This window comes from Micromonospora sp. NPDC048868, assembly GCF_043198195.1.
GTDB lineage: Bacteria > Actinomycetota > Actinomycetes > Mycobacteriales > Micromonosporaceae > Micromonospora > Micromonospora reichwaldensis.
The window spans coordinates 116,771-327,852 of the sequence record NZ_JBICUN010000008.1 but is presented as its reverse complement, the minus strand read 5'-3'; the positions used below and the strand labels follow the sequence as shown (position 1 = coordinate 327,852).

The window sequence follows — 211,082 nt, the reverse complement described above, 5'->3', positions numbered from 1 at the left end:
CTCGTCAACATGAACGACTTCGGCGGCTACAACCAGGTCTGGGCCGAGTACTTCGACGCCACCGGCCCCACCCGCACCACCGTCGCCGTGCACCAACTACCCCACCCACACCTGCTCATCGAGATCCAGGCCGTGGCCGTACCACCCCTGACCTGACGCCGTTCGACGTCAGTTTCGAGGGTTGACGCGTAGGCGCGCCTGCCGGACCCAGTTCGACGGCGGCGCACCGCCTTTCGGGTCAGCGGGCGACCAGGAGCAGCAGGCTGCGACCGCGCAGCAGGTAGGTGGTGCCCTGGCCGCCGATCAGCGTCTCCGACCCCGGTACGGCGACCTGGTTGGCGCCCTCCGCCCAGGTGGCGGTGTCGGTGACCCGGTGCCAGCTCTTCCCGGCTCCCGGTGACGGGAGAGTGAAGTTCACGTCCCCGGACCAGCCGTTGTAGCCGACGTAGATCGCCGGGGCCGGGTCGCCGAACTCGGTGCCGTCGATCCGCCAGCCCAGCGCGTGGTTACCCGCGTTGCCCCAGTACGCAGCGTCCGGGCTGGTGCCGGCCGGGGTGAACCAGGCCAGCTGGGCAAGCCCGTTGCCGTTGGTGTCGGCGGCGGAGTAGAAGGTCGCCGGCCGTAGCGCCGGGTGTGCGTGGCGGAAGGCGGCCAGCCGGGAGGCGAAGGTGCGGAAGGTGCTCTGCTCGGCGGTCGGACTCCAGCCCAGCCAGTTCGCCGACGAGTCCAGGTTGTACGGGTTGTTGTTGCAGCGGATGCCGCGCAGCACCTCGTCGCCGCCGGTGACCATCGGGGTGCCGGCCGACAGCATCAGGAAGGCGTGCCCGTTGCGGGCGGCCCGGCGCTGGTCGGCGGCGATCCCGCCGTGGTCCCAGGAGATGTTGTCGTCGCTGCCGCCGTCCGACGGCCCGTACGGCCACGCCTGGTTGTTGTTCTTGCTGTTGCAGGCGTACAGGTCGGCCAGGGTGAACCCGTCGTGGGCGACCATGAAGTTGACCGAGTTCCACGGCCGCCGGCCGTCGTCGCCGTAGAGGTCGGAGGAGCCGGCGAACCGGTCGGCGAGTTGGCCCGGGGTGACCGGGCTGACGCCGAGCTTGTTCTGGTCGCGGCGCAGCGTGTCCCGGTACTGCCCGTTCCACTCCGACCAGCCGGTGGGGAAGTTGCCCACCTGGTAGGTCCCGGCGCCGAGGGCCCACGGCTCGGCGATCCAGTCGACGCCGGTGCCCCCGCCGCCCGGTCGGGGCGGCATCTCCCGGGTGATCCGGTTGAGTGCGGTGTTCGGGTCGGTGCGGCTGTAGGAGAAGCAGCCGTGCTGGCAGGTGTTGCCGAGCACCGAGGCGAGGTCGTGCCGGAAGCCGTCGACCCCGAGCGTGTCCTTCCAGTACGCCAGCGAGTCGACGATCAGGTCCTGTGCGACCGGGTTGTAGGTGTTGTAGTTGCCGCCGACGCCGGTGTTGTCCCAGGAGGCCTGCCGGTCGGCGGTGAGCGAGTAGTAGGTGGGGTTGTCCAGCCCACGCCAGGAGACGATGTCGTAGACGTTCGACTGGCCGGAGCTGTAGACGCCGCCCTCGCCGGTGTGGTTGTAGACCACGTCGAGGAGCACCTTGATCCCGGCGTCGTGGAACGCCTTCACCATCTGCTGGAACTCCCGGGTCGGCCCGCCCGGCGAGCGGTCGTAGGCGTACCGGCGGTCCGGAGCGAAGTAGTTCAGGGTCATGTAGCCCCAGTAGTTGTCGCCCGCGGTGCCGGTCGGGTCGACGTCGTTGGTGTCATTCTGGGTCTCCTGCAACGGCAGGAACTCCACCGCGGTCACCCCGAGCGAGGCCAGGTACGCGGCCTTCATCCCCGCGCCCCGGTAGGTGCCCCGGTAGGCGGCCGGCACCGACGGGTCGTTGCGGGTCAACCCGCGCAGGTGCACCTCGTAGATGAGGTCGTCCTTCAGGGCCCGGGCCGGCTTGGTGCCGAAGGCGGGCGTGGTCGTGGGCAGGACGACCCCCTTCGCCGCGTGCGGGCCGCTGTCGACGTTGCGGTGCGACGGGCCGGAGGCGTACACCGTCGAGGTGGTCATGCCGGGTCGCAGCGGGTCGTGGCTGATCTCCCGGGCGTACGGGTCGAGCAGGAGCTTGTTGGGGTTGAACCGGTTACCGGCGGCGTCCACGTCGGCGATGAACCCGGCCGAGGAACCCTTCGTCCAGGCGGTGCTGTACGGCCAGTTCGGTCCCCAGGCCCGGTAGCCGTAGTAGACGGTGCCGGTGATGCCCGCGCTGCGCAGCGCGGCGACGTCGACGGTGACGCTGAACGTGCCGGCGGTGTCCCTGGTGAGCAGATAGCTGGCGTTCTCCTGGGTGCCGGTGGGTGCGGCGTAGAGACTGACCGTCATCCGGGTGGCCGCGGACGAGTGGACCCGGAACGTGATCCGCGATGCGGCGCTGTCGTAGCGGGCGCCGAGCGTGCGGGAGTCGATCCCGGCGACGGCCGGTGCGGGCGCGGTGACCAGGGGCGCGGCGACGCTGGCCAGCGCGGCGCAGAGCAGGGCGGCGAGGGTGGCTCGGGCACGCGAGGCTTGCGGTACGGGCATGGTCATCTCCGGACGGGACGCGAAACCGGGTGCTTGCAAGTTCCTGCAAGACTTACGAAAAAGTAACAGCCGATTTCACGCTCGTAAAGAGTGCCATCGATGAGTGGGGCATCGCTCGGGAGGCGGCCCTCGCGTCTGGCTGCACGATGTATCTCAAAGCGGCACAATTGGGACGTGGGTTTCACGATCTCCGACCGTCCCGCCGGTCGTTGGCCGAACCGCCGAGTGCCGTTCGAGGTCGACAACGAGGTGTTCCCGGCCGGCAGCGCGGCCAGCGCCGCCATCGCCAGCGCGATCGGCGCGTGGAACGCGACAGGCGTGGTCAACCTCGTGGCCAGGCGGCCGGGCGACGAGGCGTACATCCTCTTTGGCCCCAAGGCGGGCGCCTGCAACTCGGGCGTCGGCTTCGGCGGCGGGGTCCGGACCATCTCGTGCGCCCTCGTGACCGACCCGATCGGTACGCCCGGGACTCCCGTCGAGGTCGCCCTGATCCCGCAGACGGACGACGTGCTCACCGCGTGCCTCATCGGCGAGACCGGATTCCTCCACGTCGCCTGGATGGACAACGAGGGCTTCTGGCGGATCCCCATCGACATCGGCGGCGCCGCCGGAATCCCGCACGGCCGGGTCACCATGGCCAAGCAGACCGACGATATCCTGGTCGCCGCCTTCCTCAGTGGCGACGGCGTCTTCACCGCCGCCCGCGTGGTCGAGACCGGACGCTGGGAACCCCCGCACAGGTTCGGCCCCCGGGTCGACCCGCCAGGCGGATTCGTCACCTTGGCCAAGCAGACCGACGATGTCCTCGTCGCGGCCTTCATCGACGGCAGCGGCTTCCTGTCCATCGCGTTCACCGCGGGAGATGGCCTCTTCAGCGCCCCGTTCCGCGTCGGTGCCTCGATCGGGGTACCAGGCAGTCCGGTCGCGCTGGCCAAGCAGACCGACGACATCCTCGTCGCGCTCTTCGTGAACACCGACGGCATCCTGTCGGTCGCGCACGTGGTGGGGACCGGCCCGTGGCAGCCCCCGGTCCCTATGGGCGGTACGCGGGGCCCGGCCGGTGCGCCGGTCAGCCTGGCGAAGCAGACCGACGACATCCTCGTCGCGCTCTTCGTCGACACCGAGGGGCGGTTGTCCGTGGCCCACGTCGTCGGGACCGAACCGTGGCACCCGCCCGTCCCGATGGGCGGCGCCCGGGGGCCGGCGAACACCGTGGTCACCGTCGCCAAGCAGACCGACGATGTCCTGACCGCGGCCTTTCTCAGCACGGCCGGCACCATGGCGGTGGCGCACGTGGTGGGCACCGAACCGTGGAAGCCCTCGGTGCAGATCGGCGGTGCGCCGGGCACACCCGGAGCGCCGATATCCTTCGTCAAGCAGACCGACGACATCCTCACGGCCGCCTTCGTCGACGACACCGGAATCCTCGCGGTCGCTCACGTCTCCGGCACGGCCGCGTGGAACCCGCCGGTGCGGCTGGGTGGCGTCCCGTTCCCGCCCGGCGCGCGGGTGCACCTGGTCAGGCACCACGACGTCGTGGTGGCCGCCGGAGTGGACGCCAGTGGACGGTTCGTGGTCGCGTCAGTGGTGGGCACCAGGGCGTGGGTGCCGCCCGGTCCGGTGCGATCGGGCATGTTCAACGCCCGGTCCATCGTGCACGAGATCGGCCACGCGCTCGGGCTACGGCACGAGCACCAACGCCCCGACCGCGAGACGTTCGTGAGGTTCAACCGGGCGAACGTGGCGTTCAACGCCAAGGACTTCGACATCCTTCAGGACGGCATCATGGTCGGCCCGTACGACTGCGGGTCGATCATGCACTACAGCGCCCGTGCCTTCGCGCGACCCGGCGCCGGCAACACGCTGACCCCTGTGCCGGGTGCCGGCTGCGCGGGCATCGGCATGGCGGTGGCTCCCAGCCCTGGCGACATCGCCGCAGTCGACTCCCTCTACCGGGGCCAGGTCGCGGCAGCGGGCACGCCCGTGGCCCTCGCACGCCAGGGCACGGAGAACACCGACTGCCTCTACGTCGACCGGGCCGGCTTCCTCAGCGTCGCCTGGGTGGAGGGCACCCGGGCGTGGAATCCGGGCGTGACCATCGGCGGGTCGCACGCACCGGCCGGAGCGCACGTCTCCCTCGCCCGCCAGGCCCCACATATCGTGACCGGCGCCTACACCGACGACAACGGCGTCCTGCAGATCGCCCACGTGGTCAACAACAACCCGTGGGTGCCGCCCTTCCCGGTCGGCGGCGGCGGTGGCGTCCCCGGCGGGGGCGTCTGTCTCGCGAAGCAGAACGACGACGTCCTCACGGCGACCTTCGTCGACGCCGAGGGCTTCTTCTGCGTGGCGCACGTGGTGGGGACCGGGCAGTGGATTCCTCCGTTCCGGGTCGGCGGACCCGGCGGGCAGCCGGGCGCCGTGGTGGCGGCCTGCCGGCAGACCGACGAGGTGTTCACCGCCGTATTCGCCGACCGCGAGGGGTTCCTCTCCGTCGCCCACGTGGTCGGCAACGAGCACTGGAAGCCGCCGTTCCGTCTCGGCGGTCCGGGCTGCCGGCCCGGCGGGGGCGTGGCGATGGCCAAGCAGAACGACATCACCATGACCGCGGTGTTCGTCGATCGCGACGGCTTCTTCTGCGTCGCGCACGTCGACGGGACCGGCCTGTGGCACCCACCCGTCCGGGTCGGCGGGCACGTGGGGGCACCCGGCGCGTCGGTCGCGCTGGCCAAACAGACCGACAACGTCCTCACCGCCGTCTTCGTCGACGGGGACGGCTTCCTCAGGGTCGCGCACGTCGTGGACAACCAACCGTGGAACCTGCCGGTGCGCATCGGGGGCGAGCCGGCGACCCCTGGTGCCGGAGTGTCCCTCACGAAACAGACGGACAACCTGCTCACCGCCGCCTTCTTCGACCCGCAGGGCATGCTGTTCGTCGCGCATGTCACCGACACCGATGCCTGGGTGGCGCCGCACCCGATCTGAGTCAGCAGCGTCTTACAGGTCGCTGGCGGGCCGCAGCGTCACCACTGACCGCTGCGCACGGGTCACCTCCACGATCCGGACCCTGCCTGGCCCGAGCCGGTGGACCGCCTCCGGCAGACGGACGTCGTGGGTGAAGACCACTACCTGCCGCCGCACGGCCAACGCGGCGAGCACCCGGGCCAGGCCGTCCACCGTGGCCGAGCCGATGCTCCGTTCCGGTTCGTCGGCGACGATGAACCGGAACGGGCTCTCCGGCGCGCACCCGCGCGGCAGGACCCGCTGGCTGGCGTCGGTGAGTCGACTCAGCTCGGCGGCGGTGAGGAACGGCCGATACCGCTCCAGCGGGCGGGCCAGCCCCAGCTGCGCCAGGCTCCAGTGCCGTCCCCGCTCGCTGGTGACGGTGACCTCCGCGTCGGCCAGCGCCGCGCCGAGCGGCCACGACCGGGTCGCCGTGACCGGCTTCGCCTCCCCGTCGACGTGCAGCTGCGCCACGATCCAGCACGGGTCGGGGGAGTGCAGGTTGCGCCAGCCCGTACGCCAGACGCTGTTGCGCTCCGCCCAGCGGGCGCTGTCGCCGGTCAACGCCAGCTCGACGGCCTCGGCGAAGCTCGACTTGCCGGAGCCGTTGCGCCCGACCACCAGGGTGAGGCCCGGGCCGGGGGCGATCTGGAGGGTGCGTTCCGGGCCGACGCCGCGGAACCCGGCGACGGTGACCGAGGAGAGCCAGATCCGTCCCGTATGCGCCTCGTCGCTCGGGACGGCCAGGTCCAGGCTGGTCTTTCCGCCGTCGAGCACGGCGGCCAGGTCGTCCTGGCCGCTCAGCGCGGCGAGCACCAGCTCGGCGGTGTGGTCGGGCACGTCGTCGATCGGCATGGTCGTCTCCAGGCGCGTGCTCCCCACGGGCCGGCGGCCCGCTGCGGGTGAGCGGGGAAAGGTGGTTCCGAAGTGTGGAGCGGATCCGGTGGGCGGATCGGAGCGCTGCGTGTTGCTGTCGAGCTGCCTGGCGTGAATGCGTCAGCAGGCAGGATGGGGCTGCTCGGCGGACGTTAGGTCGCCGGCGTGCTGGTCTGCCGGAGGATCAGGCCGGGGCCGACCCAGGCTGGGGTCGACGGGCCCGTGGACGGTACGGCGAGGTGCTGGGCAGCGAGAACCACGATCATCTCCCGGGGTGAAGAGTCAGCCGGTGTGGTCAGCTGGCGACGGTGGTGTGCCAGTCGCGCAGGAACGCGTCGACCAGCGCGTGCGCCCGAGGGCGTACGTCGAAGGACTCGCCGAGCCGGCGGCGGGCCATGTGGGACAGGCCGTCGGCGGCCTCGTTGAGCGCGTGGCCGCTGTGCCCCTTCACGTGCGCGAAGGACAGATCCGGCCGCCGGCCCACCAGCTCGGCGAGCCGGACCAGGGTCGGCTGAGCCGACGACCTGCGCGGGCGCAGGCTGTAGCCGGCCGGCATGGCGTCGGCCTCGCCGGCCTGCCAACGGTGCAGGTACCGCAGGGCGGCCAGGCTGTCCAGCAACACGGTCATGCCGGCCGGCGCCCCGTCGTACGCGGACAACAGGAAGTCGACCGCCCGCAGCTCGTTGATCAGTACGCGCGACGGACCCGTCGGGTCGAGCCGGCCGGTGCCCCGGCTGAGCAGGCCGTAGTGGCCGTCGCTGACGACGTACCCGATGCCGCCGGCGCGACCCTTCCAGCTGGCGTCGGTCGCGGCGACGAGCGGCGCGGACGTCCCCGCCCAGCGACCGACCCGGCCGCGACCGCGTTCGGGGTTCGGCTGCGGGCGGTGGACCTCGTGCCGGGCGGCCCGCTGTTCTGCCGTGTCGAGCAGCTGCCGGGTCGAGGCGATCTCGTCGTAGTGCGCGGCGGTGAGGGCCAGCCGCACGGCGTCGCCGATGCGCTGGCAGTCCTCGCAGCGGGTGACGCGGGCGTAGGCGCGCAGCGCCACGGCGCGCTCGTGCAGGGGAGTGGGGAGCAGGTCCAGGGCGCGCAGGAACTCATCGGGACGCACGGACGCCTCCTGACGTCTGAGGAAGGGCGGGGGAGATGTCGTGACCCGAGGTCGTGATCGACGGCCTCGGCGAACAGTGCGGTCGTCGCGAGCGCGTCAGGCGGGCGGGATGCCGACGACCTCGACCTCGACACCCTCGCCGCGCAGCGTCTTCATCGCCCGGTAGAGCGAGACCTGGGCGAAGGTGAAGAGCGAGTCGACGGTGACGGCCCGGCCGGCGCCGAGCGCGATGGCGTAGACGACCTTCCGGGGCCGGAATTCCATGCCGAGGTCCCGCCCGTTCGGCTGCTGCCGCACCACCTCGACGAGCCTGGTGCGCGCGTCCTCCTCGTAGCGCAGCGCGTCGACGGAGGTGATGCCCTGGGCGAAGAGATGACTCAGCGGCGCACTGCTCGACCCCCGCTTGACGTGGATCAGCTCGCCACCCGGCCCGAGCAGGTCGCAGGCCTCGATGCCGCGCCGGTGCTGCGCCGTCCGCAGCAGCTTCTTGTCGAGCAGCACGAGCCGAGGATCACGGCGGGCGGCCGCACGGTTGTAAGCGTCCTCGTCGACGAGGTCGGGCGTCCACGGCGGCAGCACGATGTCGGACGAGCGAGCCAGGATCTCGGCGATCTCCTGCCGCAGGAACTCGCGATGCCGGTCGCCGATCTCGTACCAGGCGTCTTCCTGTAGCAGCAGGTGGCTGGCACCGACGGCTACCTCTGCGGTGATCCAGCGCGAGGCCCGCGTCGACACCATCTCCTCGGTGCCACTCGCGTCGGCGAAGAGCGTGACCTTCCCGTTGCGCAGACCGGTCCACCTGTCGCCGTCCAACGCCCGGCCGGTGTGGTCGAGGATGGCCGCCAGGTCGAGCTCGGCCGCCAGCGTCGGGCGCTGGCCGGACTTCGGGACCTGGATCCGGTACGACCCGACGTGTTCGATGTCCGCGACCAGGTCGCCCGGCACCGCCACGCCGAGGGCCGGCGGATCGGCCAGGCCCAGCCGCTGATCGAGGGTGGCGACCAGCCCGGACACCCGGGGATCGGACAGCGCCACCGGGCGGATCTGCGTGATGAACTCCAGGTCGGCCAGGGGTGACTCCTGCTGGCAGACGCGTTCGATCTCCCGCAGGTCGGCGAGGAGCCCTTCGGGCTCGACGCAGAGGTGGACGCGCAGGGCGTCACCGCCCTCGACCCTGGTCGGCTTGCCGGTACGTCGGCAGACCGTCAGGCGTGGATTGTCCGTGCGGCCGCACACCTGGCCGACGATCTCGCCCCACTTGTCGATGCCGTACATCCGGATGGGCTGACCGGCGGGGACCAGGCTGCGGTCCACCCGGCCGCTGGTGCCGACGACGCGGCGGCGGACCTGCCGGATCTCGCTCGGCAGGAGCGCCCGGACGGCGAAGGAGACTCCGAAGGTCGGATCGATCACCTTGTGCTCGACCATGAATCGGCCCAGGGTGCCGTAGGCCAGGACGTAGGCGCGTTCGTCGACTGCCAGGAACAGCGCGCCCCCGCCGCTGCTGTATCCCAGGTCGACCTCCTCGCCGGTGAGCCCTGCGAGCACGTCGCACCACTCCGCGCGCAGGCGCGGCACGGTGCCGTGCACCAGCAGCGCCGGCGCACCGGCGACCTCCCGGGCAACGGCCTCGAAGCCGCTTGCTCTCAGATAGTCGACGTTGAGCGCTTCTCGCAGACCGTCGGGGGTCGGCGGGACCCGCAGGCGGTAGACATTGGTCAGGTAGACGCCGGGAGGCGCGGGCGGCAGCGGGCTGTCGAAGAGGGTGGGCTGCTGCGGGTTGGGTCGGCGGCGGTCCTTGCGGCCGCTCGGGCGGGTGGTGCGGCCGGGAACGGTCCGGTTCGTCGCGCTGCGCATATCGATCTCCTCGCGTAGAGACTCGTGCTGGCAGTTGGCGGGATGGGGTGCGCCGAGGGCGGGCTTCGCGGGGCCGCCCTCGGCGCGGCGGGTCAGCTCAGGGCGACGGTGACGCCGCCGGAGAACATCGAGTCGTGCAGCTCGAGCTTGGTGAGCTTGACGCTCTTCGGGATGTCGAAGACGAACACGCCGGTCACCTGGTTGCCGGGGTTGATCTCCTCGAAGAAGGTGGTCTGGTCCTCGTTGGCGTAGAGGCCGGCCTCGGTGTCGGACGAGTACTCGGTGCCGTCCGCGGCGTAGGCCTTCTGGCTGCTGCCGTCGAGCAGCTGCGCCTCCTTGCCGATGTTCTTGACGTTGACCGTGATCAGGCAGAACTGGCCCTGGGCCCTGTCGCCGAGCATCGAGGTGCCGACCTTGGCGACGCCGCACTTCGACGACTTCACCGTGAACTCGAACTTCCCGTCGCGGGCCGGCTGGCCGATCTTCGCGGTCTTTGCCGCCTTCTCCTCGCCCTTGGCGGCGCTGTCGCCACCCGAGCTGCTGGTCTCGTCGGTGGAGCCGGCGCCGCAGCCCAGCGCGATGAGAGCGGTGGCGGCCAGGGCGAGGGTCGTCGTCTTACGCATGAAGAGCTCCGATTCCAAAAGGGATGCTGCGGCTCCGTAATCGGCCGCTTGCTGATGCCGATGAATCACAGCAGTCCGTTACAGGCGAAAGCCAGCTCGAAACGATCCCGACACTGATAACCCGGGTTACCACGGCGTTGTTGGACCAGCGAATCCCCACCATCTACTGTCGACCCGTCCGCCCATGGTGTTCGTCGAGTGGAAGGAGGTGACCAATGGCCGGCACCACAGACCTCATCTCCCTGCCCGAAATCGCCGAGCTGGCCGCGGTGCAACGCCCCGTGGTCACCACCTGGCGCCGCCGCTACCCGGGATTCCCCGCACCAGCGCAGACGGATCGTGGGCGGCCACTGTTCAAGGCGCGCGAAGTCGTCGACTGGCTGGTCGACACCGGTCGCGCCGAACGCCAGTCCATAGAGCCGGACCTCCGCCTTCACGTGCTCTCGTGTCTGGCACTCCAGGCGGGAGCGTCGTCAGGCGCCGGCCGGCGTCGGGCCCTCAACCCGAAGGAACTGATCAGCGCCACGACGGCGCTGATCTGCCTGCATTACCTCGACGACGAGCCGCTACGCCCCGAGGGCTACACCGACCGGCACGTCATCGAGGCACTTCGTGAACGTGCCACCGAGGTCGACTGGGACGACGAGTTGCTCCGGTCGGAGATCGAGGCAATGCCGTTCGAAGCGGCCTGGCTGGCCGAGGTGGTGGACGAGCTGATCGAGGCAGCGTGGGGGGCCGCCCAGGCGTACGAGCGGGTGCTCGCCGCCCGGCACCGGTTCGGCGTGCCGCAGCTCTACGAGGAAGCGGTCGTCCCGCAGCTGGGGCGTCTGATGGTCGAGCTCTCCGGCATCCGGGAGCACGCTGACCTGCACGGCCTCGTCCAGGTCGCCGATCCGCACGCCGGCGTGGGCGACCTGCTGATGGCAGCCCGACAGGCGCTCGGGGAGCACGAGCCGGTCATGTTCGCCGCCGAGGCCAACCGGCTCCTGGCCCGCCTCGCTCGCCGCCGGCTGGTGGTGCACGGCGTCTCACGAGGCAGTTGGCAGCTCGACATCGCTGCCGGCCGACCGCCGGGCACGCCCGCCGCCGACGTGGTGCTCATGCGGCTGCCCTACCGGCCGGCCGAGGCGCGCACCGATCTCGACCCATTCGCCGAGCTCGTCGAGCTGACCAGGGCGCTTACGCCGGGGCAGACCGCCGTGGTGTGCGGCCCTGCCGAGCTGCTCGTCGGCTCACTGCCGCCCTACAAGCCAGCCGCCCGCTCCCGCAACGACCTGCTGGCCACCGGCAGGGTCGAGGCCGTCGTCCAGCTCCCCGGCGGGATCATGCCCTTCCGCCCCGGCTACCAGAGCGCGCTGTGGGTGCTGAGGCACGAGGAGGCCCCCGAGTGGCAGGGGCGGGTCCTGCTGGCGGACGTCTCCGACCGGCCGCTCACCGATAACGTGGTCGAGGACCTGGTCTTCGACGTCACCACCTGGCGGCGCGAGGGCCACCAGCCCGACCAGCACCTCCGGGCGTACGCCAGTCAGGTGCGGATCGCGGACCTGACGGCGCCCCGGCGCCCGCTGACCGCGCGCCGGCCCGCCACCCTGCGTGACCTGACACGGGACAGACGGGTGACGGTCGCGGAGCTGGCCGACGCGGAGGTCGAACTCAACCGGCTGGCCGAACCGCGCCCCCAGCTGCGCACGCATGTGGCCGCGCGGGACGAGATCCAGCGGGCGCCGACGAAGTCCATCGCCGCGCTCGTCCGGGACGGCCACCTCGCCTTACTCAAAGGCAGCCGGATCGCCGCTGACCATGTCAGCGCCGACGGCCACAATCCCGTGATCGGGCCGGCGGAGATGACCGGCGGCGCCCAGATCGGCGCCCGCCGGATCGACCGGGCCGTCTTCGCGCAGCGGTACCCCCGCGCTCGGCTGACCGAACCCGGCGACGTCCTGGTGACGGTGACGCCCCGACTTCGGGCATACCACGACGAGCCGGGCTTCTCGGTTGTCGACTATCCGACGCGAGTCCTTCGCATCCTGCCGGACGGGCGTGATCGGTTCACTCCCCGGGTGCTGGAGGCACTGGTCAACGCCGTGCAGAAGCAGCGGCCGAGCGGTGCGGTGCGTGCCGCAGCCCGGCTGGCTGACCTGCAACTTCCGCTGCTGTCTCCCGCTGACGTGGCGCGTCTCGACGCGCTGCTCGCGGCGATGGAGGCGCGCCGTAACCTTGCCCGCCGTGAACTCGCTCTGCTCGACGACCTCGGCCGTCGCGCTGTGGCCGGGCTCACCGACGGCACCTTGACCATCACGGAGGGCCCGCCGCTGGCTGGACCGCCCCATCGTGACCAGCAAGACTGACCGCACCGCAGGAACGGATACGAGGAGCACCATGCCCCCCAGGAAAAAGGCGGCCGAGCAGAGCGCACTGCCCGGCATGCCGACCATGGCCGACCTTCGCGACACCCTCTGGAAGGCCGCCGACAAGCTCCGCGGCTCGATGGACGCCGCGCAGTACAAGGACTTCGTCCTGGGCCTGGTCTTTCTCAAGTACGTCTCCGATTCGTTCGAGGAACGGCGCGAGCAGATCAAGCAGGAGGTGCTCGAGCAGGGCATCCCCGAGAACCGGGTGGACGCGTTCCTCGACGACGTCGACGAGTACACCGGTCACGGCGTCTTCTGGGTGCCGGCGGAGGGCCGCTGGACGTACCTGGCGGAGCGGGCCAAGGGCGGCGAGATCGGGCTGCTGCTCGACAACGCGATGGACGCCATCATGAGGTCCAACCCGGCGCTGCTCGGTGTGTTGCCGAAGATCTTCAACCGGGACAACGTCGACCAGCGGCGGCTGAGCGAGCTGGTCGACCTGATCAGCGACGCCAGGTTCACCGGCCACGGCGACCGGCCCGCCCGCGACGTGCTCGGTGAGGTCTACGAGTACTTCCTGGAGAAGTTCGCCCGCGCCGAAGGCAAGCGCGGTGGCGAGTTCTACACCCCGCGCAGCGTGGTCAAGCTGCTGGTCGACATGCTGGAGCCCTACTCGGGCCGGGTCTACGACCCGTGCTGTGGGTCGGGCGGCATGTTCGTTCAGGCCGAGAAGTTCGTGCTCAACCACACCGGTCGGCGCGAAGACATCGCCGTCTACGGCCAGGAGTCGAATGAGCGCACCTGGCGGTTGGCGAAGATGAACCTCGCCATCCACGGCATCACCGGCAACCTCGGGCCGCGCTGGGAAGACACCCTCCACGTCGACAAGCACCCCGACCTGCGCGCCGACTTCGTGTTGGCCAACCCGCCGTTCAACATGTCGGACTGGGCGCGAAGCGTCGAGGACCCGCGCTGGCGTTACGGCGTGCCGCCGGCCGGCAACGCCAACTTCGCGTGGTTGCAGCACATCGTCGCGAAGCTCGGGGAGCGGGGCACGGCGGGCGTCGTGCTCGCCAACGGCTCGATGTCGTCGAAGCAGTCCGGCGAGGGCGAGATCCGGGCGGCCATGGTCGAGGCGGATCTCGTCTCCTGCATGGTGGCGCTGCCGCCGCAGCTCTTCCGCACCACTCAGATCCCGGCCTGCCTGTGGTTCTTCGCCAAGGACAAGGGCCCGCAGGGAGGCAAGAGGCTCGCGGACCGGCGCGGCGAGGTGCTCTTCATCGACGCCCGCAACATGGGCACGATGGTCGACCGCACCGAGCGCATCCTGACTGACGAGGACCTGGCGAAGATCGCCGACGCTTACCACGCATGGCGTGGTACCGCGTCAGCCCGCGTCGATGGCAAGAAGTACGAGGACCTACTCGGCTTTTGTTACACAGCCACCATTGATGAGATCCGTAAACAAGATCACGTCCTCACTCCGGGCCGTTACGTCGGAGCTGCCGAGGTCGATACCTCGGGCGACGAGCCGATCGCGGACAAGATTGAACGGCTTAGGAAGGATTTGTACGCCCATTTCGAGGAGTCGGCCCGGTTGGAGCAGCTTGTCCGTGCCCAGTTGGAGCGCACCCATGTCTGAATGGACCCGGACAACTATCGGGGAAGTGCTGACCCTGCAGCGAGGGTTCGACATTACTCGAGCTGAGCAGAGGGCCGGGTCAATACCTGTCGTGTCCTCCGGTGGAATTGGCAGCTACCACGATACGGCGGCGGCGCGGGGGCCGGGGGTGGTGATTGGCAGGAAGGGAACGCTGGGCAAAACTTTCTATCTGCCTGGAGACTATTGGCCGCATGACACCACTCTCTGGGTGAAGGACTTCAAGGGTAGCCTTCCCAGATTTACGTATTACTTCTTCAAGCAATTGAACGTCATGGGGTTGGATGTGGGTTCCGCGAATCCTACGCTCAACCGCAACCATGTCCATCCCCTCCCCGTGGTGTGGCCTTCGCGACGTCTCCAAGAGGCAATTGCTGCTGTTCTTGGCGCATTGGACGACAAGATTGCGGTGAATGAGCAGATTGTGGAATCTGTCCATGAACTCTGTAGTGCTCAATTCTGCTCCTCGTTCCGAGAGGCGCTGGCACACGTACTGAACGAGAGGCCGCTGCCAGAGGGTTGGAGGCAGGCGAAGTTTGGTCAGCAGGTTTCGGTGCTGGAGACGGGTGGGCGACCGCGTGGGGGAGTCGCTGGTTATGCCTCTGGGGTCCCGAGTATCGGAGCTGAAAGCATCTCCCAGCTAGCGAAATTTGACTTTGGAAAGGTCAAGTTTGTTCCGGAAGAGTTCTTTGCGGGCCTCAAGCGCGGAGTCGTCCAGAGCCACGACATATTGCTCTATAAGGATGGTGGGCGGCCAGGGAATTTTCAGCCTCACGTGTCGATGTTTGGGAACGGATTCCCATTTTCGAGATCTGCCATCAACGAGCATGTGTATCGGATTCGGATGATGTCCCCCCTCAGTCAGCACTTTGGCTACTTTTGGCTGAACTCTGCTCCACTAAGGGAAGAGATGAGGTCGCGTGGAACTGGTGTGGCTATTCCCGGACTGAATTCCTCTTCCGTCAAGGACCTGCCAATCGTGATACCTCCCGCAGGTCGTTTACGGGAGTTTGATCGCCTGGCTTCGCCGCTCGTAGACAGGGCTCTCGCGGCAGCTTCTGAAAGCCATCTAATGGCGCAACTGCGGGATTTGTTGCTGCCGGAACTAGTGTCCGGGAAAGTTCAAGTGCGGGACGCTGAAAGGGTCGTGGAGGACGCGACATGAGCGCTGTGATACCCACTCACTCGCGAGACATGAGCGAGGCGCAGTGGGAGGCGCTAGCGCTGGAAGCCTTGGCTGAGGTGGGCTGGGAACCTGTACCCGGATCGTCGATCGCGCCGGGCACCGGGGAGCGCGAGTCGTGGGCGGAGCTGATCCTGCCCGACCGGCTGCGCGACGCTGTCGCGCGGCTCAACTCGCAGCTTCCGTCCGCGCAGGTCGACGAGGCGGTCGCCCGGGTGCTCAGCGCCCGGTCGCGCGATGCCGTCACCGAGAACCGGCGGCTGCACGAGCTGATGGTGAAGGGCATCCGGTCGATCGTCTACATCGACCAGCACGGTGCCGAGCACAACCCAATCATCCGGCTGATCGACTTCCGGGACGAGGCGGCCAACGACTACCTGGCCGCCAACCAGGTGACAGTCACCGAGGGCGACCACAAGCGACGCTTCGACATCGTCTGCTACCTGAACGGCCTGCCGGTCGGGCTGGTCGAGCTGAAGAAGGCCGGTGACGCGTACGCCGATCTGCGGGGTGCCCACCGGCAGGTCGGCACCTATGTCGAGGAGCTGCCGCTGGCCTTCCGGGCCAACGTCGTCTGCGTCGTGTCGGACGGGATCACCGCTCGCTACGGCACTGCCTTCACGCCGTTGGAGCACTACGCGCCGTGGAACGTCGACGACAATGGCGAACCGGTGCCGCAGCCGCCGAAGAGTGACGACGACCTGGCGCTGAACCTGGCCCTCTTCGGGCTGTTCACGCCGCGCCGGTTCCTGGAGTTGCTGCACGGCTACGTCGCCTTCGCCGAAGCGAGGGGCGGGGCGATCAAGCGCATCGCCAAGCCGCACCAGTATTTCGCAGTGGAGAAGGCGGTCCGCAAGACCGTCGAGGCGACCCGCAGCGACGGCAAGGCCGGCGTCGTGTGGCACACGCAGGGCTCCGGCAAGTCGATGGAGATGGAGTTCTACGCCTACCAGATCGCCACCCATCCCAGCATGGGCAACCCGACGATCGTGGTCATCACCGACCGCACCGATCTGGACGAGCAGCTCTTGGAGGCGTTTGCCGCGAGCGAGTTGCTGCCGGAGCGGCCGGTGCAGGCGGTCACCCGGGAGAGCCTGCGCAACGAGCTGACCAACCGGCGCACCGGCGGGATCATCTTCACGACGCTGCAGAAGTTCGGGCGTACCCGGGATGAGCGCGACGCGGGCCGCAAGCATCCGCTGCTGGCGGACCGGCGCAACATCATCGTGATCGTCGACGAGGCGCACCGCAGCCACTACGACAGCCTTGACGGCTACGCCCGGCACCTGCGCGACGCGCTGCCGCACGCGACGTTGATCGCGTTCACCGGCACGCCGATCTCCGAGGCGGATCGTGACACTCGGGCCGTATTTGGCGACTACATCGACATCTACGACCTGACTCGGGCCGTCGACGACGGAGCGACGGTCCGCGTCTACCACGAGAGCCGGCTCATCCCGGTGGACCTGCCGGCCGACATCGACCCGGAGACGATCGACGAGCGGGCCGACACGCTGACCGCAGGGCTGGACGACGCCGAGAAGGCCCGCGTCCAGCGCACGGTCGCGGTGATGAACGCGATCTACGGCGCCCCCGACCGCGTTGAGGCGCTTGCCGCCGACCTGGTCGAGCACTGGCAGGCGCGATCCGAGCAGATGCGCAAGTACATCGGCGGGCCCGGCAAGGCCATGATCGTGTGCGCGACCCGGGACATCTGCGCGAGGCTCTACGACGAGATGATCGCGCGGCTGCCCGAGGGCTGGCACTCCGACGCCGACGACCTCGGCAAGATCAAGGTCGTCTACACCGGCGGCCCGGACGACGAGCCGCACATCCGCAAGCACGTCCGGCGGCCCTCGCAGACCAAGGTCATCCGCAACCGGGCGAAGAACCCCGATGACGAGCTGGAACTCATCATCGTCCAGTCCATGCTTCTCACCGGGTTCGATTCCCCGCCGCTGCACACGCTCTACCTCGACAAGCCGATGCGCGGCGCGGCGCTGATGCAGGCGCTCGCCCGGGTCAACCGGACCTTCCGCGGCAAGCAGGACGGCCTGCTGGTCGGCTACGCGCCGATCACGCAGAGCCTGCACGAGGCGCTCGCCGAATACACCAAGAGCGACCAGGACACCAAGCCGGTCGGTCGGGACACCGGCGAGGCGGTCGCCAGCGTCCGGGACCTGCACGACGTCCTGTGCGGCACGATCCTGGCCGGGTACGACTGGCGTGGCGTGCTGAACTCCGGCGCCAAGAACGCCTTCACCGCCGCCGTCCTCGGCACCATCGACTATCTGCGCGACCCGAGCCTGCCGGAGAACCAGCCTGAGCCGGGCGAGCCGACCCTAGCCGAACGCTTCCGGCAGGCCGCCGCCAAGCTCGACCGGCTCTACGCGCTCTGCGCCAGCAGCGGCGACATCAACGACCTCCGCGACGACATCGCCTTCTTCCAGGCCGTACGCGTCTGGATGGCCAAGTACGACGTGGAGAACCGCCGCTCCCGGGGCCTGCCGATTCCCGCCGAGGTGGCGCTCTACCTGCGGGAACTCACTGCCGGCGTCATCGAGGCAGGTGGAGTCACCGACATCTACGCCGCCGCCGGCATCGACCGGCCCGACCTGTCCCACCTGGACGAGGCATACCTGGAGAAGCTGCGCGCCTCCAAGACACCGAACCTGGCCATCGAGGCGTTGCGACGGGCCATCGAGCAGACCATGCGCAAGGTCACCCGGCACAACATCGTGCGCCAGGAGGCCTTCTCCGCGCGTCTGGTCGAGCTGATGCGCCGCTACACCAACCAGAACCTGACCTCCGCCGAGATCATCGCCGAGCTGGTGGCCATGGCGAAGGAGGTGAGCGCGGAAGCAAACCGCGGGCAGCAGTTCAGCCCGGCGCTCACCGACGACGAACTGGCTTTCTACGACGCGGTCGCGGACAACGCATCGGCCGTGGCCGAGATGGGGGAGGGGCAGCTCGCCGGCATCGCCCGCGACCTGGTGGCGTCCGTCCGCCGGTCCATCACCGTCGACTGGACCTCCCGCGAAGACGTACGCGCCAAGCTGCGCTCCACCATCAAGCGCCTGCTCGCCGTACACGGCTACCCGCCGGACGCCGCCGAGGAAGCCATCCGACGGGTGCTGCAGCAGACCGAAACCTTCGCCGAGGAGTGGTCACCCGAGGCGCTAGGCTGACCACTCTCCACCACCGTTCGGGAGGCACCCCTCATGCCCCATCGCGCATTCGATGCGTACCCACGAAAGGCGATGTCTCCGTTCCGTACTGCTTTGCGGGGGTCCTCGGGTGGTCGCCGATGAGTAATCTGCGTGCCGTCGTTGAACAGTGTGTGGAGCGGCAGCGGCGTTTTAGTCAGCGCGGCCAGCGGATCAACGAGCAGAACACCAAGGCCGGACTCATCGCCCCGGTCATCGGAGCACTCGGCTGGGACCTCTACGACCCCGACGAGGTGCACCACGAGTACAAGCGGAGCACGCACGACAATCCGGTCGACTACGCCTTGCTGCTGCTGCGCACCCCACGACTGTTCATCGAGGCGAAGGCACTCGGGGAGAACCTCGACGATCCGCGATGGGCAAGACAGACAATCGGCTACGCGATGATGGCCGGTGTGGAGTGGGTTGCCCTCACCAACGGCGCGGAGTGGCGGGTCTACAACGCCCACGCTCCGGTGCCGATCGAGGACAAGCTCTTCCGCGCCGTCCGGTTGGAGGATGACGTCGCCTCCGCAGTGGAGCTGTTACGCCTGCTCAGCAAGGAAAACATGGGGGACAACCGGATCGAGGAGCTGTGGAAGAGCTTCTTCGTCGACCGGCAGGTTCATGCCAAGCTGACGGACCTGTTCGCCGGCTCGGAGCCCGCGCCCGAACTGGTCGACCTGCTCGACCGCCGCATGCCGAAGCTGAGCCGGGAGGAGATCCGCCAAAGCCTCGTCCGGGCGCGGGCGACCTTCGACTTTCCGACGTCAGTGGCAGTCGCCGCGCCGGCCCAGGGGCAGCCCCCTCCACCGCAGGCGTACGAGTCTCCCCCGCAGTGGATGCCAGCCGAGCCAGGCCCGCCGATGCCGGCGCATCAGGCACCCGCGACCAATAGCTCGAAACGGGGAACACGCGTGACTCCGGGCGAGCGGAGGCTGAAGCTTGTGGATCTCCTCGCCGCCGGGCGGCTGCGGGTGGGGACCACGCTCGTTGGCCGCTATCTCGGTGAGCAACACACTGCGGAGCTGTTGGCGGATGGTCGGGTTCGGTACCGGGGAGAGGTGTGCAACTCGCCCTCCCGCGCGGGCGAGGCGGTGAAGATCGCGGTTTATGGCCAGGACATCACCGACGCCCGAAAGGCCACCGACGGATTCGACTTCTGGCAGGCGCAGGATGCGTTGGTGGGTGACGTGGTCAAGCTCAAGGAGATCCGCCGTCGCGTCGCCTCGGGTAGGTAGCGATGCCATCGGATTGGCTTGGGCTGCCCGACATCATTGCTGTGCTTGACGACCAGCGTTCAGTCTCCGACCTGCGTCGCTATCTTACGCCTGGTGCTTTCACCGGCAGCCACTTTGAGGCGTTAGGCGCTGCCTCCAACGCCCTGCATCGGGACGTTGTGGCGGCGGAGGATCTGATTGCCGTCCAGTTGCTGGAGGCGCGAGCACCCGCTGCGGTCGCCCTCGACCTCATTCAGGGAGACCTGGGCCAACGGATAAGCGACGAGCTTCGCAAGATCCCACTAGCGGTGAGTCTGAGCGACGACACGGCGAGGCTCTACATCGAGGACGACGGGCCAGCAGATCGCGCGTGGCACTTGCTGACAGAGCAACGCGGCGTGAAGAAGGCGGTTGCCGGGAAGCTGCTGGCTCGCAAACGCCCAAAGCTCATCCCGGTCTACGACAACGTCGTGGCTTGCGCGCTTCGTGGCCGCCCCGGGTTCTGGCTCTGGTTGCACGAGCTGCTGCGGACCGACGATCTCTGCTTGACGCACAGACTGCGGAATCTCCGCGATCAAGCCGATGTCCCAGCCCAGGTGTCCGACATCCGGATCTTTGACATCGTCTTCTGGATGCGGCACAGACGCAATCACCTGCGGAGACGCTGTCCCGGCCTATGACTTTGCCAGCGGGCGACGCTCGCCCTGCAAGCGTCGGACCGACCTGACGCTGTTGAGCCGCACCCTTGGTAGTCGGCGGGAGCGCGCCCTCGGCAACCGAGGGCGCGCTCCCGCGAGGGGCGCAGGGGTCGGGCTTTCAGCGCTTGGTTTCCTCAACGAAGACTGCCCAGGCAGCAGGGGAGAAGGTGAGGGCAGGCCCGGACGGATCCTTCGAGTCACGGACGGCGACGATGCCCGGGACATTTGTGGCGGCCTCGACGCAGGCGCCGCCGTTATCGCCGCTACGGGTGCTCTTGCGCCAGACGGCGCCGCTCAGGTCAGTCATGCCGTATCTCCCCGGTGAGCCTCTTGATCATGTCCTTCGATTCTGCCTCGTTTAGGGTCAGCCCATCCAGCCCTCTCCAGACCTTCTCGTAGGCGGCCAGCTCGTCAGGCTTGTCGAGATAGAGCGCTCCGGTTAAGGATTCGCTGTACACGATCGACGGTTCTGGTGCGGCTCGCCCGCCCTTGGCGAGCGGGAAGTCGAGGATCATGAACGTGCCGGCGACCGCTCCTGGCTGCGGCCCCGCGGCGAGCGGAAGCACGCGGACGGACACGTTCGGCAGTTCGGAAAGCTTAAGTAGATGGTCGAGCTGGGCAGCCATCACGGCCCTGCCGCCGACGGCGCGTCGGAGGACCGCCTCGGACAGCACCGACTCCAGTCGCGGAGCTGCGGGGAGCCGCCGCATGAGGAGTGCCTGTCGCTGTAGCCGCACCTGAACAGCGCGTTCACGATCTTCATCGCTCATCGTCCGCCCGAGTCGGTAGAGCGCGTCGGCGTAGGCTCGCGTCTGCAGGATCCCAGGAATCAGCGACTCGTCATAACCCCTGAGCCGGGAGGCGGCGGATTCCAGGCCGACGTACAGCTCGAACCAGCTCGGGACCGCGTCGCCGTACGCGTGCCACCAGCCCTTGGACTTCGTCTCCGTGGCGAGCCCGCGCATCGCCTCGGTCATCTCGGCGGACACCCCGTACAGCTCGCACATCGCCTTGACGTCGAGCACCCTGACCGGGCCCATGCCGCACTCGATCCGCCAGATCTTCTGCCGGCTGTATTCGAGGGCCTCGGCGGCGGCGTCGAGGGTCACACCCGCCTCGGTGCGGTACTGGCGTAGCAGCCGGCCGAGTTGCCGGCGCGGCACGGTCGATCCGACATCCTCGGTCACCCGGACACTCCCTGATTCCATTGCGCAACGCTGCGTCACCTTGCCATGTAACAGCTATCGGTGACAGCAAAGAAAGTCAATACTTCTGGGAAGAATTCTGGTGTGGAACGTTGCTTCGATGCTGCGCACCGTCACAGGATGACCACAGGCCCTGGTGTCGTACCGCTGACCGAAGCTGCGGCGGCAGGGCGGGGTGGCCCGTGCGTGCGGGGAGGACGGAAGGGCCACCCCTTCCAGTCCACACGAGGGAGAGGCAGGCAGCAGATGAGCGTCCGCAACCAGCGACCGGGAGCGACCTACCGCTCCTCGGCGTACACCAGTCTGCTGCCGTGGCAGGTGCGCGAGCGCCGCTTCAAGCCGGTCGGGCTCGGACGCCGCGGCCTGGAACCGGCCGACGTCTACGACTTCCTCGATCGCGTCGCCGGCGACATGGCCAACGTCCACGCCGCCTTGGCCGCCAGCCGCCGGGAGACCGCCGTCATCAAGGACGCACTGCGCCGCTGGCAGTCCGAGCAGGCCCGCGCCCGCGCCCGCACCGACCGGGGACACGAGGCATGACCCAGCGGTACGTCATCCACCTGCCCGTCGCCGCCGCCGACCTGCCGGCCGCTCAGCGGCTGGCCCGGGTGATCAGCCGTTGGCTGCTGGTGCTGCCGCAGACCGACCCGGGGGAGAGCACCGTTTCGGAAGAGGACAACCAGCACGTACGCCACCGGGTCTTCTGTGACCTGCGGATGCCCGGCGGCCGGCGCTGCCTGCTCCGTGCCGATCACGACGGCGCCTGCTCCCGACGCCTTCCTAGGTGAGCCTCCGACCGGGGCACCTGGTGATCTGAGGGCGAACTGGTCCCTACTCCGGATAGCCAGCGGAGTAGGTCGCATCCACGAGTTCTTGGAGGTGTCGGATGACCGAGGCCTTGTGGTCCGTCTCCGGAAGTTGTTGCTCGCCAGCCTTGATGAGCCCGCCCCGCCAGTGGCGGATGATCTCGTGCTGGGCCCCTGTGGACAACTGGTCGATCCAGAGAGACCCGAGGTTGTTGTCGATGATTTCTTGTAGATGGTTGGCAGCTTCCCGGTCGGTGAGCCGTTCGACCAGGAACTCCAGAGTCCAGTCGAAGAGACCACCGGTAGCGGTCCAGTCGACCCCGGGCTTCAGCACGATCAGGCCGGCCATCACTTCCCCACGATGAATACCCGTGGACCGAAATCACGGTCCGCTATGAACTGCTCGATCCTGGCTGTCTGCTCGACCGAGAACTTCGAGACGTCAACGGGCACGAGCTCGGCCTTGTCCAGGTGTCGTTCGATCTGATATTGAAGCTGCGGCCACTGCCGGTCGAAGAACTGGCCGGGGAAGTTACCGACGGCATCATATGTGCGCCCTGCGTCGTCGACCCAGTCGGCCGAGGAATCCGCAGGGGCGCGACTGAGTTGAACGCCGAGGAGTTGTTCCAGCCGTACCGCGGTTTCGGCCTCGCCTGGCCTGAACTTCCCGGTCGCCGGATCCATGCCGAGAGCATGGACGCGTGCTTCCTCGCTGGCGTGTCGAGCGGGGGGCTCATGGGGCGTCCCGGGAGTCGAGGCGCCGTCACCGGATCTGCCTGGTCGACTGCTGGCAAGCCGCCCCAGCGCCTGCTTCAGCTTTTCGATCAGGTCACCGAGCCGCCGGATCTCCGGCATCAGCCGCCGCAGACTCGCCAGCAGCCCCCGCAGCAGCCGCGCGATCCGCGCCGCCCAGGACGCCACCAACGTCGTCACCTGCTCCACCACCAGCGGCGCGGCGAGCCCGCCGGTGACGACCAGTTCGCCCGCGTACACGATGAGCCGGGAGACGCAGGTGGCGATGGCGTCGCGGACCAGCAGCCGGACGGCGGCGACCAGGCCGGCGGCTCCCTCGGTGATGGCGGCGAGGGTGTCGGCGCCCTGGGCCAGCCCGCCGATGGCCTGCTGCTGCTCGGCGGCCCAGGCCCGGTAGGCGGGGCCGGCGCCGCCACCCCAGCTCGCGACGTCGGTGCGGACGGCGGCGGCCAGGCCAGCGGCTTCCTTGCGCAGCGATGCGGCGACGTTGCGCCAGGTCTGGGCGTGGGCAGTGATCTTCGCCGGGTCGCCCGCGAGCCAGTCCAGCGCCTCGCTGAGCGGCTTGACGTGCTCGATCAGCCAGGCGATGCCGTACTGGAGCAGCGCGCCGACCGGGTCGGAGACGAAGGCGAGGGCGTCCAGGCCGGCGCTCACGACGCCGAGGGTGCCGTCGATCCAGCTGCCGTTGCGGACGCCCTGGGCGATCAGCTCGATGTCCTCGCAGATCCAGATGCCGGCCCAGGCGCTGGGCGGGGTGTCGGCTGCGGTGGCGACGAGCGGGTTGGTGGTCACTCCTTGTGCCGTGTCCGCTGTAGCGACCGCTCGGCCCGAGCGTCGGCGGCCCGGTAGCGGTCGGCGCCGGTCCGCAGCCTGTCGGCCGTGTCGCGCACCGAGCCGGCCGCGGTGCCGATGCCCTGGACCAGGGTCTGCTGGAGGCCGTCGAGCAGCGCCGGCATGATCGCGCAGAGCTGCCCGTACGCCTCGGCGCCCAACCGGACGTGCTGGCCGGCCTGGCGGGCGGTGTCGAGACTGTCGGCGCGGCGGTCGAGGTGCGCGGCGTGGCGGGTCAGGCCGTCGGGGTCGACCTGGATGCCGTCACCGCCGGGCATCCGGTGTGTCCCGGTCGGGATCCAGCCGGCGGCGGTACGACTCGACAAGCGCCACCGCCGTCGGATCCTCGGCGCCGAGGACGCCCGTGGTCGCCTCGGTGATCCTGGACAGGAGGTCGGTGCGGGCGGCTCGGGTGGTGTCCAGGATCTGCCGGGCGGTGTGTGCCGCGGAGTGTTGTCGGGTGCGTTCGTCCAGCCGCAGGTCGACCAGCAGGCCCGACGAGTCGACGGCGACCTCGACCGTCCGATCGGGGCTGGTCGCCGTGCCCCGCATCGCCTGCACCTGCGAGGCCAGTTCCTTGGCGCGGGCCGCCCGGTCCGCGATGGACGCTTCCCAGTCGTCGAGCCGGCGCGTTGCCGCGTCCAGCGCGGCTTCGTCCGCCCACATGCCTGACCCTCCCCAGGGCATCGACGCCGACCGGTACGCGTCGCCGACACGTTACCAACCGGTGGCGTTGCGTGGTGTGCCCTGGTTTCCCTGCTCCTCCGTGGGCGACAGTGCGGTTCAGGTCTGTGGTGCGGCGGCGCACCACGGCTGCGAGCGGGGTGCCGAAGTGATCAGCGCATGTACGCTCGACGATATGACGAGCGACATGCGCGAGAACGCGCTTCCGAAGGACATGCAGGAGGACTTGGCGGAGCTCGACTTCGCCCCCATCACCAACGAGGAGGCCTTCAAGGTGGAGGACCGGACCTATCTGTTCGGCGTCCACGTGGACAACGTTCGCGGCTGACGGCACAGCACCAGATCACCAAGGCTCCGGCGAGTTTCCGCTCGCCGGAGTTGCCACGTCTACGACGGGAGACGCAGGCTGAGCACCGATTCCGGCGCTGGTCTCGCCTATTCATGCGATCCGACCACCGGCCAGCCCGGACTCTCGGGCCAGTTCCAGTTCGGCGTCACCGGCGCGCAGCTTCTCCTCCACGGCGGCAGGGATCTCGTCGAGGTCGCAGCTGACCAGCCGTGGGGCACGGAACTCGCCGTGCTGGCGGAATCCGCCCAACGCGAGGCCGGGCAGCCGGTACGTGTCGAGTTCACCGTGCAGGCGAACCGACTCCGGGTCATCGCCGTAGCACCGGCCGCACTCCACGGCGCCGCGCTGCTCACCCACGTCGCACGTCTGGTAGATGACGGTGCGCTCACCGAGCGGGACGCCCTCGGCCTGATCCACACGGAGGACCTGACGCGGGCTTTGACCCCGGCCGGCGGAGCGACGAATCTTCCCGTGCTCTGCCGCGGCCAGGGCGTGGCGCCCGGTGTGGTCGACGGCGTCGCCGTCTTCGACGCGGACGCCGCGGTGGCCGCCCGGCAGAGCGGGGCCGACCCCGTGTTGATCCTTCCGTTGACCATGCCGCAGGACCTTCCCGGCCTGCTCGCCGCCGTGGCCGTGGTCACGGAGCAGGGCGGCAGCACCTCACACGCGGCCGTGGTCACCCGTGGGCTCGGCCGGGTCTGCGTGACCGCGTTGCGCGACGCCCGGGTCGACACGGACGAGTACTGTCTGCGTCCGGACCACGGGGAGCCGCTCCGGCCGGGTGACCGGGTGACGGTGGACGGCTCCTCCGGCACCGTCCACCGGGGCGGCCTGCCGACCGCGCGGACCACCCGGACCGGCGGCGCCGAAACCGAATCGGTGGCAACTGCGGTACGCAGGATCCTGGCCGCCGCGGACCGGCACGCCGGCCTCGCTGTACGGGTCAACGCCGACTCGCCTACCGACGCCGAGGCCGGCCGACGCGCGGGCGCCACCGGCATCGGGCTCTGCCGCATCGAGCACATGCTGCTCGGCGAACGACAGTCGCTGCTGGCGAAGGTGCTGACCGGCGCCGGCAGCGCCGAGACGTCCGAGGCGCTCGACCACCTACGAAACGTCCTGCGAGACGACTTCGTCGCCATGTTGCGGGCCATGGACGGGTTGCCGGTGACGATTCGGCTGCTCGACCCGCCCCGGCACGAGTTCCTTCCCGACCTGACCCGACTTGAGATCGCCGCCGCCGAGGCGCGGGTCGGCGGCGGGGTCGGGCCCGACCCGGTTGCGCTCGCCGCCGCCCGGCGACTGCACGAGATCAACCCGATGCTCGGTGTCCGGGGGATCCGGTTGGGTGCGCTCGATCCGCGGTTGCTGGAGGTACAACTGACCGCGCTGGTCGAGGCGACCGGGCTGGTCCGCCGGGACGGCGGCGATCCGCACCCCGAACTGTTGGTGCCGATGGTCACCGTGCCGGCCGAGCTGGACCTGGTGCGCGACCGGCTGGCCGAGGCGTACGAGCAGCTCGGCTGGATCGGGGCGGAGACGATGCCGGTCGGTACGATGATCGAGACACCACGCGCCGCGCTCGTCGCCGGTGATCTGGCCCGCCGGGCGGACTTTCTCTCCATCGGCAGCAACGACCTGACCGCCCTCGGCTGGGGGCTGTCCCGCGACGACGCCGAACGAGAGCTGGTGCCCCGCTACCGGGATCTCGGGCTTATCGAAGAGTCGCCGGCAGCCCTCTGGGACGACCAGGGGGTCGGCGAGCTCGTCCGGTACGCGGTCACCGCCGCATGTAAGGTGAGGCCGGACATCGGCGTCGGTATCTGCGGGGAACACGCGCTCGATCCGGCGGCCGTCCGGCTGCTGGTCGGGCTCGGGGCGGACTACGTCTCGTGCTCCCTCGCCCGCCTGCCCGTGGCCCGGCTGACCGTCGGGCGGGTGACGGTCGCAATGGAGCGAGAGACGGAGGCGCGATGAGCGCACCAGCGGTCGAGGTGACCGGAGTGGGACGTTCGTTCGGCCGCGGGCGGGACCAGGTGATCGCGTTGCGCGACGTCACATTCCAGGTCGCCGAGGGGCAGATTCTGGGGATCCTGGGCAGCAACGGCGCCGGGAAGACGACCCTGACCAAGATCCTGGCCACCCTGTTGGAGCCCAGCAGTGGCAGCGCCCGGGTCTTCGGCTACGACGTCCGGCGGGACCTGCGCGCGGTCCGGCGGCTGACCGGCGTGGTGTTCGGCGGCGACCGAGGCTTCTACGGCGCCCTGTCCGGACGGGAGAACCTGCGCTACTTCGCGATGCTCGCCGGCGTCGGACGGCGGGCCATCCGCGCCAAGGTGGACGACGCGCTGACCGATGTCGGGCTCGCCGAGGCCGCCCACCGCCCGGTCGAGACCTACTCGAAGGGCATGCGCCAGCGACTGCACATCGCGCTGGGCCTGGTCGCGGAGCCGCGCCTGCTGCTGCTGGACGAACCGACCGTCGGCCTCGACCCGGTCGAAGCCGAACGGCTGCGCACCACCATCGCGCGGCTGCGCAGCACCGGGGTGTCGATCCTGCTGACCAGCCACTACCTGCTGGACATCGAGCGACTGTCGGACCGGGTGCTGATCCTGTCCCGGGGGACGGTGACGATGGACACCACGGCGGACGAGTTCGCCCGCTCGGCGGGGTTCGCCGCCACGGTCACGGTGCGGGGTCGCGGTCCGGTGCCGCGGCACCTCGACGCGTTGGGGACGGTGCCGGACGACGTCGAGGAACAGGACGGGGTCTGGACCCTACGGCTGCGCGTGCCGGAATGGGGCGGCGGGACCTTCGACCGGCTCGGTGCCGCGCTCGCCGGCCTCGACGTGCTCGCGGTGGACGTCGCGCCGGTACGCCTCGAGGACGTCTACGCCACCGTCATGGACCGCCTGTCGGCGGACGAGCCCGAGCCAACGAGGGCGCGGTGAACGAGCGCCTGCTCACCGCCGCCTGGGTGGTCTGGACGGCCCTGCGTGCCGAACAACGTGGCATGCGCACCCGGCCCATGGTGGTCGTCGTCTCCGTGGTACAGCCGGTCGCGTTGCTGGCCATCGTGGCCGGCACCCGGCGTCTCATGTCCGATCAGGCGAGTGTCGTCGTCTCCGCCGTGGTGCTGACCGCGATGTGGAGCGCCACCGTGTGGACCGCCGGCGGCGTGCTACGGCGCGAACGCACGTACGGCACCCTGGCCCGTAGCGTCACCAGCCAGTTCTCGCCCAGCCTGGTGCTCTTCGGCCGGAGCCTCGGCGCGACGCTCTACAGCGCTGGCGGGATCCTCGCCAGTTCGGCCGCCGTGATCGTGCTGCTGCGGCTGCGAGTCGGCGTGCCGCATCCGCTGTGGCTGCTCGTCGCGCTGCTCGTCGTCGTCGCGTCCGGCACCGCGCTGGGCATGCTGCTCGCCTGCCTGTTCCTGGTCACGCGGCACGGACTGGCCTGGTCCGGCGCGCTGATCTATCCGGTCTTCATCCTGGGCGGGCTGCTGATCCCACCGGACGCGCTACCGGAGTGGCTGCGCTGGGTGCCGACGCTGCTCAGCCTGCACTGGATCCACGAGTTCGTGGTGGGCATCAGCGCCGGTGCGGTGCGCGCGACACCGCTGGCGGTCGCGGTGGGGCTGACCATGGCCTACCTGATAGCGGCGGTCGCCTGCCTGCGTGCCGCCGTGGACGCCGGTCGCCGGAGGGGGACCCTTGAGCTCGTCTAGCCTCCTCGACACCCCGCTGCCGTGGCGGCTGGGCGAAGCCGTCCGCTTCGGGTGGCGGGAGTTCCTCGCCGTGAACCCGCCGAGCGTGCTGGGTGGCAGCGTCCTGCCCCGCATGGTGCTGCAGACGCTGTTCTTCACTCTGCTCGGCGGTGTCGTCGCGGGCGCCCGGCACCAGGAGTACGCGTACGTCGGCGGGCTGGTGCTCGCGCTCGCGATGACCAATATTCTCTATGTCTCGCAGGTCCCGGTGGCCGACAAGGAATCTGCCACGTTCTGGCGGCTACGCACCGGGCGGCTGCACCCGACGGTGCTCTTCGTCGCCCGTTCGTTGCCGTACCCACTCGCCGGCTTCGGCGTGGTCCTCGTCGCGGCCGTCGTGGTGGCTCCCGTCGCCGGGCTGGGTGACCTCGCGCTACGCCTGGCCCCGATGGCGTTCGTCTACCTGCTGATTTCCTTCACCGCGACTGCGGCGGGCCTGGCCGCCGCCGCCTTTGCCGTGGGCCGTCGAGCGGAGACGCTGGCCAGCAACCTGATGGGCTACGTGGTGATGCTGTGCAGCGGTGCGTTCCTGCCACCAGGGCGGGTGCCGGTGCTGGATGTCGTCGGGGCGTTCCTGCCGGGCCGGCACGGTCTCGCCGCGGTGCACTCCTGGCTGCGCGGCGACCCCTGGCTGTCGCAGGTGGCGATGGAGGCCGTGGTGGGGGTCGCCTGGCTGGGCGTGGCCGCCGTCGTCGTTGCCGTGCAGATCCGCCGGGCGCACCGGCACGGGCACGACGACTTCGCCTGAGCAGGTGGCCAGGCGTGGCAGGCCTGCCGGCTCGCACGGCGTCGGCGAGGGGCGACCTCTCTCAGGCGGGCGTGGCGTCGATCGTCACCCGGAGCAGTCGGACCGGCCCGGGTGCCTCGGCGATCGCCGCCACCAGGGCCTGGGAGTCCGGGTCGAGCACCTCACCGAACTGCACGAACCCGCCGTCCAGGTGACGGGCGGCGGCCAGGGTGACGAAGAAGCGGGACCCGGCGCTGTCCCGCCCGTTGTTCGCCATCGCCACCAGGAAAGGCCGGTCGAAGACCCCACCGGCCTGGAACTCGTCGGGGATCCGGTATCCCGGGCCGCCCTTGCCGGTGCCGGAGTGGTCGCCGGCCTCGATCATGAATCCCGGCACCCGGCGGTGGAACTCGACGCCGTCGTAGAACGGGTCGTCGCGTCGCACTCCGGTGACCGGGTCCTGCCACGTCCGCGACCCGCTGGCCAGGGCGACGAAGTTGTCCACGGTGTGCGGCACCACCGTCGGCCACAGGTGGAGCGTCACGTTGCCCAGGTCGGTGTTCAGCAGGGCGGTCACGGCGGCGTACCGGCGCGGCACCGCCGGCCACGGCCGGCGAAACTGCCAGGTACGGGTGCGGATCGCAGCGGTGGCGTCCGCGGGGGACGCGGCGAGCTGCTCGGCCTCTGCGGCGGAGCCGCAGCCGAGGCTGCCGGGCGGCGGGGCGCCGAGGGCGAGCCGGGTGGTACGCGGCCGGTCCGGCGGTGGCGCGTCGGCGGCCCGGCCGTCGCCCAGCCACTCCGGAGAGTAGCCGCGTTCCAGGTGGTACCGGTGGCGCTGCCAGCGGCGACGTACCTCGGCGGACGAGTGCCGGGCGAGCGTTGCCAGATCCCCGGCGGCCTGTGCCTCGAGTACCGGCATCAGGTACTCGGCCTCGAAGTATTTGTCGAAGAGGCAGCCGTTGTTGTGTTGCAGGGTGAAGCACTGGTCGATGAAGACGCGGGCGGGCAGCTCGCCGGCGGCGTACCGTCGGAGCATCGCCGCGATCGGGGCCCACGCCTCACCGCCGTACTCGACGCCGGGCCCTGCGAACGCGTCCACCGCGAGGTCCAGCGCGTGGATCTCGCCGAGTTCGCGGCGGCTCCGCCACCAGCCCACCCGGCTGTCACCGAGGTTGACGCGTTGCAGAAACGCGGCGAGTTCCGGCGGGAACGTGTCGAGGCGGGCGCACTCGTAGTGACCGAGCTCGGTGCCGATGATGAGGTCGAGCTGGCCGGCGAAGTCGGCGCTGAGTTGCGGTGCCCACCGGGCCAGCCGCTCTGCGGCCTCCGCGTCGCCCTGCGCCGCCAACCACTCCAGCAGGTAGAAATCGGCCGCCAGGGCCGCGCCGTCGATGTTTTCCGTGTACCACCGGGGGGAGTAGGCGGTGGCCTCATCGGCGATCGCGGCCAGTGCCCGCTCCCGGTCCAGGTGTCCGTCGAGGTAGGGCGTCCAGTGGCGGCGGGCCAGGTCGTACAGGCGGGGGAAACGCCACGCCGTACCGAGCACGTCCACGCACGGACGGTGCGTCGGGTCCGTCGTCCGGACGAGGTGCCCGGCGGTCAGCTCCACCAGCGTCTTGGTCAGCAGCAGCCGCATCTGTCGCTGGTACGGCCCGGCGCCGGGCAGTAGCGCTCGCAACCGACCCAGCAGGTGGCCTGGGCCATGCTCGGTGCGCAGCAACGCCCAGCCCAGCTGGGTCAGCACCGCGTCCGCCAGGGTGGCACCGACGTACCGCCGGAAGTCCAGGTAGGTGCCGGCCACCCGGGAACCGTCGAGGAGTAACCCCACCGAGGGCGGGTACGGCGCGAATGGCACCAGATGGACCGGTAGTTCCAGCGAGGTGCCTGGGACTCCCATGGCCGCCGCCAGCGGGTCGGCCACCTGGGGGAGGCACAGGCGCTGGTCGAGGTCAGCCTCCGCGAGGGTGCGGCGTTCGTCGAAGGCGGCGATCGCCGGCGCGAGACGAGGCCGGGCGGCCTCCATCGCGGCCAGCACCGTCCGGGTCGCCTCGTCGGTAGCCTCCGGGCCGTCGGGTGCGGCGAAGGCGGCCGGCGGGATCGTCACCCCGTTCTCCCGCCAGCCGCGCAGCCCTTGCAGGAACGCCGCGATCGCCGGCTCGACCGGTCTGGGCAGCAGGGACACCTCCCACGAGCAACGACCGACCAGTTCCCGGTGCAGGGCCAGGCAGAGGTCGAGTGTGTCGCTGCGGGCATAGGTCACCTTCATGCCGGCCCCCCGTCGATCAGTCGCGCTGCGAGCAGTTTGTCGGTGAGAACGGCCACCCGTTCGGCCTCCAACCGGCGGGCGACGGTGTGTACCGGTCGTAACCGCTCGATGTCACGCTGCATTGTTGCCTCATCGATCCCGTCGCACAGCGCCCAGACCAGTGCCGCTTCGTGGCTCAACCGGATCCGGCGGCTCTCCGGCGACGTGAGCACCACCCCGTCCTGGTAGGCGCGGATGGACAGCTCCGGCACTCGCCGTAACGGTCCGTCGCCGCCGTGCCAGCGGGGCTGATGTGCCATCGGCACTCCGTGCCAGCCGAGGACCCCCGTGGCGGCGAGGCAAGTCTGAGCGAATCGGTGCAGATCGGTCAGGCGTATCCCGTCGTGCCCGGTGGCCAGCGGATCGGCGCGCAGCAGGTGACGATAGTGGGCGTGCGGGAAGGTGGCCGGTGCGGATCGGTCGAGCTGACGCCAGACCCACTTTTCTCCGGGGAAAAGGTCGCCGCAGGCCGCAGCGAGGGCCTTGCCGGCGGTACGAAGCAGCAGCCGGGCGACCATGACGGCGGCGTCGCCGTCCTGCGGATCGTCGACCAGCCCGCCCAGGTCCTCCTGGCCGTAGTGGGCGAGGTTGAGCCATCGGGTGATCAGCAGTTGACGTAGCGTGAGTTCGTGTTCCTGCAAGGTCTTCCGCAAGGCGACCGCTCCGCCGTCGACCACGATCTCCCCGAGGTGCAGCCGCAGCGCGGTGGTGACGTCCCGCTCGGGAATCACGTCCGCGCCGTCGTCGCTGCGCAGGGTCGCACCCACCACCCGCCGAACCGATTCCGCGAGCGCCTGCGTGGACAAGCGGTGCACGTCGATCCGAACCGGGCCGGCGAAGACCTGCTCCCGACTTGCCCCGATGTCCGGCCCGGCGAGGTAGACGTCCACGTCGGAGGTGTGGTTGCCCAGCCCCACAGCCAGGCTGCCGGTGATGAAGACGCTGGTCACCCCCGGCCGGGCCGCCAACCGCGCGGCCACCTCGCGGGCCAGCGCGAGCCGTTCGGGCGCCGTTACCACCATCCGGGGTTCTCCGGGATCGCCAGCGACAGGTAGTGCCCGTCCTCGGACACCATCACCCCGGAGCGGCAGCACTGGTTCAGCAGGGCGCTGACCTCGGCGGTGGTGACCCGGTGCCCGGCGGACTCGAGCCCGGCCCGGATCCGGTCGGCCGAGTGCGGGCGGTCCCCGCACAGCTCGTACGCCTCGGCCTGCCAGCCGGTGAGAACGGCCCGGCGAGGCTGCTCGGCACGGGTGTCGACCAGTACCAGCCGCCCCGGCACCCGTTGGTAGATGAGGAACGGCCGGTGCTCCGCCCAGCGCTGCCGCCACCGCCGGGCGGCGTTGGACAGGGCGGCGAACGCCTCATCGCTGCCGATTCCCTTCGCCGTGTAGTCGAAGAAGTAGGCGATCTGGGAGTGGTCGAGGGAGTCCGGGTAGATGTGTCGGTAGCTCGACCGTGGCCGGACGTCTGAGATCGGGAACGAGGGGTCGGTGAAGTACGGACTGAAGCGTTCCAGCCACAAACGGCTGCACCCGTCCGGTGGATGCAGGTGGTGTAGCAGCGGGATCAGTTCGACCTGCTCGCGGTAGTCCTCGTCGGTCTCGCCCGGGAAACCGGTCAGCAGGTTCCACGCCACCCGGATCCCGTGGTAGCGGGCCCACTTCAACAACCGGATGTTCAGCAGCTTGGTGGAGCCCTTGCGCATCAGCTTCAGCACGTGGGTGCTCAGGCTCTCGATGCCGGGCTGGATGGTCAGGATTCCCGCCCGGCGCAGCACGGCCAGTTGCTCCCGGGTGAGATTCGCCTTGACCTCGAAGAAAACGTGGATGTCCCAGCGCCGATCGGCGAGTTCGGTGCAGAACGACGAGAGGTAGGACATGTCGAGGATGTTGTCGACCGCCTCGACGTGCACGGTGGGGTAGGCGCTGAGCAGCGTGGACAGCTCCGACACGGCGCGGTCGGGACTCTTGGACCGATATCCCATGCCGAGCGCGTTCAGCCCGCAGAACGTGCAGTGGTGCTTCTGGCCCCACCAGCAGCCGCGAGCGAACTCGACGGGGAGTTTGACCGGTTCGTCACCGAGGATCGTCGCTTGGCCGTGGCGTTCCAGCGCCGCGAAGTAGTCCCCGTAGTCGGGGATCGGTAGCCGGTCCAGGTCCTGGGTGCGGGGCGCGTCGCGGGTCTGTGCGGCGGCGTCGCGGGCGCTGAGCACGCCGGGCACCCGGCAATGTGCCACCGCGGGGTGTTCTGCGGCGGCCAGTTGCGCCAGCAGGCGGGGAAAGGCCACGTCGCCCTCGCCGGTCACCACGTAATCGAGCCAGGGCAGGGTGCCGGCGTACTCGGCACCCATGGCCCCGTCGAAGTTTGCACCTCCGTACACCTGGACCAGGTCCGGATGCTCCGCGCGGAGCATCCGGCCCAGCGCCAATGACGCCGTGTTCTGCAGGAAGGTCGAGGTGAACCCGACGACGTCGTAGTCGGCCCAGTCGACACGCCGCACGCACCCGCGCAGCCAGCCGGGAATGATGTCCCGGCGCAGCCGGGTCAGCTCGTCGAGGCTCCCGCCGGTCAGCTTCGCCCACTGCTTCTCGACCTCGGGGAAGTCCTGGTAGTAGGCCGACTCGGTCAGCACCTCGCCGAAGGCGGCGTATGAGAAGAGCCACTCGCCGATCAGGTGCAGGCGCTCACTGGGAATCCTCGCCAGCCCGTCGTACGTCTGGGCCCCGATCTCGGCGGCGAAGTCGAGGTTCAGGTAGTGCACGTCGCATCGGTGGCCCGCCGCGCGGACGACGGACTGGAGCAGCCCACACTGGATGGACGGTGCGTCGACGCGCGCCCACGGCATGTTGACCAGAGCGACCCGAAGTGACCGGGTCGGTGGTGGCTCGGGCTCCGGCTGGTCCGTCGCCCTCGGCGCCGTCGCTATCAACGGCAGCAGTTCCATCGCCATGCACACCAGTCCCGCCGTCGCCCTGAACGCGAGAGCCGATCCTATCGATGGACCGCTCCGACATCACCCCGTCATAGCGCATGAGGAAGGCGCCGTCGACGATCAGCGCGGTGTCGGCGGAGGCAGTCGCAGCCGCAGCCGGGACCCAGCGCACTGATGCAGGGCGACCAGCGCCCCCATCAGGGCCTTGGTCCTTGTCGACCATCGCTGCTCTCAGCGCCAGACCAGCGGCCCCTGACGCGATCATCGACTGTGGATGACGGAGGTGACCAGAACCCACTCACCTTGCATCGGGCAGATCGGCCTCACAGCGATGATCGCCGATGCGTGAGGAGCGAGGAGGGAGGAGGTGCGATCGTTCACTCGGTCGTCTCGTCGTTCCCGCGCTGGCGGAGCGTGCGCTCGGCGATCCCGCTGGAGAGCTTGCCCACCACCGACCTGGTCCTGCCAAAGGTCTCCTTGCCGAGGTGTCGGGCGGCGTCAACGCCCTCCGTGCCTGTCACGAGCACCTTGTCCCGCACCTCCACGGCCGCGTCCAACCATCGTCTCGCGTTCAACGACTGTCGATCGCGCGCGATGCCGAGCCGTCCGTGGAAGTCGACGACGACGGTGGCGACATGGTTCCTCGACTGCACCGTCGCCCGGGACGAGGTGGGGTTCAGCAGCACCTTCGTGTTGGCCGTGCCGGCAGCCGCGTCCATCCGGACCATCAGCCGCTCGGTGCTGCGTGAGATGAGTTCCAGCCGGTTCTGCCGTGCCGCCCGGAGCGCGAGCAGATGCTCGTCCATCTCCTCCGGAGACGCGTCCAGCACCCGGTCGAGTTCGAGCACGGCGATCGCGTCCTGAAGCTGGAAGCAGCGAGCCAGCACGGAGAGCCACTCCTGCACCCTCAACTCGGCTTCCCTGGTGATCTTGGCGAGATCGGCGACCTTGGTCTTCCGCTCCATCTTCTCCGCGAGCGCGTCGAGCTGACGCAGCGCGTACGCCTGGGTGCGGGCGATAGTCACCGGCGTGGCCTGGACCTTCGACCAGGTGACCTCGGAGACCCGGCCCACCCGGTCCCGGATCGTCATGGCCTCCCCGATCACGAGGTCCACCCCGATCATGTCCGCCAGCACGGCGTCCTTCTGGGCGCGGAGCACGTCGTCGACCTTCTCGTCGATCAAGGCGAGATACTCGGTGATCTCCTCCATGCTCTGCTTCATCGCGAGCTGCGCCATGAGTCCTGCCGCACCGGTCAGCAGCGCCGGGTTGCTCAGCAGCGCCCCCGGAGTCGTGACTATCTCGAGAAGCCCCTTGATCTTGCCGTTCTCGGTCAGCACGGCCCGGCTGAAATCCGACTCCGAACCCTTCATGAGGGGGAACTGCTTCATCGCCCGCGCGGACTCTTCGGTGAGCTTCACCCAGCGGCCCGAGTTGGCGGAGATCTCGGCACCCGCCTTCGCGATGCTGGACCCGGCGCCGAGGGCAGACCGGAGCCGCTTCAGTCCGAGATCTTTCGACGGCAGCCGCTCAGAGGTGAGGAACCGCTCGACGGCCGCCGGATTCCCGATGACCGCGAAACCATCGCCGTCACTGATCAGCTGGATCTCGTCGTCCATCGTCGGCTCCTGAGGTGTGGGCGGGGAAGGTGGTCCAGGACGCCCTCGTGAAGTAATCCGCAGCGAACCGTTCATCGGGCGGCGGCGGTCAGCGTAGTGGGCAGGGGGGAGCCTGTGCGCCGATCATCGCGGCTTCGTCCTGTCGTGAATGCGACTCACAACCCGTCCACGACGGGGCTCGGCCCGCCACGTGGACGCGGACGGGCAGGGTGACTGGCGGGCGGGCCCGAACTGGCCGTCGCCGTCGCCGATGTGGCCGCGCTGAACGACGCCCACGGCTGGCAGGGAGACCGCGGCGGTCGACGGGCGTACGGACGGGGGCTTCTCAGCGAGTCCGCCGACCAGCCAGGAGGCGGCCTACCGGGACGGCAGGGGTGCGGTCGGGCGGACCGCGGTGAACTGGGAGTGCTCGTACCGGGTGGCGGAGAGCAGCAGTAGCCACTCGTCGCAGCCCTGCCACGGGTAGAGATCGGCGGCGCCGCCGCGTACGACGCGGGGTCCGTCGCCGGTGCGTGGCCGGGCGTCCGCCGGCGCGTCCGCGAAACCGGGGATCCACACGTCGGCGCAGATCTCGCCGGCCGAGCCCATCGCCGCCAGGCCGAAGGCGTTCTCCCCGGCGGCCGTGCGCTCCTCGTCGCCGAAGTCGTCGAGGAGCTGATCCTCGTCGGGTTTGCCGTCGCCGCGGAACGTCAGCGTGGTGGTGCCGGCGCGGGCCGCGTACTCCCACTCGGCCTCGCTGGGCAGCCGGAACGGCAGGGCGTCGAGCAGGTCGTCCAGGTCGCCCTCAATGCGGGCGGTGGTGGTGTCCTCATCGGCATAGTCGTCCTCGTAGTCGGGCAGCCAGTGCCGGACCTGCGCGACCGTCAGCGGGTGCCGGGCGATCAGGAACGGTGCGACCCGCACCTCGCGCACCGGCTGGGCGTCCTTGGCGGCGGCGAAGAAGGGCTCGATGGTGTCCTCGACGCCTCCGTCGCGCTCGATGGCGCGTACGGCCTCCAGTTCCGCGTCGGACAGACCCATGCGGAACGTGCCGCCCGGCACCTCCCGGAACACCACACCCGACGCGGTGTGCCGCCAGGCGGGGCACCCGGCCACGATCTCCTCGGTCCACACGGCACCGAACGTTAGCAGCCGAGCATTGGGCGGTTGAGCCGTCCGATTCGATTGCGGTCGCCGCGCACCGGACGTTCATCGTGTGCCATCGGTGGGGGCGAGTCGGGTTGGACGCGTGGCGTCGTGATGGTCGTGGCGAGCATGGCGTAGTGCCCGACCGGCATGCTGAGCGCGATGCACTCGCGCTCGCCCAGTTAGGCGCGCAGCGCTGCCCCAGGCGGTGGTCGTAAGGGGCTCCTGGCCAGGATTGGGAGAGCGACCCGCTGCCTCTCCGCACCGAGCACGACGGCCTGCTCCCGCCGATTCCCGATATCGGATTTCTGCCAACCGGCTCGGACCCACGCATCGGCGGGGGTGAACCTGGGCAGGGCGGAGCGAAGGCCGTCAGGTCGTCACTTCCTGAAGGTGGGTAAGTGCGGCTGCTTGCGCGTCAACACCACCTCCGATGCACAATGGGCAGCGAGTAGGAGCGCGCCGGCACGACCAATGTGATTCGCCGACATCGATGGAGGCATGTCCATGGCGTTGACCCCGGCGGCTGGCGGCGGTTGCGGCGAGCCGTCGATGCCACCCCCGCCGATCCGGTCTCTACGGCCGGTGAATTCCGACGTCGAGTGGGACAACTTCGACCCCCAGGCGTACGTTCGGCACAACTACGCGGTGCTGCGTGCCGACGATCGGGAGATCCTCTGCCGTACCAGGGACTTTCTCGCCGGGGCGAGGCTCTCCGGCGCGGACTGTGTCGACGTGGGGTCGGGGGCGAACCTCTATCCGGCGCTGTCGCTTCTGCCGTTTGCACGCAGGGTCGACCTGTGTGACTGGTCGGCAGCCAACGTCAACTGGCTGCGTACGCAGGTCCACAGCTACGACGAACTCTGGGACCCGTACTGGCAGGTGTGCGCGGAGCACCCGGCGTACTCGGCGCTGACCGATCCGCGCGGCCGCCTGGCGCGGGTGGGACGGGTGCTGCGGACCAGTGTCTTCGACGTGCCGAGGCACGCCTGGGACGCCCGCACGATGTTCTTCGTGGCCTGCTCCATATCGGCCGACCGCGCGGAGGCCGAACACGCGATCGGTCGGTTCCTCGACGCGCTGCGGCCCCGCTCGCCCTTCGCCGTGGCGGTCATGCTCGGCTCCCGGGGCTACCGGGTGGGCCAGCGCCTGTTCCCGGCCGTGGCGCTGCAACGCGCCGAGGTGATGGCCAGCATCGCGGCCGGCGCCTACGACCTGGACGTCCACGAGGTGCGGCTCACGCCGCCGCTGCGTGACGGGTACCGCAGCATGCTGCTGGTCACCGGCCGTACCCGCGATTGACGCCGGTGTCTGGCGACGGGAGGCTCCGGCAGCGTGATAGGCCCCGTCCGCCGGTACGACAATCACCTCGTGCCCGAAGGGTCGGCATGGCGACACGCGGCCGTCGAAGCCGTTCGAGTGGGACTCGACTGGACCGCTACGATGTTGTTGCACGTCATTGTGGAGCACCGTGGATCATCGCGTGAGCGGCAATACCAGCGGTTTCGGGTCGACGACTACAGCAGATGGCGGTGGATCGTGCGGATACAGCCACGCCAGGAAATTCTCGACATCTGGCGGGCCACGGTACGTAGTTGCTGGCAGAACGGCGAATGGCGCTGGGGCGGCCGGAGTGGCAGCAACTCGATCAGCGATGCCGAGCAACTGCTGACCATCCTGCTTCCGGCAGCGAAGGTCCCCGTGCTGTCGCTCGACGACCCGGATCGCGCAGACGAAGAGGTGATCGAGGCGCTCAGCCCGCTCGGCGGCGCGATCGAAATTCCTCGCCGGTTGATCAGCGTGATCACCGAATACTTCACGCGGTACACCGACGAGGCCGGCACCCCGATCTTCAGCGGCGGAAGCTACCTCACCCCGCTGGAGGGCGGCGCGGAGCTCACCGACGAGCAACGCTCACTGGACATCGTCGACTCGTTCGCGGTGTCGGTCACGCTGACCCTGGCGACGATCGGTTTCGTCAAGGTCTACCGTGGCACCACCAGGCGACGCGACCTGCTGGCGCAGTTGGACGCCCTGGACGCGATGGCCAGCGCGCGACTCACCGCCGCCATGGTCGGCCTGCTCCGCAGCTTCAGCACCTTCGTCTTCACCGCCACCGACGAGTACGGCCTCCGGCTGTGCGACATGATCAACCAGGACGAGCTGCCGCGCCGCGAACTCGTGGCCGCGCTGCGCGAGCAGCTGCGGGAGACCATGGCGAGCCTGCGCAGCGTCGTCATCGGGTCGGGCCGGGTGACCGAGGACCTGGACAACAGCGAGATGCTGTTCGAATGCGGCTGGTCGTGGGGGATCATCGCCGGGGCCGAGGACGTCCCGACCACCGAGCCCATCGGCCTGCAACGCGACGGCTCGGCGGAGAACGCTCCCTACCTCTACTTCACGGTCATCGCGATGGACGCCATCGAGGACCTGAACTCCGAACGCACCCGGCTGCTCGGGTTGCTCAACGAGGAGCAGCAGCGGCTGTCCCGGGCACTGCAGCTGCGCTGGGAGTTGACCCGGACCTACTGGGCGACGGTGGCGACCTTCGGCAACCGGCGGCGGTGGCCCATCGAGGACATTCCCTGGCGGACGACCGACGGCGACCGGACCGACTACTACACCCTCCAGGCCACGTCGCTGGCGGTGAAGGGCCTGGTCGCCGGCGGGCGGGGCGCAGACGAGGAGTTCGGCCGGATCGCCGCGGTGCTGGTGGAACTGGCGCAGCGGGCGCGGATCACCCGGCGTGCCTCGCCCGACGAGCCGGCGCTGCTCGTGCACGCGCCCGGCAAGCGGGTGACCCTGAACGACGACACGTCGAAACCGATCATGACGTGGAACGTGAACGAATACTCCACGGTGCTGCTCCAGCGGGCGGCCACCGTCGCCGGTCTGCTGAGCAATGCCCGGCGGCGCAGCGAGCTGCTCGAACTGGCGGACGAGGTGTGGGACCACCTGCTGCTGCGGCGCATCCCCGACGGCCAGCACCGGGGCCTGTGGGACCACGCCGGGGGCGCCTTCCCCGGGCTGGCGCCGAAGCCGGACGCGCCCTCCTGGTACCTGACCGAGCGGGTCGTGGGAGCGCTGGTCAGCGCCGGCCAGCTGCTCTGGGAGCGACCGTTCCCGCGGGCCGGCCGGCTTGCCTCGTACGCGCAGGACCTCATCGACGAGGCGGAATATCTTTTCGACCGGGAGCTGATGCGCGGCACGTTCGCCGGTGAGGCTATGCAGCGCAGCATGCGCAGCATCCGGGCCAGTTTGCGCCGGGCGCAGTCGCTGGTGGACGAGCGCCCCGGCACGGCGGCCGCCCTGGCGAACTCCCTGCTGCTGCTGCTCAACGACATCGCCACCGGGCAGCAGAAAGCCAGCGAGGGGATCTGAATGCTGGTCTTCGTCACGTCGCACAAGGGCGGCACCGGGCGCTCGGTCACCGCGGCGAACATCGCCTACCGCAGCGCGCTGTCCGGCCGCCCCACCTGCTACCTGGACTACGACTTCGGCTCGCCGACGGCCGGCATCACGTTCCAGATCCCGCAGGCCGTCAACGGGGTGGAGGGCGCCGGACCCAACGGCGGCGGCCTGCACCGGTATCTGCGCGGCGAGATCCCGTCGCCGGAGCAACTGGACGTGTGGGGCACCTCGGAGCGGGCCAGCCTGCGTCAGCGGCCCATCGGCTCCGGGCCGCTGGTGCTCCTGCCCGGGCAGCGCAACGGCAGCGAGTTCGGGTTCACCAACGACATCGCCAAGCGCTGCGCCGAGCTCTTCCTGCGGCTGGAGGAGGAGTTCGACCTGACCCTGGTGGACCTCAGTGCCGGCCGGTCGTACGCCAGCCAGATCGCGCTGGCGGCCACCGCCATCGCGACCCTGCGCAAGGTCACCGTGCGCTGGCTGGTCTTCCACCGGTGGACTCCCCAGCACGTCACGGCGGCCGCGGACCTGGCCTTCGAGGCAGGCGGGATCGTCGCCATGGGCAAGGAGTACGGCCACGAGCCGGACCGGCTGCGAGAGTCGCTGCGCTTCGTCCGTACGGCCGTGATCGACTCGCGCGGCCCCGAGGTCGGCCATCTCGACCTCGCGCAGCAGGCGTTCCTGCGCAAGTGCGACGCCGAGTTGTCGGAGCTGGCCCGGCGGCGGGGCGTCGGGCGTACCACGCTGTTCGGCGCGGTGCCGCTGGATCCCCTGCTGCAGTGGCGGGAGCAGCTCATCTCGGACCACGACGTGCAGAGCAAGATCGCGAATGTCAGGACCGTGGACGCCTTCGTGGATCTGACCGAGAAGCTCTTCGACGAGACGGCATGGGAGACCGTGTGATTGGCGTGGATGTCAGGTTCCAGGAGGCCGCTGCGGTGCGACGTACGGAGAGCGTGGGGTACTCGCATCTGTCGGTGGAGTTGGGGCACTTCTACGCCAGGGACTTCGGCGACCGGTGTGAGGAGCTGCGACGCAAATTCGAGCGGATCGCGGACTTCTCGGCCGCGATCCCGACCCTGGCCCGGCGAGGACTGCCGCCACACCGGCAACCGCGGATCAGCACCTGCTTCATGGTCGACGACTACTTCAACCGCTTCGGCACCCCGCGTGAGGTGATCCCGCAGGTGCAGAGCGCGGCGGCGGAGCACGGCCTGACGCTGGACTACGTGGCCCGGGAGTCGAGCTTCGCGCGGCACGACGGCGTCGAGCTCGCCCAGCTGGTGGTCGATACGCTGGTGGTGGAGCCGCCCCGGAACACCACCGGGAGCCGTCCACCGCTGAGCGAGTCGGGTTGGCTGTCCAACGGCAAACGCTCGCCGGGGCACGCCGACGCCCCCGCGATGACCCTGCCCCGGCCGTGGTCCCCGCCGGTGCAGTCCGGAGACCCCCAGCACTCCATCTTCGTCGACATCGAGCTGTGGTCCGACGAGCCGAAGACCCGGGTGTGGGCCTGCGCGCTGCTCGCCTCGGTCTGGCAGCTGACCCGGCTGGGCGTGCTGCGGCACCGTGGCGAGACGGTCAGGCAGCCGTGCCAGCTCGTCGGGGAGCTGCCGACCGACTGGGACGAGCTGCCGGCGATCGTCCAGCTCAATCCGGCCGCCGCGCCGTTCTGCGCGTACCGCACGCTGACCCTCATGAACACCCACTACCTGCCGGTGGAGCTGGCCGTACGCACCATCCTCGGCCAGGTGGCGGTGCCGTCCGCGGTCGCGCAGCAGGTCGCGAAGCGGGCCGCCGGCGAGGGCCTGCGGCTGCCCAGCGAGCTGGTCGACCGGTTGAGCTACGTGTTCATCGGCGAGTGAGCGTGGTCAGCGCCCGCACGGCTGCTGGGCCGTCACCCGGTGGGCCAGGTCCCGCAGCAGGGCCATGTTGTTCACGCTGATCTGATCCCGGATCCAGTTGACCGACGACTTCCACTGCCGGCTGAATCCGGGCACCTGCTCCAGGCGGTCCCAGATCGGCCGCAGCCGCGGGTGGACCCGGGCACCGGGTAGCCACAGGTGCAGCAGGTGCTCCAGCACCGGCCGCAGCCGCTCGATGTGCTCGTGCCCCCCGGAGGCCGGTCGGGTGACCGCAGCCTCCACCAGAGAGGAGAGCATGGTCAGCAGCCAGTCGTGCAGCGCGAGATCCTCGCAGAGGCCGGCCACCGCGGCCGGCACGTCCTGCGGGCCGACCACGAGCTCGACCGTGCGCAGCGTGGGGGAGTCCACGGTCACCACCGCCGAGACGTCCGGTCCCGGCTGCGGGTCGACCTGCGCGGTCCAGCGCAGCCGGGTGCGCGCCGCGCGCAGCGGCGGGTGCCGGTCCAGCAGGCCGGACATCTGCACGCCGTCGAGCACCCGGCCGGTGATCGCCTCCAGGTTCAGCACGTCCGCGTCGTTGCCGTGCAGGAAGCCCGCGGTCAGGTCCGCGGCGTCCAGCTTGCCGACCGTTTCGAGGACGCCGGGGTTGGCCAGGTAGTGCGACCACGGCTGGCGGCGCTCGCCGGCGACGACCTGGATGACCGAGGAAGCCTGCACGATCCGGCCACCGGTGATGATGGCCCGGGTGACCACCGCACCCACCCCGCGCAGCTGGCGGTTCCTGGCGCTGGGCAGCCAGCAGTCCACACCGGTGCGGACGTCGGGCGACACCGCGTAGAGCGAGGGGCGTCGGGAGGTCAGCACGACTTCGCCCTCGACCAGGCTGAGCACCTCCGAGCTCTGCTCCTGGGCCAGCGCCGTGCTGTGCTGCAGCAGGCTGGTATGCACCTCACCCACCGTGAGCATCGCTTCCTCCGCATCGCAGGCACCGGTCCGCGGTCGCCCCGCGGGACGCGGTCCCATGGTGATTGACGTACGCCGCCGTGACCTGCACCGACACGGGATCCGTGGGGGGATTGCCGAAACTTCTCGTGAGAGCCGGAATGCACCTTGCCGGATCCGTCTCCGTCCTGCGGTCATCATAGGCCGACCGTTGACGGGATTCCCACGCGTGGACAGTGTTCGCGGGGCATAGGGGTGTGAAGGCAACTGATATTTTCATTGGTGCGGTCGCCAGCCACCCCCTGGAGTTTGCCGTTGATGAAGGTCTACATTTCGGCCACCCAAAAAGACCTGCTGGAATATCGTGCTGCCGTGCACGTCGTGGCACGTCGTCTGGAGATCGAGGACGTGGCCATGGAGGCGTACGGGGCCGACGTGCGGCCGCCGTTGGAACGCTGCCTGACCGACGTGCGCCGGTGCGACCTCTACGTGGGCCTGTTCGCCTGGCGCTACGGGTTCCGCCCGCCCGGCCAGGAGTCCTCCATCACCGAACTGGAGTACCGGGAGGCGCTCACCGCTGGGAAGCCCTGCCTGATCTTCCTGCTCGACGAGGAGACACCCTGGCCGGTCGACATGATCGACCGGGACGCCGACTGGCAGCAGATCGTCGCGTTGCGCCGGGAGCTCAAGGAGCGCCACCTCTGTGCCTTCTTCTCCGGGGTGGACGACCTCTCCGCCAAGGTGACCATGGCGCTGGCCGAGGTGCGCAGCGGCCGGTCGCCGGCGCGCGAGCTCGCCGACCCGGACACCCCTCTGCCGGAATCCGTGCGCAGCCAATACCACAAACAGTTGGCCCTGAGGTACCAGGCCGTCCCGCTGGACGCGGTCTCCCCGCAACCCACCATCGGATATCTGACGCTCGGCCTACCGAAGATGTTCGTCGAGCCCCGCGTGCACGAGGACACCCGGCCCGAGATGCCGCTGGCCTGGTGGCGCTGGGCCAGCTCCACGGCCGACGACGATGGCGGGCTGCCCGGGGTGGTCGACCCGGAGGAGGTGGAGCGGCTCTGGGAGGAGTACGCGGCCAAGGACGCGCTGGCCCTGTTCGACGTGGTGAGCGACCCGGGCCGGCGAGCGATCGTGCTGCTCGGCGACCCCGGCTCCGGCAAGTCGGCGGCCGCGCGGTACCTGGCGCTGGCGCTGGCCGGGGTGTGCACCGAGCCCCGGCTGGCGGCGCTGGACCGCCACCTCCCCGTCCTGATCGAGCTGCGCTCCTACGCCGCGCACTGCGGCGACGGGCGGTGCGACGGCCTGCTGGACTACATGGGCCACCGCCACCAGCAGGGCCTGGCCGGGATCGAACAGAGCGTGCTGGAGGCGTACCTGCGTCAGGGCGGCCAGGCGCTCTTCCTGTTCGACGGCCTGGACGAGGTGTTCGACCCCACGCAGCGCGAGGAGGTGGCCGCACAGATCGCCACCTTCGCCAGCGAGTACCCGGGGGTGCGCACGATGGTCACCTCGCGGGCGGCCGGATACCTGCGGCACACCTTCGCCAACGCCGGCTTCGACCACTTCACCCTGGAGGATCTCGACGACGAGCGGATCGCCCGCTTCCTCGGCAACTGGTACCGCTACGTGATGCCCACACCGGCGGCGGAGGCGGACCGGCAGCGTCGACAGATCCTCGACGTCGTGCGCAGGTCCCGGGCCATGCACGAGATCGCCGGCAACCCGCTGCTGCTGATGCTCATGGCGATCGTCGGCCGGGGCCACCCGCTGCCCCGCAACCGGCACCGGCTCTACGCGCACGTCACCGACGTCCTGATCTCCGAATGGGACGTCACCAAACAGCTGAGCGAGAGCCACGGCGACGTGCCGTTGCTGGACCTGCAGGCGAAACGCCGGTTGGTGCGCCACCTGGCGTATTGGATGCAGTTCCGGGAGTCCGGCCCGGCCGGAAACTACATTGAACCCGACGAAATGGCGCGCATCTTCCGGGACGACCTCGTCGCGTTCTACGGTTTCGAGAACGAGCGGGCACTCGCCATGGCCTACTCGATGATCGACAAATTGCGCCAGCGAAGCTTCATCCTGGAACGGTACGGACTGCGGCTGTTCGGGTTCGTGCACCGCACGTTCCTGGAGTTCTTCTGCGCCGAGGAGATCGTGGACAGGTTCAAGCGCGATCGGGACGCCTGGGGTATCGACCGGCTGCGCGCGCTGTTCCGCGAGCACTGGGCCGACCCGTCCTGGCGTGAGGTGCTCCGGCTCGTCGCCAGCGCCCTACCCGCCCCGACCGCCAACGACCTGGTCGTCCTGCTCGCCACCGGGGTCAACCAGCCCTGGCCGCCGCTGAACCTGACGGGCCCGCCGTGGAACCTGGTGCTGGCCGCGCAGTGCGTGGCGGAGGCGCCGCAGCCCGCCGAGCTGGCCGGCGCGGGCGACGCGGTGCTGTGCCAGGTCGTGCGGCTGGTCGAACACGGCATCTCCGCCGACGACCCCAACCTCGTGGAGCTCACCGAGCAGGAGCTGCTGTCCTCGATCCGGGCGCTCGGGTCGCGCTGGCCCGGCCGGCAGGCCTTCCTGAACTGGTATCGCCGCCGCGGGGTGCGCACCAGTTGGCGCTCCGGCTCCGCGTTCGCCACCCGCATCGCCGCGGTGCTCTCCACCGACGAGGAACGGCTGGAGGAACTGCTGGTCCAGGAACTCGGGCAGGGCCGTGAGCGGCAGGCCCACCTCACCCTGGTGGCGGGGCTGGCCGAGACCGCCGGCCGCCTGGGCACCACCAGCCCCAGCCGCCGCCGGTGCCGGGACCTCCTGCTCGCCCAGGCGCGGGCCGAAGTCTCCACCACGGTCCGGCAGGCGGCCGTACGGGCTCTGGTCGCGCACTTCGGCACCGATCACGACCACGTCGACGTGCTGCGCGACCTGGCTCGCTCACCCGACCTCGCAGTGCGGGCGCTGGCCGTGCAGTCCCTCGGCGGCCGCGGCGAGCTGTCCGAGAAGGTCAGCCAGGTGCTGGTCAGAGCCGCCGAGGACCCCGCCACCGCGGTGCGGCGGGCCGCCACCGCCGTGCTCAGCACGCGCTGCGCCGACCTGCCGGACGCCCCCGGGACACTGCAGCGGCTGCTGGCCAACGACACCGACCCCGGCGTGGTGCAGCGCGCGCTGCAGGGACTGCTGGTCCTGCCGCAGCACGCCGAGACCGCCCGCACCCGGGCGCTGCAGCGGGTGACCGGCGACTCCCCGGACGAGGTGCGGCGCTGCGTGGTGACCGAGCTGCTGCCGGCGTGGCCGAGTCCGGACAACACCGAACTGCTGCTGAAGCTGGCCGGCTCGGACCCGTCCGCCCGGCTCCGCGCGGTCGCCGTGCAGCGGCTGGCGCTCGTGCCCGACCCGGAGGGGCGCTGCCGGGCCCGGCTGGTCGATCAGATCGAGCAGGACGAGGAAGCCTCCGTGCGCGCCGCCGCGGTGACCGCGCTTATCGACCGGGACCGCGCCGACGACACCGGGTGGGCCGTGGTGGCCAACGCGGCTCGCGTCGACGAGGACGCGACGGTGCGCCTCGCCGCGGTACGCGCGCTGGCCGAGGCGTACCCGGACCACCGCACCGGGGAACTGCTGCTGGAGAAGGCGCACGGCGACCCCACCGCGAGCGTCCGGCTCGCCGCGGTCGACCTGCTCACCGGCCGGCCGCTACTCGACCGGGCCACCCGCGACCTGCTGATCAGCCGCGCGTCCCAGGAACGGGACGCGATCGTCCGGTTGCGGGTCACCCTCCGCCTGACCCGCCTCGCCGAACAGGCCGACCCCGAGGTGCTCAAGTGCCTGGCCGACCAGGTCAGCCGGGATCCCGACCCGAACGTGGTGCGCGCGGCCGCCCAGGCGCTCGCCCGTCACGGCGAGGCCGACGCCCTGATGGAGACGCTGTGCCGGCGGGCCCGCCGGGACAGCTACGTCGGCATCCGGCTGGCCGCCGTGCAGGCCCTCTGCGCGTACGGGAGCCCGGACGCGGTGACCGACGTGCTGCTGGAGTGCGTCGAGTCGGACACCGACCCCACCGTGTTCGACGCGGCGGTGTGCTGCCTGGCCGAGCAGGGCTCGGCATCCATGGCGGTGACCCTGCGGCTCCTCCGCCGCCTGGCGGACCAGGACCCGGCGATCCGCGCCCGTATCGCCGCCGCGCTCGGCGCCCACTTCGGGGCCGACCCGGAGGTCCGGGTACTGCTCGTGGGGCTGGTCCGCGACGACCCTGACCTCGAGGTCCGGCGCCGGGCCGTGGAACAGTTGGGAGCCACGCTGGCCGACCGGGTGGGGGTGCGGGAGCTGCTGCTGCGGCTGGCCGACGACGAAGACTGGGAGATTCGCCGCACCGCGCTGCTCGGCTTGACCCGGCACTACTCCGGAGACGCCCACACCCGGGCCGTGCTCGTGCGGCTCGCCCGCCAGGAGGACGACGGCAGCGTACGGCGGCTGGCCGGGCAACTGCTGGCGGCCCTGCCCGACACCAGGCCCGACGACTTCCCGTGACCGGACCCGGCGGGCGCGCGCCGAGCCCGGTTCCGATCGACCTGGTCAAATACCATGACCGTCATGACAGACCCGGTCGCCACCTCGCGCCACCTGGTCGAATGGTGGCTCCGAGCCGTGTTCGGAGTCATCGGGCTGGCCGCCTTCATCCTCGGCTACATCGGGTTCGACCGCCTGCTGAAGGCCCGGCCGGACACCGCACACGACCCGTACGACGTGCTCTACTACGACCTGCAACTCTTCGTCTTCGGCGCCGAACCCTTCCAGAACGCCGGACCGTACCCGTGGCAGCTGCAAATCGCCCGGTTCGCCGCCCCGCTGTTCACCCTCCTGGCCGTGGCCGAGGCCAGCCGGCTGCTGCTGGCCGCCGAGAGCCGCCGCCTGCGGGCCCGGCGAGCCCGCGGCCACGTCCTGGTCTGCGGCGACTCCCCGTTCGCGCACATGCTCGCCGACCGGCTCTTCGCCGACGGTGAACGCGTGGTCGTGGTGCGCTCCGAACCGTTCGGACCGCTGGAATACCGGCTACGCCGGTACCTCGGCGTCATGGGTGACCCGGCCAGCCCTCAGGTGCTGCGCGGCGCCGGCCTGCCCCGCGCCCACACCATCTACGCCTGCAGCGAGGACGACGACCGCAACCACGCGATCGCCAACACCGCGAGCCGGCTCGTGAAGGACAAGCGGGAGCCACCCCGGGTCTACGTGCTGGTCCACGACTTCGAGATGTGCCTGTCGTTGCAGGCCCGACGACTCGGCGCCGCCGGATCCAGCCGGCTGCGGCTGGACTACTTCCACGTCGACGACATCGCCGCCCGCGCGCTGCACCGGCATCACCCGTTGCCGCCCGCCACCGGCCGCCCCACCAAGGTCCTCATCGCCGGCACCGGCACCTTCCGCCGGGCCCTGCTGGTGGAGACCGCTCGGCACTGGCGGGCCCAGCAGGCCAACTGTCCACCCGGGCACGTCGCGCCGCCCCTGCGGGTGGACCTCGTGGCCCCGGACGCCGGCGCCGAGCTGGCCGTCGCGGCGTCGCGTTACCCGTTCCTGACCACGGCCTGCCGGCTCACCGCGTACGACCTGGACCTCGACGGCCTCGTCGGGCTCGACCAGCTCGACGGCGACCGCTACGACCGCATCTACGTCTGCGCGCCGGACGAGACCAGCGGCCTGCAGTACGTGCTGGACACGCCCGCCCTCTGGCAGCGCGCCGAGAGTTCCGTCTTCGTACCCGTCTACCAGCAGGCGGCGCTCGCCGCCGCCTTTCACGGCGACTCCCGTCACGACCTGCTCGACGAGGTGCACGGCAAGCTGCGCCTCTACCCGGTGCTGACCCGCGCCTGCGATGCCCGGCTGATCGCCGAGGACCTCACCGAGCGGCTCGCCCGGTTGATCCACGAGCGGTACCTGCTGGCTCAGCAGCGCGCCGGGGTACGCCCCGGCGACGCGCCGGCCATGGTGGACTGGTCGCGACTGCCCGAGTCGCTGCGGCGGGCCAACCGGGCCCACGTCCAGGACATCGCCGCGAAGCTGTTGAATCTCGGCTGCGTCGTGGCGCCTCGGCGCGGCGGCACCAGCGACGCCGCCGCCGGGCAGGTCATCGACGACCGGATCGAGGAGTTGGCCCGCCTCGAGCACGAACGGTGGTGCCGGGAACGGCGAGGGGAGGGCTGGACGCACGGCGAGCCCCGCGACGACGTCCGGCGGCGGCATCCCGCCCTGCGGCCCTGGGACGAACTGCCCCTTGACGTCCAGGAGCAGAACCGCGCGGAGATCCGGGCGCTGCCGGACGTGCTGTCCGACAGCGGGTTCGAACTGATCCGGCTGGCACCTGCGGTGCCCGTGCAGCGGAGAGGACCGGGGGATGCCGGCTGATCCCGCACCGCTGCGCGTCGGCGTGACCGGGCACATCAACCTGACCCGCGACACCGAGTTGCTCGTCGCCGACGCGCTGCGCGTCGAGTTGCGCCGGATCAGCGACCGGCCGGTGCACGGCGTCACCTGCCTGGCGGCCGGTGCGGATCAGCTCTTCGTGCGCGCGATTCTGGAGCTGGGCGGCACGTACGAGGTGATCCTCCCGGCCCTCGACTACCGGACCGCCGTGATCGGCCCGGACAACCGGGCGACCTTCGACGAGTTGCTTGCCGGGGCGGCGGCGATCGTCCACACCGGCTACGAGCGTTCGAACACCGCCGCCTACGTGGCCGCCAACCGGGCACTGCTGCGACGGGTGCAGCGACTGGTGGCGGTGTGGGACGGGGAACCTGGTTGCCACGCGGCGTCGACGGACCGGACCGTCGACCGGGCGCGGCTCCTCGGCATCCCGACCACGATCCTCTGGCCCGCCGGCGCCCGTCGGATGTTCCCCGGGAACTGACTCCCGAATGATGTGCATTTTTCAATGTCGTTGGTAGGGTGCTGCGGTGCCTCCCCCTGCCACCGTCGGCGCGCCACCGGGCGACCGCTCCCTGACCTCCGAATCCACGCCCTCCACCGCCCGACAGGTGCGGCGCGCACGCTTCAGCGAGTCCGGTCTCGCGTGGCTGATGCTGCTGCCCTCGGTGGGGGTCTTCGCACTGTTCGTGTTCTGGCCGCTCGGGCGGACCCTGTACCTGTCGGTGCACGGCAACGACATCTTCGGCGCCGCGTCGGAGTACGTCGGCGCGGCGCACTACCGGGACATGCTGTCCGGTGAGTTCGGCAAGGTGCTGGCCACGACGGCGCTGTTCACGCTCTTCTCGGTGGTGCCGGCCGTGCTGGGCGCGCTGTTCGTGGTGCTGCTGCTGGAGGCGCGCATCCGGGGCGTACGGGCGCTGCGTACCGCGTTCGCGCTGCCGTTCGCGTTCTCGGTGGCGACCGCGTCGGTCATCTTCGCCGTCATCTACAACCCGGCGATCGGGGTGGCGAACGGCCTGCTCGGCTCCCTGGGCTTCGACCGGGTCAACTGGCTCACCGACCCGTCGATCGCGTTGCCCGCTGTCTGCGCCGCGACGGTGTGGATGAACTTCGGCTACAACATCCTCGTGCTCTCCGCCGGGGTCTCGGCGATCTCGCCGGAGGTGGTGGAGGCGGCGCGCCTGGACGGCGCGACGGGCTGGCGGCTGGCGACGCGGATCACCGTGCCGCTGCTCTCTCCGCAGCTGTTCTTCCTCGTCGTGGTGTCCACGATCCACGCCCTGCAGAGCTTCGGGCAGATCCACATCCTGACCAAGGGCGGGCCGGACCAGGCCACGACGACGCTTGTCTACTCGATCTACGAGAAGGCGTTCGCCTTCGGCTCCTCCGACTTCGGCGCGGCCAGCGCGCAGGCCGTCGTGCTGCTGGTCATCATGCTCGGCTGCACGGCCGTCCAATTCGGCGTCCTCGAACGGCGGGTCCACTACCGATGAAAAAGCTCAACCTCGGCCGGGTCGCCGTCTACGTCGTGCTCGGCCTGGCCGCGATCCCCGTGCTGTTCCCGGTCTACTACGGGTTCGTCGGCGCCGTGATGGGCCCCGGCGACCTGGCGACCTATCCGCCCGCGCTGGTGCCGAGCGCGCTGCACTGGCAGAACATCACCGACGTGTTCCGCTCGGTGCCGCTCGGCCGCTTCTACGCGAACTCCGCCGTGCAGGCCGGGATCATCACCGTGGCGCAGGTCGTCACCAGCATCTTCGCCGCGTACGCCTTCGCGTTCCTGCGCCTGCCGGCGAAGGCGGCGACGTTCAGCCTCTTCCTCGCCACCCTCATGGTGCCGTGGGAAGCGATCATCATCCCCAACTACCTGGCCATCTCCGACTGGGGCCTGACGCGCGGCGGGCTGACGTACCTCGGTCTGGTGCTGCCCTTCCTCGCCTCGGCGTTCGGCACGTTCCTGCTGCGGCAGGCGTTCCTGCAGTTCCCGACCGAGCTGCGCGACGCCGCGGTGATCGACGGGTGCGGCCACTGGCGGCTGCTGTGGCGGGTCATCGTGCCGCTGTCCAAGCCCTCCATCGCGGCGGTCGGGGTCTACGTCTTCCTCTCGGCGTGGAACCAGTACTTCTGGCCGCTGATCCTGATCCGCGACACCGAGTTCCAGACGCTGCAGATCGGCATCTCCCAGCTCAACGACGCCGAGGCGGCGCAGCCGGGCCTCGTCCTCGCCGGCGTCGCGTTGTCCCTGATCCCCACGCTGGCCGTCGTGATCTTCGGCCAGCGCTACATCGTCCGCGGGCTGACCGCCGGGGCGCTGCGTTGATCCATCGAGAAGGAGAACCAATGAGAAGACCTCGGCTCCGCCGGACCGCGGCGGCGTTCGTCGCCGTCGTGGCCGCCGCCGCGCTCACGGCCTGCGGCGACTCCGGGTCCGGCACCGACGGCGGCAGCGGCGCGCTCGACGCGCCCGGCGCCGAGGTGCTGGAGAAGGCGACGGACAAGACCACCATCGAGTTCTGGCACGCGATGAAGGGGGCCAACGCCACCGCCGTCGACCAGCTCGTGGCCGACTTCAACGCCCAGAGCGGCGGCAAGGTCGAGGTCAAGGCGGTCTTCCAGGGAAGCTACGACGAGACGATCGCGAAGTACAAGGCGTCGGTGCAGCAGAAGAGCACGCCGGCCCTGGTGCAGATCTACGACATCGGCAGCCGCTTCATGGTCGACTCGAAGCAGGTCGTGCCGATGCACAAGTTCATCGAGAAGGACGGCTTCAACGCCGGCGACATCGAGCCGAACATCGCCAGCTACTACTCGGTCGACGGCAAGCTCTGGTCGATGCCGTTCAACTCGTCGACGCCCCTGCTGTACCTGAACAAGGAGGCGTTCGAGCGGGCCAAGCTCGACCCGACGAAGCCGCCGAAGAACCTCGACGAGATCGGCGAGCTGGCGAAGAAGCTCACGATCAAGGACGCCAGCGGCAAGACCGTCCAGTACGGCTTCAACGCCGCCATCTACGGCTGGCTGGTGGAGCAGCTGCTCGCCACCGACGGCAAGGAGTACTGCGACAAGGGCAACGGGCGCAGCGGCCTGGCCACGAAGGTGCAGTTCGACCAGGAGACGGCCGTACGCGTCGCGCAGTGGTGGACGGACCTGGTGAAGGGCGGCTACGCGACGAACACCGGCCGCAAGACCGACGACGCCCAGGCCGCCTTCAAGTCGGGCACGGTCGCCATGCACCTGGAGTCCACAAGCGTGCTGCGCGGCTACGTCGACGCCGCCAAGGGCAAGTTCACCGTGCTCACCGCCCCGTACCCGAAGGTGAGCGCCTCCTCCACGGGCGGACCGATCATCGGTGGCGCGTCGCTGTGGATCAACGGCGTCGGCCACGACGACAAGGAGAAGCGGGCCGCCTGGGAGTTCGTGAAGTTCGCCTCCGGCCCGGTCGAGCAGGCCAAGTGGCACACCAGCACCGGGTACGTGCCGATCAACGCCAAGGCGCTCGACGAGCAGATCGACAAGGACTGGATGGCGAAGTTCCCCCAGTTCCGCACCGCCGTCGACCAGCTGCACGCGCTGCCGCCGTCGGTCGCCTCGGCCGGCTGCCTGCTCGGCGTGATGCCGCAGGCCCGCAAGGCGTCCGAGGACGGCCTTGAGGCGGCCATCGTCGGCAGCAAGCCGGCCGAGCAGGCCATGAAGGACGCCGCGGCGAGCGTGCAGGGCGCCATCGACAGCTACAACAAGTCGGTCAGCTGACCACCGCACCGCGCTGATCGTCGAGAAGGGCCAGTTCCGCCGGGACTGGCCCTTCTCCGTTGCCGCCCCCACGTCGGGGGTGCGGGCGGATCCTATGGTGGGCTCTGCCACCGATCGAGGGAGAGAACGTTGTCACCGTCGCACCGCCCGCCCCGCTCGTACGTCGCAGGGGCGGCGCTGGGCCTGCTCGTCGGGCTCGCCGCCTGCACCGCGCCACGGGCGGAGCCGCCCGAGCAGCCGGCGCCGGGGATCGCGGTGACCCAGGAGAGCCTGCGCGGCGGCGGAGCGGAGGGGGAGGGCCCGGAGTCCACCTGGTCGGTGACGGCCAGGCGGCTCGACCAGCCGTTGACGCAGCTCGGCCAGGTCGTCGTCGTGCCGGACGGGCGGGAACTGCGGGCGGTGGACCGCTCCACGGGGCAGGACCGCTGGCGTCACCCGTTCCCGCTGGCCTACCAGTACGCGGTCGCCGGCGACCTGATCGTGGTCAGCGCCAGCAACGGAGGGTTGCTGGAGGTGCTCGACGCGGCCACCGGCGCCACCCGCTGGCGGGCCGAGGACACCCAGGACGTCGTCGTCCAGCAGCAGGTCGTGTACGACCGCGAGTGCGTCGGCACCGGACAGTCCGCGAAGTGTGTCGTCATCGCCCGGGACGTCCGCGACGGTCGCCAACTGTGGAAACTGCCCGCCGACCGGTTCGCCCGGGTCAGCGACGAGGCGCTCGGCGTCCGCGCGCCGCACGCCGCGCCCACCCAGCGGTACGTGTCGGTGCGGCTGAACGGGCGTACCTACACGAGCGTCGCGCCCACCACCGGCAAGACCGGCGCCGGACGCCTGCCGAGCCGGGCCTGGCACGGCTTCGTGGCCGGCAACCTGCTGGTGACCACCGACCACGATCCGCCCCGGGACGACCGGCGGTGCACCGTCAGCATCGCCACCGTCGACGCGGCCACCGGCGCCGGAGGCTGGTCCGGCGAGGTCTTCAGCGGGCGTCGCGAGGACGGCGAGTGTGCCAAGCGGCTGGCGCACGACCGCAGCGGGCTGACCCTGATCGGGGCCGGCACCCGGCTCGTCGCGGTCACGGACGCCGGCCGGCCGCAGGTGATCGACCTGCGGACCGGTAGAACGCAGTGGGAGGGCGTCGCCCCCGGCGTGCCGATCGACGGGGACGACCGGTCCGTGCTGGTGCGGCGCACCGCCGACGAGGGCGAGCTGGCCCTGCTCGACATGGCCACCGGCGCGACGCGGTGGAGCGCGCCGGACCCGGGACTGTCCGGCACCTCGGCGAGTTGGCGGTCGAGCGTGACCGGACGACTCGTGGCGGTCAGCGGCGCGGTGGAACAACGACCGGTCGTACTCATCTACGACGTGTCGACCGGTCGCCAGCTCGGCCGGTATCCCGGTTGGCTCGCCGGCGCCGGGGACGACTGGGTCGCGGTGAGCCACTCCGGAGGCTCGGACGGGATCTCACTGGACCTGTACGCCTTCTGAACCGGCGCGGCGGGCCGGTCCCGGGCCGGCCGCCGCGTCCACCGCCGCCGCGCCCTAGTTCCAGCGGAACAGGAGCGCGGCGACGGTCGCACCGACGACTGCGGTGATCGCCAGACCCGCCAGGTTCGACGCGTCGACCGGGGCCCCCGCCCAGGCGCTGGAGAGCGCCTCGACGGTGGCGCCGAACGGCAGCCACGAGGCGGCCCGGGCCACCGGTTCCGGCAGGGAGGCGGTGCCGCCGAACAACCCGCCGACGGCCCCGAGGGCGAAGAAGGCGATCAGGCCGATGGCGACCGCCGAGTTCGGGGTGGGCGCCACCGAGGCGACGATCAGGCCCAGCCCGTACATCGCGGCCACCGATAGCCCGACCACGGCGAGCGCCATGCCGACGTGGGCCGGCGGACGTGCGCCGAAGCCGACGACGGCGACGGCGTACGCCAGCCCGATCCCCAGCACCGCCTGCGCCAGGCTCACCACCAGCTGGGCGACGAGCACCATCGCCGGCGACGCCGGGGTGACCGCGAGGCGGCGCAGCACCCCGCTGCGGCGGTAGTAGGCCAGGAAGCTCGGCATGTTCACGATGCCGATCGTGGCGAGGACGATGGTGAAGACCAGCGGCAGGACGAACAGGTCGAGCGCCGAGCGCCCGCCGGCGACCTCCTGGTCACCGGCGGCAGCGGCGTTCATGACCAGGATCAACAGCGGTAGCCCTATGGGTACGACCAGCCCGGCCGTGTCCCGGACGACCATCTTCGCCTCGCACCCGATCAGGGTCAGCCACGAGCCCGGCCCGGGTCGTCGTACGGTCACCTCGGTCATGCGTCCTCCTCCGTGACGAGTTCCTTGCCGGTGAGGCGGACGAACGCCTCCTCCAGGTTCGCGGCGCCGGCCCTGGCGGCCAGCCCGGCCGGGGTGTCCAGGGCGACGATCCGGCCGGCGTCGAGCAGCACGACCCGGTCGCAGAGCCGTTGGACCTCGTCCATCGCGTGGCTGACCAGCAGCACGGTCTCGTCGCGCAGCCCCTCCACGCCCACCCAGATGTGCCGGCGGGCACGGGGATCCAGTCCGGTGGTGAGTTCGTCGAGGATCACCACCCGCGGTCGGCCGACCAGGGCGAGGGCGATGGAGAGGCGCTGCTGCTGGCCGCCGGAGAGCTTCTCGAACCGCGTTCCGGCCTGCCCCCGCAGCTCGACCAGGTCGAGCAGTTCGTCGGCGGGGCGCGGATCGGGGTAGAAGCTGCGGTAGAGGCCGAGCAGCTCACCGACGGTCAGGGCCGCGTGCAGCTCGGCCTGCTGCAACTGCACGCCGAGCAGCTGGCGGACGGCGGCGCGGTCCCGGCGCGGGTCCCGCCCGAGCACCCGGACGCGTCCCCGGTCGGGGACCCGCAGGCCGGCGATCAGCTCGATCATCGTGGTCTTGCCGGCCCCGTTGACGCCCAGGACGCCCAGCACCTCACCGGGGGCCACCGTCAGGCTGACGTCGTCGACGGCGACGACGTCGCCGTACCGCTTGTGCAGGTTCTCGACCTCGATGGCGGGTTGGCTCATGCTCGCCATGCTGGTCGGCGGCACCCGCCCGCCGCCTGTGCCGGAGGTCAGCCCCGCCGCCAATGACTTTCGGCACCCGTGGCTCGCCGGCCGCGGCGGCTAGGGTTGCCGCATGCGGCGGCTCGGGCTCGATGAGTGGTCCGGCCTGGTGATGCTCGTCGTGTGCGTGGGCGTCGGGTCGCCGGTGATGCTCGGCCTGGTCGAGCCGGACATCCCGGCGCCGGTGTGGGTGGGGCTCTTCGTCGTCACCCTGGGCGCGGCGCTGGGCGCCGTCACCGAGCGGGGCCGACCGCCCCAGAGGTGGGCCGCCTACGGCACGGCGGTGGTCGTCGGCTGGGGCGTGGTCGCGACGGCCCCCCGCGCCGGCATGCTGCCGATCCTGCTGGTGGTGATCGCCGCGCTCGGGCCGGAGACCGTCCGGCTGCCGGTCAACCTGCTGGTGGTGGCGCTGAACACGGCCGTGATCGCGCTGACCGTGGGCCGGGTCCACGACGGCCTGGTCGCGCCGCTCGTGTCCGGGGTGTTCTACGGGCTGATCCAGATCGCGACGACGTTCAGCGTCACGGCGGTCCGGCGGGAGCAGCAGCACCGTCAGGAGCTCACCCGGGCGCACGTCGAGCTGCGCGCGGCCAGCCTGCTGCTGGCCGGGTCGGCCCGCACGGCGGAACGGCTGCGCATCTCCCGCGAGCTGCACGATCTGCTCGGCCACCAGCTCACCGTCCTCACCCTGGAGCTGGAGGCCGCCCGGCACCGTGCCGGCGACCCGGCACGGGAGCATGTCGAACGGGCCGGGAGGGTGGCCCGGGAGGTGCTCGCCGACGTCCGCGACACCGTCAGCGCGCTGCGCGCCGGACCCGCCGCCGACCTCGCGGCGGCGTTGCGCGACGTAGGCCGCGACATCCCCGGGCTCGACGTGACGGTCGAGGTGGGGGAGGACGTCGAGGTGAACGAGGACCAGATCGCGGCCCTCGTCCGGGCCGTACAGGAGATCATCACCAACACCCTCCGGCACGCCAGCGCGCGCGAGCTGGGAGTCACGATCGTGCGCGACGGTGACGCGATCCGACTGACCGCGTCCGACGACGGGCAGGGCGCGCGGGACGTGGTCCCCGGCAACGGGCTGCGGGGGCTGGCGGAGCGGTTCGCGGCACTCGGCGGGGAGATCGCGTACGACGGCAGCGCGGGCTTCCGGGTCACCGCCCGGATGCCGGCCCGGTGACCGGCATGGCCCAGCCGGACGACCCGGGCGGCCGGAACGACCGGAGTGCCGGCGTGACCAGGGTGGTCGTGGTCGACGACCAGACGCTGGTCCGGCAGGGCATCCGCACCCTGCTCGACATGGCCGGCATCGAGGTGGTCGGCGAGGCCGACGACGGCGAGGCGGCCCTGGCCGCGATCGACGCGACCCGGCCCGACGTCGTCCTGCTCGACCTGCGCATGCCGCGCCGGGACGGCATCTGGGTCCTCCACCAGTTGCGCGAACGCGGGGCGGACGTGCCGGTGCTGGTGCTCACCACCTTCGACGACGACACCCTCGTCCTCGACGCCCTGCGCGCCGGTGCGCGGGGCTACCTGCTCAAGGACGTCACGCTGGAGCAGCTGACCCGGGCGGTCGAGACCCTCGCCGCAGGCGGAACGCTCATCGCCGTGTCGATCACCGATCGGCTGTTGCGCGCCATCCGCTCGGCGCCGTCCCCGGTCGGGGTGAGCGCCCCGCCGGCGCAGGACCTCACCGAGCGGGAGCTGGACGTGCTCCGGCTGGTCGCCGAGGGCTACACCAACCGGGAGATCGCCGGGCTGCTCTTCCTCGCGGAGGGCACGGTCAAGAACCACGTGTCGGCGGTCCTGCTGAAGCTCGGCGCCCGGGACCGCACCAACGCGGTGCTGCGGGCGCTGCACGAGGGCGTCCTGCGGTAGAGCCGGTGCGTCCGGTCGTCACGCGGTGGGGGATCCGGCGCTGCGGTCCCCGACCTGCACCGGCCGGGGACCACACCGCAGGCGCCTGTGACGCGCCACGGCGAGCATCTCGCCGTGGCGCGTCGCCGCGTCAGCGCAGGCGGCCCTCGATGGCGTCGATGATGCGCGGGCGCAGCTCCGCCGCGCGGATGACGGCGTCGACGGAACCGACCTCGACCGCGCGCTGGATGTTGTGCACCCGGTCGAACTCGGCGGCCACCTCGCCCAGCTTCTCCACGCGCACCGACGAGCGCAGCTCGTCGAGCTCCGCGGTCAACGCCGCGCGGTCGGTGCCGGAGGCCGCCGCGACGCGGGCCTCCAACTCCCGCACGCGCGGGTCGGCCGCGGTGCGGGCGTTGACGTCGCCGGAGAACACCACCGCGGCGGCGGGGGCGCCGCCGAGGACCGAGGCGAACGAGCCTTCCAGCGCGAGCACGGTCATGTTCGGGTTCAGCGCCTTCGAGAACACCACGAACGCGCCACCGTGGTACCGCGAGATCACGCAGAACACGATGGGCCCGCGGAAGTTCACGATCGCGCGGCCGATCTCGGCGCCGTACTCCAGCTGGAGATTGCGCATCGACTCCGGCGAGCCGTCGAAGCCCGACAGGTTCGCCAGCACCACCAGCGGCCGGTTGCCGCTGGCCGCGTTGATCGCCCGCGCGGCCTTCTTCGACGACCGCGGGAACAACGTGCCCGCGGTGTAGGTGTCCGGGCCGTCGGTGGGCGGGAAGCCGCGCCGCGGCACCGACCGTGACTCGATGCCGATCAGGCACACCGGCATGCCACCGAGGTGTACGTCCTGCACCGCCACGGTCTCCGCGTCGGCCATGCCCGCCCACCGTTCCAGCACCGGGTGGTCCTGGTCGGAGAGCGCCCGCATCACCGTCCGGATGTCGAACGGCTTCTTGCGGTCCGGGTTGGCCCCGGCGGAGAAGATCTCGCCGACGGTGGTGAAGTCGCTGCCCGCCACGACGTGCGGGAAGGCGGAGACGTCGCGGTCGACCGGGTCGGTCGTCCGCGTCCGCCGCGGCCCCTGCTCGCCGGGCGCGACGTACGTGTGCTCGTAGTGCGCCATCAGCACGTCCCGCGCCGCGGCCAGGTTCGGCGCCCAGTACTGCGCCTGCCCGTTCGGGCCCATCACCCGGTCGTAGCCGCCGATGCCGAAGTTGTCCTCGGCCGACACGCCACCGGAGAAGTCGAGCGACTGCTTGCCGGTGAGCACCATCGCCGAGTCGGGCGTCATCACCAGCACGCCCTTGGTGTGCATGAGCATCGTCGCCTCGGCGTTCCAGTACGGCTGCGCGCCGACGGTGATGCCCGCGACCACGATGTTGATCTCGCCGCCGTCCTGGGTGAACTCGACGATCCGCTTGAGCGCCGCGGCCACCCAGTCCATGTTCTCCGTGCCCGACTCCATGGAGATCCGGGCGCCGGCGGACAGCGCGTACCACTCCAACGGCACCTGCATCCGCTCGGCCAGGTCCAGCGCGGCGATCACGCGGCGGCACTCCGGCTCCGACAGCGCGCCGAGCGCCTTCGTCGGGTCGCCGAGCAGCACCACCCGGGTGACGCCCTGCGGGTGCCGCCGGGTCGGCGTGGTCACCACGCCCGCCACGATCGCCGCGCTGTTGCGCCCCTTCGGCCGCGCGACCGGGACCAGCGCGTGCTCGTCGTCGAGGTCGTGCTCGACGAAGGTGCCGAGCAGGCCGGTCAGCTCGTACGGGTAGACCGCGTTGCGGCTGCTCGCGCGCAGCACCTTCTGCCGGTAGTCGTCGAGCGGCTCGACCGGCTCGTCCGACGGCTCGCCGACGGTCAGCGCGGTGCCGCCCGCGGCGTCGAACGAGACGCGTACGGCGATCTTGGTCAGCTCGCCGGTCCGGCGGTCGCGCTGCCGCGCGATGAACAGGATCTCCTCCAGCCCGGCGCCCGCGGTCGTGGGCAGCACCCGCCGGGCGATCATCTCCAGCTCCGCGCGGGTGAGGTCGCTCGGCGGCCAGACGTAGACCACGATCCGGTTGGTGCTGAAGCGCTTCCTCGACGGCCGCCGCGACTGCGCGCGACGGATCGAGTCGAGACAGGTGGCGAGGACGTCCTCGGCGGTGGGCAGCGCCACCAGCCGCCCGTCGTGCTCGCGCAGCTCGGCCAGGTCACGCACCTGCGCGAACGCGACGAGGCGGTCGTCCGACGGGTTCTCCCGCGCCACGCACTGGAAGAGGTAGACCTCCTCGTCCGACGACGGCAGCCGGGTGAGGTCGAACTTGCTCAGCCGCTCCATCTGCATCCGCTGCGCGATGTACGGGTGCAGGCCGCGGATCAGCCGCTCCTCCATCATCCCGATGGTCGACGGGCGGAACGTGAAGTGGTGGTGCATCACCGCGCCGCTGCGACCCGCGACGGTGGTGGTGAGCCTGCGGACCTGGTGCGGCAGCGGGTGCGCGCTGACGACCTCGTGCAGCGCCGCCGCCATCGCGTCGAAGTCCGCCGGCTGGTTCTCCCACGCCAGATAGATGTCGACGTCGATGGCGTCGTGGCCGCTCGCCAGCTCCGCGAGGCCGCGCAGCGCGCTGCCCAGCGCGTCGAAGCCCACGGCGGCGGAGACCACGCACGAGCCCGTCCGCTCGGCGACCACGAACGTGCAGCCCTCGACCTCGCTGGTGCGTACGCCGGTGAGGTCCTTGTTGCCGTAGTAGCGCCGGGTCAGCACCTCCAGCATGACGGCGTTGTCCAGGTCGTCGCGGACGAGCCGCTGGCCGAGCAGCCGCACCAGCGGCTCGGTGGAGCGCACCATCTCGGCGACGCGCTCGGCGCGGTCCGGCGCGTCCGGGTGCGCGTCGAGGTGGCGCAGGTGCCGGCGCACGTCCGCGTAGACGCGGGCCCGGTTGCGGCGCAGCAGCGGCTGGGCGAACCAGGCGAACACCACGCCGCGCGCGAGGTCGCAGACCACCGGGAAACGGACCTGCGTCGCGGCCACCAGCCGCTCCAGCGCGAGACCGGCGGGCTCGCGCAGCGACTCGTCCGGCGGAGGCTCCCGCAGCCAGGCGCGCAGCAGCGTCGCGACGACCGTGGCGTCGGCGGACGCGCGTTGCAGGGCGAGGAAGATCCGGAACACGGCGGCTTCGAGCTCGGGGCAGCGCTCCAGCTCGGTGACGCCGTAGTGCCCGAGCGCCTTGGCGAGCTTGGCCTGGAATGCCTCCGGCAGCCCGGCCCGGTCCACGTCGAGGTACTGCAGGTAGGTGTGGAAGTACTCGCGGGCGCTCGGCACGTGGCCGGCGCCGCCGCCGTCCTCGCCCGTCGGCCGGTTGCGGCTGAGCTCGGTGAGGTCGGCGAACACGTCGATGAGGCCGAGTTCCTCGGCCAGCGGCCGGTGACCGTCCTCGGTGGCCGCCCGGCGCGCGGCGAGGTAGTCGTCGAGCAGCCGGCGCTCGTCGTGTGGGTCGACGTCGAAGCCGAGCAGCAGGCTGCGCAGGTCCTCCTGGCCGCGCGTGGCGCGCTCCCGCGCCGGGATCCTGGCGGGCGCTTCGGGCAGGTCCAGCTCGACGGACTCGGTCGCCGCGGTCTCCCCGGCCTCGGCGTCGTCGGCGAGCGGCTCCAGCCGCAGCAGCGGCGCGCCTGTCTCCACCTGGGTGCCCACGGAGACGACGCATTCCTTCAGCCGTGCCTTGAACGGCGCCCGCAGCACCGTCTCCATCTTCATGCTCTCCAGCACCAGCACCGGCGCGCCCGCCTCGACCTCGGCGCCGACCTTCAACGGCGTGGCGACGACCAGCGCGGGGCTGGGCGAACGCAGGACACCGCCCTCGTCGCGGGTGACCCGGTGCGCCACGCCGTCCACCTCGACCAGGTGGATCGGCCCGTGCGTGCCGATGAGCAGGCGGTAGCGGGTGCCGTTGACGACGACCTGCCCGGTGTGCCGGTCGAAGCGGTCCAGCTCGACGTCGGCGGTGCGCACGGCGCCACCCGCTTCGACGCCGACGCGGAACCGGTGTGCGCCGACCCGCGCGACGCGCACGCGGTAGTCGACGCCGCGCAGCTTGAGATCCAGCGGCCGGCCGCTCTCGTGCTGCACCTGCGGGCGTCCGCCGAACGCCGTCGACAGCAGCCGCTGCCGCTCGACGCGCTCCTCCTCCTCGTACGCCTCGATGGCGGCGGCCGCCAGCGCGACGGCGGAGTGCCGGTGCGTGACCAGCCTGCCCTCGCCCCGGACGCGGTCGATCCAGCCGGTGTCCGCGCTGGCGTCGATCACCTCGGGCTGGTCGAGCAGGTCGAGCACGAAGCTCTTGTTCGTCGCGCCGCCCTCGATGATCACCGTGGTCTGCGCCATCGCCCGGCGCAGCCTGCCGAGCGCCTCGTCGCGGTCGCGGCCGTACGCGATGATCTTCGCGATCATCGAGTCGAAGTCGGCGGGGATGGTGTCGCCCTCGCTGACGCCGGTGTCCACGCGGATGCCCGGCCCGGCGGGCAGGTCCAGCCGCGCGATGCGGCCGGGGGAGGGCGCGAAGTCGCGGTCGGGGTCCTCGGCGTTCAGCCGGGCCTCGATGGCGTGCCCGCGCTCCGCCGGCGGCTCGCCCTCGAGCCGCCCGCCCGACGCCACGTGCAGCTGCGCCCTGACCAGGTCGAAGCCGGTGGTGGACTCGGTGATCGGGTGCTCGACCTGGAGTCGGGTGTTGACCTCCAGGAACGCGAACAGCCGGTCGCCGGGGTGGTAGAGGAACTCGACGGTCGCCGCGCCGCGGTAGCCGACCGCGACGGCGAGCCGTTCGGCCGACGCCTTGAGCTCGGCCGTCTGCTCAGGGCCGAGCACCGGCGACGCCGACTCCTCGATGACCTTCTGGTTGCGCCGCTGCACCGAGCAGTCGCGGACACCGAGCGCCCACGCGGTGCCCTGGCCGTCAGCGATCACCTGGACCTCGACGTGCCGGGCGCCGGTGACCAGGCGTTCCAGGAACACGACGCCGCTGCCGAACGCCCGCGCGGCTTCCTGGCTGGTGCGCTCGTAGGCGTCGGCGAGCTCGGCCTCGTTGGTGATCACGCGGATGCCGCGCCCGCCGCCGCCCGCGGTCGCCTTGAGCATCAGCGGGTAGCCGATCTCGGCCGCCGCCGCCAGGGCGGCGTCCAGGGTCTCGACCGCGCCGCGGCTCCACGGCGCGACAGGCACGCCGACCTCCTCGGCGATCAGCTTCGCGCCGATCTTGTCGCCCAGCTTGCGCATGGCGTCCGGGCTCGGTCCGACGAAGGTGACGCCGATCCGCTCGCACAGCTCCGCGAACGCCGGGTCCTCGGCGACGAAGCCCCAGCCGACCCACGCGGCGTCGGCCCCGCTCTCCACCAGCGCGCGCTCCAGCACCTTCAGGTCGAGGTACGGGCGCGCGGACGCGGGACCGAGGTCGTAGGACAGGTCCGCCTCGCGGACGAAGGTGGCCGTACGGTCGACGTCGGTGTGCAGGGCGACGGTCTCGATCCGTGTCCCGGTCTCCGCGGCGATGTCCCGTACGGCGTGGATGAGCCGCATGGCGGCCTCACCACGGTTGACGATGGCGACACGACTGAACACCGATCGAGCCCTCCTTTTAGACCAATGATGCGCGGGCCGCGACGCGGCGGCACCTTCGGCAGTGTCCACCCTCGTGCCTGTGGATCAAAAGGTCAGGGGTCCGAATCCGTTCGGCGAACGGACGATGTTGCGGCGTTGAACAGCCAAAACGCCGGACACAACCGTGATCGTTTCCCGGCATGTGTTGCGTCCGTCCACTTCGTGGGAGGGTGGTGCGCCCGGGGTGGACATATGTTACCGGCGGGTTCGTGTCGACCGGTGTCGCGACAGGGCCTCAGCGGGGACCGGTGCCGCCGTCGAGGTCGCCGAGGAGCGGGCCCGGAACACGCATCCGCCACGCGTCGGTGACGAGCTCCGTCAGGCGGTCGACGTCCACCCGCGCCAGCCGCAGCATGACCAGGGGCAGCCCCTCGTACGCGGGCGTGGTGAAGAAGACCTCGGGCTCGCCGAGGAGCAACGCCTGCTTCTCCGCCTCGTCGCCGACGTAGAGCACCGCGACGTCCGTCCGGATCAGGCGCGACGTGCCGGGTCTGCGCTCGGGGTAGGACCAGACGAACCCCTTGTCGGCGACCCGGAAGTCGAAGCCCTCGCTGTCGATCTCGACCACGTGCGGCAGCGCCAGCGCCAGGTGCCGGACGTCGTCGGCGTCAGCCATCGGGGTCGCTCCGCACCATCGTCTCCCACACCCGCGCAGACTAGCTGCCACGGGTGACGACATGGTGCTGGCGCGAGGGCCTGACCGACGGGACCCGGGCCGTGCGCAGCGGCTCCGGTCGCCGTTCGGCCGACTGTGAACTCCGTTACCTCGCCGCCGGGCGGGAATGAGATCACCGGATCCGGATTTGGAGCCAGATGTGACTCCTGCACTCTTCCCAGCCCGGCTGCCCACCGACCGGCCGGCGGCGAGCCGATGACGGCCGCCGTCGACGCCCCCAAGAGGCCGGCAGCCCCGCTGACGCCCGGTGACCTGATGAGCCCCCGGCAACGCCTGCGGCTCGTCCTCGTCCTCGGGTCGCTGATCGCGGTGGGTCCGCTGACCATCGACATGTACCTGCCCGCGCTTCCCACGATCGTCGACGACTTCCGGACCACGTCGGCGGCGGTCCAGTTGACCCTCACCGGCACGCTGGCGGGCCTCGCCCTCGGCCAGTTGCTGATCGGCCCGCTGTCCGACGCCGTCGGCCGGCGCGCGCCGCTGATCGCCGGCATCGCGCTGCACGTCGTGGCGTCGCTGCTCTGCGTCGTCGCGCCGAGCATCACGGTTCTCGGCGCGTTGCGGGTGGTGCAGGGCCTCGGCGTCGCCGCGGCCTCGGTGGTCGCGATGGCCGTCGTCCGCGACCTGTTCGACGGTGCGGCCTTCGCGAAGCTGCTCTCCCGGCTGCTGCTGGTCATGGGGGCGGCGCCGATCCTCGCGCCGACCCTCGGCGGCGGGCTGCTGCGCTGGACGGACTGGCGTGGCGTGTTCGTGGCGCTGGCCGCCTTCGGCGTGCTGCTCGTGGTGGTCGCCGCGTTCGGCCTGCGCGAGACGCTGCCCGCCGAGCGGCGCCGGCGCGGCGGCGTGGTCGCGACGGTCGGCGTGTACGGCTCGCTGCTGCGCGACCGTACGTTCGTGGGCCTGGTCCTGGTCGCCGGGCTTGCCATGGCCGCCCTGTTCGCGTACGTCGCCGGGTCGTCGTTCGTCTTCCAGGACCAGTACGGCCTGGACGAGCAGCAGTTCGGGCTGGCCTTCGGGGCGGGCGCGGTCGGGCTGATCGCGGCGACCCAGTTCAACGTACGGCTGCTGCGCCGTCACCCGCCGCAGCGGATCCTCGTCGTCGCCCTGGCCGCGGGGAGCGTGGCCGGACTGGCACTGCTCGCCTTCGCCGTGACCAATTTCGGCGGGCTGCCGGCCCTGCTGGTGTCGTTGTGGGTGGTGCTCGCGGCGGCGGGCCTCGCGATGCCGAACGCGCCCGCCCTGGCCCTGTCCCGCCACGGCGAGGCGGCCGGCACGGCCTCCGCCCTGCTCGGCGCCGTGCAGTTCGGCGTCGGTGCGCTGGCCGCGCCCCTGGTGGGCGTCCTGGGCACCGGCGCGGTCGCCATGTCCGTCGTCGTCGCGGGGGGCATGCTGGCGGCGACGGCGGTCCTGTTCGTCGTCGTGCGACCGTCCCGGCTCGCCGGCCTGGAGCCGGACGGGGTGGTCCTGGCCGCGCACTGAGCGGGCCCACCGCGCGCTGCGCGGAAAGCAGTTGTCGGCGGAACGGGTGGCGGCCTAGCCTGCTGGCTGTGCACGCCACCTGCCGGCGGATGCGCCGGGTGCGCCGGTGAGCAGCCGCCTTCGTGAGATCGCCCGACAGACGGTGGCGATCGCCGAGTCGGGCCGTTACCGCAACGGCGCCGGCGACGAGGTCGTCATCGGTGCGCAGGTGCGGGCCGCGGTCGCCGGCACCCGCCACCACCTTCCCGACGGGACGCTCACGATCGGCGACACGCGGGTCGGGGCCGGCGACGTCGAGGTGACGTACGAGTCGACGTTGCAGGCGGCCCGCCGGCTCGGTCCGGATGCGGCGTGTCTGGTGTTCGCGTCGGCCAAGAACCCGGGCGGCGGGTTCCTCGGCGGGGCGAAGGCGCAGGAGGAGAGCGTCGCACGATCGTCCGCGCTCTACCCGTGCCTGCTCGCCGCGCCCGACTTCTACGCGTTCCACCGCGGCCAACGCGACCTGCGATACAGCGACCGGGTCGTCTACTCCCCGCGGGTGCCGGTGTTCCGCGACGACAAGGGCGTGCTGCTCGACGTGGCGTACCAGACGTCGTTCCTCACCGCCGCGGCGCCGAACCTCGGCGCGATCGTGCGCAACCAGCCCGCGCACGCCCCCGACGTGCCGGCGGTGCTGCGCCGGCGTGCGCGGCGGGTGCTCGAGGTGGCCGCCGCGCACGGGCATCGGACGATCGTGCTGGGCGCGTGGGGGTGCGGGGTGTTCCGCAACGACCCCGCCACGGTGGCGGACGCCTTCGCCGACGCGCTGCGGGTGGTCGACCGATTCGACCGGGTGGTGTTCGCCATCCGCGACAACCTGTCGGGTACGCCGGTGTACGGCGCGTTCGCAGCGCGCTTCGGCACCTCCGCGCCGGGGCCGGCGGGCGACGCCCGTCGGGGGTGAGCCGTCCGGCAACGACGCCGCGCCGAGGCCCGGCCCGGCGGTGGCCGCGCAGCCGCCACCGCCGCCACCGCCGCCCAGCCCACCACCGTGTTCAGTCCGCCGGCGCCGTGGTCAGCGTGGCTGCTCGGCGAGGTCCCGGATGCCCTGCAACGTGCCGGTCATGGCGTCCCGCAGGGCGTCCAGCCGGCGGGCGATGACCTGCTCCTCGTTCTCCGGGGCCCGGTCGATGACCATGCTGAGCCCGGTGCGGCCGGGGCCGATCCGCACGGAGTGGGACAGCCGGCACCCGCCGTCCTCGGCGGTGAGGCGGTACTGCCAGCTGGCGCCCGGTTGCGCGGGGTCGGTGGGGCCGCCGCCGAAGCGGTTGTCCGGGTCGAGCACGACCCAGCCGAAGGCCCGCGGCTCGTCGAACCGCACGATGTGCGAGATGGTGCGCCACTCGCCCAGCGCCGGATGGTGGTTGTGCCCCTCGAACCGGGCGCCGAGCGTCGGCCCCCGGCTGCCGTCCAGCCACCGCACCCGGCGCAGCTCCGGACTGAACCGCGCGGGCAGCTCGATGTCCGTGACCAGCTCCCACACCCGGGCGGGATCGGCTGCCACGTGCAGGTCGCACTCGACCGCCGGGCCGTCGACGTAGCGCACGGCATCCTCCTTCGTGTCCTTGACTGACTTCCGGTCCGCGCACCGCAGCCACCGTCGTAGGACGGGCGGCCGCCGCACCGGACAAGGATGGCCCGTCCGGGCCGGCCGCGCAGCCCCGGCACGCTCATGTGTCTCGATACCGACGATCGGCGCGGGCATCGGCCGTCGGCGGTCGACCCCGCTCGATCGCCGGGCTCCACGCCCGCCCCCGCCGCCGGCTGCCGCGATCCGGCGTCGGGGTCATGGCGGCGGCGTAAACGGGTATGCCGTCGCATGGGAACCGAGGTCGCCGTGGTCGGTGCCGGCTTCTCCGGGCTGGCCGCCGCGCTCGCGCTCGCCCGCGCCGGGGTACGGACGCGGGTGCTGGAGGCGCGCGACCGGGTGGGCGGGCGGGTGCTCACCCGGTGGCTGGCCGACGGCACCCAGCTCGACCTGGGCGCCCAGTGGGTCGGCCCCACCCAGGACCGGGTCAACGGGCTCCTCGCCCAGTACGGGATCGCCACCTTCCCGTCCGCCGCGCACGGCGCGTCGCCCGTGATCTTCCCCGACGGTCGGCACGCCGGGGCCCCCGAGGCCGCCGCGCGGGTCCTCGACCTGCTCGACGCGTACGCCGAGCGGGTCGACCCGGTCGCGCCGTGGGCGGGGGCCGAGGCCGCCGAGTGGGACCGTACGACGCTGGCCGGCTGGCTGCGCATGGCCGCGCCGGACCCGGCCACCGCCCGGTACCTCGGGCGGCTGCTCGCGGGCGGGCTGCTGGCCGCCGGCCCGGACGAGATCTCCGTGCTCCAACTGGCGTTCTACCTGCGCTCCGGCGGCGGTAGCCGGGCGCTGTTGGCGATGGCCGGCGGCGCGCAGCAGGACCGGATCGTCGGCGGGCCGCCGGTGCTGGCCGAGGCGCTGGCCGCGGCGCTCGGCCCGGACGCGGTGCGGCTGTCCGCGCCCGTACGGGCCATCGCGCAGGACCGTGCCGGCGTGGTGGTGCACACCGACACCGACCGCGTCGAGGCGGACGCGGTGGTGGTCGCCGTGCCGCCGACGCTGGCCGGGCGCATCCGGTACGACCCGCCGCTGCCGCCCCTGCGCGACGCGCTCACCCAGCGGATGCCGATGGGCTCGGCGATCAAGGTGCACGCGGTCTACCCGGAACCGTTCTGGCGCGCCGACGGCCGTTCCGGCGTCGCGTTCTGCCTCGACGGGCCGGTCACCGAGACAGTGGACAACAGCACCCCGGCCTCCCCGCGGGGGGTGCTCACCGCGTTCAGCTACGGCCCGGAGGCGAACGCGCTGCGCCGGATGCCGCCGGGGGACCGCAGGGCGAGCCTGCTCGACGCCCTCGCCGCCGTCGCCGGCCCGGCCGCCCGGCGGCCCGAGGAGTTCGTCGAGTACGACTGGTCGGCGGACGAGTGGACGCGCGGTTGCTTCTGCGGGGCACCGACCCCCGGCTCCTGGTGCGGCTACGGCCCGGAGCTGCGCCAGCCGGTGGGACGGGTGCACTGGGCCGGCACGGAGACCGCCACCCGGTGGGCGGGTTACCTGGACGGGGCGATCGAGGCCGGCGAGCGGGCGGCTGCGGAGATCCTGGCGCGCGCGGGCGGCTGACCCGCTCGGCCACCCCCGCGAACCTCCTCGAAGGCGGCCGATGTCTGTGCGACGATCGTCGGGCGTCGTGCCGACCGGTCCGTCCCGCCGGTCCGCCCACGCACCGGTCTCTGGCAGGCATGCGGGAAGGCTCCCCCCACCTCGTACCCCTTGGAGAGCATGATGTCCTCGTCCCCGGCGCGGGTCCTCGCCGCGCTGAACGCGGTGCGGCCACCCGACCAGCCGTCCCCGGTCATCGGCAGGGCCGTCGTGGTCGGCGGCAGCGTCGCCGGGCTGCTGGCGGCCCGCGTGTTGTCCGACTACGCGGAGAGCGTCGTCATCGTCGACCGCGACGATCCACACGTGACCGGCGGTCGGCCGGGCGTGCCACAGGGATCGCAGCTGCACGCGCTGCTGCCCGGCGGCTTCCTCCAGCTCGAACGCCTGTTCCCGGGATTCCGCGAGCGGGCCGTGGCCCAGGGGGCGATCGAGGCGCCACCGGCGGCCAGGCGGAACTACCTCGACGGCCGGCTGAAGGTCGTCGTACCCGACGACGCCGACAGCCTGGCGGGCACCCGGCCCCTCCTGGAGGGGTTGATCCGCGAGCAGGTGCTGCGGCTGCCCAACGTAAAGACGGTCACCGCCCGCGCCACGGGGCTGGTGTGCGACGGCGGCGTGGTCACCGGCGTCCACTGCGAGACCGGCGGGGCGACGGGCGTCGAGTCGGGTGACCTCGTGGTGGACGCGATGGGACGTTCGAGCAGGCTCTCCGAGTGGTTGGAGCAGGCCGGCTGGGACCGGCCCGCCCTGCGGCGGATGACCGTGGACCTCAACTACGCGACCGCGCTGTTCCGGCGCCGCGAGGCGGAACCGGAGGCCACTGTCGTCCTGGCACTGCACACCGCCAGGATGTCGTCGGACGTGGCCGGCGCCGCGTTCTTCGCCGTGGAGGACGGCCGGTGGATGGCCATGATGGCCGGCTACGGCGCCAACCGCCCGGGGCGCACCGCGGACGACTTCGTCCGCCGGCTGCGGGAGCAGTTCCCGCCGGAGTTCGGCGCGCTCGCCGCGAACGAGATGCTCGGCGAGGTGCAGACCTACCGCCACGCCGACAGCCGGCGGCGGGACTTCCACGGGCTGAGGCGCCTGCCGGCCGGGCTCGTCAGCGTCGGCGACGCGGTCGCGTCGTTCAATCCGGTGTACGGGCAGGGGATGACGGCGGCGGCCCTGCACGCGGCCTGCCTGTCGACGTACCTGCGGTCGGGCCCGGACCTGGGCGCGCCCGCGCGCCGGTTCTTCGCCCTGCAGAAGGTCGTGGTCGACGTCGCCTGGTCGATGTCGACCTCCGCCGACCTGGCGCTGCCGCACGTCGACGGGCCCTACCCGCGCGGCTACCGGCTCTCCAGCTGGGCCAGCAGGCAGATCGTCACGGCGACCGTCACCGACGTGCCGACCGCCCGACGCTTCAACGAGGTCGTCTCCATGCTTGCGCACCCGAGCTCGCTGGCCACCCCCGGCGTGCTCCTGGGCGCGCTGCGCGCCAACCGACGGGCCCGCTGACCGAGCCGTCCGCCGCCCCGGACGCCGCGTCCGGGGCGGCGCTGCGCGTCCGGTCGAGTATCCCTCGGCGCGTTCGGGGTGGCCGCTGGACGGGTTAATCGGATGGGCCCGGCCGTGCGGGGTCATTATGGTTGGTCGATGGACGTTGTCAGCACCGCCGACGTCTCGCCGGGTGACCGGTTCGCCTTCTGGCGCGAGGTCAGCGGGAAGCTCTGGGTGCCGTACGACCTGGCTCGGGAGCGGCAGGCGGAGACCGGCTTCGAGGCACGGGTCGGCATCAGCGAGTTCGGCGCGGTGCAGGCGACCCTGATGACGACGACGGCGCACTCGGTACGTCGCACGCCCCGGCTGATCCGGCAGGCCGACCCGGAGGTGTTCAAGGTGAGCTGCCTGGTCAGTGGCAGCGGCATCCTGACGCAGGACGGCAGACGCGCGGAGTTCGGCGCCGGGGACCTCGTGCTCTACGACACCTCGCGCCCGTATGTGGCCGAGCTCCGGCCGGACGATTCGACGAGCCGGATGCTGCTCCTGCGTTTCCCACGGGCGCTGCTGCCGTTTCCTCCCCGGGAACTGCGTGAACTGAGCGCCGTCCGCATGTCCGGCGCCCGCGGCGTCGGCGCGCTGTCGTCGCGCTTCCTGCTGCAGCTCGCCGACCAGATGGACGAGCTGACCCCGGCCGAGACGGCGCGGCTGGCCACCCTGACGCTCGACGTGCTGATCGCGGCTTTGGCCGACGCCCTGGACGCCCGGAAGATCGTCCCCGCGGACACGCGCCGGCGGGCGCTGACCGCCCGTATCCGCGCCTTCATCCACGACCATCTCGGCGACCCGGACCTGACCCCGGACATGATCGCCGCAGCGCACCACATCTCCGTGCGCTACCTGCACAAGCTGTTCCAGCAGGAGGAGCACACCGTCGCCGGCTGGATCCGAGAGCAGCGCCTCGAACGGTGCCGACGCGACCTCGCCGAACCCCGGCTCGCCGCCCGCACGATCAACGCGATCGCCGCCCGGTGGGGCTTCACCAGCGCCGCGCACTTCAGCCAGGCGTTCCGCGCCCGTTACGGCCGATCGCCCACCGAGTTCCGCCAGCGGCTCCGCACCGTGCACGGAGACTAAAGACCTGTGCATCCCGCCGCAACGACAGCTGTGGATGCGTAGGGCAGTCTCGTCTCAGGATGTCGGTTCATCCGAAGCGACAGCACCGAGAAGGGAAACCATGCGCTCGTGGGCAGGGAAACTCCACCGGACCGCCGCCGCCGTGGTCCTGGCCCTCGCCATGCTGCCGGTCGTGTCCGGCACGGCGCAGGCCGCCGAGGTGGCCTACAACCAGAAGAACCAACGCCTGGAAGCCAGGCCGAACAGCGGGATGCCGATCGCATCGGTCAGCCGCGAGATCACGTTGCAGGACGGCACCTACGGCTGGTGGACGTTCCCCACATCGGCACCGTGCCAGACCTACACCGGCCGCATCCTGCCCGGCACGTACACCTGAACGGATCAGCTCTGGCCCGGGGTTCCCAGCGTCGGAACCTACCGGCACCACAGCTACCTGACCGAGGAAGACGGCGGCTGGTCGTACCACATCCAATGTGACTTCCAGCTGTCCGCCACCGGTTCGTACACCTGGGGCAGCGGTCTCGACCCCCACTTCTGACACCGCGTCCACCGGCTGAGCTGACAGTTCCGTCACATCGTCAAGGGAGATCCGCATGAGACTCGCACGAATGTCGATGGCCGCCGTTCTGCTGGGCAGTGCCGCCGTGCTGGTGGTCGCCGCTCCGGCCCAGGCGTCCTGCCCGCAGGGCATCGCCAGCTTCGAGCCGCAGGTCAACGGCACGTTCGCCGGGACCGGCATCAACATCCGCACCGGGCCCGGCTCCGACTGCACGTCGCGCGGCCACGGCCAGCCCGGCCAGACCGCGACGTTCCGCTGCTGGCGGACCGGCCACGACGGCGCCCGCTGGACCTACCTGCACAACCGCGCGACCGGCATGTCGGGCTGGTCCCGAAGCGACCTGCTCTCCGGTGGAGGCGCCACCGTCTCGTGCGGCATCTGATCCGCAGCGCGAGGGCCTCCCGAGGCGATGTCCGCCTCGAGAGGCCCTCGCCTCGGTCGGTCTGCGCACCACCGCCGATTCACGGTCGTCCGATACTCGGCGCCCCCTGCCCCGGACCCGCTACGTAGGAACCCGAGACACCCTCAGAGGGTGGTTTCGCCGTTGAGGCCGAAGTAGTCGTGCCATTTGGTGCTGGTGCCGAAGGTGGTGCCGGTGGAGAGTGCGACGTGGACGTCGTTGGTGGTGCCTTTGGTGAAGACGATGATGTCGTCTTTGCCGTCGCCGTTGGCGTCGGCGAGGTAGGGGAATTCGCCGGGTAGGCAGAAGAAGTCGTGCCATTTGATGGTGGTGCCGGCGAACGACGTGCCGGTGGAGGTGGCGGCGTAGACGTCGGCGTTGGTGTCGCAGGTGAAGGTGACGATGTCGTCGCGGCCGTCGCCGTTGATGTCGCCGACGCGGGGTTGTTCGGTGCCGACGGCGAACAGGTCGTGCCATTTCTGGGGAGGGCCGAAGGTGGTGCCGGTGGAGAGGGCGATGATGACGTCGGCGGCGGTGTGGGGGCCTTGGGTGAAGGTGATGATGTCGTCGCGTCCGTCGCCGTTGACGTCGCCGAGGGCGGGGTGTTCGCCGGGGATGGAGAAGTAGTCGTGCCATTTGATGGCGGTGCCGGCGAATGATGATCCGGTGGAGAGGGCGACGTAGACGTCGGCGTTGGTGTCGTGGGTGAAGGTGATGATGTCGTCTTTGCCGTCGCCGTTGACGTCGCCGATGGCGGCGACTTCGTTGTGGGGGGCGAACCAGTCGTGCCATTTCTGGCTGGGGTTGAAGCTGGTGCCGGTGGAGGTGGAGACGTAGACGTCGGCGAGGGTGCCGTGGGTGAAGGTGATGATGTCGTCGCGTCCGTCGCCGTTGAAGTCTCCGGTGAGGAGGGTTTCGCCGTTGAGGCCGAAGAAGTCGTTCCATTTGTTGGAGGTGCCGGTGAAGGATGATCCGGTGGAGGTGGCGACGTAGACGTCGTTGAGGGTGCCTCGGGTGAAGGCGACGATGTCGTCCTTGCCGTCGCCGGTGAAGTCCGTCGGCGAACCCGCCAGATAGCGCCCACCCGACGGCGACGGGCCGCAGTTGTCGCTGACCAGGTACCTCTGGTGGTACTGGCCGGGGTACGGCGCCAGTGACGTCCCGTTGATCACGATCGTCTGCCCGACGCCGTTGTAGAGCTGCTCGTAGTGGATGTGCGCGCCGGACGAGTTGCCGGTGCTGCCCGTGGTGCCGATCTGCTGGCCCTGCTGCACGTACGCCCCGTCGGGCACGGAGTAGGAGCTGAGGTGGAAGTAGTAGGTGGTCCACCCGCCGCCGTGGTCGATGACGATGTAGTTCCCGGCACCGCTGGGCTGCGAGTACCGGCGGGCGACACCGGCCGCGGAGGCGAGCTGCGGCGTGCCGGCGGTGGATCCTCCGTCGGCCCGTACGAAGTCCAGGGCCAGCCGGACCTCGGCGCTGTGGTGCCCGTACGTCCACCGCTGCCCGCAGGGGAACGGGGCCTTGAAGTTCGGCGCGGCGAGCGCGGGGGACGAGGTGGCCACCGCCCCGGTCAGTACGCCGACCACCAGGGTGAGCAGGGAGACCAGGATGCGACGCACCCTGCTCCTCGAATGCCGTGACATGGGTGACTCCGGTCAGGGAAGAGTCGGACGGGTGGGTCGCGCACCAGCAGGCCCCGCTCGGGCTCGTCGCGCGCGGAAGGGAGACCAGCCGTCGGAGCCGGAAGAGACCCCGACGGAGGTGGGCGTTGCTAGAGCTGACGACGCGCCGCCGACAGTGTGTGGGCGGCGCGTCGTCAGCCGGGAGTCAGCCCGCGCGACGAAGACGTGCGAGCATCCCGTTGAGGTCCTGGGCGAAGATGTGCTGCCGGAAGAAGTGACCGCCGGGCTCCTCGCGCCACTCGTGGGGGATGCCGGCGCGGCCGAGGGCCGCCCGGAACTCGCGCTGGCCGGCGAGTACCTGATTCTCGTTCACCGTGTCGAACCAGTTGACCGGGTCCGGCGAGGTGCCGGCGACCAGGAAGATGCGCTTGTTGCGGTAGCTCTCGATGCGTTGGATCGGGTTGTCGGCGCTGACCCGCGCCTCATCCCACAGAGGCGCGCCGTAGACGGTACCGCCACCCAGGTCCTTGACGGCCGAGGTGGCGTTGGCCCAGTGCACGACCAGCCCGAAGTCCCGGCGCAGGCTGGCCGGGCCGGAGTGGGAGCTGACCGAGCAGAAGTGGCCGTAGTACTTGGCGGTGTACTTGAGGGCGCCGAACCCGCCCATTGAGAAGCCGGCCACGGCGCGGCCGTTGTACTCGGCGAAGGTGCGGAAGTTCGAGTCGATCCAGGGCAGCAGCTGTGCCATGTGGAAGGTCTCCCAGTTGCGGGGCCCGGCGAAGCTGCTGACCGGGTTCGAGTACCACCCGGTGGAGGCGTCCGGCATGACGACGATGAGTTCCCGGCCGGCGGTCAGGTTGATGATGTTGTGGTGCATGTGGAACTCGCGGAAGTCGGAGTCGCCGCCGTGCAGCAGGTACAGCACCGGGTAGCGCTTGCCACTGGTGTGGTAGCCGTCGGGGAGCAGGACGTTGACTGCCGGGTCCCACTCGATGGCGTCGGTGGCGAACCGGTAGTACTGCAGGCGGCCGTAGTTCTCGTGCCTGACGATGCGCAGACCGTGGCCGTCGCCGGCGGCGGAGGCCAGCCCCGGGGCGGCGAGGGCGCCGCCGAACGCGCCCGCGGCAGCGACGCCCGCGGCGCCGGCCAGTAGCCGGCGGCGGCTGACGGACTTGCGGCCGGCAGGGATGTTTTCCATGATTTCCTCCATCGGGGTGGACCGCGCCGGATGGCGGCACGGAGTGTGATTCCGTCTGTGTGGGACGTTTCAGAGGGTGGTTTCGCCGTTGAGGCCGAAGAAGTCGTGCCATTTGGTGCTGGTGCTGAAGGTGGTGCCGGTGGAGAGTGCGACGTGGACGTCGTTGGTGGTGCCTTTGGTGAAGACGATGATGTCGTCCTTGCCGTCGCCGTTGGCGTCGGCGAGGTAGGGGAATTCGCCGGGTAGGCAGAAGAAGTCGTGCCATTTGATGGTGGTGCCGGCGAACGACGTGCCGGTGGAGGTGGCGGCGTAGACGTCGGCGTTGGTGTCGCAGGTGAAGGTGACGATGTCGTCGCGTCCGTCGCCGTTGATGTCGCCGACGCGGGGTTGTTCGGTGCCGACGGCGAACAGGTCGTGCCACTTTTGGGGCGCGCCGAAGGCGCTGCCGGTGGAGAGGGCGACGATGACGTCGGAGGCGGTGGCGGGGCCCTGGGTGAAGGTGATGATGTCGTCGCGTCCGTCGCCGTTGACGTCGCCGAGGGCGGGGTGTTCGCCGGCGATGGAGAAGTATTCGTGCCACTTCACGGCGGTGCCGGCGAATGATGATCCGGTGGAGAGGGCGACGTAGACGTCGGCGTTGGTGTCGTGGGTGAAGGTGATGATGTCGTCTTTGCCGTCGCCGTTGACGTCGCCGACGGCGGCGACTTCGGTGTGTGGGGCGAACCAGTCGTGCCATTTGGTGCTGGGGTTGAAGGTGGTGCCGGTGGAGAGTGAGACGTGGACGTCGGCGAGGGTGCCGTGGGTGAAGGCGACGATGTCGTCGCGTCCGTCGCCGTTGAAGTCTCCGGTGAGGAGGGTTTCGCCGTTGAGGCCGAAGAAGTCGTTCCATTTGTTGGAGGTGCCGGCGAAGGTGGTGCCGGTGGAGGTGGAGACGTAGACGTCGTTGAGGGTGCCGTGGGTGAAGGTGATGATGTCGTCGCGTCCGTCGCCGGTGAAGTCCGTGGGCGAGCCCGCCAGATACCGGCCACCGGACCCACCGCCCGCGTTGACCAGGGAGATGTAGTGGTTCCAGTTCCAGTGCGGGCCCGGGTCGGTGTGGTCGTTGCCCGGCAGCTCGTGGTGCCCCTTGATCGCGGTACGGTTCTTCGGTAGGCCGTACTTGTCGCAGAGATAGCGGGTCAGCGCGGCCGACGAGCGGTACATGGACTCGGTGAACCAGCTCGGGTTGTCGACGAAACCCTCGTGCTCGATGCCCACCGAATACGGGTTGGCCGAGCGCGCGTGGTAGGCGGTGTCGCCCTCGCGCACCATCTGGGTGATCTCGCCGTTGCTCGACTTCACCACGTAGTGGGCGCTCACCCCCGCCGACGGGTTCTGGAACCAGCTGATCGTGCCGGCGTACGAGCCCTGGGTCACGTGCACCACGACGGTGGTGATCCGCGAGGAGCGGCCCGCCGCGTAGTTGCCGCCGTACGCCGAGATCCACCGGGCCGGCGCGTACTCGGGCACCGCCGCGGCGAGGGCGGCCGGTGTGGCCGTGCCGGCGGGGGCGACGCGGGCGTACCGGCCGAGCTCCGGCCGCACCCGCCGGGGCGCCACCCGTACGGAGGCGGTGGTGATGCCGTCGCGGAGCAGGTCGTAGACGTGGTCGGCGTACAGGCGGGCCGTCGCGTCGTCGGCGGCGTACGCGTACCGCGCGACCACCGGGTACCAGGCGGAGATCCGGTCCCGGTCGGCGGCCGTGAGCCGCTCGGCGTCGGCGAGGTCCCGCAGGAGGGCCGCGCCGCCCCTGATGTTGGCCGAGGTCACCGACTTCAGGGCGGCCACCGGTTGCCCGGTCAGTTCGGCCGCCCGTTCCAGCGTGCGCTGGCGGGGATTGCTGACCAGGTGCATGACGCCGTAGCCGTTGGCCTGGCTGGGCTGCCCCTCGTGTCCGTCGAGCCGGGTCTCGCCGTAGCCGACGGCGACCAGCAGGTCCCTGGGCACGTCGAACTCGCCGGCCGCCCGGGTGAAGGCCGTGTCGAGCGGGCCGGCGGCGGGCCTGGCCGGCGCGGCGGCGGCCGGCGCGACGGGGCTCAGTAGCGCCGCCGCGAGGACGACGGCGGCACCCCCGCGCCAGGAGAGTCTGTCGGGTCTCATGGTGGTCTCCCGTCCGCGGGTCACAGGGTGGTCTCGCCGTTCAGGCCGAAGAAGTCGTGCCACTTGGCGCTGGCGCCGAAGGTGGTGCCGGTGGAGAGTGCGACGTGGACGTCGTTGGTGGTGCCCTTGGTGAAGACGACGATGTCGTCCTTGCCGTCGCCGTTGGCGTCGGCGAGGTAGGGGAACTCGCCGGGTAGGCAGAAGAAGTCGTGCCACTTGATGGTGGTGCCGGCGAACGACGTGCCGGTGGAGGTGGCGGCGTAGACGTCGGCGTTGGTGTCGCAGGTGAAGGTGACGATGTCGTCGCGGCCGTCGCCGTTGATGTCGCCGACGCGGGGTTGTTCGGTGCCGACGGCGAACAGGTCGTGCCACTTTTGGGGCGCGCCGAAGGCGCTGCCGGTGGAGAGGGCGACGATGACGTCGGAGGCGGTGGCGGGGCCCTGGGTGAAGGTGATGATGTCGTCGCGTCCGTCGCCGTTGACGTCGCCCAGGGCCGGGTACTCGCCGGCGATGGAGAAGTACTCGTGCCACTTCACGGCGGTGCCGGCGAACGAGGACCCGGTGGACAGCGCCACGTACACGTCGCCGGCCGCGTTGTGGGTGAAGGCGACGATGTCGGCGCGGCCGTCGCCGTTGACGTCGCCGACCGCGCCGATCTCCGCGCCGGGGGCGAACCAGTCGTGCCACTTCTGGCCGCCGCCGAAGCTGGTGCCGTTCGACAGCGCCACGTAGACGTCGCCGGTGTTGCCGTGCGCGAAGGTGACGACGTCGTCGCGGCCGTCGCCGTCGACGTCGCCGGTCGAGGCGGTCTCACCGCCGATGGAGAAGAAGTCGTTCCACTTCACCGAGGTCCCGGCGAAGCCGGCGCCCGTGGAGGTGCTCACGTAGACGTCGGCGAGGGCGTTCTGGGTGAAGCTGACGATGTCGTCGCGTCCGTCGCCGCTGACGTCGGTGGCGGACCCGCCGGCGATGGCGTGGGTCCGGGCCGCCTCGTCGAGCAGGGTCCGCGCCTTCGTCGCCACCTGGTCGTAGCGGTCGGGGAAGCCGGAGCGCTGCACGCACTGGGCGACCTGGCCGGCGCTGTAGCGAGGGTTGTTGCGGTCGCAGACGATCGCGCGGGTGACGTACTGGGTGGTGGCGTAGACCGGGTCCATGATCTGCTCCGGCGTGCCCCAGCCGTAGTCCCACCGCTGCTGGAACACCCCGAGTGAGGACTTGTCGCCGCACGGCAGGTTGTTCATGTGCGACTCGACCCAACCGGCCTCGAACGCGGACAGCATGACCTTGTCGTTGACGTTGTGGGCGCGGGCGACCCGGTAGACGATCACGCTGATCGCGGGGTCGTGGTTGGCGGGGATCGAGGTACAGGCCAGCGTGCCGATCGGGGCGTCGGCCTGCGCCGGCGCGGTCGCCACGACCGACGCCAGCGCGGTGCAGAGGCCGACCAGCAGGGCGAGGGGAGTACGTCTCACGATGCTCCTCTGAGGGGTGTCAGCGGTGCGGCGAGCGGTCCCGCCACGAGGGCGCGCTGCCGCCAGGAGGGCCGCCCGGGCTGACGGGTGCGTCGCCGCGTCGACACCTCCCCGTCGGTGGGAAATCGATTGCCGAGGAGTATCGCCAGGACCCCGACGGCTGTCAACGCGTCCTGGAATCTTCCTTCGGCAACTGAGCGGTGGCGGTAAAGTATTGACATCTCGCGATGCCCCCCGGTTAACTCCCGAGCAATCGATTTCTCGCGGCTCCGACGGTCATCCTGGAGGGACATCCATGAAGCCCCACCTCCGCCGCTGGCTGGCTCTGGCCGCGGCGCTGGCGAGCATGATCCCCCCGACGGCGGCGCACGCCGCCGAGCCCGCCCCGGCCCCGCGCGGTGTCGGGGCGCTCGCCGTCGTCGACGACAAGGGCCCGGTCGGCTGGGACGTCTACCGCCGCCTCGACCGGCTGCCCGAGCTGGCGGCCGGCAGCCGCACCCGGCAGTTCTCCAGCTTCGCCCGGGACGGCTCCAACGACGACGGCTTCGTCGGCACCTACTCGTGCCTGCGCCAGTCCGGCGGCTGCGTCATCGCCGAGGACCGCGGAGCCGGCGAGGTGCAGTCGATCTGGTTCACCCGCGACGACGGCAACGTCAGCGCCACCGGCTGGATCCGCGTCGAGCTCGACGGCGTCACGGTGGTCGACACCAGCCTCCAGCGCCTCGTCGACGGCGGCCTCGGCTCCCCGTTCGTGTGGCCGCTGGTCACCAACGCCGACCAGACCTCCGGCGGGGTCACCGTCAAGGTCCCCATGCCGTACCGCGAGTCCATGCGGATCACCACCCAGTTCAATCCGCTCTTCCACCACGTCACCTACCGCACGTTCGCCGACGCGGTCGGGGTGTCCAGGTTCGACCCCGCCGATCCCGCCACCGACGTGGTCGAGAAGCTGCGCGCCGCCGGCCAGCGCGACCCGAAGCCGAGCCAGCCGGGCGCGAGCACCAGGACCGCCCGGGTCGACGTCCCGGCGGGCGGGCAGTCGACACTCGCCACGCTCACCGGTCCCGCCGCGGTCACGGCGCTGCGGCTGCGGCTGCCCGACGCCGCGGCCACCGCGCCGACGCTGTCGGGCCTGCGGCTGCGGATCGCCTTCGACGGGCGCGCCACCGTCGACAGCCCCGTGGGCGAGTTCTTCGGCGCCGGACTCGGCGAGCGCTCCGTACGCTCGCTGATGTTCGCCATGGACTCCGCACCCGGCGGCTGGTACAGCGCCTGGTGGCCGATGCCGTTCCGCTCCACCGCGACGATCTCGGTCGCCAACACCACCGGCGCCCCCGTCGCCGGCGTCCAGGCGGAGGTGACCACCGCGCCGGGCACCGCCTGGACCGGCGCCCTCGCCCCCGACGGCGCCGCCGGCTACTTCACCACCCAGTCCCGCCGTGCGGAGACGGTCGGGGGCGACGACTGGATCGTCGCCGACCAGGCCGGCCGGGGACGGTTCGTCGGCGTGTCCCAGACCGCCCGCGGCCACATCACCGGCGGCAACACCCGCAACTACCTGGAGGGCGACGAGCGCGTCCACGTCGACGGCTCGCCCACGCCGCAGATCTACGGCACCGGCACCGAGGACTTCTACGAGTCCGGTTGGTACTTCAACCGCGGCGAGTACAGCGGCGTCTTCACCGGCAACACCGCCCACCTGCTGCGCTCCGGCGGCTGCGTCGACGAGTGCGACGCCATGTACCGGCTGATGATCGGCGACGCGGTGCCCTACGCCACGGCGTTGCGCTTCGGCATCGAGCACGGCCCCGCCAACGACATGCCGGCGAACTACGCCTCGACCGCCTTCCTCTACACCCAGCCGACCGTCGCCCTGCGCCGCACCGACACGCTTGTCACCGGCGACGCCGCCAGCCGCGCCGGGCACGCCTACACCGACTCCGGGAGCCAGTACCCGCTGACCGCCGCGTACGAGGGCGACGACGACAACGCTCCCGTCGCCGGCCAGGTGCGCGCCTCCAGCGGCGCCGCCAGCTTCCGGCTCGCCGTGGACCCCGCCAACCAGGGCGTACGGCTGCGCCGGCACGGCGACCAGGCCGGCGCGTACCAGCAGGTCGCCGTGTCGGTCGACGGCCGGCCGGCCGGCGTGTGGCGGCAGCCGCTGGGCAACGACCGGCAGCGCTGGCTGGCCGACGAGTTCGTCCTCCCGGCCGCGCTGACCGCCGGCCGCGCGACGGTCACCGTCACCCTCACCCCGGCGGCCGGCACCCCGGCCTGGACGGCGGCCCGCTACGAGGCCGACAGCATGGTTCCCCCGTTCCTCGACGTCACCGCGCCGGGCGCGGTCACCGGGCTCGGCCTGGCCGGCGGTCGGGTGCACGCCCTCGGCCTGTCCTGGTCGGCGTCGCCGGACGACGTGGGCGTCGCCGGTTACCGGGTCTACGCCTCGCGCAATCCCGGCGTCGCGACCACCCCCGCCAACCTGGTCGGCACGACCCGGACGACCGCCTTCCGGCACGGCCCGCTGCCGGCCGGACAGACCCGCCACTACCGGGTCGTCGCGGTCGACGGCGCAGGCAACGCCTCCGCGCCCTCGGCCGAGGTGTCGGCCACCACCCGCACCCGCAACACCAGCGACGCCAACGGCGACCGCCGCGACGACGCCGTGGCGTTCACCCGGGGCGCCACCGCCGACGTGACAACGTCGGTGTCGGACGGCACCCGGTTCGTGCCGGACGGCCGGAGGTGGAACGACTTCTTCGCCGTCGGCGAGGAGCTCCCGTTCACCGGCGACGTCGACGGCGACGGGCGGGCCGACGTCATCACCTTCACGCGTGGCGACAGCGCCGACGTCTACGTGGGGCTCTCCACCGGCACGACGTACGCCGCCGGGGTCAAGTGGCACGACTTCTTCGCCACGGGTACGGAGATCCCCGCCGTGGGCGACGTCAACGGCGACGGGCGCACCGACATCATCACCTTCACCCGGGGCGCCGCCGCCGACGTGTACGTGGCGCTGTCGACCGGCAGCGGCTTCGGTCCCGGCGTCAAGTGGCACGACCACTTCGCGCTCGGCGACGAGTTGCCGGCGGTGGGCGACGTCGACGGCGACGGGCGCGACGACATCGTGACGTTCACCCGGGGCGCCACCGGCGACGTGTTCGTCTCCCGCTCCGACGGGACGCGGTTCGTCGAGGACGGCTGGAAGTGGCACGACTCGTTGGCGCCCGGCGACCAGTTGCCGGCGCTCGGCGACGTCGACGGCGACGGGCGCGACGACGTGGTGACGTTCACCCGGGGCACCGCCGGCGACGTGTTCGTGGCGCTCTCCGACGGCACGCGCTTCGTCGCGCAGGCCGGCAGGTGGCACGACTGGTTCGCGGTGGGCGACGAGCTACCCGGCATCGGCGACTTCAACGGCGACGGAAGGGCGGACCTCGTGACGTACACGCGGGGAACCAGTGCGGACACGTACGTGGCGCTGTCGACTGGCGGCGGCTTCGGCGCGGGTGTCAGGTGGCACGACCAGTTCGCGCCCGGCACCGACCTGCCCCGCCCGAGCGTGTCGTGATGCGCGCGCCCCGGATGCTCGCGGTGCTCCTGCTCGGCGCGGCCCTGCTGGCCGTCCCGGCCGCGCCGGCCGCCGCCGAGGACGTCGTGCGGACCGAGGCGGAGTCGCTGACGGTGACCTCGTCGACCGCCCCGGTCGAGGCGCAGGCCAACTGCTGCGGGGTCGCCTGGTCGGCGGGCCGCCAGCTGTGGCTGCGCGCCGCCCGGGCGGGGGACTCGGTCACCGTGTCGCTGCCGCCGGTGCCGGCCGGGCAGTACGACATCGGTGCCGTGCTCACCCGCGCCGCCGACTACGGCACCCTGCGCTTCGCCGTCGACGGGGTGGCCGTCGGTCAGCTCTTCGACGGCTACGCCCCGACCGTGCGGCGCGTCGAGGCCGTACCGCTGGGATCGGCCTCGCTCGCCGCCGGCAGCCACCGGCTGACGGTGACGGTGACCGGCCGCTCCGCCTCCTCGACGGGGTTCTTCGCCGGCCTGGACACGCTCACCCTGCGCCGCGTCGGCCCGCTGGCGGCGGTCACCACGACGGCGTACGAGACGGTGGCCGAGACGCCGGCGCGCGGGCCGCTGACCCGGGTCTACGACCCGGGCGTGGGGGAGCCGACGGCGTGGTACTACAACGACCACACGATCGTGCGCGACCAGCGGACCGGGGTGTGGCACGCCTTCGCCATCGCCCACGCCGAGCCCGGCGCGCCGCAGGACGAGAAGAGCTTCGGCCACGCCACGGCGCCCACGCCCACCGGACCGTGGACGAAGCGACCACCGGCGCTGACGGCCGACCCGGCGCGGGGCGAACAGTGGATCTGGGCCCCCCACGTCGTCCACGACCAGGGCGTCTACTACATGTTCTACGCCGCCGGCAGCCCCGACTACGCCAACTACCGGATGCACCTGGCCACCTCGACCGACCTGTTCACCTGGACCCGCAGCTCCGCCAACCCGCTGTTCACCGACGGCTGGGAGGCCCGCGACCCGATGGTGACCCGGGTCGGTGACCGCTGGGTGATGTACTACACGGCGACCTCGAACCCGCAGGGCGGCAACCACGTGGTCGCGTACCGCACCAGCACCGACCTGCGGACGTGGAGCGGCCGGGGCGTGGCGTACGCGTCGCCGCACACCGGCCGGGCCGCCGGGCAGACGGAGTCGCCGTTCGTGGTGCGCCGGGGCGACTGGTGGTACCTCTTCGTCTGCTGCGACGGCACGGACTACGGCGCGGCGTACCGGCGCACCGCCGTCTACCGCAGCCGCGACCCGCTGCGCTTCGAGGGGGCGGAGAAGGTGACCGTGCTCGACGCGCACGCCGCCGAGGTCGTGGTCGACGGAGACAACTGGTACCTGAGCCACGCCGGCTGGGGCCAGGGCGGGCTGTGGCTCGCCCCGCTGACCTGGTCCACCCAGGTGGTCGCCCGCGGCTACCAGGTGAGCACCGGGTTCCTGCGCGCCGACGTGCGTACCTGGCCGCACACCCGGATCGCGTCCCTGGCGGTCGACCCGGCCGGCGCGGGGGCGTACCGGCCGGCGTTGGACTCGTCGCACCGGGGCACCGGTCCCTACCTGGCGGTCGGCCGCTTCGACGTCACGGACCGGGCGGGCCCGCCGGCAAGGGTGGACGTCTCCGCCGACGGTTCCCGGATCAACCTGGTCGGCATGCGGATGGGCGACGAGCCGGTCACCGCCGACTGGCTGCTGACCGTGGCGCCCCGCTGGACCGGGCCGGCGCTGCAGAGCGACGTCACCTGGTCGGTGACCGGCCAGACGACGGCGCCGGTGTGGGAGGTGGCGTTCAACGTCGACGGTGCCCTGCCGGCGGTCGGGGATCCCGCCGTGGCGGCCCGGCCGACGGGGGACGTGCCGGGGATGCCGACGTGGTCGATGACCTCCGGCGCGGATCTGTCCCTCGTGGCCGCCCACCGCTGGGCCTCGGCGTGGCGCGGCGACAACACCTGGTATGACGCCGGCCACGCGATGGCGGCCTGGCAGCCGCTGTGGCGCAACGGGGGCACCGCGTGGCCGCCGGGGGCGTACCCGGGCGGGACGTGGCGGTTCGCCGCCAGCGGAGTGGGGCGGGACACCGCGTTCGCCGAGACCGTGCACGCGGCGGTCAACGCGGTGCCCTGAGGGTCGCCGGTGCGGGTCGGGCAGCGCGGGATGACGGCCCGGCCCGCACCGGGGGCGTTGACATCACTTCGACGCCCGCCTATGTTGCCAGAAATCGATTTCCGATCTCTCCGGAGGCCCGCATGAGCGACCAGGTGATCGTCGCCATGTCCGGCATCACCAAGCGCTTCGGCGGCGTCCACGCCCTGCGCGGCGTGGACCTCACCCTGCGCGCCGGCGAGGTCCACGCCCTGCTGGGGGAGAACGGGGCCGGAAAGTCGACCCTGATCAACATCCTCTCCGGCGTCGTCACCGGTTACGGCGGGGAGATCTCGATCGGCGGCCGGCCCGCGCGCTTCACCGGCCCGGCCGCTGCCCAGGCCGCCGGCATCGCCACGATCCACCAGGAACTCGACCTGGTGCCCGCGCTCTCCGTGGCCGAGAACCTGGTGCTCGGCCGGGAACCACGCACCCGGCTGCGGACGCTCGACCGGCGGGCGATGACCCGCGCCGCCCTGGACTGGCTGGGCCCGCTCGGCGCCCGGATCGATCCGCGCCGGCCCGTCGGTTCGCTGCGCGTCGGCGAGCAGCAGCTCGTCGAGATCGCCAAGGCGCTCTCCCTCGACGCCCGCGTCCTCGTGATGGACGAGCCGACCGCCGCGCTCGCCGACGCCGAGGCGCGGCGGCTGATGTCCACCATCCGCGCGCTGCGCGAGCGCGGCGTGGCCGTCGTCTACATCTCCCACCGCCTCGAGGAGATCGAGCACATCGCCGACCGGGCCACCGTCCTGCGCAACGGCGAGGTGGCCGGCACGCTGCGCCCGGACCGCGCCGACCGGCAGCGGATCATCACGCTGATGGTGGGACGCCCGGCGGAGGCGCTGTTCAGCGAGGGATCCGCCGGGCCTGCCCGCCCCGCGGGGCCCCCGGTGCTGGAGGTCGACGACCTCGCCGTACGGCCCCGGGGCACCCGGCCCGGGCGCTGCGAACCCGCCGGCGTCAGCCTGACCGTGCGCGCCGGGGAGATCGTCGGCCTGGCCGGCCTGATGGGGGCGGGCCGCACCGAACTGCTGGAGACCCTGTACGGCGCCGGCCCGCCCGGTCGCCGCAGCGGCCAGGTCCGGCTGGCCGGCCGCCCGTACGCCCCGCGCGGTCCCCGCGCCGCGCTGCGCGCCGGCGTCGGCTTCGTGCCGGAGGACCGCCGCCGCTCCGCCTTGGTGCTCGAGCACCCCGTCGGCCGCAGCATCGTCCTGGCCGCCCTGCGCCGGGTCAGCACCGCCGGAGTCGTCCGCGCCGGACGCGAGCGGGACGCGGTGCGCCAGCAGGTCGCCGCCCTGGCGATCAAGACGTCGTCCGCGGCCGCGCCGGTCGGCTCGCTCTCCGGCGGCAACCAGCAGAAGGTCGTCTTCGCCCGGCACCTGCTCACCCGCCCCCGCCTGCTGCTGCTCGACGAGCCGACCCGGGGCGTCGACGTCGGCGCCAAGGCGGAGATCTACCGGCTGCTGCGCCGCCTCGCCGACGACGGCATGGGCATCCTGCTCGCCTCGTCGGAGCTGCCCGAGCTGACCGGCGTCTGCGACCGGATCGTGGTCCTGCGGCGCGGACGGGCCGTCGCGGAACTCCCGGCCGCCGGGTGCACCGGCGAGGACATCCTGACCGCGGCCATGGGCGGCGCGGCCGCCGGAGGGGACGACCGATGACCCACCTGCGCGCACCGGACAAGGGGCCCGGCACGCCACTGGCGCCGGCCGGCGGCGACCCGGCGGCCGGCCCCGGCCGGTGGGGTTGGGCCGGCGGCCGGGGCGACCTCGTCGAGCGGCTCTTCGCCGTGCAGAGCCTCTTCGCGCTGCTGCTGGTGTTCGTGCTGGCCATCGCCGTCTCGCCCCGCCGCGACGGTGAGATCCTCTTCCTGTCCACGGAGAACCTCGGCAACATCGTCCGCGCGGTGTCCGAGATCGGGATCATCGCGATCGGCATGACGTTCGTCGTCCTGCTCGGCGGCATCGACCTCTCCGTCGGCGCCATCCTCGGCCTCTCCGCCGTCGGCACCGCCACGCTGATGGTCGACTCCGGGCTCGGCATCCTGCCCGCCGTCACCGTCGTACTGCTGATCGGCGCCCTCTTCGGCGCGTTGCAGGGCTACGCGACGGCCCGGCTCGGCATCCAGTCGTTCATCGTCACCCTCGCGGGACTCCAGGTCGCCCGCGGCCTCGCCCGGATCTGGTCGGGCGGGCTCGGCATCCCGATCGCCTACGGCGACGGCCCGCAGGAGGCGCCGCCGGCGTTCGAGATCCTCAACGGCACGATCAACGGGGTGCTGCCCGTCCCGGCCGTGCTGTTCATCGGCATCGGGGTGGCCGCGATCGTCGTGCTGCGCAAGACCGCGTTCGCCCGCCACGTCTACGCCATCGGCGGCAACGAGAAGGCCGCCCGGCTCTCGGGCGTGCCCGTGCTGCGGGTCAAGGTCGCGGTCTTCGCGATCGCGGGCCTGCTCGCCGCCGTGGCCGGCATCATCCACGCCGGACAGCTCAACCAGGGCAGCCCCAACGACGGCGCCGGCTACGAACTCGACGCCATCGCCGCCGTGGTCATCGGCGGCACCAGCCTCGCCGGGGGCACCGGCTCGATGGGCGGCACGCTCGCCGGGGCGCTGCTGCTCGGCATCCTCAACAACATCCTCGCGCTCAACAACATCGACGCCAACGTGCAGCTACTGATCAAGGGACTGGTGATCGTGGCCGCCGCCGGGCTGCAGAAACTCCGCCGCAGCATCGTCTGAACCGCCACCGAACAAGGAGCGTCATCATGCGCACCCGTACCGTCCTTATCGCGCTGCTGTGCACCGGCGCGCTCGTCACCTCCACCGCGTGCAGCGTGGAGAAGCCGTCCGACGGCGGCGACGCCACGGCCGCGAAGTGCGGCGCCGGCAAGGACTTCCTCATCGGCATGTCGCAGGCCAACAACGCCGAGCCCTACCGGCAGGTCATGAACAACGACGTGCAGACGGCGGCGAGGTCCGTCCCCGGGTTCACCGTGGTGGTCGCCGACGCGGCGCAGGACAACAGCAAGCAGGTCGCCGACGTGGAGAACTTCCTCACCCAGAAGATCGACCTGCTGGTCATCTCGCCGAACGAGGCCAAGCCGCTGACCGCGGTGGTGCGCAAGGCGTACGACCGGGGGGTCCCGGTGATCGTGCTCGACCGCAAGGTGGAGGGCGAGGCGTACACGGCCTTCATCGGCGGGGACAACGTCGCCATCGGCAGGGCGGCCGGCGAGTTCTACGCCACGACGCTGCTGCCGGCCGGCGGCAAGGTCATCGAGATCGCCGGGCTGCCCGGCTCCACGCCGGCGGCCGAACGCGCCCAGGGCTTCCGGGAGGGCATCGCGGCCAACCCGAAGATCGACGTCGTCGCCTCCCAGCCGGGGGACTGGCTGCGGGAGAAGGGCCAGTCGGTGGCCGACGCGCTGCTCAAGGCCCACCCCGACGCCGCTGCCGTGTACGCCCACAACGACCCGATGGCCGAGGGCGCGTACCTGGCCGCGAAGGCGGCCGGGTTGCACACGACTGTGAAGTTCACCGGCATCGACGCCCTGCCGGTGCCGTCGGGCGGGATCAAGGCCGTCGAGCAGGGCCGGCTGGCGGCCACCTTCCAGTACGCCACGGGCGGGCGGGAGGCCGTCGACCTGGCCCGCCGGATCCTGGTCGACTGCGCCGAGGACGTCCCGCGTACCACCACCCTCGACACGATGCGCGTCACGAAGGAGAACGCCGCCGAGACGTACGCGAAGCTCGGTGGCGTCGCCTGACCGCCGAGCCGGCGCGGCCCGGCGGGCCACGCCCCGGACCTGGAAGAGCGGGGGAGACCTGGCATGACGGTGGCCGCGGTGCTCGGGGTCGACATCGGCACGTCCAGCAGCAAGGGCGTCCTCGTCGACCTGTCCGGGCGCGTGCTGCGCTCCCGCGTCCGGGAGCACCGGGTGGACCGGCCGCGACCCGGCTGGGTGGAGATGGACGGCCGCGTCTGGTGGGACGAGTTCGTCGCCCTCACCCGTGAGCTGCTCGCCCCCGGCGACGCCCACGTGGTGTCGGTCGGGGCCAGCGGGATGGGGCCGTGCGTGCTGCTCACGGACGCCGCCGGCACGCCCCTGCGCCCGGCCGTCCTCTACGGCGTCGACACCCGGTCCACGCCGCAGATCGCCCGGCTGACCGAGCGCTTCGGCGCGGACGAGATCCTGCGCCGGTGCGGCTCGACGCTGTCGACCCAGGCGGCGGGGGCGAAGGTCGCCTGGGTCGCCGACGCCGAGCCGGAGCTGTTCGCCCGGGCCCGGCGGCTGTTCATGCCGAGCTCCTGGCTGGTTCACCGGCTGACCGGCCGGTACCTGCTCGACCAGCACTCGGCCAGCCAGTGCACGCCGCTGTACGACAGCGCGGCGCAGACCTGGTACCGCCCCTGGGCCGACGAGATCGCCCCGGGGCTGGAGCTGCCCGAGCTGCGGTGGCCCGGCGACGTGGCGGGGACGGTCACCGCCGGGGCCGCCGCGACCACCGGGCTGGCGCCGGGCACCCCGGTCGTGACCGGAACGATCGACGCCTGGTCGGAGGCGGTCAGCGTGGGCGCCCAGGGCGTCGGCGACCTGATGCTCATGTACGGCACCACGATGTTCCTCGTGCACACCGTGCCGCACCCGCTGACCAGCCCGTCGCTGTGGGGCACGGTCGGCGCGCTGCCGGGCACCCGCAACCTGGCCGGCGGCATGGCGACCTCCGGGGCGATCACCGGCTGGTTGCGGGAGCTGTTCGACGCCGCCGACTACCCCGAGCTGCTGCGCCTGGCCGAGCGGTCCGGGCCGGGCGCGCGGGGCCTGCTCATGCTGCCGTTCTTCGCCGGCGAGCGGACCCCCATCCTCGATCCCGACGCCCGGGGCGTCATCGCCGGCCTGACGCTCTCCCACGGGCGCGGCGACATCTACCGCGCGGCGCTGGAGGCGACCGGGCTGGCCGTACGCCACAACATCGAGACGATCGAGGCGGCCGGCGGCGACATCCGCCGCGTCGTGGCGGTGGGCGGCGGCACCCGGGGCGACCTCTGGACGCAGATCGTCTCGGACGTCACCGGCCGGGCGCAGCACATCCCGTCGGTCACCATCGGCGCGAGCTACGGCGCCGCGTTCCTCGCCGCCGGCGCGGTGCAGCGGGTCGACATCCACCGGTGGAACCCGATCCGGGAGGTCCGCGAGCCGCGCCCGGCACTCGCCGCCGACTACGCGGAGCTGTACGGGCTGTACCAGCAGCTCTACGCCGGCTCGAAGTCCGTCGCCCACACGTTGGCCGCCCGGCAGACGCGCCTCGCGACCCCGCCCCAGCCAGGTACCGACGAGCCAGTGGAGGAAGTCAACCCGTGAACAACTACACCATGCCGGTGCTGGTCGACCCGCCGGCCGCCGCCCCCCGGACGGTCTACACGGTCGCCAGCGGCGACCTGCGGCCGGCCGCCAACGTCACCGGCTGGCCGACCCAGCAGCGCCTGGAGGCGGACCTCGCCGACGCGGTGACGGCCCTGGGCTGGCAGACCCGGCGGGCCCATCCGGTGGACGCCGGCGCGGGCCACGGCTTCATCGGCAGCCAGCGCGCCGGCATCGAGGTCTTCCAGGGGATCCCGGTCGACGCCCCGCTCGTCGTCGTGGAGGCGGTGTGGCAGTACAGCCACCACGTGCTGGCCGGGCTGCGCGCCCACCGCGGCCCGATCCTGCTCGTGGCGAACTGGAGCGGGGAGTTCCCCGGCCTGGTGGGCCTGCTGAACCTCGCCGGCAGCCTCACCAAGGCGGGCGTGCGGTACTCGGCGCTGTGGAGCGAGGACTTCACCGACGAGTGGGCGCGCGACGGGCTGAAGGTCTGGCTGGAGACCGGCGAGGTGGTCCACGACGAGAGCCACGTGCGGGACCTGCCGCCGTTGCCGTCCGACCCCGAGGTGGCGCTCGGCGTGGCGCTGGCCCGCCAGCTGCGGCGCCGGCCGGCCGTCGTCGGCGTCTTCGACGAGGGTTGCATGGGCATGTACAACGCGATCATCGACGACGAGCTGCTCAACCCGCTCGGCGTCTACAAGGAGCGGCTGTCGCAGAGCGCGCTGGTGGCGGAGATGTCGCGGGTGTCCGACGAGGAGGCGCACGCGGTGCGGGCGTGGCTCGACGCGGCCGGCATGACCTTCCACACCGGCACGGACGAGGCCACCGAGCTGACCGACGCCCAACTGCACAGCCAGTTCAAGATGTACGTCGCCGCGCTGCGCATCGCCGACGACTTCGGCCTGGACGCGGTCGGCATCCAGTACCAGCAGGGGCTCAAGGACACCGTGCCGGCGAGCGACCTGGCCGAGGGGCTGCTCAACGACGTGTCCCGGCCGCCGGTCACCAGCCGGGACGGCACGCGCGAGCTCTACGCGGGGCGGGCCCTGCCGCACTTCAACGAGGTCGACGAGGGCGTGGCGGTGGACTCGCTGGTCACCAACCGGATCTGGACCGCGATGGGGATGGACCCGGCCACCACCCTGCACGACATCCGTTGGGGGGAGTCGTACGGGCCGGACTTCGTCTGGGTGTTCGAGATCTCCGGCTCGGTGCCCGCCTCGCACAACGGCGGCTACGACCGGTCGTACAGCATGCGGCAGCCGCCGATGTACTTCCCGCTGGGCGGCGGCACCCTCAGCGGCGTCTCCCGGCCGGGCGAGATCGTCTGGTCACGGATCTTCATCATGGACGGGGTGCTGCACGCCGACCTGGGCCGGGGCACCGTGGTCGAGCTGCCGGCCGCCGAGACGCGGCGTCGGCTGCGGGCCACCACGCCGCAGTGGCCGATCATGCACGCCGTGCTGCACGGCGTGGGCCGCGACCAGTTGATGGCCCGGCACAAGGCCAACCACGTCAACGTGGTCTACGCCGACGACGTCGACGCCGCCGACCGTGCCCTGCGGGTCAAGGCCGCGATGCTCGACGCGATGGGGGTGCGGGTGCACCTGTGCGGCGACGTGGCGCTGTGACCGGGCGGGTGTCCCGCCGCCGGCTCACCGGGCCCGGGCGGGCCCACCCGCGCCGGCCGCGGGCTGTCCGTCCGGCAGGGACCGGACCGAACTCTCGCGGATCCGCAGGGTCGTCCGCAGGGTGACGGTCGAGGACGCCTTCGCGGGGTTGGCGATCCGCTCGGTGAGCAGCGACGCCGCGGCCCGTCCCAGGTCGTACGTGGGCTGCGCGACGGTGCTAAGCGAGGGTCGCACCAGGTGGGCCCAGGGAATGTCGTCGAACCCGACCACGCCGCACCGGGTGGGCACGGCGACGCCTCGGTCGACCAGGCACTCCACCGCGCCCACCGTCATCAGGTTGTTGGTGACGAAGACCGCGTCCGGCGGCTCGGCCGCGTTCAGCAGGGACGCCATGGCCCGGTAGCCGCCGTCCTCCCGGAAGTCGGCGTACCGGACCAGGTCCTCCGGCGCGCTCCGGCCGGCGGCGCGCAGGGCCTGCTGGTATCCGCGTAGCCGCTGGACGGCGGTGGAGATCCGCCGCGGTCCCGTGACGCAGGCGATGCGGCGGTAGCCGCTGTCGATCAGGTGGGCGGTGGCCGTCTCGGCGCCGTGGACGTTGTCCACGAGCACGGTGTCCACGGCCACCCCGTGCGGCTGCCGGTCGATGGCCACGACCGGCATCCCGGCCTCGGTGAGCCGGTTGATCAGGGCCGGCCGTCCCGACGGCGAGATGATCACGCCGGCCATCCGCTCGGCCAGGGCCGCCGTCACGTAGCGGGTCTCCTTCTCGGGATCCTCGTCGCCGTTGCACAGGACCACGGAGAAGCCCGCCTCCTGCGCCACGTCCTCGATGCCGCGCACCAGCGAGGTGAAGAACGGGTTGCCGATGTCGGAGATGATCACCGCCCAGAGACTGGTGCGTTGCCGGCGCAGGCTGCGGGCCACCGCGTTGGGCCGGTAGTCCAGGTCGAGCACCACCTGGCGTACGCGCGCGGCCAGGTCCGGATCCACCGACGAGTGCCCGTTGAGCACCCGGGACACCGTCGACGCCGAGACCTCGGCCACCCGGGCCACGTCATAGATGGTCGTCATGCGGTCGTCCCCTGTCGGTGTCGCGCGCCCGGTCCCGCACCGGACCCCCGGATGCGACCGCACGAGCACCACCGTCCGTTGCGGCCCGCCGCCCGAGAGTGGCCGGCCCTGAGATCCTATATGGCAGGGAATCGATTTCTTCTGGGCGTCGTGCACCCGCCGCGACTCAGTGTCGTGCTCCCGCGGGTCGAAGCCGGTGCCCTCGGCCGTCTGCCGCGTACGGCGCTGCGCCGCGCCGGCCGGCGGCACGCGTACCGCCGGCAGGTCCGGTCGCCGGGGGCGGGAAGCCACCCGGTGACCGGACCCGGTCGCGGCGGTGGTGTCGACGCCGCCTCGGCGGTGTCGGCGTCAGCCGGAGGAGGCGGCGCGGCAGGTCACCTCGATCTCGTAGAGCCGGGCCTGCCGGTCCCGGCTGGCGAGGACGTCGAGGCGGACCGCGGTCGCGCGGACCGGCGTGAAGGTGTGCGTGGTGACCTGGGTCGTGTTTCCGGTGACCTCGTCGAGCACCCGCCAGGTGCCGTCGACCAGGCCGGAGATCCGGTACGACGTCAGCTCGTACCCGCCGTACTGGTGCAGCCGCACGGTGTCGACGAGTTCCGCACCGGCGAAGTCGACCCGCAGCCAGTGGCTGTCGGCCGGATCGGTGATCCAGCGGCTACCGGAGCTGACCCGGTTGCCGTCGATCACGTGCGCCGGCACGTACTGCCGCCACCAGCCCGACGCGCTGGCCGTCGCGCCCTCGGCGGCCAACGCCACGTTGCGCCACACCGCACCGACGGTCGTGGTGGCGCTCGCGGTGAACTGGCGGGGCTGGTCCGGCAGCACGCCGTGCGGGGCGTCGACCCTGACGGTGGCGCTCTGCTCGGCCGCGAGCCCGCGTACCCCCACGGTCAACGGAACCTCCACCACCGCGAACGGCGCGAGGCGCACCTCGGTCGGCGCCGGGGCCACCCACCCCTCGGGTACGACGGCGCTGAGCTGTGCCGTCACCGGCGTGCCGACGTCGTTGCGGAGCACCGTGGTGATCCGGGTGTCCACGTCCGAGTCCGGCCGGACCGTGGTGCGCAGGGGCAGGGCCGAGACGGTGAGCAGCGCACCGCGATCGGTGGGGGCCGTGCTCAGTGCGAGCGTGGGGAAGGCCTCCAGCTCCTGGTAGCGCGACCAGGCCAGCGTCATCTGCCAGGACGTCAGCCGGTGCACGACCGCCGTCACCTCGTGCCGGCCGTCGTTGCCGGCGCGCAGGGGGGTGCCGGCGAACTCGTCGGCGAAGAGCTGGTCGGCCAGCGCCCTGGTCCGCTGCACCGCGAGCTGGTTGGCGCCCTCGAACACCTTCGTCATGTACTGCGGATCGTCGCCGTTGTCCCGGGCGTACGCCTGGACCTGGCTGAGCACCTGGTTGCGGTAGACGTCGGTGTGGGCCAGCTCCTGCAGCGTCAACTCGACGTGCGCGGTGGCGGCGTTCAGCAGGATGGCCTGGCGCGCCTGCTGGAAGGGGATCCCCTTCGACCTGCCCGGGAAATTGGGCAGGCGTCCGGTCCGGCTCGCTTGCAACAGCGCCGCGCGGACCACCGACTGGGAGATCGACAGACCGATGTTCCAGCCGGACCAGCCGGCGAGTTCCCCGAACCGGATCCGGGGAGCGAGCAGCGACCGCAGCTCGGCGTCCACCTTGCCGGCCAGCGCGTCGTCACCGACCGCGACGAGCCGGCCCCGGGCCACCGCGTCGTGGATCCGGTCGGCGAAGGGCTCCAGGTTTCCGCCCCCGGCGGTGTTCGCCATCAGCAGGATGTCGGCGTCGGGACCGTCCGAGGGGCTCGCGCCGAGGGTACGCACGTACTCGTCGACCAGGGTGGCGTAGGGGACGTCCTGGTAGGGCGCCACCCACTGCTCGCCCGGGGTGCGGGACCACTCGACGTCGACCGTCGGGGCGGCGCCGAGCCGTTCGGTGACGTGCTTGGCCACCAGCAGCGCGCCGAGGATGTCGGCGCCCGGGTAGATCCTGACCCGGTCCTGGACCCCGAGCTGGGCCGTGAGCGCGGCCAGGCTCGCCTTCTCCAGGCGGTGCGGGCCGTGCTCGGTGGCGTCGTCCTGGCCGAGGATCAGGTAGTCGATGGTGCCCTTGGCGACCCGTTCGATCATGTCCCGGTTGATCTGGTGGTCCCGGGCCCGGGCACAGAGGAAGTCCGCCTTGATCTCCTCGGGGATCTCGCTGGCGACCTGCTCGTACTCGGCCCGGCGCTCCTCCTGCCCGAGGTTCTCCACCTGGTCCATCAGGACCGCCCAGCGGCGGATGGGTCCGGAGTGGATGCCCGGGTAGCTGCTGGTCGGCTCGATGGTGAGGCGCATGATCACGTCGAACGCGTACAGCGGCTTGTCGGGGTTGCGCCGCTTCACCTCGTCCAGCACGGCGAGCCGCCGCCGGGCATCGGCCAGGCTGGTCTCGCAGGTCCGGGAGGCGACCAGGCCGCCGTAGGCGAGCATCGGGGCCGCGACGACCGAGCCGTCCGCGTCGGCGGCGGCCTTGCGCCACCAGGCGCCGACCGCGTCGGCCTGGCCGTAGGTGAAGTACTCGCCGAGCAGGTCCTCCGGGGGTGTGAGCGCCTCGTGTCCGCCGGCCTCGGCGACCGCGACGGGCGTGTGCGCGGTGAACGGCCGGTCGTCCAGCGGTACGACGGCGAGCCGGCCCAGGTTGGCCGGCGGCGCGGCGGCTGCGGCCGGGGTCCCCGCCGGGGCGACCGCGAAGGTGAGGGCCACCGCGGCGGTGGCGACCACGCTGAGGGTGCGAGGTGTCAGTCGTCTGGTGCGACGCATCGGTTCACTTTCGTCATGGTGGTGGACGAGGTCATCGGGGATCGGTGGCGCGCTCACCGGGTGCCGGCGTACCCGACGGCCTTGAGGATGCCGAGGCCGTTGTGGGCGACCGGGAGGGTGCCCCGGGTGCCCTTGCACAGGTTTTCGGTGGTGTCGCTGTCACCGTCGAGGTCGTCGGCGTCGCGGGTGGGCAGGAACATCGCGGCCAGCGACCGGTCGAGCAGGGCGTAGAGCGCGTCCTGCCGGTCGGCCTGCTGCAACCGTTGGTAGCCCGCGGCGAACTTGGCCGGCACCAGCTCCTCGCGCAGCTCGGCGAGGATGCCGAAGCCGACGATGTCGTAGTACTTCGCCTCGGCGTTCTCGTTGGGCGGGGTGAGGCGGAAGAAGCCGCCGAAGGACAGGTGCGGGTCGTAGTCGCGTGCGTCCCCCGTCGGCGTCGCACCCTGGTTGTCCGGTGGGTAGTACGGGTCCACGGCCCCGGCCGCGGTGTCGTCGACGCAGTCGAGCGGGTCGCTGGCCGAGGCGGTGTGCCAGCCCGGGAGGCTGGTGTACGTGGTGTAGAGGGTCGTGACGGCGGCAGCCGCGGAGCTGGCGCCGTTGAGCTGGCGTTCGTGGTCGTAGAGTCCGGCCAGCCCGTACTCGATCATGTCGGTGCCCAGGGTCCCGCCGGCGATCTGGCCGTCGGTGTAGGTGCAGGAGCCCTTGCGGTGCCACCGGTTGTCGCGGCAGTCCGCGCGGTACGCGCTCTGCGCGACCACCCGGTTCTGGCTGGTGGCGGGGGAGTCGAAGTCGAAGGTGTACCAGTCCGCGCCGAGTTGCAGGCCCGTGGTGAGGAACTGCCGGGCGGTGGCGGCCGACTGGCCGTACCGGTTGTCCGGGGGCGCGACGGCCGTCTGCAACCGCTGCATGAACGCGATCGCGGTGAGGTTCCAGGTGGAGATCGTCGAGTAGAGGTTGCTCCAGCTGGAGATCTGGTCGACGTAGCCGCCGGGCGGGGTGGTGGGCTGGCCGAGTGCGTCGACGAACGGGTGCACGCCGTAGGTCAGGTAGTGGGCGCGTGGGTCCTGCATCCGGAGCAGGAACTCGCCGATGCCGACGGCCGCGTCGAGGTACCCGGCGGTGCCGGTCGCCTGGTGGGCGGCCAGCAGCGCCTCTCCGCACGCCGCGTTGCCGAACGAGGTGAAGTAGCGGATCTGGCCGTCCGGGGTGCTCGCCACCGCGTCGTCGAAGATCTTCGGCGCGTTCGGGTCCTTGGCGAGCCGGTGGGCGAGCACCGCGCCGGCGAACTCGTCGATGAGACCGGTCTCCACGCTCGACAGGGACCGCTGCTCGTACGCCGCCCGCTGGTCGAGGTAGACCGAGATGAACTGGAGCGAGGTGCAGGCGGCGGTGCTCTGCCGCGGCCCGCCGATCGTGCACGGGCTCGCCGTGGTGCAGCTCCTGCTGGCGATCACGAGCTGGTCGCCGTGGACGTGTTCGATGTCCCGGCGCAACCCGTTGCGGACCCCGTCGTGCGAGGCCACCAGCCAGTCGAAGTAGCTGTCGACGAGCGGGACCGGGGTGGCGGCGACGGCCGGGGCGGTCGGGACCGGGGTCGCGGCGGCGACGACGAGCGCGGCCAGCAGCGCGGCCGCCCGCGCCCTCACCGTGTCCCCCGATCCTGGGTCAGGACGATCCGGGGCTCGGCGGCGATCTCGCCGGTGCGGTTCCAGGGCAGGTGGATGTGCCAGGCGTCGACCCGGTCCACGCGGGCGGTCATCGGCGCCCGTCCGTCGCTGCCGAGGGCGAGCGTGGCCCCGGCGAACTCGTCGGCGAACAGCTTCTCCGCGTGCGGGACGGTGTTGTCGACCGCGTAGGCGTTGATCTCGGCGAAGTGGGTGGCGATGTTCTGCGGGTCCGGCTCACCCAGCGCGGACGCGTAGGCGGTGGTGGCGGTGCGGACGTTCGAGGCGCGGTACGAGTCGGTCTGCACCAGTTCCGAGACGGACAACTCGATGGTGGCTCGGGCCGCGTCGTGCAGGAGTGCCCGCCGGGCGGCCGGGACCGGCTCACCGACGGTGCCGGGCGCGCCGGGCGGCAGGTCACCGCGGAGCGAGCGCTGCCGCAGCCCCCAGCGGGACGTCGCCTGGGCGAGGCTGATGCCGACGTTCCAGCCGGAGTAGCCGGCCAGCTCGACGTACCGGATCCGGCCGTTGAGCAGGGACAGCAGGCGCCGGTCGGAGTGCCCGGCGATGGCGTCGTCGCCGAGCGCCACGAGGCGTCCGGCCCGGACGTGGGCCACCAGTCGGTCGGCGAACGGCGCCACCGACGCCGAACTGCCGCCCGTGTTGGCCATCAGGACCAGGTCTGCCTGCTCCGGCCGGTCGACGACCGTCCCGCCGAGGATGTCGACGTAGCCCCTGACGAGCTGTGCGTACGGGATGTTCTGGTAGGGCGCGGTCCACTCCTCGCCCGACACCCGGGAGTACTCGACGCTGACCCGGGGGCGCACGTCGGCGTCCCGGACGGCGATCTTGGCGATGAGCAGGGCGGCCACCACGTCGGCGCCCGGGTAGATCACCACCCGGTCGCCGACGCCGAGTTCGGCGATGCGGGCGGCGAGCGCCTGGGACTCGGGCCGGTGCAGGCCGTGGCCGGTGGCGTCGTCCTGGCCCACCACGAGGAAGTCGAAGATCCCTTCGGCCGCCCATTCGATCATCGTCAGGTTGATCCGGTGGTTGCGCGCCCGGGTGGCCAGGTAGTCGTCGCGTACGTCGGCCGGGATCTGGGACTCCAGCGCGTCGAGCTGCGGGCGCTTCTCCACCATCCCGAGGTTGTCGACCTCGTCCTTCACCGTGGCCCAGGCCCGCAGCTCGTTGCGCCAGGGCCCCTCGGGGGTGAGCCGCATGATGGTGTCGAAGGCGTAGAGCCGCCGGTGTGGGCGGCGCTGTCGGACGGTCCGTACCGCCGCCAGCCGGGCGAACGCCTCGGCCTCCGCCACGGAGCTGTTGCGGGAGTTGAGCAGTCCCCCGTAGGCGAGCATCGGTAGGGCGACGACCAGCGCGTCCGCCTGCGTGGTGGACGAGGTGAGCCACTGGCCGACTGCGCGGCCGTCGCCGGGGGTGAAGTGCCGCCCCAGGGTCTCCCGAGGCGGCAGGAGGGTGGCGTAGCCGGCGCCGGTGGCGATCTGTTGCGGGGCGTACCAGGTGTAGGGCCGGTCGTCGAGCGGGACCAGGGCGATCGTGCCGAGCCGCGGGGTCTTCGGTCGGGCGTGCGCCGGCGGGCCGAGGGCGGTGAGGCCGGCGCCGGCGAGGCCGGTGAGGCCGGCGGCCCGGAGAAGGCCACGGCGGGACAGGGTGTGATCAGGCATGTCGGCTCCTCGCGTTGCCGGGGGATGCGCTGAGTCTTGGATCAGCGAGAGGCCCGGGTCAATACCGCCGGAGGCCGTAATACGTATTACTGCGTCCGCCGGCCCTTGACACCGGTTCCGCGGGCCGGGCAGCATCCTCCGCGACAACCATCGGTGATACGTGATGCTCAGAAGGTGGCCGATATCCGTGTCCGCAGGGCGGGGCAGGCTGACGCAGCACGAGATCGCGCGGATGGCCGGAGTGAGTCAGACGACGGTGTCGCTCGTGCTCAACGACCGGACCGAGGCGGCCTGGCGGATCGCCCCGGAGACCCGGGAACGGGTGCTGCGCGTCATCCGCGAGACGGGCTACGTCGCCGACCCGCTCGCCCGGCGGCTGCTGCAACAGCACAACCAGATCCTGGGCGTGTTCACCTACGAGTCGGTGTTCCCGAGCACCAGCGCGAACTTCTACCACCCGTTCATGTCCGGCATCGAGGCGTGCGCGGAGAAGATCGGGTGCGACCTGCTGCTGTTCACCAGCGCCCCCGTGAGCGGCGGCAGCCGCCGGATCTTCCACGACAACAACCGCATCCGGCTCGCCGACGGTTGCGTGCTGCTCGGTCGGGAGATCCCCCGCGACGAGCTGGCCCGGATGGTCGCCGGGGACATGCCCTTCGTCTCCGTCGGTCGACGCGACGACGCCCACCTGCCGTCCGGGGCGGGCGGTCCGGTGCCCTACGTCGGCGCGGACTACGCCCGGGCCACCGCCGCCCTCGTCCACCGCGCCGTCGACCTCGGACACCGGGCGCTGGCGTACGTGGGCGCGGGCACCGGGGCCGAGTCCGCCACCGACCGGCTCGCCGGCTTCACCGCCGCGGCCCGGGAGACCGGTGTGGACGGCCGGCACGAACCGGTCGGCGACAGGACCACGGCGGAGCTGCTCGACGCACTGTGCGCGGCCCGGGTCACCGCCGTCTTCTGCGAGGAACTGGTCGAGGCGGTGGCGGTGGCCGAGGCGGCCCGGGCCCGGGGCATGTCCGTGCCCGGAGACCTGTCCCTGGTGGCCCTCGGCGATCCCACCCGACAGGCCGAGACCGACCTCGACTTCACGGGTTTCCACATCGCCCGCAGGGAGATGGGCTGGCAGGCCATCGCGGTGCTCGACGACATCCTGCACGGCCGCGACAGCGACCACCAGCGGCTGCTGCCCTGCACCCTGGTCGAGGGCGAGACCCTCGGGCCCCCGGTGACCGGCCGGGCGTGACCGACCACCGGAGGGCGCCGTGGGGCGGGGCGCGGGACGTGACGCCGAGCGGCGCGGACGACCTCGCAGGGGACACCGCCCGGACCATCGGGCTGGCGAGCCGGATCCTGCTCGCCTACTTCGACGACGACATGGGCCAGGTCGCCGCCCTGGTCAACCCCCGGCCGCAGGAGGCGGTGGAGGCGCTGATCATCCTGGCCCAGTCGGCGATGGTGCAGGCCACCGGCGGGCCCGCCGAGGCGATCACCAGGCTGCGCGAGTTCGCCGTACGGGCCGAGATCGAACTGGGCGAGAACTACCCGGATCGACGCTGACCCCGGCAGCCGTACGGTCAGGCGCGGGTGATGCGTACCGCGTCGGCGACCACGTAGCCGCTGCCGCTGGTCCAGCGGCTCACCCCGACCTTGTTGCCGTCGCCGGCCGCGAGCGTGAAGACGCCGATCGACACCCACCGTCCACCGTTGACGCGCTGGTCGACCGACACCGACCGGTTGCCCGAGGCGGTGGCGACGACGTACGGCGTCTGGGCGTTGTATCCGGGGTCGGCGGGGTACCAGACCGAGATCTCGTAGGTCCCCGTCTCGGGGATGTTCGCCTGGTACCAGGCGACGTCGCTGGCCGAGGTCGGGTTCGCGAACCGGTAGTCGGTGCCGAAGCGCTGACCGGAGTACGACGACGTGCTCCAGTTGGCGCCCGCCGTGAACCGGCCGGACGTGGTGTTGTCGATGGTGGTGGTCCACTGCTGCGGGGGCGGCTGCTGCGACGTGCTCACGTCCAGGTAGTTGCGGTCGATCTTCATCGTCACGCCGCCCCAGGTCTCCGTCACGTCCCCGGCGTACTGGTGCAACCGCTGGTGGTTCGCGTAGTAGGCGTCGGAGCAGTAGCTTCCGGCGTCGGTGTCGGCCACGCCGTTCCACCAGGCGATCCAGATCTGGTCCAGCCTGGTGTAGCTCGCGTTGTTGTACTCCAGGCAGACGTCCCTGATGCCCGAGGATCCGCTGGAGTACACGCCGGCCAGGTAGCCCTTGGTGTGCAACCGCTCGACCCAGCCGGACAGGAACGACAGCACGGCGGCCCGGCAGGACGCGGTCGTCGGGTAGTGCTCGATGTCGTTGTAGATGGTGCTGCCGGCGCCGATGCCCAGCGCCTGCGCGGCGCTGGCGGCGCTGTCGGCGGCGGTGCGGCCCTGCGAGCGCGCGGTGGCGGGGTCGGCGGACATCTTCGGCGCGCGGGTGCCGCAGGGCGCCTGGTAGCCGAGTTCGATGGGGATGAGCCGCCAGCCGTTGGCGACCTGGTTGGTGACCCAGGTCGCCGTCAGGTTGGGCTGCGCACAGGTGCGGCTGGCCCCGCTGATGTAGATGCCCACCGCGCGGTACGGCGAGCTGGCCCGCCAGGCGTTCATCGCGGACTGCGACGGGGCGGTGCAGGTGTCGAAGCCCTTACCGACGAAGGTGCCGGGCTGCGGCCCGACGGCGGACACCGCCACGGACTGCGGCTGCGGCTGCGGGGCCGGCGTCGACTCGGCCACGGCCGCCGAGCCGAGCGTGACGGTGAGCCCCGCCGTGGTGGCGAGGCCCAGCAGCCAGGTGGTGGTCCTTCTCATCCGGTCTCCCTCGAAGGTTTCCTTGCACGAGGTTGAAGTCAGTGAAGAACTTTTACACACCCATCGAAGGTTGGCAATAGTGTCAGATTGGTGACGCGTCGGTTACCAGGCGCAGGGCGCGTAGTCCTTGAGGAAGCAGCCGTACAGGTCCTCGCCCTGTTCGCCGCGGACGATCGGGTCGTACACCCGGGCCGCGCCGTCGACCAGGTCCAGCGGGGCGTGGAAGCCGGCATCCGCCAGCCGCATCTTCGTCGGGTGGGGCCGCTCGTCGGTGATCCAGCCGGTGTCCACGCTGGTCATCAGGATGCCGTCGGTCAGCATCTCCTGGGCGCTGGTGCGCGTCAGCATGTTCAGCGCGGCCTTGGCCATGTTGGTGTGCGGGTGCCCCGGCCCCTTGTAGCCGCGGCCGAACTGGCCCTCCATCGCCGACACGTTCACCACGTACTTGCGGCGGGCCTTCGCCGCGGCCATCGCCGGCCGCAGCCGACTGACCAGTACGAACGGCGCCGTCACGTTGCACAGTTGCACTTCCAGCAGCTCGACCGGGTCGACCTCCTGCACCCGCTGCACCCAGCTGTTGACCGGGTCGAGGTCCGGCACCAGGCCGCCGGCGTCGATGGCGGTGGCCGCCGCGATCCGTTCCGGCGAGGCGGAGCCGCTGGTCAGCGCGAGGGCGGTGAGCGCGTGCGGGGTGAGCGGGGTCGACTGCGGCGAGGCGGTCAGGCCGCCCGCCGTCTCGCCCCGCCCGGCCGGCTTGGCGAACGTGACGATCTCCGGCAGGGGGCCCTCCGGCAGGGCCGCCGCCTCCGCGGCGACGAGTTGGGCGTACGCCCCGGGGCTGCGCCGCACGGTCTGCGCCGCGTTGTTGATCAGGATGTCGAGGGGCCCCTGGTCGCTGACCGAGTCGGCGAGCGCGATCACCTGGGCGGGGTCGCGCAGGTCGATCCCGACGATCCGCAGGCGGTGCAGCCACTCCCCGCTGTCGGGCATCGCCGCGAAGCGGCGCACCGCGTCGTGCGGGAACCGCGTGGTGATCGTGGTGTGCGCGCCGTCGCGCAGCAGCCGCAACGCGATGTACATGCCGATCTTCGCCCGGCCGCCGGTGAGCAGCGCGCGCCGGCCGGTCAGGTCGGTACGGGCGTCGCGGCGCTCCCGGTTCAGCGCCGCGCAGGACGGGCAGAGCTGGTGGTAGAAGGCGTCCACCTCGCGGTAGCGCTGCTTGCAGACGTAGCAGCCGCGCGGGTTGTGCAGGAAGCCGGCCGTGGTGCCCTCGGTGGGGGAGGCGAGCGGGATCCCCTGGGTCTCGTCGTCGATCCGGCCCGGCGCGCCGGTGGCGGTGGCCGCCGTCACCGCGCGGTCGGCCGCCGCGATCGCGTCCCGCCGCTCCTCGCGCCGGCGCTGCTTGATCACCTTGTAGAGCCGCGCGGTGGCCCGCTGCACGCGTACCACGTCGGGGTGATCGGGAGGCAGGTCCTCCAACGCCTCGAAGACGCTGAGACAGGTCTCCAGCTGGCTCCGGTCGATGCCGCCGTGGCCGGTTTCGGTGATGTTGTCCGCCGTCATGCCGTCGCTGTCTCGTCCCGTTTCCGCGCCGTGTCTTCCCGGCCCACGCCAAGTCCGACCCGGAACTGTACGTCACGGCCCGGCTGCCGGCGCAGCCCGCGCCCGGGACGGGCGCTCGTCCTCGATGCGGGCGGGCGCCGCCTGGTCACGCCGGGCCGGCGACGTGCCGGCCCGGGCGTGGGCGGCGCTCCCCGTCCTCACCGCGTCGCGGCCGCCGGCGACGCCGTCCGCTTGTCCCGGGCAGCCGCGCCGCCGGGGACCGGTACCCCGCCAGTGCCCGCATCGGCGAACGCGCTGTCCCCGAGGCCCGGAACACCAGCGACCGCCGCGTTGTTCGCGGCGCGGCGGCGGCGGGCCCGTACGACGGCTGCCGCCGCCACCATCGCCGCCAGGGACATCGCTGCCGCCTGTAGCAGCGGTACCCTCCTGCTGCGTCGACGCCTCATGCGCACTACCCCTCTCAGTATCGGGTCCGACCTTGTTCACATCGTGGAGACACCGCGGCGGCGGCGAGGGGCGATTCGCCGCAATCGACACGGTCGGGTCATGCTGTCGCCCGCGAAGACCTGACCGTGGAAGGCGACGACTCGTGAAGCAGTGGCTGTACCTCGCCGGAGCCATCGGCCTGGAAGTGAGCGGGACCCTCGCGTTGCGGGCGGCCAACGACCACCCCGCGTGGATCGCGCTTGTCGTCGTCGGCTACACCCTCTCCTTCGTCCTTCTCTCGCTGGTCCTGCGCGAGGGCATGCCGATCGGCGTCGCGTACGGCATCTGGGCCGCCAGCGGGGTCACCCTCACCGCCCTGCTGGCCGCGCTGCTGTTCGGCGACGCCCTGACCTGGGTGATGGGACTCGGCTTCGCCGTCATCGTCGCCGGGGTCCTGCTCGTCGAACTCGGCTCCCACCGGGCGGCACCGGGGCACACCGCGCCGCACGACGTCCACCACGAGCCCGAGGGGGCACGATGAGCTGGGTCTTCCTGGCCGCCGCGATCGCCTTCGAGGTCACCGCCACCATGGCGCTGCGCGCCTCCGAAGGGCTGCGCAGGAAGGCATGGGCGCCCGTCGTCGTCGGCGGCTACGTGACGTGCTTCGTCTTCCTCAGCCTGGCCCTCCGCGCCGGCATGGCCGTCGGCGTCGCCTACGGCGTCTGGGCCGCGGCCGGCATCGCACTGACCGCGATCATCGCGCGGCTCGCCTTCAACGACCCGCTCACCAAGGTCATGATGCTCGGCATCGGCCTCATCGCCGGCGGTGTGCTCCTCGTCGAACTCGGCGCCACCTCGGCGCACTGAGCCCGCACCCCGGCCCTCCGGCGTCATCCGTCGGGCGGGGCCGGTCACGCCCGTCCTCGCCCCGCCCGGGGGCGTGCGCGGCGCCACGCACGTTGGCACAATGGCCGGGCTGTCGACCCGGACGGGGAGTGGGTGCCGACGATGACCGGGAACCACGTCCAGCCGAACGAGACCACGGTGCCGCTGCTGCACTGCGTGTCGGTGGAGGAGACCCTGGCGTTCTGGCGCGCGCTCGATTTCGAGGTCACGTACGAGCAGACGAAGCCGTACGTCTACCTGGCGTTGCGGTGGAGCGGGTTCGAGCTGCACTACGGCGGCGCGCCGAGCGGCGTGGACCCGTCGGCCGAGAACACCGGCGGTTGCCTGGTGATGGTCGACGAGGTCGCGCCCTACCACGCGGCGTTCAGCGAGGCGATGCGCCGCACCTACGGCAGGGTGCTCGCCACGGGACGCCCCCGGATGACCCGCTACCGTGCCGGTGCGTCGCGGTTCAGCGTCGTCGATCCGTCGGGGAACACCATCATCTCCATCCGACGCGACGAGCCGGCGGAGCTGGAGTACGGCGGTTCGAAGCGGTTGCAGGGGCTGGCCCGGGTCCTCGACAACGCGCGGATCCTGCGCGAGTTCAAGACCGACGACCTGGCCGCCTTCCGGGCGCTCAACTCGGGGCTGCGCCGGCACGGCGAGGCGGCGCCGGCCGTCGAACAGGCGTTGGCGCTGGCCGGGTTGATCGAGCTGTCGCTCGCGCTGGGCAAGCCGGAGCTGGTGCCCGACTGGGGCGGCCGGCTCGCGACCCTCCCGCTGACCGCACCGGAGCGTGCGCGGGTACGCCAGGCGGTCGCCGATCCCGCCGTGCTCGGGCCGTGGTTGCCGGACCCGGACTGACGGTCCGGGGCCGGATGATCGTCGCCTCTGCGAAGGTGGGGGCATGGCCGCGCTGTTCCGCACCCGTCTGACCGACTGGACCGTCGTCACGCCGCTGCTGGCGATCCTGGTGTTGATCCTGACCTGGGGGCGCGACCTGTCCGGCCCCGTCGTGGTCGTGGTGGCCGTGTTGCTGGCGGGCGCGGTGCTGGCCGCCGTGCACCACGCCGAGGTGGTGGCCCACCGGGTGGGGGAGCCGTACGGCTCGCTCGTGCTCGCCGTGGCCGTCACCGTCATCGAGGTCGCCCTGATCGTCACGCTGATGATCAGCGGTGGCGAGAAGACGCAGTCCCTCGCCCGCGACACCGTCTTCGCCGCCGTCATGATCACCTGCAACGGCATTCTCGGGCTGTCGTTGTTCATCGGGGCGCTGCGCCGCCGGGTGGCGGTGTTCAACTCCGAGGGCACCGGCGGGGCGCTGGCCACCGTGGCGACCCTCGCCGCGCTGAGCCTCGTGGTGCCGACCTTCACCACCGGCCAGCCGGGCCCGCAGTTCACCCCGGCGCAGCTCGCCTTCGCCGCCGTGGTCTCGCTCGCCCTCTACGGCCTGTTCGTCATGGTGCAGACCGGCCGCCACCGCGACTACTTCCTGCCCGTCAACAGCCAGGGCCGGGTGCTCGACGCGGAGGGACACGCCGAGCCGCCGTCGGACCGGGCCGCCCTGCTCAGCCTCGGCCTGCTGCTGGTGGCACTGGTCGCCGTGGTGGGCGACGCCAAGTCGGTGTCCCCGGCGATCGAGTCCGCCGTCGCCGGGGCGAACCTGCCCCCGTCGTTCGTCGGCGTGATCATCGCGCTGCTGGTGCTGTTGCCCGAGACGATCGCCGCCGCGCGGGCCGCCCGCCGCGACCGGGTGCAGATCAGCCTGAACCTGGCCCTCGGCTCGGCCATGGCCAGCATCGGGCTGACCATCCCGGCGATAGCGATCGCGTCGATCTGGTTGGAGGGCCCGCTGCTGCTGGGCCTCGGCGGCACCCAGGTGACCCTGCTCGCCCTGACCGTCGTCACCGGCGTGCTGACCGTGGTGCCGGGGCGGGCCACCGTGCTCCAGGGCGGCGTGCACCTGGTGCTGCTCGCCGCCTTCGTCTTCCTCGCCGCCAGCCCCTGACCGCCCGCCGGCCGCCCCCACCGCCGCTGCGTGCGACGGCCCGGGCCGCACCGGATCGTGCCCGGGCATGGCGGGCCCACGGCCGGGGTACTGGACGTCGTGACGCCGACGCCGGGGAGGGCACTGTGACGACGTGCGTGGAGGGCCGGTCGCGAAGCGCGCTGGCCGGCCTGCTGGTGGCCCTCGTCGCGGCGGCCGGCTGCGTGGTCGGTGGGGTGTCCGACCCCGAGGGGCAGGAGCCCGCCCCGCCGCGGCCCGACACCCCGGCCTCGCCCGGCGCCGAGCAGACCCGGGCCGACGGCACCACCAGCGTCGCGGAGTTCCGGCAGGACGTCGCCGATGCGCAGAGCATCGCCGAGCAGTACTGGGCTGCCCAGTTCCGTGCCTCGGGGCAGCGCTTCCGCCCGATCAGCCGGATCGTCCCGTACCAGCGCGCCGGGGAGGTCTCCTGCGGCGGGCAGCCGCTGCCGCGCAACAACGCCGTCTACTGCTCGGCCGGCGACTTCATCGCCTACGACGTGAGATGGTCGGTGGGCGCGTTCCGCCAGGTCGGCGACGCGTTCGTGTTCTACCTGCTCGGCCACGAGTACGCGCACGGCATCCAGGCCCGGCTCGGTATCCGCCACTCCTACACCATCCAGCAGGAGTTGCAGGCCGACTGCATGGCCGGGGCGTACCTCGGCGACTCGGTGCGCTCGAAGGCACTGGGGCTCGCCGACGGCGACCTGGAGGAGTTCCGCGAGGGGCTGCTGGCCGTCGGCGACGCACCCGACCAGCCCTGGTTCGCCGAGGGCGCGCACGGCACCGCCGAGCAGCGCACCGCGTCGTTCTTTCGCGGCTTCGAACGGTCCCTGGCCGCCTGCGGCCTCACCTGAGCGGTCAGAACTCGCCCCACCACTGCCGCACCCACACCGAGGCCCCGCCGCCGTTGTCGCCGAGGTTCGGGTCGTTGAAGGAGAAGACCAGCCGCGACGGCGCACCGGCGTTGTAGTAGAGCATGCAGCCGCTGTCGGCGCCGACGGGAAACCACCGGCCCGAGCCGTAGAACAATCCGGTGCTGAGCACCAGCATGGAACCCGAGGTCACCTTCGCGATCAGCGCGTACCGGGGCGCGTCCGGCGCGGGCCAGCCGCTGCCCGCCAGCGGCAGCTCACCGGCGATCGACTTCTGGGTGCCCCAGTGGTCGATGCGGACCCGGCCCAGGGCGGACACCCGGAACACGTCCCGGTCGACCATGCCCACCGGCGTCGGCCACGCGGTGTGCACGTTGCCCGGCGCGAACCAGTCCCGCTCGTCGGCGTGCTGGGGGGTCTCCAGGTCGTAGCACCGCTCCAGCGGCAGGCTCGCGGCGGCGGCCGGCCCCGCCGGCCAGATCGCGGCGGCAGCGGCCAGCAGTATCAAAGTGCACCGGGAGACCAGGGATCGGACGCGCATGGCGACCTCCGGGCGAGGGGCCGCCGTGGATGGCGGCCGGTCGTCCCGAGTCTCGCGCCCGCGCGCAACCCGTCGGCCACGTCACCCCGCGGCACCTGGGCGCGCGCCGGCGGCGTGGCGGCTGAGAGGATCCGGGGGTACGCACCCGAGGGAGGACCCGCTGAACAGCCACCACCCCGCCGCCGTGCTCTTCGACATGGACGGCACCCTGGTCGACAGCGAGAAGCTGTGGGACGTCGCGCTGCACGAGCTGGCGGCGGAGTACGGCGGCACCCTCTCCGATCCGGCCCGCAAGGCGATGATCGGCTCCAGCATGGCCGCGTCGATGCGCCTCCTGCACGACGACCTGGGCCAGCCGGGGCGCGACCCGCAGGCCAGCGCGGCGTGGATCAACGCCCGGATCCTGGAGCTGTTCCGCACCGGGCTGCGCTGGCGCCCCGGCGCGCTGAACCTGCTGCGGGCCGTCCGGGCGGTGGGCATCCCGACGGCGCTGGTGACCTCCAGCGGCCGGCCCCTGGTGGAGGTGGCGCTGGACACCCTCGGGCGCGACAGCTTCGACGCGGTCGTCTGCGGCGACGAGGTCGAGGCGGCCAAGCCGCACCCGGAGCCGTACCTGACCGCCGCCCGGCTGCTCGGCGTGCCGATCGCCCGCTGCGTGGCGATCGAGGACTCGCCCACGGGGGTGGCCAGCGCGCTCGCCGCCGGCGCGGCGGTGCTGGCCGTACCGGCGGAGGTGCCGATCGGGCCGCTGGACGGCGTACACCAGCTGGAGAGCCTGACCGGCGCGGACCTGGAGCTGCTGGCCGCCCTGCTCGGCGCGCCGCCGCCCGGCGCCTGAGGCGACGAGCGACGCCTGAGGCGACGAGGGCCCCGCCGACCGGCGGGGCCCTCGTCGTGCGTCGGGATCAGTCGTGGGCGATGGCGCCGAGCACGTTGATCCGGGCGGCCCGCACCGCCGGGAGCGCCGCGGCGACCACCCCGACGATCGCGGCGAGGCCGAGGAAGATCCCCATCTGGGTCCAGGGCAGCACCAGGTCGGTGATGCCCTCGTCGCGCAGCGCCTCGACCACGGCCGCGCCGAGGCCGGCGCCGACGACCACGCCGAGCAGCGCGCCGAACACCGAGATCACCACCGCCTCCACGGTGATCATCCGCATGGTCTGCGCCCGGCGCAGGCCGATGGCCCGCAGCAGCCCCAGCTCCCGGGTGCGCTCCAGCACCGACAGCGCCAGGGTGTTGATGATGCCGAGCACGGCGATCACGATGGCCAGCGCCAGCAGGATCTGGATCATCATGAGCAGCCCGTCGAGCTGACCGGTCTGCTGCTCGATGAACGCCTCCCGGTCGGCCACCGACACCTCGGGGGAGTCGGCCAGCAGAGCCTCGATCTGCGGCTGCACGTCGGCCACCCGGGTGCCCGGCGCCAGCTGGATGAAGCCTTGGATGGGCTGCGGGATGGCGAAGCCGCTCGCCGCCTCCGCCGGCAGCACCACCGGGTTGGTCAGCTGGGAACTGGCATAGATGCCGGTCACGGTGTACGTGCGCGCCTCGCCCCGGGACGTCTGCACCGGCACCTTCGACCCCACGGAGAGGCCGCGCGCCGTCGCGGTGTCGGAGCTGACCAGCATCCCGTCCGGCGCCAACCGGTCGATGTCGCCGGCGGTCGGCTCGGCCCCGAAGATCAGCCGCAGCGCGGCGACGTCACTGCTCGCCGCCACCCAGGTGCGCTCGCCACCGACGATCGCCAGGTCGCCGTACTCGCCGTCGGCCAGGCGCACCCCCGGGATCGCGGCGGCCTTCTCCAGCACCGCCGGGTCGAAGCTCGGCGGCCGGGGGCCGCTCTGCGCCCCGGCGATCACCAGCTCCGCCTTCAGGCTGTCCTGGGCGAGCCCGCCGATGCTGCTCTTCGCGGAGTCCAGGATCACCGTCACGCCGGTGACCAGCGCGATGCCGACCATCAGCGCGGCGGCGGTGATGGCGGTGCGGCGCGGGTTGCGCCCCGAGTTGAGCCGGCCCAGCTTGCCGGGCACCGACCAGGCGAAGAGCGCGCCGAGCAGGCTCACCACCGGCCGGCTGATCAGCGGCGTCAGCAGGGCCACGCCGATGAAGGCGAACAGCACCCCGCCGAGGATGGTGGCGAGGGTGTTGCCCCCGGCGTTGCCGGTGAGCCCCAGCGCCAGCAGCGCGCCGCCCACGGCCGTGACGATCGCGCCGGCCACGGTGACCTTGGTCAGCGGGCGGTCGGGGGTGGCCACGTCCTGCATCGCGGCGATCGGCGGGATCCGCGACGCCCGCAGCGCCGGCAGCAGCGCCGCCACCACGGTGATCACGAGACCGACGGAGAACGCGCCGACCACGGCGGAGAGCGGCACGCCGATCCCGGCCAGGGTCAGCCCGCCGGCGAACGTGCTGAACAGGTACGCCAGCAGCGCGCCGATGCCGATGCCCGCGCCGAGGCCGAGCACCGAGGCGACCAGCCCCACCGCGACGGCCTCCAGCACCACCGAGCCGATGATCTGCCGGCCGCTGGCCCCCACGGCGCGCATCAGCGCCAGTTCGCGGGTGCGCTGCGCCACGATGATCGAGAAGGTGTTGAGGATCAGGAAGGTGCCCACCAGCAGCGCCACCGCGGCGAAGCCGAGCAGGATCCGGTTGAAGAAGGACAGCGCCTCCTTCATGCCGGCCGCCGCGTCCTCGGACAGCTGCGTACCGGTCTTGACCTCGAAGTCGGCGCCCACCGCGGCGGCCACGGCATCGCGCAGCGCCTCGTCGGACACCCCGTCGGCGGCGGTGACCGAGAGGTTGCTGAAGGTGTCCGGCGCGCCGAGCATCAGCTTCTGCGCGACCGGCGTGGTGAACATGATCTCGTTGGCGCCACCGATGGAGTCCCGGCCGCCGCTGTAGCCGAACACGCCGACGATGGTGAACTCCTGCTTCGGCTGGAGGGTCAGCACGCCGACCCGGTCGCCGACCTTCACCTTGCCGGCCGTCGCCAGCGCCTTGTTGATGACGATCTCGTCGTCGGCCTGCGGGGCCCGTCCCTCGCGAAGCCGCACCAGGTCGCTCTCGCCGGTCCAGTTCTCGCCGAGCTGCGGCGGGCCGAACGAGGCGACCACCTTGCCGTTGCCGCCGATCAGCCGCGCCCCGTCGACGCCGACCACGCCGGTGGCCTCGGCGACGCCGGGCACCGCCCGGACCTTGTCGAGGGTGGCCGCCGGCACCGGCGCAGCCACCACCGGCATGCCCTCCGCCTCGCTGCCGTCGATCTTCGGCTTGGCGGCGACGTTGACGTCCACGCCTTCGTACGCGTCGGCGAAGATCGCGTCGAACGAGCGGCCGAGGGTGTCGGTGAGCACGAACGCGCCGGAGACGAACATGACGCCCAGCACCACGGCCAGGCCGGAGAGGATCAGCCGGACCTTGCGGGCCAGCAGGCTCTTCAGGGTCGCGCGGAACATCAGCGCGCCACCTCGGCGGGGGTGTCCAGCTTCTTCATGGTGTCCAGCACCGTGTCGGCGGTCGGCTCGATCAGCTCGGAGACGATCTGCCCGTCGGCGAGGAAGACCACCCGGTCGGCGTACGCGGCGGCGGTCGGGTCGTGGGTGACCATCACGATGGTCTGCCCGTGCTCGCGCACCGAGTTGCGCAGGAAGTTCAGCACCTCCGCGCCGGCCCGCGAGTCCAGGTTGCCGGTCGGCTCGTCGGCGAAGATCACCTCGGGCCGGGCGACCAGCGCCCGCGCGCACGCCACCCGCTGCTGCTGGCCGCCGGAGAGCTGCGCCGGCCGGTGGTCCAGCCGGTCCCGCAGGCCGACCGTGGCGATCACCGTGTCGTACCAGGCCGGATCCGGCTTGCGTCCGGCGATCGACAGGGGCAGCAGGATGTTCTCCTTCGCCGTCAACGTCGGCAGCAGGTTGAACTGCTGGAAGATGAAGCCGACCTTGTCGCGGCGCAGCTTCGTCAGGCCCGCGTCGCCCAGGCCGGTGACCTTCGTGTCGCCGATCGACACCGTGCCCCGGGTCACCGAGTCCAGGCCCGCGAGGCAGTGCATCAACGTCGACTTGCCCGAGCCCGACGGCCCCATGATCGCCGTGAACCGGCCCCGCTCGAACTCCGCGCTGACCCCCCGCAGCGCGACGACCTGCGCCTCGCCGCTGCCGTACACCTTCCACACGTCGCTCGCCCGGGCCGCGGCCTGCGCATGCTGGCCTACCGTCGCGGTCACGTCATCTACCTCTTCCGTCTGTCTTCGGTCCGCGCCGCCCCCGCTGGTCCGGCACGGCAGTCCCATCATCTGTGCTCGCCGGCCCCGATCCCTCCGACTCCGGTCGGAGCCGTGGCGGATTTCGCGCTGCGGGTGCCCCCCAATGCCGACTCAGGGTTGCCCCTGAGTGGGCGGCCGGTCGAGAGCGTTCCGCCGGCCGGGACCGATCCTGCACAGTGACGCCGCGTCAGGGTCAACCGCGCGGCGACGTCACCGGTCACGGTAGGTGACGGCGGCAACCGCGCCGCGTGCCGTGGCGGATCCCCGGGTACGCGGCCCGTGCCGGCCGGCGACGAGGCGCTACGCCCGCGGGCGGACCAGCCCCGACTCGTACGCCAGCACCACGGCCTGCACCCGGTCGCGCAGCCCCAGCTTCGTCAGCACGTGCCCGACGTGGGTCTTGATGGTGGTCTCGCTGACCGACAACGCCCGGGCGATCTCGGCGTTGGACAGCCCCCGGGCCACGTGCACGAGCACCTCCCGCTCCCGCTCGGTCAGCGCGCTCAGCGTGCGGGGCGGCGCGGCCGCGGGGTCGGGCAGCGCCTCGGCGAAGCGGTCCAGCAGGCGCCGCAGGATGCGCGGCGCGACCACCGCGTCCCCGGCGGCCACCGTGCGGATCGCCGCCACCAGGTCGTCGGCCGGCACGTCCTTGGCCAGGAAGCCGCTCGCCCCGGCCCGCAGTGCCCCCACCACGTACTCGTCCAGGTCGAAGGTGGTCAGGATCAGCACCCGCACCGGCAGCCGGGCGTCGACGATCGCCCGGGTCGCGGCGACCCCGTCCATCCGCGGCATCCGGATGTCCATCAGCACCACGTCGGGCAGCAGCCGGCGGGACAGCTCCACCGCCTCCAGGCCGTCGGCGGCCTCGGCGACGATGTCCAGGTCGTCCTCCGTGCCCAGCACCATCCGGAAGCCGGTACGCAGCAGTGGCTGGTCGTCGGCGAGCAGGATGCGTACCGGCCGTGCCGGCACCGTCGCGTCGGTCACCTGATTCCGTTACCTTTCAGTGCGCTTCAGTGAGCACACGGCCGGTAGCCCTACCTTGCGGTGGGACGGTCCCGGTCTGATCGGCGGATGCCGTGCCGGGTTGACGCTTCACGGCCGCCTGCCCGCGTATGCGGGTCTTCTGGTCGGCTCCACGTCCTGTCACCGGGCCACTCCCGGCGGTGTCGAACTCGGCCGCGAGAGCGGCCAGGTTCAGTGCGGCGTTGCGGTCCCGATCCATGACCAGGCCGCACGCCTGACAGTGGTATTCGCGCTCGGACAGGGCCAGTTTGGTTTTCGCCGCGCCACAGCCTGAGCAGGTCTTCGAGGACGGATGCCAGCGGTCGGCCACGAGCAGACGGCCGCCGTTCCATTCGGTCTTGTAGGCCAGATGCCGCCGCAGTTCGGCGAACCCGGCGTCGGCGATGTGCCGGGCCAGCCGCCGGTTGCGGAGCATGCCAGCCACGTTGAGGTCTTCCACCACGAGGGTGCCGTACTCGCGGGCGAGTCGGGTGGTGAGCTTGTGCAGGCCGTCGCGGCGCAGGTTCGCCACCCGGGCATGTGCGCGGCCGAGCCGTGCCGCCGCGCGTTCCCAGCGCTTCGACGGGCGTCGCCCGGTTCGCCGGTCCGGGCCGGTCTTACGAGACAGTATCCGCCCCAGAGCCCGCAGCCGGGTCTGGGCGGTGCCTAGGTGGCGCGGGTTGTCGACCAGCTCGCCGGTGGACAGCACCGCCAGGTGCTTGATGCCGACGTCCACACCGACCACGGAGTCCGGCCGGGCCGGTACCCGCTCGGCGCGCTCAACCTCGACCGTAAACGCGACGTACCAGCGGCCACCGTTACGACGCACGGTCGCCGACATGACTCGCGCCGTGCCGTTGTCGAGGCGGCGGGCGAGCTTGCGGGCCGACTCGTGCAGCTTCAACCGGCCCAGCCGCGGCAGCACCACGTGCATCCGGTCCGGCTCGACACGGATCGCACCTGTCGTAAACCGCACGGACGGTGTGGTGCGGCGGCGGGACTTGAAACGCGGGAACCGGACCGACCGTCCTACCCGTTTCCCGCTGCGGGAGTCGGCCCAGTTCTTCAATCCGCGGGCCAGGGCATCCAGGCCGGTATTGAACGCCTCCTTGGACACTTCCGTCCACCACGGCGCCACCTCGGCCTTAGCTGTGTTCCACGCTTTGCGCAGCGCGGCGAGCGACCACGACAGCGACGGCGTCAGCAGTTCGTCCGGCACGCCGTAAGTTCGTTCTGCCGCCCGCTGGTCCATGACCGCTTTGACCCGGGCCAACGCCCAGTTGTGCGCGACGCGGGCCGCGCCGGCGTGCGCGTACACGTCGCGCTCCTGTCCCGGCGTGAGGTCGAGGGCGAACCGGTTCGCCTGGATCGTCTTCACTCGGAGTCCTCGGTGACCGCCTCGACGCCCCGGCGGGCCCGGTTCGCGGCAGCACGCCGCCCGTACAGGCGGGCGCACAGTGACGTGAGAATCTCGGTCACGTCGCCCACGAGGTCGTCGTCAACCTCGGCCGGATCGACCACCAGCAGTCGACGGCCCTGCGCGGACAGCGCGGCCTCGACATACTCGGCGCCGAACCTGGCGAACCGGTCACGGTGCTCTACCACGATGGTCGACACGGCCGGGTCGCGCAGCAGCGCGAGGAACTTCTCGCGGCGGCCATTGAGCGCGGATCCGACCTCGGTCACCACCCGGTCCACGGCGAGGCGCTGACCGGTTGCCCAGGTGGTGACCCGGGCGACCTGCCGGTCCAGGTCCGGCTTCTGGTCTGCCGACGAAACGCGGGCGTACACCACAACCTGCTCTACAGCGGCGGCAACGCTGGTGACCGGTTCCCCAACCATGATCAGGCGGCCGAGCCGGTACGTGGGAACGGGCAGCGTGCCGGATTCGTAGCGCCGACGCGCGGTCGCGTACGAGATCCCGGTAGCCGCTGCCCACTCCTTCAAATTCACACCGCCACTCTAGCAAACCAATGAGCACTAAAGCTGACTAGCAAGTCAGCAGCTTACTACCCCCGTCCCGATCCCCGGTCACGCCGCCGCGTCCCGGGGTTCCACCGGGATCCTCGCCGACACCCGGAAGCCCCCGCCCGGCCGCGCCCCGGTACGCAGGACACCACCGTAGAGGGCGACCCGCTCCCGCATCCCGACGAGGCCGTGCCCGATCCGGTCGCCGTCGGGCCCGGGGCCGCGCCCGGTGTCGGCGATCTCCACGTCGACCGTGTCCCCGTCGAAGCTCAGCAGCACCTGGGCGGTGGCCGCGCCGGCGTGCTTGAGCGCGTTGGTCAGCGCCTCCTGGGTGATCCGGTAGAGGGTCAACGCCACGCCTTCCTCCAGCGTCGCCGGGGTGCCCTCGACCCGCAGGGTCACCGGCAGGCCGGCGTCGCGCACCTGCTCCACCAGCGCCTCGATGCCGGCAAGCCCCGGCTGCGGAGCCAACTCGGCGGCCGGCTCGGCGTCGGTACGCAGCACGTCGAGCAGCCGGCGCATCTCCCGCAGCGTCGCCCGGCTGGTCTCCTCGATGGTGGCGATCGCCCCGTCAGCCGCGCCCGGATCCTTCGGCAGCACGCGGCGGGCCCCCGTGGCCAGCACCCCCATCACGCTGACGTGGTGCGCGACCACGTCGTGCAGCTCGCGGGCGATGCGGCGGCGTTCGTCGGCGACCGCCCGCTCGGCCAGCGAACGCTGGTTCTCCTCGGCGGCCCGGGCCCGCTCCCGCAGCGCCTCGGTGGAGGCCCGGCGGGCGTGCACCGCGCGTCCCACCGAGTACGACACCACGCCCACCAGCAGGTTGTTCAGCACCAGGTAGGCGGGACTGACGTTCGCCAGCAGCTCGTCGGGCGGCGGCGCGAGGGCGCTGGTGGCGGCGACCGGCATCCACAGCACCAGCGCCGCCACGACCGCCGTACGCGGTGGCCCGGCGGCAGCCGCCGTGTAGGTGAGCACCATGAAGGTCATGCCCTGCGTGGTCGGCGCGGGGCCGAGCAGCAGGGGCACCGCCAGCGTCGCCACCGCCAGCGCGACCGCCGCCCACGGCGCCACCCGCCGCCACGCCACCGGGGCGGCGCAGACCACGCTCCAGCCCAGCGCCGCCAGCAGACGCCCCGGCCAGTACTCGCGCGGGGTCAACGCGGTGAGCACCACCTCCGCCACGACGAGCCCGCCGGCGAGCAGCACGTCCACGGCGACGGGGTGCCCGCGCAGCCACTCCCGGGGGCCCGAAGTCATACCCGCGACGCTATCCGCCGTGGCGGCCGATTGATCGTCGCCGGCGGTGAGCCCGGCCTCATCCCTCAGGAGGAGAGGGACTCGTCCCCGTCGGGGCGGCCGCCGGGGGTGTCACCCGCCGCCCGGGCGCCAGACGGCCGGCCCTGCGGCGGCGGGAACCCGTCGCCGAGTGGCGGCGGACCTCACCGCATGGCGGTGCGTCGGTCAGGCGGTCACTCGTCGGCGCCGGGAGGCGTCGGGCGGGACCGGGCGTCGCGCAGCGGATCCGGCGCCGCCTGCGTCGGGAACGGCGGCGGGGTGCCCCCGAAGGTCGGGCAGAGCGCCTGGTGGCTGCACCAGTCGCAGAGCCGGCTCGGGCGGGGACGGAAATCCTGCTGCGCGGTCGCCTGCTCGATCGCCCGCCACAACGCCACCACGGTGCGCTCGAAGCGCAGCAGCTCGTCGGCGTCCGGGGCGTAGTCGCAGACCTCCGAGTCCTTGAGGTAGAGCAGCCGCAGCACCCGGGGGACCACGCCCCGGGTGCGCCAGAGCACCAGCGCGTAGAACTTGAGCTGGAACAACGCCCGGGCCTCGAACGCCTCGCGCGGCGCGCCGCCGGTCTTGTAGTCGACCACCCGCAACGCCCCGTCGGGCGCCACGTCGAGCCGGTCGACGTAGCCCCGGATCAGCAGTTCCTCGTCGACCACCGCCGAGATCAGGCTCTCCCGCTCGGCCGGCTCCAGCCGGCGCGGGTCCTCCACCGCGAAGTAGCCCTCCAGCAGCCCCGCGGCGGAGCGGAGGAACTCGGTCGCCGCCGGGTCGCCGTCGGCGAACAGCGCCGCCAGCTCCGGCTGCTCGGTGACGAGCCGGTCCCACTGCGGGGCCACCAGGTCGCCGGCGGCCGTCGGCGTGCGCCCGGCGGCCGGCAGGTCGAACAGCCGCTCCAGCACCGCGTGCACGAGCGTGCCCCGGGCCTGCTCGACGGTCGGCCGCTCGGGCAGCCGGTCGATGCTGCGGAACCGGTAGAGCAACGGGCAGGTCTTGAAATCCGCCGCCCGCGACGGCGACAGCGAGGCCCGCACCGTCGCCGGGACCTCGGCCGGGGTCGGGGAATGCTGCGTGGTCACCGGTTCCGCCGTCATGCCCGGAAGGTTAGGGCACCGGTGTGACACCACCGCCGTCGCCGCACCGGTGCATGATCGCGTCGCCGGCCGGTGCACGACCGCCGCGCCGCGCCAGCGTCCGGTCCCGTCGCCACCCCGGCGCATGATCTCCGCCGCGTAGCATCGATCCGATGGAGCAGACGAGGCGACCGCGCCGCCGGCCCGACGCGCGGGGCGGCCTGACCGTGGGCCGGGTGTTCGGGGTGCCGCTGCACCTCAACGGCTCGATGGTGCTGCTCACCCTGCTGGTGACCGTGCTGTACGCCGAGTTCGCCCGCCGCCAGCTCGACCTGTCCCAGCTCGCCGGCTACCTGATCGGCTTCGGCTTCGTGGTCTCCCTGCTCGGCTCGGTGCTCCTGCACGAGCTCGGCCACGCCCTCACCGCCCGCCGCTACGGCATCGGTGTGCGCGGGATCACCCTGGAACTGCTCGGCGGCTACACCGAGATGGACTGCGACGCCCCGACGCCCCGGATCGACCTGCTGGTGTCGCTCGCCGGCCCGGCCGTCTCCACCGTGCTCGGCGTGCTCGCGGTCGCCGCCACCCTCGCCCTGCCCGACCGCGCCCTGGCCAACCAGCTCGCCTTCCAACTGGCCGTGAGCAACGTCATCGTCGCGCTGTTCAACATGTTGCCCGGCCTGCCGCTCGACGGCGGCCGGGCGCTGCGGGCGGCGGTCTGGGCGGTGACCCGCGACCGGCACCGCGGCACCGAGGTCGCCGGCTGGGTGGGACGCGTCGTCGCCGTCGGCACCGCCGCGCTGGTCGCCCTGCTCACCCTCACCCGCAACCTGGCGCCGCTGGCGCTGCCGCTGATGCTGCTCGTCGCGTTCACCCTGTGGCGCGGCGCCGGGCAGTCGATCCGGATGGCCCGGATCAGCCGCCGCTTCCCGCTGATCGACCTGGCCCGGCTGGCCCGGCCCGTGCTCGCCGTGCCCACCGGCACGCCGCTGGCCGAGGCGCAGCGCCGGCGCGCCGACGGGAGCACCCCGGGCGCCGCCCTCGTGGTCACCGACACCGCCGGCCGGCCGGTCGCCCTGGTCGACCCGGCGGCGGCGGACGCCGTACCCGCGGAACGCCGCCCCTGGCTGGCCGTCGACGCGGTCGCCCGATCCCTGCCCGACCTGCCCGCGATGCCGGTGGGACTCGACGGGGAACGCGTGATGGAGACCGTGCAGACCCACCCGGGCGCGCAGTACGTGGTGACCTCAGGCGAAGATGTCGTGGGCATTCTGCACATCGCGGATCTGGCTCAGCTCCTCGAACCTCAACGGAAGATGAACACGTGACCGCAACTCCCCCCGCCGCCCCGGCAGACCCGGGCATCCCGGTGTCGGCCGACACCCCGGCGCTGCCCCCCGTGCACCGCGGCCCGTTCCGGATCGGCGACCGGGTGCAGCTGACCGACCCCAAGGGGCGGATGCACACGGTCACCCTGGAGCCGGGCAAGGCGTTCCACACCCACCGCGGCATCCTGGAGCACGACGCGCTCATCGGCCTGCCCGACGGCAGCGTGGTCACCACCACCGGCGGCGGCACCGCGTTCCTGGCCCTGCGACCGCTGCTGTCGGACTACGTGCTCTCGATGCCGCGCGGCGCCCAGGTGATCTACCCGAAGGACTCCGCCCAGATCGTCGCCATGGGCGACATCTTCCCCGGCGCCAAGGTCCTGGAGGCCGGCGCCGGCTCCGGCGCGCTGTCCTGCTCCCTGCTGCGCGCGGTCGGCACCGGGGGCGAGCTGCACTCGTTCGAGGTGCGCGACGACTTCGCCCAGATCGCCCGGCGCAACGTCGAGGCGTTCTTCAACGGGCCGCACCCGGCGTGGCACCTGCACGTCGGCGACGTCGCCGGGTGCGCCGAGACCGGCTTCGACCGGATCATCCTCGACATGCTCACCCCGTGGGAGACCCTCGACATGGTCGAGCGGGCGCTGGTGCCCGGTGGCGTGTTCATCGGCTACGTCGCCACCACCCCGCAGCTGTCCGAGCTGGTCGAGGCGCTGCGTGAGCGCGGCGGCTGGACCGAGCCGCGGGCCTGGGAGTCGCTGGTGCGCGACTGGCACGCCGAGGGGCTGGCCGTGCGACCGGACCACCGCATGATCGCGCACACCGCGTTCCTCGTCTCCGCGCGTAAGCTCGCCCCCGGCGTCACCGCACCGCCGCGGCGCCGCAAGCCCAGCAAGGGCGCCGAGGCGTACGCCGAACGCCGCCAGGCGCTGCGCGAGGCCGAGGCCGCCAGGCAGGCGGCGGCTGCGTCGGCGCAGCAGGCGGCCGAGGACACGGAACGACCGTGACGGCGCAGCGGGGCGACGAGGAGTGAACGGACGGATCCCGCCCGTCGGCGCGTGCCGGCGGGCCGGGCACGGGGAGGTGGCATGAGCCGGCCCGGCTTCGGCGGGGGTGACCTGCCGGCGGTGTTTCCGGACTGGTCGCCCTACCAGGACCTCGAATCGGCGGCCCGGGCGTACCTGCGCGACCCCGACGTCGCGCTCGAGGCGCTCGGTGGGGTGCTGCGCGGCGCTTCGGTGCTCGGCTTCACCCTGGAACGCTTCGTCAACGAGGTCAACGGGGTGTGGCAGGAGGTCGTGGTCTGCGACGGCAGCCGCCTCGTCCTCTGGCACGGCGAGGACGTGCCGCCGGAGGACGGGCCGCCCGGCTCGATGACCTCGTCGTTGCGGGTGGTGCCGGTCTCCACGGTGACCGAGGTCGGTTGCCGGCGCCGGCTCACCCGTGCCGAGGACGGCGGGATCCGGGTCGACAGCATCGACGTCTACCTGCTGCTCACCTCGCTGGACGAGGCGCCGCCCAGCGACGAGGCGGTGGGCGCGCCCCGGCACGACGCGCTGCGCTTCGGCAAGACCCTCGACGACGGCGGCGCCGGACAGATCGCCCGCCTGGAGGAGTTCGCCCGCCTGGTCGCCTCGGTGGTCGGCCGCCCGATGCTCTGAGCCGTACGCCCGGGTGGCCCGCGCAGGCGGGGTCCCCGGACGTCTCGATCCTCCCGCGCCACGGCGCGGGAGGGCCGGGCCGTCAGTCCTCCTCGGCCTCCGGGCCGGCCACCTCGACGCCGTCGCTGCCGCGCACCACGTGGATGCACTCGCCCGGGCACTCCTTCGCCGAGTCGATCACCTCGAGGCGCAGGTGCTCCGGTACGCCGACCCGGCTGCCCGGCGCCATCCGCAGCTCGCCGTCGGGGCCCTTGACGTACGCCAGCCCGTCGACGTCGAACTCGAAGACCTCGGGCGCGTACTGCACGCAGAGCCCGTCGCCCGTGCAGAGATCCTGGTCAACCCAGACCTGCAACTCGTCCGTCACGACCTGCGCCACGGCGCACCCCCCATGTTCTCCCGTCCCACGCCCCGACGGTACCCGAACGCCCGTACCGGCCCCCCGGGCCACCCTTCGCGATCAAGGTTCGGTGACGAGCGCGTTGCGTGGGACCGAATCGGCCTCATAGCGGCTAGTGTTAGGGCAGAACGTTCAAGCCCCCCGGGGAGGTGGGACGTGGCACGCAGCGACGACGCGGACTCGCGCGCCGCACGGTGGGAGAAGGAGGCCCACGATCTCTCCACGCAGGTCGCGTTCCTTCAAGAGGAACTCGCTCTGGTGCGGCGCAAGTTGACCGAAAGCCCCCGACACGTCCGGCAGCTCGAAGAGCGGCTGGCGGCCACCCAGGCACAGTTGGCGCGGCTGACCGAGAACAACGACCGGCTCGTGAGCACCCTCAAGGAGGCTCGCGCGCAGATCGTGACGCTCAAGGAGGAGATCGACCGCCTCGCGCAACCGCCGAGTGGTTACGGCGTCTTCCTTGCGCGGCACGACGACGGCACGGTGGACGTCTTCACCGGCGGACGCAAGCTCCGTGTCGCCGTCTCGCCCTCGCTGGACGTCGCCGAGCTGCGGCGCGGCCAGGAGGTCCTGCTCAACGACGCACTCAACATCGTCGACGCGTTCGGTTTCGAGCGGGTCGGCGAGGTGGCGATGCTCAAGGAGATCCTCGCGGGTCCCGACGGCAGCCCGGGCGACCGGGCCCTGGTGGTCTCGCACTCCGACGAGGAGCGCATCGTGCACCTCGCCGACACCCTGATCGGTTCGCCGATCCGGGCCGGCGACTCGCTCATGATCGAGCCCCGCTCGGCGTACGCGTACGAGCGGATCCCGAAGAGCGAGGTCGAGGAACTGGTCCTGGAGGAGGTGCCCGACGTCGACTACACCGACATCGGTGGCCTCCACTCGCAGATCGAGCAGATCCGCGACGCGGTGGAACTGCCCTTCCTGCACGCTGACCTGTTCCGCGAGCACCAGCTCCGCCCGCCGAAGGGCATCCTGCTCTACGGCCCGCCCGGCTGCGGCAAGACGCTGATCGCCAAGGCGGTGGCCAACTCGCTCGCGAAGAAGATCGCCGAGCGGGAGGGCAAGGAGAAGCACACCAGCTTCTTCCTCAACATCAAGGGCCCGGAGCTGCTCAACAAGTACGTCGGCGAGACCGAGCGGCACATCCGGCTGATCTTCCAGCGGGCCCGCGAGAAGGCCGGCGAGGGCACCCCGGTGATCGTGTTCTTCGACGAGATGGACTCGATCTTCCGGACCCGTGGCTCCGGCGTCTCCTCCGACGTGGAGAACACAATCGTCCCGCAGCTGCTCAGCGAGATCGACGGCGTGGAGGGGCTGGAGAACGTCATCGTCATCGGCGCCTCCAACCGGGAGGACATGATCGACCCGGCGATCCTCCGGCCGGGCCGACTCGACGTCAAGATCAAGATCGAGCGGCCGGACGCCGAGGCGGCCAAGGACATCTTCTCCAAGTACATCCTCTCCGGGCTGCCGCTGCACCCGGACGACCTGGCCGAGCACGGCGGCGACCCCCAGGCCACCGTCGCGGCGATGATCGACGCGGTCGTGCTGCGGATGTACTCGGAGACCGAGGAGAACCGCTTCCTCGAGGTCACCTACGCCAACGGCGACAAGGAAGTCCTCTACTTCAAGGACTTCAACTCCGGCGCGATGATCCAGAACATCGTCGACCGGGGCAAGAAGATGGCCATCAAGGAGTTCCTCACCTCCGGACGCAAGGGCCTGCGCCTGCAGCACCTCCTCGACGCCTGCGTCGACGAGTTCCGGGAGAACGAGGACCTGCCCAACACCACCAACCCCGACGACTGGGCCCGGATCTCCGGCAAGAAGGGCGAGCGGATCGTCTACATCCGCACGCTCGTCTCCGGCGGCAAGGGCGCGGAGGCCGGCCGGTCCATCGAGACCGCCAGCAACACCGGCCAGTACCTCTGACGGACACCCGCACGGGGCCCGTGGCGCGACGCGTCACGGGCCCCGTCCCGTCCGTGCCCGCCTCTCGGCCCCCGCCGCCCCGGTCCGCCGCGCCCCCATCCGCCGCGCGGCCGACTACGCTCGACGTGACGGGGGACCGGGTCGGGCGAGCGAAGCGGGTAGGTCGATGAGCGTAAGACGGATCATGGGCACCGAGGTCGAGTACGGCATCTCCGTTCCCGGCCAGGCCGGGGCCAACCCCATGGTCACCTCCTCCCAGGTGGTCAACGCCTACGGGGCGCGCCCGGAACTCAACCGGGGCGGCCGCGCCCGCTGGGACTACGAGGAGGAGTCGCCGCTGCGGGACGCGCGCGGCTTCACCTACTCCGGTGCCGCGTACGACCCGGCCGAGGCGCTCGCCGACGAGGACCTCGGGCTGGCCAACGTGATACTCACCAACGGCGCACGGCTCTACGTCGACCACGCCCACCCGGAATACTCCACACCAGAGGTGACCAACCCGCTGGACGTGGTGCGCTGGGACAAGGCGGGGGAGCGGGTGATGGCCGAGGCGGCCCGCCGCGCCGCCACCATCCCCGGCACCCAGCCGATCCACCTCTACAAGAACAACACCGACAACAAGGGCGCCAGCTACGGCTCGCACGAGAACTACCTGATGCGCCGGCAGACGCCGTTCGCCGACATCGTCGCGTACCTGACGCCGTTCTTCGTGACCCGGCAGATCGTCTGCGGCGCCGGCCGGGTCGGCATCGGCCAGGACGGCGGCCAGAGCGGCTTCCAGATCTCCCAGCGTGCGGACTTCTTCGAGGTCGAGGTCGGCCTGGAGACCACCCTCAAGCGGCCGATCATCAACACCCGCGACGAGCCGCACGCCGACGCGGACAAGTACCGCCGGCTGCACGTCATCATCGGCGACGCGAACCTGTCGGAGATCTCCACCTACCTCAAGGTCGGCACCACGGCGCTGATCCTCACGATGATCGAGGAGAAGGCGCTCGGCCCCGACCTCGGCATCGCCGACCCGGTCAGCGAGCTGCGCGCGGTCAGCCACGACCCGTCCCTGACGCACCGGATGCGGCTGCGCGACGGGCGGCGGCTGACGGCCCTGGACCTTCAGTGGGCCTACTACGAGCGGGTCCGGTCCTTCGTGGACGACCGCTACGGCACCGACGCCGACGAGCAGACCCTCGACGTGCTCGCCCGCTGGGAGCGCGTGCTGGACAGGCTGGGCCGTGACGTCATGCTCTGCGCCGACGAGCTGGACTGGGTGGCCAAGCTGCGGCTGCTGGAGGGCTACCGGGAGCGCGAGCAGCTCGGCTGGGGCTCGCACAAGCTGCAACTGGTCGACCTCCAGTACTCCGATGTCCGCCCGGAGAAGGGCCTCTACCACCGGCTGGTCTCCCGGGGCGCGATGAAGACGCTGCTCGACGACGAGCAGACGCGTACGGCGATGACCGAACCGCCGGAGGACACCCGGGCCTACTTCCGCGGCCGCTGCCTGGCCCAGTACGCCTCCGAGGTCGTCGCGGCCAGCTGGGACTCGGTCATCTTCGACGTCGGCCGGGAGTCGCTGGTGCGGGTGCCGATGATGGAGCCGGAGCGCGGCACCCGCAAGCACGTGGGGGCGCTCTTCGACCGCTGTGCGAGCGCCAAGGATCTGCTGGAGACCCTCACCGGCGGCTGACCGGGGCGACGATTGCCCGTCGGGTGCCGAACGCGGCGCGCGGCGGGCTTTTCGTCGCCTCCGCGAGGTAAGTTGATCGCAGGGCGATCGTGGAGGAGGCAGCAATGGCCACTCGTGACAGCGGCGGGCAGTCGCAGTCGGGCAAGTCGCGTCAGGGCGAGGAGATCGAGGACGTCACCACGGAGGCGAACCCGGAGGTCGCCGAGCGGCACGCCGAGATCACCGAGGACGTCGACGACCTGCTCGACGAGATCGACTCCGTCCTCGAGGAGAACGCCGAGGAGTTCGTGCGCGGATATGTCCAGAAAGGGGGGGAGTGATACTATATGCCCGATTCGCCTCAAGCGTCGGGCAAAGTATGCCCCCAGTGTGACCGATTACTGCCCGCCGCCGAGTTCCACCGCAACCGGCGACGGGCGGACGGGCTCGCCTACTACTGCAAGTCATGTGCGGCGGCTCGCTCGACGGCGAGCCGCCGCAGGCGTGGCATCGGGCCGCAGAAGCGGTCGGCCACCCCGGTCGGCGAAGGGCTCAAGTGGTGCCCGGACTGCGACCAGGTCAAGCCGGTTGACGAGTTCCCACGCACCACCAAGAGCAGCGGTCGGCACAGCTACTGCAAGCCCTGCCACAACGCGCGTGGCAGGGAGACCGTTCAGCGCCTGTACGGCGGCACGCGCGAGTACCACCTGCGGCGGCGCTACGGCATCGGTGAGAAGGAGTTCCAGGAGCTCTTGGCCGAGCAGGGCGGGGTGTGCGCGATCTGTGGCACACCGGATCCCCAACATGTCGACCACGATCATCGCACCGGGTGGGTGCGCGGGATATTGTGCTTCAACTGCAACGGTGGCCTTGGCCAGTTCCGTGACGATCGGTCGCGGCTGGCCGGGGCGATCACATATCTGAGAGGAACCACGTGGCAGCGGGTTTTGATCCATCCGGGCGTCTACCAGATGTGTTCACCAACGCGGGGACGTCCTCCTTCACCTCGTTCCTGAGCAAGGTGGCCCCCGAGATGTTGCCCGGCCGCCGGCCGCTGCCGCCGGGTATGGCCGCCGACATGGCGCCGCACGCGACCACCATCGTGGCCATCTCGGCCGCCGGCGGTGTCGTGATGGCCGGCGACCGGCGGGCCACCATGGGCAACCTGATCGCCCAGCGCGACATCGAGAAGGTCCACCCGGCCGACGCGTACTCCCTGGTCGGCATCGCCGGCACGGCGGGGATCGGCATCGAGCTGATGCGACTGTTCCAGGTGGAGCTGGAGCACTACGAGAAGATCGAGGGCGCGATGCTCTCGCTCGACGGCAAGGCCAACCGGCTCGCCTCCATGATCCGTGGCAACCTGGGCGCCGCGATGCAGGGCCTCGCGGTGATCCCGCTCTTCGCCGGCTACGACCTGGCCGCGAAGGACCCGGCGCGGGCCGGCCGCATCTTCAGCTTCGACGTCACCGGCGGCCCCTACGAGGAGACCGGCTACGACGCGATCGGCTCCGGCTCGCTCTTCGCCCGGTCGGCGCTGAAGAAGCGCTTCCAGCCGGGGCTCTCCATCGACGAGGCGGTCCGGCTCGCGGTCGAGGCACTCTACGACGCGGCCGACGACGACACCGCGACCGGCGGCCCGGACCTGATCCGGCGGATCTACCCGGTGGTGATGACGGCGACGGCGGAGGGCACCCACCGGCTCACCGACGAGGAGATGTCGGCGATCGCCGAGAGCGTGGTCTCCGGCCGGATGGAGAACCCGGGCGGTTGATCCGCTCCCGCCCGTACCAGTCAGCAGCCGTCAGCACAGCGCCCTAAGGAGAACCGCCGCCGTGGCCATGCAGTTCTACGCCTCGCCCGAGCAGATCATGCGCGACCGCTCCGAGCTGGCCCGCAAGGGCATCGCCCGGGGCCGCAGCGCGGTGGTCCTGAGCTACGAGGGCGGGGTGCTCTTCGTCGCCGAGAACCTCTCCAGCGCCCTGCACAAGGTCAGTGAGATCTACGACCGGATCGGCTTCGCCGCCGTCGGCCGCTACAACGAGTTCGAGAATCTGCGCCGCGCCGGCGTGCGGATGGCCGACCTGAACGGCCTCAGCTACGACCGGCGTGACGTCACCGGCCGGGCCCTGGCGAACGCCTTCGCGCAGACCCTGGGTGCCATCTTCACCGAGCAGTCGAAGCCGTTCGAGGTGGAGATCTGCGTGGCCGAGGTCGGCACCACCGCCGAGGACGACGAGCTCTACCGGCTCACCTACGACGGATCCGTCAACGACGAACCGGGCCGGATGGCGATGGGCGGGCAGGCCGAGGCCATCACCGGCGTGCTGAAGTCCCACCACCGTCCGGACATGTCGCTGGGCGAGGCGGTCAAGGTCGCGGTGCAGGCCCTGAGCAGCGTCGGGGGAGAGGGCGGCGCCGCCCGGACCATCGCCGCCAACCAGTTGGAGGTGGCGGTCCTGGACCGCCGCCGGGTGGGGCGGACGTTCCGCCGGATCACCGGGGCCGCGTTGACCGCGCTGCTCGACGGCGACAAGGCCGAGGAGCCGGTGTCGGCCCGCCCGGAGACGCCGACCTCGCCGACCGAGGAGGCGAAGAAGCCCACCACGTCGGCCGGCTCAGCGGACCTGGAGGGCCGGGACACCCCCGAGGTGTAGCGGGCGCGTCCCAGGCGGGCGGTCGGCGTGGACACGCCCGACCGCCCAGCCCGGGGCCCGGTGTGGCGCGCGGGTCGAGTGCGGCCCGCGCGCCGTCGTGCAACCCCACCGCGCCCGCCGCCCGCTACTCCCGGCCGTCACAAGGTCGCCCGCCGTTCTCGGGCGTCTCAGGGGCCTTCCGGAGGCCGCCGTACGGGACCCGCCCGCCCGTCGCGGATGCGTGGCGCGGAACGTCCAACCGGGACGCCCAGCGCCGAAGGGCGGCGTCGGCGTCGCACCGCACCCGGCCGGCCGGCGTACGGTCGAGCGGCCGTGGCCGCCGCGCGCTCGCCGGGACCGGCGCTGCTGTGCCCGGGGTCGACCGTCACCGATCCCGTGTGAGACCGGCACGGTGTGCGCTGCCCATCTGGGGCCTCGGGCGGCTAATGTCTCATCATGGAGCGGCGAATCTTCGGCCTCGAGACCGAGTACGGCGTCACCTGCACCTACCGCGGGCAGCGGCGGCTGTCCCCTGACGAGGTCGCCCGGTACCTCTTCCGCCGGGTGGTGTCGTGGGGCCGTTCGAGCAACGTTTTCCTGCGCAACGGCGCCCGGCTCTACCTGGACGTCGGCTCGCACCCGGAGTACGCCACCCCGGAGTGCGACTCGGTGGTGGACCTGGTCGCGCACGACCGGGCCGGCGAGCGGATCCTGGAGGGTCTGCTCGTCGACGCGGAGAAGCGGCTGCACGACGAGGGCATCGCGGGCGAGATCTACCTGTTCAAGAACAACACCGACTCGGCCGGCAACTCGTACGGCTGCCACGAGAACTACCTGGTGTCGCGGCACGGGGAGTTCGGCCGGCTGGCCGACGTGCTGATTCCGTTCCTGGTCACCCGGCAGTTGATCTGCGGGGCGGGCAAGGTGCTGCAGACGCCGCGTGGGGCGGTCTACTGCCTCTCGCAGCGGGCCGAGCACATCTGGGAGGGCGTCTCGTCGGCGACGACCCGGAGCCGGCCGATCATCAACACCCGCGACGAGCCGCACGCGGACGCGGAGCGCTACCGCCGGCTGCACGTCATCGTCGGCGACTCCAACATGAACGAGGTCACCACGCTGCTGAAGGTCGGCACCGCCGACATCGTGCTGCGGATGATCGAGGCCGGGGTGGTGATGCGTGACCTCACGCTGGAGAACCCGATCCGGGCCATCCGCGAGGTGTCGCACGACATCACCGGGCGTCGGAAGGTGCGGCTCTCCTCCGGCAAGGAGGTCAGCGCGCTGGAGATCCAGCAGGAATACCTGGCCAAGGCGACCGAGTTCGTGGAGCGGCGCGGCGGCGACCAGACCGCGAAGCGGGTGGTGGAGCTGTGGGGCCGGGTGCTGAGCGCGGTGGAGACCGGCGACCTGGAACCGGTGTCCCGGGAGATCGACTGGGTGACCAAGCTGCGGTTGATCGAGCGCTACCAGCGCAAGCACGACCTGCCGCTGTCGCACCCGCGGGTGGCCCAGATGGACCTGGCCTACCACGACCTGCGCCGGGGCCGGGGCCTCTACGGGCTGCTGGAGCGGCGCGGCGAGGTGGACCGGGTGGCGACCGATCCGGAGATCTTCGAGGCCAAGGAGACCCCGCCGCAGACGACCCGGGCCCGGCTGCGCGGGGAGTTCATCCGGCACGCCCAGGAGAAGCGGCGCGACTTCACCGTCGACTGGGTGCACCTCAAGCTCAACGACCAGGCTCAGCGCACGGTGCTCTGCAAGGACCCGTTCCGGGCGTACGACGAGCGGGTGGAACGGCTGATCGCCAGCATGTGACGGCGGCGGGCCGGCCCGGTGCGGTGGCGATCACCGTCCGGGCCGGCCGGGCCGGTAGGCTGACCGCGCCATGACGACTTCCGAACCCCCCGAGCGCGGCCACCAGCGACAGAACTGGGCCGAGCGCCGCCGCGAGAAGATCCGCGCCGAGATCGAGCGCAACCGGCGCGGCGAGTACACGGTGCCCACCTGGGTGCTGGCGCTCGCGCTGGTGCTGATCGTGGGCGCCTGGCTCGCCCTCATCTTCCTGGTCTGACCCGGCCGGCAGCGCGGACGGGCACCACGGGCCGGGGCCGACGCGGCACCCCGGCCGGGGCGACGCCGCATTCTGGAAGTTGTGCCGTCCCGGCTGAGCTGGAACCGTCGTGCCCGTTCGGCATTGTCGGTGACGGGCCACGCGCGCTGCGTGGTCGCGGCAGGGAGGGTGACCGTATGGCACACATCGACCTCGGCCTCGACGAGCGGGAGCATCCGGGCATCAACGGCCCGCTGCGGTTCCGTCCCGAAACGGCCAAGCCGCTCGGCGAGCTGGCGGAGGCGCTGCTGCGCGCTCCGCACCCCACGCTGACGGCGGGGGAGCGGGAGCTGATCGCGGCGTACGTGTCGGGGCTCAACGAGTGCAATTTCTGCTGTGCCTCGCACTCGGCCTTCGCGGCGGCGCAGCTGCCCTCGGGCATGCGGCTGGTGGAGCAGGTCCGTGCCGATCCGGCGGCCGCCGAGGTCAGCGAGAAGCTGCGGGCGTTGCTGGACATCGCCGGTGCCGTGCAGCGCAGTGGCCGGGAGGTGACGGCGGACCTGGTCAAGGTCGCCCGGGGCGCCGGCGCGACGGATCTGGAGATCCACGACACGGTCCTGATCGCGGCGGCGTTCTGCATGTTCAACCGGTACGTGGACGGGCTGGGCACGCTGGCCCCGGAGGACCCGGCCGTGTACGAGATGGCCGCCGAGCGCATCGTGCGGTACGGCTACGGGGCGAGCTGACCGACCACCACCGGGTCCCGGCACCTGCCCCTCGGGGGCGGGCATCCGTCGCACCCGCAGGCGCCAGGGCCCGGTGGTGGCCGCGGGTCAGGACAGCAGGCGCGCGGCGTGCCGGCCGGCCGCGGCGGCGGCCAGGAAGTAGGCGTGGTCGGCGTCGAGGCCGCGACCCATGGTGGACAGCGTCACCGGGGTGTCCCGCAGCGCGGCGTCCAGCCCGTCGGTCGGGACCCGGACGACGGTGTGCCGCGCCGTGAGGGGCGCCAGCGCCGCATCGACCTCGCCGGCCAGCGCCGGGGCCAGGCCGTCGGGCACGACCAGCTCGGCGGGGGCTAGGGCCACCCGGCCGTACGCGGTGAGGCTGTGGTGCGACACGCCCCGGTGGCGGGGCCGGGGGTCGGCGTCGGAGATCCGCAGCGACCCGATCGGGCGCCCGCCCAGCGTGGCGACGGCGTTGACGGCTTCCCCGACGGCCACCCCGGAGAAGCCCCACCGGGTGCCGGTGCCCAGGTTGCCCGGTCCCTGGGCGACGATCGCCACGTCGGCGCGCAGCACGTGCCGGGCGGCCAGCAACCCGCTGTGCACGGTGCTCGCCTCCAGGTCCCCGCCGAACGCCTGGCCGACGGTGACCGTGCCGACGAGGTGGTCGCCCAGCGCGGCGAGGGTGCGGGAGAACCAGGCCGGCAGCGCCCCACCGTCGGTCAGCAGGTACGCGACCCGGGCGGCGGGGGCGTCGGCGTGGATGCCGGCCAGGACGGCCGGCAGCGCGGAGTGCAGGTCGGCGGTGACGACGGGCAGGCCGGCCAGGTCGTCGGCGGCCTCCATGACCTCCCGGTGCGGGGACGCCTCCTCGTCCACACCGAGCAGGATCGGTTGCAGCGGGGTGTAGCGGGCCTTGACGAGGTGGCCGGCGTCGCGGCTGTCGAGGGCCTGCGGCGGGTCCGGGGGCAGCCGGTCGGGCAGCGCCACGACCAGGGCGTATCCGCCGGTGCCGAGGCCCATCAGCAGCGCGCCGGCGTTGAGCAGCACCCGGTCGCCGGGCTCGGGCCGCCCGACGAGCGCGGGGTAGGCCAGGGCGCGTACGGTGCCGCCGTCGGGCAGCTCGACGTCCAGTTCCACCGCCCCGGTCCACTGCCGCCGCAGCGCCGTCACCGTTCCCGACCGCCATCGCACCATGCCCGGCACGCTAGCGTCGCCGCCCGCAGCGGGCGCGCCCGGGGCGGTTCGGCCGGTCGGCGGTCAGCCGCCGGGGCCGTCGGGTTCCGGGGCGTCGCCGGTGCGGGTGGGGTCGAGGAAGACGTACCGGATCTGTGGGTGGCGGGCGGTGAGCCGCCGCTCGGCCTGGTCGGCGGCGTCCTCGATGGTCGCGCCGCTCGCGTCGTCGTCGAAGTCCACCTTCGCGGCGACCAGGACGTCGCTCGGGCCGAGCTGCATCGTCAGCAGCGTGTCGATGCGCCGCACGGCGGGCAGGCCGGTCAGTTCCTCGGTGATCTCGCCGCGCAGTCGTTCCGGTACCGATCGGCCGACCAGCAGCGAGATGTTGCTGTGCGCCAGGACGGCGGCCACCACGAGCAACAGCACGCCGATCAGGACGGAGGCGGCGCCGTCCCAGAACTCGTCGCCGGTGAGCTGGGACAGGGCCACCCCGGCGGCGGCCAGCAGCAGCCCGATCAGGGCGGCGCTGTCCTCCAGGAACACCGCCTTCAGGGGGGTGTCGGAGGTCAGGTGCAGGAACCGGCGCGGCGTGGTGCGCCAGCGCCGGGACTCGGCGCGGACCTGGTGCACGGCGCGGGCCAGCGAGACCGACTCGATGGCGAACGACACCGCCAGCACCATGTAGGTGACCAGGTACTCGCCGCTGTGCTTGTGCACCAGGATGGTGGTGACGCCGTGGGTGATCGCGAATCCGGCGCCGGCGACGAACGTGAACAGCGCCGCGAGGAACGCCCAGACGTAGCTCTCCTTGCCGTACCCGAACGGGTGCCGGGCGTCGGCGGGCCGCGCCCCGCGGCGCAACGCGAGGTACAGCAGCACCTCGGTGGTGGTGTCGGCGACGGAGTGCACGGCCTCGGAGAGCATCGCCGCCGACCCGGAGATCACCCCGGCGATGAGCTTGGCCACCGCGATGGCGAGGTTGGCGGCCCCTGCCACCACGACGGTGGCGACGCTCTCGGTCCTGACCTCCGGCTGGGCCACCACGTCACTGTAGGGTCGTCGGTGGCCGGCCGCCCGGCGACCGGGGAACCGGCCGGGCGCGACGCCGGGCACGTCCTGCCCGCGTGGGTGCACGGGCGCGGCGGGTGGGCTGCTAGCGTCTACCGCGTGTCGCGGACCCGCACCGAACGCCTGGTCAACCTGGTTATCTGCCTGCTGTCCACGCGGCGGTTCCTGACCGCCGCGCAGATCGCCGCGACCGTGCCCGGCTACGAGCACGATCCGGACGACGCGCGTGACCACGAGGCCTTCCAGCGCAAGTTCGAGCGGGACAAGGCCGAGCTGCGCGAGCTGGGCGTGCCGCTGGAGACCGGGACGGCGAGCGTCTTCGACGCGGAGCCCGGCTACCGGATCGCCCACCGGGAGTACGCGCTGCCCGACATCCCCCTCGAACCGGACGAGGCCGCCGCGGTCGGCATCGCCGCCCGGCTGTGGCAGCACGCGGGCCTGGCCGCCGCCGCCTCCTCCGGGCTGGCGAAGCTGCGCGCCGCCGGCGTCGACGTGGACCCGCAGGCCACGCTGGGCCTGGAGCCGATGGTCACGGTGGACCCGGCGTTCGCGCCGCTCACCGCCGCGGCCCGGGACCGGCGCGAGGTCAGCTTCGACTACCGGGTGCCCGACCGCGACGACTCGACCCGCCGCCGCCTCCAGCCGTGGGGCGTGGTCTGCTGGCGGGGCCGCTGGTACGTGGTCGGGCACGACCTCGACCGCGAGGCGACCCGCTGCTTCCGGCTGTCCCGGGTGGTCGGCACGGTCCGGGCGACCGGCGCTCCCGGAGGTTACGAGCCGCCGGCCGGGGTCGACCTGATCAGCCACGTGGCCCGCTGGTCGGGGCCGGCGGAGCGCACCGGGCGGGCCACCGTGCTGGTCGCCGCCGGACGGGCCGCCGGGCTGCGCCGTTGGGCCGTCGACGTCACCGCCTGCCCGGAGGGCGACCGGCTCGTCCTGCCCTACGCCGACGCGGACGTCCTCGCGGGCCAGCTCGTCGGCTACGGCCCGGACGTGCGGGTGCTCGATCCGCCGGAGGTGCGCGACGCGGTGATCCAACGGCTCAAGGAGATCGCCGCCCGGCACGACGACCTCGCGGTCGCCGGGGGTGTCCGGTGACCCGGCCGGCCGCCCGGGGCGGCTCCCGCGCGTCGGCCGACCGGCTGGCCCGGCTGCTGAACCTGGTGCCCTACCTGCTGGCCCGGCCCGGCATCGAGCTCGCCGAGGCGGCCGGGGACCTGGGCGTCACCGAGCGGCAGCTGCGCGAGGACCTGGAGCTGCTGTGGGTGTGCGGGTTGCCCGGTTACGGCCCCGGTGACCTGATCGACATGGCCTTCGACGGCGACCGGGTGACGATCACCTACGACGCCGGCATCGACCGGCCGCTGCGGCTCACCCCGGACGAGGCCCTCGCGTTGGTGGTGGCGCTGCGGATGCTCGCCGAGACGCCCGGGGTGACCAACCGGGAGGCCGTCGAGCGGGCCCTCGCGAAGATCGAGAATGCTGCCGGCGACCTGGTGGCGGCGCCGGTCGAGGTCCGGCTGCCCGCCGACACCCGGCGGGTGGCGGAGCTGCGGACGGCCGTCGAGAGCGGCCGGGCGCTGCGCATCACCTACTACACGGCCGCGCGGGACGAGACCACCGACCGCGTCGTCGACCCGCTGCGGATGCTGATGGTCGGCGGGCGGGCCTACGTGGAGGCGTGGTGCCGCCGGGCGGAGGCGGTGCGGCTGTTCCGGGCCGACCGCATCGACGCCGTCGCCGAGTTGGAGGAGCGGGCGGTCGTGCCGCCGCAGGCCCGCCCGCACGACCTCACCGAGGGCGTGTTCCGCCCGTCGCCGGACCTGCCGCTGATCACCCTGCGGATCGGTCGGGGCGAGCGGTGGCTGACCGAGTACTACCCGTGCGAGCGGGTCGAGGCCGGCGGCGGCGACCAGTGGCTGGTGTCGCTGCGGGTCACCGACCTGGGCTGGGCCCGCCGGTTCGTGCTGGGCCTGGGCCCGGACGTGGCGGTGGTCGCCCCGGTCGAGCTGGCCGAGCAGGTGCGTGCCGCGGCGGTCGCCGCCCTCGACGCGTACGCGTCGCCGGTGCCGGCCGCGTCACCCGCGCCCGTCGGCGGGTCGGACCCGGCGCGGGCGGTCTCCCCGGCCGACCCGGCGGTCACCGCGGGCACGCAGTAGGCTGGCCGCCGTGGTGAAGTGGATCGTGCTCGCGGTGGTGCTGTTCGCGCTCGTCGTGTTTGTCCTGGCCCTGCGGCCGGTGCTGGCGCGGCTGCCCCGGCTGCGTCGCGCGGCCGTTGCCCTGCAACGCCGGGCGACCGAGGCGGAGGCGCTGCGGGAGACCGCCGAGACCCTCCAGGCGCGGGCGGAGGCTCTCCAGGAGCAGCTCGACACCACCCAGCGGCGGCTGGCCGTGATCAAGGCGAAACGCGGCGGCTGATCGATCGGTGCCCGGTTCCTGCGCGAACCGCTCCGGTTCACGCAGGAACGATCCTGCGGCAGATGGTTGACGGGACGTCCCGCGTTGGTCAAGACTTCACCGGCCGGGACGAATCACCACCACCCGGCGGGTGGCAGCGGCCGTCGACGGACGTACGATGGGCTGCGGTACACCCCTCACGACGACACAGAGCGACTGGAGCTTCCCATGGGTGCCCTCAAGCCGTGGCACATCGCCGTACTCGTGGTCGTGCTGATCCTGCTCTTCGGCGCGAAGCGGCTCCCTGACGCGGCCCGTTCGCTGGGCCGTTCGCTGCGGATCATCAAGGCTGAGACCAAGAGCCTGCACGACGACGACCGCGACCTCGCCGAGAAGGCCGACGCGCAGTCCGGCTACCAGCCGCTTCCCCCGCAGACCGTCCAGGGTCAGCCGTACGCGCCGCCGCCCGCCGGGCAGCAGCCGCACGTCGCCCCGCAGCAGCAGCCGTACGCACCCCCGGTCAACGACCCGGTGCAGCGCGTCCGCGACAACTGACCGAAGGGCCCGAGACCCGTGGCCTTCGCCCTCAAGAAGCGCGGCCCGAGCAACTTCGAACGGGCCGCCGACGGCTCGATGACGCTCATCGAGCACATCCGCGAGCTGCGCAACCGGCTGTTCCGCGCCTCACTGGCTATCGCGTTCGGCCTGATCATCGGCTTCCTGCTCGCCCAGCCGGCGTTCGACCTGCTCAAGCAGCCGTACTGCCGGCTTCCCGGCATGATCGTCGACGGTGAGTGCCAGAACTTCCTGCAGCTCGCACCGACCGACGGCTTCGTCCTCAAGCTGAAGCTGGCGCTCTGGATCGGGTTGATCATCGGAGCGCCGGTCTGGCTCTACCAGCTCTGGGCGTTCATCGCGCCGGGCCTGCACCGGCACGAGCGCAAGTGGGCGTACGTCTTCGTGGCGATCGCGGCGCCCCTGTTCGCCGCTGGCGCGGTGCTGGCCTTCTTCGTGGTGGACAAGGGCCTGGCCTTCCTGCTGGAGGCCGGCGTCACCGGCACCGACTCGCAGCTCGAGGTGACCCGCTACATCTCGTTCGTCACCAACATGATCCTGCTCTTCGGGGTCGCGTTCGAGTTCCCCCTCACCCTGCTGATGCTCAACTTCACCGGGGTGGTGAGCGCCCGCCGGCTGCTCAGCTGGTGGCGGGCCGTGGTCTTCATCTGCTTCGCGTTCGCGGCCATCGCCACACCCGACCCCGGGCCGTTCGGCATGACCCTGCTGGCGCTCTGCCTGTCGCTGCTCTACTTCGTCGCGGTCGGGGTGGCGTTCCTCAACGACAAGCGCAGGGGACGCGGCAAGGAGGTCTACGCGGGCGTCGGCGACGACGAGGTGTCGCCGCTGGAGTTCGACCCCGAGCCGGTGGAGGCCGGGCAGCGGGTGGACGCCAGCGCGCCGATCACGGCCCCCGAGCCGGTCGCCGCGCCGGCGCCGATCGAGCGCCGCTACGACGACATGACCTGACCGGCCGGTCGTCCCCGACGACGAACGGACACAAGCCCTCCTTTACCGGGGGGCTTGTTCCGTTGCCGCCCCGGTGCGTACGGCACCACGGGCGGGCTCTCTAACGCACGGCGCGTCAGCCGTCAGCACCCAGTCGGCAATCCGTCACGAGGCATCCACGAGCTGCAATCGGGTAAGCAGATCTTTACGATGTGTCGACGTGTCCGACGAGGGAGGTCGCTGTCCAGTGCGTCGCCCGACGTTTGGTCGTCCACCCGTCCCCGGGCCGGAGGCCGCCTCCCCGCTGCGGCGGCCGAGGGTGCCCGTCGCCCGGCTCGTCGTGCGGCGGGGAGCCGCCGTCCCGGCCGCCACGCACGGCCGCGCCCCGGCGCCGCCCGGGCACCACGCCGTCCCGGCCCTTCCGGCGGGAGCCGACGGCGGGCCGCCTCCCGCGCCGTCCGCCCCGGGTGACCGGTCCCCCGGGGTGAGTGCCCGTCCCGGCTGAGTCCCGGCGGGCCCGCCCGCGCGCTCGTCCGGTCCCTCCGGCCGTTCCGCGCCGCGTCGGGCCACCCGGATGCCCCTGACCGTCGGTCGTCGTTGTCGCGCTTGATGATCCAGTCGTTCCGTCCGGCCGGCCTGCGTAGTCCCGTCAACGGGACCGCCCGCCGCCCCCGCACCCCCCAAGATCGGAGCTACCCGTTGATCCGCGTCGTCGTTGTCGAGGAGATGGGCCTGCTACGCACCGCGCTGTGCGCGGCACTGTCGAGCGAGGAGGAAATCGAGGTCGTCGCCGAGGTGACCGGGGTGGCGGAGCTGCCCGCCCTGGTGCGCCGGCTCCGGCCGGACGTGGTGCTGGTGGACCTGGCGCCGGACGCCCCGCATCCGGTCGAGGTCGTCGCCGAGATCACCGGGGCGATGCCCGACACCGCCGTGCTGGCCATGGGCCGCCGGTGGAGCCAGCGGATCGTCGGGGACCTGCTGGCCGCCGGCGTACGGGGCCTGGTGGGCAAGGACGCGTCCCTGGAGGCGCTCGTCGACGCCGTCCGGGAGCTCGCCGCCGGGGGGAAGGTCATCGACGCCGCCGCCGCCGTGACGGCGCTGCGCCCCGCGTCGAGCCCGCTGACGCGCCGGGAGGTGGAGGTGCTGCGGGTGGCTGCGGAGGGCCTGCCGCTGAAGGAGATCGCCCGCCGGCTCTACCTGGCGCACGGGACCGTACGCAACCACCTGTCGGCGATCATGCGCAAGACCGGTGCCCGCAACCGGATGGAGGCGGTGTGGCGCGCCCGCCGCGACGGCTGGATGTAGCGGGCCGGCCCCGCCCGCCCGGGCCGGGGCGGGCCAGCGCGGTCCCGCCCCTCGTCCGGCCTGGACGGTGGCGGGTCGCCCGCCGGATACGGCCTGGACAGTGGCGGGTCGCCCGCCGAGCGGAATCTGGCGGGACGTGTTTGAATTCTGACGGTCCGTGATCTGTCTGACGACGCTCCGGAGGGTCAACGGTGATCCGTACCCTGCTCGCTCTCGACGGCGCCCTGGTCCGTGGCGCCCTGTCGCTCGTGCTCGCCGCCGAGGCGGACATCAGCGTGGTGGCGGAACTGGACCGGGGCGACGCCCTGCCACCGGCGGTCCGGACGCAGCGTCCCGACGTGGCGGTCGTGGACCTCGACCTCATCGGCGACACGGGCGTGGCGGGGCACTGCCCGTTGCTGGTGCTCGCCGACCGTCGCCGGGCGCGCAGCCTGCACCGGGTCTTCGTGCCGGGGCGCACGGTCGGGATCCTCGGCGCCGACGTCTCCCCGCACCGGGTGCTGGACGGCATTCGGCGGCTGGCCCGCCGCGAGTCGGTGGTCGACGCCGACCTGGTGATGGCGGCACTGAGCCGGGACAGCCCGCTCACCTCGCGGGAGACGGAGATCCTCGACCTGACCGCGGCCGGGGCGCCGGTCGTGGAGGTCGCCCGGGCGCTCGGGCTCGCCCCGGGAACCGTGCGCAACCACCTCGGCCGGATCGCCCGCAAGGCGGGCGCGCGCACGAGGGTGGAGGCGGTGCGGGTCGCCCGCGAGGCCGGCTGGATCTGACGACGGGCGCCGGCCCCGGGACCGTCAGGGCCGGCCGAGCGGCACGCGGTCCGGCGGCGTCACGTCCTCCCAGTGCCCGACCAGCTCGCGGTAGGTGGTCGAGCGGGTCAGCAGGTCGTCGTGGCTGCCGACGAGCGGCCGGTCGCCGTCGAACACCAGCACCCGCCGGGCCCGGGTCGCCGAGCTGATCCGGTGCGCGATGACCACCAGGGTGCCGCCCCGGCGGGCGAAGGCGTGCTCGACGGTCGCCTCCAGGGTCGGGTCCAGGTGACACGTCGCCTCGTCGAGGATCACCAGCGGTGCCGGGGCGAGGTAGGCCCGGACCGCCGCGACGAGCTGACGCTCCCCGGCGGAGAGGGCGGCGGGGTCCAGTTCGGCGTCCAGGCCACCGAGGCGGGCCACCAGGGGACCGGCGCCGAGGGTGCGCACGGCGGCCAGGACCGTCGCGTCGTCGGCGTCGGCGTGCAGGTAGCGGAGGTTGTCGCCGACGGAACCGGTGCGCACGTACGCCTCCTGCGGCACCAGCACCCGCAGCCGGGCCAGCGCCTCCGGCGGTGTGCCGTCAACGGGTACGCCGGCCAGGTGGACCGTGCCCGACTCCGGTGACGCCAGCCCTGCGACCAGCGCGGCCAGGGTGGACTTGCCGGCGCCGCTCGGCCCCACCACAGCCAGATGGTCGCCGGCCGCCACCGTCAGGGTGAGGTCCGCCAGGACGGGGCGGGCGTGCGGGCCGTACCGGAAGGTCAGCCCCCGAAGCGCGACCGCCGGCGGGTCGCCGACGGCGGCGGCCCACGGCGCCGGGCCGGCGGCGGCCGGTGAAGGACCGGCCGGGACGGCGGCGACCGGGGGCGACGGGACGGCGGCGGGGCGGGACGGCGGGGCGGTGGGCGGCGGGAGGTCCGGCCCCGGGGGCGGGCTGGTGCGCAGGATGCGGCCCAGGGTGACGGCGTAGCGCAGGCCGCCGCCACCGACGCCCTGCACGACCGCGTGCAGGGCGGGTTGCAGCCCGGTGGTGACGTAGACCAGCGCGCCCAGCACGGCGCCGGCGCTCAGCCCCTGCCGGACCAGCCACGGCGCGGCCAGCACCAGCACCACCACGGGCAGCCAGCCGCCCATGCCGAGGCTGAGGCTGCGCAGCGCCGCCATCCGGGCCAGCGTCCGCTCCGCGTCGGCCTGCGCCGTGACCCGCCGGTCCACGTCGGACACCACGCGCTCCTGCGCGCCGCAGGCGACGACGTCGCGGTGCCCGGCCAGCGCCGACGCCGCCGAGCGGCCGAGCCGCTCGCCGGCGGTCACCTGGGCCCGCTGGTGCGCCACCATGGCCGGCAGCGACGCCCCGAACACGGCCAGCCCCACCACCAGCGGGGCCGCCACCGCACCGGCCAGCGGCGGGGCCAGGGCGAGCAGGCCGAGCAGCGCCGCCCCGGCGGTGAACAGGAACCCGCGGACCACCAGCAGCAGCCCGCCGAAGGTGTCCCGGACCACCTCGACCTGGTGGGTCAGCCGGGCCACGGTGGCGCTGTCCGCCCGGCCGCCGGCGCGGGTGGCGTCGTGCAGGGCCCCCCGCACCACCCGGGCGGCCAACTCGTCGCGGAACGGTTCCACCACGGCCCCGAGGCTGCGGTACACCTGCCCGGTGGCCGCCGCGCCCACCAGCACGGCCGCGGCGAGCCCGGCCAGCCAGGCCAGGCCGGTGCCGAACTCACCGGCCAGGAAACCCCGGTCGACGGCGCGGGCCACGAACACCCCGCCCAGCAGCGCCGGCAGGGCCTCCACCGCCGACCAGGCAGCCAGCCGGCCCAGGGCCCGCCGGCGGGCCCGCAGTGCCGCCCAGGTGCTGCGACGTACGCCGGGGCCGCTCATCAGGCGTCTCCGCCGGGCGTGAAGACCGACCGGTAGGCCGGGTCGGCCCAGAGCTGCCGGTGCGGCGCCACGGCCCGCAGCCGCCCGCCGTCGAGCCACGCCACCAGGTCGGCCGCCGCCGCCGTCGTCGCGCGGTGGGTCACCACGAGTCGGGTACGCCCGCCGGCGCCGGCCGCCACCGCCCGGGCGATCCGGTGTTCGGTCGCGGTGTCCAGGCTGGACGTGGCGTCGTCGAGGACGAGCAGCCGCTCGGCGGGGAACGCGCGGGCCAGCCCGAGGCGCTGCGCCTCGCCGCCGGAGAGCGGCGCGTCCGTCAACCGGGTGCGGAAGCCCTCGGGCAGCCGGGCGACGACGTCGGCGACCTGCGCCGCCCGCGCCGCGGCCAGCACCGCCGGGGTGGCCGGGGCGGTTCCGGCGGGCGGTCGTGCCGAGCCGGCGGGCAGCCCGAGCCCGATCGCGTCGTGCACCGTCTCGCCGACCAGCACGGGCCGGTCGAAGGCGTGGCCGACGGCCCGGCGCAGCGCGGACGGGTCGAGCCGGCGCAGCGGCACCCCGTCCAGCAGCACCTCGCCGGTCTCCGGGTCGTGCAGGCGGCCGGCCACCGCGGCGAGGGTCGACTTGCCGGCGCCGGAGCGGCCGACGACGGCCACCGTGGCGCCCGCCGGGACGGTCAGGTCGATCCCGTCGAGGACCACCCGCCCGTCCTCGGTGCGTACGCCCACCCCGCGCAGCCGCAGTTCCCCCCGACCGGGCGGCAGCGGCTCGGTGCCGTCGGGGCGTACCGGGTGGGCCAGCGGCTCGGCGATCCGGCCGGCCGCCGCGCGGGCGCGGACGAGGCGGTTCAGGGTGGCCAGCACCGCGCCCAGTCCGGCGCCGAGGGCCGCGTACTGCACGGCGGCGACGAGTTGGCCGGGCGAGAGCCAGCCGACGGTCAGCGCGTACCCGCCGACGGCCACGACGGCCACCTGGAGCAGCGGCCCCACGGCGGCGGTGCGGGCGCTCGCCCTGGCCAGCAGCCGCCAGCTGAGCAGTCCGTACCCGCGCAGTTCCGGCAGGGCCGCGAGCACCCGGTCGCGTTCCCGGTCGACGGTCGCGGCGGCGGCGATGGTGCGGGCGCCGCCGAGGGCCTCCAGCAGGCGCCCGGCGATGTTCCCCAGCACCCGCTGGTAGCCGGCGACGGCGGCGGAGGCGTCGGTGACGAAGGCGCGCATGAGCAGCGTGAGCAGGGCCAGCCCGCCGAGGAGGGTGACGCCGAGCAGCGGTTCGAGCAGGGTGAGCGCCACGACGCTGCCGACCGGGGGGAGCAGCGCGACGACGCCGAGCACCACGGCGGTGCCGGCCTGCCCGGCCTCGGCGGCCTGCCCGACGAGCCGACCGACCAGGTCGCCCACCGGGTGGCGGCGGACGGTGCGTACGTCGCAGGCGAACAGGTGCCGCAGCAGGCGCCGGCGCAGCCGTGCCGTGGCCCGGGCCGCGCCGTACCCGCTGGCCACGTCGGCGAGGATGTCGGTGACCATGAGGACGGCGATCAGGCCGCAGGCGGCGGCCGGCCACCGCACGCCGCCGTCGCCGCCGACGGCGGAGTCGACCGCGAGCCCGAGCGCGGCGGGCAGGGCGAGTTCGGCCACGGCGCCGGTGAGCGCGACCGCGCCGAGCAGGACCGTCCACCCGCCGCCGTCGCGGACCACCCGCCGCAGCAGCCGGTCGGAGCCGGTCGGCGTCCCCATGGCTTCTCCCGCGAAAGACGTGCGGCCCTGGGCGGACACGGCGTCCGCCCAGGGCCTCGCGTGATGACCTGGTCAGTTGCAGGTCGTGACGGACAGCGAGCTGTCGCCGCAGAGCAGCAGGCTCGCGCGGCTGCCACCGCCGGTGCGGTCGGCGGGGGCCATCTCCATGCCCTGAAGGTCGAGAAGCGCCATGTCGATCATCTCCTTCTGTGCTGGTCGGTCGGATGGTCCTGCGCTGGATGTCGCCCGTGAGGGCGTCCGGCTCAGTTGCAGGTCGTGACGGACAGCGAGCTGTCGCCGCAGAGCAGCAGGCTCGCCCGGCTGCCACCGCCCGTGCGGTCGGCGGGGGCCATCTCGAGGCCCTGGAGGTCCAGAAGCGCCATGTCGTGTCACCTCCTTCCGTGTTGATCGGATGGGTCGGTCGCCCTCGCCGAAGCGAGGGAGTCGGGAGCGCCCGCCAGGGGCGCGAAGAACGGCAGGCGCACCGGGTCGTCGGGCCGCGCGGCGGCCAGCGCCAGCAGCACGCCGGCGGTGCCGGTGCCGAGGTCCATGGACAGCCGCAGCAGCTGCTCGCCCGGGAAGGCGGTGCCGTCGCGGTAGGGCAGGGCGTGCCAGGCCAGCCGGGCCACCTGGGCGTCGCGTTCGCGGCAGAGCCCCGGATCGTCGGGGTACGCCGCCAGGTAGGCGATGATGCCGGCTCGTCCGGCGAAGAGGCCGGACTGCGCGTAGAACGGTGACCGGGCGGCGCGGCGTACGCCGGCGCTGGCCTCGGCGAACCGCTCGTCGGCGCGGTGCCGCAGGTACTCGTCGAGCACCAGCCCGATGCCGACGCTGCCCTGCCCGAGGTAGGGCATGGTGCGCCAGCCCTCGTTGACCTCCAGCGCGCCGTCGGGGCGTACCACGCAGCGGCGCAGGTCCTGGCGCAGGGCAGTGGCGGCGTGGTCCAGCAGGGCCTCGTCGCCGGTCAGCTCGTGCAGCCGCACCAGCAGCAGCGCCGGCCCGGTGCGGCCGCGCAGCAGCCCGGCGTACGGGTTGCGCCCGCCGCTGATGTCCGGCCCCGGGTCGTCGGCGAGCTGGTCGACCACCCGCTCGGCAACCCGCCAGGCCGCGTCGCGCAGGGCCGTCTCGCCGGTGCGTCCGGCCAGCTCGGCCAGGTTGAGCGCGATGCCGGCGAGGCCGCCCGAGAGGCTGTGGTCCAGGCCGTCCAGCGGCTGGCGCAGGCAGATGTCGAGCACGTCGAGGGCGTCCTGCCGGCGGCCGAGCGCATCGAGGGCGTACGCGACGCCGTGCAGGCCGTCGTAGAAGCCGCACCGGGTGCCGGAGGGGGGTGCCGTGGCGTGGCGCACCAGCCACTTTTCGTGTTCCGGCCACCGTCCGGCGCCGCTGACGTGCAGGGCGTACAGGACGCCGGCGGCACCGTGGGCGAGGTTGAGCCCGCCGCTGCGGAACTGCTCGATGTCGCCGGGGAAGAGCCGGTCGTCCCGGTCGGGTGTCGCGCTGGCGAGGATCGCCCGGGCGAGCCGGTCCCGGTGGGCCGGCCCGACGTCGACGGTGAGGTCGGGTGCCCCTCCGGCGTCCGCCGGGGCGGGGCCGGTGATCTCCCGTACGGCGTCGTCGAGGAGATCCCTCGGCACCGGGAAGTGCGCGGCGATCACGTCGGCGAGGTGCGCGGCCTTGTCCGGCCCGAGCCGGACGAGCTGGGTCAGCGGCAGGAACAGCGCCAGCCGCAGGCAGGCCAGGGCGTACCGGTCGACGGCGGGACCGGTGCGGTCCCGGGGCGCGGCGAAGCCCTGGTTGCGTAGCCCCGGCCGGCGGTGGCCGTCGATCGGCGCGGCGACCTCGAAGTCGACAAGCGCGATCCGGTCGTCCGGGCGGACCATGACGTTGAACAGGTGCAGGTCGCCGTAGACCAGGCCGCGGTCGTGAACCGCCGTGACGACCTCCTCGACCTGCCGGTGCACGTCCAGCGCCCAGCGGGTGTAGTCGGCGCGGTCGGCGTCCGTGGCGTCGGCGTCGATCAGCGGGTACCGGTCGACCAGGACCTTGTTGAGCGGGCGGCCCTCGATGAACTCCAGCGCGAGGAACCGGTGCTCGCCGAGGGCGAACTCGTCGTGCACCCGGGGCACCTGCGGCAGGTCGGCCAGCCGGCGCAGCGCGTCGGCCTCCCGGGCCAGGCGGGCGACCGCGTCGTTGCCGTCGGCGTCGAGACCGGCGTGCGGCCGGGCCTCCTTCAGCACCAGTTGGGTGTCGGTCCGCACGTCCCGGCCGACGTAGAGGCCGCCGCCGTTGGAGAAGTGGATGACCTTCTCGATCCGGTACGGCACCTCGTCGGTGCTGGTGGCGTTGCGGGCGGCCAGGTGCGGGCCGAGGAAGTCGGGCAGCGTCACCCAGGACGGCACGTGGAACACCGGGTCGCGGCGGTCGGGCACCAGCGTGCCCGTGTCGTCCTCGATCGCCGGGACCACCTGGCCGTCGGGGGAGTGGCAGTACCGCGCGGCGAAGCCGCCGTAGCGTACGTGCACCGGGCCGGCGCCGTGGCGCAGGTCGCTGAGGATGTACGGGCCGGGCTCGCCGGCGAGCAGCTCGTCGAGCTCCTTGCAGACCAGCTCCAGCTCCGCGTCGTCGCGGGGGTACACGGTGACGAACTTGCCGCTGGCCGCCCGGGAGGCGTACTTGGAGTTGCGCAGCAGCAGGGTGCGCGGGCCGCGGAGGAACTTGAAGGACAGTCCGCGCGGGACGCAGTAGTCCCAGACGGCGTCCAGCACCCGCTCGGCGTTGTCCAGCGTCGCCGACACGTGGATCTTCCAGCCCTGCTGGGGCAGCGCGCCGCCCTCGGGGGCGTAGATCAGCCAGTCGTCGAGCGGCTCGGAGCGCCAGCCGTCGGGGACGGGCCGCTTCGCCGCCGCGAAGGTGGGCTGCTCGACCGCGCTGCCGAGGGAGTCGTAGAAGAGCCGGTCGGCGGCGCAGTAGCTGTCGTAGCGCTCGTCCACCGTGACCACTCCCTCCGCTGTTCGGCCGGTGCTGTTGCCGTTCGACCGATGTCTTCGTCCTGCTGACGGATCTGAGTCTGTCCGTTCGGGCCATGGCGGTTCCAGTGCGTTCAGTCATGACGACGAATGCGTGCCGCACGGGTCGGCCGTGACAAAAGTCAGTTGCGCCCGAGGTGCGCGGTGCCCCGCTGGCGGGTCGCCGACCGCACGGTGGGCGGTGCCCCCGCCCGTCCCGGGGCGGTACGGTGCTCGCCGTGACCGCAGACGATCACCCCTCCGTCGCCGGCGTCGGGCCCGTCGCCGTGCTGGCCAACCCGACCGCTGGCCGGGGCCGGCACCGAGGGCTGCTGCCGCAGGTCCTGCACCGGCTCGCGGCTGCCGGCCGGCCGGTACGCCCGCTGCGCGCGCGTACCGCCGACGAGGCCGAGGCGGCCTGCCGGGCGGCGGTGCGCGACGGGGCGTCGGCCCTGGTCGCGGTCGGCGGCGACGGGACCGTGCACCGCGCGGTGCAGGCGGTCGCCGGGACGGGGGTCCCGTTCGGCCCGGTGCCCGCCGGGACCGGTAACGACTTCGCCGCCGACACCGGCTTCCCGGCCGACCCGCTCGCCGCCGTCGACGTGATCGCGGCGGCGCTGCGCGACGGCCGCACCCGCCTGGTGGACCTGGCCCGGATGACGGGGGCCGACGGTGCGGACCGGTGGTACGGGGCCGTGCTCGCGGCCGGCTTCGACGCGATCGTCAACGAGCGCGCCAACCGGATGCGCTGGCCGAGCGGCCCGCGCCGCTACGACCTGGCGATTCTGGTGGAACTGGCCCGGCTGCGCCCGCGCCGCTACACCCTGCGCCTCGACGGGGTGCCGCACGAGGTGGACGCCGTGCTGGTGGCGGTGGGCAACTGCGCCAGCTACGGCGGCGGCATGCGGATCTGCCCGGACGCGGACCCGACCGACGGCCTGCTCGACGTGGTGGTGGGCGGCCGGTTCCACCGGCGCACCCTGATGCGGGTCAAGCCGCGCATCTACCGGGGCACCCACGTGACCCACCCGCTGGTGCGCAGCTACCGCGCCCGTACGGTCGAGCTGAGCGCCGAGGGCATCACCACGTACGCCGACGGCGAGCGCGCCCTGGCCCTCCCTCTGACCGTCACGGCCGCCCCCGCCGCCCTCCACCTCCTCCGCTGAGCCCTCCCTCCCACCCGCCCTCCCCTCCCTCCTCCCTCCTTCCCTTCCGGCGCCGATCATGCAGTCGTGGTGCCCCGCACAAGCCGCGTATGCTCGCAAAGCCGGCACCAGAAGTGCATGATCGACCAGTCGAGGGCGTCGAGGGCGTGGTCACGGGGTTGTGCGGGTGATGCGGTCTAGCCATTCGGCCAGCAGGGTTCGTTCGGCGGGGGTGAAATCCGTGGTGAGGGTGTCGAGGGCGGCGCGCAGCGCCACCGCGTGCCGGACCGGACGGTCGGCCCGGGAGGTCGCTCGGGCGGCGGGGGAGTCGGTGACCAGGGCGGCGAGCACCGCCTCCCGGGTCCGGGTCGACAGGGCCGGGTCGCGCCCTGGCGGCTGCGTCCGGATCAGGGTGAGGGTGACCCCGCACGCGGTGGCGTGCAGCATCTCGGTCGCCTGGTCGACGCTCGTGCGCAGTCGACCCGCCTCGGCCACCCGGTGCACGAGCTGGCGCAGGATGTCGGCCGCGACCCGGGCCGCGGTCGGGGTCTCGCCGGGGCGCGGGTCGCCGTACATGAGGGCGTGGAAGGCCGGGTTGGCCACGCCGAAGCCGACGTGCAGGTCCCAGCCCCGGCGCAGGTCGTCGACCGGGTCGTCGGCGAGGTCCCCAGCCGCCTGGGCGTGCAGGTACGCGGCGAACCCGTAGCTGGCCGCCGCGTCCAGCAGGCCGCGCATGTCGCCGAACTGCCGGTAGATGGTGGGCGCCTGCACCCCCGCCGCCCGGCTGACCGCGCGGGTGGAGACGGCCTCCCGGCCGCCCTCGGCGAGCAGCGCGGCGGCGGCCCGGACGATCCGGTCCCGGGGCGACGTCTCGGTGATCATGGCAGCGACGATAACGCCTTCGCGTTAGCGCCAGGTGTTAACGGCGCTGTCGGCATGCCGTTAGCGCTGTTGCTCGACGCCGGCCAGGTCCAGCACGGCGCCCAGCCCGTTGGCCCGACCCGCCTCGGCGGCCGGCAGCACCAGCACCGCACACCCGGCCGCGACCGCCCCCGCGTCGGCCGGGGTGTCGCCCACCATCAGCGTCCGCTCCGGATCGACGCCGAGCATCCCGCAGGCGCGCAGGAAGATCCCCGGGTCCGGCTTGCAGCGTCCCACCTCGTACGAGAGGACGAACGCGTCGACCAGCCCGGCCAGCCCCCAGGCCTCGAAGTGCGGCCGGATGTCGAAGCCGATGTTGCTGACGACGGCCACCCGGACGCCCCCGGCCCGCAGCGCGTCCAGCGTCGCCGCGGTGTCCGGGTAGGGCACCCAGCCCTCGGGCACCAGCACCCGCTCGTAGAGCGCCTCCGCGAAGCCCTCGATGCCCGCGTCCACGGTCTCGGCCAGCCCCGTGTAGGCGCCGCGGTGGGCGTACGGGTAGAGGTCCCGGTCGGCCCAGAGCTCGGCCAGCCGGGGCGGCACCCGGGTGGGCAGCGGCCCGCCCGCCCGGCCGGCGGTCAGCAGCCGGTCGGCCAGCGCGGTGGCCCGCATCCGCTCCAGGGTCACCCCGCAGGCGGCGGCGGCCGCGAGCACCCAGTCCCGGGGCTCCTCCACCTGGGCCAGGGTGCCGTGGAAGTCGAGCAGGACCGCCTCCACCGGCCGGCGGGACGGACCCGGGCGGACGGCGTCGTCGGCGCCGCGCGAGGCGTGGGGCGGTTCGGCATGATCCGGCACGTCGTGCACCCTACCGACCGCCTCCGACCCCGCTGCCGGTCGGCCTTGTCCGGTGGCTGTCGGCGGCACGCATTAATCTTGGAGGCATGTCGAGCCCCGCCGAGCGGTACGCAGCGGCGCGCCGCCGGGCCGCGCAGGCCTCACAGTTCCCGGCACTTGACGAGTTCGCCCTCGGTCTGGGGTTCGACCTCGACGACTTTCAGCGGGAGGCGTGCCAGGCGCTGGAACGGGGCAGCGGCGTCCTGGTCTGCGCCCCGACCGGCGCCGGCAAGACGGTGGTCGGCGAGTTCGCCGTACACCTGGCCCTGCGCGGCACGCCGGCGCCCCCGGCCGGCGACGGGGCCGCCCCGCCCCGCCGGCGCAAGTGCTTCTACACCACCCCGATCAAGGCGCTGTCGAACCAGAAGTACCACGACCTGGTCGACCGCTACGGCGCCGAGCAGGTCGGGCTGCTCACCGGCGACAACGCCATCAACGGCGACGCCCCGGTGGTGGTGATGACCACCGAGGTGCTGCGCAACATGCTCTACGCCGGCTCGGCCACCCTCGACGGCCTGGCCTACGTGGTGATGGACGAGGTGCACTACCTCGCCGACCGGTTCCGTGGCGGGGTGTGGGAAGAGGTGATCATCCACCTGCCCGCCTCGGTCACCCTGGTCTCCCTGTCGGCCACCGTGTCCAACGCCGAGGAGTTCGCCGACTGGCTGGTCACCGTGCGCGGCGAGACGGCCGTGGTGGTCAGCGAGCACCGCCCGGTGCCGCTGTGGCAGCACATGCTGGTCGGCAAGCGGATGTTCGACCTGTTCCACGACGCCGACGCCGCCCGCAAGCACGACGTGCACCCCGAACTGCTGCGCTACACCCGCGACACCATGCGCCGCCTCGAGCTCGGCGAGGGGCGCAGCGCCGGTCCCGGCGGCGGCCGGCGCGGGCCCCGCTGGCGCGGCCCGATGCGCCCCGACATCGTCGACCGGCTCGACCGGGAGGGGCTGCTGCCGGCGATCCTGTTCATCTTCAGCCGCGCCGGCTGCGCCGCCGCCGTGCAGCAGTGCCTCGCCGCGGGCCTGCGGCTCACCTCCCCCGAGGAGCGGGCCGAGATCCGCCGTGTCGTCGAGTCGCGGGTCACCGCCATCCCCGGCGAGGACCTGACCGTCCTCGGCTACTGGGAGTGGCTCGACGGCCTCGAACGCGGCCTGGCCGCCCACCACGCCGGCATGCTGCCGGTGTTCAAGGAGGTCGTCGAGGAGCTCTTCGTCCGGGGCCTGGTCAAGGCGGTCTTCGCCACCGAGACGCTCGCCCTGGGCATCAACATGCCGGCCCGCTGCGTCGTGCTGGAACGCCTGGTGAAATACAACGGCGAGGCGCACGTCGACCTGACGCCGGGGGAGTACACCCAGCTCACGGGCCGCGCCGGCCGGCGCGGCATCGACGTCGAGGGGCACGCCGTCGTCGTCTGGTCCCCGGAGACCGATCCCCGGCACGTGGCCGGTCTGGCCTCCACCCGCACCTACCCGCTGCGGTCCAGCTTCCGGCCGTCGTACAACATGGCGGTCAACCTGGTCGGCACGGTCGGCGCCGAGCCGGCCCGCGCGCTGCTGGAGTCCTCGTTCGCCCAGTTCCAGGCGGACCGCTCGGTGGTCGGCCTGGCCCGGCAGGTGCAGCGCAACACCGAGACCATCGAGGCGTACGGCGCGGAGGCGGCCTGCCACCACGGCGACTTCGACGAGTACTTCGCGCTGCGGGTGGCGATCGGCGAGCGGGAGCGGGCCATCGCCCGGCAGGGGCAGAGCCAGCGCAAGGCCGCCGCGGTGGCCTCGCTGGAGCGGCTGCGGATCGGCGACGTGATCCGGGTGCCGTCGGGCCGGCGGGCCGGCCTGGCCGTCGTGCTCGACCCGGCCACCGGCGGCTTCGGCGAGCCCCGGCCGCTGGTGCTGACCCAGGACCGCTGGGCGGGCCGGGTCAGCCCGGGGGACTTCACCACCCCGGCCGAGGTGCTGGCGCGGATCCGGGTGCCGAAGCACTTCAACCACCGGTCCCCGGCGGCCCGGCGCGATCTGGCCGCCGAGGTCAGCGGCACCGGGCTGGACCGGCACGGCGGCCGCCGCGGCGGCCGGTCCCGGCAGGCCGTCGGCGAGGACCACCGGCTCAGCCAGCTCCGCACCGAGCTGCGCCGGCATCCCTGCCACGCCTGCCCCGACCGCGAGGAGCACGCCCGCTGGGCGGAGCGGCGCCGCCGCCTGGAGAACGACACCGAGGAGCTGCGGCAGCGGGTGGCCGGCCGGACCGGCTCGCTGGCCCGCACGTTCGACCGGATCGTGGCGCTGCTCACCGCCCGGGGCTACCTGGCGCCCGACGGCGCGGTGACCGACGCCGGCCGGATGCTCGGCCGGATCTGGACCGAGGCGGACCTGCTGGTCGCCGAGTGCCTGCGGCGCGGGGTGTGGGACGGGCTCTCCCCGGCCGAACTGGCGGCGGCGGTCTCCGTGGTGGTCTTCGAGGCGCGCCGCGACGTCGACGAGCGGGCGTCGCTGCCGCGCGGCCCCGTGGCCGAGGCGGTCGACGAGACGCTCAAGCTGTGGAGCGAGATCGAGGCCGACGAGGCGGCCCGGGGCCTCACCGTCACCCGGGAGCCCGACCTCGGCTTCGCCTGGCCGGTCTACCGCTGGGCGCGGGGCGAGGCGCTCGCGAAGGTCCTCGGCAGCGGCCACGAGATCGACGGCGAGATGCCGGCCGGCGACTTCGTCCGCTGGGCGCGGCAGGTGGTCGACCTGCTCGGCCAGCTCGCCGACTCCGGCGGCGCCCCGGCGGAGCTCAGGTCCACCGCCCGGCAGGCGATCGGCGCCGTGAACCGGGGTGTGCTGGCCTACCACGCCCCCGCCTGACCGTCACCAGATATCGAAATCGACGCATCGCTTAGTCACCGCGACGGCACCCCCCGAATTGTCCGGGGGGTGCCGTCGTGCCTGGTCACGGCATCCCTGATCATTGCTGCGGCGCGGGATCGCGCGTCGGTGGAACGATCTGGGAGAAGGCCGCCGTGGCGGAGATCAATCACTTCGAGTACGGGTGGATCACCCCCGCGCTCAGCTACGCGCTGTCGGTGCTGGGCTCGGCCCTGGGGCTGATCTGCGCGGGCCGGATCCGCACGGCGGGCAGCGCGGGCCAGCGTGCCTGGTGGGGAACCCTGGCGGCCTGGGCCATCGGTGGCACCGCCATCTGGACCATGCACTTCATGGCGATGCTCGGCTTCGCCGTCGAGGGCACCCGGATCCGGTATGACGTGCCCATCACCGTGGCCAGCGCGATGATCGCGGTGATCGCGGTCGGCATCGGCCTGGCCATCGTGGGCACCGGGCGGTTCTCCGCCGTGCGGCTGCTCGCCGGGGGCCTGTTCACGGGCGCGGGGGTCGCCGCGATGCACTACACCGGCATGGCGGCCATGCGGCTCAACGGCCGGATCGACTACGACACCACCCGGGTCGTGCTGTCGGTCGTGATCGCGGTGGTCGCGGCCACGGTGGCGCTCTGGCTCGCGATGACCGTCCGCCGGGGGCTGGCGATCGTCGGCTCGGCGCTGCTGATGGGCGTCGCCGTCAACGGCATGCACTTCACCGGGATGAGCGCCATGTCGGTGCATCCGCACTCCGGGCAGGGCGAGGTGGTGGGCGCGGGCGTCAGCACCCTGCTCGTGCCGATCATCCTCGCCGTGGTGTTCGGCGTGGTCGGGCTGGTCTACGCGCTGCTCGCCGCCCCCACCGCCGAGGACCGGGCCGCCGCCGCGTACTTCGACACCCTGCGGGGCCCGGAGCCGGCCGAGGCGTCGCCGCCGCCGGACCCGGTGGGGCTGCGGGCCCGGTCGACGCTCGGCCGGCCGGGCACCCCGTTCCCGTCCCGCCGGGACAACCCGCCGCGCTGACCCGCCCAGCGGACCGACACCGCCGCCGGGAAGATCTCCCTGCGGACCTGCGGACCTGCGGACCTGCGGACCTGCGGTCCCGTCCGGCCCGGCGCAGGCCCGCTGTCGGGCCGTGCGCGCGACCGGGTCAGGACCGCTGCGCGAGGGCGTCGACCAGACGGCGTGCCGAGCCCGCGAGGTTCCACTCGCCGGCCAGCTCCAGCAGCCGGTCGGGGTCGGCCGGTGCGGTCGGCAGCTCGGTGGCCAGCTCGGGCAGCGGCACGTCGAGGGCGACCCGGACCACCTGCGGCGCGACGGCCAGGTAGTCCCGCGCGGCGGCGAGCTTGGTGCGCAGCCCGGGGGCGAAGCCGGAGTTGGGCTCGTCCAGGGCGGCCAGGATGCCCGCGATGTCGCCGTAGCGCTCGACGAGCCGGGCGGCCGTCTTCTCGCCCACGCCCGCCACTCCGGGCAGCCCGTCGCTGGGGTCGCCCCGCAGGGCGGCGAAGTCGGCGTAGCGGTCGGCCGGCACCCCGTAGCGGGCGCGTACCGCGGCGTCGTCGCAGTCGTCCAGCTTGGCCACGCCCCGCCCGACGTAGAGCAGCCGCACGGGGCGTGCGTCGTCGACGAGCTGGAACAGGTCCCGGTCGCCGGAGACCACCTCGACCGGCGCCGGCTGGGTCACCGAGAGGGTGCCGAGCACGTCGTCGGCCTCGTAGCCGGTCGCGCCGACGTGGGCGATCCCGACGGCGTCGAGCACCTCCAGGATCAGCGGGACCTGCGGGCTGAGCGTGTCGGGCACCACCTCGCCGCCCTCGGGGGCCACCCGGTGCGCCTTGTAGGACGGCAGCAGCGCCACCCGCCAGTCGGGCCGCCAGTCGTGGTCCATCGCGCAGACCATCCGGTCGGGCCGGCGGGTGCGGATCAGGCTCGCCAGCATGTCGAGGAAGCCGCGCACCGCGTTGACGGGGCTGCCGTCGGCGGCCCGGGCCGCCGACTCGGGAATGCCGAAGTAGGCCCGGAAGTAGAGACTGGGCGCGTCGATGAGCAGGATCGGGGGTCGCTGTGCCACGCCCGACAGCCTGGCACACCCCACCGACGATCAGGGGGCGCGGCGCGGCGGGTCAGGGACGTTCGTGGTCGCGGTACACCGTCTCGCGGCGGGCCACGTACTGCAGGCCGTAGCTGGCGAGCAGCAGCACGATCGCGACCGCCACCTCGAGCCAGGCCGCCGTGCCGTCGGCGACGGTCAGCCCGACGACCAGCAGCACCAGGCCCACCACCGCGAGGACGCCCGCCCAGAGCAGCCGGCGGCGTCGGGTCGCGGCGCGCTCGGGGTCCGTCGCTGCCACGGCGGTCGCTCCTTCCCGTCGGCGACCCGTCCGCGCCCAGCCTATCGGCGCGTACGGCCGGCGGCGGCGGAACCGGGCTGCGGGAGCGCCGTCCCCGGGCGCAGACTTGCCGGTGTGACGTTCGTTGCGGGCCTGACGCTCGGCCGCCGGTTCCACGACGAGGTGCTCGCCCCGATCCTGCGTCGACGCTTCCCCGACCTGCGGTACGCGGCCGGGCTGCTCGACGGCGGCTCGGAGCTGCTGGGCCTGGACACCCCGCGCTCCACCGACCACGACTGGGGGCCGCGCGCGCAGCTCTTCGTCGGCGCGTCCGACGCGGCGCGGATCCCGCACCTGCGCGCGGCGCTCGACGCCGACCTGCCGGCGGAGTTCCTCGGCTGGCCCACCCGCTTCACCGGGGAGGGCCGCCTGGGGGTCGCCGACCGGGCGGGCAGCCGCCACGGCGTCACGATCGACGAGCCGGGCGGCTGGTGGCGCGAGCGGCTGGGCTTCGACCCCGCTGCCGGCGTCACCACGGCGGACTGGCTGGCCACGCCGACGCAGCGGCTGGCCGAGGTGACCGGCGGCGAGGTGTTCCACGACGGCCTCGACGGCGCGCTGACCGGGGCCCGGGCGGCGCTGGCGTGGTACCCGGACGACGTGTGGCGGCACGTGCTCGCCGCCGCGTGGACCCGCGTCGCCCAGGCCGAACACCTGCCCGGTCGCTGCGCCGAGACCGGCGACGACCTCGGCAGCCGGGTGGTCACCGCCGGGCTGGCCCGGGACCTGATGCGGCTCGGCCTGCTGCTGCACCGCCGCTGGCCCCCGTACGACAAGTGGCTGGGCACGTTGTTCGCCCGGCTGCCCGACGCGGCGCCCCTGGTCGTGGCCCTGGCCGACGCGCTCGGCCCCGGCGACTGGCGCAGGCGGGAGGACGGGCTGGTCCGGGCGCTGGAGGCCCTCGCCGCCCGGACCGACGACACCGGGCTGGCGGCCCCGGTGCGCGCCCGGTCCCGGCCCTTCCACCGGCGGCCGTTCCTGGTTCTGGACGCCGGTCGGATCGCCGGCGCGCTGCGGGCCGCCATCACCGATCCGGTGCTGCGCGGGCGTGCGCCCCTCGGCGCGGTCGACCAGTACGTCGACAGCGTCGACGTGCTGACCCACGCGCACCGGGTCCGCCGGATCGCCGCCGCGCTGGACACGCCGGACTGAGGTGGCTCCGCCCGTGGCGGGGGTCGCCGGTGGCGGCATCCACTGCCACATCGATCCACTTCCGACCAGCGGCGACAACCTTTTGGCGAGCACAGGGCGGAACGCCCCGCGATCAGTGTTCCGCGAGCAACGCCCTGAGCGCGCCGGCGAACTGGGCGGGGCGTTCGACGGGCCCGAGATGGCCGCCGGGGAACTCGGTCAGGGGAAGTCCGAGCCCGGTGGCGAGGGCCGCGGCGGCCCGGTAGGGAAGCTGGCCCCGGGAGTCGATGCCGGCGATGGGGACCAGACGCGAACTCACCGCGCGGAGCGCGCCCAGGTCGACCTCACGGGTGGTGAACGGGATCAGGATGTGCTCCAGGAACAGCGGTTGGAAGTCGCCGAGCACAGAGAACAACTCCAGTAGTTCCGGGGTGGGCGGTTCGGGGAGTGCCTCGGCGTAGCCGTCGAGCCAGTCGCCGAGGTGGCGCAGGTCCGGGGAGTTCGTGCTGGGCTCAGGGGCCGTCATGGTCTCCGCCATGAGCCGACCCGCTTCGGCCATCCCGTCGGTACGCGCGGCGGCGCGGACCGCTTCGAGCGCGCTTCGGTGGCGTCTGGCGTCCGGCAGCAGGCCGAGCAGCGGGGGCTCGTGGACGACCGCGAGGCGGAGCCGGTCGGGGTGGCGGGCCAGCAGCTCAAGGGTGGTGATGGCGCTGGCGCTGAAGGCGAACACGGTCGGCGGCTCGTCGAAGAGCCTGTCGATCAGGCCGAGGGTGTCCTCGGCGTAGGTTTTCGGGTGCTGGTCGCCGTGCTCGGTGCCCGGGGGTGCCGACACCAGGCGGCTGGACATGGCGACGACGCGGTAGTGGTCGGCCAGGTGCGCGGCGAGCCCGTCGAGGACGCCGGCGTGGCCGGCGCCGCCGGGCAGGAGCAGCAGCGGGGGGCCGTCACCGCAGTCGCGGTAGTCGATGGGAGCGCCGTCGAGGGTGAGCGTTGCGGTGCGGATGGCTTTCTCCTGTCGGGTTTCTAGATCTTCGACCAGTTGGCCAGGGTGTGGTGGAGCGTGTCGACCGCCCGCCGCCATGAGGCGTCGACACTGTGGTTGGCGGTGAAGCCGCCGGTGGCCTCCAGGTCGCTGAAGCCGTGCAGGGTGCTGCGCAGCAGCCGGACCGCATCGGTGGCGTCGGGTTCCGAGAGGTCGTAGCCGCGCAGCAGCGCGTAGCAGACCTCGACGATGCGAGCCACCCCCGCCGATGCGGCGAGCCCTTCGGACGGCACCGGGTACCGGGTGGCCGCATAGCGGCCCGGACGCCCGGTCGCCAGGGCCCGGTAGGTGTCGGCGAAGGCGACCAGGGCGTCTCGACGGGAGCGTCCCGCCACGGCCGAGCCCAGCGCGTCGGCCCATTCGTTGAGCGCGAGCAGCGCCACCCGCTCCCGTAGGTGGGCGAGGCCCCGGATGTGGGTGTAGAGGCTGGCGTCGCGGACGCCGGAGCGCTTCGCGAGCGCCGCCAGCGTCAGATTCTCGAAGCCGATCTCGTCGGCGAGGTCCGCGGCGGCGGACACCAGGGTGTCCGGAGTGATCCTCGTACGCGGCACAGGGTTTCCTAATCTTCCTAGGGAATACCCTAATGTACACAGGAACGGGTCAGGCGCGGCCGTTCCCCAGGGCCGGAAAACCGACGCGTGGGCCCCGCCCCGCCGAGGCGGTGACGGGGCCCGTGCCGGTCAGGCGGGCAGCCGCCAGACCTGGTTGGCGCCGCCGAAGCAGTCCCAGATCTGCAGCCGGGTGCCGTCGGCGGAGCTGTTGCCGGTGGCGTCGAGGCACCTGTTGGACGCCGGGTTGCGCAGCGTGCCGTTGGACTGGGCCTGCCAGACCTGCGCGCCGGTGCCGTTGCAGTCCCACAGCTGCACCTTGGCGCCGTTGGCGGTGGAGGCGCTGGTCACGTCGGCGCACTTGCCGAGGGCGCGCAGGGTGCCGTCGGTGCCCACCGTCCAGCTCTGGGCGTTGGTGCCGTTGCACGCGTAGAGCTGCACGGCGGTGCCGTTGGCGGTGTTCGCGGCGGCCACGTCGACGCACTTGCCGCCGATGCCGGTGATCGGGCCGGTGCGCCCGACGGGCGGCGGGGTGGTGCCGCCGGTGGCGGTGTCGTAGATGGCGCTGACCAGGGAGGTGGCGCCGGTGGTGTCCTGGCTCAGCTCCCAGTTCATCATGCCGCCGGCGTTGGCCATGGCCCACTGGGTCTTGCGCTTGACCGTCGGGATGCCGTTGTAGCACTGCTGGGTGCCGTTGACCGTGGTGCAGTCGCGGTTGGCGTTGGCCGGGTCCATGGCGACCAGCGCGGCGTACGTGTGGTAGCCGGGTCGGCTGTAGAACGGCACGCCGAGCACCGCCTTGCGGGCGGGCAGGCCCCGGGACTTCCAGTAGTTGACGGCGTTGATCGACCAGTCGTAGTTGGCGTGCGGGCTGCCGCCGTCGTACGCCATGATGTTGAGCCAGTCCACGTGGCCGAACACGGCCGGCTGCACGCCCTCGGCGTACCAGCCCTCGGAGACGACGGCGGCGGTGAGCAGCTTGCCCCGGCTGTGCAGGGCCCCGGCGAGCTGCTGCATCAGCGCCGTGTAGTTGGTGGCCGAGGCGCCCGGGTCCGGGTACTCCCAGTCCATGTCGACGCCGTCGAGGTTGTACTGGTTGACGAAGTTGACGACGTTGTTGACGAACGTCGTGCGGCTGCCGGCGTTGGCGGCGAGCGCCTCGAAGGCGGAGTCGTCGCCGTTGTTCCAGCCGCCGATCGCGATCGACACCTTGACGTTGCTGGCGTGGCCGCGGGACACCAACTGGGAGAGCTTGGCGGGGTTCTCCACCGGGCGGAGGCTGCCGTCGCCGTTGGGCAGCACGAACGCGTAGTTGACGTGGGTCAGCTTGGCGTACTGCACCGCGTTGACGTCGCCGGTCCAGGACGGCAGGTAGCCGACGCTGCGGAAGCCGTTGGGCAGCACGGCGGCCTGCGCGGGGGCGGGGGCCAGGGTGAGGGTGGTGGCGGCGGTGGCCAGGGTGAGCAGGCCGGCGGCGAGGGCCGACCTGAGGCGGGAGAGCGATGAGGGCATCGGGGGCCTTCCCGTGGGCGGGTCGTGGCGGCCGTGCCGCCCGCGTCGGCGGCGGGCGCCGGGTGCGGGCGTACGGGTGGGGGCGTACGGGTGGGGGACGGGGTGGACATCCTCGAGGCAGCCAAATCCTAAGGATTGTTAACTGTCACGTCAACGATGATGTTCAATGGATGCGGGCGCCGTCCGACCTCGGGTGGGCTGGGGTCCGGCCCCGAACGACCGTTAAGCTGAGCGCGTGGGATCCGACGAGCTGTATCCGCCACGGCGGCTGGACGATGCCCGGCGCGCCACCGCCGCCGCGGGCCTGGACGCGCTACTGCTGACCCCCGGCTCCGACCTGCGCTACCTGACCGGCTACGACGCCCACGAGGGGGAGCGGCTCACCTGCCTGGTGCTGCCCGCGCAGGGCGAGCCGACGCTGATCGTGCCCACCCTGGAACGGCCGGCCGCCGAGGCGTCCCCCGCGCCGGCCACCGGCGTACGCATCGTCGACCACGCCGACGGCACCGACCCGTACCCGCTGCTCGTCGCCGCCCTCGGCGGACCGGTGGCGACGGTCGGCCTGGCCGACCGGATGTGGGCCGAGCAGGTCCTGGCCCTGCGCGCGGCGCTGCCCGGCGCCACCCAGCGGCTTGCCTCCGAGGTGTTGCGCGAGATGCGCCTGCGCAAGTCCCCGGCCGAGGTCGCGGCGCTGGCCGAGGCGGGCGCGGCGATCGACGCCGTGCACGCGCGGATGGGGGAGTGGCTGCGGCCGGGGCGCACCGAGGCGGAGGTGGGCGCCGACATCGCCGCGGCGATCCGGGCCGCCGGCCACGTGAGCGTGGACTTCGTGATCGTCGCCGCCGGCCCGAACGGTGCCAGCCCGCACCATGGCACCTCCGACCGCCCGATCGGCGCCGGCGAGCCGGTCGTCGTGGACATCGGCGGGACGATGCCGTCGGGCTACCGCTCCGACTGCACCCGCACCTACGTCGCGGGTGCCCCGGCGCCTGCCGAGTTCGTCGACTACTACGCGGTGCTGCACGCCGCCCAGCGGGCCGCGGTGGCCGCGGTCCGCCCCGGGATCACCGCCGAGGACGTCGACGCGGCGGCCCGGGAGCCGATCGCGGCCGCCGGGTTCGGCGCGGAGTTCCTGCACCGCACCGGCCACGGCATCGGCCTGGACGGCCACGAGGAGCCCTACGTGGTGGCCGGCAACGCCCGCACTCTGGAGCCGGGGATGGCGTTCTCCGTCGAACCGGGCATCTATCTGGCGGGCCGCCACGGCGCCCGCATCGAGGACATCGTCGTCTGCGCCACGGACGGCGTGCAACGGCTCAACACCACCCCCACGGAGCTCATCGCGCTATGACTGTCGACCGGATCCTCCCCACCGACGAGGCCCACGACCTGCTCGACCTCGCCACCGAACTCGCCGACCGGGAGCTCACGCCGCGGGCCGCCGGGTTCGAGGAGCGCGCGGAGTTCCCCCGCGAGGTGCTGCGCACCCTCGGGCGGGCCGGCCTGCTCGGCCTGCCCTACGCCGAGGAGCACGGCGGCGGCGCCCAGCCCTACGAGGTCTACCTCCAGGTGCTGGAGATCCTGGCCAGCCGCTGGCTGGCGGTCGCCGAGGCGGTCAGCGTGCACACGCTGTCCTGCTACCCCCTGGCACAGTTCGGGACGAACGAGCAGCGCAAGCTGCTGCCCGACATGATCGGCGGGGAGCTGCTCGGGGCGTACTGCCTGTCGGAGCCGCAGGGCGGGTCGGACGCCGCCGCGCTGACCACGAAGGCCGTGCGCGACGGCGACGACTACGTGGTCGACGGCACCAAGGCGTGGATCACGCACGCGCAGGTGGCGGACTTCTACAACATCTTCTGCCGCACCGGCGGGCCCGGCCCGAAGGGCATCTCCTGTCTGCTGGCCGACCGCGCCACGCCCGGCATCGCGCCGCAGGCGGCCGAGCGCACGATGGGGCTGCGCGCCTCCCCGGTGGCTCAGATCGCCTTCGACTCTGCCCGGGTGCCGGCGGAGCGGCTGATCGGCGGGGAGGGGGCGGGCTTCACCATCGCCATGTCCGCCCTCGACTCGGGACGCCTCGGCATCGCCGCCTGCGCGGTCGGGCTGGCCCAGGCGGCGCTGGACTACGCGGTCGGCTACGCCCGGGAGCGCCAGCAGTTCGGCAAGGCGATCATCGACTTCCAGGGGCTGGGCTTCACGCTCGCCGACCTGGCCACCCAGATCTCCGCGGCCCGGGCGCTGATGCTGGCCGCGGCCCGGCTGCGCGACGCCGGCCGGCCGTACTCGATCGAGGCGGCGAAGGCGAAGCTCTTCGCCACCGACGTGGCGATGCGGGTGACCACCGACGCGGTGCAGGTGCTCGGCGGGGCCGGCTACGTGGCCGACCACCCGGTGGAGCGCTACATGCGCGAGGCCAAGGTGCTCCAGATCGTCGAGGGCACCAATCAGATCCAGCGGCTGGTCATCTCCCGGGCGCTGGCGAAGGGCTGACGGACGTCGCCCGCCGGCGCGGCGTCGCGCCGGCGGGCCGCCTCGTCGCCGCGACGCGGTTTTCCCGGTAGGTTGCACGCCGTGGAGGAGATCGACCGCGCCATCATCGCCGCGCTGACCGCTGACGGTCGGCTGTCGTACACCGATCTGGCGGAGCGGGTGGGCCTGTCGGTCTCCGCCGTGCACCAGCGGGTGCGCCGCCTGGAGCAGCGCGGAGTGATCAAGGGGTACGCCGCCCGGGTCTCCTTCGAGGCCCTGGACCTGCCGCTTACCGCGTTCGTGGCGATCCGGCCCTTCGACCCGTCGCAGCCGGACGACGCGCCGGAGCGGCTGGCCCACCTGCCCGAGATCGACTCGTGCTACTCGGTGGCGGGGGAGGACTTCTATCTCCTGCTGGTGCGGGTGGCCAGCCCGGCCGACCTGGAGCGGCTGCTCCAGGAGATCCGGACGGCGGCGAACGTGACCACCCGTACGACGGTGGTGCTGTCGACGCCGTACGAGAACCGGTCGCCGAAGATCAGTGCCGAGCCCCAGCTTCGGGTGCGCTCGCGGGGGTCGGGGGAACCGGCTGGTTCCAGCGCAGGATGACCCGCCGGCCGTGCTCGTGGCCGAGCACGCTGACCGTGGCGGTGTCCAGGCGCAGCAGCCCGCCGGCCGACGGGGGCAGGCCGACCCAGCGGGCGCCGAGCACGCGCAGGCTGTGGGCGTGCCCGACGAGGGCGACGGTGCCCCGGTCGAGCAGCGGATGGACCCGGGCGAGCACCCGGTCGAGGCGCTCGCCGACCTGGTTCGGGGACTCCCCGCCGGGGCAGCCGTCGGCCCAGATGGACCAGTTCGGGTGGTCGTCGCGGATGTCGGCGGTGGTGCGCCCCTCGTACTCCCCGTAGTTCCACTCGGCCAGGTCGTCGAGCGTGCCGGTGACCGTGAGGCCGGCGAGGCGCGCGGTGTGCAGCGCCCGGGCGCGGGGGCTGGTCAGGACCGCGGCGCAACGGCGGCCGGCGAGGAAGCGGCCGAGGGCGCGGGCCTGCCGCTCGCCGTCGGGGGTGAGCTGGAGGTCGGTGTACGAGGTGTGCCGGCGGCTGGCGCTCCAGGTGGTCTCACCGTGCCGGATCAGCAGAAGCTCTCCCATCAGCCCAGTCAACCAGACAGCCTCTCCCCACCGTTCACCTAGTGTCCTAGGACGCCCTAGCGGGTGTGGCACCCGCCATGACGACACCACGGGGTTCCGACGGCGCCATGAGGGCACCCGCCATGACGACACCACGGGGTTCCGACGGCGCCATGAGGGCACCCGGCCAGACGAGGGCCGGGGGAGGCCCGGCCTGTGCGGAGCAGGCGACATGGGCTTCACCGGCAAGGCGAAGAACAAGGTCCAACAGGTGGCGGGTGCGGCCAGGAAGCGACTCGGCGGCGCCACGCACAACGAGCGGATGCGCGGCGAGGGGGCCACGCAGCAGAGCGACGCGCGTGCCCGACAGGCCGGCGAGCACCTCACGGACGCCGGCCGGGACGTGAAGGACGCCTTCACCAGGTGACCCGAGCGCGGCGGCGGCCCCCGGCAGAGGCGCCGGGGCCGTCGTGGGCCGGAAAGCGCGTCACCCCCGGGCCGGTGGTCGGCTCCGGGGGTGACGGTGTCGCGGCTGGTCAGTCGTTGCGGTGCTCGGCCCACCACTGCTGCCCGGTCTCGGGCAGGGTGTCGATCGGGTCGTAGTAGGCGTGGCGCTTGTTGAGCGCCTCGGCGTCGGCGGACTCGATGGAGGTGCGGTAGTTCTTCGTCCAGTACGAGATGCCGCGGTCGCGGTCGTACTCGGTCAGCATGTGCACCCAGCGCTTGCCGACGAAGGGGACGTCGCAGACGATGCGCGGGGTGGCGTAACCGGGCAGGTAGCCCATGATGTCGTGCTGGAGCTGCTGGGCGTGCCAGACCGGGACCCGCCAGTGCTCGGCGTTGGGGATCATGTCGCACATGTAGAAGTAGTACGGCAGGATGCCCGCCTCGCCCTGGAGGGCGAAGCAGAGGTCGAGCAGGTCGGGGGCGGTGGCGTTGACGCCGCGCATGAGCACGCCCTGGTTGCGGACGTCGCGTACGCCGACGTCGAGGGCGGTCTGGGCGGCCCTGGCGACCAGCGGGGTGAGCGACTGGGCGTGGTTGACGTGGGTGTGGATGGCGAGGTTGACGCCGCGGCGGGCGGCGGTGCGGGCGACCCGTTCGAGGCCCTCGACGACGTCGGGCTGGAGCCAGTGCTGGGGCAGGCCCATGAGGGCCTTGGTGGCGAGCCGGATGTCGCGGATGGTCTCGATCTCCAGCAGCCGCATCAGGTAGGACTCAAGGTTCTTCCACGGGACGTTGGCCACGTCGCCGCCGGAGACGACGACGTCACGGACGCCGGGGTGGGCCTTGAGGTAGCCGATGTGGGCGTCGTAGCGGTCGACGGGCTTGAGGGTGAGCTTGAGCTTGTCGACGGCGGGGGTGGAGTTGCCGACGAGGTCCATGCGGGTGCAGTGCCCGCAGTACTGGGGGCAGGTGGAGAGCAGCTCGGCGAGGACCTTGGTGGGGTAGCGGTGGGTGAGGCCCTCGGCGACCCACATGTCGTGTTCGTGCAGGGAGTCGCGGCTGGCGTACGGGTGGGAGGGCCAGTCGGTGCGCCGGTCGGAGGCGACGGGGATCATGTAGCGCCGGATGGGGTCGGCGAGGAACGCCTCGGTGGTCATCGGCGCGAACGGGACCATGGTGTTGACCATCTGCGGCGGCACCAGCATGGACATGGTGGCCAGGGCCTTCTGGTCGGCCTCGAGGTCGGCGTAGAAGGTCTCGTCGACCGTGTCGCCGAGGACGGTGCGCAGCTGCTTGATGTTCTTGACGCAGTTGACGCGCTGCCACTGGGCGTTCTCCCACTGGTCGCGGGTGACGTGGCGCCAGCCGGGGAAGCGGGTCCAGTCGGGTTCGACGAGGGGCGCGCGGCGGTACTCGTAGGGCTGTCCGGCGGTGGGGACGGCGACCGGCGCGGGACGGGGCGCAGGTGGGGTCTCTACCGGTTGGGTCTGGGTCACGGCCCCTCCTCGATGTGGTGCGGTTGATCAGCGACCCCGAAGGCTACTGGAAAATATTCGGTGAAGAAATTAGTCTGCCGTAAGTTTTCCCGCTACGCGAGCCCTGGTCGGGGCTTCGAGCGGCGTGACAGGGGAGGTCGGCGTGACGTCACCGGTGGGTCTGCACCGCGTTGTCGAACCGGCGGGGGTGCTGCCGCAGGCCGCGTGGCGGCTGGACGCGAGTCCGGAGATCGCGCCGAACGAGGTGCGGATCCGGGTGGAGCGGTTGAACCTGGACGCGGCGAGCTTCCGGCAGCTGTGGGAGAAGCACGGCGGGGACGGCGACGCGGTCCGCGCCGAGGTGCTTGAGATCGTGTCGACGCGCGGCAAGATGCAGAACCCGGTGACGGGCTCGGGCGGGATGCTGATCGGCACGGTGGAGGAGGCGGGGCGGCGGTCCCCGCTGGGGCTGCGGGCGGGGCAGCGGGTGGCGACCCTGGTGTCGTTGACGCTGACGCCGCTGACGATCCTCGACGGGCTGGCCCGCTGGGACGGGCGCAGCGAGCAGGTGCCGTGCGACGGGTACGCGATCCTGTTCGCCCGGTCGATCGCGGCGGTGCTGCCGGCGGATCTCGATCCGCAGCTGTCCCTGGCGGTGCTGGACGTGTGCGGGGCGCCGGCGCTGACGGCGCGGGTGGTGTCGCGGTACGTGGCGGAGCGGGAGCGGGCGGAGGATCCGACGCCGGTGCGGGTGGCGGTGATCGGTGGCGCGGGCAAGAGCGGGTCGCTGTCTCTCGCCGCGGCGCGGCGGGCGGGTGCCGCCCGTACGGTCGGGGTGGTGCCGGTCGTGGCGGAGCGGGACGCGCTGGCGGCGGTGGGTCTGGCGGACGTGGTGGCGTTGGCCGACGCCCGGGATCCGGTGGCGTTGTCGTCGGCGGTGACGACGGCGTTGGGGGCGCCGGCGGACGTGACGGTGGTGTGCGTGGACGTGCCGGGGTGTGAGCACGGTGCGGTGCTGGCGACGGAGGACGGCGGCACGGTGGTGTTCTTCTCGATGGCGACGAGTTTCGCGGCGGCGGCGTTGGGGGCGGAGGGCCTGGCGGCGGACGTGACGATGCTGGTCGGGAACGGGTATGTGCCGGGGCACGCCGAGTTCGCGTTGGGTCTGTTGCGCGCGGAGTCGGGGGTGCGGGCATTGTTCGAGGCGCGTCTGGCGGCAGACTGATGGTCATGACGAACCCCTCGACTCTGTACCGCGGCGGGACGCTGCACTGCCCGGCCGATCCGAGCGCGACGGCTCTGCTGGTCACCGATGGCCGGATCTCCTGGTTGGGGGTGGACGCGGACGCGCCGGTGGCCGAGCGGGTGGTGGATCTGGACGGGGCGTTGGTGACGCCGGCGTTCGTGGACGCGCACGTGCACGCCACGGACACGGGGTTGGCGTTGTCGGGGCTGGATCTGTCGGCGGTGCGTTCGGCGGCGGAGTTGCTGGACGCGGTGGCGGGGTTCGCGGCGGGGTTGCCGTCGGACGCGGTGGTGCTGGGGCATGGCTGGGACGAGTCGGGTTGGCCGGTGCCGCGGTTGCCGGACGCGGCGATGTTGGATCGGGCGGCCGGGGGGCGGCGGGTCTATCTGTCGCAGGCGTCGATTCATTCGGCGTTGGTGTCGGCGGCGTTGCTGGCGGCGTGTCCGCAGGTGGTGTCGGCGGCGGGGTACGACGCGTCGGGGTGGTTGCGGCGGGATGCGCACCACGTGGTGCGGGCGGCGGCGTTCGCGTCGGTGACTCGGGCGCAGCGGGTGGCGGCGCAGCGGGCGGCGTTGGCGCACGCGGCGTCGCTGGGTATCGCGGCGGTGCACGAGTGCGGTGGCCCGGAGATCTCCGACGAGGAGGACTTCACGGGTCTGTTGGCGTTGTCGGGTGACGGTGTGGCGGAGGTGTACGGGTACTGGGGTGAGCTGATGGGGGCGGCGCGGGCCCGGGAGTTGGGTGCGGTGGGGGCGGGGGGTGACCTGTTCGCCGACGGGGCGTTGGGTTCGCGTACGGCGCACGTGTCGCGTGACTACCTGGATGGTGAGGGGGGTTGCGGGCACGGTTACCTGAGTGCGGAGCAGGTGCGTGAGCATCTGTTGGACTGTGCGGCGCACGGTGTGCAGGGTGGCTTCCACGCGATCGGTGACGCGGCGATCTCGACGGTGTTGGAGGGTTTCGCGGGGGCGGCGGAGAAGCTGGGCACGGACCGGGTGCGGGCGGGTCGGCACCGCATCGAGCACGCGGAGATCATGAACAAGCGGTTGATCGCCGGGTTCGTGGAGTACGGGATCGTGGCGAGCATGCAGCCTGCGTTCGACCGGTTGTGGGGTGGCGCGGGTCGGATGTACGAGTCGCGGCTGGGCCTGGACCGGTCGTTGGAGTCGAATCCGATGGGTGCGATGCACGGCGTCGGGGTGGCGTTGGCGTTCGGGTCGGATTCGCCGGTGACGCCGCTGGACCCGTGGGGTTCGGTGCGGGCGGCGGTGTGGCACCACAGTCCGACGCAGCGGATGAGTGTGCGGTCGGCGTTCGCGGCGCACACCCGGGGCGGGTGGCGTGCGGTGCGGCTGGACAACGAGGGTGTGCTGGCGTTGGGGGCACCGGCGACGTTCGCGGTGTGGTCGACGCCGGCGGGGGTGGACCGGGGGTTGCCGGTGTTGTTGGCCGCGGACCCGGAGGCGCGTGGTCCGCAGGACCCGACGCCGCTGCCGGTGTGTCGGCGCACGGTGTTGCGCGGTGACGTGATCTACGAGGAAGGGTCTTCGTGAGCGAGCGAACCATCGGTACGGCGTGTGGCGCCGTCGCGGGACAGGGTCGGGTGACGGTGTGACGGGCAAGCTTGACCTTGATCCGCGGCTGGTGGCGCGGGCGCGGGAGTTGGCGCGTCGTGCGGGGCAGCCGGTGGTGGATCTGGCGCGCAGCCACACGACGGTGTCGGTGGAGCGTGCGGTGCTGCGGCTGGCCGGGGTGGCCGGGGCGGATCCGGACGGTATTCCGTGGGTGAACCGGCTCGTGGACGCGGTGGTCGCGGACGTGGGGTTGGGGCACGGGGTGGCGTTGCCGGTGTTCGACGCGCTCGCCCGGGAGCAGCTCGGTGACGTGACGTTGCTGGCGCAGAAGGCGGCGGCGGGGTCGGTGCGGTTCGAGGTGCCGACGGGGAAGGCGGCCACGGCGGCGCGGAAGGCGGCGCGGCGGGCGGTGGGTGCGGGGATCCGGGCGATCGACCGGCGGCGCGCGGAGCGTGACCGGCTGGTGAAGCGGTTCGGGGATCCGGCGCAGCGGCCGTGGATCTATCTGATCGTGGCGACGGGCGACATCTACGAGGACATTCCGCAGGCGCAGGCGGCGGCGCGGGCGGGTGCGGACGTGATCGCGGTGATCCGGTCGACGGGGCAGTCGTTGCTGGACTACGTGCCGGAGGGGGCGACGCGGGAGGGCTTCGCGGGCACGTACGCGACGCAGGAGAACTTCCGGTTGATGCGGGCGGCGTTGGACGAGTCGTCGCGGGAGTTGGGCCGCTACGTGCGGTTGACGAACTACGCGTCGGGTCTGTGCATGCCGGAGATGGCGACGCTCGCGGGCCTGGAGCGGCTGGACATGATGTTGAACGATTCGATGTACGGGATCCTGTTCCGGGACATCAATCCGATCCGCACGTTCGTGGACCAGCGGTTCTCGCGTCAGGTGCACGCGCGGGCGGGGATCATCATCAACACCGGTGAGGACAACTACCTGACCACGGCGGACGCGGTGGACGAGGCGCACACGGTGACGGTGTCGCAGCTGCTCAACGAGTTCTTCGCGCACGAGGCGGGGTTGGCGGACTGGCAGTTGGGCCTGGGGCACGCGTTCGAGATCAACCCGGATGTGCCGGAGTCGTTGCGGCTGGAGTTGGCGCACGCGTTGCTGGCGCGGGAGTTGTTTCCGGACGCGCCGTTGAAGTGGATGCCGCCGACGAAGCACATGACGGGTGACGTGTTCCGGGGCAATCTGCTGGACGGGTTCTTCAACCTGGTGGGCACGATGACCGGTCAGGGGATCCTGCTGGTGGGGATGATGACCGAGGCGGTGGTGACGCCGTGGTTGTCGGACCGGGACATCGCCCTGCAGAACGTGCGGTACGTGCTGGGTGCGGCCGGTGGGTTGCACGAGGACTTCGTGCCGGCGTCGGGCGGGTTCATCCAGCAGCGGGCGAACCGGGTGCTGGGTGAGGCGGTCGACCTGCTGGAGCGTATCGGTGAGCAGTCGCTGTTGACGGCGATCGCCGAGGGCACGTTCGGGATCATGAAGCGGCCGGCGGACCGGGGCAAGGGGCTGGCGGGGGTGGCCGCGCACGAGGCCGGCTACTTCAATCCGGCCACGGAGATCCTGGAGGCGCCGGTGGCGGGTGGAGAGGTGGCACGGGCGTGAGCGCCGTCGAGGCCGGCGGGGACGCCGGGAAGAAGATCGTCCGGCCGTACGGGGACACCACGGGCGATGGCATGGTGCAGGTGTCGTTCACGTTGCCGGTGCCGCACGACAAGCGGGCCGAGGGCGCGGCGGTGCAGCTGGCGAACAAGATGGGCATCGATCCGGCGATGCTGGTGCACGCCAAGCCGATGAGTGACGGCTTCACGTTCTTCGTGGTGTACGGGCGGGTGAACCATCTGGTGGACCTGTCGGCGGTGCAGGTGGTGGAGCGTGACTTCCCGCTGCTGAGCGCCAAGGAGGTCAACGCGGTGGTGAAGCGGCGGTTGCGGCGCAAGTTGTCGGTGGTGGGGGCGTGCATCGGCACGGACGCGCACACGGTCGGCATCGACGCGATCCTCAACGTGAAGGGCATCGCGGGGGAGAAGGGCCTGGAGTACTACCGGGAGTTGAAGGTCACGAACCTGGGTGCGCAGGTGAGCGTGCCGGAGTTGGTGGAGGCGGCGCGGGTGGAGCGCGCGGACGCGGTGCTGGTGTCGCAGGTCGTGACGCAGCGCGATGCGCATCTGCACAACACGCGGGAGATGTCGGCGGCGTTCCGGGAGGCGATGCCGGCGGGGCGTCGGCCGTTGCTGATCGTGGGTGGGCCGCGTTTCGACGAGTCGATGGCCGGCGAGTTGGGCGTGGACCGGATCTTCGGCCGGGGCACCACTCCGGGTGAGGTGGCGAGTTTCCTGGTGCACGCGTTGGTCACGGAGAAGAAGGCGAAGGCATGAGTGATTCCCGGGTGGGTCTGAGGGTCGTGCACCGGCGGTACGTGCCGTATTCGCACGCCCACTACGCCGGCAACCTGGTCGACGGGGCGTACGCGCTGGGGTTGTTCGGGGACGTGGCCACGGAGGTGTGCATCCGCACCGACGGTGACGAGGGGTTGTTCGCCTCGTACTCGGACGTGCAGTTCCGGGCGGCGATGCGGGCGGGTGACGTGTTGGAGGTGACGGCGACGGTGACCCGGGTGGGTACGCGTAGCCGCACCATCGACTTCGAGGCGCGGGTGGTGTGCCGGGGGCGTCCGGATCGGGGTGAGTCGGCGGCGGAGGTGCTCGACGAGCCGATCGTGGCGGTCACGGCGACCGGCACGGTGGTCGTGCCGCCGGTGGCGTGAGGTACGCGGTCTGCGCCGACGTGGGGTCCACGTACACGAAGGTGGCGGTGGTGGACCTGGACGTGGGCGCGTTGGTGGCGGGGGCGTCGGCGCCGACGACGGTGGGCACGGACGTGCTGCACGGCCTGGACGCGGCGGTGGCGGCGGCCACCGCCGGCCTGGCGGCGGGTCAGGTGCCGTGGTACGTGTGTTCGTCGGCCGGTGGTGGGTTGCGGTTGGCGGTGATCGGCTACGAGCGGCTGGTGACCGCGCAGGCGGGCCGGCGGGTGGGTCTGTCGGCGGGCGCGAACGTGGTGCACGTGGCGGCGGGTCGGCTGGGTGCGGCGGACCTGGCGGGGTTGCGGGCGGCGCGCCCGGACGTGGTGCTGCTGGTGGGTGGCACCGACGGTGGTGACGCCGAGACGTTGACGCACAACGCGACGCGGCTGGCGCGGGCCCGCTGGCGGGTGCCGGTGGTGTTGGCCGGCAACGTCGACGTCCGCGACGACCTGCACGCCGTGCTGGCGTCGGCGGGGGTGCCGGTGACGGTGGCCGACAACGTGCTGCCGCGCATCGGGGTGCTGGCGCCGGCGTCGGCGCGTTCGGCGATCCGGGAGGTGTTCCTGCGGCACGTGATCGGCGGGAAGCGGCTGTCGCGGGGGTCGCGGTTCGCGCGGCTGGTGCGGGCGGCCACCCCCGACGCGGTGCTGACGGGCGTGGAGGTGCTGGCCGACACCCTGGGTGGTGATCTGGTGGTGGTGGACGTGGGTGGCGCCACCACGGACGTGTATTCGGTGCTCACGCCGGACGAGCGGGCCACCGGGCCGGGGCGGGAGGTGGCGGGGTCGCTGTGGCGGGCCCGTACCGTCGAGGGGGACCTGGGCATGCGGTGGAGCGCGCCGGGGGTGGTGCGGGCGGCCGTCGAGGAGCGGTTGCTGACCGATGCGCAGGGCGACGACCTGGCGGCGGGGGCGGCGGTGCGCGCGGGTGATCCGGGGTTCCTGCCGGTGGGGGACGCGGAGCGTGCGGTGGACGCCCGCATCGCGGCCCTGGCGGCGACGGTGGCGTTGCGTCGGCACGCCCGGGGGGCGGCCACGGGTGAGCGGGCCGGGCGGGACCTGCGTGACGTGCGGCTGCTGGTGGGTTCCGGTGGGGTGCTGCGGCATGCCGCGCCGGCGGATGCGGCGGGTGTGTTGGGTGCGGTGCTGGCCGACCATGCCGGTGGGTGGCCGTTGCCGCGTGCGGCGCGGCCGGTCGTCGACGTCGACTACGTGCTGGCCGCCGGTGGGTTGCTGGCCGCGGAGCATCCGGCGGCGGCGGGGGCGTTGCTGCGCCGGCATCTCGCGACGGATTGAGACTCGCCGACGCGACACGCCGTGGTGCATCACACGACAGGCCCGGGTGGGTTGACAGCGGCGGGGGTCCACGCCGTACCGTCTTTGAGTCCTACTACGGGAAGCGGCTGTTGTTCGCTTCGTCCCTTCGTCCGCTGGCCGAGCGACATGTGAGCAGTGCGTCGCGGCGGCCAGGTCCAGCGGGCGGGGGTCGGCGGGGCGGCGCGAACCGGCCGCGGTTACCGGTGTACGGGCAGGGTGAGGTGCACGGCCAGTAGACAACGGCCAGGCGGGGGCAGCCAGTCCGCGTCGGGTCGGTCCGAAGGTCGGCGCAGCTCATTCTCGCCCCACCGGCCGGGAAGGGCCTGGGAGCATCGGGGCGCGGCGTGAGCCGCGCCCCGATTTGTGTCTGCGGCCCCCTGCCGGGGAGGAATCGCCCGTACGCGCCGCGACGGGGTGTCGGGTGCGGCGCCGGGCGGGGCGGGAACCCGTGGCCGGGTAGCCTTCGGCCCGTGATCGTGGGCAACGTGCCGGCGCCGGCCGGGGACAGCAGCCAGCCGGGCGCCGTGGGGGCGGGGACGCCCGGGGTGGCGCGGCGTGCGCTGCCGCTGCGGGTGGCCGTGCCGATGGCGGTGGTCGCGGGGTTGGCGTTGCTGGCGGCGTTCCCGCCGTACGGGCTGTGGCCGCTCGCGCCGCTGGGCGTGGCATTGCTGGCCGCGGCGACGCACCGGCGTCGGGTACGTGCCGGCGCCGGGCTGGGTCTCCTGACCGGGGTGGCGTTGTTCGCGCCGCTGCTGAGCTGGACGAACCTGCACACCGGCTACCTGCCGTGGGTGTTGCTGTCGCTGTTGCAGGCCGGCTACCTGGCGCTGCTGGGCGCGGCGGGCGCGTACGTGTCGCCGCTGGTGGAGCGGGTGCGGTGGAGTTGGCCGTTGGTGACCGGCGTGTTGTGGGTGGGGCAGGAGGCGCTGCGTGACCGCACCCCGTTCGGGGGGTTCCCGTGGGGGCGCCTGGCGTTCAGCCAGGACGGCTCGCCGCTGCTGCGGCTGGCCGCGTGGGGTGGCGCGCCGCTGGTGACGTTCGCGGTGGCGCTGACGGGCGGGCTGCTGGTCGCGGCGCTGTGGCGGCCGTGGGGCGGGCGGCGGCGCTGGTGGGTGCCGGTGGCCGGGTTGGCCGCCGCGGCGGTCGCGGTGCCCGTCGTGGGGCTGCTGGTGCCGGTGTCGGGTGCGGGGGGCGGCGCCGCGGTCACGGTGGCGATCGTGCAGGGCAACGTGCCGCGGCTCGGGCTGGACTTCAACGCCCAGCGGCAGGCGGTGCTGAACAACCACGTCGACGCCACGATCGAGCTGGCGGGGCAGGTGTCCGCGGGCGTGCGGCCCCGCCCCGACCTGGTGGTGTGGCCGGAGAACTCCAGCGACATCGACCCGCTGCGCGACACCGACGCCGGGGCGCGCATCTCGCAGGCCGCCGACGCGGTCGGCGCCCCGATCCTGGTCGGTGCGGTGCTGCGCGGCCCCGGGGAGGGGCAGGTGCGCAACGCGGGGATCCTGTGGCGGCCGGGCAGCGGCCCGGACCTGGAGCAGCTGTACACGAAGCGGCACCCGGTGCCGTTCGCCGAGTACGTGCCGATGCGTGATCTGGCCCGGATGGTCAGCAAGCAGGTCGACCGGGTACGTGCCGACTTCGTGCCGGGCAGCGAGCCGGGGGTGCTGCGTACGGGGGCGGCGGTGCTCGGCGACGTGATCTGTTTCGAGGTCGCCTACGACGAGGTGGTGCGTGACACCGTCGTCGGCGGGGCGCAGCTGCTGGTGGTGCAGACCAACAACGCCACGTTCGACGTGGCCGAGGCGCGCCAGCAGTTGGCGATGGTGCGGTTGCGGGCGGTCGAGCACGGCCGGCCGGCGTTGATGGCCTCCACGGTCGGGGTGTCCGGGTTCGTTGCCCCGGACGGGCGGGTAAGCGACGCCACCGGGTTCAACACCCGAGCGGTCGTGGTGCGGCAGCTGCGGCTGGACGACGGGCGCACCCTGGCCACCCGGGTCGGGTTGTGGCCGGAGGTGGCGTTGGCCACCCTGGCCGTGGCGGCGCTGGTCGGCGCGGGCGTGCTGCGCCGCCGGCCGCGCGTCGGGTGACACCAGCCGGTACGCCGGCGAAGGGGGAGCGACGGTGGGCGAGACGACCGGCACCCGGGCCGACACCGGTCATCCGGGGGTGGGTCGGGTGCTCGTGGTGATCCCGACCTACAACGAGGCCGACAACGTGGCGCGGATCGTGGCGCGGGTGCGGCGCGCCGCGCCGGCGGTGGACATCCTGGTCGCCGACGACGACAGCCCCGACGGCACCGGTGCGCTCGCCGATGCCCTGGCCGGCGCCGACCGCCGGGTGCACGTGCTGCACCGTGAGGGCAAGCAGGGCCTCGGCGCGGCGTACCTGGCGGGGTTCGCGTGGGCCCGTGAGCGTGGCTTCGACGCGGTGGTGGAGATGGACGCCGACGGTTCGCACGCCCCGGAGGACCTGCCCGCGTTGCTGTCCGCCGCCCGCGACGCCGACGTGGTGATCGGTTCCCGGTGGACCGCCGGGGCGCGGGTGGTGAACTGGCCGCTGCGGCGGCTGCTGCTGTCGCGCTGCGGCAACCTGTACGCGCGGCTGGTGCTGGGCATGCCGCTGTCCGACGCCACCGGCGGCTACCGGGTGTACCGGCTGGCGGCCCTGGACGAGTTCGACCTGGCGTCGGTGTGTTCGCAGGGGTACTCGTTCCAGGTGGAGTTGTCCCGGCTGGCGCACCGGTCCGGGGCGCGCATCGTGGAGGTGCCGATCACGTTCGCCGAGCGGGAGCGCGGCAGCAGCAAGATGAGCCCGCTGATCGTGGCGGAGGCGTTGTGGCGGATCACGACGTGGGGGGTGCAGGACCGGCGGCAGGCGGTGCGGCGGGGCCTGCACGGCACCCCCACCGGTCAGGTGCGGTGGCCCTGAGCGGCGGCGTGTCATGCTGGATGGGGCGCTGGCGCCCGCGCGGGGTGACCCCGCCGTAGGCGCCGCTGATGGCGGATGGGGTGAGATGCGCCGAGGACTGAGGTTTGTGCCGTTGGCCCTGTTGGCGGCGACGCTGCTGGAGCTGGTGGTGTTCGTCGTGGTGGGGCGGGCGATCGGGTTCGGCGCGGCGCTGCTGGTGGTGTTCGCGGTGTCGTTGCTGGGGCTGGTGCTGTTGCGTCGGGAGGGGATGCGCGCCTGGCGTGGCTTCAAGGCCTCCGCGCAGGCCGGTCAGCCGCCGGGCCGGCAGGTCACCGACGGTCTCGTGGGGCTGCTCGGGGCGCTGCTGCTGGCGATGCCGGGTCTGCTCAGTGGCCTGGTGGGGGTGTCGTTGCTGGTGCCGCCGGTGCGTCGGCTGGCCCGCAACGGGGTGCAGCGGGCCGCGGAGCGGCGGGTGTCGTCGATGGTCGCCGGTGACCTGTTCGGGCCGCGCCGGGTGCGGGTGCACCGGGGTGCGCCGCAGCAGCCGCAGCAGCCGGTTGCCGAGCCCACCGTCGTCGACGGGGGGCGCGCCATCGAGGGCGAGATCGTCGAGCCCGGCCGGAGCTGACGCGGACACGACGGCGCCCCGGGAGCGGATGCTCCCGGGGCGCCGTGGCGTTGACGGTGCGGCTCAGGCGCGGCCGCGGCGGGTGCGGACCTCCTGCAGCCGCTCGGCGAGGATGTCCTCCAGCTCGGCGATGGAACGCCGCTCCAGCAGCATGTCCCAGTGGGTGCGCGGCGGCTTGGCCTTCTTCTGCTCCGGCTCGTTGCCGTCGACCAGCCGGGCCACGCTGCCGTCGAACTTGCACTCCCAGGTCGTGGGGACCTCGGCGTCGACGGCGAACGGAACCTCGAACTGGTGGCCCTTGGCGCACAGGTACTCGCGGGTCTGACGCGGCGCGAGCTCCGTGTTGCGGTCGGATTCGTAGCTGACCGCGCCCAGACGGCTGCCCCGCAGCATACGCTCGCCCATGATCGACTTCCCCTCGTTCGTGGTGCTGGTCTTCTCGGTGTAACGGTCCGTTCCCGCCGGGCCATTCCCGCCCGGACACCGGGCGAGCCTGCACAAGGGTAGCCGGCCACGCCAGCCGCCCGGCGGGGTCGCCCCGGGCCGGGTCGGGCGGTGAAGGGTTTCCGCTGTGCCACCGGCGATGGTAGCCGCCCCGAAGCCGCGCAGGTCGCGACGGCCGGTGACGCGCCGGCCGTGCCCCTCGCCGTCGCCGCCGCCCCGCTCGCCCGTGAGCCCGCGCCGGGAACGCCGGCGGCCGGCTCAGGTCGCCGGGGTCGGTGGCAGCGGCAGCGGCAGGCCCGGCAGCCCGTCGATGCTGCGGGCCACGTGGTCCTTGCCGGCGAAGTAGTCGCTCAGCGACACGTCGTCCTCCCGGGCGAAGCGCCGGGCGTGCAGGTCGCGGTCGGCGTCGTAGGACATGAACGGCACCGCGTAGCCACAGGTGTCGCGGATCAGTTCGGCGCGCACGACGATGATCGCCCGCAGGCCGTGCACGCTGGTGTCGATGTCGGGGAAGTGGCCCGTCAGCTCCGCCCAGCGGGGGTCGTCACGAAACACCGGCTCGCCGCGCCCGTGCACCCGCACGATGTTCGGCGGCCCGTCGAACGCGCACCACATGAGCGTGATCCGCCCGTTCTCCCGCAGGTGCGCGATCGTCTCGGCGTTGCTGCCGGCGAAGTCCAGGTAGGCCACGGTGTGCGCGTCGACGACCGCCCACGAGCCACGCAGCCCCTTCGGGGACAGGTTGATGGTGCCGTCGCCCGACAGCGGCGCCGTGGCGGTGAAGAACAGGGGCTGGTCCTCGATGAAGCTGCGCAGCCGGCCCTCGATGCGCTCGTGTGTCTTTCCCACCCCGGCATCATGGCCCGGCGGCGGGCCGCCCCGCTGCCCCGGGGCCGGCTCGCGGGTTATCAGGGCACGTCCGCGGCGACGCGTACGCGGTCGCTGTCGCAGAGCAACGACGCCAACGACGCACCCTCCTCGGCCACGGCGGCGCGTTCGGCCCGGGAGAGACGGCGCAGCGGGGCGACGGCCACGGTGCCGGCCGCGACGCCCCAGGTGGCGGCGACCCGGCCGTCGACCAGGACGACGCGCTCGCCGGCGACCGACAGGCCACGGTGGGCGTCGTCGACGATGCGGCTGCGGTCGTCGTAGCCGAGCAGCGCGTTGTCGAACGCCGGCAGGAACCGCACCGGCGCGGGCGTGTCGGCGTCGGGGCGTGGCGCGTCGGGCAGGTCCCACAGCCGCCGTCCGCGCTCGTCGCGCAGGACGACCAGCTCGTCGCGGATCGCGGCCACCGCCGCCGGCAGGCCGGCGAGGCCGGACCAGGCACGCAGGTCGGCCGTCGAGGCCGGACCGAAGGCGGCCAGGTAGCGCCGCACGAGCGCCTCACCGACCGGGTCGCCGCCCGGCGGGGCCGGCGGGTCGATCTCGCGGCCCAGCCAGGAGGAGAGCGGCACGTTGCGTACGCCCGCCGTCGTGCGCCACAGCCCGCGCGGCGGCAGCTGCACCACCGCGACGAGGGCGAGCAGCATCTCGCCCAGCGCCCTCGGTCCCGGCGCCGGCCACCGCTCGGCCAGCGCCCGCGCGAGCCCGGTCATCGAGCGGGGCTCGCCGTCGGCCAGCACCTCCCGGCCCGCCGTGGCGAGCTCGTCGAGGTCCACGCCGGCGAGTTCGCGACGGTAGACCCCGAGTACGCGCTGGCGCAGCATGCCGTCGTGGCGGGCCCGCCACGCCAGCGCGTCGTCGGCGGTGACGAGGTGCACGGTGCGGCGCATGAGGTGCATCCGCACCACGCGCCGGCCGGTCAGCAGGTCCGACAGCGCCGCCGGGTCGAACCCGCGCACCCGGGACCAGAGCCCGACGAACGGCTCCTGTGGTTCCTGTGCCTGAAGACCGCACAGGTGCGCGACGGCGTCGAGGACCGGCACGTCGGCGCGGTCGAGCAGCAGCTGCCGGGCCAGCGTGGCGCGGTTGAGCGCCCGGGTGTCGAGAACGGTCATCGGTGCACGCTTCCCTGCGGGTCGGCGGAGGCGGGGGCGGGCGGGTCCCGGTCAGGTGGCCGGGACCCGCCGGGCGCTCAGGTGGCCCGCTGCCCGTCGAGGCTCTCGCGCAGGATGTCGGCGTGCCCGGCGTGCTGGGCGGTCTCGGCGATGACGTGCATCAGCACCCCCCGTACGCTGAGCACCCCCGTCACCTCGTGCCACGGCGCCGACGGCAGCGGGTGCGTCGTCGACAGGTCGGCGACGGCGGCGACGGTCTCCTCGGTGCGGGCGGCGACCTGCGCGTAGTGGTCGAGGATCCCGGCCAGGGTGTCGCCGGGCAGCATCCGGAAGCCGGCCTCGTGCTCGACGAGCCACTGCGGCACCTCGCGGGCGGTGCCGGCCGTGATGTCGGCCCAGGTGACTCCGTCGGGCAGGGCGAAGGACATGGCCGAGGGGCCCTCGACCACGAAGCGCAGCCACGACTGCTCCATGGCCGCGACGTGCTTGACCAGCCCGCCCAGGCACAGCGTGCTGGCCGTCGGGCGTTGGCCGAGTTGCTCGTCGGTGAGGCCGCGGACGGTGCCGGTCAGGGCGGATCGGGCGGTCGAGAGCGCGGCGAGCAGGTCGGCCCGCTCGGGGTCGAGGGGCGTCGGGGGCGTGGCGGTGGCGGTGTCGGTCACGGCGTTCGGGTCCTTCGTGTCGTCATCGGTGGGCACGTGGACTACGTTCGCAGCCGAAGCGGACAGGATGTGTCCGCTTCTGCGGGCACCATGGGGGAATGCCGAAAACTTCCGCGCGCCTGCTGGCGTTGCTGTCGCTGCTGCAGGCACGCCGGGACTGGCCGGGAGGGCTGCTGGCCGCGCGGCTGGACGTGAGCGCGCGCACCGTACGGCGCGACGTCGAGCGGCTGCGCGAGCTCGGCTATCCCATCGCGGCCGTCAAGGGACCCGACGGTGGCTACCGCCTCGCCGCCGGCGCGCAGCTGCCGCCGCTGCTGTTCGACGACGAGCAGGCCGTGGCCCTGGCCATCGCGTTGCAGAGCGCCACCACCGCCGGCGCCGGCATCGAGGAGGCCGCGGCGCGCGCCCTGCACACGGTCCGGCAGGTCATGCCCGCCCGGCTGCGCCACCGCATCGACATCCTCCAGGTCACCGCCGTCGAGCGGTCCCCGACGCGGCCGGGCCGGCAGGTCGACAGCGGCGTGCTCATGGCGCTCGGCGCCGCCGTGCACGCCCGCGAGGTGCTGCGCTTCGACTACACCCCCGTGACCCCGCCGGAGGCCGACGGCGACGGTGGGCTGCCCGCGCCGCGCCGGGTGCAGCCGCACCACCTCGTCACGTGGGGCGGACGCTGGTACCTGGTGGCGTGGGACCTCGAGCGCGGGGACTGGCGCACCTTCCGCGCCGACCGGATCAGTCCGCGTACCCCCACCGGGCCCCGGTTCACCCCACGTGAGCTGCCCGGGGGTGACGTGGCGACCTTCGTGACCAGCCGGTTCCAGGGCTCCGGGGGCGCCGGCGGCTGGCCCTGCCGCGGCGAGGTGATCCTCGACCTGCCGGCCGCGGTGGTGTCCGGGTACCTGCACGACGCGCTCGTCGAGGAACTGGGCCCACACCGCTGCCGGCTCGTCCTGGGTTCGTGGTCGTGGGTGGGTCTGGCCGCCTCGATCGGCCGCTTCGACGTCGACATCGAGGTCGTCGGCCCGGCCGAGCTCAGGGACGCCTTCGCGCGGCTGGCCCGCCGCTACACCGCCACCGCCCGCGGGTGACCGGAGATCACTCAGCCGGTCGCACGGGGGCCCAGGTGGGCCAGGGCAGCGGCGAGGTGGCTGACCTGCTCGGCGAGCTGGGCCGCCCGCCGCTGCGCCTCGTCGCGGTCGGTCTCGGCGGCGCGCAGCCGTACGGTCAACTCGGCGGCGCGGCCCTCGGCGGCGCCCGCGGCCTCGCGCGCGGCGGCCAGGTCGGCGCGCAGCGTGTCGTGCCGGCCGGTGAGCGCGGCCAGTTCCGTGCGGGCCTGCTCGGCGGTGGCCTCGGCACGCCGCCGCGCGGTCTCGGCGTCCCGGTGCGTGGCTTCGGCGCGTTGCCGGGCCGTGTCGGCCTCGGCTGCGGCCGTGCGGGCGGCGTCGGCCTCGGCGCGGGCCTGCCCGGCGCGCTCGCGGGCCTGCTCGGCCTCGGCGTGCAGGCGCTGCGCGCGGTCGAGGGCCTCGGTGGCGGCGCGGGTCGCCCGGTCGGCGTCGGCGCGGGCGGCGTCGCGTTCGGCGGTGAGTTCGGTGCCGCGGCGGCGTTCGGCGTCGATCTCGACGCGTAGCGCACGCAGCTCGTGGCGGGCCGTGTCGCGGTCGCGTTCGGCCTGGGTGCGCAGGGCCTCCGCGGCACTGGCCTGCTGACGGGCGTCGTCGCGGGCGGCCTCCGCCCGGTCGGCGCGGTCGACGGCGGCCGTGGCCCGCTCGGCGGCGCGCCGGGCCTCGTCGTGGGCGGCGTCGCGTTCGGCAGCGGCGGACCGGGCCTCCTCGCGGGCCCGGACGGCGGCCGCGGCGGCGTCCTCGGCGTCGCGGCGGGCCTCGTCGCGTTCGGTCTGGGCCGCCGCGACCTGCGTCGCCGCGTCGGCGCGGGCCTGCGCGAGCTGGCGTTCCACCCCGACCGGGGACAGCTCGGCGTGCAGGGCGTCGGCGAGGGTCTCCGCGACCTGCTCCAGCCGGTCGACCGCCTCCCAGGTGCGGGCCACCTGACCGGGCAGGCCGGGGGCGTTGCGGTGCCGCATCCGGCTGTTGCGCGAGGCCCGCTGGCAGGCGCCGTCGTTGTCGCGGCAGTAGCGGAACGGCCGGCCGGCGCCGACGCGCTGCGGCACCTGGCGTCCGCAGTGGGCGCAGGGGCGGGTCTCGGCGGGGGTGGGCTCGGCGTCCATCGAGGGCGCAGTCTACTGCCGGGCCCGGTGGCCACCGGCGGTGCGCCCGCCGCCCCCGGATCGCAGCGATCCCGGCCCGCCCGACCCGTGGCGAAGGCGGGTGCGCGACGGCGGCGGACCTGGGACGGGCGGCGGCGGTCGGCCGCTCAGCCGGCCGTGCGGGCCGTACGGTCCAGGGTGTAGCGCCGTTGCAGCAGCAGCGCGACGAGCATCGCCGCCGCGGGCAGCAGCCCGAAGCCCCAGCGGATCGCGGTCAGCGCGCCGTCGGGCTGCGTGACGCCCTCGCCGGCGGTGGAGGCGACGAAGCCGCCCGCGGCCAGGCACAGCGAGTACGCCCACGGGCCCAGCGCCGCGCCGGTGGCCTCGGTGGCCGTCCAGACCCCGGTGTAGGTGCCGGCGGCGCCGCCGCCCGCGCGGATGACGTCGGGCACCATCGAGAACGGCAGCAGTTGCATGCCGGCGAAGGCGACTCCGAGCACCGCGACGGCGGCCACCAGCACGGGCAACCCGGCGGGACGGCCGACGGCGAGGACCAGCGAGCCGGCCGCGAAGGCGCCCTGGGCGCCCAGCAGCGCCCGCTGCTTGCCGACGCGGCGGGCCACCGCCAGCCACGCCGGGGTGACCAGCAGCGCCGGGGCGACGAACGCGGCCACCAGCACGGTGGTCAGCCCGGGGCGGCCCAGCTCGTACTCGGCGTAGTAGGGCACCGCGGCCAGGACCAGGTGGGTGGTGGTGGACATGGCCAGGTACGCGGCGACCAGCCAACGGAACTGCCGGTCGCGCAGCGCCACGACCAGTGCCCGCCAGCCGCCGCCGTGCGGTGCGGGCGTCGCGGCGGCGGCCCGGCGCAGCCGGGCGATGCCCGCCACGCCGACCAGCATGGCGGCCAGCATCCCGACGGCCAGCAGCACGCCCATCCGCTGGTAGCCGGCCCGGCTGGCGTCCTCGCCGCCGGTCAGCAGGGGTGCCAGCAGCCCGGAGACGAGGATGCCGAGGGTCAGCACCACCATCCGGAAGGCCATCAGCCGGGTGCGCTCGTGGTAGCCGATGCGCAGGTCGGCGGGGGTGGCCAGGTAGGGAACCTGGTAGGCGGCGAACAGCAGGTTGCCGGCGACGAAGGCGAGCGCCACCCAGGCGGCGGCCGGCGCGCCGGTGAGCCCGCCGGGCACGGCGAACAGCGTGGCGAAGGCCAGCGGCAGGGCGCAGCCGAGCAGCAGCAGCCGACGCCGGTCGCCCCGGCGGGCCTGTTCGACGTCGCAGCGGTGCCCGATCCAGGGGTGCAGCAGCACGTCGGCGATCTTCGGCAGCAGCAGCGCCAGGCCGGCCAGCCAGGGGGCGACGGCCAGCACGTCGGTGAGGAAGTAGAGCAGCAGCAGGCCGGGCACCGTCACCCAGACGCCCATGCCGAGGGAGCCGGCGGCGAAGCCGAGCAACGGCCCGCGGGGCAGGGCGGTGGTGGTGTCCGTACCGGCCGGCTGCTGGTCGAGCCCGGTCATGGCGGCCTCCTCGGCGGGCACGCCGCCCGCAATCCAACGGATGCTGGATTGTAGGGGCAGAATGGCGGCCATGACCATGCCCCGCCGTCGACCCGGGCGGCCCCGCCGCGAGGAGACCCGACCGACCCGGGAGGTGGTGCTCACCGCCGCGACCGCGCTGTTCGCCCGGCGGGGCTTCGACGCCGTCGGGCTGCGGGAGGTCGCGGCGGCCGCCGGCGTCGACGTCGCCACGGTCTCGCACCACACGGGTACGAAGGCGCAACTCTACGACGCGTGCTTCGCGCGGGTCTTCGCCGCCGAGCGGGAGGCGCTCGAGGCGGCGGCCGGGCGCGCCCGGCAGGCCCTGCACAGCGGGCCGGGCGAGGTCCGGCGGGCGCTGCACGACCTGGTGGACGTGTTCGTGGACTTCCTGGAGGACCGGCCGGAGACCACCGCGTTGTGGCTGCGCCGCTGGTTGGAGCCGCAGCGGCACGCCGAGCTCGACGAGCGCTACGCGGCGCCGCTGTACCGGCTCGTCGCCGACCTGCTCAGCGCCGCCGCGGCGGCCGGGGCGCTGGTCGAGCCGGCGCCGCACGTGACGGTGCGCAGCCTGGTGTGGGCGGTGCACGGGCACGTGGTGGCCCTGGCCGCCGGCGGGGGGTCGCAGGCACGCGAGCGGCGGGAGTTCCGCGCGTTCGTGCACCGCTTCCTCGACGGACTGTACAGGCCGGCCACGCCTTGACGTGCCGGCCCGCACCGGGCCATTATCCAACGCACGTTGGATTAACGGGGAGGAGCCGGCGATGGGTGCACAGCCCCGGGTGGCGGTCATCGGCGCGGGCGCGGCCGGACTGGCCACCCTCAAGGCGCTCGCCGACGTCGGCGTGCCCGCCGTCTGCTTCGAGTCGGCCGACCGCGTCGGTGGCCTCTGGGTGTACGGGGCGCCCGGGTCGCCCGCGTACCGGACCCTGCACCTGAACACCAGCAAGGCCCGCACCGAGTTCGTCGACCACCCCATGCCGGCGCACTGGCCGGACTACCCCGACCACGCCCGGGTCGCCGGCTGGCTCACCGACTACGCCGACCGGTTCGGGCTGCACGACGCGGTGCGGCTGCGGCACACCGTCGACCGGGTCGAGCGGGGCGGCGACGGCCGGTGGACGGTGCACGCCGACGGACCCGACGGCGGCGTCGAGGTCACCGTCGACGCCGTCGTCGTCGCCAACGGCCACAACCGGGCGCCGAAACCGCCCACCCCCGCCCACCCGGGCGACTGCACCGCCGAGCAGCTGCACAGCCACGCCTACCGGGGCCCCGACCAGCTCGCCGGCCGGCGGGTCCTGGTCGTCGGCGGCGGCAACTCCGCGATGGACATCGCCGTGGACGCGTCGTACGCGGCCCGGCGCACCCTGCTGTCGCTGCGCCGGGGCGTCTGGGTGGTGCCGAAACACCTCCTGGGCCGCCCGTCGGACACCCTCAACGGCGCCCTGGCCCGGCGGTTGCCGTGGCGGCTGCGCCAGCGCATCACCCAGCGGCTGCTCGCCGCGACCGTCGGCGCGCCCACCCGCTACGGCCTGCCCGCCCCCGCGCACGGCTTCCTCCAGGACCACCCCACGTTGTCGGACGGGCTGCTGTCCCGGCTGACCCACGGCGAGATCGAGCCCCGCCCCGGCATCGCCGGCTTCGACGGCGACCGGGTCACCTTCACCGACGGCCGCGTCGACGAGGTCGACCTGGTGATCTGGTGCACCGGCTACCGGGTCGAGATCCCGTTCCTCGACCCGGCGCTGCTCGGCGACGGGGCGGACACCCTGCCGCTGTACCGGCACGTGTTCCACCTCGACGCGCCCGGGTTGGCGTTCGTCGGGCTGATGCAGTCCACCGGTGCGGCGTTCCCGCTGGTCGAGGCGCAGGCCAAGCTGGTAGCGGCGCAGCTCTCCGGCCGCTACGCGCTGCCCGAGGCGCACCGGCAGCGCGCCGCCTGCCGGGCCGAGCTGCGCGCCGCCACCGCCCGGTGGGGGCAGCGCCGGCCCGCCATGCGGGTGGACTTCGACGCGTACCTGGCCGAGCTGAGGCGGGAACTGGCCGCCGGCACCCGCCGCGCCCGCGGCAGCGGGGCCACGGCATGAGCGGGCTGGCGGGTCGCCGGGTGCTGGTCACCGGGGCCAGCGGCACCTTCGGCCGACACCTGTGCGCCGCGTTCACCGCCGCCGGGGCACGGGTCGTCGGCATCGACCGCCAGCCGGGCACCGTCGCCGTCGACCGCGACCCGGGCGACGGCGAGGGCGTGCCGGTGCTCGGCTGCGATCTGACCGACCCGGCCGCCGTGGCGCCCACGGTCGCCGCCGCCGTGGACCGCCTCGGCGGGCTGGACCTGCTGGTCAACAACGCCGGCGTCGGCGGACCCGCCCCGGCCGAGCTGCCGCCCGACGAGGTGGTGCGCCAGCAGCTGGAGGTGAACCTGCTCGCCGCCTGGCGCACCACCGCCGCCGCGCTGCCCGCCCTGGAGGCCGCCCGGGGGCGGGTGGTCTTCGTCGCCAGCCGGATGGCCCTGCTGCCGCTGCCGTTGGCCGCCGCGTACGGGGTCAGCAAGCGGGCGCTGGTCGCCTACGCCGACGCGCTGCGCCACGAGGTGGGCAGCCACGTCGGGGTGAGCGTCGTCTACCCGAGCATGGTCGCCTCGCCGATCCACGACAGCACCGCCGACGCCGGCCTGTCCCTGAACGGGGTGTCCCGCCCGGAACCGGTGGCGGGCGTGGTCGCGGCGATCCTGCACGCCGCCACCGCCCGGCGGGCGCCCCGGGACGTGGCCACCACCAGGCGCGGGTGCCTCGAACTGGCCCTCGCCCGGCACGCGCCGAAGCTGGCCGACCGGCTCGTGCGCCGTACCGTCTCAGCCCGGCTCGCCGCCGGTGACCTGGACGCCGCGCCGCTGGCCGCCGGGATGCGGCGCCGGCACCGCGCCGGCTGACCCGTCAGTCCGGCGTGGCTGTCAGTCCGGCGCGCCGAAGGCCACCTCGACCGGCGACGCCGCGGCCAGGTCCACGTCCCGTGCGCCGTACGGGCTGCGCACGCCGATCCGCTGCGCGACGGGGGAGCACAGGCGGACCCGCACCCGCCCCGGCGACCAGGACAGCTCCTCGACGCCGACGCGGCCCCGGCAGGCCACCCCGCGCAGCACCCCCGCGTCCAGGCCCGGCAGCGCGGCCGGCAGCAGCCACAGCAGCCCCGGGCGGGACTGCACCAGCGACTCGATCAGCACCGCCGGCAGGGCGTGCGCGGCGTCGGCGTTGTACGTCACCAGGCCCGGATTGTGCGCGCTCATCAGGGACCGGAAGAACATGTCGTTGCCGACGATCTTCAGCAGGTTCGCGGCGGTCAGCGCGCCGTCGTGCAGCCGGGCGGCGGCCAGCGCCCGGTGCAGGCTGCCGTGCGCGGAGAGGTTCTCGTCGCCGCGCAGCGTCAGCGCCCGGTGCGCGGCCCGGGCCAGCTCGGGGGTGTCGTCCGGGTTGATCTCGTCCAGCGGCCACACCGGGTAGAGGTGGCTGACGTGACGGTGGTCGTCGTCGCCGTGGTAGCCGGGCCACGCCCACTCGGCCAGCGCCCCGCGCCCGTCCACCCGGTACGCGGGCAGCCGCCCCAGCAGCCCCGCCCACCGGTCCGAGCCGGTCACCTCGGCGGCGGTACGCAGGGCGTGCCGGGCGGCGGCGATGTCCATCGTGGCGTTCGCCGCCACGTGCACCGCCCGCCCCCGCTCGTCGTGCGGGCCGGTCTCCGCCGAGTACGACGGCACCACGACCACCGTGCCCGCCTCGTCGGTGACGGTGAGCAGGTCCGCGAAGAAGTCCGCCACCTCCGCCAGCCAGCCGGCCAGTTCCCCGAGGGGCGCACCGGTCACCAGGTGCTGCTCGTGCAGCGGGTGCAGCAGCCAGTCCGCGCCGGGCAGCCACGCGGCGAAGGGCCAGTCCTCGTGCAGGTGGAACAGGTGGCCGTGCTCGCCGTCGGTGCGGCTGGGCGCCAGCAGCCCCCGGGCCCCGTAGATCGCCCGCGCGTTGCGCCGCCAGTCGTCGACCTGGCCGCGTACCAGGTTGGCGTGGGCCGCGGTCACCTCCGGCAGGGCGCCGACGTTCGCGCCGGCCAGTTGCAGGTTCAGGTTGGCGTCGGTGGTGAAGTCACCCGCCCAGGCGGCGTCCCACGAGCCGAGCCACAGCCCGGTCAGCCGGGGCGGCAGGACACCGCTGGAGCTGAGCAGCAGGTAACGGCCGGCGTGGAACAGCCGCTCCAGCAGGGGCGGCCGCAGCATGCCCGCGTCGGCGTCCTGCGCCGCGAGCAACTCGCCCACGGGCAGTTGCCGCTGCGCGTCCGGCACCCGCAGGTCCAGGCTCACCCGCCCGTAGGCGCGGCCGTGCAGCACGACGTGCCGGGCCAGCAGGCTCTCGTAGCCGTCGCCGGCGTGGGCCGCCAGCCGCTCCTCCAGCTCGCCGGTGCGCCACGGCGGCGTGTCGGGGCGGTCGAGCACTGTGGTCAGCAGCGCCGGGCCGCGCACCGCCACCCGGTCGTCGCCGAGGACCGCCACGTCGCCGCGCAGCAGGGTGAGCCCCTCGAAGCCGTACGCGCCGCCCGCGTCGGGGTAGCGGCCCCGCACCCGCAGGAAGACCAGCTCCCCCCGGCGGTACGCGGCGACGGTGTAGCGCACCGAATCCGGCCGGCCGGGCAGGTCCCCGGTGACGCCCACCTCGCAGGTGCCCGCGTCGACGTGGGTGACCACCAGCGCGTCGGCCCGGGAGACGAACGAGCGCCGCCGGCCGTCCGCCCACTCGACGACGACCTCCCCGGTGGTGAACTCGGTGCGGCGCCGGTAGCCGTCGACGGGGCCGGGCGCCACGGCGTCGACGGTGAGGGCGAAGCCGGGATGGAACGACTGCGTCCAGCGCAGCACCCCGTCGCCGGCGAGCAGCCGGCTGGCCTCGGCGCGCCGGCCGGCGAGGATCAGCTCACGGACGCGGGGCAGCAGGGCGGCCAGCTCCGGCGGCCGGGCGTCGCGGGTGCCGTTGGGCAGGACGAAGCGGTGGTGGTTGACGATGATGCGTTCGGCGTGCGGCCGGCCGTACACCATGATCCCGGCCTCCCCGTTGCCGGAGAGGAACGCGTCCTCCCAGCGCCCGGCGGGGGCGGTGTCGACGATGCGGTGCGCGGCGGAGGACGGCCCGGCGGTCACCGGCCGGCCCTCGCCGCCGGGGCGGGGGCGGCGGTGCTGCCGCGTACCGTCAGCCGGGGCGGCAGCAGGGTGACCTCCGGCACCGCCTCGCCGTCGAGCTTGCGCATCAGCAGCGACACGGCCTGCGTGCCGATCTCCTCGGCGGGGACGGGCACGGCGGTGAGCATCGGGCTGGCCTGCTCGGCGAAGCGGTCGGGGCAGACGGCGACCACCGACACGTCCTGCGGCACCCGCCGGCCCAGCGCGGGCAACGTGGCCAGCACCGGGTCCACGGCGGCCTCGTTCTGCACGATCAGCCCCGACACGTCGGGGTGGCGTTCCAGCAGGTCGGTGAGGGTGCGGCGGACGGCCGCCGCCCCTTCCTCGCAGGGCAGCGCCACCGCGTCGACGCCGTGCCCGGCGGCGGCCTCGACCACGCCGGCGCGGGTGCGGTGCGCGAAGCCCGTGCCCCGGTCGTAGACGGCGGCGGGCGCGCCGAGCAGCGCCACGCGCCGGTGCCCCAGCCCGGCCAGGTGCGCGACGCAGGCCCACCCGGCCCGGTGGAAGTCCAGGTCCACACAGGTCAGGCCAGTGGCGTCGGCGGGCAGGCCGATGAGCACGCTGGGCCGGGCCAGCGCCCGCAGCAGCGGCACCCGCGGGTCGTCCAGCTCCACGTCCATCACCAGGACGCCGTCGACCAGGGCGGTGGCGGCGACGCGCCGCAGGCCGGCGGGCCCCTCGTCGGAGGTGACCAGCAGCACGTCGTGGTCGAAGCGGCGGGCGGTGGTGACCACGGCCATGGCGAACTGCATCACCACGGGCACCTGCATCCCCGCGCGCAGCGGCAGGACCAGCGCGATCACGTTGGCCCGCCGGCTGGCCAGGGCCCGCGCCCCGGCGTGCGGGTGGTAGCCGAGCGACCGGATGCTGGCCAGCACCCGGTTGCGGGTGACCTCGGAGATGACGCGCTTGCCGCTGAGCACGTACGACACGGTGCTCACCGCGACCCCGGCGTGCCGGGCGACGTCGGCGATGGTGGGCTGCCCGGGCGACGGGCGCCCCCGCGCCCCGCTCACCGCGCCCGCCCCGACGCCGGCACGGCCGCCCGGCCGTCGGGGGCCGCCTCGTCGCCGCGTACGGCGAGGGTGCCGACCAGCCGCACGTCGCGCGCGGAGCGCCCGACCATGACGGTGTGGGTGGCGTCCTCCACCACCCGCCGGCCCCGGGTCTCGTCCCACCAGCTCAGCTCGGCGGTACGCAGCCGCAGCCGCACCACCTGCCGCTGCCCCGGCGCGAGGCTGATCCGGGCGAAGTCCCGCAGCTGGCGCAGCGGCTGCTTGACACGGGAGCGGCGCTGGCGCGTGTAGAGCTGCACGACCTCCTCGCCGGGGCGGTCGCCGGCGTTGGTGACCTCGACGCTCACCTCGACCTCCTCGCCGGCGGTGGCTTCGTCGACGCTCAGCCGCAGGCCGGCGTACTCGAAGCGGGTGTAGCTCAGGCCGTGGCCGAACGGGTACAGCGGGTCGCCCCGGTGGTACAGGTAGGTGGCATCGGAGCCGATCACGTCGTAGTCGAGCAGGTCGGGCAGTTCGGCGGCGTCGGCGTACCAGGTCTGGGTGAGCCGGCCGCCGGGCTCGGCGTCGCCCAGCAGCACGTCGCCCAGCGCGGTGCCGTGCTCCTGGCCGCCGTGCGCCGACCAGAGCACCGCCGGCAGGTGCCTCTCGGCCCACCCCACGGCGTACGGGTAGCTGCTGGTCACCACCAGCACGGTGCGCGGGTTGGCGGCGTGCACCGCCCGCAGCAGCGTCTCCTGGCCGGTGGGCAGGGCCAGGTCGACGCGGTCCTCGGTCTCCCGGCCGTTGACCATCGGGTGGTTGCCCAGCGCCACCACCGCCACGTCGGCTCCGGCGGCCAGGGCGGCGGCCTCGGCGGCCCCGTCGGCCAGCAGCTCCACCGTGAAGCGGGTCGCGTCGCCCGGGGTCGGGGCGTCGGCGCGCAGCCGCCCGTCCGCGTCGACGGCGACGTACCGGTCGGTGGCGAGGTGGTGCAGCAGCGCCGTGCCGTCGGGGCCGTCATGGAAGCGGAAGGTCTCGCGTACCACCCAGTCGCCCGGTCCCGGGCGGTCGTTGGCGAGTGCGCCGGCCTCGTCGGCTCCGACGTGCCGGCCGTTGCCCGCGGCGCGCAGCGCCACCACGTCGCGTCCCCAGTCGAAGACGTCGAACCCGGTGGCGTCGGCGCCGACGGTGAGCGGGCCGCCGTCGGGGCTGTCCGGGCAGCCGACGTAGCGCCCGCCGACGCGCAGCGCGATCCGGTCGGTGCCGGGGTGGGTGGTGACCGTGGACAGGCGCTCGGCCAGGCCCTGGTACGCGGTCACCGCGTACGGCAGGGTGCCGCTGTACCAGTCCTCGTGGACGGCGTCGGCCAGCGGGCCGAGCACGGCCACCCGCAGGCCCGCGTCGGTCAGCGGGAGCAGCCCGTCGTTGCGCAGCAGCACGATCGACTGGCGGGCGGCCTCGCGGGCCAGGTCCCGGTGCGCGGGGCGGTCGACGGCGTCCGGCGCGACGCCGGCGAAGGGGTCGTCGCGCGGCGGGTCCAGGTCGCCGAGGCGGACGCGGACGGTGAGGATCCGCCGGACGGCGCGGTCCACGTCGGACCCGGTGATCAGCCCCCGGTCGAGCGCCTCGGTCAGTCGCGCGACGGTCGGGGCGCTGTCGGCGTCGTCCTCGGTGAAGCTGTCGATCCCGGCGCGCAGGGCGGCGGCGAAGCCGCTGACGTGGTCGGGCAGGTGGCCCTGCACCCCGGCGATGTTGGTCACCGCGCCGGCGTCCCCGACGATCAGCAGTTCCTCGGGCGTCCAGCGGCGCAGTTCGTTCTCGATGAGCGGGCTCAGGTGCGCGGGCACCCCGTTGACCAGGTTGTAGGAGGCCATCACGGCGACGGCCGCGCCGGCGGCGAGGGGGGCGCGGAAGGCGGGCAGCTCGTACTCGTGCAGCACCCGGGGGGACAGGTCGCTGGAGGTGGTGGCCCGGTCGGTCTCGTTGTTGTAGGCGAGGAAGTGCTTGACCGTCGGCGCCGTACGCAGCCGCTGCGGGTGGTCGCCACGCAGTCCCTGGGCGTACGCGGTGGCGACCCGGCCGGTCAGCCACGGGTCCTCGGACCAGCCCTCCTCGTTGCGTCCCCAGCGGGGGTCGCGCAGCGGGTTGACCACCGGCGCCCAGACGTTGAGGCCGACCCGTTCGGGGTCGGCGTGGTGCTTGGCGCGGACCTCGTCGCCGACGGCGGCGCCGACGGCGCGGACCAGCTCGGGGTTCCAGCTGCTGGCGAGCCCGACCGCCTGCGGGAAGACGGTGGCCTTGCCGAGCCAGGCCACCCCGTGCAGCGCCTCGGTGCCGGTGCGGAAGGGGGGTAGGCCGAGGCGGGGCACGGGCGCCTGCCACTGGTGCAGCAGGCCGAGCTTCTCCGGCAGGGTGAGCCGGTCCAGCAGGTCGTCGACGATGGCCTGCGGGGAGGGGGCGGGGTGGTCGGTCATGGTCGGGTCGCCTTCCGTGGGTCCGCGTCACGACCGTGTCGAAGCGCTTCGACGAACGGTGGCGCGAGCGGCGTCGCGGTGGGGGTGGCGGCCGCCGGCCCGGAAGCGTTGAAGCGCTTCGACGACTGCGCGAGACATGCCGCCCCGGGTGCCCGAGCCACAGGGCGGCGGTTCGAGGTTGGCACCCCGCGCCGGTCCGGTCAAGGCCCGCTGGCCCCCGGGGGTCACGCTGAGGGGAGCCGACCCGACTCGACGGCGGCGAGCGAGGCGGTGGCGCCACCGAGCGCGGTGGCCGCCGAGTCCAGGGTGGAGGCGTCGAGCAGGCAGCCGCCGGAGTTCGGGGCGTGGGTCCGCGCGGCGAACTCCGTGCGGGCCGCCGGCAGCAGCCACTCCGCCAGGGTCGCGAAGTGCCCGCCGACCACCACGGCCTGCGGGTTGAGCAGGTTGGCCAGGACGGAGGCGGCGTGCCCGAGCCGGCAGCCGACGTCGGCCAGTCCGGCCAGGACGCCGGGGTCGCCCTGGCGGGCCAGCGCCTGGATCCGTTCGATCTCGGGCAGGAAGTCGGTGACCGGCCCGTCCTGCTGGGTGTCGGGCAGCAGACGGCCGACGACCGCCGGCAGTCCGGCGTACGCGGCCAGGCAGCCGCGCCGCCCGCACCCGCAGGCGGGACCGGCCGGGTCGAGCGTCAGGTGCCCGATCTCGCCCGCGAATCCCCGTCCGCCGCGCAGCAGCCGGCCGCCGGCGACGATCCCCGCGCCGACGGAGGCCCCGCCGGTGAGGTGGACCAGGTGGGCGGTCCCGGCGTACGCGCCGTGGCGGTGCTCGGCGAGGACGGCGAGGTTGGCGTCGGTGTCGACGTCGACGGTGAGACCGGGCTCGCGCAGTGCGGCGCGCAGGTCGGCGGCGAGGGGCACCTCCCGCCAGCCGAGCGCGGTGGCCCGGGGAACGGCGCCGTCGGCGTCGACGAGGCCGGGCACGCCCACGGTCAGGCCGAGCACGCGGCGGTCCTGCCCGGTCAGCCGGGTGATCGCCCGCCGGGCCAGGGCCGCCAGCGCGCGGACCGTCTCGGCGGGGGAGGAGGTCGTCGCGGCGAAGGCACGCCGCCAGGTGAGCAGCCGGGCGCCGGCCAGGTCGACGGCCACCACCACCAGTTCGTCGGCGGCGATCTGCATGCCCAGTGCCGCGTACGGGGCGCCGTCGAGGACGAGCATGGTCGCGGGGCGCCCGACCCGGTTCTCGGTCAGGCCGGTCTCGCGCAGCAGCCGCCGTTCGATCAGCTCGCCGACCAGGCTGGACACGGTGGCCTTGTTCAGGCCGGTGTGCGCCGCGATGTCGGCCCGGGAGCAGGGGGCGTGGCGGCGGACGTGCCGCAGCACGACGGCCCGGTTGGCCGTACGGACGTCGCCGAGGTCGCTCGGCCGCGGTTCGCTGTGGCTGCTGATCACGATCTGTCCGCTCCCTGGGCGACGGTGCGCGATCCCGGTGGTGCCGCGCGCCCCATCATCGCTTACGTGGCGGGTGCCGCTGTCTTGTGGGACGGATCACCGTCGATTAGTTTGTTCGGCTAGAACCCCAACTAATTCTAGCCGGACACGAACGGTCCGCGAAACCGTTATCCGATGACGAAGGGAGTGCGCCGTGAAGCCGTCCCTGCCGGGCGTATCCACCGACCGACGGTCCCTGCTGCGCCTGCTCGGCCTGGGCGCCGCCACGACGATGGGCGGCGCCACCCTGGCCGGTTGCAGCAAGGAGGCCGGGAGCAAGGGCAGCGCCACGAAGGGCGACGCCATCCGGTCGGTGCTGCCCACCCACAAGCCGGCCGACCTGCTCAAGCCCGACATCGTCGGGGAAGGGCCGATCCCCGACGGCTACCTCAGCTACCCCCGCAGCCTGGTCGACGCCGTCACCGAGCAGCCCGGCCGGGGCGGCCCGCCGATCCGCAGCATGAGCCCGTGGTGGGGGCCCACCCCGCCGACACTGGGCCGCAACTCCTACCTGGCGGCGGTCAACGCCAAGCTGGGCGTGGACCTGGACCCGAGCCTGCAGGACGGCACGACCTACGCCGACAAGCTCAACGCGATGCTCGGCGCCCGCGACGTGCCCGACCTGCTCATGGTCCCCAACTGGGAGGTCGACAAGGTCGCCCGGTTCTCCGACGCAGTCAAGGCGCTGTTCGAGGACCTCACCGACCACCTCAAGGGCGACAACGCCGCGAAGTACCCGTACCTCGCCGCACTGCCCACCGGCGCGTGGGAGTACTCGGTCTGGGCCGGCCGGCTCTACGCCGTGCCGTATCCCACCGACGGGGTGTTCGCGTGGGCGTTGTTCCACCGCAAGGACCTGCTCGACAAGGCCGGGCTGACCGCGCCCACCTCGCCGGAGGAGCTGCACGAGCTGGGCCGGAAGCTCACCGACCCGGGCAAGGGAGTGTGGGCCTTCGGCAGCGTCTTCGACATGGTGCAGCAGTTCTTCGGCTGCCAGCAGATCTGGCGCAAGAAGCCCGATGGCGGCCTGGAGCACAAGTTCGAGAACCCGGCATTCCGTGCGGCCCTGGAGTTCACCGCGAAGCTCTTCGCCGACGGGCTGGTGCACCCCGACACGGTGGCCAGCAAGGGTGCCGACGAGAAGCAGCTCTTCAAGGCCGGCAAGATCGTGATGTTCCAGGACGGGCTCGGCGCGTGGCAGGGCCTGCAGGGCGAACAGTCGAAGATCCTGCCGAGCTTCGACATGCAGCCGCTGCCGGTGTTCGGCGTGGCCGGCGCCCAGCCGGTCATCTGGGGCAGCGAGAAGCCGATCTTCTACACCTTCCTCAAGAAGGGCGCCGGCGCGGAGCGGGTCGATGAGCTGCTACGGGTGCTCAACTGGTCCGCCGCGCCGTTCGGCAGCCGCGAGTTCGAGCTGCGCGAGTACGGCGTGGAGGGCAAGCACTTCACCCGGGGCCCCGACGGCAGTCCGCTGCCCACCGACCTCGGCCGCAAGGAGTTGGGCGGCCAGTACAACTTCTGCCGGGTGCCGGTGAAGGTGAAGAGCAGCGACACGCCGAACTACGTCCAGCAGTTCCTGGACCACTGCAAGAAGGACATCCGCCTGCTGGAGAAGGACCTGTTCGCCGGGATCAAGCTGGAGCTGCCGGCCAACTGGTCGAAGATCATCCAGCCGACGGACGACAAGATCCGCGACATCCTGCGCGGCCGTCGCCCGATCAGCGACCTCGACCAGGTGACGAAGGAGTTCCTCGCCTCCGGCGGTGAGGAGGGGCGCGCGTTCCACGAGAAGGCGCTCGCCGACAACGGCCGATGAGCGGCCCGGGCACCGCCGGCGCGGTCGACGCGCCGGCGGACCCCCGCCCGACCCGGCCCGGCCGCCGGGGCCGGGCCGCCGGTCGTACGCCGCCCGTCCGGCCCCGGCGTACCCTGCGGGACCGGCTGCGCCGGGACTGGCCGCTGCTGGCCATGACGGCGCCCGCCGCGTGCCTGTTGCTGGTCTTCCACTACGTGCCGACACTAGGCAACGTCATCGCCTTCCAGGACTACAACCCGTTCGTCGGCGACGACCCCCTCGAGGCGTTCCTCTACAGCGAGTGGATCGGCTTCGGCAACTTCGAGGCGCTCTTCGGCGACCCGCTGTTCTGGGACGCGGTGCGCAACACCCTGACCATCACCGCGTTCCAGCTCGTCTTCTTCTTTCCGCTGCCGATCATGTTGGCGATCCTGCTCAACAGCCTGGTCTCCGGGCGGGTGCGGGGCTTCGTGCAGAGCGTCGTCTACCTGCCGCACTTCTTCAGCTGGGTGCTGGTGGTCACGTTCTTCGTGCAGATGCTCGGCGGCGCGGGCCTGCTGGCCCAGGAGATGCGCGAGGCCGGCATGCAGCCCTGGGACGTGATGACCAACCCGGACACCTTCATCGTCCTGGTCACCGCCGAGTCGGTGTGGAAGGACGTCGGCTGGGGCGCGATCGTGTTCCTGGCCGCGCTGTCCGCGATCGACCCCAACCTGTACGAGGCGGCGGCGGCCGACGGGGCCGGCCGGTGGCGGCGGCTGTGGCACATCACCCTGCCGGGCCTGCGCCCGGTGATCGTGCTGCTGCTCATCATGCGGCTGGGCGACGCGCTGTCGGTCGGCTTCGAGCAGTTCATCCTGCAACGCGAGGCGGTCGGTCGGGAGGCCGCCGAGGTGCTGGACACGTTCGTCTACTACCAGGCCATCAGCACCCAGCAGTGGGGCCTCGGCGCCGCCGCCGGGCTGTTCAAGGCCGTGGTCGGGCTGGTGCTCATCCTCACCGCGAACAAGGTGGCGCACCGGCTCGGCGAGCAGGGGGTGTACGCGAAGTCATGACCGCGCAGCTCAGTGGCGCCGGCCCGGTGCCGGCACGCCCGACCCTCGACCCGCCGCCCCGGCGGCGGAACTCCCGACGCCCCGCCTGGGAGGAACCGCCCTCGCCGTTGGGCACGGTGGCCAAGGGGGCGGTGCTCACGCTGCTCGTCGCGGCCGTGCTCGTGCCCATGTGGGCGGTGCTGGTGACAAGCCTCGCCTCGCGCAGCACGATCGACGAGGCCGGCGGGATGGTGATGGTGCCCCGCGAGCTCGACCCGTCGGCGTACATCACCATCTTCAGCGGCGGGCAGATCACCCAGGCCGTGTGGATCAGCACGCTGGTCACCGTCCTCGGCACGACCGTGAGCCTGGTGCTCACCGTCCTCGCCGCGTACGGGCTGTCCCGGCCCGGGTCGGTGGGGCACCGGGGCTTGCTCTTCTTCTTCCTGCTGACCTTCCTGATCTTCCCCGGCCTGGTGCCCAGCTACCTCGTGGTCACCGGCCTGGGGCTCAAGGACAGCATCTGGTCGCTGATCCTGCCCAGCGCGATCAGCGTGTTCAATCTGGTGGTGATCCGGGCGTTCTTCATGAACGTCCCCGGTGAGCTGCTCGACAGCGCCCGCATCGACGGCGCGGGGGAGTTCCGCATCCTGTGGCGCATCGTGCTGCCGCTGTCCAGGGCGGTGATCGCCGTCGTCGGTCTCTTCTACGCCGTCGGCTACTGGAACGCCTACTTCAACGCGGTGCTCTACATCGACGACAACGACAAGTTCCCGATCCAGCGGGTGTTGCAGAGCTACATCCTCGCCGGGCAGTCGCCGAACGTGTCCGGGGCCGCGGTGAGCCTGCCGGGCATCAGCGCGTACCCGCCGACCCTGGCGGTGAAGATGGCGGTGGTGATGGTGACCGTCGTGCCGGCGGTGATCGTCTACCCGTTCGTGCAGCGGCACTTCACCAAGGGCGTCATCACCGGCGCGGTGAAGGGCTGACCGGGCCTGAGCGGCGCCCGACCCCTGACGGGTCGGGCGCCGCTCGCCGTCACTCCGGGTCGGGGAACCACCCGTCGAAGGGCGCCGGGGTGACCGGCTCGCCGTTTAGCAGCAGCCGGGCCGGCAGGTCCGCGCCGACGACGCTGACGTGCGTCACCCGCAGCGGACCGTCGGTGTCCACGCGCAGGGTGTCTCCGTCGCGTACGGCCGCCACGGCCGTGTCGCCGTCGACGTCGTGCAGCACCGTGCGGGCGTCGACCCCGCCCCAGCTCACCAGGGTCACGTCGCGGAACGGCCCGTCGCCCACCGTGTCGCCCGGCGCGACCACCGGCACGAGCGCGCCGTGGCGGACGTAGAGCGGCAGCCGGTGCGGCGGCACGTGCACCCGCAGGTGCCGCCCGCCGGCGTGCCGCTCGCCGGTGGCGGCGTCGACCCAGTCGTCGCCCACGGGCAGGTAGACGTCGCGCCGCCCGGACGGATCCGTGACGGGGGCGACCAGCAGGTCGGTGCCGAGGCGGTACTGCAGGTCCGTGGTCCACGCGGTCGGGTCGTCGGGGGTGTCCACCAGCAGCGCGCGCATCATCGGCGCCCCGTCGGCGGCCGAGCGCACCGCCGCCGACCACAGGTACGGCATCAGCCGGTAGCGCAGCCGCAGGGCGGCCACCGCGTCGCGTTCGGTCTCGGCCGGGAAGTCCCACGGCAGCCGGCTGGTGGTGCCGTGCAGGCGGACCAGCGGCGACAGCGCGCCGAACTGGCTCCACCGGACGTACAGCTCGGGCGTCGGGGTGCCGTGGAAGCCGCCGGTGTCGTGACTCCAGAACGGCACGCCGGACAGCCCGTGCGACAGCCCGCCACGCAGGGTGCTGGCCAGCCCCGGCCAGGTGGCGTTGACGTCGCCGCTCCACTGGGCGCTGTGCCGCTGCCCGCCCAGGTACGACGAGCGCGCCCACACCGTGCGGTGCCCGGTCACCTCCTCGGTCACCCGCGCGACCACGTCGTTGAACAGCAGCGCGTACACGTTGTGCAGCTCGACGCCCGTCATCCCGTTGTGGGCGACGGCGTCGACGGGCACGCCCTCGGCGAAGTCGGTCTTGAACACCGCCACGCCCTGCTCCAGCAGGGGCCGCAGCAGCCCGGTGAACCACTCGACGGCCGCCGGGTTGGTGAGGTCCACGATGGCGCTCGCCGGGTGGCTGCCGTGCCAGACGTCGGCGACGTACGGGCTGCCGTCGGCGCGGCGCAGGAAGTAGCCGGCCTCGGCCGCCGCCGCGTAGAGCGGGCTGTCGGTCATCAGGTACGGGTTCATCCAGAGGCAGACCCGGAATCCCTGCCCCGCGAGGGTCCGCAGCATCTGCGTCGGGTCGGGGAAGGCCTCGGCGTCCCACTGCAGGTCCGACCAGCGGCCGGCGACCTGCCAGTAGCAGTCCAGGTGCAGCACGTCGCAGGGGATGCCGCGCTCGCGCAGCAGGCGGGCGCGCTCCAGCACCCGCTCCTGCGAGTCGGGGAAGAAGCCGGAGGAGACCCAGGCGCCGAACGCCCACTTCGGCGGCAGGTAAGGACGGCCGGTGAGCCGGTCGAAGCGGTCGAGCACCTCGGCCGGGGTCGGGCCGGCCAGCACGTAGTAGTCGAGCAGGTCGTCGGGGACCAGGAGCTGCACGCTGCTGTGGGTGGACTGGCAGACGTCGAACTGCACCGGCAGCCCGCTGTCGACCAGCACCCCGTAGCCCCGGTCCGACAGGTAGAACGGCACGTTCTTGTGGGAGCGGTCCGACTCGCCGCCGAAGGCGTCGAAGTTCCACATCAACGGCCGCTGCCCGCGCTTGTCCAGCGGGGTGAACTTCTCGCCGAAGCCGACGAAGCGTTCGTCGCCGGGCGCCACGAAGCTCTCGTGCCAGGCGACGGGCGCGCCGTCGACGGTGGAGCGGCCGAACGGCAGGGTGCGCCGCCGGCCGCTGATGTCGCGGGTGCCCGGGTCCTGCTCCAGCAGGACCCGCCCGTCCGGGCCGAGGAAGCGCAGGTGCCACGGGTCCAGCCGGATCTCGGCGACCACGGTGCCGGCGTCGACCCGGACGCGGGCCTCGTCGACGGTGACGGTGGCGGGGTGGGTGCCGGGGTGCACCAGGGACAGCGCCCGCGCGGAGCGGCTGCGGGCCTGCGGATCGTCGGACAGGCGTACCCGGATCACCCCCTCACCAGCGGCGTCGACGCGCACCACCATGCTCGCGCCGTCGGAGAGGGCGGCCTTGAACGTCACCCCGTGCGCGTCGGTCGCGACGACCTCGGCCCGACCGACGACGGCGGCCGCGTCCTCGCCGGGGCCGCGCACCGGCAGGTCGGGTGGATCGGCCACGAAGGTCTCGTACGGGACCAACGGCGGTCGGTAGGGCATCGGCGTCTCCTCCAGGATGGTTCCGGCGGTCCCGCCAGTTTCTTTGGCTTCTCAACTAACTGTCAACGTCAACCTGCACCGGATCGGCGGATCATCGGCGTTGACAGGCGCAAACCCCGTCAATATTTTGGACGCCTCCTCAACAAAATTGGCGGTGGGCGATGTGGGGTGACGGTGTGGGGCTGCGCTACGGCGGCGACTACAACCCCGAACAGTGGCCGGTCGAGGTGTGGCGCGAGGACGTCGCCCTCATGCGCCGCGCCCGGGTCAACCTGGTCACCGTCGGCGTGTTCGCCTGGTCGCGACTCGAACCGGAGCCCGGCCGGTACACCTTCGACTGGCTGGACCAGATGCTGGCCCTGCTGCACGACAACGGCATCTCCGTCGCCCTGGCCACCCCGACCGCGTCGCCCCCGCCCTGGTTCTCGCTGGCCCACCCCGACGCCCTGCCGGTGACCGCCGACGGCGTACGCCTGCACCACGGCAGCCGGGACACCTACTGCGCCGCCGCGCCCGCCTACCGGGCCGCCGCCCGGCGCATCGCCGCCGCCCTCGCCGACCGCTACGCCCACCACCCGGCCCTCGCGCTGTGGCACGTGCACAACGAGTACGGCACCACCTGCCACTGCCCGCACACCGCCCGGGCGTTCCGGCGCTGGCTGGCCGACCGGCACGGCGACCTCGACGCGCTCAACGCCGCCTGGGCCACCAGCTTCTGGAGCCAGCACTACACCGACTGGGCGCAGGTCGACACGCCCCGCGCCACGCAGTACCTGGCCAACCCGGGGCACCTGCTGGACTTCCGCCGCTTCTGGTCGGACACCCTGCTCGCCGCGTACGCCGAGCAGCGCGACCTGCTGCGCGCGGCCAACCCGGCGGTCCCGGTCACCACCAACTTCGTCCTCGGCGACTGGGTGCCCGTCGACCACGCCCGCTGGGCCGCCGAGGTGGACCTGGTGGCGATCGACCACTACCCGGACGCCACCGACGGCGGCGCCGAGGAGCAGACCGCCCTCGCCGCCGACCTGGCCCGGGGCTGGGCGCGGCACGGCGCCGGTCGGCGCACCGGCGACGTCGGAGGCCCGGCGCGGTGGCTGCTGATGGAGAGCGCCCCCAACCAGATCCACAGCGGCGGGCGGATGCACGCCAAGGAGCCCGGCCGGATGGCCCGGCACAGCCTCTCCCACGTCGCGCGCGGCTCACGGGGGGCGATGTTCTTCCAGTGGCGGGCCCCGGCCGGCGGGGCGGAACGCTTCCACTCCGCGCTGGTGCCGCACGCCGGCCCCGACACCCGCGTGTTCCGGGAGGCCGTCGACCTCGGCGCGGCCCTGGAGCGAATCTCGGAGGTCGACGACGGCACCGTCGACGCCGCCGTCGCGATCGCCTGGGACGCCGCCAGCGGCTGGGCCCTGGGCCACCCGGGGATGCCGTCGCCGCGGCTGAACCACCGCGACGAGGTGTCGGCGGCGCACCGGGCGCTGTGGGGCGCCGGCTTCGGCACCGACATCGTGCTGCCCGGCGACCGGCTCGACGGGTACCGGTTGCTGGTGCTGCCCGCCCTCTACCTGGCCTCCGACGCCACCGCCGACTGGGTGGGCGGGTACGTCGACGGCGGCGGTCATCTGCTGGTGACGTGGCTCAGCGGGGTCGCCGACGAGCACGCCCGCGTCCGGCTCGGCGGTCACCCCGGGGCGTTCCGCGACGTGCTGGGCGTACGGGTCGAGGAGTTCCATCCCCTCGCCGACGGCGAGACGGTGCCCCTGTCCGACGCCGGGACCGGTCGCCTCTGGGCCGAGACGGTACGCCTCGCCGGCGCGGAGCCGGTGGCCTCGTACGCGGGTGGCCCGCTCGCGGGGCTGCCGGCGGTCACCCGCCACCGCAGCGGCGCCGGCACGGCCTGGTACGTGTCCACCCGACCCGACGACGCCACCTACCGTCGACTGGTGACGGAGGCCGCGCGGGCGGCCGGCGCGACACCCGTCTGCCCGGCGGCGCCGGCCGGGGTCGAGGCGGTCCGCCGACGCGCCGCCGGGGCGAGCTGGCTGTTCCTGCTCAACCACACCGACCGGCCGCAGCGGGTGCCGGCGGCCGGGGTCGACCTGCTCACCGGCGCGACGGCCGCCACGGAGGTGCACCTGCCCGCCGGGGGCACGGCCGTGCTCCGGGAGACCGCCGCCGTCCGCCCGGCGTAGCGCTCTGTCGGGGTGGGCTCGCTGGTCAGGGGTGGGTCTCGGGGTCAGGGCATGGCGACGGCGGCGCGGGACCGGTCGGCGGCGATCCGCACCGCCAGCCCCGCCAGCACCGTGCCCATCACGAGTCGCTGCACCCGCAGCCACAGCGGCCGGCGGGCGAAGAACCCGGCGAGCGCGCCGGCACTGAGCACGATCAGCGCGTTCACCGTCAGCGCCACCGCGATCTGGGTCAGCCCCAGCAGCAGGCTCTGCGCCGCCACGTGGCCACGGGCCGGGTCGATGAACTGCGGCAGCAGCGACACGTAGAGGATCGCGATCTTGGGGTTCAGCAGGTTGGTGACCAGGCCCATGGTGAACAGCCGCCGGGCCGGGTCCGGCGGCAGCGGCGCCGGGGCGAACGGCGACTGCCCGCCCGGTCGCAGCGCCTGCCAGGCCAGCCACAGCAGGTACGCCGCGCCGGCCAGCTTGACCGCCGTGTACAGGGCGGGCACCAGCACGAACACCGTGGCGATGCCGGCGACCGCAGCGGCCAGGTAGATGCCGAAACCGGCGGCGACGCCCAGCAGCGACACCAGCCCCGCCCGCCGGCCCTGCGTCACCGACCGGGACACCAGATAGACCATGTTCGGCCCGGGGGTCAACACCATCCCCAGCGCCACCAGCGCGATGCCCACCAGTGCACCCGTACCGACCATGGTTCCCCCCGTTGCCGATGCTCGCGCCGACCCTACGCCGTACGCCGCCGACCGGTGTGCCCGCGTGCCGCGCGCCCCCCACGCTCGACACGGCGACCGGCACACTGGGCCGATGCTGCACGCCCCCGCCACCCCGACCCTGCCGGAGCTCCTGCTGCGTCCCTGGCGCGACGACGACGCCGACGCCCTGATCGCCGCGTACCGCGACCCGGTGCTGCTGCGCTGGACCCGGGCGCCGGTGACCACGACCGCCGAGGCGCGCCGGTTCCTGGCCGCGGCACACCGGGACTGGGACGACGGCCACCGCTTCTGCTTCGCCGTGCTGGAGCCGCACCCGGTCGGCGAGACCCTGGTGGCGCAGGTGGTCCTCAAGAACGTCACCGAAGGCGGCGAGGACGCCGAGGTCGGCTACTGGACCGCCGCGCCCGCGCGGGGCAGGGGCGTCGCCCCGCACGCCCTGAGCGCGGTCACCGACTGGGCGTTCGCCCGGTTCGCCGGCCTGCGGCGGTTGGACCTGCTGCACCAGATCGACAACCCCGCGTCCTGTCGCGTCGCGGTGAAGGCCGGCTACGTGTTCCAGGAGGTGCTGCCGGCCCGTCCGCCGTTCCCCCGCGACGGCCACCGGCACGCCCGCTGGGCCCGGTCGGACCGGGAATGCCCGGCCGGGGCGGGGCGCTGACGTCTTCCGTCGGCCCCCACGGGGCGGCCGCGCTACCGTGAGGTCCGGGGGAGGTGTCGGCAGGTGGACAGCTGGGAAGCGACGGTCGAGGCGCGCATCCGCGCGGCGCAGGAGCAGGGGGAGTTCGACGACCTGCCGGGCATGGGCAAGCCGATCCCCGGTCGCGGCCAGCCGTACGACGAGTCGTGGTGGATCAAGAGCTTCCTGGAGCGGGAGAAGCTCCCCACCGACCTGCTGCTGCCGACGCCACTGCAACTGCGCCGCCGCATCGAACAGGTGCCCGACGAGGTGCGGGACCTGCCGACCGAGGAGTCCGTGCGCGCGTTCGTCGCCGACCTCAACGCCCAGATCCTCTCCTGGCTGCGTACGCCCACCGGGCCCCGGGTCGCGGTGCGCCCGGTCAACGCCGACGAGGTGGTCCGCCGCTGGCGGGCCGAGCGGAAGGCCCGCACCGCCGCGATCCCGGCCCCGCCACCGGCGGCCGCGCCGCGCCGGCGGGGCTGGCGACCGCCCTGGCGCCGCCGGGTGGCGTAGCCCCCGCTCAGTCCACCGCCGCCCGCCACGACCAGGACGTGCGCCGGGGGCGGCCGGGCAGTTCACCACGGCCGGTCAGCCACCGCAGCACCTGCGGCGCGGGCCCGGCGGGCGCGTCCGGGAAGAGCCGCCGCAGCACGGCGGCGCTCAGTGGTTGCGGCGGCTGCCAGGACACCCCGAGGCCGCGGGCGATGTCGTCGGTGTGCAGCAGCGTCTCCGCCACCCCCATCGCCGCGAAGCCCGCCGGATCGCAGGGCCCGTAGTGCCAGGCCCGCGCCTCCGGCGGGGCGGCGTCGACGGCCGCCCGCAGCAGGCCGCCGCAGGCGACGACGACCCGTAGCACCTCGGCCGGGCCGGCGGCGGGGGAGACGGCCAGGTCGAACGGCAGGTAGCCGTCGTCGGGTCGCCCGCTGACCTGGCCGGCGTACGCCAGCAGGTCGTGCGCGACGTGCGCGGCGGTGGTCCAGCAGCTCCAGGCCAGCCCGCCGGCCGGCACGCCCCAGTCCCGCCCGGTGTGCGGGCCGAGGACGGCGGCCATCTCGGTCACGGCGCGGTCCACGTCGACGCCGGTCAGCTCGGGCATCTGCCGACCGTGTCACCGCGCCCTCGCTGCCGCAACCGGATGACGCTTGCCAGCCGTCGTCACCCGCACTACGGTCGGATCCGTGACTGCCGGGTCGGCCATGGGCCACGAGCGGACAGGGCACCCGGCCGTCAGGTGAGCCGGGGGCGGGCCCGTGGCCCGCCGTCCCCGCGATTGCCGGTGTCGACGCCACGTCCACCGCAGCGCGCTTCCCACCGTCCACGCCGGGTCGTCCGCCGGCGTATCCGCATCCTCGCCGCCACCGGTCGCCGGGCGGGCGATCCATCGTGGCCGCACATCCCTGCCCGAGCAGAGAGCAGAGCATTGCCCAACGACTTCAACCAGCAGATCATCGACGAGTTCCGCGCCAACCACGGCCGGGTCGGGGGTCCCTTCGACGGGGCCCGGCTGATCCTGCTCACCACCACCGGGGCCCGTTCCGGCGCCCCGCACACCACCCCCGTCGGCTACCTGCCCGACACCGAACGCATCCTCGTCATCGCCTCGGCCGGGGGCGGCCCGAGGCACCCGGACTGGTACCACAACCTCCTCGCCGACCCGCTCGCCACCGTCGAGGACGGGGTCTTCACCTACCAGGCCCGCGCGGTCGTGCTGACCGGCGCCGAACGCGACGAGATCTTCGCCCGGGCCGTGGAGGCCGACCCCGGTTGGGCCGCGTACCAGGCGAAGACGGCGCGGGTCATTCCCGTGGTGGCGTTGCACCAGGTGGCGGGCGGGCCGCCGGAGGCGGCGTCCTGGGGCGCGGCGCTCAAACTCGTCCACGACGCGTTCCGTCGGGAGCTGGCGCTGATCCGCGACGAGGTCGCCCGTTCGGGCCCGGGACTGGGCGCGCAGCTGCGGGTGAACTGCCTGACCTTCTGCCACGGCCTGCACCACCATCACCGCAACGAGGACGACGGCATGTTCGCCGGCCTGGAGGGGCAACGGCCGGACCTCGCCCCGGCGCTGGCCCGGCTGCGCGAGGAGCACGGTCGCATCGCGGCCCTCGTCGCACGCCTCCAGCAGGTCGTCGGCGACCCCGACGCCGACCCCGACGAGGCCCGCCGGGAGGTCGAGCGTCTCAGCACCGAGCTGGAGGCCCATCTGACGTACGAGGAGGAGCAGCTCATTCCCGTCCTCGACGGCACCGGCTGACGGCAGGCGACTCCGCCCCGCGACCGGCCCCGGTCGCGGGGCGGAGTCCGCTCCGCTCGTCGTGGGTTGCCATGCGTACGACCGGGATTGTGCCCGGATTTGAGGGTTCACCGCCTACGAGCGGCCGAAAACCGGCGTAAGCCTCAACAAGCATTTCAATGGAAAACTTGAGGCATGGACGTTGGTGACATGAAGCGGTACATCCGCGAGACCTTCGACGGGGTGGACGCCCTGGAGGCGAACGGGGACACCTTCTACATCTACGACCCCGGCCGGGACCTGCCCGCCGAGCGACAGCTGCCCTTCGCGACGATCGTGACCGGCGACCACTACGACGACGCCTCCGACCTGGGCAGGCCCGGTGCGTGGCGGCTCAACGTCGGGCTGACCCGCTCGGCGTACGGGGCGCTGTTTCCGCAGGGGCACGGACCGCACGTCGACCACACGGCGCCGGACACCGTGCTGCCGCATCCGGTCTACGCCCCGCAGCACTGGGTGTGTGTCGTGAACCCCGGCGAGGCGAGCGTGGACACGGTGCGGCAGCTGCTGGCCGAGGCGTACGACTTCGCGGCCCGCAAGCACGCCAACCACCGGTCCCGGCGGGGCTCGTCCTGAGATTCGTGGTGGCCGGCGCGTCCCGCGCACCGGCCGTCACACCCCGGGGTTAGTTTCGGCAGGTCTGCCGTCGGGCAGGCTCGCCGAGACGAGGGGACACCGCGCGATGTCGCGTAACACGCAGACCGTCGAGACCTACCTGGACGGCTTCCGGAAGAACGACCACGCGCAGATCCTGTCCTGCCTCACCGACGACATCGAGTGGACCGTGTTCGGCGCCTTCCACCTGAAGGGCAAGGAGGCCTACGACGCCGCGATCGAGGGGCCGGGCTTCGTGCCGCCGCCCCGGTTGGAGGTCGTCCGCATGGTGGAGCAGGGCGACACCGTGATGGCGGAGCTGGTCGGCTCGGTGCGGCGCGACACCGGCGAGGAGATGCGCATGTCGATGGCGGAGGTGTTCGTCATGCGCGACGGCAAGATCGCCGAGCGCCGCGCGTGGGTCATCGAGCTGAAGGAGAACGACCACCGCTGACGGGCGAGAGGTCAGCCGGGCTTGATCTGGCCGAGTTGCACGAGCAGCTGCACCCCCCGGTACACCTCGACCATGTCCTGGCCGGTGAACGTCACCGTACGCGCGCCGGGAGCGCGGGCGAAGCCAGGCACCAGCGTCGCCTGGTCCACGGTCGTCGGGCTGTACAGGTCGACCTCGACGTCGACGGGCCCGGCGAGGGTCAGCGGCGGCACCTCGGCGCGCCGTGCCACCGCCGTGGCGGCTGCCCGCCGAAGGCGCTCCTGGGCCTCACCGGGGTGCAGCGTCACCGCCGCCGCCTGGCCCAGCGCGCACTTCACCTCGACGGTCACCGCGTCGGGGACCAGGTCGCGCAGCTCGGCGCACGCGACGTCGTCGCCGCTGAGCAGCACCACGGGCACGCCGAAGTGCCCCGCGACGGCGGTGTTGAGGCCGATCTCGCCCGCCGGCCGCCCGTTGAGGCGTACGTCGAGCACCGCGTCGCTCATGGTGTGGGCCAGCACCGCCGGCCCCGCACCGGCGCGCGCGTGGTACCCGACGAGCAGCAGCGCGTCGGCGCCCATCTCGAGCCCGGCGACCATGCTCAGGGGTCGGGGCCTGCCGCGGACGAGTCGCGCCCGACGGTCGAGTTCCTCGGGCAGGAGGTTGCGGAAGGGCCCGTGCGCGTCCGCCACCAGCACGTCCGCGTCAGGCTCCGCGTCGAGCACACCAAGGATTGCCGCGTTCACCTCGGCCGTCATCAGCCTGCGCGAGCGCTCGTAGTCGTAGCCACCCGGGTTTGTCTCCGTCGGGTGGACGATTCCGGAGATTCCCTCCATGTCGGCCGAGATCAGCACCGTGGGTTCCGTCGTCATCGCCTCACCGTACCGACGCCGATCGGGCCGCAGGGGGCACCGCGAGCGCGCTGCGGTCAGCTCTGCTGGTAGTTCACCGCCGCGACGCCGCAAGGCGCGTGCAGGTGCAGGTAGTAGGCGCCCTCGCCGAAGTCCACGTCGGCTCCGCCGACCAGGCCGAGATAGTCCATCGGCTGCCGGCAGGCGGGGCAGTCGACGTGCTCGGCGTCCTGGATCCAGTCGGGATGGCCGCCCAGGGTGGAGCCGCCTTCGTGCCACGCGCTGGCCTCGAACGGCGTGGCCCGGCGGGGGCCGACGGCGGGAAGCACGGCCGGCGGGTCCTCCGGCTCGGTGGTGGCCGGCGCCCAGTCCGGGCGGCTGTTGCCCGTCCACCAGACGGCGTCGCCGTCGGTCGTGACCTGGCAGTACAGCGTGGTGTAGCAGGCGCACAGGTGGCAGGTCACGATCCTCAACCGGCCGGCCCAGCCGGTGTGGGCCAGGGCCTCGCCCACCTCGGCGGTGTCGGTGTCGAGGTCGGCGATGGTCCACAGCGGGGAGGCGCACCACGGACAGGTGGGGTCGCCGGCGGGCCGTGGCACCTCGTTCATGACCAATCGGTACGCCGAGGGTGCGCACAGCTCGCGGCGACTGCCGTCGGGAGCAACCGTCCAACCGGCCTGGTGGGCGTAGGCCAGCGCCCCGACGTGCAGTTTGTCGGCACCGGCCGGCGGCCGCTCCTGCCATCGCCGCAGGGCCTGCTCGGCGTGCGGGTCGCCGGTGTGCGCGAGGATGAGCAGCAGATGGTTGAGCCGGAGGGGGGACTGGCCGGCGTCGATGTCGTCGACGATCCGGCGGACCACGTCTCCGGTCGCGCCGCGATACAAGGTCGGCGGCCACAGTACCCCCGCGTCGAGCAGCTGACTCAGGTGTCCGGCGAGGCGTGCCGGCTCGCCGGCGGCGATCTCGCTCAGTTCCTCGAGCGCGGCGTCGTCGCCGGTTCCGGCCGCCCGGACCAGTTTTTCGATCATGGCAGCATGGTAGCCAGGCGGTCCGTCAGCCTCAGGGCTCAGCGGTTGTCGTCGCTGCCGCCCAGCACGCCACGGCCCTGGCGGCTGGCCAGCTTGGCCAGGTTGGCGGTCGCGATGTCGTTCAACGACAGATCGAGGTAGTCGGCGAGCACCGCCACGTACCAGAGGACGTCACCGAGTTCCTTGGCGATGTCGGCCCGGTCGATGCGCGACTCGTCGCTGTCGAGGTCCCGCACCCACTTCTTGAACTTCTCGGCGACCTCGCCGGACTCGCCGACCAGTCCGAGCACCAAGTGGAGCAGTTCGTTCTTCTTGTCGCGCCGGGGCGGCTGTACGGAGGGCTCCGCGCTGGTACTCGTCCAGGTCCATGGCGGACCAGTATGGACGAGCCCCTCCCACTCGCCCAGCCGCCTCTCCCGACGACGGTGCGAAGGCTGCCTCAGCCCACCCGAGACGAGACGGGCACCCCTCGGACCAATTATCGGATTACCGGTAACGATAAAGCGAGAATCAGTCGCCACGAAGGCCGCAAATCGGTCGCACATCATAATCACTGTTATGCGCTGCGCGATGGCGCGAGCCCGGGCCGGGCCACTGTCCGGTCCCTGCGACCCGCTGTCGTCGCGGTTGAAGGGCAGGCACCGGCGGATGCTCCGACCGGGCCGACACACGCCCGCCGCAGCGATTGAAGAACAGCCGGGGTGTCGGCACCGGGCGAGGAGGCGCGGTCGGCGCGCTACTCGGTGATAGAGGTCCCGCCGGTTCCGGGGCCACACTGCGGGGCGTAGCGGGTCAGTTCCAGCCGGTCCCGGAGGCCGAGCTTCGCGCGTGCAGGGTGCGTTTCTGCTGTCGGGCGTCCAGGGTGCGGGGCGCGGGCTGGGGGGCGTCGTCGCGGCGGTCGACGGCAGCGGGGCGCGCTCCAGCGCCGCGGCGTAGGCGGCGTCGATCGTGGTGAACGCCTCGGCACCGCTTGGCACCACGCTCAGGCCAAGTCCGTTCGGGGGTCGGCCACGATACGACGGAAACCGGCGACCAGTGATCTTGAGTTGAACGTGCCGCAGGTGAGGTGCCGGGGCGGATCGGCGTCGGCTGCCCGACCAGGAACGGCGATGGGCAGACGCGGCCGGAGGCCCGATCTTGTCTCACCGTTCGCAGTGGGCTTCTTCGCGTACCCCACTCAGATCGAGCTACGGCGCACCCGGTAGCGCAGGTGCAGCACCCGGTTGCCCTGGATCGTCACGTCAGGATCCTCCAACAGGTGCTGCGCGTGGACCGACCCGAAGTAGCGCTTGCCGGACCCGAACACGACGGGTACGACGTCCATGCGCACCTCGTCGACCAGGCCCGCGGCAAGCACCTGGCCACCGACGTCGCCGGCGGCGACCTCGACCATGCGGTCCCCCGCAAGCTCCTGCGCCTTGGCCACGGCTGCCTCGACGCCGTCGACGAAGTGGAACGGCGCCTCGGGGTCCCAGCTCTCGGGCTCCGGCCGGTGCGTCACGACGACCACGTGGTCGACCCCGCCCGGAGGCTTGCCGTCCCAGCCGTCCGTCAGGTCGAAGACGTGGCGGCCGACGATGGTTGCCCCGATCTGGTCCCAGTACGCCCGGGTGTAGTCGTAGGACGTCTGCGACACCTTCAGCTCGCCGCTGGAGTCCAACGGCACGTCACCGCTGGACAACCAGTCGAACAGCGGTCCGGGCTGGTCGTTGTCGTCCGCGACGAAGCCGTCCACCGACACCGAGCTGTACATGACCACCTTGCCCATGGGGCGCTCCTCTGCTGTGGGATGCCCCCATGTTGGCGTGTCATGGGCTGTCGCTCTTGTAAGAAATCAATCGGTTGGCAGTGGCCAGCTGTCCAGCACGTGGCCGGGATGCTCGCGCAGGAACTGCCGTCGCACTTCGACGTACCGGGTCGGCGTGAGCCCGGTGAACGCCCGGAACTCGTGGCCGAAGTGGGCCTGGTCGAAGTAGCCCGCGCGACCGGCGAGGTCGCCCCAGTCGACCGGTTCGGCGGGGTTCATCGAGAACACGGTGGCGGCGAAGCGGTAGGTGCGGGCCAGCCGCTTCGGCGTGACGCCGATGAGCTCCTTGAACCGCTGTGCCAGATGAGTGCTGCTGACGCCGGCTGCCACTCTCAGGTCGCCGATCGCCACCGCCCCGCTGGTGGCCGCGATGACGCTGCTCGTATGGCGGACCAGTCCCAGGCCGGCCATCTCGCACAGCCGTCGCGTCAGCTCCTCCTCGAGCAGCGTCAGCATCTCGTGCGGCCCGTCCGCCGTGGCCAGCCGCTCCCGCAGCTCAGCAGTGGCGGGCCGGCCCCAGACCTGCTCCACCGTCACCGGCCGGTCACACAGCTCGGCCGCGGGCATCGGCAGGAACGGCGCCAGCCCCCACGGCTTGAAGTGCACGCCGACGGACCGGGTCCGGAGTGGGTAGCCGAACTCGAAGGCGCGGGTGGGCATGGTGACCACGCAGCCGTCGGCGTACTCGGCCGGCTCGATGTCGGTGCCGGCGCGGATGCGGAACGGCGCGCCGAGGTTGACGATGAACAACGCCGCCGGCATCGGCGGCAGCGTCAGCCGGGCGTACGGCGACGCACCCTCCAGGTAGTAAAGGTCGTCGATCAGCCCGTCCAGCGGCGGTCGCGGCACTCTGGACACGTACTCCACGCCCACAGCATCGCCGATCCGCCGGCATCGTGCGCCGGGATGGTCCAGCCGCGCTGCCGCCGGAACGGGCGAGCGTCCGGCGTGCCGTTCCACGCGACTACCCTGGCGGTGCCGTGCCTGACCTGCGGGCATCGGATGGCGAGCGGTCGGTTGTCGGGTTCGGAGGGGGAGCAAGTGGTCGCGCAACGGCTGCGGGTCGCCGCGTACGGCGTGTGTCTGCGGAACGAACACCTCCTCCTTGCCCGGTACGTGTCGCCCGACGGGTCCCAGCGACACTGGACGCTGCCCGGTGGGAAGGTCGAGCACGCCGAGGATCCGTTCGACGCGGTCGTCCGGGAGGTGGCTGAGGAGACGGGCTACGAGGTTCAGGTCGAGCAGTTGCTCGGGGTGGACTCGCGGGCGCGGTACGTCGAGTGGGGCGGCCCCGACGGCGCGGAGCTGCACAGCGTGGGCGTCTTCTACCGCGTACGCGTCACCGGCGGTGAGCTTCGTGCCGAGACGGACGGTTCGACCGACCTGGCGCGGTGGATTCCGCTGACGCGGGTGGGCGCCCTGGACCGGTCCGTCGTCATCGACGTCGGGCTCGAGTTGCACCGTCGTGCGCCGCTCACCGGGCACGTGGAGCCGATCCAGGTCACGGGACCGCTGCGGCACTGACCGCGGCCGTGCCGAGGAAGCCGCCGGACTGCCGCGACCACAGGTCCGCGTAGAGCCCGCCGCGCTCCAGCAGTTCGGCGTGGGTGCCCTGCTCGGCGATGCGGCCGGCGTCGAGGACCACGATCCGGTCCATCCGGGCGATGGTGGAGAGCCGGTGGGCGATCGCGATCACCGTACGGCCGGTCATCACCTCGCTGAGCGTGTCGTGGATGGCGGCCTCCGCCTCGGAGTCGAGCGCGGACGTGGCCTCGTCCAGGACCAGGATCGGCGCGTCCCGGTAGAACGCGCGGGCCAGCGCGATCCGCTGCCGCTGGCCACCGGACAGGCGTACGCCCCGTTCGCCGACATGCGCGTCCAGGCCGGTCCGACCGTCCGCGTCCCTCAGCGTGGCGACGAACCGGTCGGCGGACGCCCGGCGTAGCGCTGCCTCGACCCGTGCGTCGTCGGCGTCGGGGCCGGCGATGTTCTCCCGGACCGAGCGGTGCAGCAGGGTGGCCTCCTGGGCGACCATGGCGATCTGGCCGCGCAGGCTCTCCTGCGTCACGTCCGTGATGTCGGTGCCGTCGATCATGATCGTGCCGGACTCCGCGTCGTGGAACCGCAGCAGCAGCCCGACCAGCGTGGACTTGCCCGCACCCGACCTGCCGACGATGCCGACGCGCTCACCGGCGGCGACGTCGAGGCTGAGCCGGTCGAGCCCGCCCTCGCCGCGGCCGTAGTGGTGGCTGACCTGCGCGAAGGTGATGGCACCACCGCGTACCCGCAGATGGGTCGCCTGGGGTTTGTCCGCGACCGCGAGCGGTTGCGCGACGGTCCGTAGGGCCCGCCGGAGCGCGCCGACCGACCCGAACAGCGACGACACGGCGTCCAGGAGCCACTCCGCCATCGCGGTGATCCGGAAGCTGAGCGCCAGCGCGGCCGCGACGAGACCCAGGGGCGCGGCATCGGTACGCCAGAGCACGATCCCGTATCCGACCAGTCCGACGAGCAGCGCGCTGCTGAGCGCCATCATGGTGCCGTTGATCGTCACCTCGACCCGCTGCAGGTCCAGGTGTGCGCGCCTGGACAGCGCGAACACCCGACGGTCGTGCGCGGTGCGGGTCTCCTGGCCGCCGAGCAACGCGAGCGTGTCGACGTTGCCGTACGAGTCGACGAGCAGGCCGGTCAGCGCGGACTCCGCGTCCTGCAGGCGCTCCGACGCGCGCCGGTAGCGCGGCACGATCCACCGCATGAGCAGCGCGTACGCCAGGATCCAGGCCCCCAGTGGGAGCAGCAGGCGCACGTCGATCGTGGACATCAGCCACACCGAGCCGGCGATGTAGGCGATCACGAACACCAGCGTGTGCACGACCGAGTACGCGGCGGTGCTGGCGGCATCCCCACCGTCGCGTACCAGGGTGGCGATGCGTCCGGCGAGGTCGGCGCGGAACCAGCCGACGGACTGCCGGGACACGTGCCGGTGCGCCCGCCAGCGGGCGAGCGGGCGGGCGTTGGCGCGGAACGCGATGTCGTCCAGCGCCTCGCCGATGACGTGGATCAGCGGCCTGACCAGCAGCACGAACACGGCGACGGTGAGCAACCCGGTGCCGTGGTCGGCCCAGAGCCGGTCCG

Annotated in this window: 176 protein-coding genes and 1 pseudogene (1 of these 177 cut by a window edge); 100 read left to right on the top strand and 77 right to left on the bottom strand. The window is 72.7% G+C overall.

The window, feature by feature from the left end:
- The coding region (locus ACGFNF_RS16140; RefSeq protein ID WP_393168647.1) for a RidA family protein at window positions 1-156 on the top strand (156 nt) is incomplete at its 5' end.
- Window positions 157-238: 82 nt separating this feature from the next.
- Here ACGFNF_RS16140 and ACGFNF_RS16135 read toward each other — a convergent pair.
- Window positions 239-2,578 carry a glycogen debranching protein gene (locus tag ACGFNF_RS16135; RefSeq protein WP_393168620.1) on the bottom strand — a complete coding sequence of 780 codons (2,340 nt, stop codon included), beginning with the start codon at window positions 2,576-2,578 and terminating at the stop codon, window positions 239-241.
- A gap of 174 nt (window positions 2,579-2,752) precedes the next feature.
- On the opposite strand from ACGFNF_RS16135, the gene ACGFNF_RS16130 reads away from it, so the two are divergent.
- Window positions 2,753-5,563, top strand: a complete 2,811-nt coding sequence (locus ACGFNF_RS16130) for a M12 family metallopeptidase (RefSeq protein ID WP_393168618.1) — start codon at window positions 2,753-2,755, stop codon at window positions 5,561-5,563.
- Window positions 5,564-5,575: 12 nt separating this feature from the next.
- Here ACGFNF_RS16130 and ACGFNF_RS16125 read toward each other — a convergent pair whose 3' ends face one another.
- From ACGFNF_RS16125 to ACGFNF_RS16110, 4 genes are all read right to left on the bottom strand, one after another.
- A complete protein-coding gene (locus ACGFNF_RS16125; protein ID WP_393168616.1) occupies window positions 5,576-6,436 on the bottom strand; it encodes an AAA family ATPase in 861 nt (286 codons plus the stop codon).
- Window positions 6,437-6,752: 316 nt separating this feature from the next.
- Window positions 6,753-7,568: a ribonuclease HI gene (locus ACGFNF_RS16120; RefSeq protein WP_393168613.1), complete on the bottom strand. Its 816-nt coding sequence runs from the start codon at window positions 7,566-7,568 to the stop codon at window positions 6,753-6,755.
- A 96-nt stretch (window positions 7,569-7,664) separates the two neighbouring features.
- Window positions 7,665-9,425, bottom strand: coding sequence for a DUF6119 family protein (locus ACGFNF_RS16115; protein ID WP_393168611.1), 1,761 nt, complete (start codon window positions 9,423-9,425; stop codon window positions 7,665-7,667).
- Between the two features lie 92 nt (window positions 9,426-9,517).
- Complete coding sequence (locus ACGFNF_RS16110) at window positions 9,518-10,048, bottom strand: DUF4352 domain-containing protein (RefSeq protein WP_393168609.1); 531 nt, start codon at window positions 10,046-10,048, stop codon at window positions 9,518-9,520.
- 215 nt (window positions 10,049-10,263) lie between these two features.
- Here ACGFNF_RS16110 and ACGFNF_RS16105 point away from each other — a divergent pair, with 215 nt between their 5' ends.
- From ACGFNF_RS16105 to ACGFNF_RS16080, 6 genes are all read left to right on the top strand, one after another.
- A complete protein-coding gene (locus tag ACGFNF_RS16105) occupies window positions 10,264-12,396 on the top strand; it encodes a hypothetical protein (RefSeq protein ID WP_393168607.1) in 2,133 nt (710 codons plus the stop codon).
- A gap of 31 nt (window positions 12,397-12,427) precedes the next feature.
- Window positions 12,428-14,041 (top strand): type I restriction-modification system subunit M, encoded by a 1,614-nt coding sequence (locus ACGFNF_RS16100; protein WP_393168605.1) that lies wholly within the window; start codon window positions 12,428-12,430, stop codon window positions 14,039-14,041.
- Between the two features lie 25 nt (window positions 14,042-14,066).
- Window positions 14,067-15,224, top strand: coding sequence for a restriction endonuclease subunit S (locus ACGFNF_RS16095; protein WP_393168603.1), 1,158 nt, complete (start codon window positions 14,067-14,069; stop codon window positions 15,222-15,224).
- A 29-nt stretch (window positions 15,225-15,253) separates the two neighbouring features.
- A complete protein-coding gene (locus ACGFNF_RS16090) occupies window positions 15,254-18,430 on the top strand; it encodes a type I restriction endonuclease subunit R (protein ID WP_393168601.1) in 3,177 nt (1,058 codons plus the stop codon).
- 119 nt (window positions 18,431-18,549) lie between these two features.
- On the top strand, window positions 18,550-19,689 hold the full coding sequence (locus ACGFNF_RS16085; protein WP_393168599.1) for a hypothetical protein: 1,140 nt from the start codon (window positions 18,550-18,552) through the stop codon (window positions 19,687-19,689).
- 2 nt (window positions 19,690-19,691) lie between these two features.
- On the top strand, window positions 19,692-20,348 hold the full coding sequence (locus ACGFNF_RS16080; protein WP_393168597.1) for a DUF6308 family protein: 657 nt from the start codon (window positions 19,692-19,694) through the stop codon (window positions 20,346-20,348).
- 136 nt (window positions 20,349-20,484) lie between these two features.
- Here ACGFNF_RS16080 and ACGFNF_RS16075 read toward each other — a convergent pair whose 3' ends face one another.
- Both ACGFNF_RS16075 and ACGFNF_RS16070 read right to left on the bottom strand, forming a co-directional pair.
- A complete protein-coding gene (locus tag ACGFNF_RS16075; RefSeq protein ID WP_393168595.1) occupies window positions 20,485-20,673 on the bottom strand; it encodes a DUF397 domain-containing protein in 189 nt (62 codons plus the stop codon).
- On the bottom strand, window positions 20,666-21,553 hold the full coding sequence (locus ACGFNF_RS16070) for a helix-turn-helix domain-containing protein (RefSeq protein WP_393168593.1): 888 nt from the start codon (window positions 21,551-21,553) through the stop codon (window positions 20,666-20,668). Before ACGFNF_RS16070 ends, ACGFNF_RS16075 begins: the two co-directional genes overlap by 8 nt.
- A gap of 264 nt (window positions 21,554-21,817) precedes the next feature.
- Here ACGFNF_RS16070 and ACGFNF_RS16065 point away from each other — a divergent pair, with 264 nt between their 5' ends.
- Window positions 21,818-22,111 (top strand): DivIVA domain-containing protein, encoded by a 294-nt coding sequence (locus ACGFNF_RS16065; RefSeq protein ID WP_393168590.1) that lies wholly within the window; start codon window positions 21,818-21,820, stop codon window positions 22,109-22,111.
- A complete protein-coding gene (locus tag ACGFNF_RS16060) occupies window positions 22,108-22,359 on the top strand; it encodes a hypothetical protein (protein WP_151454900.1) in 252 nt (83 codons plus the stop codon). The genes ACGFNF_RS16065 and ACGFNF_RS16060 overlap by 4 nt, the downstream gene beginning before the upstream one ends.
- 43 nt (window positions 22,360-22,402) lie before the next feature.
- Here the strand turns inward: ACGFNF_RS16060 and ACGFNF_RS16055 are convergent, their stop codons facing one another.
- Genes ACGFNF_RS16055 through ACGFNF_RS16040 form a run of 4 tightly spaced genes read right to left on the bottom strand, consistent with a single transcriptional unit; the run spans window position 22,403 to window position 24,627 of the window.
- Window positions 22,403-22,726, bottom strand: coding sequence for a hypothetical protein (locus ACGFNF_RS16055; RefSeq protein WP_393168645.1), 324 nt, complete (start codon window positions 22,724-22,726; stop codon window positions 22,403-22,405).
- The gene (locus tag ACGFNF_RS16050; protein ID WP_393168588.1) at window positions 22,726-23,922 is read right to left on the bottom strand and encodes a WXG100 family type VII secretion target; all 1,197 of its coding nucleotides are present in this window, start codon (window positions 23,920-23,922) and stop codon (window positions 22,726-22,728) included. The genes ACGFNF_RS16055 and ACGFNF_RS16050 overlap by 1 nt, the downstream gene beginning before the upstream one ends.
- Complete coding sequence (locus ACGFNF_RS16045) at window positions 23,919-24,239, bottom strand: type VII secretion target (RefSeq protein ID WP_393168586.1); 321 nt, start codon at window positions 24,237-24,239, stop codon at window positions 23,919-23,921. Before ACGFNF_RS16045 ends, ACGFNF_RS16050 begins: the two co-directional genes overlap by 4 nt.
- A complete protein-coding gene (locus ACGFNF_RS16040; protein ID WP_393168584.1) occupies window positions 24,226-24,627 on the bottom strand; it encodes a YbaB/EbfC family DNA-binding protein in 402 nt (133 codons plus the stop codon). The genes ACGFNF_RS16045 and ACGFNF_RS16040 overlap by 14 nt, the downstream gene beginning before the upstream one ends.
- 100 nt (window positions 24,628-24,727) lie before the next feature.
- Here ACGFNF_RS16040 and ACGFNF_RS16035 point away from each other — a divergent pair, with 100 nt between their 5' ends.
- The gene (locus ACGFNF_RS16035) at window positions 24,728-24,973 is read left to right on the top strand and encodes a hypothetical protein (protein ID WP_393168582.1); all 246 of its coding nucleotides are present in this window, start codon (window positions 24,728-24,730) and stop codon (window positions 24,971-24,973) included.
- Between the two features lie 111 nt (window positions 24,974-25,084).
- Here the strand turns inward: ACGFNF_RS16035 and ACGFNF_RS16030 are convergent, their stop codons facing one another.
- Entirely contained in the window at window positions 25,085-25,411 is a 327-nt protein-coding gene (locus ACGFNF_RS16030; RefSeq protein WP_393168580.1) for a hypothetical protein, read from the bottom strand.
- Between the two features lie 54 nt (window positions 25,412-25,465).
- Here ACGFNF_RS16030 and ACGFNF_RS16025 point away from each other — a divergent pair, with 54 nt between their 5' ends.
- The 4 genes from ACGFNF_RS16025 to ACGFNF_RS16010 are packed head-to-tail and all read left to right on the top strand — an operon-like array spanning window position 25,466 to window position 29,508.
- Entirely contained in the window at window positions 25,466-26,971 is a 1,506-nt protein-coding gene (locus ACGFNF_RS16025) for a putative PEP-binding protein (RefSeq protein WP_393168578.1), read from the top strand.
- Window positions 26,968-27,945, top strand: coding sequence for an ABC transporter ATP-binding protein (locus tag ACGFNF_RS16020; RefSeq protein WP_393168576.1), 978 nt, complete (start codon window positions 26,968-26,970; stop codon window positions 27,943-27,945). The genes ACGFNF_RS16025 and ACGFNF_RS16020 overlap by 4 nt, the downstream gene beginning before the upstream one ends.
- Window positions 27,942-28,721, top strand: a complete 780-nt coding sequence (locus ACGFNF_RS16015) for an ABC transporter permease (RefSeq protein ID WP_393168574.1) — start codon at window positions 27,942-27,944, stop codon at window positions 28,719-28,721. Before ACGFNF_RS16020 ends, ACGFNF_RS16015 begins: the two co-directional genes overlap by 4 nt.
- Window positions 28,708-29,508 carry an ABC transporter permease gene (locus tag ACGFNF_RS16010; RefSeq protein WP_393168572.1) on the top strand — a complete coding sequence of 267 codons (801 nt, stop codon included), beginning with the start codon at window positions 28,708-28,710 and terminating at the stop codon, window positions 29,506-29,508. The genes ACGFNF_RS16015 and ACGFNF_RS16010 overlap by 14 nt, the downstream gene beginning before the upstream one ends.
- A gap of 61 nt (window positions 29,509-29,569) precedes the next feature.
- On the opposite strand, the gene ACGFNF_RS16005 is transcribed toward ACGFNF_RS16010, so the two are convergent.
- The 5 genes from ACGFNF_RS16005 to ACGFNF_RS15985 all read right to left on the bottom strand — a co-directional run bounded on the left by ACGFNF_RS16005 (window position 29,570) and on the right by ACGFNF_RS15985 (window position 37,459).
- Window positions 29,570-31,753: a peptidylprolyl isomerase gene (locus ACGFNF_RS16005; protein ID WP_393168570.1), complete on the bottom strand. Its 2,184-nt coding sequence runs from the start codon at window positions 31,751-31,753 to the stop codon at window positions 29,570-29,572.
- Window positions 31,750-32,742, bottom strand: a complete 993-nt coding sequence (locus ACGFNF_RS16000; protein ID WP_393168568.1) for a hypothetical protein — start codon at window positions 32,740-32,742, stop codon at window positions 31,750-31,752. Before ACGFNF_RS16000 ends, ACGFNF_RS16005 begins: the two co-directional genes overlap by 4 nt.
- A gap of 62 nt (window positions 32,743-32,804) precedes the next feature.
- Window positions 32,805-34,745: a RiPP maturation radical SAM C-methyltransferase gene (locus tag ACGFNF_RS15995; RefSeq protein WP_393168566.1), complete on the bottom strand. Its 1,941-nt coding sequence runs from the start codon at window positions 34,743-34,745 to the stop codon at window positions 32,805-32,807.
- Window positions 34,746-35,104: 359 nt separating this feature from the next.
- On the bottom strand, window positions 35,105-36,346 hold the full coding sequence (locus ACGFNF_RS15990; protein WP_393168563.1) for a hypothetical protein: 1,242 nt from the start codon (window positions 36,344-36,346) through the stop codon (window positions 35,105-35,107).
- A 357-nt stretch (window positions 36,347-36,703) separates the two neighbouring features.
- The gene (locus ACGFNF_RS15985) at window positions 36,704-37,459 is read right to left on the bottom strand and encodes a formylglycine-generating enzyme family protein (RefSeq protein WP_393168561.1); all 756 of its coding nucleotides are present in this window, start codon (window positions 37,457-37,459) and stop codon (window positions 36,704-36,706) included.
- A 597-nt stretch (window positions 37,460-38,056) separates the two neighbouring features.
- Between ACGFNF_RS15985 and ACGFNF_RS15980 the strand changes: the two genes are divergently transcribed.
- The 4 genes from ACGFNF_RS15980 (at window position 38,057) to ACGFNF_RS15965 (ending at window position 42,744) form a co-directional block, all read left to right on the top strand.
- Window positions 38,057-38,773 carry an SCO2525 family SAM-dependent methyltransferase gene (locus tag ACGFNF_RS15980; protein ID WP_393168559.1) on the top strand — a complete coding sequence of 239 codons (717 nt, stop codon included), beginning with the start codon at window positions 38,057-38,059 and terminating at the stop codon, window positions 38,771-38,773.
- A gap of 237 nt (window positions 38,774-39,010) precedes the next feature.
- A complete protein-coding gene (locus ACGFNF_RS15975; protein WP_393168557.1) occupies window positions 39,011-40,852 on the top strand; it encodes an SCO2524 family protein in 1,842 nt (613 codons plus the stop codon).
- Window positions 40,853-41,782, top strand: a complete 930-nt coding sequence (locus ACGFNF_RS15970) for an SCO2523 family variant P-loop protein (protein ID WP_393168555.1) — start codon at window positions 40,853-40,855, stop codon at window positions 41,780-41,782. It begins immediately after the preceding gene.
- Entirely contained in the window at window positions 41,767-42,744 is a 978-nt protein-coding gene (locus ACGFNF_RS15965; protein WP_393168553.1) for an SCO2522 family protein, read from the top strand. The genes ACGFNF_RS15970 and ACGFNF_RS15965 overlap by 16 nt, the downstream gene beginning before the upstream one ends.
- Window positions 42,745-42,750: 6 nt before the next feature.
- Here ACGFNF_RS15965 and ACGFNF_RS15960 read toward each other — a convergent pair whose 3' ends face one another.
- Complete coding sequence (locus ACGFNF_RS15960; protein ID WP_393168551.1) at window positions 42,751-43,701, bottom strand: SCO2521 family protein; 951 nt, start codon at window positions 43,699-43,701, stop codon at window positions 42,751-42,753.
- A 303-nt stretch (window positions 43,702-44,004) separates the two neighbouring features.
- Here ACGFNF_RS15960 and ACGFNF_RS15955 point away from each other — a divergent pair, with 303 nt between their 5' ends.
- The 7 genes from ACGFNF_RS15955 to ACGFNF_RS15925 all read left to right on the top strand — a co-directional run bounded on the left by ACGFNF_RS15955 (window position 44,005) and on the right by ACGFNF_RS15925 (window position 55,344).
- A complete protein-coding gene (locus tag ACGFNF_RS15955; protein ID WP_393168549.1) occupies window positions 44,005-48,216 on the top strand; it encodes a HEAT repeat domain-containing protein in 4,212 nt (1,403 codons plus the stop codon).
- A 63-nt stretch (window positions 48,217-48,279) separates the two neighbouring features.
- On the top strand, window positions 48,280-50,085 hold the full coding sequence (locus ACGFNF_RS15950) for a RyR domain-containing protein (RefSeq protein ID WP_393168547.1): 1,806 nt from the start codon (window positions 48,280-48,282) through the stop codon (window positions 50,083-50,085).
- Window positions 50,075-50,587, top strand: a complete 513-nt coding sequence (locus ACGFNF_RS15945) for a hypothetical protein (protein ID WP_393168545.1) — start codon at window positions 50,075-50,077, stop codon at window positions 50,585-50,587. The genes ACGFNF_RS15950 and ACGFNF_RS15945 overlap by 11 nt, the downstream gene beginning before the upstream one ends.
- Before the next feature lie 46 nt (window positions 50,588-50,633).
- A complete protein-coding gene (locus ACGFNF_RS15940) occupies window positions 50,634-51,599 on the top strand; it encodes a carbohydrate ABC transporter permease (RefSeq protein ID WP_207914510.1) in 966 nt (321 codons plus the stop codon).
- Window positions 51,596-52,426: a carbohydrate ABC transporter permease gene (locus ACGFNF_RS15935; RefSeq protein ID WP_311414101.1), complete on the top strand. Its 831-nt coding sequence runs from the start codon at window positions 51,596-51,598 to the stop codon at window positions 52,424-52,426. The genes ACGFNF_RS15940 and ACGFNF_RS15935 overlap by 4 nt, the downstream gene beginning before the upstream one ends.
- 20 nt (window positions 52,427-52,446) lie before the next feature.
- Window positions 52,447-53,856 carry an ABC transporter substrate-binding protein gene (locus ACGFNF_RS15930; protein WP_393168542.1) on the top strand — a complete coding sequence of 470 codons (1,410 nt, stop codon included), beginning with the start codon at window positions 52,447-52,449 and terminating at the stop codon, window positions 53,854-53,856.
- 129 nt (window positions 53,857-53,985) lie between these two features.
- Window positions 53,986-55,344 carry a PQQ-binding-like beta-propeller repeat protein gene (locus ACGFNF_RS15925; RefSeq protein WP_393168540.1) on the top strand — a complete coding sequence of 453 codons (1,359 nt, stop codon included), beginning with the start codon at window positions 53,986-53,988 and terminating at the stop codon, window positions 55,342-55,344.
- Window positions 55,345-55,398: 54 nt separating this feature from the next.
- Here ACGFNF_RS15925 and ACGFNF_RS15920 read toward each other — a convergent pair whose 3' ends face one another.
- A complete protein-coding gene (locus ACGFNF_RS15920) occupies window positions 55,399-56,163 on the bottom strand; it encodes an ABC transporter permease (RefSeq protein ID WP_393168538.1) in 765 nt (254 codons plus the stop codon).
- Window positions 56,160-56,891 (bottom strand): ABC transporter ATP-binding protein, encoded by a 732-nt coding sequence (locus tag ACGFNF_RS15915; protein WP_393168536.1) that lies wholly within the window; start codon window positions 56,889-56,891, stop codon window positions 56,160-56,162. Before ACGFNF_RS15915 ends, ACGFNF_RS15920 begins: the two co-directional genes overlap by 4 nt.
- A gap of 112 nt (window positions 56,892-57,003) precedes the next feature.
- On the opposite strand from ACGFNF_RS15915, the gene ACGFNF_RS15910 reads away from it, so the two are divergent.
- Complete coding sequence (locus tag ACGFNF_RS15910; protein ID WP_393168534.1) at window positions 57,004-58,110, top strand: sensor histidine kinase; 1,107 nt, start codon at window positions 57,004-57,006, stop codon at window positions 58,108-58,110.
- A gap of 53 nt (window positions 58,111-58,163) precedes the next feature.
- A complete protein-coding gene (locus ACGFNF_RS15905; RefSeq protein WP_393168531.1) occupies window positions 58,164-58,808 on the top strand; it encodes a response regulator in 645 nt (214 codons plus the stop codon).
- Window positions 58,809-58,938: 130 nt separating this feature from the next.
- Here ACGFNF_RS15905 and ACGFNF_RS15900 read toward each other — a convergent pair whose 3' ends face one another.
- Together ACGFNF_RS15900 and ACGFNF_RS15895 are read right to left on the bottom strand one after the other, a co-directional pair.
- The gene (locus tag ACGFNF_RS15900) at window positions 58,939-64,401 is read right to left on the bottom strand and encodes a carboxyl transferase domain-containing protein (protein WP_393168529.1); all 5,463 of its coding nucleotides are present in this window, start codon (window positions 64,399-64,401) and stop codon (window positions 58,939-58,941) included.
- Window positions 64,402-64,675: 274 nt separating this feature from the next.
- On the bottom strand, window positions 64,676-65,056 hold the full coding sequence (locus ACGFNF_RS15895; RefSeq protein WP_393168527.1) for an MmcQ/YjbR family DNA-binding protein: 381 nt from the start codon (window positions 65,054-65,056) through the stop codon (window positions 64,676-64,678).
- A 315-nt stretch (window positions 65,057-65,371) separates the two neighbouring features.
- Here ACGFNF_RS15895 and ACGFNF_RS15890 point away from each other — a divergent pair, with 315 nt between their 5' ends.
- Window positions 65,372-66,595, top strand: a complete 1,224-nt coding sequence (locus ACGFNF_RS15890) for a multidrug effflux MFS transporter (RefSeq protein WP_393168643.1) — start codon at window positions 65,372-65,374, stop codon at window positions 66,593-66,595.
- A 106-nt stretch (window positions 66,596-66,701) separates the two neighbouring features.
- Entirely contained in the window at window positions 66,702-67,538 is an 837-nt protein-coding gene (locus tag ACGFNF_RS15885) for a TIGR02452 family protein (RefSeq protein WP_393168525.1), read from the top strand.
- 111 nt (window positions 67,539-67,649) lie between these two features.
- On the opposite strand, the gene ACGFNF_RS15880 is transcribed toward ACGFNF_RS15885, so the two are convergent.
- On the bottom strand, window positions 67,650-68,180 hold the full coding sequence (locus tag ACGFNF_RS15880; protein ID WP_393168523.1) for an SRPBCC family protein: 531 nt from the start codon (window positions 68,178-68,180) through the stop codon (window positions 67,650-67,652).
- A gap of 273 nt (window positions 68,181-68,453) precedes the next feature.
- Here ACGFNF_RS15880 and ACGFNF_RS15875 point away from each other — a divergent pair, with 273 nt between their 5' ends.
- From ACGFNF_RS15875 to ACGFNF_RS15855, 5 genes are all read left to right on the top strand, one after another.
- Entirely contained in the window at window positions 68,454-69,779 is a 1,326-nt protein-coding gene (locus tag ACGFNF_RS15875) for a flavin monoamine oxidase family protein (protein ID WP_393168521.1), read from the top strand.
- 162 nt (window positions 69,780-69,941) lie between these two features.
- Complete coding sequence (locus ACGFNF_RS15870; RefSeq protein WP_393168519.1) at window positions 69,942-71,318, top strand: FAD-dependent oxidoreductase; 1,377 nt, start codon at window positions 69,942-69,944, stop codon at window positions 71,316-71,318.
- Between the two features lie 138 nt (window positions 71,319-71,456).
- Complete coding sequence (locus ACGFNF_RS15865; protein ID WP_393168518.1) at window positions 71,457-72,437, top strand: helix-turn-helix domain-containing protein; 981 nt, start codon at window positions 71,457-71,459, stop codon at window positions 72,435-72,437.
- A 100-nt stretch (window positions 72,438-72,537) separates the two neighbouring features.
- Window positions 72,538-72,813 carry a hypothetical protein gene (locus ACGFNF_RS15860; RefSeq protein WP_393168516.1) on the top strand — a complete coding sequence of 92 codons (276 nt, stop codon included), beginning with the start codon at window positions 72,538-72,540 and terminating at the stop codon, window positions 72,811-72,813.
- 217 nt (window positions 72,814-73,030) lie between these two features.
- Window positions 73,031-73,378, top strand: a complete 348-nt coding sequence (locus ACGFNF_RS15855) for a hypothetical protein (RefSeq protein WP_393168514.1) — start codon at window positions 73,031-73,033, stop codon at window positions 73,376-73,378.
- A gap of 143 nt (window positions 73,379-73,521) precedes the next feature.
- Here the strand turns inward: ACGFNF_RS15855 and ACGFNF_RS15850 are convergent, their stop codons facing one another.
- The 4 genes from ACGFNF_RS15850 to ACGFNF_RS15835 form a co-directional block, all read right to left on the bottom strand.
- A complete protein-coding gene (locus ACGFNF_RS15850) occupies window positions 73,522-74,985 on the bottom strand; it encodes an FG-GAP-like repeat-containing protein (RefSeq protein WP_393168641.1) in 1,464 nt (487 codons plus the stop codon).
- 241 nt (window positions 74,986-75,226) lie between these two features.
- Entirely contained in the window at window positions 75,227-76,219 is a 993-nt protein-coding gene (locus ACGFNF_RS15845; protein ID WP_393168512.1) for an alpha/beta hydrolase, read from the bottom strand.
- Window positions 76,220-76,288: 69 nt separating this feature from the next.
- Window positions 76,289-78,358 carry an N-acetylmuramoyl-L-alanine amidase gene (locus ACGFNF_RS15840; RefSeq protein WP_393168510.1) on the bottom strand — a complete coding sequence of 690 codons (2,070 nt, stop codon included), beginning with the start codon at window positions 78,356-78,358 and terminating at the stop codon, window positions 76,289-76,291.
- Window positions 78,359-78,378: 20 nt separating this feature from the next.
- The gene (locus ACGFNF_RS15835) at window positions 78,379-79,830 is read right to left on the bottom strand and encodes an FG-GAP repeat domain-containing protein (RefSeq protein WP_393168508.1); all 1,452 of its coding nucleotides are present in this window, start codon (window positions 79,828-79,830) and stop codon (window positions 78,379-78,381) included.
- Window positions 79,831-80,125: 295 nt separating this feature from the next.
- Here ACGFNF_RS15835 and ACGFNF_RS15830 point away from each other — a divergent pair, with 295 nt between their 5' ends.
- From ACGFNF_RS15830 to ACGFNF_RS15800, 7 genes are all read left to right on the top strand, one after another.
- Complete coding sequence (locus ACGFNF_RS15830; RefSeq protein ID WP_393168506.1) at window positions 80,126-83,401, top strand: DUF2961 domain-containing protein; 3,276 nt, start codon at window positions 80,126-80,128, stop codon at window positions 83,399-83,401.
- Window positions 83,401-85,524, top strand: coding sequence for a family 43 glycosylhydrolase (locus ACGFNF_RS15825; RefSeq protein WP_393168504.1), 2,124 nt, complete (start codon window positions 83,401-83,403; stop codon window positions 85,522-85,524). Before ACGFNF_RS15830 ends, ACGFNF_RS15825 begins: the two co-directional genes overlap by 1 nt.
- Window positions 85,525-85,646: 122 nt before the next feature.
- The gene (locus tag ACGFNF_RS15820; protein WP_393168502.1) at window positions 85,647-87,203 is read left to right on the top strand and encodes a sugar ABC transporter ATP-binding protein; all 1,557 of its coding nucleotides are present in this window, start codon (window positions 85,647-85,649) and stop codon (window positions 87,201-87,203) included.
- A complete protein-coding gene (locus ACGFNF_RS15815) occupies window positions 87,200-88,282 on the top strand; it encodes an ABC transporter permease (RefSeq protein WP_393168500.1) in 1,083 nt (360 codons plus the stop codon). Before ACGFNF_RS15820 ends, ACGFNF_RS15815 begins: the two co-directional genes overlap by 4 nt.
- A gap of 26 nt (window positions 88,283-88,308) precedes the next feature.
- Complete coding sequence (locus ACGFNF_RS15810; RefSeq protein WP_393168498.1) at window positions 88,309-89,310, top strand: substrate-binding domain-containing protein; 1,002 nt, start codon at window positions 88,309-88,311, stop codon at window positions 89,308-89,310.
- Window positions 89,311-89,373: 63 nt separating this feature from the next.
- A complete protein-coding gene (locus tag ACGFNF_RS15805) occupies window positions 89,374-90,906 on the top strand; it encodes an FGGY-family carbohydrate kinase (RefSeq protein WP_393168496.1) in 1,533 nt (510 codons plus the stop codon).
- A complete protein-coding gene (locus tag ACGFNF_RS15800) occupies window positions 90,903-92,537 on the top strand; it encodes a fucose isomerase (RefSeq protein WP_393168494.1) in 1,635 nt (544 codons plus the stop codon). The genes ACGFNF_RS15805 and ACGFNF_RS15800 overlap by 4 nt, the downstream gene beginning before the upstream one ends.
- Window positions 92,538-92,561: 24 nt before the next feature.
- On the opposite strand, the gene ACGFNF_RS15795 is transcribed toward ACGFNF_RS15800, so the two are convergent.
- The 4 genes from ACGFNF_RS15795 to ACGFNF_RS15780 form a co-directional block, all read right to left on the bottom strand.
- A complete protein-coding gene (locus ACGFNF_RS15795; RefSeq protein ID WP_393168492.1) occupies window positions 92,562-93,608 on the bottom strand; it encodes a LacI family DNA-binding transcriptional regulator in 1,047 nt (348 codons plus the stop codon).
- A 348-nt stretch (window positions 93,609-93,956) separates the two neighbouring features.
- Entirely contained in the window at window positions 93,957-96,419 is a 2,463-nt protein-coding gene (locus tag ACGFNF_RS15790; protein WP_393168490.1) for a DUF4127 family protein, read from the bottom strand.
- A gap of 53 nt (window positions 96,420-96,472) precedes the next feature.
- The gene (locus ACGFNF_RS15785) at window positions 96,473-98,065 is read right to left on the bottom strand and encodes a hypothetical protein (RefSeq protein WP_393168488.1); all 1,593 of its coding nucleotides are present in this window, start codon (window positions 98,063-98,065) and stop codon (window positions 96,473-96,475) included.
- Entirely contained in the window at window positions 98,062-99,768 is a 1,707-nt protein-coding gene (locus ACGFNF_RS15780) for a DUF4127 family protein (RefSeq protein WP_393168486.1), read from the bottom strand. The genes ACGFNF_RS15785 and ACGFNF_RS15780 overlap by 4 nt, the downstream gene beginning before the upstream one ends.
- Before the next feature lie 163 nt (window positions 99,769-99,931).
- On the opposite strand from ACGFNF_RS15780, the gene ACGFNF_RS15775 reads away from it, so the two are divergent.
- Window positions 99,932-101,014, top strand: a complete 1,083-nt coding sequence (locus ACGFNF_RS15775) for a LacI family DNA-binding transcriptional regulator (RefSeq protein ID WP_393168484.1) — start codon at window positions 99,932-99,934, stop codon at window positions 101,012-101,014.
- Window positions 101,011-101,328 carry a hypothetical protein gene (locus tag ACGFNF_RS15770; RefSeq protein WP_393168482.1) on the top strand — a complete coding sequence of 106 codons (318 nt, stop codon included), beginning with the start codon at window positions 101,011-101,013 and terminating at the stop codon, window positions 101,326-101,328. Before ACGFNF_RS15775 ends, ACGFNF_RS15770 begins: the two co-directional genes overlap by 4 nt.
- A 17-nt stretch (window positions 101,329-101,345) precedes the next feature.
- On the opposite strand, the gene ACGFNF_RS15765 is transcribed toward ACGFNF_RS15770, so the two are convergent.
- Both ACGFNF_RS15765 and ACGFNF_RS15760 read right to left on the bottom strand, forming a co-directional pair.
- Window positions 101,346-102,617, bottom strand: a complete 1,272-nt coding sequence (locus ACGFNF_RS15765; protein WP_393168480.1) for a glycoside hydrolase domain-containing protein — start codon at window positions 102,615-102,617, stop codon at window positions 101,346-101,348.
- A 102-nt stretch (window positions 102,618-102,719) separates the two neighbouring features.
- Window positions 102,720-104,180 (bottom strand): SDR family NAD(P)-dependent oxidoreductase, encoded by a 1,461-nt coding sequence (locus ACGFNF_RS15760; RefSeq protein WP_393168478.1) that lies wholly within the window; start codon window positions 104,178-104,180, stop codon window positions 102,720-102,722.
- Between the two features lie 589 nt (window positions 104,181-104,769).
- Between ACGFNF_RS15760 and ACGFNF_RS15755 the strand changes: the two genes are divergently transcribed.
- From ACGFNF_RS15755 to ACGFNF_RS15735, 5 genes are all read left to right on the top strand, one after another.
- Window positions 104,770-105,147: a DMT family transporter gene (locus ACGFNF_RS15755; RefSeq protein WP_393168476.1), complete on the top strand. Its 378-nt coding sequence runs from the start codon at window positions 104,770-104,772 to the stop codon at window positions 105,145-105,147.
- Window positions 105,144-105,473 carry a DMT family transporter gene (locus ACGFNF_RS15750; RefSeq protein WP_393168474.1) on the top strand — a complete coding sequence of 110 codons (330 nt, stop codon included), beginning with the start codon at window positions 105,144-105,146 and terminating at the stop codon, window positions 105,471-105,473. Before ACGFNF_RS15755 ends, ACGFNF_RS15750 begins: the two co-directional genes overlap by 4 nt.
- Before the next feature lie 141 nt (window positions 105,474-105,614).
- Window positions 105,615-106,358: a glyoxalase gene (locus ACGFNF_RS15745; protein ID WP_393168472.1), complete on the top strand. Its 744-nt coding sequence runs from the start codon at window positions 105,615-105,617 to the stop codon at window positions 106,356-106,358.
- 43 nt (window positions 106,359-106,401) lie between these two features.
- The gene (locus ACGFNF_RS15740; protein WP_192581366.1) at window positions 106,402-107,502 is read left to right on the top strand and encodes a calcium:proton antiporter; all 1,101 of its coding nucleotides are present in this window, start codon (window positions 106,402-106,404) and stop codon (window positions 107,500-107,502) included.
- On the top strand, window positions 107,499-108,377 hold the full coding sequence (locus ACGFNF_RS15735) for a neutral zinc metallopeptidase (protein ID WP_393168639.1): 879 nt from the start codon (window positions 107,499-107,501) through the stop codon (window positions 108,375-108,377). The genes ACGFNF_RS15740 and ACGFNF_RS15735 overlap by 4 nt, the downstream gene beginning before the upstream one ends.
- 4 nt (window positions 108,378-108,381) lie before the next feature.
- Here the strand turns inward: ACGFNF_RS15735 and ACGFNF_RS15730 are convergent, their stop codons facing one another.
- Window positions 108,382-108,936 (bottom strand): hypothetical protein, encoded by a 555-nt coding sequence (locus ACGFNF_RS15730; protein ID WP_393168470.1) that lies wholly within the window; start codon window positions 108,934-108,936, stop codon window positions 108,382-108,384.
- Between the two features lie 184 nt (window positions 108,937-109,120).
- On the opposite strand from ACGFNF_RS15730, the gene ACGFNF_RS15725 reads away from it, so the two are divergent.
- Window positions 109,121-109,774 (top strand): HAD family hydrolase, encoded by a 654-nt coding sequence (locus tag ACGFNF_RS15725; RefSeq protein WP_393168468.1) that lies wholly within the window; start codon window positions 109,121-109,123, stop codon window positions 109,772-109,774.
- Window positions 109,775-109,841: 67 nt separating this feature from the next.
- Here the strand turns inward: ACGFNF_RS15725 and ACGFNF_RS15720 are convergent, their stop codons facing one another.
- The 7 genes from ACGFNF_RS15720 to ACGFNF_RS15690 all read right to left on the bottom strand — a co-directional run bounded on the left by ACGFNF_RS15720 (window position 109,842) and on the right by ACGFNF_RS15690 (window position 118,554).
- A complete protein-coding gene (locus ACGFNF_RS15720; RefSeq protein ID WP_393168466.1) occupies window positions 109,842-112,394 on the bottom strand; it encodes an ABC transporter permease in 2,553 nt (850 codons plus the stop codon).
- Window positions 112,394-113,161: an ABC transporter ATP-binding protein gene (locus ACGFNF_RS15715; RefSeq protein WP_393168464.1), complete on the bottom strand. Its 768-nt coding sequence runs from the start codon at window positions 113,159-113,161 to the stop codon at window positions 112,394-112,396. The genes ACGFNF_RS15720 and ACGFNF_RS15715 overlap by 1 nt, the downstream gene beginning before the upstream one ends.
- A gap of 339 nt (window positions 113,162-113,500) precedes the next feature.
- Window positions 113,501-114,187: a response regulator gene (locus ACGFNF_RS15710; RefSeq protein WP_393168462.1), complete on the bottom strand. Its 687-nt coding sequence runs from the start codon at window positions 114,185-114,187 to the stop codon at window positions 113,501-113,503.
- 16 nt (window positions 114,188-114,203) lie between these two features.
- Window positions 114,204-115,583 (bottom strand): IS607 family element RNA-guided endonuclease TnpB, encoded by a 1,380-nt coding sequence (gene tnpB / locus ACGFNF_RS15705; RefSeq protein WP_357580202.1) that lies wholly within the window; start codon window positions 115,581-115,583, stop codon window positions 114,204-114,206.
- The gene (locus ACGFNF_RS15700) at window positions 115,580-116,158 is read right to left on the bottom strand and encodes an IS607 family transposase (protein ID WP_357580201.1); all 579 of its coding nucleotides are present in this window, start codon (window positions 116,156-116,158) and stop codon (window positions 115,580-115,582) included. Before ACGFNF_RS15700 ends, tnpB begins: the two co-directional genes overlap by 4 nt.
- 78 nt (window positions 116,159-116,236) lie before the next feature.
- Entirely contained in the window at window positions 116,237-117,433 is a 1,197-nt protein-coding gene (locus tag ACGFNF_RS15695; RefSeq protein ID WP_393168459.1) for a sensor histidine kinase, read from the bottom strand.
- Window positions 117,434-117,645: 212 nt separating this feature from the next.
- Window positions 117,646-118,554, bottom strand: a complete 909-nt coding sequence (locus ACGFNF_RS15690; RefSeq protein ID WP_357580199.1) for a RecB family exonuclease — start codon at window positions 118,552-118,554, stop codon at window positions 117,646-117,648.
- A gap of 248 nt (window positions 118,555-118,802) precedes the next feature.
- Between ACGFNF_RS15690 and ACGFNF_RS15685 the strand changes: the two genes are divergently transcribed.
- The 3 genes from ACGFNF_RS15685 (at window position 118,803) to ACGFNF_RS15675 (ending at window position 121,519) form a co-directional block, all read left to right on the top strand.
- On the top strand, window positions 118,803-119,861 hold the full coding sequence (locus tag ACGFNF_RS15685) for a site-2 protease family protein (RefSeq protein ID WP_393168637.1): 1,059 nt from the start codon (window positions 118,803-118,805) through the stop codon (window positions 119,859-119,861).
- The gene (locus ACGFNF_RS15680) at window positions 119,858-120,865 is read left to right on the top strand and encodes a tRNA (adenine-N1)-methyltransferase (protein ID WP_393168457.1); all 1,008 of its coding nucleotides are present in this window, start codon (window positions 119,858-119,860) and stop codon (window positions 120,863-120,865) included. Before ACGFNF_RS15685 ends, ACGFNF_RS15680 begins: the two co-directional genes overlap by 4 nt.
- 81 nt (window positions 120,866-120,946) lie before the next feature.
- Window positions 120,947-121,519, top strand: a complete 573-nt coding sequence (locus tag ACGFNF_RS15675; protein ID WP_132237455.1) for a hypothetical protein — start codon at window positions 120,947-120,949, stop codon at window positions 121,517-121,519.
- Window positions 121,520-121,601: 82 nt separating this feature from the next.
- Here ACGFNF_RS15675 and ACGFNF_RS15670 read toward each other — a convergent pair whose 3' ends face one another.
- Window positions 121,602-121,898: a ferredoxin gene (locus ACGFNF_RS15670; protein WP_357580197.1), complete on the bottom strand. Its 297-nt coding sequence runs from the start codon at window positions 121,896-121,898 to the stop codon at window positions 121,602-121,604.
- 177 nt (window positions 121,899-122,075) lie between these two features.
- Here ACGFNF_RS15670 and arc point away from each other — a divergent pair, with 177 nt between their 5' ends.
- The 9 genes from arc to ACGFNF_RS15625 all read left to right on the top strand — a co-directional run bounded on the left by arc (window position 122,076) and on the right by ACGFNF_RS15625 (window position 130,952).
- Complete coding sequence (arc, locus tag ACGFNF_RS15665) at window positions 122,076-123,857, top strand: proteasome ATPase (RefSeq protein WP_121398236.1); 1,782 nt, start codon at window positions 122,076-122,078, stop codon at window positions 123,855-123,857.
- 166 nt (window positions 123,858-124,023) lie between these two features.
- Window positions 124,024-125,541 (top strand): depupylase/deamidase Dop, encoded by a 1,518-nt coding sequence (gene dop, locus ACGFNF_RS15660; protein WP_151455852.1) that lies wholly within the window; start codon window positions 124,024-124,026, stop codon window positions 125,539-125,541.
- A 104-nt stretch (window positions 125,542-125,645) separates the two neighbouring features.
- On the top strand, window positions 125,646-125,861 hold the full coding sequence (locus ACGFNF_RS15655) for a ubiquitin-like protein Pup (RefSeq protein ID WP_088993750.1): 216 nt from the start codon (window positions 125,646-125,648) through the stop codon (window positions 125,859-125,861).
- Between the two features lie 6 nt (window positions 125,862-125,867).
- Entirely contained in the window at window positions 125,868-126,536 is a 669-nt protein-coding gene (locus tag ACGFNF_RS15650; protein ID WP_393168454.1) for an endonuclease domain-containing protein, read from the top strand.
- A complete protein-coding gene (gene prcB, locus ACGFNF_RS15645; RefSeq protein ID WP_192581475.1) occupies window positions 126,455-127,294 on the top strand; it encodes a proteasome subunit beta in 840 nt (279 codons plus the stop codon). Before ACGFNF_RS15650 ends, prcB begins: the two co-directional genes overlap by 82 nt.
- Window positions 127,295-127,355: 61 nt before the next feature.
- Entirely contained in the window at window positions 127,356-128,177 is an 822-nt protein-coding gene (gene prcA / locus ACGFNF_RS15640; RefSeq protein WP_393168451.1) for a proteasome subunit alpha, read from the top strand.
- 435 nt (window positions 128,178-128,612) lie between these two features.
- Window positions 128,613-129,971, top strand: coding sequence for a Pup--protein ligase (gene pafA / locus ACGFNF_RS15635; protein ID WP_151455849.1), 1,359 nt, complete (start codon window positions 128,613-128,615; stop codon window positions 129,969-129,971).
- 70 nt (window positions 129,972-130,041) lie between these two features.
- Complete coding sequence (locus tag ACGFNF_RS15630; RefSeq protein WP_311412756.1) at window positions 130,042-130,227, top strand: hypothetical protein; 186 nt, start codon at window positions 130,042-130,044, stop codon at window positions 130,225-130,227.
- A 176-nt stretch (window positions 130,228-130,403) separates the two neighbouring features.
- Window positions 130,404-130,952, top strand: a complete 549-nt coding sequence (locus ACGFNF_RS15625; protein WP_132237469.1) for a carboxymuconolactone decarboxylase family protein — start codon at window positions 130,404-130,406, stop codon at window positions 130,950-130,952.
- An 87-nt stretch (window positions 130,953-131,039) separates the two neighbouring features.
- Here ACGFNF_RS15625 and ACGFNF_RS15620 read toward each other — a convergent pair whose 3' ends face one another.
- Window positions 131,040-132,125: a DUF3866 family protein gene (locus ACGFNF_RS15620; RefSeq protein ID WP_327028279.1), complete on the bottom strand. Its 1,086-nt coding sequence runs from the start codon at window positions 132,123-132,125 to the stop codon at window positions 131,040-131,042.
- A 63-nt stretch (window positions 132,126-132,188) separates the two neighbouring features.
- The gene (locus ACGFNF_RS15615; protein ID WP_393168448.1) at window positions 132,189-133,145 is read right to left on the bottom strand and encodes a cation diffusion facilitator family transporter; all 957 of its coding nucleotides are present in this window, start codon (window positions 133,143-133,145) and stop codon (window positions 132,189-132,191) included.
- A 126-nt stretch (window positions 133,146-133,271) separates the two neighbouring features.
- Here ACGFNF_RS15615 and ACGFNF_RS15610 point away from each other — a divergent pair, with 126 nt between their 5' ends.
- From ACGFNF_RS15610 to ACGFNF_RS15580, 7 genes are all read left to right on the top strand, one after another.
- On the top strand, window positions 133,272-134,270 hold the full coding sequence (locus ACGFNF_RS15610; protein ID WP_151455844.1) for a YafY family protein: 999 nt from the start codon (window positions 133,272-133,274) through the stop codon (window positions 134,268-134,270).
- Window positions 134,267-135,331 carry a helix-turn-helix transcriptional regulator gene (locus tag ACGFNF_RS15605; RefSeq protein ID WP_393168446.1) on the top strand — a complete coding sequence of 355 codons (1,065 nt, stop codon included), beginning with the start codon at window positions 134,267-134,269 and terminating at the stop codon, window positions 135,329-135,331. Before ACGFNF_RS15610 ends, ACGFNF_RS15605 begins: the two co-directional genes overlap by 4 nt.
- A 10-nt stretch (window positions 135,332-135,341) precedes the next feature.
- Window positions 135,342-135,590, top strand: coding sequence for a hypothetical protein (locus ACGFNF_RS15600; protein ID WP_393168444.1), 249 nt, complete (start codon window positions 135,342-135,344; stop codon window positions 135,588-135,590).
- A gap of 207 nt (window positions 135,591-135,797) precedes the next feature.
- Window positions 135,798-136,124, top strand: coding sequence for a Sec-independent protein translocase subunit TatA (tatA, locus tag ACGFNF_RS15595; protein WP_121398247.1), 327 nt, complete (start codon window positions 135,798-135,800; stop codon window positions 136,122-136,124).
- Between the two features lie 18 nt (window positions 136,125-136,142).
- Window positions 136,143-137,093 (top strand): twin-arginine translocase subunit TatC, encoded by a 951-nt coding sequence (gene tatC / locus ACGFNF_RS15590; RefSeq protein WP_151455841.1) that lies wholly within the window; start codon window positions 136,143-136,145, stop codon window positions 137,091-137,093.
- 678 nt (window positions 137,094-137,771) lie between these two features.
- On the top strand, window positions 137,772-138,377 hold the full coding sequence (locus ACGFNF_RS15585) for a response regulator transcription factor (protein WP_225852331.1): 606 nt from the start codon (window positions 137,772-137,774) through the stop codon (window positions 138,375-138,377).
- Window positions 138,378-138,568: 191 nt separating this feature from the next.
- Entirely contained in the window at window positions 138,569-139,147 is a 579-nt protein-coding gene (locus ACGFNF_RS15580; protein ID WP_151455839.1) for a response regulator transcription factor, read from the top strand.
- A gap of 24 nt (window positions 139,148-139,171) precedes the next feature.
- Here the strand turns inward: ACGFNF_RS15580 and ACGFNF_RS15575 are convergent, their stop codons facing one another.
- From ACGFNF_RS15575 to lanKC, 5 genes are all read right to left on the bottom strand, one after another.
- Window positions 139,172-141,010, bottom strand: coding sequence for an ATP-binding cassette domain-containing protein (locus ACGFNF_RS15575; protein WP_393168441.1), 1,839 nt, complete (start codon window positions 141,008-141,010; stop codon window positions 139,172-139,174).
- Complete coding sequence (locus ACGFNF_RS15570) at window positions 141,010-142,737, bottom strand: ABC transporter ATP-binding protein (RefSeq protein ID WP_327028283.1); 1,728 nt, start codon at window positions 142,735-142,737, stop codon at window positions 141,010-141,012. Before ACGFNF_RS15570 ends, ACGFNF_RS15575 begins: the two co-directional genes overlap by 1 nt.
- A 72-nt stretch (window positions 142,738-142,809) precedes the next feature.
- Window positions 142,810-142,929: a SapB/AmfS family lanthipeptide gene (locus tag ACGFNF_RS15565; protein ID WP_089003486.1), complete on the bottom strand. Its 120-nt coding sequence runs from the start codon at window positions 142,927-142,929 to the stop codon at window positions 142,810-142,812.
- A gap of 71 nt (window positions 142,930-143,000) precedes the next feature.
- Window positions 143,001-143,120, bottom strand: coding sequence for a SapB/AmfS family lanthipeptide (locus tag ACGFNF_RS15560; RefSeq protein ID WP_013734295.1), 120 nt, complete (start codon window positions 143,118-143,120; stop codon window positions 143,001-143,003).
- 6 nt (window positions 143,121-143,126) lie between these two features.
- Window positions 143,127-145,727: a class III lanthionine synthetase LanKC gene (gene lanKC / locus ACGFNF_RS15555; protein ID WP_393168438.1), complete on the bottom strand. Its 2,601-nt coding sequence runs from the start codon at window positions 145,725-145,727 to the stop codon at window positions 143,127-143,129.
- A 245-nt stretch (window positions 145,728-145,972) separates the two neighbouring features.
- On the opposite strand from lanKC, the gene ACGFNF_RS15550 reads away from it, so the two are divergent.
- Window positions 145,973-146,908, top strand: a complete 936-nt coding sequence (locus ACGFNF_RS15550; protein WP_393168436.1) for a diacylglycerol kinase — start codon at window positions 145,973-145,975, stop codon at window positions 146,906-146,908.
- Between the two features lie 150 nt (window positions 146,909-147,058).
- On the opposite strand, the gene ACGFNF_RS15545 is transcribed toward ACGFNF_RS15550, so the two are convergent.
- Both ACGFNF_RS15545 and ACGFNF_RS15540 read right to left on the bottom strand, forming a co-directional pair.
- Entirely contained in the window at window positions 147,059-147,769 is a 711-nt protein-coding gene (locus ACGFNF_RS15545) for a TetR/AcrR family transcriptional regulator (RefSeq protein WP_358118025.1), read from the bottom strand.
- A gap of 60 nt (window positions 147,770-147,829) precedes the next feature.
- Window positions 147,830-148,603 (bottom strand): HAD family hydrolase, encoded by a 774-nt coding sequence (locus tag ACGFNF_RS15540; RefSeq protein ID WP_151456251.1) that lies wholly within the window; start codon window positions 148,601-148,603, stop codon window positions 147,830-147,832.
- Window positions 148,604-148,689: 86 nt separating this feature from the next.
- Between ACGFNF_RS15540 and ACGFNF_RS15535 the strand changes: the two genes are divergently transcribed.
- Together ACGFNF_RS15535 and ACGFNF_RS15530 are read left to right on the top strand one after the other, a co-directional pair.
- Entirely contained in the window at window positions 148,690-151,485 is a 2,796-nt protein-coding gene (locus ACGFNF_RS15535; RefSeq protein ID WP_393168434.1) for a DEAD/DEAH box helicase, read from the top strand.
- Between the two features lie 155 nt (window positions 151,486-151,640).
- Window positions 151,641-152,519 (top strand): MHYT domain-containing protein, encoded by an 879-nt coding sequence (locus ACGFNF_RS15530; protein WP_393168432.1) that lies wholly within the window; start codon window positions 151,641-151,643, stop codon window positions 152,517-152,519.
- A gap of 127 nt (window positions 152,520-152,646) precedes the next feature.
- On the opposite strand, the gene ACGFNF_RS15525 is transcribed toward ACGFNF_RS15530, so the two are convergent.
- Window positions 152,647-153,567, bottom strand: coding sequence for a 5'-3' exonuclease H3TH domain-containing protein (locus ACGFNF_RS15525; RefSeq protein ID WP_393168430.1), 921 nt, complete (start codon window positions 153,565-153,567; stop codon window positions 152,647-152,649).
- A gap of 52 nt (window positions 153,568-153,619) precedes the next feature.
- Complete coding sequence (locus ACGFNF_RS15520; RefSeq protein ID WP_393168428.1) at window positions 153,620-153,847, bottom strand: hypothetical protein; 228 nt, start codon at window positions 153,845-153,847, stop codon at window positions 153,620-153,622.
- Between the two features lie 114 nt (window positions 153,848-153,961).
- Here ACGFNF_RS15520 and ACGFNF_RS15515 point away from each other — a divergent pair, with 114 nt between their 5' ends.
- Window positions 153,962-155,038 (top strand): DUF4037 domain-containing protein, encoded by a 1,077-nt coding sequence (locus tag ACGFNF_RS15515; protein ID WP_393168426.1) that lies wholly within the window; start codon window positions 153,962-153,964, stop codon window positions 155,036-155,038.
- Between the two features lie 112 nt (window positions 155,039-155,150).
- Here the strand turns inward: ACGFNF_RS15515 and ACGFNF_RS15510 are convergent, their stop codons facing one another.
- From ACGFNF_RS15510 to ACGFNF_RS15500, 3 genes are all read right to left on the bottom strand, one after another.
- Entirely contained in the window at window positions 155,151-156,098 is a 948-nt protein-coding gene (locus ACGFNF_RS15510; protein ID WP_393168424.1) for an alpha/beta fold hydrolase, read from the bottom strand.
- Window positions 156,041-156,610, bottom strand: coding sequence for a TetR/AcrR family transcriptional regulator (locus tag ACGFNF_RS15505; RefSeq protein ID WP_393168422.1), 570 nt, complete (start codon window positions 156,608-156,610; stop codon window positions 156,041-156,043). Before ACGFNF_RS15505 ends, ACGFNF_RS15510 begins: the two co-directional genes overlap by 58 nt.
- 129 nt (window positions 156,611-156,739) lie before the next feature.
- A complete protein-coding gene (locus ACGFNF_RS15500; RefSeq protein WP_393168420.1) occupies window positions 156,740-158,119 on the bottom strand; it encodes a glycosyl hydrolase family 18 protein in 1,380 nt (459 codons plus the stop codon).
- Between the two features lie 235 nt (window positions 158,120-158,354).
- Here ACGFNF_RS15500 and ACGFNF_RS15495 point away from each other — a divergent pair, with 235 nt between their 5' ends.
- From ACGFNF_RS15495 to ACGFNF_RS15485, 3 genes are all read left to right on the top strand, one after another.
- Window positions 158,355-159,470: a M24 family metallopeptidase gene (locus tag ACGFNF_RS15495; RefSeq protein WP_393168418.1), complete on the top strand. Its 1,116-nt coding sequence runs from the start codon at window positions 158,355-158,357 to the stop codon at window positions 159,468-159,470.
- Window positions 159,467-160,609: an acyl-CoA dehydrogenase family protein gene (locus ACGFNF_RS15490; RefSeq protein WP_393168416.1), complete on the top strand. Its 1,143-nt coding sequence runs from the start codon at window positions 159,467-159,469 to the stop codon at window positions 160,607-160,609. Before ACGFNF_RS15495 ends, ACGFNF_RS15490 begins: the two co-directional genes overlap by 4 nt.
- Before the next feature lie 81 nt (window positions 160,610-160,690).
- Window positions 160,691-161,197, top strand: coding sequence for an Lrp/AsnC family transcriptional regulator (locus ACGFNF_RS15485; protein WP_151456848.1), 507 nt, complete (start codon window positions 160,691-160,693; stop codon window positions 161,195-161,197).
- Here the strand turns inward: ACGFNF_RS15485 and ACGFNF_RS15480 are convergent.
- Window positions 161,127-161,738, bottom strand: coding sequence for a histidine phosphatase family protein (locus tag ACGFNF_RS15480; RefSeq protein WP_357579546.1), 612 nt, complete (start codon window positions 161,736-161,738; stop codon window positions 161,127-161,129). The two genes, ACGFNF_RS15485 and ACGFNF_RS15480, sit on opposite strands and share 71 nt — an antisense overlap.
- A gap of 211 nt (window positions 161,739-161,949) precedes the next feature.
- Here ACGFNF_RS15480 and ACGFNF_RS15475 point away from each other — a divergent pair, with 211 nt between their 5' ends.
- Window positions 161,950-162,144, top strand: a complete 195-nt coding sequence (locus ACGFNF_RS15475; protein ID WP_311412730.1) for a CsbD family protein — start codon at window positions 161,950-161,952, stop codon at window positions 162,142-162,144.
- A gap of 109 nt (window positions 162,145-162,253) precedes the next feature.
- Here ACGFNF_RS15475 and ACGFNF_RS15470 read toward each other — a convergent pair whose 3' ends face one another.
- Window positions 162,254-163,660: a lysine 2,3-aminomutase gene (locus ACGFNF_RS15470; RefSeq protein WP_357579547.1), complete on the bottom strand. Its 1,407-nt coding sequence runs from the start codon at window positions 163,658-163,660 to the stop codon at window positions 162,254-162,256.
- Window positions 163,661-163,814: 154 nt separating this feature from the next.
- On the opposite strand from ACGFNF_RS15470, the gene ACGFNF_RS15465 reads away from it, so the two are divergent.
- The 9 genes and pseudogenes from ACGFNF_RS15465 (at window position 163,815) to ACGFNF_RS15425 (ending at window position 174,135) form a co-directional block, all read left to right on the top strand.
- On the top strand, window positions 163,815-164,864 hold the full coding sequence (locus ACGFNF_RS15465) for a zinc-binding alcohol dehydrogenase (protein ID WP_393168635.1): 1,050 nt from the start codon (window positions 163,815-163,817) through the stop codon (window positions 164,862-164,864).
- A 5-nt stretch (window positions 164,865-164,869) separates the two neighbouring features.
- Window positions 164,870-166,438, top strand: a complete 1,569-nt coding sequence (locus tag ACGFNF_RS15460; RefSeq protein WP_357579548.1) for an amidohydrolase family protein — start codon at window positions 164,870-164,872, stop codon at window positions 166,436-166,438.
- 58 nt (window positions 166,439-166,496) lie between these two features.
- Entirely contained in the window at window positions 166,497-168,080 is a 1,584-nt protein-coding gene (locus ACGFNF_RS15455) for a lysine 5,6-aminomutase subunit alpha (RefSeq protein WP_311412724.1), read from the top strand.
- The gene (locus tag ACGFNF_RS15450; protein ID WP_132237542.1) at window positions 168,077-168,853 is read left to right on the top strand and encodes an OAM dimerization domain-containing protein; all 777 of its coding nucleotides are present in this window, start codon (window positions 168,077-168,079) and stop codon (window positions 168,851-168,853) included. Before ACGFNF_RS15455 ends, ACGFNF_RS15450 begins: the two co-directional genes overlap by 4 nt.
- Window positions 168,850-169,242 carry a hotdog domain-containing protein gene (locus ACGFNF_RS15445; RefSeq protein WP_357579550.1) on the top strand — a complete coding sequence of 131 codons (393 nt, stop codon included), beginning with the start codon at window positions 168,850-168,852 and terminating at the stop codon, window positions 169,240-169,242. Before ACGFNF_RS15450 ends, ACGFNF_RS15445 begins: the two co-directional genes overlap by 4 nt.
- A complete protein-coding gene (locus tag ACGFNF_RS15440) occupies window positions 169,239-170,576 on the top strand; it encodes a glutamate mutase L (protein ID WP_393168411.1) in 1,338 nt (445 codons plus the stop codon). Before ACGFNF_RS15445 ends, ACGFNF_RS15440 begins: the two co-directional genes overlap by 4 nt.
- Window positions 170,577-170,974: 398 nt before the next feature.
- Window positions 170,975-172,713 (top strand): annotated as a pseudogene (gene lnt / locus ACGFNF_RS15435) (apolipoprotein N-acyltransferase); the annotation flags it as partial.
- Window positions 172,714-172,721: 8 nt separating this feature from the next.
- Window positions 172,722-173,528 (top strand): polyprenol monophosphomannose synthase, encoded by an 807-nt coding sequence (locus ACGFNF_RS15430; RefSeq protein WP_393168409.1) that lies wholly within the window; start codon window positions 172,722-172,724, stop codon window positions 173,526-173,528.
- A gap of 85 nt (window positions 173,529-173,613) precedes the next feature.
- Window positions 173,614-174,135, top strand: coding sequence for an FxsA family protein (locus tag ACGFNF_RS15425; protein WP_357976545.1), 522 nt, complete (start codon window positions 173,614-173,616; stop codon window positions 174,133-174,135).
- Window positions 174,136-174,198: 63 nt separating this feature from the next.
- Here the strand turns inward: ACGFNF_RS15425 and ACGFNF_RS15420 are convergent, their stop codons facing one another.
- The 4 genes from ACGFNF_RS15420 to ACGFNF_RS15405 all read right to left on the bottom strand — a co-directional run bounded on the left by ACGFNF_RS15420 (window position 174,199) and on the right by ACGFNF_RS15405 (window position 177,277).
- Window positions 174,199-174,540: an RNA polymerase-binding protein RbpA gene (locus tag ACGFNF_RS15420; protein ID WP_007460094.1), complete on the bottom strand. Its 342-nt coding sequence runs from the start codon at window positions 174,538-174,540 to the stop codon at window positions 174,199-174,201.
- 297 nt (window positions 174,541-174,837) lie between these two features.
- Window positions 174,838-175,428 (bottom strand): pyridoxamine 5'-phosphate oxidase family protein, encoded by a 591-nt coding sequence (locus tag ACGFNF_RS15415; RefSeq protein WP_393168407.1) that lies wholly within the window; start codon window positions 175,426-175,428, stop codon window positions 174,838-174,840.
- A gap of 59 nt (window positions 175,429-175,487) precedes the next feature.
- Window positions 175,488-176,579: a winged helix DNA-binding domain-containing protein gene (locus ACGFNF_RS15410; RefSeq protein ID WP_393168405.1), complete on the bottom strand. Its 1,092-nt coding sequence runs from the start codon at window positions 176,577-176,579 to the stop codon at window positions 175,488-175,490.
- 77 nt (window positions 176,580-176,656) lie between these two features.
- Window positions 176,657-177,277: a DinB family protein gene (locus ACGFNF_RS15405; RefSeq protein WP_393168403.1), complete on the bottom strand. Its 621-nt coding sequence runs from the start codon at window positions 177,275-177,277 to the stop codon at window positions 176,657-176,659.
- 62 nt (window positions 177,278-177,339) lie between these two features.
- Here ACGFNF_RS15405 and ACGFNF_RS15400 point away from each other — a divergent pair, with 62 nt between their 5' ends.
- Window positions 177,340-178,329, top strand: a complete 990-nt coding sequence (locus ACGFNF_RS15400) for a helix-turn-helix transcriptional regulator (protein ID WP_393168401.1) — start codon at window positions 177,340-177,342, stop codon at window positions 178,327-178,329.
- Window positions 178,330-178,340: 11 nt separating this feature from the next.
- Here ACGFNF_RS15400 and ACGFNF_RS15395 read toward each other — a convergent pair whose 3' ends face one another.
- Together ACGFNF_RS15395 and ACGFNF_RS15390 are read right to left on the bottom strand one after the other, a co-directional pair.
- Window positions 178,341-179,465: a hypothetical protein gene (locus ACGFNF_RS15395; protein ID WP_393168399.1), complete on the bottom strand. Its 1,125-nt coding sequence runs from the start codon at window positions 179,463-179,465 to the stop codon at window positions 178,341-178,343.
- 146 nt (window positions 179,466-179,611) lie between these two features.
- The gene (locus ACGFNF_RS15390; RefSeq protein ID WP_393168397.1) at window positions 179,612-180,961 is read right to left on the bottom strand and encodes an MFS transporter; all 1,350 of its coding nucleotides are present in this window, start codon (window positions 180,959-180,961) and stop codon (window positions 179,612-179,614) included.
- A 70-nt stretch (window positions 180,962-181,031) separates the two neighbouring features.
- Here ACGFNF_RS15390 and ACGFNF_RS15385 point away from each other — a divergent pair, with 70 nt between their 5' ends.
- The 3 genes from ACGFNF_RS15385 to ACGFNF_RS15375 all read left to right on the top strand — a co-directional run bounded on the left by ACGFNF_RS15385 (window position 181,032) and on the right by ACGFNF_RS15375 (window position 183,911).
- On the top strand, window positions 181,032-181,682 hold the full coding sequence (locus tag ACGFNF_RS15385) for a TetR/AcrR family transcriptional regulator (RefSeq protein WP_393168395.1): 651 nt from the start codon (window positions 181,032-181,034) through the stop codon (window positions 181,680-181,682).
- 61 nt (window positions 181,683-181,743) lie between these two features.
- Window positions 181,744-183,069 (top strand): flavin-containing monooxygenase, encoded by a 1,326-nt coding sequence (locus ACGFNF_RS15380; protein WP_393168393.1) that lies wholly within the window; start codon window positions 181,744-181,746, stop codon window positions 183,067-183,069.
- Complete coding sequence (locus ACGFNF_RS15375; protein WP_393168391.1) at window positions 183,066-183,911, top strand: SDR family NAD(P)-dependent oxidoreductase; 846 nt, start codon at window positions 183,066-183,068, stop codon at window positions 183,909-183,911. Before ACGFNF_RS15380 ends, ACGFNF_RS15375 begins: the two co-directional genes overlap by 4 nt.
- A 21-nt stretch (window positions 183,912-183,932) precedes the next feature.
- On the opposite strand, the gene ACGFNF_RS15370 is transcribed toward ACGFNF_RS15375, so the two are convergent.
- The 4 genes from ACGFNF_RS15370 to ACGFNF_RS15355 form a co-directional block, all read right to left on the bottom strand.
- A complete protein-coding gene (locus tag ACGFNF_RS15370) occupies window positions 183,933-186,158 on the bottom strand; it encodes a glycoside hydrolase N-terminal domain-containing protein (RefSeq protein WP_393168389.1) in 2,226 nt (741 codons plus the stop codon).
- Entirely contained in the window at window positions 186,155-187,213 is a 1,059-nt protein-coding gene (locus tag ACGFNF_RS15365; protein ID WP_393168387.1) for a LacI family DNA-binding transcriptional regulator, read from the bottom strand. Before ACGFNF_RS15365 ends, ACGFNF_RS15370 begins: the two co-directional genes overlap by 4 nt.
- On the bottom strand, window positions 187,210-189,666 hold the full coding sequence (locus ACGFNF_RS15360) for a glycoside hydrolase family 3 C-terminal domain-containing protein (protein ID WP_393168385.1): 2,457 nt from the start codon (window positions 189,664-189,666) through the stop codon (window positions 187,210-187,212). Before ACGFNF_RS15360 ends, ACGFNF_RS15365 begins: the two co-directional genes overlap by 4 nt.
- Window positions 189,667-189,890: 224 nt before the next feature.
- Window positions 189,891-191,111 carry an ROK family protein gene (locus ACGFNF_RS15355; RefSeq protein WP_393168383.1) on the bottom strand — a complete coding sequence of 407 codons (1,221 nt, stop codon included), beginning with the start codon at window positions 191,109-191,111 and terminating at the stop codon, window positions 189,891-189,893.
- A gap of 193 nt (window positions 191,112-191,304) precedes the next feature.
- Here ACGFNF_RS15355 and ACGFNF_RS15350 point away from each other — a divergent pair, with 193 nt between their 5' ends.
- Genes ACGFNF_RS15350 through ACGFNF_RS15340 form a run of 3 tightly spaced genes read left to right on the top strand, consistent with a single transcriptional unit; the run spans window position 191,305 to window position 194,968 of the window.
- A complete protein-coding gene (locus ACGFNF_RS15350; RefSeq protein ID WP_393168381.1) occupies window positions 191,305-192,966 on the top strand; it encodes an extracellular solute-binding protein in 1,662 nt (553 codons plus the stop codon).
- Complete coding sequence (locus tag ACGFNF_RS15345) at window positions 192,963-194,000, top strand: ABC transporter permease (protein WP_393168379.1); 1,038 nt, start codon at window positions 192,963-192,965, stop codon at window positions 193,998-194,000. The genes ACGFNF_RS15350 and ACGFNF_RS15345 overlap by 4 nt, the downstream gene beginning before the upstream one ends.
- Window positions 193,997-194,968 (top strand): carbohydrate ABC transporter permease, encoded by a 972-nt coding sequence (locus ACGFNF_RS15340; RefSeq protein ID WP_393168377.1) that lies wholly within the window; start codon window positions 193,997-193,999, stop codon window positions 194,966-194,968. Before ACGFNF_RS15345 ends, ACGFNF_RS15340 begins: the two co-directional genes overlap by 4 nt.
- A 49-nt stretch (window positions 194,969-195,017) precedes the next feature.
- On the opposite strand, the gene ACGFNF_RS15335 is transcribed toward ACGFNF_RS15340, so the two are convergent.
- Complete coding sequence (locus ACGFNF_RS15335; protein ID WP_393168375.1) at window positions 195,018-197,357, bottom strand: TIM-barrel domain-containing protein; 2,340 nt, start codon at window positions 197,355-197,357, stop codon at window positions 195,018-195,020.
- 161 nt (window positions 197,358-197,518) lie between these two features.
- On the opposite strand from ACGFNF_RS15335, the gene ACGFNF_RS15330 reads away from it, so the two are divergent.
- On the top strand, window positions 197,519-199,549 hold the full coding sequence (locus ACGFNF_RS15330; RefSeq protein ID WP_393168373.1) for a beta-galactosidase: 2,031 nt from the start codon (window positions 197,519-197,521) through the stop codon (window positions 199,547-199,549).
- Between the two features lie 44 nt (window positions 199,550-199,593).
- Here ACGFNF_RS15330 and ACGFNF_RS15325 read toward each other — a convergent pair whose 3' ends face one another.
- Window positions 199,594-200,244 carry a LysE family translocator gene (locus ACGFNF_RS15325; protein WP_151453162.1) on the bottom strand — a complete coding sequence of 217 codons (651 nt, stop codon included), beginning with the start codon at window positions 200,242-200,244 and terminating at the stop codon, window positions 199,594-199,596.
- 112 nt (window positions 200,245-200,356) lie between these two features.
- Between ACGFNF_RS15325 and ACGFNF_RS15320 the strand changes: the two genes are divergently transcribed.
- Together ACGFNF_RS15320 and ACGFNF_RS15315 are read left to right on the top strand one after the other, a co-directional pair.
- Entirely contained in the window at window positions 200,357-200,923 is a 567-nt protein-coding gene (locus ACGFNF_RS15320) for a GNAT family N-acetyltransferase (protein ID WP_393168370.1), read from the top strand.
- A gap of 63 nt (window positions 200,924-200,986) precedes the next feature.
- Window positions 200,987-201,457 carry a DUF1992 domain-containing protein gene (locus ACGFNF_RS15315; protein ID WP_393168368.1) on the top strand — a complete coding sequence of 157 codons (471 nt, stop codon included), beginning with the start codon at window positions 200,987-200,989 and terminating at the stop codon, window positions 201,455-201,457.
- 7 nt (window positions 201,458-201,464) lie between these two features.
- Here the strand turns inward: ACGFNF_RS15315 and ACGFNF_RS15310 are convergent, their stop codons facing one another.
- A complete protein-coding gene (locus tag ACGFNF_RS15310) occupies window positions 201,465-202,040 on the bottom strand; it encodes a maleylpyruvate isomerase N-terminal domain-containing protein (protein WP_393168366.1) in 576 nt (191 codons plus the stop codon).
- Window positions 202,041-202,364: 324 nt separating this feature from the next.
- Between ACGFNF_RS15310 and ACGFNF_RS15305 the strand changes: the two genes are divergently transcribed.
- The 3 genes from ACGFNF_RS15305 to ACGFNF_RS15295 all read left to right on the top strand — a co-directional run bounded on the left by ACGFNF_RS15305 (window position 202,365) and on the right by ACGFNF_RS15295 (window position 204,282).
- A complete protein-coding gene (locus ACGFNF_RS15305) occupies window positions 202,365-203,195 on the top strand; it encodes a nitroreductase/quinone reductase family protein (RefSeq protein ID WP_393168364.1) in 831 nt (276 codons plus the stop codon).
- A gap of 174 nt (window positions 203,196-203,369) precedes the next feature.
- Entirely contained in the window at window positions 203,370-203,810 is a 441-nt protein-coding gene (locus ACGFNF_RS15300; protein WP_393168362.1) for a DUF6194 family protein, read from the top strand.
- A gap of 106 nt (window positions 203,811-203,916) precedes the next feature.
- Window positions 203,917-204,282: a nuclear transport factor 2 family protein gene (locus ACGFNF_RS15295; protein ID WP_357579375.1), complete on the top strand. Its 366-nt coding sequence runs from the start codon at window positions 203,917-203,919 to the stop codon at window positions 204,280-204,282.
- Between the two features lie 11 nt (window positions 204,283-204,293).
- Here the strand turns inward: ACGFNF_RS15295 and ACGFNF_RS15290 are convergent, their stop codons facing one another.
- The 5 genes from ACGFNF_RS15290 to ACGFNF_RS15270 form a co-directional block, all read right to left on the bottom strand.
- Entirely contained in the window at window positions 204,294-205,133 is an 840-nt protein-coding gene (locus ACGFNF_RS15290; protein ID WP_393168360.1) for a M55 family metallopeptidase, read from the bottom strand.
- Between the two features lie 56 nt (window positions 205,134-205,189).
- The gene (locus ACGFNF_RS15285; protein WP_393168358.1) at window positions 205,190-206,140 is read right to left on the bottom strand and encodes a hypothetical protein; all 951 of its coding nucleotides are present in this window, start codon (window positions 206,138-206,140) and stop codon (window positions 205,190-205,192) included.
- Between the two features lie 38 nt (window positions 206,141-206,178).
- Entirely contained in the window at window positions 206,179-206,430 is a 252-nt protein-coding gene (locus ACGFNF_RS15280; RefSeq protein WP_393168633.1) for a nucleoside triphosphate pyrophosphohydrolase family protein, read from the bottom strand.
- 887 nt (window positions 206,431-207,317) lie between these two features.
- Window positions 207,318-207,908, bottom strand: a complete 591-nt coding sequence (locus ACGFNF_RS15275; RefSeq protein WP_393168356.1) for a dihydrofolate reductase family protein — start codon at window positions 207,906-207,908, stop codon at window positions 207,318-207,320.
- 66 nt (window positions 207,909-207,974) lie between these two features.
- Complete coding sequence (locus ACGFNF_RS15270; RefSeq protein ID WP_393168354.1) at window positions 207,975-208,814, bottom strand: helix-turn-helix domain-containing protein; 840 nt, start codon at window positions 208,812-208,814, stop codon at window positions 207,975-207,977.
- Window positions 208,815-208,988: 174 nt separating this feature from the next.
- Here ACGFNF_RS15270 and ACGFNF_RS15265 point away from each other — a divergent pair, with 174 nt between their 5' ends.
- Window positions 208,989-209,471: an NUDIX domain-containing protein gene (locus ACGFNF_RS15265; protein ID WP_393168352.1), complete on the top strand. Its 483-nt coding sequence runs from the start codon at window positions 208,989-208,991 to the stop codon at window positions 209,469-209,471.
- Here ACGFNF_RS15265 and ACGFNF_RS15260 read toward each other — a convergent pair.
- On the bottom strand, window positions 209,449-211,082 hold the 3' portion of the coding sequence (locus ACGFNF_RS15260) for an ABC transporter ATP-binding protein (RefSeq protein WP_393168350.1). It continues 214 nt past the right edge of the window; 1,634 of the gene's 1,848 nt are visible here — the last part of the coding sequence; its start codon lies off the right edge, out of view; it ends in the stop codon at window positions 209,449-209,451. The genes ACGFNF_RS15265 and ACGFNF_RS15260 overlap by 23 nt on opposite strands.

Excerpts from the sequence above, each read along its gene's own strand:
- ACGFNF_RS15425 (WP_357976545.1), top strand. The coding sequence starts at position 173,614 with ATGCGCCGAGGACTGAGGTTTGTGCCGTTGGCCCTGTTGGCGGCGACG.
- ACGFNF_RS16040 (WP_393168584.1), bottom strand. The coding sequence starts at position 24,627 with ATGTGGGCGGACGAAGCCGCGCTGGACGCGGCAACGCGCCGGCTCGAC.
- ACGFNF_RS15400 (WP_393168401.1), top strand. The coding sequence starts at position 177,340 with ATGCCGAAAACTTCCGCGCGCCTGCTGGCGTTGCTGTCGCTGCTGCAG.
- ACGFNF_RS15395 (WP_393168399.1), bottom strand. The coding sequence starts at position 179,465 with ATGGACGCCGAGCCCACCCCCGCCGAGACCCGCCCCTGCGCCCACTGC.
- ACGFNF_RS15275 (WP_393168356.1), bottom strand. The coding sequence starts at position 207,908 with ATGGGCAAGGTGGTCATGTACAGCTCGGTGTCGGTGGACGGCTTCGTC.
- ACGFNF_RS15285 (WP_393168358.1), bottom strand. The coding sequence starts at position 206,140 with ATGATCGAAAAACTGGTCCGGGCGGCCGGAACCGGCGACGACGCCGCG.
- ACGFNF_RS15920 (WP_393168538.1), bottom strand. The coding sequence starts at position 56,163 with ATGACCGAGGTGACCGTACGACGACCCGGGCCGGGCTCGTGGCTGACC.
- ACGFNF_RS15970 (WP_393168555.1), top strand. The coding sequence starts at position 40,853 with ATGCTGGTCTTCGTCACGTCGCACAAGGGCGGCACCGGGCGCTCGGTC.
- ACGFNF_RS15565 (WP_089003486.1), bottom strand. The coding sequence starts at position 142,929 with ATGGCGCTTCTCGACCTTCAGGGCATGGAGATGGCCCCCGCCGACCGC.
- ACGFNF_RS15300 (WP_393168362.1), top strand. The coding sequence starts at position 203,370 with ATGGACGTTGGTGACATGAAGCGGTACATCCGCGAGACCTTCGACGGG.
- ACGFNF_RS16005 (WP_393168570.1), bottom strand. The coding sequence starts at position 31,753 with ATGAAGGTGACCTATGCCCGCAGCGACACACTCGACCTCTGCCTGGCC.
- ACGFNF_RS15780 (WP_393168486.1), bottom strand. The coding sequence starts at position 99,768 with ATGCCTGATCACACCCTGTCCCGCCGTGGCCTTCTCCGGGCCGCCGGC.
- ACGFNF_RS16085 (WP_393168599.1), top strand. The coding sequence starts at position 18,550 with ATGAGTAATCTGCGTGCCGTCGTTGAACAGTGTGTGGAGCGGCAGCGG.
- pafA (WP_151455849.1), top strand. The coding sequence starts at position 128,613 with ATGGAGCGGCGAATCTTCGGCCTCGAGACCGAGTACGGCGTCACCTGC.
- ACGFNF_RS15730 (WP_393168470.1), bottom strand. The coding sequence starts at position 108,936 with ATGCGCGTCCGATCCCTGGTCTCCCGGTGCACTTTGATACTGCTGGCC.
- ACGFNF_RS16090 (WP_393168601.1), top strand. The coding sequence starts at position 15,254 with ATGAGCGAGGCGCAGTGGGAGGCGCTAGCGCTGGAAGCCTTGGCTGAG.
- ACGFNF_RS15380 (WP_393168393.1), top strand. The coding sequence starts at position 181,744 with ATGGGTGCACAGCCCCGGGTGGCGGTCATCGGCGCGGGCGCGGCCGGA.
- ACGFNF_RS15295 (WP_357579375.1), top strand. The coding sequence starts at position 203,917 with ATGTCGCGTAACACGCAGACCGTCGAGACCTACCTGGACGGCTTCCGG.
- ACGFNF_RS15575 (WP_393168441.1), bottom strand. The coding sequence starts at position 141,010 with ATGAGCGGCCCCGGCGTACGTCGCAGCACCTGGGCGGCACTGCGGGCC.
- ACGFNF_RS16125 (WP_393168616.1), bottom strand. The coding sequence starts at position 6,436 with ATGCCGATCGACGACGTGCCCGACCACACCGCCGAGCTGGTGCTCGCC.
- ACGFNF_RS16110 (WP_393168609.1), bottom strand. The coding sequence starts at position 10,048 with ATGCGTAAGACGACGACCCTCGCCCTGGCCGCCACCGCTCTCATCGCG.
- ACGFNF_RS15870 (WP_393168519.1), top strand. The coding sequence starts at position 69,942 with ATGTCCTCGTCCCCGGCGCGGGTCCTCGCCGCGCTGAACGCGGTGCGG.
- ACGFNF_RS15310 (WP_393168366.1), bottom strand. The coding sequence starts at position 202,040 with ATGCCCGAGCTGACCGGCGTCGACGTGGACCGCGCCGTGACCGAGATG.
- ACGFNF_RS15805 (WP_393168496.1), top strand. The coding sequence starts at position 89,374 with ATGACGGTGGCCGCGGTGCTCGGGGTCGACATCGGCACGTCCAGCAGC.
- ACGFNF_RS15685 (WP_393168637.1), top strand. The coding sequence starts at position 118,803 with ATGGTGCTGCTCACCCTGCTGGTGACCGTGCTGTACGCCGAGTTCGCC.
- ACGFNF_RS16100 (WP_393168605.1), top strand. The coding sequence starts at position 12,428 with ATGCCCCCCAGGAAAAAGGCGGCCGAGCAGAGCGCACTGCCCGGCATG.
- ACGFNF_RS15815 (WP_393168500.1), top strand. The coding sequence starts at position 87,200 with ATGACCCACCTGCGCGCACCGGACAAGGGGCCCGGCACGCCACTGGCG.
- ACGFNF_RS15740 (WP_192581366.1), top strand. The coding sequence starts at position 106,402 with ATGGCCGCGCTGTTCCGCACCCGTCTGACCGACTGGACCGTCGTCACG.
- ACGFNF_RS15385 (WP_393168395.1), top strand. The coding sequence starts at position 181,032 with ATGACCATGCCCCGCCGTCGACCCGGGCGGCCCCGCCGCGAGGAGACC.
- ACGFNF_RS15535 (WP_393168434.1), top strand. The coding sequence starts at position 148,690 with ATGTCGAGCCCCGCCGAGCGGTACGCAGCGGCGCGCCGCCGGGCCGCG.
- ACGFNF_RS15345 (WP_393168379.1), top strand. The coding sequence starts at position 192,963 with ATGAGCGGCCCGGGCACCGCCGGCGCGGTCGACGCGCCGGCGGACCCC.
- ACGFNF_RS15570 (WP_327028283.1), bottom strand. The coding sequence starts at position 142,737 with ATGGGGACGCCGACCGGCTCCGACCGGCTGCTGCGGCGGGTGGTCCGC.
- ACGFNF_RS16135 (WP_393168620.1), bottom strand. The coding sequence starts at position 2,578 with ATGCCCGTACCGCAAGCCTCGCGTGCCCGAGCCACCCTCGCCGCCCTG.
- ACGFNF_RS15510 (WP_393168424.1), bottom strand. The coding sequence starts at position 156,098 with ATGGCGGCGGGCGGTCGACACGCTCCACCACACCCTGGCCAACTGGTC.
- ACGFNF_RS15935 (WP_311414101.1), top strand. The coding sequence starts at position 51,596 with ATGAAAAAGCTCAACCTCGGCCGGGTCGCCGTCTACGTCGTGCTCGGC.
- ACGFNF_RS16105 (WP_393168607.1), top strand. The coding sequence starts at position 10,264 with ATGGCCGGCACCACAGACCTCATCTCCCTGCCCGAAATCGCCGAGCTG.
- ACGFNF_RS15865 (WP_393168518.1), top strand. The coding sequence starts at position 71,457 with ATGGACGTTGTCAGCACCGCCGACGTCTCGCCGGGTGACCGGTTCGCC.
- ACGFNF_RS15955 (WP_393168549.1), top strand. The coding sequence starts at position 44,005 with ATGAAGGTCTACATTTCGGCCACCCAAAAAGACCTGCTGGAATATCGT.
- ACGFNF_RS15390 (WP_393168397.1), bottom strand. The coding sequence starts at position 180,961 with ATGACCGGGCTCGACCAGCAGCCGGCCGGTACGGACACCACCACCGCC.
- ACGFNF_RS15950 (WP_393168547.1), top strand. The coding sequence starts at position 48,280 with ATGACAGACCCGGTCGCCACCTCGCGCCACCTGGTCGAATGGTGGCTC.
- ACGFNF_RS15890 (WP_393168643.1), top strand. The coding sequence starts at position 65,372 with ATGAGCCCCCGGCAACGCCTGCGGCTCGTCCTCGTCCTCGGGTCGCTG.
- ACGFNF_RS15410 (WP_393168405.1), bottom strand. The coding sequence starts at position 176,579 with ATGACCGTTCTCGACACCCGGGCGCTCAACCGCGCCACGCTGGCCCGG.
- ACGFNF_RS15875 (WP_393168521.1), top strand. The coding sequence starts at position 68,454 with ATGGGAACCGAGGTCGCCGTGGTCGGTGCCGGCTTCTCCGGGCTGGCC.
- ACGFNF_RS15695 (WP_393168459.1), bottom strand. The coding sequence starts at position 117,433 with ATGACTTCGGGCCCCCGGGAGTGGCTGCGCGGGCACCCCGTCGCCGTG.
- ACGFNF_RS15690 (WP_357580199.1), bottom strand. The coding sequence starts at position 118,554 with ATGACGGCGGAACCGGTGACCACGCAGCATTCCCCGACCCCGGCCGAG.
- ACGFNF_RS16045 (WP_393168586.1), bottom strand. The coding sequence starts at position 24,239 with ATGCCCGGCGGTGACGGCATCCAGGTCGACCCCGACGGCCTGACCCGC.
- ACGFNF_RS15990 (WP_393168563.1), bottom strand. The coding sequence starts at position 36,346 with ATGGACGACGAGATCCAGCTGATCAGTGACGGCGATGGTTTCGCGGTC.
- ACGFNF_RS15675 (WP_132237455.1), top strand. The coding sequence starts at position 120,947 with ATGAGCCGGCCCGGCTTCGGCGGGGGTGACCTGCCGGCGGTGTTTCCG.
- ACGFNF_RS15820 (WP_393168502.1), top strand. The coding sequence starts at position 85,647 with ATGAGCGACCAGGTGATCGTCGCCATGTCCGGCATCACCAAGCGCTTC.
- ACGFNF_RS15625 (WP_132237469.1), top strand. The coding sequence starts at position 130,404 with ATGGCACACATCGACCTCGGCCTCGACGAGCGGGAGCATCCGGGCATC.
- ACGFNF_RS15995 (WP_393168566.1), bottom strand. The coding sequence starts at position 34,745 with ATGGCGATGGAACTGCTGCCGTTGATAGCGACGGCGCCGAGGGCGACG.
- ACGFNF_RS15775 (WP_393168484.1), top strand. The coding sequence starts at position 99,932 with ATGCTCAGAAGGTGGCCGATATCCGTGTCCGCAGGGCGGGGCAGGCTG.
- ACGFNF_RS16060 (WP_151454900.1), top strand. The coding sequence starts at position 22,108 with ATGACCCAGCGGTACGTCATCCACCTGCCCGTCGCCGCCGCCGACCTG.
- ACGFNF_RS15910 (WP_393168534.1), top strand. The coding sequence starts at position 57,004 with ATGCGGCGGCTCGGGCTCGATGAGTGGTCCGGCCTGGTGATGCTCGTC.
- ACGFNF_RS15420 (WP_007460094.1), bottom strand. The coding sequence starts at position 174,540 with ATGGGCGAGCGTATGCTGCGGGGCAGCCGTCTGGGCGCGGTCAGCTAC.
- tatA (WP_121398247.1), top strand. The coding sequence starts at position 135,798 with ATGGGTGCCCTCAAGCCGTGGCACATCGCCGTACTCGTGGTCGTGCTG.
- ACGFNF_RS16065 (WP_393168590.1), top strand. The coding sequence starts at position 21,818 with ATGAGCGTCCGCAACCAGCGACCGGGAGCGACCTACCGCTCCTCGGCG.
- ACGFNF_RS15290 (WP_393168360.1), bottom strand. The coding sequence starts at position 205,133 with ATGACGACGGAACCCACGGTGCTGATCTCGGCCGACATGGAGGGAATC.
- ACGFNF_RS15560 (WP_013734295.1), bottom strand. The coding sequence starts at position 143,120 with ATGGCGCTTCTGGACCTCCAGGGCCTCGAGATGGCCCCCGCCGACCGC.
- ACGFNF_RS15335 (WP_393168375.1), bottom strand. The coding sequence starts at position 197,357 with ATGCCCTACCGACCGCCGTTGGTCCCGTACGAGACCTTCGTGGCCGAT.
- ACGFNF_RS15750 (WP_393168474.1), top strand. The coding sequence starts at position 105,144 with ATGAGCTGGGTCTTCCTGGCCGCCGCGATCGCCTTCGAGGTCACCGCC.
- ACGFNF_RS16075 (WP_393168595.1), bottom strand. The coding sequence starts at position 20,673 with ATGACTGACCTGAGCGGCGCCGTCTGGCGCAAGAGCACCCGTAGCGGC.
- ACGFNF_RS15460 (WP_357579548.1), top strand. The coding sequence starts at position 164,870 with ATGACGAACCCCTCGACTCTGTACCGCGGCGGGACGCTGCACTGCCCG.
- ACGFNF_RS15965 (WP_393168553.1), top strand. The coding sequence starts at position 41,767 with ATGGGAGACCGTGTGATTGGCGTGGATGTCAGGTTCCAGGAGGCCGCT.
- ACGFNF_RS15490 (WP_393168416.1), top strand. The coding sequence starts at position 159,467 with ATGACTGTCGACCGGATCCTCCCCACCGACGAGGCCCACGACCTGCTC.
- ACGFNF_RS16115 (WP_393168611.1), bottom strand. The coding sequence starts at position 9,425 with ATGCGCAGCGCGACGAACCGGACCGTTCCCGGCCGCACCACCCGCCCG.
- ACGFNF_RS15475 (WP_311412730.1), top strand. The coding sequence starts at position 161,950 with ATGGGCTTCACCGGCAAGGCGAAGAACAAGGTCCAACAGGTGGCGGGT.
- ACGFNF_RS15360 (WP_393168385.1), bottom strand. The coding sequence starts at position 189,666 with ATGACCGACCACCCCGCCCCCTCCCCGCAGGCCATCGTCGACGACCTG.
- ACGFNF_RS15915 (WP_393168536.1), bottom strand. The coding sequence starts at position 56,891 with ATGAGCCAACCCGCCATCGAGGTCGAGAACCTGCACAAGCGGTACGGC.
- ACGFNF_RS15895 (WP_393168527.1), bottom strand. The coding sequence starts at position 65,056 with ATGGCTGACGCCGACGACGTCCGGCACCTGGCGCTGGCGCTGCCGCAC.
- ACGFNF_RS15840 (WP_393168510.1), bottom strand. The coding sequence starts at position 78,358 with ATGAGACCCGACAGACTCTCCTGGCGCGGGGGTGCCGCCGTCGTCCTC.
- ACGFNF_RS15830 (WP_393168506.1), top strand. The coding sequence starts at position 80,126 with ATGAAGCCCCACCTCCGCCGCTGGCTGGCTCTGGCCGCGGCGCTGGCG.
- ACGFNF_RS15330 (WP_393168373.1), top strand. The coding sequence starts at position 197,519 with ATGTGGGGTGACGGTGTGGGGCTGCGCTACGGCGGCGACTACAACCCC.
- ACGFNF_RS15760 (WP_393168478.1), bottom strand. The coding sequence starts at position 104,180 with ATGACGGCGGACAACATCACCGAAACCGGCCACGGCGGCATCGACCGG.
- ACGFNF_RS15745 (WP_393168472.1), top strand. The coding sequence starts at position 105,615 with ATGACCGGGAACCACGTCCAGCCGAACGAGACCACGGTGCCGCTGCTG.
- ACGFNF_RS16055 (WP_393168645.1), bottom strand. The coding sequence starts at position 22,726 with ATGGCCGGCCTGATCGTGCTGAAGCCCGGGGTCGACTGGACCGCTACC.
- ACGFNF_RS15795 (WP_393168492.1), bottom strand. The coding sequence starts at position 93,608 with ATGACGACCATCTATGACGTGGCCCGGGTGGCCGAGGTCTCGGCGTCG.
- ACGFNF_RS15480 (WP_357579546.1), bottom strand. The coding sequence starts at position 161,738 with ATGGGAGAGCTTCTGCTGATCCGGCACGGTGAGACCACCTGGAGCGCC.
- ACGFNF_RS15630 (WP_311412756.1), top strand. The coding sequence starts at position 130,042 with ATGACGACTTCCGAACCCCCCGAGCGCGGCCACCAGCGACAGAACTGG.
- ACGFNF_RS15860 (WP_393168516.1), top strand. The coding sequence starts at position 72,538 with ATGCGCTCGTGGGCAGGGAAACTCCACCGGACCGCCGCCGCCGTGGTC.
- ACGFNF_RS15340 (WP_393168377.1), top strand. The coding sequence starts at position 193,997 with ATGACCGCGCAGCTCAGTGGCGCCGGCCCGGTGCCGGCACGCCCGACC.
- ACGFNF_RS15810 (WP_393168498.1), top strand. The coding sequence starts at position 88,309 with ATGCGCACCCGTACCGTCCTTATCGCGCTGCTGTGCACCGGCGCGCTC.
- ACGFNF_RS15650 (WP_393168454.1), top strand. The coding sequence starts at position 125,868 with ATGCCCGATTCGCCTCAAGCGTCGGGCAAAGTATGCCCCCAGTGTGAC.
- ACGFNF_RS15720 (WP_393168466.1), bottom strand. The coding sequence starts at position 112,394 with ATGTTCCGCGCGACCCTGAAGAGCCTGCTGGCCCGCAAGGTCCGGCTG.
- ACGFNF_RS15320 (WP_393168370.1), top strand. The coding sequence starts at position 200,357 with ATGCTGCACGCCCCCGCCACCCCGACCCTGCCGGAGCTCCTGCTGCGT.
- ACGFNF_RS15855 (WP_393168514.1), top strand. The coding sequence starts at position 73,031 with ATGAGACTCGCACGAATGTCGATGGCCGCCGTTCTGCTGGGCAGTGCC.
- ACGFNF_RS15500 (WP_393168420.1), bottom strand. The coding sequence starts at position 158,119 with ATGCCCTCATCGCTCTCCCGCCTCAGGTCGGCCCTCGCCGCCGGCCTG.
- ACGFNF_RS15790 (WP_393168490.1), bottom strand. The coding sequence starts at position 96,419 with ATGCGTCGCACCAGACGACTGACACCTCGCACCCTCAGCGTGGTCGCC.
- ACGFNF_RS15845 (WP_393168512.1), bottom strand. The coding sequence starts at position 76,219 with ATGGAAAACATCCCTGCCGGCCGCAAGTCCGTCAGCCGCCGCCGGCTA.
- ACGFNF_RS15655 (WP_088993750.1), top strand. The coding sequence starts at position 125,646 with ATGGCCACTCGTGACAGCGGCGGGCAGTCGCAGTCGGGCAAGTCGCGT.
- ACGFNF_RS15945 (WP_393168545.1), top strand. The coding sequence starts at position 50,075 with ATGCCGGCTGATCCCGCACCGCTGCGCGTCGGCGTGACCGGGCACATC.
- ACGFNF_RS15445 (WP_357579550.1), top strand. The coding sequence starts at position 168,850 with ATGAGTGATTCCCGGGTGGGTCTGAGGGTCGTGCACCGGCGGTACGTG.
- ACGFNF_RS15930 (WP_393168542.1), top strand. The coding sequence starts at position 52,447 with ATGAGAAGACCTCGGCTCCGCCGGACCGCGGCGGCGTTCGTCGCCGTC.
- ACGFNF_RS15375 (WP_393168391.1), top strand. The coding sequence starts at position 183,066 with ATGAGCGGGCTGGCGGGTCGCCGGGTGCTGGTCACCGGGGCCAGCGGC.
- ACGFNF_RS15620 (WP_327028279.1), bottom strand. The coding sequence starts at position 132,125 with ATGGTGCGATGGCGGTCGGGAACGGTGACGGCGCTGCGGCGGCAGTGG.
- ACGFNF_RS15765 (WP_393168480.1), bottom strand. The coding sequence starts at position 102,617 with ATGAGAAGGACCACCACCTGGCTGCTGGGCCTCGCCACCACGGCGGGG.
- dop (WP_151455852.1), top strand. The coding sequence starts at position 124,024 with ATGAGCGTAAGACGGATCATGGGCACCGAGGTCGAGTACGGCATCTCC.
- ACGFNF_RS16080 (WP_393168597.1), top strand. The coding sequence starts at position 19,692 with ATGCCATCGGATTGGCTTGGGCTGCCCGACATCATTGCTGTGCTTGAC.
- ACGFNF_RS15545 (WP_358118025.1), bottom strand. The coding sequence starts at position 147,769 with ATGATCACCGAGACGTCGCCCCGGGACCGGATCGTCCGGGCCGCCGCC.
- ACGFNF_RS16020 (WP_393168576.1), top strand. The coding sequence starts at position 26,968 with ATGAGCGCACCAGCGGTCGAGGTGACCGGAGTGGGACGTTCGTTCGGC.
- ACGFNF_RS15825 (WP_393168504.1), top strand. The coding sequence starts at position 83,401 with ATGCGCGCGCCCCGGATGCTCGCGGTGCTCCTGCTCGGCGCGGCCCTG.
- ACGFNF_RS15325 (WP_151453162.1), bottom strand. The coding sequence starts at position 200,244 with ATGGTCGGTACGGGTGCACTGGTGGGCATCGCGCTGGTGGCGCTGGGG.